The following is a 230,686-nucleotide window of genomic DNA, read 5'->3' as shown; positions in this document are numbered from 1 at the left end:
TTTCGGTTAAAACATATTTAAAGCCCTATCTTATTTGTTTTAAATTAAGATAGGGCTACTTAAATTTTGTTTTCTAAATTACAAAGCAAATTAAATTTAATTGGATGGATAATTTCGAAACAAGAAAATGAATTTCTAATCCACTCTAATAACCCTAGAATCAGCTTTTACTATTTGATGAACAATAGTTGCATTACCTTTATAACTTAGCGTACAGCCTGAAACAGCTTCAATATCGATCGTTTTGTTTATCGTAATATGTGTATCACAATCTGAAACCATTTTCATTTTTAAATCTTTAACTTGTAAACCATAACCATAAAGGTTGGAATCTGCAGAAAGGTTTGCATCCAGAATATTTACCGAACCGGTTAAATCTATATTAGAATCTGCCGTAGCCGATAAATATAAATAATCTGCATATATATCGCCAGAAAACTCACTATCTGCACTTATTTTTACTTTCACGTTATCTTCTACTAACAGATCGTCTAAATAAATTTGAGAATCTGCAGTTGCGGTAAAATTATTAATAGACTTTGTGGTAATATATACATTAAGTGTTTCTTCACCTCTAATTACATAATTGTTTTTAAATCGAATAACCAACTTATTATCTCTTTTAGTGGCTACAATATAATTGTGTAAATTATGATTAGCCTCTATTTTGATAGACTCTTCTGTGTTGGAAAATTTAATGCGAGCCGTAAACCCATTAGCTATTTCTACCGATGAGTAATTGGTAATATCAATATCTCGAGTAGTTATGTAGTCGTCTGAATCTACCCGTATAACATCTATAGTACATGATGATAAAGTCATGAATCCAAAAAGGAGCGTCAGGGCTATAAAATTGATTTTTTTCATTTTAATTAATGATATTAATATGATTTTCAAACTATTTATTCATGTTTTTGTTAAGTTCAACAATAGGAATCCATTGAAAGTTTATGGGATACCACTCACTGGATTCTTTATCGATTTTTATAAAAACTTTGTTGTTTTTGGAATGCACATATTGTGAATTCATGCCGTTTGTTTTTTTCTTAATTGTCATTTTTTAATTTCTTTTTGTAGCGATTTCTGCCCATGTTAAACACACCAACTTTTAATCCTATTCCGCCAGAAAATCCATTGATTCTCTTAATATTGTACTCGGGGTCAAAGTCTAATTTACTAGTAAGTCTATATTTTATACCAGCTTCTATTTGTATATATCGGTTTATATTATAAAGTACATTAACGCCAGGTTCGGCAACAAAAAGATGTTCCCAATCGTCATCTTCAAGAACAACCTCTTCTTCAGTATTATCTTCTATTAAGGCTGCAGCACCGCCTCCAATAAGTAATGGAAACGATAGGTTTACTTTAGATTTACTAAATAGTATGGGCTCTAAGTGTAAACCAGCGTAAAACCCTCCTATATCTTTGGAGTTTCCGTCTAATCCAACTCTGTTTAAATCTCCATAAAAACCAACAGCAATAAAACCGACTTCAAATTGCTGATTGGCAACATATGCCACTTTAAAAGCAGAGGAGAAGCTTTCTGCTTTATCAATTTCTCCATAGTTAAGGTTTAAACCCAGGTATACGCCGTGTACCATATTTCTACGGTCGTTAAATTCTATATAATCTTTAGATTCTTGAGCGTTTAAGTTATTTAGAATACTAAACAGTAGTAATAAAAGAATAGTAGTTGAGAGTTTCATTGTAATCCTATTTAAGTTTCTATATGTATAGACATCGTAATTTTTAATTGGTTGCATCTGGAAATAATTTTTTTTAATAATGGTCTATTTTTTTGATGAGATATGTATTCCTTTTTAAAACTATAATGCTTTTTTGTAAATGACTCCTGCCTTGGATAGTACCCAAAACAGGAGTTCTCAAAAAACGCTAACAATAAAAAAAAACAATATCATTAATCGATCTTAATAAGTTTGGATGTTTATAAAAGGAAACATTAATGCTTTTTATGTTCATTGTATTTTGAGCTGTTTTTGTTTAAGCTTTATTTTTTTTGGAAAAGGGGATTATTCTTTTAAAATAATGATACCTTTTTTTCCAGTGAAGGCGAAAACTCCAGAAGTAGATGTTCCGTAGGAACCATTTATTTCACGTATTCTTTTGCCTTTGTCGATAACATTATTTTCAATATTATAAAACGTTTTTGGCAACCTTAATAAACCTTGTTCTAGTGTGGCATTGAAGGTAAAAGATAGTCCGGTAATATCAATATTGATATCTGATGATTCCTGATCTATTGTAACAAAGGCATTGGGGGTTTCTATGTTGGCAACACGTAGCTCGGCAACTTTCAAGTTAAGGCTTATCTTTTCCTTAACATGTTCTATTTGGACGTTTGAAAAGTTTAGTTCCCCTTGAATCTTTTCAACATTTTGAATTATTATTTCATCTTTGCTGGAAATAAGTTCTAGATCTGTAACATTATCGATTTCAATTTTAGTACCACTAGTTCTCATTAATAGGACTTTAGACGATTTAATGTCTATATCACCATTCTTTAAATTAATGGTTCCGTAAGTAATCGATCTGCCTCGTAGTTTACCAAATCTCATATCTATTCTTGCATTGGTAATAGCATCGTTAAGCCATAAATCGCCGTGTTCTACATTGGCTTTTAATTTTCCAGTCCAATTTTCGATAATAACATCCCCAAACTTATTTGTGATATCAATTTCCGCATTTATAGGCAAATAAATGGTATAGTTTATTTCAACATTACTTTTATCAAATTCAAAAGGATTTACTTTATTAAAGTATTTGGAAAAGAGGCTAGGGTTCTTTTCAGAAATTTCAGAAGTAATGCTTATATAGTCACTTGCCTTTTTAATATTAGCCGTAATACGATCAAGAAGCTCCTTTGCATTGTCTCTTTTTTTATTGTTGGTACTAATATCTATTTTTATAGAAATTTCGTTTTTGTCCCAACCGTTTAGGTTAACATTGCCATATTTGTTTTCTAAATGCAACTCCCCAGCATTTGTCATTTTGTGTGTTTCTTCAATAGTTTTTGTTAGAACTTCTTGCGAAAACATTGAAAAACTTAATAGCAATAAAATGATTGGGGCTATTTTTTTATAAAATGTATACATCATCATTGTCCAATTTTTTAGAGCGATTAATTTGCTTTAATAAGTTCTCTATTAATTCAATTCGTTTTTTGTAATTAATTACAATAGCTTCTAAAACCCTTTCGTTATCTACATTTTTTTGTAGTTCCAGTTTTAGCAATTCATACTCAACATCCAGTTCGTCCATAAAAGATAAAAACTCTTTTTTCTCATCAACGGATAATTGCGTACTCTTGTTAACAAGTCTAACTTGATAAGCTACCAGACCTTTGTAGTGGGAATCAATATCATTTAGTTCTTGCATAGCTAAGCTGTTTTGGCTGTTCTCGTTAACTCTGTTAACCATTACCGTATTAATTAAAGAAAACACCCCTAAGGCAATAACTACGGTGGCAGCTGCTTTAAACACGAAGGAATTCCATAATTTAATGGTCTTGGTTTTAGTTTCCGGTTTATTTAATCCGGATTCAATGTTCGCCCAAAGCTTACTTTTGTCGGCTTTGTGTACATCAAAGAGCGTTTTGTTCTCTTTTATATATTTTTCGAAATCATCCATCATAATGTCTTTATAATTTCTATTAGTTTTTTCTTTGCTCTATGGTATTGCGATTTAGAAGTAGAGGGGGTTATCCCCAATATGTCCGAAATCTCATTATGATCGTAACCTTCAATTAAATACAAGGTTATAATTTGTTGGTAACCCGTTGGCAACAATCCAATTCCCTTAGTTATTTTTTTTATGTCCAGTTCTTGCGGAACATCTATTGTTTCCTCTTTAATATGGTACATTTGGTTTTCTATGGGTACAATCGGTATTTTTTTCTTTTTTAGTTGATTAATACTTTTATTAATTACAATTCGTTTTAACCAAGAGCCGAATGTGCTTTCATATCTAAACGACGATAAATTATTAAAGGCTTCAATAAAGCTATCTTGTACAACATCCTCGGCGTCTTCTTTTATATGCATCATGCGCATGCTAACATTATACATACCATCAACATATAGCTCATACAGTTTGTATTGCGCATTTCTGTCACCTAACTTGCTTTTTTCTACAAGTGGTTTATGAGTATATAAAATATTGGTTTCCAATTATCTTGTTAGCTCTGGTTTGCCTTAAAAATATTTTTATTTTTCTAAGTTACTATTATAGACAACAAAATTAATAAAGGGTTGCATTTAGGTATAAAAAAAGTTTTTTTATAAAAAGAAATTGTTGTTTTAAAAAAAGCTTACTTTTGTAGACGACTGGTCTAATATATAATGAAAAAGGATACTGTTAATAATATTTTAGCAATAGGGGCAGAGCTAGTATTAAAGAAAGGATACAACAATGTAGGTATTCAAGAGGTCTTGGATGCAGCTAATATCCCTAAAGGATCGTTTTATTACTATTTTAAAAGTAAAGAAGATTTCGGATTGCAATTAATCAATTACTATTCTAATAACTCTTCCTGCAATTTAGATAGTTATTTAAAGAATCCCGATCTTAACCCTAAAGAACGGATCGTTACTTTTTTCGAAAATATGAGAGACTACTATGTAAAAAATGAATTTAAGGAAGGGTGTTTGTTGGCAAATTGTAGTTTAGAATTATCCGATCAATCAGAGAAACTAAGAGCAGGCATTGATTTAGGGTGGAAACTTTGGGATATAAGTTTTGAAGAATGTATAGCTGAAGGACAGAAAAGCGGCGTTATTAAAAAAAATAAAAACCCTGAAAGTATGGCTAGTTTTGTTATTTCTGGTTGGGAAGGTGCCGTTTTAAGAATGAAATCGTGTAAATCGAGTAAACCTATAGATGTTTATATTGAATTTCTTAAAGAAATAATTTTATAATTTTTTTGCTCATTACTAGTCGACCGGTCTATTATAAATTACTGAACCTTAAATGTTAATATAAATAATGACTATAAAAGAGAAATTAAAAACCTTAAATCTTGAACTTCCAAAGGTATCTACGCCTGGAGGTTCGTATGTATCTGTAAATGTAAGAGGTAGCATTGTATATGTAGCGATCCAGTTTCCAATTATAAACGGAGAACTACATTATAAAGGTAGATTGGGAGCCGAATTAACCACAGAAGACGGTTATAAAGCCATGCAAATGTGTGCCCTAAACGTTATAGCTCAAATAGATGAGAAAATTGGGTTTAATAATATTGAAGGCCTAAACCATTTCGATGCGTATTATCAATCTTATGGCGATTGGAATGAAGCTCCAGATGTAGTAAATGGCGCTTCAGATTTATTTCTAAGCCTATTAGGCGATAAAGGAACACATTCCAGAGCCATATTTGGCGTAGAAAAACTTTACGGTAACTTAAGTGTAGGCTTAACCTGCACATTCACTATTAATAAATAATTTAATAAAAATGAATGTATTAGAATCTTATCAATTAGGTAACTTAACTCTTAAAAATAGAGTAGTTATGGCTCCAATGACCCGTTGTAGGGCTATTAATAATATCCCAAACGAGCTTATGGCAGAATATTACAAGCAAAGAGCAGGAGCGGGGTTAATAATTACAGAAGGCACATCACCATCGCCTAATGGTTTAGGGTATCCTAGAATACCCGGAGCTTTTAGTGATGAACAGATAGCTGGCTGGAAAAAAGTAGCTGATGCTGTACATGAAGTAGATGGTAAAATATTTGTTCAACTCATGCATTGTGGTCGTATTTCTGGAAAGATTAATTTGCCACAAGGAGCTTTTACCGTTGGGCCATCTGCTGTTCAAGCTGCTGGGGAAATTTTTACAGACTCAGGGATGGTTACTCATGATACCCCAAAGGAAATGTCTCTTAAAGACATAGGAATAGCTAAAAACGAATATGCTAATGCTGCAATTAGGTTAGTGAATGAAGCTGGTGTTGATGGTATAGAAATTCATGCAGCCAATGGTTATCTACCAAACCAGTTTTTAAATCCAAGATCTAATAAGAGAACCGACGATTATGGAGGAAGTTTTGAAAATAGAAGTCGGTTTGTAATAGAAATTGTAAAGAAAGTTGTTGAAAAAATTGGTGCAGAAAGAGTAGGTGTTCGTTTGTCTCCTTATGGGGCATTTAACGATATGGAAGCGCATCATGATGAAGTAAAACTAATGTTTACTTATGTAGCTAAAACGCTTTCAAAATTAAAAATAGCCTATGTACACATTGTGGACCAAGGACCAGTATTTGACGCAGATTTAATGGCAGATATTCTTGAAACAATTAAAACGACATTTAATGGTACTGTAATTACTGGAGGAGACGTTAATAATATTAATAAAGCAGATGCTGTTATAGATAGAGGCTACGATTTGGTTTATGTGGGTAGACCATATATTTCTAACCCAAATTTTGTTGAGCAAATTAAACTAAATAAAACATTGGTTGATCCTAATATGGATTTGCTTTACTCGCCAGAAGCAGAGGGTTATACTACTTATTAATAATAGGTCTAGATCTGTTTTCAAAATAAAAAATATCTTAAAAGGGCTTACAAATCAACCACTTGTAAGCCTTTTTTTATATGCTGTGTTCGATAATGTTTATAAGGCATAATCAAACTAATACGAATTTGGTTGTCAGTAACCTTATTCGTAATTTGCGCCCGACTGACAACCATTTTAACTTAACTTGATGAAGATACCTAATAAGGTAAATGAGCTTAGAAGGCTCATAATGAACGGGCTGACTAAAAACATAGGAAATTCTTATTCTAACCCTAAAATAGATTTTAATAGCAAAATTGAAATTAAAAGAGTGCTTATTTCCAGACCAAACCACAGACTGGGAAATCAATTATTATCAACACCGTTGGTACAAGAAATTATTAATACTTTCCCCGATTGTAAAATTGATTTGTTTGTAAGAGGAGGTGTGGTTTATCCTGTTTTTGAGAATTATAAGCATATCGATAAGATTATTCAATTACCCAAAAAGCCTTTTAACCATTTATTGAGTTATGGATGCTGCTGGCTAAAGATAAGAAAGAAACGCTATGACCTCGTTATTAACGGTGATAGAAACTCATCATCCGGCAGATTGTCGACCCAGTTTGCTAGAGCGCCGTATAAAGTTTTTGGAGATATTGACGAAAGCATTAAAGCTACATATAAGGATTATGAGCACATATCTAAATATCCTATTTATAATTTAAGATTTTTTTTAGAGAAGTTAGGGTTTCCCAAAAACACTAGCGAAGTGCCTGTTTTAGATATTAAATTAACTGAGGCAGAAATAGCTAACGGAAAAAAGATATTGGACGGTATTATTAAAAATGATAAAAAAACAATTTGTATTTATACCAATGCAACAGGAAATAAGTGTTATTCCGAAGACTGGTGGAAAAGCTTATATACACGTATACAAGAAAAATACACAGACTATAATGTTATAGAAATGCTCCCTATTGAGAATATTTCTAAAATATCGTTTAAGTCGCCAAACTTTTATAGTAAGAATATTAGAGAAATGGGAGCTATTATTAAAAACACTGCCGTATTTATTGCTGCAGATAATGGGGTTATGCATTTGGCAAGTGCCACTTTAACGCCTACGGTTGGCTTTTTTTCTGTAACGAATCAAAATATATACGAGCCTTATGGCAATGGTAGTGTGGCTTTAAATACTAATGAGACAAACATTGATGATTGGCTTAAAGAGATAGATAGGATACTTAACTAAACGAGAGTTTGTTAAAAACACTATTCCTCGAAATCATCTTCGAATGCTATGTTGTTATCGGCATCGGTTAATTTGGTATAATCTATAGAACCGGTTCCTTCAAACATATAAAATAAGCCTACAACATCACCAAAATCCTTTTCAAATTTTTCAGAATAGGTTAAAGAATCATTTATGAAAATTTGAGCACTTTTGTCTCGCACACGTATTTCCATTTTTTGCCACTCAAAAAGATTTCTTCCTAGTAAGGAAAGATCATGGTTTGAACCGTCTTTGTAAATTTCACCTAATTTGTATTGACCATAAACCTCGCAGCCTTTTTGTATAAGTCTCACATAAAAAATATGTGCTTCGGTTACAATAAAAACTTTAAGCCTTGCACAATTTCTACCTTCAATAATGTTTTTATCCAATTTCGCTTTAGTTGTAAAGCTAAAATTGTTAGAGGAGATGTTGTACTTTTTACTGTGACTCACGCGGGTATAAAACTTTCGGGTTAAATCCACGTTCATTTTTCTTAATAAATCCTCAGAGATGTTAAAATGTCCATTATTAGTGAATGATTCTCCTCTAAAATGAATAAAGTAATCATCAGATTCATCATAATATATATGAGGTTCCCAGCCATCGCTTAGAATGTGTATCGCTTGTTTAGCAATAATGCTATCATTCGCAATTAGCTTTGCTCTATGGTAGCCTGCTTCATAATAAATCTCTGAATGTATATTTTTAGTTGGATCTATCTTTTTTCTTCGCCATGAATTCCATGATTGTTGAATAAAAAAACTATCTGCTTTTACATTGGTTACATCATAATTAAAAATAACGGTATTAGGAGTTCCTTTTGTTAGTGTTTTGTCTGCTTTAAAAGTAACGGGAGCAAGAATATCAATTTTCTCTGGAGTTTGCTCTTTAGAAAAGATAAAGAAACCAAAAATTAAAAGAATAAGCCCTATGCCAATAAGAGCTATAAACTTATTTTTTGAAAGGGAAGGCTTAAGAAGCTTTTTTCTTGGAATATGGTCTTCTTTCTTATTTTCTATTTTAAAATGTTGCCAATTATTGTAGCCCAATATTCCAACCAAAGCATTTAAGGTTGCTATTTGCGGTCCTTGTTTAAAATTGTTTTTCCAAACCCTTTTTAGGGTCGATAAACTTATACTTATTCCTATTTGCTCTTCTATATAGACAGAAAGAAGCTCTAGGTCCTTTTGTGTGTAGCCATGCCCGTTTCCGAAAGAAAACTTATCTTCAATCTGTTTTTTGCAAATTTCAATATAGTCAGATTCACTGTATCCCATAGACATGCAAATTTAGTACAATCTTCTACAATTTTTTATTGAAAAGCTAAAATGACCGAAGTTTGACCGCCTTTTTTTTAGTGTTAAAAACAGATGTAGAATAGTTTTGATGGGAAATCTAAAAAAAACTAAAAATGAAATATTTAAAATACATGTATGTACTAGCACTTTTTGTCTTTGTGAATTATACTTTCGGACAAAGAATAGTAGTAAAGCCTACACCAGATAGTTGGACAACATCTAACAGTCTAGCTACTTATAAAGACAAAATCATTCATTTAAAAAAGACAACAGAAAAAAGTGCTGTGTTATGGCTTAATGACATGAATTTTGAAAATGGAACTATTGAATTAGATATTAAAGGTAAAGATGAAAGAGGTAACAGCTTTGTTGGTTTGGCGTTTCATGGTTCTGACGATACAAACTTTGATGTTGTTTATTTTCGTCCTTTTAACTTTAAAAACCCAGAAAAGAAAGATCACTCTATACAATATATAAATGCACCTAATGAGCCATGGCATGTTTTAAGAAAACAGTTTCCTAAAAAGTATGAAAACTCAGTATTTCCAGTTCCAGATCCTAACAATTGGTTTCATGCAAAAATTGTTATTAAATATCCACAGATAAAAGTCTATGTAAACGACTCTAAAACGCCATCTTTGGAAGTTGATCAAAGAAGTGAAAGAACGGATGGTAAATTAGGTTTATGGATAGATAGTGAAGAAGGATGGTTTAAGAATGTTGTTATTCAAAGAGGTTAATTATGAACATGATCAAAGTTATTTACTCAGCAGTATTAATAGTGTGTTTTACATATGTAAGCATACTAAAAACAGGAGGTGAGTCTTCAAAAATACTAATAGATGTAGGGCATGGACAGCGGTTTTGGAAAGACCCCAAAATGATGAATGAAAATGACGGGCAGTTAAAAAGGGTGAATTATATGACTGATGAACTGATAAAAACAGTTTCTAAATTTAATGGCGAATTAGTTTATGCACAAAATGAAATAGCCTATGATGATTTAAAGCAAACAGATGTTTTATTTATTCATATACCATCTACACAATATTCTAAAAAAGAAGTAAAGAGCATTCAAAAGTATGTTAAGAAAGGAGGGAGTTTGTTTTTAACTATGGATGTCGATTATTGGTCGTCGCTAAAGCAAACAAACGTTAATGACATATTAGAAGGTTTTGACATTAGTTATGAAGGGAAAATACCCGACTCCCTTTCTGGAGGGTATACAACTAAAGGAACTATAACAAAAGAATCTTTAAAATTATCGTACCATGGAGGGCGTATAGTAAAAGGTGGTGTACCTTTCTGTTACGGTAATCAAACTAAAGCATTTCCTTTTGGAGTTTATAAAGAGGTTGGTAAAGGAAAAATAGTCGTGATGGGTGATGGCATGATTTCTTTATATATGACAACTTGGAAAGACGTGAGTAATTATCAATGTCAAGAATTTATGCAAAGCGTATTTAAATGGTTACTCGAATAGTATTAAACTTTTAAAATGTATATTCAAGAATTAATCTCTGGCCAATTCGTAAGGTAGTAGTTTTTCTAATACGATTGGTTCTGCATATGGTTGCAACAGATATATTATTCTTTGAAGAAATTCCAGATAAGGTATCACCACGCTTAACTATATAAACTTCCTTACGTTTATCTAAACTTGCAATAGCTTCTTCTTTAGTATGCAAAACCTGAAGCTTTGTCTGTTTTTTAGAACTGTGAAGTCCTGGCTTAGCCCAGTTGCTTGTTACCCAAATACTTTTGGCGCGTACAGTATTTTCGTCGCTAAAATCAAATAAATACTCTGGGTTTATCGATTTACCCTTATAGTTAATAACCAAATGCAAATGGCTTCCTCGGGCATTACCAGAAGCCCCTCCGTAGGCAAGAAGTTGTCCTTGTTTTACGGTATCATTAGCCTTAACCGCATATTTGGATAAGTGGGCATAAACAGTTTCGAGACCATTATAATGCCTTACTATTACAGTTCTTCCATGTCCTCTGGTATATCTGGATAAACGCACTATGCCATCGAACATAGATACCACACTATCTCCCGTAACAAGATCTATATCAATACCTCTATGGGCTCTTCCTCTTCGCCAACCATAACGGGATGTTACTACTTTTTTAATATTAATAGGAGAGGAGTATGTACTATCATCAAATTTAATCTCTACAGGAAAATCAACCTTTACATTCTTATAAGGGTTATATACTGTAGTGTCCCAGTGTTTTTTAGTTATATCTAAAAGTCTACGGGTGCTTTTAGAAGGTTTAACCTTTGTAGCTGTTTTAGCAAATGGGAAATCTGAATAATCGGTTAATTCAGTCGATGTTGGGTAATCCTGTCCGAAACTAAAAATAGATAGAACTAAGAAGAATAAAGTCGTTAGAAATTTCATATTAAAAATTCAATGCCTCCAAAAAATAGCCTTGTTATGCCTTTTAATTTTTCGCTGGGCGAATTTATATAAAAATATTAGAAACACGTGTTAATATACTGTTAGAGTTTAAAGAGGAGAAATATGTTAGTTAAAACGTGAAATATTTTAGACTAATTGATTAAAAAGAGCTAAAAATTAAGATTGTTTTAAAAGTGTGAATTTTCAAAAGGGAAAATAAAAGCAATTTTGCTTTTACTTGTATTATATGAATTGCTTCGTTCTTAATTGGGTGAAGCATTTTTTTTATAACATATTGTATATCAACATATAAAACAGATAGGTGTTTTAGAAAAAAAAAGATGCTCTTAAATTGTTATTAATACAGGGGTAGGAAAAAATAAAAGTAAGCTGTTATATACTTTGAAAGAAGTACATAAATAAGCATGCATTCAAAAATTAACAAATTATAGAATAAATCTTCTAGAATCATATAGGATGCCCCCTTATGTGTTCTAGTTTTAATCCCAAATATTAATTAATCATGAAAAACCTACTTTTGAAAAGACTACCCTTAGTCTTTAATTATCTTATCAATGCCAGAAATCAATTTATAGGTATTAAATCTATTACTTTTATACTGTGCACGTTTATGTCATATCATGCACAGGCAAACCCTGTAGCGCATATAACTGCAAGTAGATCAACAGGGCCAGCTCCTTTATCTGTTATTTTTGACGCGACTATGACAACTGACACAGATACTTCTTTAGATACCTTTAGACAATTAGGGTATTCCTTTTGTTTTGATGACAGTTCTAGTGGTACATGGACTCATAGTGGACTAAGCAAGAATAGAGAAACTGGTGGACCTATTGCGAGTCATGTGTTCGATACTCCTGGTGTTTATACTGTAAATGTTCGTGTTATTAATCCGAATGGTAGCTCGTCAGATGCATCCGTGACAATCACAGTTCTTGATTCAGATATTTTTTATGCAAATACGAATACTGTTGTGATATCAACAGGCTCAGATTTTACAGGCGCTCCAAGTGGTGCACAGCAAATAAGTAATGTTACTTCATGGCCTGTATGGGAAAGTAATAAGCGGTATTTACTTAAAGCTGGTGATGATTTTACAAGCCTTGGTAGAATAAGGATAATGCATCGCAGTAATTTTCATTTAGGAAGCTTTGGTTCTGGTGAAAAACCAATAGTAACACAGGTAGTGGTTGATATGGATGAGGACAATGCAGCTACACCACCAGAAAATGGCGTAGTACAAGGATTAAATACACCATTTATCGCACAAAGATTAATGTTCAATAATCTGTTAATATATCAAAATGATGTTATTGGCGATGGTGCTAATATCGTATTTGGAGCTGCTAATGAACAATATGCTAGACAGCAACGTGGTGCTTCTTCTCCTGAAGATTGGAAACATCCAGGTTTTATATTCGTAGTAGAAAATCATGTAAATATGTTAGGAGATCCAACAGGTTATCAAAATGCCATTGCAGGTTTAGCACATCACGTTGCCGTATTGGGTAACAGGTCTGAGCAAGCAAAAGAACATACACTTAGAATCTTTGGCACCTATAAATCGGTTGTTGGTCATAATTTGCTTACCGGACCAGCCACGGAACTAATACGTACCGATTTCAAATTAATGGCAAATGGTATTGATCATTGGCCAGCAGATCATTCTTTATTCAATGCAGGAACCACCACAAGGATATTGCCTAACACACAATACGTAAGGATTCACAATAATACATTTGGAAGAGCAGGAGCTCAATATAGTTGGCACCTTCAAGTTGCACCACAAGATGATGGAAATAGTCTTACTGTGGAAGGGCTTCGAGATATTATTATAGAGAACAACCAATTTATTGATGGTAATGAAGATGATGGGTTAGAGGTTGGTTTACAGACTTTAGGGCACAATATTATAGAAAGAGGAAATCAGTTTCCTTCAGTCTGGACCCGCCCAGTGTTCTATACAACATACCCGTCAAGTTATTCAGCATATTCAGCGCTTTATACGCCTTTCTGGCATGGGCCATATCATCTTAATGATACGATGCCCATAGTTAGTTCAGACCCTTGTTCTACCCTTGGAGTTGACACTACTGATCTAGAAAATGCATTGAAGGCATATCCTAATCCTTTAGTTTCGGGGGAGGATTTAACCGTGGTGCTTTCTCAAAAATTGGTTCGTGGAAAACTTGAGGTATTCGATATTTTAGGAAATGTTATTCATACACAAAAAATTATTGAAAATGAGACACAAGTATCTGGCCGTATATTTAATGAAGGTGTATACCTTGTTGTTATTCATACAGACCAAGGTACAGAGACGAAAAAAGTGGTTGTTTTAAATTAATCACAAAAACATAAGGGAATTATACTAAAAGAAATGTAACGAATACCGTAAGAGGTCTAAAAAAGTTCATAATATTTGATTTGTCAAATTTATAGTGATAGTGGGTATACTAAATTATGACATCAAACCTAACTTTTAGACCTCTTTTTTATATGAGTTATTTAATTAAAATACGCTCAAAATTCATCAATTTTGTAATTTGTTGTTTATAAAATAGCGGCTATAATTGTTGAAAATACGGTCATTTCGTCGATGAATTTTACCATCAAAATCATTTCATCGTGTAATTTAAGCGTTCATATGATTTTTATTTTTTTTAGGATATAATCTCTTAATTTTAAAAAAAATTATTAAGTATTTGTCCTATGAAAAATCTAATCTTACTTTTATGTTTAGTATGTTTTACATGCTTTTCTAATACAGTTATTGCACAAGAATCTGCTAGCATTGCAGAAGAAAAACCTGAAAATTTTAAAAAGCGTAGTCCTATTTATGATTACTCAGAGCAGAAGTTAAATAATGTAGATACCATACCAGATTTCGTATCAAAGCGAAATAAACTAAAAATAGTTGGTACCATTTACGAAAGTGATGGGGTAACTCCAGCAAAGAACGTCCTTCTTTTTATACATCAAGCCGATGAAAATGGGGATTTTGAATTAAAGAGACATAACAAGAAACGTTATGTACACCATAGAGGCTGGATAAAAACCGATGCAGACGGACGTTATACATTTTACACTTTTATTCCTGGTAAGTATATATATGGTAATGAGCTTAAACAAATACTACCAATAGTTAAAGAACCTGGTAAACCAGAATACAAAATAGAATCATTTCTTTTTAATAACGACCCTTTATTAAATACGTCTCGTCGTACACGTATTAAAGTTGATAAAGAGAGTGATAGAGTCCTTAAATTGGATAAAAAAGAAGGACTATTTGTAGCCAAAAGAGATATTATTCTTGGTAAAGAAATTGTAGAATCTTATTAATCTCAAACGTTTCTTAAACAGACTTTGTTTTAAAGTATTGAGTAGCTTCAAAATATTAAAAGGAGCTTAGGTATATATTGGATATTGCTTAACTATCCTTGATTTACAACTTAGATATTTAAAATAAAAAGCTGTCTATAAAGTATACAGTTATATACTTTATAGACAGCTTTTTTGGTTTATAATAACAGTAAGCATTACTTAAAAGATGCTTTTAAAAGGAATTAAGTAATCAAAAATATTTATAGAAAAATAAAACATTTGTTGTCAGATTTTTTTTATATATTTGAAATCTTCCAAATTAACCAAGCCTTAAACATAATATAATCATAAACAGGCAATTATCTACGTGGTCAATTAATAGCTTTCGTTGTTATTATTGTATAAAAAGAACATATAATAGAAGTTAATAAACGGTCTAAGAAAATAATCTTCGGCTGTTTATTATTCTTTTTTATTTATTTTATAATTAGGTCAGGATTAAGCCGAGTAAGCCATTACTCGGCTTAATATTTTTATGATGTTAAAAAAAAGAATCAAGTATATTCTTTTTATAATTATCACCAATTGGCAGCTCTATTTTACCTATTTCAACATCATGTTTAGTATAAGCAGTAATTTTATCACGATTTACGATATACGACCTATGAATACGTATAAAACGAGTATCCAATTCTTTTTCAAAGGCAGAAATACCGAATTTTATAGTAATAAGCTCATCTGCTAAATGAATTTTTATATAGTCTTTAATACTTTCAACATATAAAATGTTATCAAAAGCAATCTTAACTTTTTTTCTGTTTTTTGAAACAAAAATATGTGCCGCTTGTTGTTCGTTTTGAATCGTCTTTTCTGAATTAAGAGTTACCAGATGATGCGCTTTAAACTTTTCAAGGGCATTAAAAAACCGTGAAAAAGTGATGGGTTTTAACAAATAATCAACAGCATTTAGCTCAAAGCCATCCAAGGCATAATCTCGATAAGCCGTTATAAAAATAACCTTCGGTTTGTTAATCATGCTTTTAAAGAAATCGGTACCCTTTAAAACAGGCATTTCAATATCCAGAAATAATAGATCAATCTGTTCCTGTTGCAGAATTTTACTAGCTTCAATAGCACTGGCACAAGAAGCCACTAGTTCAAAATCGCTTAGCTGCGCTAAATGCGTTTGTATAAGCTCTCTGGCTAATTCTTCATCGTCAACAATTAAACACTTATACATTATTTACTTTCAAGTTTTAAGGTTACATCATAGGTTTCCTTTTCATCATTAATATACAAAGAATACCCATTGCCATACAATAATTCCAATTGCTTTTTAACATTGCTTAAACCAATACCCTTTATGGTATCTTTTTCAATATCTAGCTTAGGTTTGGAGTTTAAAATATTGAAAATAATCTCATTTTCATCTAAACTAATTTTTATTGAAATAAAAGCCTCATTCAATTCTTGAACTACGCCATGTTTAAAAGCATTTTCGATAAAAGTGAGCAATAATAAAGGAGCAATTTTTACGTCCTTATCAATTTGATCCGAAAAAGTAATATTCACTCGTTTTCCATATCTCAGTTTTTCCAAAGACAAATAATTCTTTATCAATTCAATTTCCTTGTTAAGCGGAACATAAGTGTCCTCACAGCGATATAGCATATAATCTAGAATATCCGATAGTTTTTCGATAACCTCTGGGGTTTCATCAGATTTTTTCAAAGCGAGAGCATACAAATTATTTAAGGTGTTGAACAGAAAATGTGGATTTAGCTGGTGTCTCAAAGCCGTTAGTTCAGCTATTCTTTTTTGCTCGTTGAGTTTTAAATATTTCTGACGATTTTTGTAAAAACGAGCCATTAATAGTAGAGCAGCAGGTGTTAAAAATTTAATCGATTTGCTTAAAAGAGCAGAAATACTTGTAAGCCGCTTCCAAAATGGTTGTTCAGCTTCCGCTTTTTGAATAGGGTTGTAATAATCAAAATACCTTGGATCGTAATAATACCACTTAAATAAGATATACAAGGCATACATAGTAATTAAGAGAACGATAAAACAAAGAACGAATAAAACTGTTTTTTTTCTGTTTAAAAAATGAGGAATTAAAAAGTAAATACTGGTATAAGCCGTAATTATTTGCAAGCTAACGATAGCAGTAGTAAACTCGAATAATTGCCTGTAACCGCTATAATTAGAGAAATTTATAAAGAAGAGAAAGTATAAAAATACTCCTAGCCAAAACACTAAATGTCTAAAAACAGGTGTGCTTAAAAAATAATATTTAGGTTTTGATCTGTCCATGATTAATCTTCTAAAATACGATTATACGGGGCATTGTATTGTAAATATAGACAAAACTGTTTTTGATGGTGATAAATAAGGCCTTTACGCATATAAAACTACAAATTGATCGAAAAGCTCTTTCTAATGGCGTTAACCGACTAATAATCCACTAATTAAATATCGTAACGATTCCCAGTCTATTTTTGATTTGGCAATAACAAACAGAATATACTAATGAACAAACGATGTATTAAAAAGATAAACTATGTGGCTATAGTTACAACTCTACTAGGCTTTATGGTATTAGGCTGCCAAAGAGATCGTCCGGTTCCTTTAAACATAAAGGTCGCTGAATTAAAAGGGCTAAACAGATCTTTGGAGTATATTAAAATAAGTTTACCGTTTAAGAAACACTACCAAGAAGAGGGGTATAAAATATATGTTTATTCTAAAGAGAGCAAAGAGAAAATTTGTGCTCAAATTATAAGTACAACAGATGAAGAGGCACAAATTGTTTTCCCAATTTCAATTAAGAAAAATGAAACCAAGGAATATACAATTAAGCCAGAATTGAATAAGCATATTCAAACAGACACCGACTTAAAGATCGTTGGAGATATACCAGATGTTATAGTCGATAATAAATACTTTTCGGCTTCTTTTAAGGCATTTGTCGGTTATAAGCAAGACACATTAGCAGCAGGTCATTTAAGCAGTATTTCATTAAAGGGGTTGGACGATGTGGTATTAGAGAGAAAATCTCCGAATCTTAAAATTCACTGGTCGCCAAATTTTTGCAAGGAAGGCATGACCTATAAAACTATGGCGCATATTACGGCACCAGATTCCCTTTTTGCGTCTACCAAAGGACCCTATCTTTTTAGTTTATCCAGGAACGGTTATGTTAAAGACCATGAGAACATTTACATAAAAGGAACTTACGAGTTATATGCAGGGCTTCCTTATTTAATTTTTAATAGTGAAATCATTTTTAAAGATAGTGACTCTTTAAATCTTTTAAGAAATGATGAAATGACCATGGATAGCTTGTTTACCCATGTTGTTTTTCCTAGGCGCAGTGGTAAAGTGATTGATTTGCCTCTTTACGATGATAATACAATAAGCCATTTGGAAAACAGCCCAATAGCAGACGACGCACCATGGCTAATCTTTTATAACAAAACAAAGTCTTATGCTTACGGTTCTATAAGGCTGTACTATGATAATAAAAACGTTAATGGAGGAATTTCGCCTACCCAGAATAAGCACACAAAAATTACGGCTAGCGCTAATGCGGGAAGGTATTGGAACAGGAGACTCATCGACAGTAAGAATACGTTCGTTCCAAAAGGTAGCAAATACAGTGAGAAAAATGCTTATATCGTTTTTAAGGTTGATGAAGAAGATCCTGTAAAGACCATAAAACACTACTATAAGTGCTTAAAAAATCCTGTTAAAGTAAGCTATGTCCATTAGTTAAATAATAAACCATAAAAATGAAACTTAAAATCTATTTACAATTGTTTTTACTTGCTACACTTGGAGCATGTTCAAATAAACATCATGAATTTTCCATTAAGGAAAACGGAACCATTCATGTACCCGCATACATTTTACCCGAATCATCATTTCTTAGCGATGAGAGTAGAGCCGTTATAAAAAGGCAACGGGAAGAAGAAAAGAAACTCTCTAAACAATGGTCGGTAGTTTGTCCGCTACCCGAAAATCCAAGTAAGGAACAGATATTAGCAAACGAGGATTGTAGTCGCGAACATTTCTATACAACAGCTTTGTATCGTAACGCTATAAATCGATACGATGTTAACATGGAAATAGATACCATAAACGGAGTATATACAGAGGTGTTTACGCCCGCAGGAGGTGTTAAGGAAGAAAACCGCGATCGTGTTTTAATTAGTTTACACTCTGGTGCATTTTTATACGGTTCCCGTACCGCTAGTCGGGTAGAATCTATTCCCATAGCATCAATAGGAGGAATCAAGGTTATTAGTATTGATTATCGGATGGGACCAAAACATCAGTTTCCTGCAGCAAGCGAAGACGTAGCGGCAGTTTATAAAGCACTTTTAAAAACGTACAAGCCTGAAAATATTGGAATTTACGGTTATGCTGCTGGTGGCGCATTAACCACACAAGCACTTGCATGGTTTCTTAAAAAAGAAAACCTGCCACTTCCCGGGGCGGTGGGAATTATTTGTATGGCAGCGGCAGAACCACGTCCCAAAACAGATTCCATGCATATGGTTTCTGCTACGCTTGGATACAATGGTATAGCACCATTTACCGTTTTCGAACCTTATTACGGCACCAACCCAAATTTTGAAGATCCACTATTGGTGCCTTTAAATTCTAAAGAGATATTGTCTAAATTCCCACCCTCGTTATTGATTGTTTCCACCCGCGATTTTCATCTCAGTTCGGTAGTTTATACCCATACACAACTTGTAAAACTAGGAGTAGAGGCAGAGCTCCATGTTTGGGAAGGTTTGGGGCATGTTTTTCTGGCTAATACAGAATTACCAGAATCTAGAGAGGCCTACCAAGTTATTGTTAATTTTTTCAACAAACATTTAGATTGATTTTATGTAATATTTACTTCTTGTTTCTTGTATAGATTGAAATATCATTTATCTTTATTGTAAATGAAATAGGTATTTATGATAAGGTGTATAACACTATTTGTTATTGTTATTTTTGTGGGAATAGGTGTTTCTTGCAATTCAGCAAAATCTAATTTTAATTATGTTAAAACAGAATTATATTTCGGGTTATCTGAAGGCAATGTTGAAATAACAGAAGATAAATGGAAAGATTTTAAAGCTAAATACTTTAGCGTATTGCCTGGCTATACAGAGGTGGATTGTAATGGATTTTGGACGAATCCTAGCAATATTACCGTTTCAGAAAAATGTAAATTGATAATCTATATAAATAAAGGTACCAAAAAAGATAGCACAGACATTGCTAATCTAGTAAACAACTATAAAAGGTTATTCCATCAAGAGTCGGTTCTAAAAGTTCAAACCCATGTAAAAGCATCATTTTAATATGGAAGTAAAACCTTTAGATCATATCGAGTTTTCTAAACTTATGGCATGTTTTTTAAAAGCATTCGAAAACTACTTTGTAAAAATGCCAACAGATCATCAATTTTATAAGGAACGTTGGAAAATGGCCAAAGTACGTTTGGATTTATCTTATGGCATGTTCGACAACGAAACGTTGGTAGGGTTTATCATCAATGCAATAGACGAACGCTATGGGGAATTAATCGCTTTTAATACAGGCACCGGAGTTCTTCCGCAATATAGAGGGCAACGCATCATCAATACTATATATAAGCATGCCATTCCAGAATTAAAATCTAAAGGCATTTTTAAATGTACATTGGAAGTTATTAAGGAAAACACCATAGCCATAAAGACTTACGAACGTATTGGCTTTAAAATCACTAAAAACTATAAATGCTATAGCGGTTCTTTAGGTATTAAAGATGGCGTGAGCAATTTTGAATTAAAACAAGTAGACGCATCATATTTTACCTGGGGAGAACTACATCAAGACACCTATTCTTGGGACAATCATATTAATACCATTGCTAGAGGGAATTATCATTTTTATAGTGTGCTCGCAGATGGTAAACCAGAGTCCTATTTTATTATCAATCCCGAAAATGGCTATATAGCCCAGTTTAATGTTTTAAATGATAGTCCTAAAAACTGGGATAGATTATTTGAAGCCATAAGCAATGTTTCTAATGCCATAAAAATCAATAATGTTGATGAGCAATTAACCTCGAAAGTTAATGCTCTAAACATTGCAGGGCTACAAAATACAGTAGATCAATATGAGATGTCGTTTAGTTTGGATTAGACTTATTTCTTCTTCTTTTTCTTCTTATTATTTGCTTTCCTTGGTAACACTTCCTCAGGGAAAGGAAAAAGGATGGTAGAATTCTTTTCGGCCGCAATATTCGATAAAGTTTGATAAAGTCTTAGTTTAATCGCAGATGGCGATTGATCTATAAGTTTACCTGCCTCAAGTAATTTTCCAGCCGCTTGTTCCTCTGCCAAAGCTAAAATAATGCGGGCACGTCTGGAGCGTTCGGCTTCAGCCTGATTTGCCATCATACGCCTCATATTTTCTGGTAACTGAATATCTTTAATCTTAACATCGTTAATATCGATACCCCATTCTTTCGTCTCTATTTCAACGATACTTTTTATATTTTTACCCATCTCTTCGCGCTTCGATAAAATAGTATCCAATTCTACCTTACCACAAACATCCCTTAAAGCTGCCTGTGCCAGTTGGGTAATAGCAAATTTGTATTCTTCAACCTCTAATACAGCACGCTCCGGGTCGTTAATTTTAAAGAATAACACCCCATCAATACTACAAGGTACGTTATCCTCCGTCATCACTTCTTGAGAAACGATGTTAATGGTAATAACCCGAATATCTACTATTTGAATCGTTTCAATGATTGGGATAACCCACCTAAAACCAGGTTTCAAGGTTTTGATGTATTTACCAAATCTAAATTTTGGAGCTCGTTTATATTCGTATACAATACGTATTCCTGCAAAAAGGAAAATAATAATAACAACACTTAATATTTGTATAGGATTCATGATTATAAAAATTTAGTCTAAAATTTTAGCTGCATTATAGCCCGAATAGCTAGCAGAATTCATTAAGTATTCACATAAACTAAATACTTATAAAGTAGCATTTTAAGATACGAAAAAAAAGGGAGCTTAAAAAGCAATTTAAAGTAAACTGGTATTAAAAAATCTCGTTATAAATTATATGTTTATAACCACAAAATATGCGGATAAACCACAGCGTTGTGTAAACGTTTTTAGGTAAATTGAACAAAAACACTCATGGATATACCAAAAGAACAAATCGAAGAATTTAAAAAGCTAATAGAATCTGATGAAAGTATTAAATCTGACATTGAGAAACTATTGAATTATTTGCCTTATTGTGAATATGAGCTCATTATTTATATGATTGAGAAAAAAGTATGGAAGGGAAATAGACCAAAGCCACCAAAAGATTTTAAGAAGGGAAGTGGTAGTATAGAGTTGGGATTATTTCTGTATTGGCTTAAAAATCCGAAAGAGATAGATTTGAGTAGTTTTACACTTGGTGAGGCTCTGGCAATTTTAGCTGTTATAGCAGCTTTAAACTATATGCTAGCAGATTCAAAAATAGATGAAACGAATTATGACTTTTTTAAGAATGGAGATGAATTAATTTATTTGGATGGGAGTGTTTTAAGTATAGAAAAATATGCAACCTACGACCAAGGATGGTTTATTGCGTTTATTAATCTAGTTGAAACGACCTCTCGATTTCTTTGGTATAATAACGGTAAATTTCCAACCACGCCACCACCGCGTATCAAGATAGAAGGAAAACAGAAAAATACAGTTTCCATAGCCTTGCTTGGTGATTGGGGTGCTGGAAATTTGGCAGCAAAAGAAGTGATGGCTCGTATTTCGGTTTTAAAACCCGATTACATAATGCATCTGGGTGATGTTTATTATTCGGGAACACCAAGTAAAGGGAAACATTATTTTTCTCTGGGAGAAGAGTATAAAAACCTACTTGATTTATGGCCCAAAGGCTATGTAGGTAAATCATTTACACTCAATTCAAACCATGAAATGTACAGTGGCGCTAATGGTTTGTTTATCGATGCACTCAAATCAGCCGGAACACCTTTTGTAGCACAGTATGGGGCAAGTTGTTTTGCGTTAGATTTTGATGGATATACGTTGCTAGGACTAGATACTGCTTATATGGGAAAAGTAAAAGATGCATTTATGATAGGGAGTATAGGGAAGCCTTCTGGTTTTCAAAGTCAATGGATTAAGAATTTGAAATTAGATCCAAAGAAAACCATTGTTTTCTCACATCATAACGGATTTGCAGATGATTGTACTTCGGTTTCTCCTTTATGGAGCGAAATAAGAGAAGTCCTAGGAGATGATCCATTTGCCTGGTATTGGGGACATGTACATAATGGTATAGTTTACGATATGCCCATGCATATTCCAGATAAGAATGGAGAAGGCAATGGCTTTTCTACAACAACTTATGCACGTTGTTTGGGGCATGCCGCACTACCATATGGAGATGGAGAATCTTTGCAAGACAAACCAATTACCTGGAGAGCCCAAAATAAGCGAACCGATAAACCAAAAGAATTGTATAACGGATTTGCTATGCTTACATTAAAGTCCAATGGAGGTGCTGTTAACAGTATTTTAGAGCAATTTTACGATACCAGTTCAAAGGCACAACCGGTGTATCAAAAGCATTTAGGTAAAAACGAATCTTAACTTTTCTGCTATTCAAAATAGTTTAAGAGTAAAATGTAATCCTACTACGCTCTTAATTCAATATAATAGAAACCATGCAAGCAATATTCAGTTTAATTAGAATTTTAGCCTATTCACCATCAAAAATCGCAAATTCACCATAATTTATTTAAAAAGCTTTGTCAATTCCTTTAATTTGCACCAAAAATTTACCCAACATTCAATTAAAAACCTATTTATGCTATGTCAATAAAGAAATGTATTGCCTTAATATTAATCACAATAAATTTATTCTATTTAAGCTGTGAAAGTAGTGATGATAACCCAAATCCCAATCCCGATGGAGAAACCCCTTCTGGAAGCTCTGTGAATTTTGAAGAAGCTTTATTTGAAACCTTTACTTTATCGGAAATAGATGAACATCACAATAAAGATACTTCAATTAAAAATCCGAAATTAACTAACGGTATACCCCAAGAAAAAGGAAAGATTACCATAGAACTGGATTATACTACAATTACTAAATTTAGCCTTAAAGCGGTAGGTTTTAAAACTTCAGATTTTACTATTTCTCCAAAAGTAGGAGAACAAAGTATTGTTGCAGGAGAAATGATAACATATACCATAAGATCTACTAAAGATGACTCCGTTTTACTGCAATACGACGTTTTGGTAACTGTAAAGGATATAGTTATTGATCCAGCCGATGAAAAAATTTCAATTAGTAAGATTAGTTTTTTAAAAGCTAAAAATGAAGGTTTTGATGAAGATGTAAGTACTACAGATATAAGAAAACGAAACTTCGGTAACTTTAATTCTTCTGTTACAGCATTAGCAGTACCAGATGGAACCGATTTTTCCAAATTGGTAGCAACGGTAGACTTTGAAGGAAGTTATATTACATACCATACGGATATAAATGGAGATCATGCAGATTTTAAAGAACTAAAAGAAGATACTGTTTTAAACTTCAAATACCCAAACCGAGTTTTTTTTAGAGTTTACAATAGCGATAAATCTAAATATCATGAATATTATGTTTATGTAGACATTAAAAACCCTATTGTTTTTGATGAGTCGAGCGTAACCATAAATGATGGAAAACCAGTATCTAGAACCAATACCTTCAACAATGTTATTGGCTTTACAAACCAAGGAAATTACCCTATAACACACAGTCGTGTAATTGCCCATAACATTGAAGTTACGAAAACTCCAGAAAAAGATCCGATAAACTATTATTCCCATATTAGCTTGCGAGGAGACAATGATATTCATACAGGTGAAAAAGGAAGGTTATACATTCAAACTAATTTTCCGGGTAATTTAATTTGGGCGACACCTTCGCCATACAACCCTGGTATTACTACCTATACAGTAAATGTTCAGTTTAGAACGATGTTTAATTACGAAAAGATCATTACTTATAATCCCAACAGTGCTATTAATGGTAGCGACTTCTATCTATACGATCCTGTAGAAATTGAAGTAAAAGCTAGCGTATTTGCACTTAATAACTAATTAGTGCCTTTATTGCATCAAAAACTTATTTAGTTTTTAATAATGCCAGAGTAAAATTTACTCTGGCATTTGCATTTTAAATAATACTTAATACTTAATATACTTCTCATTAAAGTTAACTATCCGTTTTACTTTAAACGATTTTAACGAAATAGTATCAGAGGCATTATGTATGTTAATATGTGTATTACAGGGTAATTCATTGAAAACATAAGGCTTATATATTTTTCGTATATTTGATTTTGTAGTTTATTTATTACAATGATTACTGTCTCCCTGTAAAAAATATAACCATATATTGATGATTCCCTTTCATAGGACGTTTTTATCATCACTATCTTTAAAGCTATATTTTTTTAGAAATAATTATTAGTTGCTAACTAATGTGTAATAATTATTAAAAAATTAAAAGTTATGGCAAAAGGATGGATAAGAGCTTATAGTGATGAATATGGTTTCTTTAAAAATAAAAAACACGAACGAAAAGACCGTTCAATCTTCAGGAAAGCATTTACCACGGTGCTATACGAACAAGCCGATGAGCATTCCTTAGTTCTTAAAACTTTAAAATGGGGTGATGAAGTTATACTTCCAGACGGCATTGGTTCAGATTCTTGGACAAAAACAATTTATAATGGACAGGAAGGATTCGTTAGGCGCTGGCACCTTGTAGAAATTGGGTTTTTGGCAAAAGATCCTTCCGATAATAAATCGCCATATACAACAAGATTAAAATTAAAAAACACAGAATATAAAAAGGAATTACTTTGGGGTGATTTAATTCAAATTACAAAGCGAGAAGCCGATGTATGTCACGTTAGAGCTAGAGGCTGGTATGGTAAATTAGCTCCATACCTTATACAAGAAAATGGGATTCTAGATGTTAGTTTTATTGATGTTGGACAAGGCGATGGTCTTCTGGTAAGATTTCCCGAAGGGAAACATATGCTAATTGATGGTGGTCTGGAACGTGTCAACCAAATGACAGGTAAAAATGCTGCAGATTTTGTTGATTGGAAGTTCTTTTTCGATTACGGCGATTATTGTATTCGGTTGGATGCTATGATGGCTTCTCATTGCGACGCCGACCATTATGGAGGGCTTTGGGATATGATTAAACGGGATCCAGAAGTTGACGAGGAAATTGATTGTATTGATTTTGAAGCCAAAGCGTTTTATCATGCTGGATTGTCTACATGGGTAAAAAAAGACAATACTCATAAGGACAAACTAGGACCTACCGACGACGGTTGGTTTGTGAGACTTTTAGAGGATAGGGAAGATGCCGAACGTTGTATGAATAAAACCAATGAAGATACTTTAAATGGTGATTGGAAGAGTTTTATAAAAAAAATTCTAGCCTTAGAAGAGCAAACACCATTTTTTAGAGTAGGAGTAAAGGCTGAAGATCTTGCAGATAATAAGGAATTACCAGAAATATGGAAAGACGATGTATCATGCAACATTAAAGTTTTAGGACCTGTAACCCAGAATAAAAATGGAAAAATAGCCTTAAAAGATCTTGGTGATACTGGTAAGAATAAAAATGGACATAGTATATGTTTGCGTCTCGATTACGGAAATGCACGTATTTTATTAACAGGCGATTTAAACACAGCGAGTATGAATTGGCTTTCTGAAGCTTATGGAGACAGAATAGATAATTTTAATTGCGATGTAGCCAAAGCTTGTCATCACGGCAGTCATGATATATCTTATAAGTTTTTAAAGCACATCAACGCTGGAGCTACCATAATTTCTTCGGGTGATGCTGAGGGTTATTCACACCCCAGACCAGAAATAGTTGCTGCTAGTGCAGTAACGGGGCATATGGATGTCGATTTGGAAAACGATAGATTAAGAACGCCATTAATCTATATGACCGAAATTGAGCGTTCGGTTTCTCTAGGAAAGGTTAGTCATATAAAAATACAGAACCACCCAAATAATGATGGTTCGGTTACCGACAAAGCCATATTAGCTTTAAAAAAGAGAAACATTACCAACAGCGCACTACTTTCTGAAGATGAACGTGATACGTTAGATGATATTATGGATAAAAATGAAAAAAAGGCATTTAAAAAAGACATTTTAGATCGCGAAAAAGCACTGTTATTATCTACAGAAACGGCACATCAAGTATTTAACACCAATGCACAATACCATTATAAAAGTGTGCATAAACTGTTTTCCATTAAATATGGCACTAAACCAGTTAAAAAGACCCGTATTTTAACCAAAAACCATTATGGTTTGGTAAATGTAAGAACTGATGGAGAAACCATTATGTGTGCAACAATGAAAGAATCTGGTGAAGGATGGACTATACATACGTTTCCTGCCAGATTTTAAATAGTTCATTATAGATCGTATACTAAAAATCTATAGTTTGACCTTCTTCAAATTCTATATTAACCCCACCATCAATTTGCGTTATTTATGGGGTAGTAATTCCCTTGAAATTACTTAACAGCAAATTCTTTTTTCCCATTATGCCTGCTAGTTTGATCTATGTTAAATCTTTAAATACACATACGCTTCATAAGATTTAATAAACCTTTAAAATCATATTTTACTCTGACGGAATTATCATTCCGACAGTGTTTACGGGGTACTTTGCCTTATTTAGCCCAATAATTATAAAATAACTGTTATGTTTAAAAAATACCGCATTCTTAAATGGATCCTCATTTCTATAACCTGTTTAATCCTTATAGTTGTTTCTTTTGGAGTATGGTTTATGAGTTTAATACCTTCAAAAGAGATTAATGTAGAAACTACTTTAGCAAAAAATTTACCATACCTCTCTGAAAACATTCAACCCGAACGAGGTAAAATTTTAGCCGTGGTTACCAGTGTAAATACTATGGGGGCAGAAGGAAAGAAAACAGGCTACGAATTAACAGAGCTATCACGTGCCTATTATGTGTTTCAAGCCAATGGTTTCGAAGTAGATGTAGCCAGTCCGTTAGGAGGTAAACCACGTGTTATTATAGATGACGACGATATGGGAGTTTTCGATTATGCCTTTTTAAACGATTCGATTGCACAATTTAAAACAAGCAACACCATACCAACAAAAGATGTGATAGCAGAAGACTATGAAGCTGTTTATTTCGTAGGTGGAAAGGGAGCTATGTTCGATTTTCCAGAGAACAAAGCCATCCAATCTATAGTTCGCAACTATTATCAATCCAATAAAGTTGTCGGAGCTGTTTGTCATGGTCCAGCCGCATTGGTTAATGTGACTTTAGATGATGGTACCCCGTTATTAGAAAATAAAATGGTAAGCAGTTTTACAAACGATGAAGAACTATTACTCATACCAGATGCAAAATCGTTATTTCCTTTTCTTTTGCAAGATAAACTCGTTTCTCAAGGGGCTCGTTTTAATGAAGGCCCGATGTATTTGGAAAAAATCAGTCATCATAAAAACCTTATCACAGGTCAAAACCCTTGGTCTACTTGGAGTTTAGCAGAAACTATGATTAAACAATTAGGCTATACACCAAAACACCGGGAAATTACTGCCGAAGAAAATGCGGTAAAAGTTCTGCATGTTTATGAAACAGAAGGGACAGATAAAGCTAAAGACATGATAAAAACCATGTCTGTAAAAGAAAAGAAACAGATAAAAAGGGTACTAATAGCATCACATAGTATAATTGCAGCTATGAAAGGAGATATCGGACGTTTTTTCGATATGATTGGTTTAACATCTTACGCAAAAAAGCATAGTTCCGTATAAGAAAAATATAATTAAATTTGATAAAAATAAGCTAATTGGGGTTTTCGGAAATACTTCTTATTATTATAAGCAGTGCAGGACTTTTGCATGGGGTGCTATTTGCCGTTTATTTATGTTTTATTAAAAAGAAAAGAACATTACCAAACCTTCTGCTGGGGCTAATTCTCATTTTTATGGCTTTTAGAATTGGTAAATCGGTGATGCTTAATTTTGGCAACGATTTAGAGCCTCTATTTATTTTCGCAGGACTAGCTTTTTTATTGCTCATTGGCCCCTTATTAAGATGGTATGTTTTAGGAATGACCCATTTTAGTTTTAAATTTTCGAACCGCTATTTACTAGAAGTGTTACCCTTTGCTTTGGTATTTATAATGAGCTTTTTTATTAAGGAAAACTGGTTTGATGAAAACAACAAACAGGCCATCATTGTGTTTGGTAGTGTGCTTATATTTATTTACCTGCACTTTGCTTTCTATATATTTATATCCGGTAGGTTATTGTATAAAATTAAGAAGAGGTACAAAGCAGTAGTACTAACAAAATCCCAAAAAGCCATATTTGAATGGTTGCATGTGCTAATTATAGGTTTTATTGTTATTTGGGTTTCGTATTTTTTAAATATTATAGAAAATACAATCCCCTATATTACAGGGCCTATTGTTTACTCCATTGCAGTTTACTTTCTGAGTTATAAAGCCTTTCAATTAAAAATAACCGACATTGATGGTGATGTATTTAAAAAGAACGATAATGAATCGTTGTTTGGCAGAATATCTAAACTAATTGTAGAAAAGCAATTATATCTTGAATCGGATTTATCGCTTTCAAGTTTGAGTAAAAGGCTAGGGGTTAGTACACAAAAAGCTTCCGAAGTTATAAACCAATACGCTAAACAAAATTTTAATGACTTTATAAATTATTACCGTATTCAAGATGCAAAAAAAATGCTCTTAGATGTAAACCATCAAAACTACACCATAGCTTCAATTGCTTTCGATATAGGTTTTAGCAGCCTGTCTTCCTTTAATGGTGCCTTTAAGAAGTTTGAAGACACCACGCCTTCAGCCTATAGAAAAAAGGGTGTAAAACAGACATTTAACAATCCTGATATTGAATAAAATATTTTTTCCTGTAAATATTTTGTAACTTAGAGACAGTTTAATTTCTAATAAAAATGAGATTTGTTTATTTTTTTATCGGCATTATTATCATGACTTACTCTTGTAAGTCATCTAAAACTGTAGCGACCCAGGCAGAAATTGATTTTTTAAGTACTACTGTAAAAAACAAAAAGTTTAATATCGAGTCTATTTGGGCTTACCCACAAGTAACAAATGCGATGCAGCAAGTTCTTAATTCCGGGTTGTTGCAACCGGGCAGTACGGCGAATGCAATTTCTTTAATTGGAAACGATAATTTTTTGACCATAAATGGTGATAGCATCTCATCCTTTTTGCCATATTTTGGAGAAAGACAGATGCAAATAGCTTATAATGGTGGCGATAGCGCCATACAGTTTAAAGGTATTGTAGAAAACTATGAAGCAGTTCAAAATAAGGACAACAGTTACGCTATTACGTTTCAGGCTAGAAGTAACTCGGAAAGTTTTCAAGTGTACATTAAACTATTTCCTAGTTTAAAAACACATATGACTTTAAATGGAAACTCTCGATTTTCAATTAGTTACTCCGGAAGTTTGGAGCCAATTCCTCAAGAAGAGGAGGTTGAATAATTAATCACTTTTGCCTAATATTTTATTTATAGCCTTACTGGTTGTTGGATGCTTGAGCATTTTCTTCATAAAATCATGAGCTTTCTTAGTAATCATTCTACTCATTGGAGGCTCAATTATTGGTGTGTTTTTTCCAATATAAGTTCTAATTGTGTCATCATTTCTAATGACATATTTATGCATCGTAATATTAGTCGAATCAACCCCTTTTCCAAAATCAAGCGATTTTCCGTAAATTGATTTTATGTCTTCTACCGTAAATCTGTGAGGTAAATAAATTGTTTCAAAACTAATAAGAGAATCTTTCTCAGCAATACGTTGCAATTCATTCTTAATATAAAGAGGCATCATTTCTGTAGACGCTACAGAGTTTAAAATAGCATTAATTTCGGTATTATCATTTGTTTCATTAACGGCAATACCCTTTAATTCCGGATCTTCTTTCACATACTTCTCTACAGTATACTTTATATATTGGGTTTTATCATTCACTATATTTATAAAAACATTTTTCTGATTTAAATCCTTATAATCTTTTACATCTTCATAGCAATTAATGGCCTTAAACAATTTATAAGCTGAAAGCAATCCGGAGTTTTCATAGATGCCACCATCGTTAAAATGCCCGATTGTTTCAATTTTAGCCGCTGGGCTTATTCCGGGAAACCTATTAGATGTCGATGCAGCATCATAATAACTTAATGTTTTATAAGCGCCATCTTTCTTAATGTCTAAAACATTGTTGGCACCGTGATAAAGCAACGATTCCAAGTTAGAGTCGTCTACTTTCACACTTACTGCCATGCCTTGATTACCCAAAACATTTGTTGAATTAGCTATTAAAACGGGGAAACGCTTACCTTGTTTCTCGTAAAGAGTTTTCCAAAACTCCCTATAAGAGGTCGGTTTACAAATTTGGTCACAATTTCCCGAAAGCTCAGCATAAACATTCATTGCCTTGGTTGAACGATCATACCCCCTTAAATCAAAATAAGGCACGAACAAATGATTAAAAGAATCTCTTCCTAAAATATGAGTAATATCTAATGATAAAATGTCTGATGTAGATATACTGTCAATGCTATTTGTCCATTTATGCTGATCTTTTACGCCATTTATAATGGCAGCCATATTAATAAAGCCAATCGTACCTCCTGAAGCCCCAGAAATCCCTATAGTTTTATCAAAAAATGTATTTTCCTTTTCGTAAAGCTCATTTAATACAGTTAAAGTCCAAGCATTGGCTTTCATGCCGCCGCCATAAGCTCCAATATAATACCTGGTAGAATCATCATTAGGAAGATTATCCACATATTGCATTAAACTAACATGTTCATCAAGACTACTATTTTCAATGAGATTTAAAGTAAAAAGTTCATTACTATAAGCTCTTCCTAATCTATTGGCACCAAATAACACAAAAAAGGATATGAAGAGTAAAAAATTAAACCGCGATTTATTTCTAATCGCAAACTTTTCGCGGGAGAAGTTATAGTAAATAAAGTTTTTGGTGATTCCAACTAAGATACCATAGAATAAGAAAAGATATGACAGAATGATAAGTATGGGATTGAAAATAAGCGCTGCCGAATCATTAATATTTATAACAAGAATGAATATGGCATTAAGAAAACCAATAAAAACAGTTACTTGAAGGTACACAATGTTATTGCTTAAAGCACCAAAGGAAAGCGCTCTAAAAAACTTAAACAATATATTGTTTTTAACGAAATCATGTTTATCAAAAAAGTCTGTAATTTTGTTTTTATACGTTGTTATTTGTTCTTGGGTTACTTTTTTCTCGCCTACATGTGTTTTAACATCAATAACCCTTAAAATATAAAAAGCGTTTAGAACAACAGAATTCTTCTCGTCAAAGAAAGTAAACCTAAAAACCGAGCGGAAGGTTCTATAATAAACATAAGTAATCATTTGCATTCCAATACAAATAAGACTGCCAACTGCAATTGTGCAGGAATAATTAGGGGTAGAGGTATAGAATAAAACGAACAGGCTAATATGAGCTAAAAAAGTAATTAATAAAACAACTAAGTACTGGTTTATCCATTTATTTATGGCCATAAGTTTATCATCAGCGTCAGGCGTATTCTCGTCACTTTCACTTTCTAAAGTCTTATCTTGAACTTCATTTCCGTTGTCCTGAATAATTTGCTCTTGCTTTCTCGTATAATCTCCATCATAGAAATCCGGTAAGCTTTCGTACAAATAGTGATAATTAGCATCTAACCATTTGTTTTTTTCTTTTCTAAAATAGTAAAGTAATAAAGTACCAACCCCAAAAAGAGCCATACAAATGCTTGAAATAGAAACTTTCCAATCAAAATTTATTTCAGAAGTATACCCCACAAAATAAAATAAAGCACAATAGAATAAGATGCCAAGCAGCCTAAAGAAAAAGTTTAAATACCCAACAACGACCGGCTTCTCTTTTTTTTCTTGTTCTTTAGCAAGCTCAACACTATTTGGAGGTTTTGCCTTGCTTTTGTACATAATAGTACTAAACAAACCAAGTCTGATCTTAGCTTTGTACCAGTCTCGTAGTTTTCCATCAATATTGAAATAACTGGGGTAATGTGCTAAAACCACAGCATATATAGGTGCCATTAAAAGTAAAAATACAAGGTTTAGCGGTTTCTCATAAAGATTAACAACAATAGAGTTTACCTGTGGAGCCCTAGGCAGAAAAACACCAATTACCGCTAAAATAAGGAGGCTATATATAGAAGATTTTAAAAACCCAATAAAAGTGGGAAAAAAACTTTGGAAGTATTGATAAGCAATAACAATTAAAGTAGAGAGAAAGATTAAAGCATACAATCCTGTTTTAATAGCGACTATGGTTTCGTTGTATTCAAAACACAAATAGTAGCCATTTTCAATAGTATCGAAAACCCACGCCAAGATAGCTACCCCTGTAAAAACATGAAAGCAGAGCTCTCCAAACCTTGTAAATTTCGATTTTTGGTAAAATTTATATACCAATTTCCAAACGATCCACACCAATAAAAAAGCAAAAATAAAATCTAGTATAAAATAAGCATAGTACGCATAAAGGGATTGGTTGTCTATTAATAACTCCTCAACTTGACTAGGGGATAAGTTAGTGGTGAATTGTGGAGAATCAATCATACCTGGTATAACACATAAACTTCCAATAATTACCATTATAAGAACTAACCCCAATAAAAATCGAAAATGGTATTTAGATATTTTACTATTCGTAAAATAATTCAATCCTGTTTTTGAAAAACCTGTCATTCTATAAAATATTGATTTGAAGCACAATATAATCAATTATAAATATTAAGAGCGTAAATTCCTTCAAAACTAATGTTAAATTATTCACACTAAACTGTAACGAAATAAAGAATTGATTTAAGGTGGGTTTTGAAAGAAAATTAAGTTAAGAATAACTTGTATAGGTCTCATATTCAGGATGATTATTTTGTGGTTTAACCACAAAATAATATGAAAAATCCTTCATAACTTTAAAAGAAGCAATAACTCATAAATATTAATTTAAAACCAAAGACCATGAGAAAAACTTTACACAATTTTAAACTTACTACAAGAAACTTTGCCATTATTTTGGTGCTATTGGGTACTACAATGCATGGGGTATCCCAAGAAAGAATCATTAAAATTTCAAAAGAGCAAACGCAAGCAACATCACCAAACGATAAAATTGATGATGCGCCCGTAGCAAACAAAGCATTATTACGAAGTATGCTAAAGCTTGAAAATAATGACAAATTAGTACCTATAACATCTGTAGTTGATAACTACGGAAAGCATGAAAAATACCAATGCTACTATAAAGGTGTTAAAGTAGATGGTATGATTGCTACCATTCATAGCAAGAATGGAAAAGCCTCCAAGATTTCGACCAATCAAATGGTATTACCAGAAATGGATGTTAAAGCTTCTATTACTACTAACGGTGCTTTGCAATCTGCAAAACAGAAACTTAACTTTAAGACCATAGACCTAGTTTCGAGCGAGTTAATCATTTTATCGATCGACCCAGATCAAAATGTATGGAAATTAGCCTATAATTTACATATTAAAGGCGCAAACTTCTATGAAGAGGTTAATACTTATGTTGATGCAAAAACTGGTGATGTTATTAGAATAATGGAAGGCATAAAGCATTCAGGCAAACACAGCCATGCGAGTCGCTTGAAAAAATTAGGAGCAAACACGACACTGGAACAAAAAAGCTTTGTTAGTCTGTTGATGCAAGAAGCAATAGGCCCTTTAGCTCCGGCAACAGGAACTTTGGCTACAAGGTATAGCGGTACACTTAGTTTAACAACAGATAGTTCCGGAAGTGAGTACCGATTACGTGATTACTCCAGAGGGAATGGAATTATTAACTATAATAATTCATCATCTGGCCAAGTACTTGTATATGATGATTATACAGATAACGATAACAATTGGACTCTTGCAGAACATGACAATAGCACTAAGGACAATGCTGCCTTAGATGCACACTTTGCTTCACAGGTTACTTATGATTATTTTATAAATGAACACGGTAGAAATAGCTACGACGGGCTTGGTTCTGAATTAATCAATTTTGTTAACATCCTTAATTATGGTAATGCAGGTTGGGCTAATGGAGATTATATGCTTTATGGCGATGGTATTTTTGGATCAGATCCATTAACATCTCTGGATGTTGGTGCTCACGAGATAGGGCATGGAGTTACCAAATACACCGCTAATTTACAGTATCAAAGAGAGCAAGGCGCTATAAATGAATCTTTAAGCGACATTTGGGCCATGAGTGTAGAGCATTATGCCAATGTAAATTATGGACTTAATAAAGATCTTGATTTATTAGGAAATGATTTTGGATATACAATAAGATCGATGGCAAATCCAAATCTATATGGTCAACCAGACACATACCAAGGAACAAACTGGGTACCTGCATCGGTATCAGAAGGCTGTATTACACCTCAAGGAGGCGCAGGAGGTAACGACTATTGCGGAGTACATACTAATAGTGGTGTTGGTAATTTTTGGTTCTACACACTTACCTTGGGTGGCTCTGGCACAAACGATAATGGAGATAACTACGCTGTAACAGCTATTGGTGTAGATAAAGGAGGCGATATTGTTTATGCTGCGCTTGCAGATTTAACTCCCACATCGCAATACGCAGATTTTAGAGTCGTAACAATTCAGGCAGCCCAAGATTTATATGGTATTGGATCTCCAGAAGAAATCTCTGTAACCAATGCCTGGTACGCTGTAGGTGTCGGTGCTGCTTATTCTGGAGGAGGCGGAGATACCGAAACTCCAACCGTACCAACAGGGCTCGCTTCTTCTAATATTACCGCGTCTGGTTTTGATGTATCATGGACAGCCTCTACAGATAATGTAGGTGTAACAGAGTATGAAGTGTTTATTGATGGTTCTAGTAATGGATTAACAGCCTCTACATCTTATAGTGCTTCCGGGCTAAGTGCCAATACCACATATGCAGTAACAGTAATTGCGAAAGACGCAGCAGGCAACCAGTCTGCTTCTAGTAGTGCTTTAGATGTTACTACATTAGAAGGTAGCGGAGGAGGTTGTACTGATACAACATACAACTCAGACGATTTTGAAGGCGGGTTCTCTTCCAGTATATGGAATGACGGAGGATCTGATGCAAGAATAAGTACTAGCGATCAATTCTATGCCAATTCAGGTGTTAGATGTGTTAGACTTAGAGACGATCAAGCCAGTGCCAATATTACCACAGACAACCTTGACTTATCCCTGTTTGAGGAAATTACGGTTACGTTCAGCTATATTACTGCCGGTTTGGAAATAGGGGAAGGCTTTTCATTACAAATGTCAACAAATGGTGGAGCTTCATTTAATACAGAAGCGTCTTGGGCTCGCGGAAGTGAGTTTCCATCAAATAACGTAAGGCAAACTGGAACAGTAACTATTTCGGGGCCATTCACAACAACAACCCAATTAAAATTTCAGCATAATGCCTCTGTAAATAACGATAGATCTTATTTAGATGATGTCGTAATTGAAGGCTGTTCAAATGGTGTTTCCTCCATTATTGCTGCTACCAATGGAAATACTCTTATCGATACAAATAATGATGTATCTGAGCCTGTTTTAGAAGATATTAAGATATTCCCAATTCCGGTAAGTCATATGCTAAATGTTAAAAACTTGCCAGAAAATAGCAATTTGAGATTAATGAATATTTCTGGGCAATTATTAATAAACGCAAAAGGAAAATCTCAAATAAACATGTCTCAATTTGAAACAGGAATCTATATTTTACAGGTTAACACTGAAGGAAAAACCAAATTTGTAAAAATCATAAAACGATAATAACAACATGTTCATCACATAAAAGTCCTTGAGGCTTAAATAATAAAAGCGGATGTTAAAAAAAGCTAGTTCAATCTCCTGTTGAATGCCCGTTTGGCAAGCTTTAAAACATCCGTTTTTCAATTATACTATCTCTCTTTTTTGATTGCTTATTTTATAAAAAAGCGATAAATATTTCACTCCAATTACTCTTTTCTTAATAAAAACAAAATAATAATCTAAAGCTGATAATTCTCATGTTTGATTGTTATTTATGCAAGTATTTTTATCCATTCAAAATAACATATAAGTTATAAAGCATTGATCTAGAAATACAATATGAATAATAGCAATCAAAATTCCTACAAAAAACAACGAAAAAAGTCTAGCGAATTCGAAAAGAGAGAAGATTACTTAAAGCACGAATTATCAATCATGAAATTCCGCCGTTGGCGCGTCCATTTACCTTTTAGGGATTTCCATGTAGAATTTGAAGATTTGGTACCAGCCTTGGCTGCAACAATAGGAAAAGTGGTTATGGTAACGGCTATGGTAGCAGCATTTGCTTCACAGTTTGGGCTTTCGGCAGAATTTATAGCAGAGAATGTTAGATACGAATTACTTATAGCGGGCGGGATTTTTGTAATCCTATTTTCTGCAATTTTAAATCCACGTGCTAATTTAGCTGGTACACACGGTCCGATGATACCATTAATTCCAATCATTGCGGCAGCTGGGGGGCATCCGCTGGCATTGGGCATTTTAATTGGTGTTTTCGGACTTCTTTTAAGTATTACCAAAGGAGGCTCTAAACTCATGTCCTTAACCGGAGTGGGGGTACGTGGTGGCTTACTAATCTATCTAGGAGCCGTTGGACTTATAGGGCAAATTACAAAGCTGGAAGCCTGGGCTTCCAATGCTAATGCCAGTACAGTTTCATTTATAGTTATTGGAATTACTATCCTTATTTATGCCTATTTAGCCCGAATTAAAAAAAGGTGGTTAGCCATTCCATTATGTTCGGCAATTGCAGGTGTAATTGCCTATGCCATGGGGGTTAATTTTGAATTTACCACAGAGCCGGGACTACCACACATGAGTCCACTTTGGTGGTGGGGAGAAAACACGGGTTGGCAATTAGGGTGGCCTGATTTCGGACATTATATTGCAGTAATTCCTTTTGCAATTTTAGCTGTTGCCATGTGGTCTCCCGATTATTTAGGACATCGTGTTTTTCAAGAACTTAATTATCCTAAAAAAGCAAAAGATGTTTTAATGGATGTTGATGATACTATGACGGTAGCTTCTATTCGTCAGATAGTTGGAGCCTTTTTAGGAGGTGGTAATATCGCATCGTCTTGGGGTACTTATATGATTCCTGCTGCCATAGCAAAACGACCTATTCCAGGAGGCGCACTCCTTACGGCAATACTGTGCATTTTAGCTTCGGTTTTTGGGTATCCAATGGATTTAGCCATGTGGGAGCCTGTGCTAAGAGTTGCCTTAATTGTTGGTGTGTTTTTACCATTACTTGAAGCAGGGATGCAAATGGTTAAGGAACACAACGATTCTTTAAGTGCGGGTACATGTATTTTTGCTTGTGCCTTTGTAAATCCAGTATTTGGTTGGGCTTTAACCATGTTGCTCGATAATCTTGGCTTAATTGGAGATAGGGAGAGAGCTAAGAAGCTAACCTTGAAAGAACGATTAATTATTCCCGGAGCTATGTTTATAGTTTGTATTGTGTCGCTCGCATTAGTGGGACAGTTACCTGGTATTCCCGGTATATTTTAAGAATATATAATATCTATATGTGATGAAAAAAATAGTTATTATAGCATTAATGTTATCAACATCTTTTTTGATGACAGCACAGAAAAAGGGTTTAAGTTCTTTTATAAAATTTAGTGGGTATATTAGTAACGATGCCAGTTTAAACACACGACAAACCATATCTGCAAGGGACGAGGGTTTATTTGTATTGGCTCCGAAACCTGTTTTATTAGATAATGATGGCAATGATATCAACAAGACCGCATCCTTTAATTTTATAGGGATTAATTCAAGAATCAGAGCAAAGATTACAGGCCCTGATGCTTTTGGAGCAAAAACTTCTGGATTGGTAGAAGGCGACTTTTTAGGAATAAATACAGGATCGAGATTTAACTTTAGGTTACGTCATGCTTTTGTAAAATTAGATTGGGAGAAATCCCAACTATTAGTGGGACAGTATTGGCATCCTACGTTTATTGTAGATTGCTATCCCGGTACCGTTTCTTTTAGCGCCGGATCACCGTTTAATCCACTGGCGAGAAACCCTCAATTTAAGTTTTCTTATAAGTTTGGAAAAACAACGGTAAGCTTAACACAATTAACAAATGGTCACTTTGCAAATAAAGGGGCTGCAGATTCGCAATCCAACTCGTTAATTCCAGAGTTTCACCTTCAGGCACAATATAAAAGTGACAGATTTTTAGGAGGTGTAGGTGTTGGTCATCAAATACTAAGACCCGAAATTGCAACCGCCAATAATTACATTACAAAGGAAAAAGTACATAGTAATACTGTTTTTGGATATGCAAAAATGACTTTAACAGATTTCACCATTAAAGCTTATGCGATTTATGGGCAAAATAACGACAATCTGATTATGATGGGAGGCTATGCTACTATTGATAAAGATTACACTCAAGATCAGATAGATAAAGGTATAGTGGAATACATTCCTTACAACGACATAACATCTTGGCTAGATGTTCATACTAATGGAAAGAAATTTAAGGCAGGCGTCTTTGCTGGCTATTCTGAAAACCTTGGCGCTTCTAAAAAGGTTGATGTTAGTACCTACACGGGAAGATGGGGCAATGTGAAAAATATGATGCGATGTTCACCAAGGCTCGTGTTTATTTCAGGGAAAACCATTATCGGAACCGAAATTGAATATTCACTAGTAAACTATAACAAAGAAAATCCTGACGGGCAGACTCCAGAAGAAATTTCGGGTTACGATGCCTATGGTGTTGTTACAAACTATGAAGCAGCAGATAACTTGAGGTTTTTATTGAATGTTACTTATAAGTTTTAAGTATATTACATGTTGTAAATATCAAAAGGAGAGCATTTTAAGTTAGCTCTCCTTTTGTTTTACTTTAGGTCTTAAAATTACTTTTTTATAAACTTTTTGTTTGTTATACTACCCGTTTTAGCATTTAAAACTTCTAAGAAATAAATACCAGACGGAAGCCCTTTAACATTTATAGCTTTTTCTTTTTGATTATCGGTTATACTCTCATATATAACAGCTCTACCAGTAAGACTTAGTATTCTTATTGTAGCATGTTGTAAACTAGCATTACTAAATACTTTAATCGTATGATGTGTTGGGTTAGGTGCTACTTGTAACATTATTTGCGATGGATTATTAATTTGCTCCATTTTTTCTGAAACTCCAGAGACTATTTTTTCCGAAGTTTTAGCTATTGCACTGCTACAAGTAGGAGGACTTGCTGTTGTACTGAAATACAATGTAAATCCACCAGTTTTTGAAACCATTACGAAATTTCCAGAATCTACTGTAACCCAGTATGCGCCATCTAATCCAGAAATTCCACTACCCACTAAAGTAGCTTCTGGTTGGGCGGTATTAAAACTAGCGGTTAAGCTGCTCTTTAAATCTACGTACCAGCCTGGAGTACCGTTGTTAGTATTAATTGAAAATTGATACAAACCATTATTTGCCAAATCCCAATTAATAGTAAAACCTGTTAGGTTATCTAAATTCGGGCCACCATTACCCAAAACATAAATATTTTGATACGATGTATTTAAACTAGGTAGAACATTAGACGATGGTGTACTAAAAGCACAATTATTACCACCAGTTACCTCTACATTTATGGTTTGGGTTGCAGGTACGGAATCTACCTTACCATCATTAACAACAAGGGTTACCGTATAAGAGCCTGCTGTAGTATAAGTGATTATTGGACTAATTCCTGTTGATGTTTGACCATTTCCAAAATTCCAATTATACGTTAATACATCGCCATCAATATCCGATGATCCGGAAGCATCAAACTGCACCGTTAAAGGAACATTTCCAGAAGTAACAGATGCGGTTATGCTAGCAATAGGAGGTGAGTTTGTACTGCCACCAACTACATTAGGTATTAATGGTGCGAAATGAGGACTTAAAACATCCATTTTCCATTGGTTAACACTAACCCAATCATCTTTTAAAATACCACCTGTATCTCCAGAGTTGGGGTTTATCGTCCAAAAAGTCCAGGAATAAATACTTCCCATAAAGTTCATCCATTCGGTAAACCATGTATAGGCGATAGTATTATTTTGGTCTTTAATTCCGAATTCACCTATAAATAACGGAGACGTATTATTTTCATATAAAAAATGAAAATTTTCCTGCCAAATCGCTGGCATATTGTTTGGAAAGCTTGGTGCTTCAAACCAATCTTGTGGAGCCACTTCTGGACCGTATTCATGAGCTGAATAAAATAACTTACTCGGATTGGATAATTGCACTGGATAGGGACCAGCTCCTTTAAGTTGTCCTCCCCACCAATAAGAATCTCCTTCAAATTGACCAACACCTTCTACAATAATTAAAACATCGGGATGTACTGCTAAAATAGCATTACCACACCGTTCTGCGGCTTTGTTCCAGTCTGTTGCCGGGTTACTGTTGCCCCAGGTTGCCCCATGTGGTTCGTTGTTTAAATCCATACCAACCACAGCCGAGAAGTTTTTATAACGGTTTGCCATAAAAACCCAGTCGTCTATCCATTGTTGTTCGGAAACCCCATTCGTGTACCACAATGCCTCAATTAAATAGCCATCTGCGGCTCTTGAATGATTGTCCAAAACTATTTTCATATTGTTTTCCTGACACCAATTCACCACAACATCCAACAATTCGATAGGCTTGGTTAAAGTACCCTCGACTTCATTCATAGGGGAGACACCAGTGTACGGATCGGAACCATATGGATTTATGTTTAGTGTAGCTCCCGGGTTTAGCATCTCGTTACACCAAGGAACTCTAATCGTATTAAATCCCAAGTCTTTAATCTGTTGCAAAACACTTTTTGTATCCCTGTTCCAAATACCATGTGGACTATATAGCGATGTTTCGAATCCGAACCAATTCACGCCGGTAAGGCGTACTTCTTTACCTGTAGCGTCAAAAAGTTTGTTTCCTGAAGCAGATAAAAAGTTTTGCTGTTGCGCATTAATTATAAGGTTGTTAAACCATATGATGCTTAATAATACAAGTATATATTTTTTCATGTTTTTAGTTTTATAAATATTATTATATGATAAAGTTGAGGATGCCGAAAAGCTCAATAAACTAGCATTTTAAATACTAGTTACAACTAAATATTACACTTAAAAAGAACTAAGCTTTTACTTAGAATGGCATCCTCATTAATTATATTAGAAATTGTTTTTAACAATCTTTTTGTTTAGTACAGCTCCGGTTTTGGTATTACGAACATTTAAAATGTAAACTCCAGACTGAAGCCCTTTAAGGCTAATTGCCTTCTCTTTTTGAGCGTTTTCAATAGTAAAGGATTTAATTACCCTACCGCTAAGATTTATTATTTTCACTCTTGAGTTTTGGAGATCAATACTGCCAGATAACGTTATGATATCATTAGTTGGGTTAGGGGAAAGCTTTATAACATTTTCTTGAGCTAACTGTTTTTCCTGTTGATGCTTTTCATGCACTTTTGCGGTACTGGGAGGAGTCGTACCTCCAAAAAAGAAACCATACTCGGCATTAGCTAAAGCAATCTCTATTTGAGCCCAACTTCTGTGGTAATTCTGGGTATAACCTTGACCAGAATTATAAGCTGCTAACAAATTATTATACTCTGGATCGTTTTGGTATTTAGAACGAATATCTAAAAACGAAACACCAGGTGCTATTTGATCGCCGTTGGCCATGGTACCAGTAAATCCATTCGGTACATAAACAGTTTGATCAAAAATTCTCGTAAAATCACTTCTTGTTTCTGGACTTGACAACCCTTTGGTATCCCGGTATTTTGCCCACATTCTGTCGAGTATCTCCTTAGCCAGATCTCTTGATGCTGCATCTATAGTGGCATGTTTTTCGGTAGCAGCCGCATAGTAAATCAATGCCTTGGCCATAGACGCCGCAACACCTAAATCTTTTCCGTAATCTGTTACGGTTACGCTAAGATTATTATTGGCTCCTGGATTAACAGGATCCCAAGTGTCTGGTTCTCCTGTCCATGCCAAAGTAGCAGGTATCAAGAAGTCGTCGGTTCCTACTAATTGAACAACACTTTTAACCCAGGTTGCCCATTTGTCCATAAGGGCTTTAGCCATAGCATCATTTGTAATATAATAGTATTCTGCTACGCGCTCCATAGACCAAGCTTGCCAACCAAACCAGGTGCCACTTCCGGGGTCATGGTATACAGGGTTATCATCATAAGCCATATTGTAAAACGTTGATTTTCCAGCTGGGTATGTGCTATAATTACCATTCCAACTATTGGTAGCTCCGCCAGCTATGGCTCCTTCTTTAGACTGTAACCAGGTATAAAACTCCATTTGCCTTTTTAAACTTTCTGTCCAATCTGTTACGCCATTTTGGGAGGTAGGTTTCAGCTCATTTACTTGTGTTAATGCATAAGCAGCCATAGGGTTTTGGTATCCAAAATGACAATGACTGGAACTTATTCTAAAAGCCCAGGGTGCAGTTGTATCTACGGCGCCACCCCAGGAAATATACCAAGACATTAAATAATGTGCACTGTTGTAGCCTTGACCAGCACCGCTTGTCGCACTTTGCACACCCAATGGTTTAAAATACTTATCGAACATAGCCAGTCTCAAATAATCTCCCATTTTAGTAGCCTTATTAAGCAGGTTAACACTAATTGGAGTTTGTTGCTCTTTGGCATATTGCAAGGCCCAATACATGGCTTGAACTGCTCTGGCATCGGCATCTGGAGCACTGGTATATCGCCATTGTCGTGAATAGTTTTGATCTATAGTAAATAAAGGCAGGAAACCATTGGGACCTCCCCAATTAAAATTTTCCCAGGATGGATGTGGAATCGTTTCGAAAACAGATTCTTGCTCTCCTCTTTGAAATGTGTTGATGTAAGAGGGGGTACTAATGCCATCGCCTCTGTTACCATAACCATAAAAATTATCGTTATCTAATAACCAGTGCATTTGATAAACATCCGCACCATAAGTTGCAGTTAAATCGGCTGATACAGGATCTTCTCCTACCGGAGCAGAAAAATCTAATGGCGCTGGATAATCATTCGGAAGAGGGAATTCACTAGCGTATGCCGCAGGATTGGCCGGATTGTATGCCGAATTGGTTGGTTGATCTGCATTTGTGGGAATAATAAATTGTTCTATGGCATTCCAAACATTGGCCAGAGGTGTCCAGTTTTTTGTAATTCTTCCATTCATAGCTTCTAACCATAACCAATACGAATAAAGTTCGCTGGTAGATTCATGACCGTAATCTGGTGCTTCTACGATAAGGGTTTCAATAGAGTGGTGTGGTGATCCGTCTGCGCTAAAATAACCATTGGCAGGATCGTAAAATTCGTTTCTAATTTCAATAAAGCGATCGATATACAGGTTATCTATAGGAGGACAATTAGGACATCCATTAGGATCTGTTTTTGTTACTGAAATTGAATTTGAAAGATCGAAATCTCCCGTTATAGCAGAAGTGTTATTACCAACAGTAACCCCTCCAACGGTACCATTATAGCTTAAATGCCATATTAATGCTGTACCTGGCGATTGGGTATCAAAATTTACTAGGTCTGGGCTGGTTGGCAATGCTAAGATGTTATTTATCCCATCTGTAATTATCCATTGTGAGCTTTGGCCTATATTCCCAGATAAACCAATTCCAGTTGCAAAATCGTCTATATTATCGCCAACTGTAAAATTAAATGGTCCACCTGTTATAACACCACCATCTACATTCGAGGTGCTTCCACAATCGGGTGCTGTAGGTAAAGCGCTAAAGTACAAGGTAAATCCACCTGTTTTAGATACCATTACAAAGTTTCCAGCATCTATAGTTACCCAATAATCGCCATCTAAACCAGCAATTCCAGTACCCGAAAAAGTGGCATCTGGTTGTGCAGTATTAAAACTGTGTGTTAAGCTACTTCTTAAATCGACATACCAATTTGGTGTGCCATTGTTTGTGTTGATTGAGAATTGATACAACCCATTGTTATTCAAATCCCAATTAATGGTAAAAATGGTGATGTTATCCAAATTTGGTCCACCGGTTCCTAAAACGTAAATGTTTTGAAAGGCCGTGTTTATATTTGGTAACGCGTTAGGGAGTGGTGTATTGAATGTACAATTTTGCGCATATGTGTTCGGTGCCATTGATAATGCAAACACTATCAATGTTAAAATATCTCGCCAAAAGGGCGTATTTGTTTTGCTTCGTTTTATATTTTTTTTCATTGTTTTTTATTTGAGTATTAGAGTAGGGTAGAACGTATCCTAATCATGTTGAAATTTATTTCGACAAAGACATAATAAGCCTATTAGTACATCTGATTGATAGACTATTCAACAAGTGGAAATGTTCTTTATAAGTGTATGAATGAAAACATTACAGGAGAGTTTTATTGAAGATTAAACGCTCCTGAATGTTTAAATCATTAATGATCTATAAAAATTACTTTTTAACAATCTTTTTATTAGTTATAGTTCCGGTTTTTGTGTTAAGCATTTCCAGTATATAAATTCCCGGTTTTAAGCCCTCAAGACTAATAGTTTTATTGTTTAGAGTGTTTTTACTCTTGTCTGAAAGAACAACTCTTCCTGTTAAACTTGTAACCTTGATTATTGAATGCTGTAAGCTTTTATTGCTTGTAAGCGTTACAATACCAGGGGTAGGGTTAGGGGATAGCTTTAAAACCTCTGTATTTTTCATTTTGTTTGAAACACTAACCGCAGAACTTGTACATACTGGAGGTACTGCCGAATTACTAAAGTATAATGTAAATCCACCTGCTTTTGATGCCATTACAAAGTTTCCAGAATCTAGGGTTACCCAATAGGCCCCATCTAAACCAGGGATACCTGTACCCGAAAATGTGGCGTCTGGCTGTGGTGTATTATAACTATAAGTAAGACTGCTTCTTAAATCGACATACCAGTTAGGTGTACCATTATTGGTATTTATGGAAAATTGGTACAAGCCATTGTTATTTAAATCCCAGTTGATTGTAAACGTGGTAACATTACCCAGATTAGGACCACCGGTTCCTAAAACATGTATATTATTGAAAGCACTATTTATACTGGGTAATGATGTGGCTATTGGAGTTCCAAAACCGCAATCGCCACCACCTACCGGGGTTTTTATTACTGTAATTGAGTTTGAAAAATCATGATCTCCTGTTACTGCCGAAATATTATTTCCAACCGCTAGTCCGGTTATCGTTCCATTATAACTCAGGTGCCAAATAAAACAAGTACCAGGTGGTGAGGTATCAAAATTTACACTATCTGGGGTTATGGGTAACTCTAATATGTTATTGGAAGCATCTGTAATGACCCACTGGGAGCTATCACCAACATTGCCAGATAAAGTAATTCCAGAAACGTTATCTGCTGTACCATCTCCTACGGTAAAACTAAACGGACCTCCAGAAATTACCCCACCGTTTACATTAGAACCTTGGCCAGGTTCGTTACCAAATACCAATACACCATTATCATATACTGGAATATTGGTACTTTCTGTATCGGCACTACTGTTTATGCCTTGCGCAGACCAGTCGTTTGTAATATCGTATGGCACACCATTTTGAACACGAATATTGATTTGCGTTTCCCGTCTAAATTGCGGATCGCCAATAGGAGATATTTGTTCTCCAACCATAGAAACTTCCATGTAATAGATATTATTTGCGGCATCCCATAGTTTAATTTCTCCTGTACTATTTCCTTGAACCGAGTTAAGAGTTATATTATAATCGTTAATGGTGAAACCTTGTGCAACACCTTCAGAAATATTGAAGAAATATCTATAGCTAAGCTTATCTGTTACGCGAGCTGGCCATGCTGTTCTATTTTGTGTTAGAACTCTAACGGTACTTCCAAAAGCATTGTTACTATTAAATTTAGAGAATGATCTTATCTCTGCTCTTGTTGGTGTTTCTGCAATTGGAAAATTGGTTAAAGGCGTGCCTCCAAACTCATCGTACATTCTCACTAAATTTCCTGTAAAACATGAGTTGTAGTCGCAGGCAACTTCGTTAGCTATAAAATCGCCGCGATCGTCTACAAACTGATCGTTTGGTTGACTTGGTCCTCCAACTAAAGCCCCATAAAGAATATGGCTGGCTAAGTCCGGTTTATTTTGAAGACTATTTCCCCAGGCTCCGTGAGCCGAACGGTGATGCGGATTGTTAGCTGGGTTATTACCAAAGCCCACCATAAAGCTTCTGTTTAACGGATTATCTCCAAGGGCATAGTTAACTTGGTTAACAGCAAAATCATGGTATTTAGTTTTGTTTGCTGGTGTTGTTGCCACCTTATCACTATAAATAAAGGCTAAAAAGGAGGTGTTGGCAGCATATCGAAGCGAACCCCACTGTATCAGGTGCGCTTGGCCTCCTGGACTATAATTAACTCTTTCTCCATTATAACCGCTAGTCCAAAAATCGAGAAAACGTTCTGCATCATCCTTATATTTTTGTTTACCTGTTAACTGGGCTAGTAGTACATAGGAAGCATATCCTTTATCGTCCCACGAGGTTGTAAACTTATAGGCCTTGAAGCTACTTTGCCCTTCTGTACCGAGGTTATCGTATTCCAATTCGGCTTTATCGAGGTAAGCGGTTTCATTTGTGGCACGGTATAACCAAATGGCTCCCCAAACTAGTTCGTCGTTATATCCGTTAAACGATCTGTAAAATCCGGCAGCATCGGTTATAGATTCAGAATACACACCTCTGTGGGTATCTGCAAAGTTATATAGTTGCTTGGCATGTGTTATTAAAGTAGCGCTGTAGGTTGGATCGGAGTCTTTAAAAAGCATACTCGCAGCAGCTAGGGCAGCTGCGGTTTCTGCAGCTAGCTCCGAACCTGGATTGGCAGCGTCTATTTTGTGGGAAGGACGACTCATAACCATGACTTCTGGCGATCCCCAAAAGGCATGATCGATACCGCCGTTTCCTAACTGACCATAGAATTCGTTGGGAGCTGTATGGCATTTCAAAAAGTAATCGGTTACAAAACGTAGGTTCCGCTTTAAAATATCCATTTGTCCGGAGCGTATGTAAGCATCTTTATAAGCAATGCCGCCCCAAGCTAATGAGGTGACACTAAATGCCATAGGAAGACCAAATTTAACATGATCTCCAGCATCGTACCAACCTCCGGTAAGGTCTAATCCAACATCAGAACCATCTGTAAGCGCAGAGTCTCCTCTCCAACTTACACGATTCCATGCTGGTAGTGGCCCAGATTGTTGAGCTTCATAAAAAAACAATGACTTCTGTAAGGCTTCGCCATAATTTTTCTGTGCAAAATTAGTAGTAGAATAAAGGCATAGCAATATAGCTATACCATGAATAATAAAATTTTTCATCGTGGGGGTGTTTTTGTTTAGTTTAAAATAGTAAGCACTAAGAGACTTGTGAATTAAATCTGAGGTACGATTTACTCACTTATCAATTAAACATGATTTTTTCAACTGTAAACCTGTTGAATAAATCATTTCTCGTCACAATTTGTTGGAATAGCAATTTTATTTGAAATCACTTAATAATAGAGAGAGAGTACGAAACACAATGTTTGCTAGCGGTATTGTTTCGCATATTAAGAGAACTGACAAATTATATCTAATTTAAAAAAACGTTTTCGTTTATAGTTATCCAAATAATTCAATTCTTGATACTATTTTTTTAATATCAATTTTCTCTATACAAAAAAGTAGGAAAACGTGTTCTCTATACGCTTCTATAATTTCTGAAATTATATAGCAAAAACAGCCTTTAGAATTTTCTAATAATCACACTTCATATACCTAAAAACACCTGTCAGGTATAATTACTCAAATTTTATATATGGGTAAATCCACCTATAAAACTGGCTGCGATAAACCGGACATTTGAAGTATTAAAAATTTATTATAAACCTTAAAATTTAAAAATTATGAACAAAATTAAATTGAATTTCATTAACAAGTCGAATGACAGAAGTAATTCGTCTATTGTTATTTTTCAAAAGAATGCAGCAACATCTTATGACCAATTGGCCGTGGCATGGAAGGTTATTGAAAATTGCGGAGAAGGAGACAATCATCCTTTTGAGTATTCATACGATATGGAAGTTTCTGCAGGAGATAGTCATGGGAACTTTACTAGAAAACTTGGAGCATTTCCTGGAAATAGATTTGAAATGATTAAAGACGATACTGGGGACGTTCTTAAATTAACAAAAGAATACACATCAAGTCCCAAAGATGTTGAAGTAGTCAATCATTTAAATAAAGGCGCTATTAGTGCAAACATTTATAGAAGTGGTACACTTTTAGCAAAGAAAAAGGTAGTAGCACCAGGTTCAAAAGCTGTATTTCAATTCTTGCCTAAAATCTTTATTGGGGTGACTTCAGAAATTCAACAGGGTGAAGTAATGAACTCTGCGGTTATAAAAGATCTTAATACCCAGATATCGTTAAGCGGAATTTTAAGTGCCGATATCGTAATGACAGGAGGAAGTTCTAATCCTTATGAATTTTCACTAGATAATGTTGTGTATGCTTAGTTAAATGGGAAGGTAAGATACAACTTGAAAAAGATGTAACAATTCTTATTAAAAAGCAAAGTCGTGCATTAAACTTTTTTCAGATTTAGCCAAATATCATATTACGCATATATCACACACACCTATGTGAAATAGGGTCATTATATCTTTTTATTATGTTTTGCGTAGCATTTGGTTTTGGCTAATCTGTATTATAAAAACTGATTAAAAATAATCACATAAAAAAATAAAACAATGGAGAAATACAGAGCGTGCTACGATATTTTAAAACATCGTATTGGAACACCAGAGGAATATATGGCCTTTAAAAAAAAACAAGCCGGTGAGCAGTTCAATGATTTATATGAATATTTAACAATGAACGAATCACTACATTATAAAGCGACAGAGGAGCAATCAAAACATATGCTAAATGAATTACAGAAAAATAAAAATGTTAGTCTTATTTTAGCCCAAAACCCAAGTTTCCCTTGGGGTTCTTCAGACTATTACCACATCTTTATAAATAACGAACGCCCAGCATCAGATAGACGTATTGTAATAAATGTAAAAAGTATGGATGGGATGTATCAAATCGCACAAGCAATTCTTGGTTGCGCAGCGATTAGTGAAATTAATGAATTTAAAGTTTATGTTAATTCAGATCCAGACGAAGATTCTTTAAAAGATGATAAGATTGTAATTTATTACAAAAGAGGAGCGATTATAAATCCTGAATCAGGACTTGACGCTACCACTAATCAAATTATAGAGCATATTTCTAATGCTGCTGTTGCTTTTATCTCAGAATTATTCCCGTTTTACTACATACCTCACATCGGGATAGGATGGGGTGATGAGACATTTGAGCCTTCTGTAGTAAGCTTTTCTATGTTGAGGGTAAAATGTATTCTTCAAATACTTAGATTCCAAGAAAGCTTTCCGAGTTTCAAAGATTTCTATAGCGGTTTAAAGACTACATTTTTTAACGTAAGTATAGACCCTGAGAAACCATGGTTAATGAAACAAATCGTTAAGGATGCTTGCTAAAACTTAAAATTGATCGTAAATGACTATCATTTTATAGTTATTTAAACATGTCTATCAGAATATATTAAGATTACAAAGTAGCGCGTACAACCATCTTTTGGTCTTTGTATATTCTGATTAGTAATATAAAGTTAACCGTTGTCGTATTACCAAATTTAATAATGTAGAAATAGAACAATGAAACAGTACCAAGCATGTTACAATATTTTGGAAAAGAATATAGGACAAACAAAGCAGAAGTATAAGGATTTCAGGGGGCTTCCAGATAAAATCAAATTAAACTATTTATATAACTATTTAACTTGTAGTGATACCTTTTTTTATTATGGAACATTTAAAGAATCACGTTATATGTTATCTAAACTTTACAACTTACAGTATGTTCAAGCCATAATACCAGAGGGAGTTAAAACTCCGGAGAGTGGTTATTATCGTATCAAGTTAACTAACAGTTGCAATGCATTTGACAGGTTGATTGTGGTTAATGTAGCATGTGTGCATGAAGTATTAGAAATAGTATCTAATTTAATTACTCCTGATAATGTGTGTAATATCAATTCTTTTAAAATTTATATCAACTCAGATCCGGAAAAAGCACGTTTAAAGACCGATAAAATCGTAATTTATTATAAAAAAGGGACTATTATTAATAGTAAAACAGATTTAGATGAATCTACAACAGTTTTGGGTGAAATTATTTCCCAGAATATAGGCATCGTTCCTGAATCGTTTCCTTTTTATTGTTCGCAGTATAAAGATGGAGAGGTATACGCAGGTATAGGATGGAGGGATGAGATATCCGATTCTACTGAAATACGTTTTTTTGAATTAAGAATACAATGTGTTCTTAGTACACTTGCTACTTTCAAAGATTTTCCAACATTTAATCAATTTATAATATCCCTGGCATATAAGTTTCGTGAAAAAAATATAAACCCCAACTCGCCCTGGCTTATAAAACAAATAGGTTAAGAATAATTTATAAACTAAAAAAGTATATAAAATGAATGATATAACAAAAAAGGGTGCAGGATCTGGGTATATTCCAATTGATGATATTATTAAAAAAATCATAGATCCCATTCAAGATGAATTGGCAGTTTTCTAGTGATATTAATGGTGATTGGGCAAAGGCTGTAGGATATGCTATGGAGTTAAAAGCAATACATTTATAAAGTTGATCGATTAGTTTTCTAATATAATTAATTCGTCTGGGTTTGTAATTTTGTTTTGAATGGCATATATAATTAAGCCTGCAGTGTTTTTTACTCCTGTTTTTAGAAATAAATTACTCTTGTGGTTTTCTACAGTTTTTGTAGCTACAAATAGTTTTTCTGCAATTTCTTTAGAAGTAAGTTGACTGCAAATTAATTGTAATACTTCAATCTCTCTTTCTGTAAGTTGATCCTTCTGTTGTATATGTAATTTGGGCGTTTTAGGAGAAATTTGGGTTCTCATAATGTCGATTTGTTCCTGAGAAAAATAATGCCCTTTATGGTGTACCGTTTTAATAATGTGAATCAGTTTTTTTAGGTCAATTTCTTTAGGTAAAAAGGCATCAACACCTAATTTTAGCATTTGTCCTAAAAAAGAAGATTTATAAAACGTACTAAGCACAATAATTTTTATGCGCTTTGGTTGTTTTAGCAACTCATTTAAGACTTCTAATCCAGTGCCATTTTTCATGCGTAAGTCTAGAAGTACAATATCTAGTGTGTTTTCGGACGAACTGAGTTTTTCTAAAAAATCATTTCCACTTAAAGCTGTTAGAGCAACTTCGATGTTGTTTGATTGTCTTAGAAAATCACTCAATAATTGAACAATTAAAAGATCGTCATCTACAATGCCCAAACGAATACAAAAATTATCTGCTTTCATTGTTCAATTTCTCTAAGTTTATACAAATTATAAAGGATGTACCTTTGCTGTAAGGAGCATTAAATCGAAAATCAGCCTGTAATATTTGTGCACGTGATTCGATGTTTTTTAAGCCCATACCTTTTCTAATATTAGAATTAAACCCTATGCCATTATCTACTACTTGTAAGGTAAGCCATTTTTTAGAAATTCTCAAAAACACTTTTATAACTGTAGCATTAGCATGCTTTATAATATTAGTAATTATTTCCTGAAAAATTCTTAATACTTGGAGTTTAATATGTGCTACTAAATCTAATTGTACTAATAAATTACTAAAGAAATCTACCGAAAAACTTTGGTTCAAAGGCTGTATATGTTCTGCCATCAATTCCTCTAAACTAATTGTGTTTAAAAAGGGAGGTGTAAGTTCGTGAGACATTTTTCTAACAGCCTTTATACACTCCACAATCTTATTATTAATAATGTCATTTTCATAATTATTAGCATTCATCAATCTAATAATATTTAACTGACTTATAAAATTATCGTGAAGCTCTTCTGCTATCCGGGTTCTTTCTTTTTCCTGCGTTTCTATACTATTTAACAATAAATCTTTTTGAATGTTTAATCTTAATTCATTATTTTTTTGTTCTTCTTTTTTTATTTGAAATACATAGTTTCTCACTAAAAATGATATAAATACAGCCATAAGCATAAAGATCAACACTATAATCCATAGCCAAAAAGCTATAACTTTTGGGTTTTGCCAGTGTTCCATACATATAGAATTAATGAAATATAAAAGAGTTGTAATAATATTGCACGGAAAATCCAAAAAGGGGCTACCCAGTTTAAATGTTGATTTATTAAATAATTTAAAGCTAGTGAAATAATAACATCAGTTAAGAAGAAGAATAAAATACTGATATTTAATAATAATGAATGTCTGGTTGAAGTTATTTTCTTTATAATGACAGCATTAAAGTATAGTAGGCTAAAAATAACAATAGATAAGTTATAAAGCATTGTTCCGTACGAATAAAAAGAACGTGTCCCGGTAAGTAATAAAAAATTAAATATTAAAATAACAGCACCAAATACTATAAGTGCAATTTTAAGTTTTTTAGTTATTAATTGCATACGTGAAGTATACCATTGTAGTAAAAACAAAAAATTGGTATATCCAATTATAGGAATTAAAAATATGTTACTAGCTTGATACTTGCCAAAATAGAACGAAATAAGTTCAAAAAATAAGAGAACACAAATAAAAGAGAAAAATAAAGCCCCCCGTTTATTATAACGCTTACCTACAAGTAAAATTATACTAAAAGAAAGCAAACAAATAGGAACGTACTTTAATAGGTTTCCTAGTTTTATATAATCCAATTTTTAATCTAATAAATTAAAATAAATACGAGAATTTTGAGCGCTAAACGGAGGTACCGGCACGGTTAAATCCTTGTATTCGTTTGGAATTTTATGCTCTCCGTACTCATTAGAAACTATAATCTCAATTTCTAAAGCTTCATTCGTTTTTCCTTTATGCAACCCAAAAAAATTAGTAACTATTGTGTTGGATTGAAAAATTTGCACGTAATTTTGAAAAGGAATAGATATGACTCTAAACATTTGCTTTAATGGATCATTTTGTATTGATTGCAGCCACTCTTTACAGCGGATATGCCAGCGAAAACTCCTATCTAAAGCTTGATTTTCTGTTAAAGTTATTTTCTTTTTTAAAGTAATTGGTTTAATTATTTCTGAGGGGTCGATACCATAGGTGAAATCCTTAATTAAAATAGTATCTGAAAAATCCCCATTCTTATCGGATTTAGAATCAATAATAAAAAATTTTAGCTTATTGTTATAAACACCAAGATAGGCATGTATATTCTTTGGTTTTTTATCTTTCCATTTTAAATATTCACTTTTTGTAATTTGAAAGCAAAAACCTTGGTTTAGATAATGTATGATCGTTTCCGAATTACCTTCTTTTATAATATTTTCCCAGTTTAGGATACATGCTTTGATTTCGTTAAGAGTCATTGTGTTGGTAGTTTTGGGTAAACATGATACCACTATTAGAGATACAATGGTAGATGTATACAATATATAAAAAGTTTTATTTGTAACCCTTAGTTTTAGTAAATATTTTTTTACAAATAGATAGTAGTGTAATAAGAATGTATATTGAATAAAATTGATGTCTATTTAGATTAATTTATTGAGTATAATAAAAATACACTAACCATAAGAGTCAATAAAAAGGTTGACTTTAATGCTTGTTTTTTCTTTAAAGACAATGTGAGAAACGTTATAATTTTACTAACACAATTGACTTATGTATTTGAGGACATGAGTAAATAATAGAAAATCCTTTTTCCTGAATTTTTTTTGTCCTAATGCAAACAAAGTAATATGTGATGAAAAGGTTTATTTTTCGTTAGTTGAAAAATAACTTCTTTTCTTGAATTGTAGAATCTCTTCCTTTGCTGATTTTAGGGAATTGGCTAAAATTAAAACAAAAAGTGGAATCATACCATGAGGTATTCTATAAAGCATTTCGGGAGTCCATTGATTTAAGCTTTGCCAAGGGAAGTCCATATAAAAGTTAGTGGTAACTCTAACTGCAGCTGTTAAAAACCCCCAAATTAAAGCATACCATATAAAAAACCTCCAAACGATAGGAATAAATATAGCTATACCAATTAGAATGTCTATTAAACCTACTAATCTTAAAAAAGATTTTGCAGACGATTCACTTATAAATGTATTTTGAATAACCATGTCTACAAAATTTCCAGGTTGTGGATAATAACCAATAGCATACAATCCGTGGCAAATAAAAGTAAGTGCTATAGCTATTTTACCAAATAGGATGAGTCGTTTATTAATTATATCGGTATATACAAAAAGATAAAGCAATATGGGTGTCGCAATTTGAGTGGTGTATTCCAGCAATTGACCTAAATGAAAAAAACGTTCTTTATAGTATAGAAACGCAAGACATATTAGAAAAAAAGTAGCAACTAACAATACATTTCCAATCCATTTTCTTTTTTCATTAACAAAGAAGCATAGTAAGGCGCAAATCAAATAAAAAACACCAAAAACTATTTTCCCGGTTTGAATAAAAGTATCTTGTAATGTACTTGTCGCATATTCTTGCCATGACATATCGGTTAACCAAGTAATTAACACTTCCATAAGTTCTTGATCCCATAATAAAGATCGAATTGGAATATCCCATACCAAATGTTGCCAGGCTCTACCAAAAAAAAGGCAAAAGCAGGCAATCTTAAGGATTAATAGTAGGCGATTTCGGAGCATATTTTTAAGATTTGTATAACAAAAATACTATAATATTTTTTCAAAATTTAAGAAAAAAACCGATATTATATTAAGTAAATATAGTTATATTGTATGCGAAAATTCCTTGCCCTACACTAATACTTTTATTTCATAAAAGCTTAATATTAAACGTGTCATTTTGTAATGTTTTAATAACAAAAGGATAACACACTGCATGTTCAATATTTGTTACTTTGATATAATAAACCTAAATATTTAAACCTACTTATGAAAAAAACGTCCCCCCTCATTTTACTTTTTATTGCATTTACTTTTGTTGTTAATGCAGACACAAACAAATACCGATTAACCATTAGAGATAATCCTGCAACATCTATAGTTATAGGATGGAATCAGGTTTCGGGTAGTAATGCCGTTGTGTATTATGGTACAACAGATTTTGGAACGAATTGGAGTTCTTATCCTAATAGTAAAACAGTGTCGCGCTCTGTAAATTACAAGAGCATGAACAACAGATTTGCCCGCCTAACTGGATTACAGCCTAATACAAATTATTATTTTGTACTTCGCGATAACCAAGGTACCAGTCGCAGGTTTTGGTTCAGAACAAGTTCTAATAACCCATCGGATAGATTGTCGTTTATAGCAGGAGGAGATTCCAGAAACAATAGAACTCCTAGAATAAATGCGAATAAATTGGTCGCAAAATTAAAGCCAAATGCGGTTTTATTTGGAGGTGACATGACTAATGGAGATAGTAGCTCTGAATGGAATACCTGGTTTAACGATTGGCAATATACCATAGCAGATGATGGAAGAATGTTTCCAATAGTAGCAGCTAGGGGGAACCATGAAGATTCGAACAATTCTATTTACAATTTATTCGATGTGCCTTCTTCAAGTGTATATTATGCCATTACATTTGGTGGGTCTTTAATTAGAACTTATACCTTAAATACCGAAATATCAATTTCGGGGAGTCAGACAAGCTGGTTATCTTCAGATTTACAATCTAACAATAACGCAACCTGGAAGATAGCTCAGTATCACAAGCCCATGCGTCCGCATGTACGCTCAAAACGAGAAGGGAACAGCCAGTATAATAACTGGTCGTCATTATTTTACGATCATGGTGTAAAGTTAGTCGTAGAATGCGATGCGCATACTGTAAAAACCACATGGCCAGTAAGACCATCAACAGGTAGCAGTAGCGATGAAGGCTTTGCAAGAGATGATAATAATGGTACGATTTACGTTGGAGAAGGTTGTTGGGGTGCACCGCTACGTTCTAACAACGATAACAAAAGTTGGACGAGAAATAGCGGCAGATTCAATCAATTTAAATGGATCTTTGTAGATCAAGGAAAAATTGAGGTAAGAACCATTAAAGTCGATAACGCCAATCAAGTAGGGGAGGTGAGTAACAACAATCGATTTACCATTCCTTCTAATCTTGATATTTGGAATCCTAGTAATGGATCTGTGGTTACCATAACAGGAAACCTAAGCTCACCTACATGCAGTATTACCAGTCCAGTTAATGGTCAATCTTATACAGCGCCACAAAATATTACGATTGATGCAAGTGCTGCCGATTCAGATGGAACTATAGCTAATGTAGAATTTTTTGTAAATGGAAATTCTATAGGAACAGACGCTACAAGTCCTTATTCTAAAAATTACAACATCCCATCGGATGGTGCATATACATTAACAGCTGTTGCAACAGATAATGATGGGCTTACTACCACAACCGATACTGTAAATATTGCTGTGGGTGTTGTAGCACAAACTATTGAGAAGCGTATATCCAGTAGCTTGGATGATGTTGAGGAGAATGAAACAAATGGAGTTGTTTATACAAACAGCTCTGATATAGAACTTGTGTACGACAGTTATAACTCGCAAGGCAACCAAGTTGTAGGACTTCGATTTAAAGATATTAATATCCCTCAGGGAGCGACTATTAACAAAGCATATATTCAATTTACAGCAGATGAAACGTCCTCTGGTAGTGCCGGGCTAACGATTAAAGGTCATGACGCCAATGATGCGCCTGCGTTTACTACATCGACAAACAATGTTTCAGAAAGAAGTACAACGACTGCTTCCGTTGCATGGAATCCATCAGCGTGGAATACGGCAGGAGCAGCCGGATCAAGTGAGAGAACACCAGAAATAAAATCGATTATACAGGAAATCGTAAATAGATCGGGATGGCATTCTGGAAACAATATGGCTATTATTATAACGGGTACAGGTAAAAGAACCGCAGAATCGTATGATGGGTCATCGTCTAGTGCTGCATTAATTCACATTGAGTATACTAGTAGTGCTGCAACTAACAAAGCTGTTCTTGCAAGTCTTCATAAAGAGACTAATTACACGTCTTTAAAAGCGCTTAATAAGGCTATTATATTATCCCCAAATCCTTTTAAAAGCGGTTTTACTGTAGACATGCCAAATATTGAATCGATAGGGGATATCATGTTATATGATATTAATGGAAAATTAGTTTATCAGAAAGCAAAAGTACCATTAGTCAACACCCTTGAAATTGAAGTAGAAGATTTAAAAACGGGTATTTATATTTTGAAAATACAGGTTGGAAATCATTCTGTGTTGAAAAAAATAGTAAAGGACTAATGATTTCATTTAGTAGCCAAGTGGAGGCTAAATTGTATTTGCATTACGCTTTCTATAACCTACTATGAACTAAATAAATATATGCTTTGCCCTCTTCAAGCAATCTGAGGGAGTGTCTCAAAAGTAAGCACCGTATCTGTTTTGAGTTTTTAACCAAAAGGTTTAACCAGATAGATTGGAGTATTATTACTATTGAGACGCTCCCTTTTTTTAAATATTACCCTAAATACTCTTTTAGATATAATTTTTAGCCGAAAAACCTTGAATACTCAGGAGCTATTAAGTTTTTAAATACTAGTTACTTGATAGAGTAAATATATTTTAACCTACAACACCTCATATTATTATAATAATATTAAATTTGTTGCTTAAAAGTTAAAATGCACAAAAAGGGATTTAAGGTATTTTTTTTAGGATTATTTATTCTTTGCACCAGTTGTTTCGAAATTATAGAAGAGGTTAGCTTTAATAAAGATGGTTCGGGGCATGTAACACTTACCATGAATTTGAGCCGAAGTAAAACCAAACTAAATTCTATAATGCTGCTCGATAGTGTTAACAACCACAAAGTTCCCTCTAAAACCGAGATAAAAAATAAAATAGCAGAAGTTATTCAAAAAGTAAAGCGCGTTAAAGGCATTTCCAACGTTGAAAATTCTTCCAACTTTGACGAATACATTTTTACTGTTTCTTGTGATTTTACGAATGTTGAAGCCTTAAATACGGTAATCTCCAATTTTAGTGCTAAAAAGGATGCGGCTATAATAAAACAACATCAACATTTTAGTTTCAACAAAACCCAAAACACGTTTACGAGAAACTATCATTATGATCTTGCACGCGAGTTTAAAAAAACAAACATGGAAGACCGTAAGGTACTCGAAAATGCTACAATGACAACTATTTACCGTTTTGAAAGCCCAATTGTTTCCTCAAAAAACCCCATTGCTAAAATATCTGGTAGTAAAAAAGCAATCATGTTAAGAGTGAGTGCTCAAGATGTTATTAAAAATAAAAGTTCAATCAAAAATCAAATAAAACTACAGAAGTAAGTACCATGAAAAAAATCCTACTATTCGTTGCTATTATTGCATCTTATGCAAGTATGGCACAAAGCATTGAAAGTAAAATACCAAACAGTGCAGAAGCTGTTATTTCCGTAAATGGTGATCGTTTAACCGAGTTAGTCCCTATTGCCAAGTTTAATGAGTATAGTTTTGCTCAAAAAATGCTCGAAAAACTTAGCAGGAATAGTGAGTCTGAATTAACACTAAACAGTATTGAAGACTTGGGTTTCGATGTAAACTCAAAAGCATTTTATTTTTTTAAGAGAACCGATAGTATAAGTTATCATACTTTCTTAATTAAGTTAACAGATAAAAACAAGTTTGAAAGTTTAATGTCTCCAAGAGATAAAGAAAGCATCGTTACAGAAGAAGGTTTACGTGTCATGGCAGAAAATAGACTCATAACGGTATGGAACGATAATTTACTTTTATTTTCTGCATACGAAAAAGGCCGTCCTTATTTTAAAGAACATGAAGAACGGTTTATGTCTCAAATGGAACATGAGGATATAACGTATTATCAATTGAAAAAAGCATTGACTTCAAAATGGGCAAAAATACATGCTTTCAATGTTATTAAAGGACATGGAGAAACTTCTATTTTAAGTAATAAAAGCTACGCATCTAGCAAAGATAAAAATGCAGCAGCATCTGTTTGGCTTAGTGACTATGGTCAATTAATTAGCGATGTAATGTTTGATATGTATGGCGGGAATGCTATTTCATCTCTTATACCATGGGAGTCTATATCCAATTTATATGGATTTAAAAGTGTTGTTGCTAATTTATATTTTGACAAAGGTGCTGCCAGAATGACCACCGAAATGGAAATGAGTTCGGATTTAATAAAGTCGTCTAAAAGTTTCTACAATTCTAAAATAGACAAGGCGTTTTTTAATTATTTAAATTATGACGAGACCTTGGCTTATATGAGCCTTTCTTTAAACACAAAGGCCCTTTTAGAAGAATATCCTAAGTTACAGGCACGTGTTTTTGATAGAGCTGTGCCAACTAAAAAGGGAGAATTAGACTTAGTTGTTGATTTGTTATCTCTTCTATTAGATGAAGAGGCCATTAGTGACTTAATAACTGGCGATGTGTTATTTACATTAGACAATTTTGAAGAGAAAGAAGTAACTTATACGAGTTACGAATTTGACGAGGATTATAATAGAAAAGAAACTACACGGACAAAAAACGAAATAGTACCAGATTTTACTATCATGATCGGGTCGAAAAAAGATAAACTGTTAAATAAAGCAGCTCGTTTGGGTGTAAAGCAGAAGCTTTTTGAAGATAAGAATGGCTATTTTAAGATAAATATACCACAAAAAGAAGTCCCCTTTGGTTTATATTTATATGCTGCGATAAAAAATGATATTTTGTTCTTTACCACTTCCGAGGAAAAAATTTCGAATATTGTAAATAACCGTTTTATCAAAAATCCTGGTAAGCATCAAAAACTAATAAAAAGCTGTAGTTCGGTTTTATATATAAATGGAGAGAAATTAATATCTAAAGTACCTGAATCTGAATTGAGTAGAAAAGAACGCAGATATTTTAATTACGCAAAAGAAAGTCTTAAAGATGCTTACTTTAAGACCTTAAAGATTAAAGGCAATAAATTGCTTTCGGAAATGAATATCAATACAGCGAATTCTGAGGAAAACTCGTTAAAGCTATTTCTTAACCTTATTGATGCTCTAGCGAAATAAATTTAGATGAAAAAAAGGCTGGCGTATCTTTTTTTGGCTCTAACCCTTGTGGTTTTGGCACTGTATCTTTTTAGATACAAACGTGCCTTGGTTATTGAAAGTAAAATACCAATTACAGCTACCGAGGTTGTACAAATCGATCTTCGTCAAATTGAGCATCATTTGTTAGTTGATGCTCTTAAAAACCCATTTAAGTACATTAGTTTCGAAACAAAAAAGAAAGAAGATCATGCGTCTTTTAAAAAAGCTATAGTTATTCCAAGAAATATATTGTTTTTTACTAATGACTCTAATTTTAAAAGTGCCTGGTTTAGCAGTTTTTTTAAACTTAAAGATCGCACCGAACTTGAAAACTATCTGCTGCAACAAGGCTTCAAAACATTAACAGATGAGGCGTTGGAATTGTTTGGCAAAGGGAATATAGTTGTAGCGATATCTAGCGAAAATGTATTAATTGCGTATAAGAAACAGTCTCATGCCCCTGTAAATGCTGTAATTCAATCTATTTTTAATGAAACAGAGTTTTATAAAAAGGACGTAGATTTACTTAAACCTATATTAAATTCAAAAAGTGATATAACTTACGTTAGTTCAAAAGACGCCTTTTTAGAAGCAGATTTTAAAAACGGCCTTTTTGAGATTAAAGGCAAACTGCATTCTAATCTCTTTTTAGCCGATTCTTATGTGCCATATTCTGAGGGGGCGCTTGCATTTCTTTCAACTAAAATCAATAGGAATCATGCTATTTTCAAGTCACTCTTAACTAACAAAAACAAAACAAAATTCAGGGAGTTTACCAAACTATCAATGGATTCCATAGTAAATCATTGGAATGGACATTTATTATTTAATCTAAAAGCAATTAACAAGGAAATAGATACTATTGTTACTTATGAGTATGATGACGATTTTAATAAAATAGAAAAGAAATCGGTTCAAGAAAATAACGTACCGCATACTGCAATTGCTCTAGGAAGTGATGCTAAGCTTTTTGAGTATTTTTATACCAATAATGCCATTCAAGTTGTTGAAAACGATACGCTTTTTACGGCTATGCCTTTATATAAAATGTACGCGCAAAAGCAGAAAAAGAGCCTAACTATTTTTACTCAAAAACTGTTTGACAGCAGTATGTTGAAAGCAGAAAAGTATAAGTTAAATGCTCATATGGATATAAATAGATATCTGGAAAATCCGCTAGAGTTTTCTTTAATACCGGTTAAAAATAACTACTTACAATTATTAGGTCGTACTTCTGCTAAACTAACAACAAATGATGAGCTATTGATTCAAGTATGGTTAAAGGAAAGCAATCGTAATTTTCTTGGTCAATTTATAAAACCTTGACCTGTATATTATAAATAAGATCAATAAAGAATTTATTGAAACAAAGAATCCCTGAGGTAAACCCTATTAATATTTGCTCGTTTCATATTCAATTAAGTTGCCTATAAGGTTTCGATCTTTCTGATCAAGAATTGAAACTCTGTTAATTAGACTCTCATTTTTACAGAAACAAGTTCAGCATGGGGTGCAAGAAGGACAATTTCAACGGAGCCTCCCTGTGATATTTATATTTTTTAGAGTTAAAAGAAGGATGTGCAATATAATTTGAGATAATCATATCTAATTTTTCTTATAAAGATTCCTCGCTAGAGAGGAAGATAAAGCATGACGACTTCCGTAGTGGTGTTTACAAAAAGTTTTTACCAACCGTCTAACACACACTGTAATGTATGAGGTGTTGTTTCTGATAGAGGTATATCTTCAAGGGTTTCTCCTAAATAATTTCCACTAGCAAACCCTGTAACATCATTAAAACGGTATGACCAGCAGTATCTTAATTTAGGATGTTCCTCAGAGTATGTCACCAGATTATCAATTAATATGACATTATCGAATTTTGAAAATGCCATAAAATACCCAAGGAACTTGTTACGACGTACATCTGCATCAGAACTTTTATACATATACATACCGCAGCTATTGCATATATTTTCGTGAACATAAGTAGCACGATTATGCCCTTTATCACCACCTCCTGAATACTGAATATAACCTAACCTTCCATTGGCCGATCCTGTTTTCATAGTAATGGTATTTCTGGCAATAATATTATGGGTTTTGTGCCAGCTAACAATGGGGCCATCTACATAGGTGCTGCCTTCTCCTTGCTCCATGATATTATCAAGGATATAAACATTTTCACCACTGGTATTTACAATATCACCACCTCTATTATGGTGAAAATAATTGTTTTGGATTAAGATGTCTTCATCAACACGTCCAGGTCCTTCTATATCAATGCCAAATTGCGGACTTGTACCATTTATATGGTGTATTTCATTATCTTTTATTTCAATACGTTTACCGCCAACAATCGAGATTCCCTGACGTCTATTGTTGTAAATGTCATTATTTGTAAAAGTAACATCGTTTGCATCAAGTACTAAAGACCCATCACCAGTTAGGTTATGAATTTTCATGTTTTTAATTAATACCTGATTGCTTTTATTCCAAACACAAATACCATGACCTTCATCATGAGCTGTCTTTCCATCATTATCGCGAGGTGTGAAAATATGTGTGTCTCGATCACCTTTAATAATACCATCACGTATAATTATATTGTCTCCTTTTAGGCTAATAACACAGTAATTCCATTTATCATTGGTATCAATTTCTAAAACAGTGCCTTCACTAAAAACGAATTCGGTATCTCCATGTATTTCAATACCTCCATAGTATATATCGTTTACATCTTTACCAATTAAATAATTACCTTGAGGTAATATCACTTTACTATAACCTTCTTCATGGGCCCAATCGATGGCCGCCTGTAGATTAGATGTGGTCTTAGCGACATCTGTACCATCATTGGGAATGCCCCATTGATTCAAATCAATAGTATATTCAAGGTTATTTAACATGGCTGGTAGTTTAGCGTCGAAAAGACGTATAGGTAAACCTTTTTCATCTAGATTTTCAGGATCGGCATCATAATTTACATCATTTTTGCTGGGATCGAGGCCTTCTTTAGTACATGAAGTTGTGAAAATTATAATAACGATCAGTAGGTAGTATGGTAAGCTTTTCATAGGGCATTATTATTGGGGATTAATGCTTTTTTATGTTGCAATATAATATTAAAGTTACGTAAAGGTTTTATCTATGGATGTTTTTTAGATGAAAAGTGATGGTCTATTCGGTATGAGGTATGGAATAACTTTTTGTAAGATAAGGTACATCAAAAAACGAGTGACTGAAAAGACACGCTTTTGTAATTTTATCATTTCAAAAAATCTTCTTCAAAACTTGAGATAAAATCGTGAATATATTTCTTATTTCTATGCTCTGTTTTTACCACTAAATAATGATTTCGTTTAAGTCCGTTTTCACTAATACGTTTAAAGGCAATTTCTTCAGACAATTTAAAGGGTTTTAATTGCCATTTCGGAGCGCACATAATTCCCATATTAGCTTGAATCATTGATAAGGTAATTTCGGTAAATGGAATGGCCGATATTTTAATTGGATTGATTTTATTTGGTTTTAAAAAATGCTCATAAACGGAAACACCTTCTAACGGAAAAGAATTAATAAGTAAATGAATTTTCGAAAAATGACTTGCTTCCAAATAATCTAAAGTATTAAATTGATTTTCGCGGTGCATGACAGCAAAAATTTCATCTTCATACACTTTTACAATTGTTAGTTCTTCTGACGCAGGTTTAGAGGTAACTATGGCAATATCTATTTCGTTAGATAATACCTGCGATATGGTTTGATGTGTAGCTCCTAATGTTAGATCTATATCTATTTCAGGATAAAGAATCCCCATTTTTTGAATAAACTCAGGAATGGCATGAAAAAAAGACTGGCATTCTGCGCTTAACTTTATAGCTCCTCTTGAGCCTTCTTTTATATGCTTAATATTACTAAAACTTTCATCTATAGAACTAAAGAGTTTATTAGCTAACTTATAAAGTTCGGTCCCTTCATCTGTAAGCTCCCATTTGTTTCTACTTCTACGGAAAACCTTAAAACCTAAGCGTTCCTCAAGATCTCGCAATTGATGGCTTAACGCAGATTGCGTTAAAAATAAACGTTCGGAAGAATTCGCAAGATTCCCTTCTTCAGCAATGGTTTTTATAAGTCTAAAATACTTTAGTTCCATAATTCAAAGATACGATACTTTATAAATGGGTGTAGTTGAAATTTTTTCAATAATAGCGGCACGATCTATCAACTAACTTTCATTAAAAAGAGTCATTCTAAGTATAATTTTGATGAAAAATAAAACAAATCCTATGTTAAAAATGCGAATCATACTATCAATATTATTTAGTATTCCTTGTGTGTGTATTTCTCAACAAGGGCAGATTGTTTCTAAAAAAGTATACAGTTCACAACGAATCTCTAAAACTGAAATTCCTATTATAGATGGGAAATTAGAAGATGTCATTTGGGGAAAAAAGAACGATTGGGCGTCTAATTTTATTCAAAGAGAACCTACAGAAAATGTGTCACCTTCAGAAGAAACTACTTTTAAAATAGTATACGATGCAAAACATCTCTACATAGGAATTAAAAATTTTGACAAGCAACCTGAAAAGATTACCAATTGGATGTCTAGACGCGATGGCTTTGAAGGGGATTGGGTAGAGGTTATTTTTGACAGTTACCACGATTTACGTTCGGCGTTTTCATTTACGGTAACTGCAGCTGGCGTAAAAGGCGACAAAATCATTACGCTTAATGGTAAAAGTGAGGATATTACCTGGAATCCTATTTGGTATACTAAAAGTGCTATTACAAATGAAGGGTGGACAGCAGAAATGAAAATACCTTTAAGTCAATTGCGTTTTGGGAAATCTGAAAACCAAGTTTGGGGGCTACAAGTAATTCGAAACTATTTTAGTAATAACGAAACGTCTGTTTGGCAGCGTATACCAATTGATGCTCCGGGTTGGATTAGTGAGTTTGGAGAGTTACATGGATTAAACGGCTTAAAGCCTCAAAGACAGTTTGAAATCCAGCCCTTTGTGGTCACTTCTCTAGAAACTTTTAAAAAAGATCCAAATAACCCATATCGCGATAAGCATATAACAACCATTAATGCAGGGATTGATGGTAAGATTGGAATAACAAATGATCTTACTTTAGATTTTACCATAAATCCAGATTTCGGACAAGTAGAAGCAGATCCGGCTGCAATTGCACTAGATGGTTTTCAATTGTTTTTTAGAGAGCAGCGTCCGTTTTTTGTCGAGAATAAGAATATTTTCAATTATCAATTCTCTAATCCAATTGTAGGCGGTTCTTTTAGTCGCGATAATTTGTTTTACTCTAGACGTATAGGCAGAAATCCGCAAGGTTTCGTTAAAACAGAAACGGATGAATTTTCAGATGCTCCAGAGCGAACAACCATTTTAGGGGCTGTAAAATTTAGTGGAAAAACAAAAGATGGTTGGTCTATAGGTGTTATGGAGAGCATGACTACAAATGAGTATGCTAAAATCTATAATAATGGTAGTGAGCGAGAACAACTTATAGAACCTTTTACCAATTACTTTGTTGGTCGGGTACAAAAAGACTTTAACAACCGTAATACATTTTTTGGAGGTATTGTAACGTCAACCATTAGAAACCTAGATACCAATACAGATTTCTTGCATAAATCGGCTACTACAGCTGGTATTGATTTTATGCATCAATGGAAAAATAGAACCTGGTATTTGGGAGCCAATATGGTAATGAGTCATGTAGAAGGAAGTGAAAAATCTATTTTAAGAACGCAGTTGTCAATTCCTCATTTGTTTCAGCGTACTGATGCAGGTCATGTTTCAATAGATCCAACAAAAACCTCGCTTACAGGAACGGGAGGGGATATAAAATTTGGTAAAGCTGGGCAAGGTCATTTAAAGTTTGAAACAGGGTTTACTTGGCGTTCTCCAGAGCTAGAATTGAATGATCTTGGTTTTATGCTTGAAGCAGATGATATTCAAAACTATGCAGGTATTACCTATAATTCACTAAAACCTTTTGGAGCTTTTAGAAAAGGTACGTTGACTTATCAACATTGGTTTAAATGGGACTTTGAGGGTAATTTGAATTATATAGATTGGGATGTAGAAGCAAGAGGAACATTTCAAAACAATTGGAATGCTACAGTTGGTTTTTTTAGTCAACCTCACATATATTCAAAATCATTGTTACAGGGTGGTCCGAGAATATATTTACCAGATCAATATGGTTTTTGGTGGGCTTTGGGAACCGATACAAGAAAAAAGCTGTCTTTTAGTTTAGATGGATGGACAAAAACTGGAAATGAGGATAGTTATTTCTTGTTAGATAATGGATTAAAAATTACGTATCAGCCAATAAATCAGTTTAGTTTATCTGTGTCTCCTAGATATAATATGATTCGTCATCGATTACAGTATAATGAAACGGTTGATTTTAGCGGTTTACCACGATATATTATGTCTAAACTAGACCGAGACACCTTTAGTTTGGCCTTTAGATTTAATTATACTATTAATCCAAATTTATCTATTCAATACTATGCAGAACCTTACATATCTAAAGGTGTTTATAGCAATTTTGGATATATGAATCATGCGTTGGCTAAATCGCATAATGAACAAATTGCATATTACACAGATTCACAAATTTTCTTTGATGAAACGAATAATAACTATGCAATTGATGAGGCTTCAGATGATTCTGTAGACTATCATTTTAAAGATCCTGACTTTTCGTTTGCTCAGTTTAGATCTAATCTTGTGGTGCGCTATGAATACAAACCAGGTTCAGAAATATTCTTGGTATGGGCTCAAGGTATTACAGATAATAACAGACCTACGGGGGGCTTATTCAGAAGTTTTGACAATCAAATTTTTAGCGCACAACCGAATAATACATTTCTAATAAAAGCAACGTATCGCTTCTTTTAAATTTTAAATTATGAAACATCAAACGAAAACAATAGGATTAATAGGAGGGATGGGATGGGAGTCATCAAAACTCTATTACGAGCGTATTAATAAGAAGATGAATACCATTTTAGGAGGCTCTCATTCTGCTAAAATTATTATGGTTTCTGTAGATTTTGCTGAAATAGAAAAACATACAGTCGCAAATGATTGGAAAGCTATCGGAAAAATTGTTGTGAAAAGTGCCCAACAATTAGAAAAAGCAGGAGCAGATATGGTATTACTATGTACTAACTTAATCCATATAGTTAGTAACCAAATCAACAAAAATATTTCTATTCCATTTTTACATATAGCTGAAGCCACAGGGGAAGCCATACAACAAAAAGGATTAAAAAGAATACTGCTACTAGGAACTAAAGACACTATGGAAAAAGACTTTTATACTAAAATTCTTGAAGATACTTATAGATTGAAGGTTGTTATTCCAAATGTAGAAGATAGAGGCAGCATACATAACATTATTTATTCGGAGCTACTTAAAGGTGTGTTTAGTAAAGAATCAAAAAATACAATGCTAGAAATTATTAAAAAAGGGCAATTAGATAGCGTGGAAGGTGTGATTTTGGGTTGTACAGAGTTATCAATGCTTATTAAAGAAAATGATGTAAGCATCCCAACTTTCGATACGGGAGATATTCATGTAGATAAAGCTGTAATGATGTCAATAATATAGATTAAACAATACAATTATGAAAACATGTAACATAGAATGTGCTTGTAAAACACAGGTAAATAAACAATACAGGTTTAATATTATGTTTGAAAACGCTTTTAAAAGATATGTAAAAGAGATGAGTGTATGCTTATTTGAATCCAATTGCTCGTCAGATAAAAGTCATACAGGGAGAATAATTCATAAGTGAATATGCAAGTTAAAAGTTTTAAAAACTATAGATTTTTTTCTTATTTATTTGGTTTATAGTGTTATTACATATTAACAACAAAGTTTATAACATTTCTTTTTAATTAATATAGTGTTTTTACGGGTACCCGTATTTAAGCAAAATCTTAAGAGGTTATTTTAGATCCGTTGAATTTAAAGCCAAAAAATAATTATGAGATTTTTGTTTATATCCCTGTCTTTCGTACTACTTTTTACCTATTCTTCATCAGCTCAGAGCCAATTGTCTGATGATGATAGATTTGAAATAATTACTAGAACATCAATGAAAGACACTCCAATTCATTGGTATTTTATAAGTTTTGCAAACAAAAACCTATCTCCGGTAAAACATAAGTCCAGTGCTAAAAAGAGCCTAAAAAACGGAAATCAAAAAAAGGCATTGCATCATTATATGTTAGGACTGTCCAAAGCCACCAAGAAAAGACAGATAAAAAGATTTAAAAAAGTTTTTACACCAGAAATATCTAAAGAGATAATGACTTCTGTTAACAATGAAATGGATAGTATAAAAGAAGTACTTGATAAACAAAGTTTCATTGAAAAAGCCAAAACAGAAAAGTGTTATATTGATTATTTGAAGTATTTACAAAAATTGAATAAGATTAAACTATCGAATGAAAATTTATCTGCATATGAAATTTTACCTTATAACAAGGAAGAGATGGATAAGGCTAATAAAGCTTATGTTAGTATAGCAGACTCAATAGCTCCTTGCTATTATAATTTAGCCATTCAAAAAGAAACCACGGCAACTAAAAAAGACGACTGGAAAAAAATTAGTTCTTATTATGCAATTGTTCAGGCATATAAAGAGAATTATAAAGATGCTAAAGACAGAGAAGACATAGCGGTTGAAAAATCGATATATAATGTTGCTGTATATCCAGAAACCGTTCGGTCTTCAACATATAGAAGGCTTGATAAATCTTTGCAGTTAATGATAAAAGACGAATTATCCTCTTCATTGAATGGTTCACATATGAGACATATTCGTTTGGTATCGGAATCAACACCTGCAGATTTTCGAATTAATCTAGCTGTAAGCGACATACTTGCAAACCATAGCGATACAAAATCGAACAAAGTGAGTTATGAGCGTGAAATCGTTACTGGTAAAGACAAAGCCGGCAATGAAATAAAAAGTATGGTAAGAGCGAATGTAACCTATTTTAGTAAAGAAAGCTCCTCAAGCGTAAAAACGTTTGCTGAAATTATCGACAATTCTACAGGGGAAATTAAGTATTCAAAAACTTTTCAAGGCTCAAGAAATTGGCATACTAGATGGTATAAACTTACCGGAGATCATGAGGCACTTACGAAAAGAGAAAAAAGAAACCTGCCTTATCTAACACAGCCAGAAACGGCACCTTCCGATTTATCATTAATCCAAGGTGCCATAGATGGTACAGTTAAAAACATATCTGGATCTTTAAATTCAGATTTTTTATATGCCAAGGGTGTTGTTAGTCATTAAATTTATAACGGATTAATCCTTTTATGTTTAAACAACTTTAATGATTTTTAACGATTAAATAGCGTAATACAATACGTGTTAATTTTGTATATTTAACAGCTATCAAAAAACATATTTCGTTATAAATTAAATCGTTATGCAAGAACAAGATTTATATGAGGTTTTAAACCTAATGTATCAAAGATTTGATTCCTTTCAAGTATTATGGAGCATTTATACTACGGTTGTTATTGGGTTGATTGCTGCATTAATTTCTTTTCCAAAACATGTGTCTTCCATTTTAGCAAGAATAATTGTTATAATTGGTTTTTCTGTTTTTGCGTATGCCAACTATGGGGCATTAAAGTCAGTAAATAAAGAACGGATTTATTTATATGAGGATGCTAAAAACATTGTTTCTGAACTTAAAAAGGATTCAGGAGAAACGCGTCAAATATATCAGCTTATTCAAAACAAAGAGGTATTAGAGGGGAAAGATTTATTCAAATTTCACCTTCTATTGGATATTCTGGTCATGTTACTTATTTGGTTTGTTCCTAAAACTTTAGTTGTGTTAAAACCATTTACATCTATATCTGAAACCACTGTTTATATTAAAGGGTCTAAATTACCGGATCCTAAAATTAGTTGGAATCAATTAAGTAAAATATGGATATTAGAAGAACAGGTTAATGTGAATATATCCTCAAAAGAGCTGTCGAAAGTAATAGGGATAGAAATTCCAAAAGGGTTTAAGTTCGACTTATCTACCGTACCAAGGTTTTTATGGGTGTTTATTGCTCCTTTTGAACTTTCAATAATAGCCCCATTAGTACACGATTTTTTATATGTAAACAAAGGGAATTTAAAAATTAACGAGCAAAATATGCTTACAGTTTCAGAAAACGCACAAACTGTACAAATTAGCAGGTTGGAAACAGATTCTATTTTTCTGTATCATATGAAGCAGGAGGGCGTGTCTTTTATTAAACGTTGGATGGCGTATTTCGGTGTTAGGCTATTTGGAGGGATTTTCTGGAAAGATTAAATATATAGTGTCATTGCAAAGAAGGCACGACAGTGGCAATCTGTTTAATTAAAACTAAAAATTGAAAAGATTACCGTATCCCTTCTCTCCTCATAATGACATGATATTAAATTATGAGAATCATTCAATAACAATCTTTTTACTTAGTTTTTCCGAATTCCTCAATATTAATTTATAGTGGGTATTGAGTCATTGTCGTAAAACGGTAGCAAAAAATTCATATTTGCAAATCTACCACCTAAGTCCGAATTGTATGGTGTTTTAACCAAAAGCATATTCCACTTACCTTTCACACCAATGTAACAGTCATAAGTTTCAAGTAAACCAAGATCAAGTAAGCAATCTTCAACAGCAAATAAAAGTTCTTTTCTGGATGATTTTTCTATTTTTTTCATATCCATTACTTTTAATAAAACTAATAGCTTATTCTTTTTAATTTTAGAATAATATTTTATTTCATTCGTTTTTATACCCTCTATAGATGAATTTATACATGGCTTTAGATAAAATGAGATAGAGTCTGTTTCAATAGTTGGACTTGATGAAACTTTAACAATATCATCCATCAGAAGCTTAGTCATAGGATCTATTTTTATTGGATCAGCCTCACTTTCATTTGTCATTATGAATATAAATACAACTAGAAACAAAACAATTAGTATTAGGCCACCGCAACCGTGCCATAGAGGTGCTTTAACTGGATTTAATTTATTTTCCTTTAAAAGTGCTTTGTTAATTTCGGTTGGAATTTCATTTTGGTTGTAAGATTTCTTACAATGCTTACATTCTAAAATTGTTGTTTTTGATAATGGAAACAATGGAATCCAAAATACATGCAAATATTTCCCAAATGTTGTAGCGATAAAAGAGTTTTGACTTTCACAATTAGGACATGTCGTATTGCCTCGTATTCTTTTCTCTTTTAGTTTAGATGCTCTGATTCCAAAATGTAGAAACATATAATCGTATTTGTATAATTTTTCATCAAAAATAAGTGTAATCTTCTTTTTAAATTACCCTGTTTTCAGTGATATTATTAAAAAGTAAACTCATTTTTTCTTCCTAAAAAATTTCTTTTTTGCTGAAAGGGAAAAGGAATGGAGGCAAATACATAAAAGACCGCTCAGTCATTGAAAAGACTGAGCGGTTTAAACTAACTATATGAATAACTTATCTTTAAGCCAAAATTTAATATTTTTTGATCCATTTATTGATTTCAGATAACAGGAACTTCAATAGTTAAGAACATATCTTCCCCATCAGCATCTTTACCTTGATAAAATTTAAAAATATAAGGTTCATACTGTAGGGCTTGCACTGGTATTGAAAATGTAGTTTCTGTAATATTTAAATTACAAGAAATGCCATCATCTACATGTGCTATAGGGTAGATAAGCCTTGTATTTCCTTTATAGATGTAATCATATTGATCATAATAAAAATAACAACTATTTGGTAATTCTATGGTAACCTTAATTTGATAAATACTTCCATGATTAAATTCACCAGGAAGTTCTGCACTTGTAACATTTACATACTCTAAGTGGTAATCGTGGTCGTCGTCGTCATTGCTACATGATGATACAGATATGGCAAGAGCAACCATCATAATTAGTAAATACTTAAAATTTTTCATCTTATTTTGTTTTTATTTCTATTCAAAGATATTAGCACTATAAGTTTTAAATTGGTTCATTTTAAGTGAAGCGTCCTAATTGTAACTTGAAATAACCTTAAATACATTTAAAATATTTAATGGCCTTTCTGTGTTGATCATGTAATATTAGTAAAATAATATATCAAGATATTTTAACCCGTCTAAAATGGTATCAGTCTTATGGATGGGTTTTTATGCAGATATAGTAACGGTTTTAAATAATTCATTCACTATAAAATCATTTTACCTATAGAAATTTGTTATATTTGAAACTGGTTAACCAAATTGGTTTTCCAGTTATTTAATATAAAATACTATGAAAAAATATTTACACGTGTTTTTACTATTATTAATTGTTGATGTACCAGCGCAAATTGTTAGCAATAATGCCGAGCTTCAGAACGCTATTTCAAATGCACAAGCAGGTACAGTTATTGAACTTGCTGATGGTACTTGGGTTGATGTGCAAATATCAATTAATGTGAATGCTACAGAGTCTCAACCGTGTATTATTAAAGCTCAAAATCCCGGAAATGTGTTTTTTGAAGGACGTTCCAATGTAAGTATAGGAGGCTCTTACATTATTTTTGAAGGCGTTATTTTTCGAAATGCATCAGGCCTTATTTCAAGTAATGGAAGAATTGAGCCGGTTATTGAATTTAGAGATACAAGCAATAACGATTGTGTAAATTGTCATGTAAGGAATGTGAAAATAGATTCTTATAATGGCACAGTTAGTCAGGAAGAAGACATTTTCAAATGGGTCATTATTTATGGAGCATATAACGAAGTGAGTTATTGCTCTTTTATAGGGAAAAATGGTGTGGGTAGTATAATTAATGACAACCATAATAACTCAATACCCGATTATTCTAAAATACATCATAACTATTTTGCTGATAGAGTTCCTGTAAATAATGATGTCAATGGATTAAATGACCAGGATGCCATACGAATTGGTGTAAGCACTACGTCGCTTTCCGATTCTTTTACAGAAGTTTATGATAATTTTTTCAATAATTGGTCTGGTGAAGTAGAAATTATTTCAAACAAAAGCGGAAGTAATAAATATTATAACAACACTTTTAGAAATTACCAAGGCACCTTAACTTTAAGACATGGGAATAATACTGAGGTTTATGGTAACTACTTTTTTGGAAATAACAATTCATTTTCGGGAGGTGTAAGGGTTATTGGGGAAGACCATAAGGTGTATAATAATTATTTTGAAGGTCTTAGATATAGAAAACCAAATGGATCAGGATCTAATACAACTGGAGGAATAAATGTATCTAACGGTAAGCCCGGATCTGCTCTTAATGAATACTACCAGGTTAAAAATGTACAAATAATTAATAATACGTTTGTTAATTGTGATTTAGGTATTAGAGTGGGAACAACTGTTAATAGTAGTTTAACTTTGGCGCCAGAAAATGTTATTATAGCCAATAACATCATGTTAAACTCTAGTATTTCTGCATTACAAGAAATTACAGCTCCTACGGGAACTTCAAAGTATGAAGGCAATATAACACAAAACGGAAATTGGGATTTAACCAATGGTGTGAATTTTAATCAAACGATAGCATCAGGGTTGTTAACTAGTGGAACTGATTTTTATAGACTAGCGTCCGGGAGTGATGCTATTGATGCTGGAGTAGGGGCGTATTCATTTTTAACTAAAGATATTCTCAATGGGAATAGAGAGCTAAGTTTTGATGCCGGTGCGGAAGAATTTGTATCTGGTGGTACAGCTGGTCCTTATAAGTTTGTTAACGTTGGCTCTACAATAGGTTTTGGTGCTTTAAATACATTATCTGTTAGTGATGTAAATTTGAATAAGGACGTTATTAAACTTTATCCAGTGCCAGCTAATCGTGAGTTGATTATTTCGAAAAACAACGCTAATATTGGAGCTATTAAAATATTCGATATTCAAGGAAAATTGCTTCATACACAAAATATACAACTGAATAGCACTAAGATTGATATTAGTAATTTTTCATCTGGTGTTTATATTTTGAAAACTAGTAAGATTGCGGTTCGTTTTGTTGTTGAGTAAGTGTGCAAATCTTCTTTGATTTTTTTTCTAAAATGTTTCTTAAAAATGTAATGGAACACTCTTTTAACATAATGACGATAGGAGAGAAGTGGAATGTGTGTGGAATGCCTTAACTGGAAATCGTTACTCGAAATATCCGATCAAGTGACTGAGGGAAATTGAAACCAAATATTAGTATCCAAAAGATAAACATTAGATTGGGTTTTTAGCAAATTTAATTTGAAAATGGCATTTCACCATCCAATACATTATCAGAAATCACGGAGGATAAAACAAGTGACGTGGTCATCTCACCGTAAGCGGCCAACCTACTATTGAGATTTTGAAGATGGCTAGGGTTTTTTACATAGCCTTTCATCTGCATACAATCACGCCCCGTTAGTTGATAGCACTCAAATATTTCAGGAACGGTTTTGATAAAGTCCATGAAATTTTGTGTCTGTCCGTACCTTACTTTAATTGAGATAATTACTCCCAAAGGATATCCTAATGCTTCTATATTGATCTTGGTGGTATAACCTTTTATAATACCTAGGTCCTCTAGTTTTTGAATTCGTTCTGAAACTGCGGGCGACGATAAGCCGACAGTTTTTGCAATATCCTTGACAGCCATTCTTGCATCTTTTTGCAACTCTGTAAGAATTGCCCAATTCAATTTATCTATTTGCATGATACCTTTTATTATATACGATAAATATAATGTATATATTTTGAATTATAGAATTTTAACTAATTATTACACGGTAATAATTATGATTAACTTAAAATAATTAGTCAATATTAATTATATAACTTATAAAATATGTTAAACATTATATATTTAATAACATAACACTTTAAGCTTTATATTATTAATATAATAACACAGTATACAGTCTAAATTTGAAGTGTTAAATAATTAAATCTTCATTATGATTGTATCGGTATTTAATATCAAAAGAAGATTTAGCGAAGTATATATAAAAAGTATCCAATTAAGTATACGTATACTTTTCAACTATAAATGAATAACCAAACGGATAAATTTTAAAAAATAAACAATGAACACAATTTTAATTGATTGTATTGGTTACGGAGGTTTAGTAATAAACTTATATTCAATGTCCACTAAAGGTGAATATAAACTAAGGCTAATCTCGCTAATTGCTAATATAATTTACATTTTATACGGCGCATTAATTAGCGCAACTCCAATAATTGTAGGGTGCACTATTGCTGTATTTCTGCATGGGTATCATCTAAGACAATTAAAAATTAAAAAGAACAGTAATGATTAAAATACAAATAGCTAAAGAAGCAGATACAGCCATTTTAGCACTTTTAGGAAGACTAACATGGGCAGAATCTCATGGTCACTACATAGCTGATAAAAACAATCTATTAGAATACCTAAACTCGAATTTTTCAATTTCTAAAACGAAACAAGAGATAAACAATCCTAAGAACCTTTTCTATATTATTTATGTCGATGATTTACCTGTTGGTTACGCAAAATTAGTAGTAAACGCTATAAACGAAAGTGTTGCTTCTCAAAACAATTGTCGTCTTGAAAGGATCTACATCCAAAATGAGTTTATACCCTTAAAAATTGGACAACAACTTCTAACTTTTGTTGAAGAAAAAGCTAAAGCACTACAATTAGATACGATGTGGCTAACTGTTTATATAAAAAATAAGAGAGCCATTAGATTCTATGAAAGAAATGAATTTAAAAACGTTGGAGAATTAAATTTTCTTGTCAATGGAAAAGAATATGAAAATATAGTTTTTTCAAAAAATATATAAGTATATATTGAATTATAGCTATCTAATGATATGAAATACATTTGTACTATAATGTTCTACGTTATGTAACTTTGCTTTGGAAAAAGCGAAGTTCTTATCTCAAATTTTCTTTAAAAATGTAATGGAATACTCTTTTTGCTGAAAGGGCAGAGGAGTGGAGCAAAATGTGCATGGAATGGGATTATTCTTTTTAATTTCAAATTGATTACAGAAAATGTAAAATCTTACGTGTTAAAAATTTCATATTTTGAATCTCCCTTGTAATAAATTATACAAACCTTTATTTCTTTTAGTGAATAACTATTGTTAATAGACTATGGATTTTAATGAGTATCAACATAAGGCATAGCTAATATTGCAGAAATATAATGCAGATAAAACCGTTAGTATTGAATCCATATAAAATATTCAATATATTGATCTATACGATGTTAAAATTCTGTCAATAAACCTTATAATTGTCGATATTCTTATTTAATCAATTACCTTCTACAAAATAATGAATAACCAGAAATAGTAACTTTTGAATATCTTTCCATATCAATATATTAATTTGAACACGATACTATGAAATCCTTAAAAACAAAAACCAGCCTTTTACTACTTTTATTACCGATGATACTGTTGAACGCACAAGGAGAGCTGAAATCAGTTGAGGGCTATTCACCAAAGATTGGCATAATGGTTTACATGTTAGAAGACTTAAAAGATAGAATTACCCAACAAGTTAAGGACTTAGACCAATCACAAGTTGATTTCTTATATGATGCTGATGCCAATAGCATAGGATCATTGATTATGCATTTGGTGTCTACGGAATCGTATTATCAGACCGCGACATTGAAGGGGCGAGAATGGACAGAAGATGAGCTAACGAGATTTGGTGTTGCAGGTGAACTTAACGAAGAAGTAAAAAGCATACTTAAGGGTGAACCTATTAGGTATTATTTGGATTTATGGGATGAAGTCCGTGAAAAAACCTTAAATGGACTCAAAACCAAAGATGATACTTGGTTCTCATCGAATATAGAAGAGGGATTAAACTACCACTATATCTGGTACCACGTGATGGAACATTCGGCTAACCATATGGGGCAAATAGCAACCATAAAGAACCGCTTGCCCAAATAAAACTATATATTCCGATATTATATTTGTACTATAATGTTCTGCGTTATGTAGCTTTGCTTTGGTAAAAGCGAAGTTTAAACTACTACTTTTTCTTATTTTTTTCTTCTAAAACTTTCTTTACAATGCTAATGGAACACGCTTTTTACGAAACGACGATAGGAGTGTAGTGGAATGGTAATTGAAATATTTTTCTTATATTTATTCCAATCATTTAATATATAAATGATTTACTCTCCCTTTTCTATTTTGAATAGCACATTATCAATATGGTGTGGATAATATTATTCAATTAGACTTATTGACTTCAACTATAACAGCATTTAATAAGTTCATATTCAAAAAACTAAAAAAGAATTGATTTTTCAAGGTTATGACTGCTGAACTTATAGAAATAAATAGAAAAATTGATCGTGGGGAACTTGATTTAGCAATTAATAAGTTGTTAGCAATGGAATTAATTGATGAATATAAGCAAGATATACAATTTATTTCTGCAACTTATCACAAGTTAGAAAGTGAAAAAAGTATTATGGATTCTCGTAACTATGAATCAAGCTTTAATCTGAATGTTAAAAATCTTATTAGCTTAGTCTCAAGAATTGCAAACCCTGAAAAGGATAACACAAAACATCTTCAAAAAATTGAAAAAATTCAAATTGAAAACTTGCGAAATTCCTCCAAAAAAGAAGCGTATTCTTATAAAAAAAAAGGAGATCGTTTAATTATTTTCAGTGTGGTTTTAAGCTTGATAAGTTTAGTTGTTTATTATTTTATTATTCCTATTGATGCCGCAATATACTTTTCAATTGGAGGTGTGCCTATTGCTTTAGGTTCAATTCCAAGTTATAATAATTTCAATAAAGAAAAAACTGATGCTAGAGGCTGGGATAAACTTCTGGCTTTTATGGGGTCAAAATCACATTTTTTTAGAAACGATCCTGAATGGTTTTTATTCCAAGTCAATTACAAAAAATTAATGAAATAGAAATGGAAGATAACAAAGAAGAATTTGAAGATTTATTAAATAGTGTTTCGAAAGACAGGAAAAAGGCTAAGAGAATCACCTATGTTTTAACCATTATACCTCTGTTAATTGCATTCGCATTTTTGTTTTATGCTTACGATAGGTTCGCTAAAGCTGATAAAGCTTTACTAGAAGCTAATATGAAAAAAGATATGGCAGAAGTAGAAGTAGCAAAGAAAGAATTAGAAAAAGACAGCCTTGAATATGAAATTGATAGCATTCAAAAATTAAGTGCAGTTAAACTAGAAAATTTTAGGAAACGAGTCAAAGATTTCGAAATTTTGTATTGGACACCAGAAAGCTTAGGTGAAAATGTGGATTCGTTGACACTTAACGAAGCATTTAAGGCTAATGCAAAAATTCATAATATACTCAAACAGGATACCACATATGTAGATTATCATAAAATTAGAATTCGTTTTTATCGCAAAAAAGTCGATTCGGATAGAGTAAGAATAGCATTGAATAGAACCCCCTTTCTTGATAAAGATCCAGTCCGAAGAGATTGGGATGGAGCTATTACAAACAGAATAGTTGCTGATAGAACTGTCGATATTAAATTCATAAAATATGTAGCATTAGTTTTACTTCAAGAAGGGGTAAGAGTAAAAGAAATAAGATACTTTAAGACTCCTAATTATAAGAATTTAATTGAAATTTCAACTGGCGAAGATTTATTGAATGATAAGAATTTTAGCTTTGAAGATATTTTGGCTTTAAAGGAAAGTGACCTAGAGCCTAAACTATAATTTGCTTATATATTTAAATCTTAAAGAGCATGAATAAAATTAATTTAATCATTGACAAACCCAAACTTCAGGCTAAAAGTGATTCATTTTCGCCAAGTGAAGAAATAATAAAAGAAGGAACAAATGCATGGGATGAAGCCCATAAATATAGAGACAAAAACAAATTAGATTTTTATGTTGAGCCAGAAATTGATGAAGAGTTATTTGATCTTGATTTACAAAAAAAGCTAATTCTAAAATCAGATAAACCTAATTATTTAAAGACTTGGCCTTTGCCACCAGATATAGACAATAAGTTTGTTTGGCATTTAGAGAATGATTATTCAGAATTAAATCTTGCAAGAGAAAAAGTAATACAAAAAATCAACAAAGAAAAATGCATACGCATTGCACATATTGATACTGGATATCAGCCTGGACATGAAGCCCTGCCCAAACATTTGGATACAGGTATAAGTTTTGTAAAAGACGAAATAGGGAAAGCTGCAGTAGATACTACAAGAGGTTCTTTCGCTGAACAGGATGGACATGGCACAGCGACTATGTGTATATTAGCTGGAGGTGAAATTACTTTTGATGGAAATGGTCATTACTATAAAGGATATTTTGGAGGTATTCCATTTGCTGAAATTATCCCAATAAGAATATCAGATACTGTTGCTTTAATTAGATCTCAAAACTTTGTAAAAGCTGTTGAATATGCTATTCAAAAAGGATGTGAAGTAATCAGTATGTCAATGGCAGGAGCTCCTACAAGAGAATGGGCGAAAGTCGTAAATAAAGCATATGAAGCTGGTGTTACAATTGTTACTGCTGCAGGTAATAGCTGGAATAAAGGAGGTCAAAAACTATTACCTAAAAAAGTACTTTATCCAGCACGGTGGGAAAGAGTAATTGCAGCAACTGGTGTTACATCTAATCACTTTCCATATATCTTCAAAGCACAGTTGTCAAACAAATCTGAGGGCGGAGAAACTATGCAGGGTAACTATGGTCCAAAAAAAGCTATGAAAAGTGCAATTGCAGCTTACACGCCAAATACACCATGGCCAACAATGAATGAGGCAGAAAATAATATATATTATAGATTTGATGGAGGAGGAACTTCAACTGCAACACCTCAAGTCGCAGCTGCAGCTGCCTTGTGGTTAAGTTATTATAAAGAAGAAATTGATGAAATTATCGGTGATTCTTCAAGTGATAAATGGAAAAAAGTTGAGGCAGTTAAATACGCTTTATTTAATTCTGCAGATAAAACCACATATAGACAATGGGAGAAATATTATGGTAATGGTATATTAAAAGCGAATAAAGCATTAAAAATTTTTCCAGGTTTTGATATTCTAAAGCGTGCAAAAAAGTCCAGAGCCACTTTAAATGGAATTTTAGATTTATTAGGAATTATGTTAAGGCTAAAAGCTAAAGAAATTACAGAAAATGAAATGGCAAAAGAAGAAATGTTCTCTACTGAATTATTGCAACATTTACATATCAATCCCAATTTACACGATTACTTAGATATAAATGATGATGGTGATGAAAATGTATTTTGGACCAAAGAACAGAAAAGTAGAATTGTGGAAGTTTTATTGGTATCAGAAAACACATCTGAAGCCTTAAAATTGCGCTTAAAAGAACTTTGAATTATAAATTGAAAAGATTTAATAATATGAATTTAGTAAATGCATATGCCCTACTAATCGGTGTTGGTTCTGATTTACCTGTTACAATTGCAGATGCTACCGCAATAGCAGAAGTTTTAGGAGATTCTGATAAAGCAGCATACGACAAAGAAAATATCATTTTGTTGACTGAAAAAGAAGCAAATAGGGTAAATGTTCTTAACGCTTTAAATAAAATTTCAGAAAAGACTTTAGGAATTGATGATGCTACAGTTATTATATATTATTCTGGACACGGAGGTGTTTATTCGGATGAAATGGATAATTCGGTTAAAGAAAATTATTATTTGCTAACCAATGGGTATGATAGAAATAATAGATCTGAAACCATGGTAAAAGGAAGTGAATTTTCAAAAGCCATAGATAAAATTTCTGCAAAAAAACTGTTAGTGATGCTTGACTGTTGTCATGCTGCAGGAATGATCCAAAAAGGGCAGCCCCTTTTAAAATCGAAAAGTCCAGATAATGAACTTGTAAATTCTAATATTGAGTTGCTAAAAAAACTTGAAAGTGGAGAAGGTAAAGTGTTTCTAACTTCTTGTGACGATGATGAACAATCTGTTATTTTACCAGACTCAAAAAATAGCCTTTTCACAGAGGTTATTCTTGAAGCATTGGAAGGGAAAGCAAGTAGTAGTGATAAGTATGTCAATGTAATTGACCTGTTATATCATGTATTCAAACAAGTTCCTGAACGTGTGCTACAATTTAATCACAAACAAAGACCAATAATAAACAAAATTGAATTCTTGAGCCCAGATTATTTTATATGCAAATCTGCTCAATATGTAAATGGCAAAGATGAAATTAAACTGAAATCATCTACAGACTATGATAAAATCAAAACCTTATTAGAACAGTATAATTTAGATAATAGCCACAGTACAATAAATATTGAAAATATTATAGACAATATTGTATCAGATGAACATGATGTAAATTGTAAAGAACAGATAAAAGAAATTGAAATTTTAGTTTTTAAAGGTGAAACTTATAAAGCAATCAAGAAATTTTATGAATTAACCGAAATTTGTTATCAGGATTATATAAAGGATGCTAGATTTATTGCATACAAATACAATAGTCTTTTTAAAGAAAAAATGGCAGGTGTTCTAGAAGATGGGTTTTATCAGAGAGAACTTCTAAAGATTATAAGAGATCTAGAATACAGATTAAGCATGTGTGATTAAAAATTTTAAACTTAAAATAGATTAAGCACTAACTTTTTAAAACTATTCCTAACAGTCCATTAATAATTTTATTTTTCTTAATCGTTTCGTCATCTATACTTATAATATTTGTATGAATTTCATTTTCAAGAATATTCCATTGAGTTTGTAAACTATAGATACTTTTCAGTTCACTTGGTTGAAAAAGTGTTTCGTGATTGGATACTGATTCAAAGAAATTTTTTAGTTCACCTTTGATAATATAGGTGGTCATCTTTTTTAAAGTACTGGAAATTTCATTAATAATTATGTCCTTTGGTTTTTGTTTAAAAATAGCATAGGAATTACCTCTGATTTTTGATAATCTTATATAATTATTATCTATTTGGCCATTTTTATTATGGTATTTTATATTACTGTAAGTGTAAATATTTTTTAAACTAGGTAGTTGAGTTAGTAATTTTTCAATAGGTAATACTTCAAAATAATTACCTCCCATCCATAATGTTTTAAGTTGTTTTAATTCATATATTTCTTCAGGAAAGGTATCAAACTTATTGTAAGATATATTTAATTCTTTTAGATTTTTTAATTGTTCAATTTCTTTTGGTAATTGTTTAAGACGATTGTTCGATAATTGAAGCTTTTTTAGTTTTTTTAAATTGCCAATTTGCCTTGGGATATTTATAATTCTATTATTATTAAGATTTAGAATTTTTAATTTTTGAAGTTCAAAAATTTTTGTATAAGTGTGTATAATTGAATTATTTGAAATATCAAAAGTTTCTAATCTTTTCAGATTTTCAATTTCCTTAGGAACATTTTTAATTTCATTATTTATTAGTTTAAGTTTAAGTAAGTTTTTTTCTTTTAATGCATCTTCTGGTATTTTATTTAAATCTTTTTTAATTAATATAATTTTTGGCTTTATGGTGGTTTTAGACATATTTTTATTACTATCTTTAAATATCTTTATGGAGGAGAAGGATATAAAAATGGTTATATAGCCATCTTCGGAACCTCTCGAGTACATTTTACTCTAAAGTAATAAAAATTTTCGTGAAAGTTACGTACTAAATTGTAAGTTTAGCTGGCGGCTTGAAAATTAATTATTGCAAGAGATAAGGTTAGTTATTAGTGAAAAATGATAGTGATACATTAATAATAAATCTAACCAATAAGATTGATGATTTCATACTATCAATGAAATGGTATATTAATCTTGCGTACTACTGTTCATATTACAAAATATGGATTTAAGAGCCCATATCGAAAGGTATGGGCTTGTTTTATTATATAATATATACTTTACTGTTTTGTTGACCTCATAAAATTTTGACTAAAACAATAGGAGAGTGTAGCGTCCATATTTTAGGGAGCTAGTTCTAAATAGTATTATTAATCACAATGTTTCAAGTTAGTTCAAAGCTTTCCTAAAATATAGCGTAAAGAACCGTACATTGTTTCCAAAATTATATGCAGTCTTGAATTTTTGTTTCTTTTGTTTCAAGACAAAAGATATAATTGAAACCTTAGAAAGTTCTAAAGCTTAATTTCTATTTGACATAATGTTAGAAATACTAAACAAAAAACATAAAATAGGAGTTCTACATAAAACAAGTGTATAGAAATTTATAGCATGGATTTGAGCAATGGAAAATTTTATACTCTTGTGGCATACTAACGAAAATCTCGTGAAAAAAATATAACGAGAATATCCTTGCCATTGAAAAGTTTAAAACGAATCTAAAAGTTAGTTTTTTTGGCGTTGGCAAGCGATGGATGATTGTACAGAATATTAAAATTAAACGAAAAGCCAAACACGAATGTTTAATGACCCAAGTACTAAACATCAAATATAAACTATAACATTCTGGGATATTTTACATAATATTGAATTATAGCTATCTAATTGTATGAAATACATTTGTACTATAATGTTTTGCGTTATGTAACTTTGCTTTGGTAAAAAGCTTTTATCAGTACTAATCTTCGTTAATTTTTTTCTTCTCAAAATGTTTCTTTAAAAATGTAATGGAATACTCTTTTTGTAGCTAGGGCAGAAGCGTGGAGGCAAAATGTGTATGAAATGGGATTATTCTTTCTAATTTTCAAATAATTACGGATTTCTGTAAAGAGTTACTTGTTAAATTTTTATATATTTAAAATCCGATTTTTTGAGTAACTAATTTTCCCTAAACATTATCTCAATCTAATATTGTTTTGTAGCAGTAGCTGCTATAAAGCAATGTTATTTATGCATGAAAATAACAAAGATTTAGGATTGAATATTTACAATCATTAATAATAAAAACTAAAAGTATAGAAACTGAATTACAAGATATAAATTACTTTTACGATAAGTTTGTACCATCCAAGGTAGAGGGGTTAACTATTTATATACTCTACAAATGGGTTGAATTAGACTATATAGAAAACACTTTTACAGAAATAGAATTAGAAAGAGCTATTGATAGCTCCAATACCTTCTTTCCAGAAAAAAACCATAGAATAGAAAGTGTAACCCAGCGATTACTAAACGCATTCATAGAAAACCCTCCAAACAACAAATACAAATATATACTCACACCTCACGCTAATAGGTTTATAGAATTTTTAGGTAAAAAACTATTCAACGAGCATACCCATTTCCCATTACGAAAAACATTTCAGAATTACGGGTTATTTAAAGCAGAGAAAATAACAAGTGTAAAAGACTTTGAGTCTTGGTACGAATTTCATTTTAAAAATAGTAGTAAAAAAATTATTGAAGACCATTTAGAAGCCTTTAAAGACTTGGTTAATAACTCCATTTTAAAACTCAATGAATTAACTACGAATAATGATGAACAAGCTATTGAAAATTTAGAGGAATTTGTAACTGTTTTTAAACAAATTACTTCAAGAGAGGATGAAATACGAGAAACCTTCCATTTAAGTGGTTCTCTAAAAAGTGAAATTAGAAAAGTAGTCGATACGTTCGAAAATAAAATGCTCAACAGACCTAATAAGCAAGGGCAAGAAGAGCAAAAAATTATAGTACAACTAAAAAATGAATATGAAACTGTTTTAGAAATCAAATCCAACGTATTTACTTTCTTTGAGCTAGTAGAAGGAAAGCTAGAGCAAATAGTAGAGCGTTATATCTATGCAGATAAACAATTAGCTTACTATAAGGAAAACTTTAAAACACGTTCTAAATTTCAAATAAATCTCAGGAAATTCCTTGAAGTTAACTTAGACAACCTTCAATACGACAAGGAAAAAAGCGTCGTGTATAAAACCCGTTTACAACCCAAGCCACTTGTCTACGAAAACTTCAAATACATACACCTAAAATACATAGAACAATTTAGTAGAAAAAAAAACTACATCACTATAGTAGACAGAGATGAAAGCTATGAAAGAGAACAACTAACATTGGCAAACAAAACCTTATTAAAACAAGAACGCATTGCCAAATTAATACAAGAATACAAAGCCACATTAAGAATACATAAAAAGCTAAATATAACCCATAGTTTTTATGAAATACTACAAGATACGAATGATTCAGACACAGCATTACAAGTAATACACGGATTGGTACAATTTGTCAGTACAGACAAAAACTACGATTTAAATATTAAAAAAGAATTATCTGAGGAAATTTTAAACAACGAAATACTAATATGGAAAATGGATATTCAAGCGAAATAACAAACAACAACCCTTTTGCTTTTTTAAACAATGATGAAGTTCAAAAATACTTTGCAAACTTAAATATAGACCTTCTTAAAGGTACTCACATTGATGAGAGCCATTACTACCATTTCTATCTATTAGAAAACTATTTCAACGAATTAAAAGACTACTATTTTACCCTTTATAAACTAAAACTGGACAAAAAAACTTTTGAAAATAAGACCTATTACTTTCTCAATTTCTTTTTAGAATCAAAAGGAGTATTATCTGCCACAACAAGACACAAAGAACTTAGCCCAATACAAACTATTACGGCTATAACTTTATTAAATATGTATTATGAACGACAATTTGAAAAATATAAAATAGTCTCATTTTCAGAAATAAGAGAAAAAATTGAGCAAAGTGAATTTGGACATCTATACCGAAAAGCGTTTTTTAAAAACCCAAATAGAAAAGTATTTTCTTCCAAAGAATGGGCTACAGTAAGAACAAATATTAAAAATGTAATTACAGACTTTGAGCAACTAGGTTGGGTAGAAAAAGTAACTATACTAAATGAAAACGATTTCAACTTTGTATTAAAGCACACCATCCACCGTTTTCAATTATTATATGAATACGAAATAACCAACCTAGAAGTATTTTTAAAAAGTTTAAAGCTAGAAGATGATGAGTAAATTACCATTAATGCATTCTATATCTACTGTAGGGGTTATAAAGCACTACAATCAAGACTACCTCTTACACCATACGAGAACAGATTTTACTGGAAAAAATGGTATAGGGAAATCGTTAATAGCGGACCTTTTACAAATTCTTTTTATCGCAGATAGCAAAAAAATTACATTTGGAACAGATAGTGTTAAAAAAGAAGACCGTCAAATTTTCACCATTCCCTATAAAACAAACGATGCTTACTTTTTTATGAATATAGAAATAGAGCCTAAACAATACATTACTATTGGCGTAAATATACCCAGTACAAGTTCTAGTCCAATAAGAATGTTTAGAATTTTAAACACATATTACAATCCAGAAGTAGAACAAAGAAAAAATATAACAGAAAGGAAAAAACTAACAGGCTATCTTATTCCAGAACAAAAGTTACCTTATCATAAAGATTTTTTAATCACTAAAAATAATAAAACCGAAATACCAAAAATTGGGGACTTAGTTAGTCATTTACGAGACTCTAAAGACCTATACTTAAGCTATTTTTCAACTAAAGCAGAAAAAAAAGAGCAATACCAGTTTTTATTTGATAAAAATATACTACCTCTCAATTTAAGTATTGATAACCATTTAACCGCTTTTGCAAAAGTATTACAAGCATTCTCTAAAGCAAATACTTTAGATACAGACAAAGATAAGAGCCTTAAAAGCTTTCTCTTTGATGATAAAAAAGAAGAAATTGAAACAGAGTACAAACGAAATAAAGAAAGACTTGACAATCTAGTAATAAGACACCGTAAGTTGAAAAAAGTAACCGATGATTTAAAACTGAAACGTGTTTTTCTAGAGGACTTAAAACAAAAAGAAGAAGCATATATTACAGCCGAAAAATTAGCCTTTAAAAAAGAATACTTTACTAAGAAAAAAAACTATAAAACTGTAGTTGACCAATGGGATAAAGACGAAAAAAAGCACAAAGCTTTAAATAAACAAATAGCAAACTTAAAAGCAAAACTCCCTACACTTGAAAAAACAGAAGCAGAGGCAAACAAAAAACAAAAGAACTACTCAAAATCGCTTCAAGACTTAAACAACTACAAAGACGAATATAGCACATATTTAAAAAAGAAAGATAAAATAGACAAACTTGAAGCTTGCCCATTACCAGATGTATCTAAAGAAGAAAAAGAACCTTTTGATTTTGAAAATGAATCTATCGACAATATCATTTCAACAGTTGAGTTTTTTAAACCTGTTTGGAAAAAATACGGTTCTATTCAAGGTATTGAAAATCAATACAAACAACAATCTGCAAAATTAGACGAAGTAAAAACAAGTCTAAAACAAGAACAAAATAGACTTGAACAAATGCAGCGTTTGGTAAATTATAAAAATGAAGAAACACTAGCTTCTCAAATAATTAAAAAGAAAAAAGCACTAAGCAAAGCCCAGGAAACTATCTTGCTAGCGTTATTTATGGATGTAAAATGGCAAAAACCAACAAATATTACAAACAAGCTAACATACACAGACAGTTTAGATATATTAAACGAATCTAATATTATAGAAGATAAAGTAGACGGAGGATATTGGATAAAAATAGGGAGCCTAAATTACTTTGCTTATTTCAATAAAGAAAAACAAATTTTTAAAGACCCTAAAAACCTCCAAAATGCCTTTAATCAAAAAGAACAAGAAATAAATAAGGCGTTAGAAAAATTAAAAAATAGAATTAATGATATAGAAAATCTAAAAATAGATAATATATTACAACACCTCCCAAACATCAGTTTTAAATGGGATAAAGATATTCCAGATAGAAGAAAGATTGATGACTACAAAACCGCAGTAGCATTAGTAAAAAACATTCCAACTTTTAAAACGACGCTAAAAGCAGAATTAACAAAACTAAAAACGAGTTTAACTACTTCAAAATCTAAAATAGGTTTTGAGTTTCCAGATAAAGAAATAGTAGAAACCATAGAACAATATTCAACAAAACAAAGTGTCTTTATGGAGGCTTATACCAATGCATTGAAAATTCGTGTGGAAACAGAAGCTGATATAAAAGTAAAAGAACAATCAATATCAGAACTTAACTTTGATGCCGATAAAATTCAAAAAGAAAAAGAAGAGCTAAAGAAAGAAATAGAAGATTTCAAAAAGTGTAAAGAAAAAAAATATCCCTTACTATTTTCTGGCTTTAATGCAGAAGAAGTCGCATTATTAAATACTAAAGATGTCGAAAATGATTGTTCTCTCAAAAAAAGCTTATATCAAATAAGGTATGAGGATGTTCTTAAGGACTTTCAATACACTAATGATGAAATTGAAATAAAAGAGCAAATAGAAAACAAAACATTTCATTTCAAACAACTGGAAAGAAAACTATTAGGCAATACCATTGTTGAAACTAAAAATATAGAGCAAGCCTTAAATAGTGCAAATGAAGAAAAGAGAAAAATGTCTTCGACCCTAAGAGGAATAATGCTTAAAATATTTCAGAAAACGCAAGACGAATTCGAAACTTACAAAAGTGTAATAACAAGGCTTAACTTATTCTTTAAAAACAAACTAATTAGTGAAAAATACTATTTTCAAGTGCGTTTTGACATTAACCCTAACTTCTCAATCCAATGGATTAATGAATTACAATCTAATGCGCAAACCGCAGGAGAAACTGGCGAACTTTTTGAATCTGAATCTGTAGAACAATTTGCAGAAACCTTTTTTAAAGATGTATCGGGTTACAAAAAGGGTATTGCCTTTTCAGAGTTACTAGACCCAAAAACCTACTTTACCCTTAAAACAGAATTTAAAGACGAAGATGATAATAAATCTCCTGGTAGTACTGGTGAAAGTTATACTGCACGAGTGCTGTTAGGTATTGGGAGATTATCGATAACATCTAAAGAAAAAAGAGAAGGGTTAAACTTTTTAATACTTGAAGAAGTTGCCAGTCTAGACCCATCAAACTTTAATACGTTCCCAGAATTAGCAGAACAATTTGGATATCAAATTATCACGATGACGCCCAAACCCTATGGTTCAAACTCAGATGATGGCTGGTATCTACATCAACTAATACCTGGTAAAATAAATAAAGACATTAATAGTAAAGTACCCAATAGTAGTTTTAAAACAAACTTTAGCAACGAGCAATTATTAGCGTATTTAGAACGTAATAAAAACTAATATGAATTGGGTAGAAATAAAAGCTTTGTATAAACTCTATAGTGAGAAAGAGGTTAAGCTTAATAAAACAATAAAAAATAGTCCTGTTTTTAAAACACACGAACAAGCTGGAGAAATAACCAAAAGAAGGAAAACGTATGTTGCCGAGGATGATTTTATCCAAGTTTACAAAACCAAATATTTAAGTGACTTTAATAGATATAACGAATTTCTTGAAGTTAAAGAACTACTTAAACCACAATTAAAATTCAGTAAAAAAGCAATTGACCTTTTAATCTCTTTTGACGAGGGCTTAAAAAGTGGAAAATTGACCAAACTAAGAGCAGACCTTATTAAAGCACAAGAAAGTGTAAAAGGATTCTCTTTAATGTTCTTTAAAAATGAAAAATATTTAGACAAGCATCCATCTCTTGTAAATGCCATAAAAAAAATATTGGATATAGAATTAGTTGATAATAAAAGTCAACAATATTTATATGTCTTACAATGCTTTAAGCCCAAGTTAATTATATTATGTGAAAATGGTAATTTTCTTAATAGAGATAAGCTCCCAAGAGAAAACAACTACGAACTTTGGTATGCAGGAGGCCGAAATGTTCCCAAACTAGAGTATACACCAGAAATAAGAAGAGGCTTAGATATTTACTATTCAGCAGACTGGGATAAAGATGGATTAGAAATATATCAATTAGCTAAAAAAATAATTCCAGACTTAAAATTATTACACCCAGATGGTATTTCTAGAAGTATCGTTACAACTGAACACAAAAGCCATTGGTTATACCCTGACCAACCAGAATTATTATCTGGTTTACAACCAGAGTTGTATTCAGAAAAAGATAAAACGAGAATAAGAGAATTAATAACTAAAAACCATTGGATAATCGAGGAAGGGAATAATTTAAAAGTGATGATTGATAATTATAATTCTTAATATAAGAGAAACTTTTAATTGAAAATATTATTTTTTAACTTCCCTGTTCCATAATTAACCCGTTTCTTAAAATCAATTACTTCATCCTTTAATTTCTTATTAGCATTTTCAATTAGTTCATTTTGCATTTTCATAATACGTAACAAGTCGTGAATGGCATTTAAGTTATCTAGTTGTGTATATACGATTCTCTCTAGGTCGGCTTTTGTGTATTTAGGATATGGCATAAAATTTGAAATAAAGTTATTAACAATAAAAATTAAAGTTTAAATTGCTTTTATATAATTTTTACTTACATAAAGTTAATTCAAACTTATAATTAAAATTTTAAAAACACAAGTTTAGATTACTAAAATTTAATTTAAACTTACATTTTAACAAGAATGTATTATATATTTAAAGTAGAATACATTAATAAATATGGCAATAGAAAGGATAAATAGAATAAAAGAAGTTTTAGTGATTCAAGGCAAATCGCAAGTTTGGCTTGCGGAAGAATTGGGAAAAAGCACGACTTCTGTAACAGCTTTTTGCAATAATAAATCACAACCACATTTAAAGGATTTAAAAAGGATTGCAGAAATACTTGATGTAGATATTAGAGAGTTATTAGTTTCTACAAAATGATTGCCTTAGAATTCCTAAAATCAGAATTAAAAAGTCATAACTTAGAATTAAAACCCAAAAGCGATGGGAGGGAAGGAGTAGACTTTTTAATAGGAAACCACCAAATATACTTACAACCGCTAGATTTAGATACTGTAACACAAAGTATTAAAATTGCAAAGCAAGATTTAGGAGAACTAAACGATAACTTGTTTATTGCTTTAGTTTTAATCATAGAAAAACAACCTATAGTTGTTTATGTAATTCCATCTAAGGAATTACAATATTCTAATAACAATTTCTTTGTTAGTAATGATGTGAGTTTAATGCCCAGTTTATCAAATTGGGAGATTAAAATATCGAGCAAATCCTTCAAAGAGCTAGAAAAGTACACTTTAAATAATATGATTAATAAACTAAAAGTTTAGTTTTAGAATATTATGTAAAATAGACTTGCGTTTTTACCCAGATGAAGCGTTGGCAAAACAGCCTCATAAAACTTTGGCTAAAACAATAGGTGAATGAGCGTACATATTTTATAGAGGGCTAGCAATACATATTTTTAATAATAACAATTTTAAAGCAAGTTCTAAGCAGTTTTAAAACGTTATAATGTTTTCTAAAATATAGCGATTGAGCCGTACATTGTTTCCAAAGTTTTATGCAGCCTTGATTTTTTTGTTTCTTTTTTTATCAAGAAAAAAAGATATGCAAACTCTAAAAATGTTTAATTATAGTTCTATAGTGAACAAGTGTATAGAAATTTTAGAGCGTGGATTGAGCTAGGGAAAATTTTATACTCTTGTGGCAAGCTTACGAGAATGTCGTAGAAAAAAATCTTGCAGGATTTTCCTCGAATACGAGAATTATAATTAAGAGCAAAAGGTTTAGCTTTTTTTGGTGCGGCCAAGCGTTGGCAAATTGAGTTTAAAAATAAATGCCATAAAGCATTTAATTTTTTAAAAACAATAAAGCGGTTGGGCGCGGCAATTTTACATAGCGACTAATTATATAAAGCCAAGAGCCGAATGTTTAATGACCCCCAGACGAATGCTCATTGAATAGACTGCATATTCTGGGATATTTTACATAATATTGAATTATAACTATATAATGCTATGAAATACATTTGTACTATAATGTTCTGCGTTATGTAACTTTGCTTTGGTAAAAAGCTTTTTTACCATTTAATTTTCTTTATTTTTTTCTTCTCAAATGTTTCTTTAAAAATGTAATGGAATACGCTTTGCCCGAAGTGACGATAGGAGCGAAGTGGAAATGTGTATGGAATGGGAATAATTATCGAATACATAAATTTGGGCTCTCTAATTTATTAATATTAAATACATTAAATCACATAAATAGTATGATTATTAAAGCATGTATTTATGTAAAACAATTAGAAAAACAATAACTCCTACTGAAAACAGTTTTATGAGACTAAAGAGCTTGTTTTTAGATAGTTGAATTCTGAATCACTTATTTATCTTAAATTATGAGAATCATTCAATAACAATCTTTTTATTTAGTCTTTCCGAATTATAGGTAGTAAGCTTAACAATATAAATACCACTAGCAAGAGTTTGGGGTAAACTAATATTGTTCACGCCATTTGATATAAAAGATTTGTTTAGGACCTGTTCGCCGATTATGGAATATAGCCTGACAGAAAAATGAGTATTCTGCAGACCATTAACCGTTAAGGAGCGTTTATCTGTCATAAATACAAGTACCTCATCAAGCGAAATTGTTAGGTTATCAACACTTAAAGTTGCATCGACACCTTGTACAAAAACGTCATCCATCCATAAGAGACCAGCTCTAGTGGCAGAAAAAGTAAAACTAAGTCCAAAATTAGTATCAAATGTGTAATCTGTATTTGTAGCTGTACCCATAGACATCAAAGCCTCAAAACCACCATCATTATCAACTAATAATTCCCATAAACCATCATTTGTTCTTGTAACTCTGATTCCTTTTGTATTATTGGCGTTCCAATCAATTGCAGTTGTAATTACAGCGCCATCAGCTGCACCGTTAGTCACTTTCCATAAAGTAAGAAGATCGGAAGAGCCAGTAAGGTTTACACCTACGGCATATCCATCTACGGAAGAACCATTTAAATCATTATTGTTTGCAGTTAGGTATACCCAGAACTTGTTCGATGAAGAAGGATCCCAACTCCCTGTTTTTAAATTAAACTGCCAGGTAATATTTTCTGTAGTTAAATCTAAAGAAGAAATGTCTTGGTAAATATAACTATCACCAGATGTACCCGAAAGATTATGTTTTAAAGATCTTGCGGCTGTTATAGCATTTGTTGTTGAATTCCCCCAATGACTAGCAGTTCCTTCTGTCCACCCGGTTATATCACCATCTTCAAAATTGTCGTTTATAACTTGACTATAAGTAGTTATAGATGAAAAGAAGACTACGAGAATTAGAAATATTAATTTTTTGATTTGTTCGAAAAAAGATGTCATAGTAGTTATATAGTTATTAGTTAATAAAAAAATGATTTAAGTATGAATAAAATCAAGAAAGCACCTGTGTTTATTACTCGTCAGATTTTCTAAAATACGCAGAAGGTAGTTTTCCAAATCTTTTTTTAAAAGCCTGAGTAAAATGAGATAGATTGTTCATACCCAATTCATAGGCGATTTCACTAATACTGGTTCTTTCATTATATTCGATCTTACGTTTTGCCGATTGTAATCGAATTTCTCTAATATAGGCGGCTGGTGTTTGTCCAGTAGCAGATTTAATTTTTCTAATTAAACTACGTTCGCTGATAGAAAAATGATATGCTAAATCAATATTGCTTAGTTTTGGATTGGATATGTTTTCGATAATATAGGTATCCAATTTCTTTTTAAATTGTAGGATTTCTGGTAAAGAAAACGTGTCAATTGACTCAGACATACTTTTCTTTTGATTTAAAGCTTTTTTAAGCGATATATTAATACGTAGTTTAAGCTCCTTCATATCAAATGGCTTAATAATATAGTCATCTATCCCCATATGTAATACTTTAATTTTGTCATCTTGTAGTGTCCGGGCGGTTAGAAAAATTACAGGAATCATTGAGAAGTTCTCATCTAATTTTAGTGTTTTAATAAATTCAACACCATCCATAACAGGCATCATATAATCGGTAATAATAAGATCTGGTTTTTGTATAGATTTTAAGAGCCTTAAGGCTTCTTGACCGTTAGCAGCCTGATATAGATTGTAGTCGTTTAAGTGCTGTTCCAGATAGTGTCTCATATCCTGATTGTCTTCTACAATCATAATTAAAGGCTTGTTAGGATCTATTGGTTCCTGTTTATTAAGAGCATATGGAACTATGTTAGTATTAGATTTAACAGAGTCTTCAACTAAAGGAAAACTCAATTCAAACACAGATCCTTTCCCTGGAGTACTCTGTACAGTTACGTTGCCATTATGAAGTTCTATAAATTCATTTACAATAGCCAAACCAATTCCGGTACCACTTACAGACCGTTTACGATCTACCTGATAATAGCGTTTAAATATATTGTCTATATCGGCCGGTGCTATACCAATACCTGAGTCAGCAACAGAAATAGATACCGAATGTTTATATTCTTTTACCGTTATATGTATGTCTCCAGTTGATTTACTATATTTTATAGCATTAGAAATAAGGTTGATGATCATTTTTTCAAAGATATCCCGATCAGTATCTATGTATATTTGATTGGATGAATGTGTTATGTAGATCGTTTGCTTATTTTCGGTAGCGTAATTTTTAAACGATTCAATAATCCCCTTTAATATGGGGATAATATCTTGTTTCTTCTTTGTAATGGTAAGTTGTCCATGATCAAGTTTAGATAAATCCAGTATCTCATTGACCAGTTGTAATAGGTATGTTCCATTTTTCATGGACATTTTTAATTGTTGTTCTATGTCTTTATTTAACTTACCATTATTTAATACGCTTTCCAATGGTCCCAAAAGTAAGGTAAGCGGTGTTCTCAATTCATGGGAAACATTGTTAAAAAAGGTGGTCTTTAGTTCTTCAATTTTTTTTAATTGTTTCTTTTCTTCCTGAAGTTGGAGGACTTCTATTTCTTTTATTGCAATCAAGGATTTATCACGAAAGAAACCTAACACAAGATCTGTCATAAAAACAAAATCCCTGAAAACCAAAGGAATAAGCATACTATTGATTGTCCAGAAATTAGCGGGAATAATTTTACTGGCAGCCAAAAAAGGGAGTACCCCAGCGATTGTAATAGGACCAATAGCCAAAAGGTATACATTTGCCCTATGTAAATTCTTTTTTCGAAATTTAATAAGGAAGACGGTTGCGCTAATTATTGTAATTATAAAATAGAAAGCAATTAATACGTATGGATATAGTTTATCAAAATAGAAAAATGCGGGTATCAACAACAAAATATATGGTGATGTCATGAATCGATACCAAAAACGAGAATATTCTATAACCTTAATATAATGCGCACTAAAAGCCGAAAAACTGTAAACTACTAAGATGGTAAGGCAGAATTCAAGAATGGAAAGAAGTTGACTATTTAAATCGAAGAATGAATCAAATACCTGATTCCGAATGATGATTAAAGGTACACTAACAAAAATAAGTAACAGATAAAAAATATTCTCCCTGGATGGTTTTAGATACACCAGAAATAAAAAAATCATGAAAATGATTATTTCCATCCCAATAGCAAGCGTAAAAATGGTATGAATCTTTGTAGCATATATATCAAAATCCCTCATGGAAAGATACTCCATGCCATCCAGAGATCTGCTTATTGATCCTACTAATGGATAATTGGTTAACTTTATATAAAGTGTGTTTTCTTTATCAAAAGATAGCGGTAATGAGCTTTTATAAATTCCTTTGGTAAGTGTTTTATCTTGATTATCTACCAGTCTTCCAGTGATAGAAATCGCAGAACTAGCATAAGGAGTCTTATAAGATTCTACCTTGTCAAAAAACCTGGATAATAATAACACACCATGTCTCATATTTTGATTAGCAGATTCTTTATATTTTAATCTTAACCAATACACAAGAACTTCACTATTCATGGTGTTAAACGCTTCTAAAGATTCCCATTTTATATCTTCTAAAGAATCTTCAGGTAAAATATCCCCTTCATGAATACTAACAGACAATACTTCCAAAGACGTTTGACCTTTAACAATAGTGGGTGCTATTAAAAAAAATAAAAGGATTAGGGTTCTTATCATCAATAGGGGCTTTTTATGGCTTCACTAAGGTATGATGAATCGTACAGATTACATAGAAATACCTCAAAATTGGCAAATTTTCAATAGAGATTGTCTGGAATTCAACATGCTTATACTCATATCTTTGATGTTTCAGATTGCAAAAAAAATCAAAACTAATCCTGAATTACATTTATATAAAAACAACTACTGATGAAAATTAAAAAACCATTCTTTACTAAAAAAATAAAAACCATATCAATTCTATTTTTTTTGATATTGATTTTGCATAGTATTCCTGCACAGGTGATAAACACCATGGGAACACTATCAGAATCTATTCCAGAAAACAATTTTCAAACTCATAGTTTATCTGTCAACTCAGATGGAACACGTATGTTTAATGATACAACTACAAGCTTTATCAAATCTATGTCTGAGATAGACAATGATAATGATAACGTAGAGAATACAGTCGATTTAGATGATGATAATGACGGTATTTTAGATACAGCAGAGAATAGCCTGGGAGTAGACCCATCTGCCGATACAAATATGAATGGTATACCAAACTATCAGGATTTTTATAATAATGGTAGTACAACTTTACCAGTATGTTTAGATGCTGATCTCGATGGTATTTGTGACACCCTAGATCCTGTCTTTGATTTTGATGGTGATGGTGTTCCCAATCATTATGATTTGGATAGCGATAATGATGGTATTTACGATGTTATAGAAGCAGGAGGGATACCAAGTAGTGTAAACCCTGGACAGGCTAACGACACAGATGGAGACTCTACAAATAATAGTGGAGTGCCTAATTCTGCTAATGGAGGTGCCGGTAATACACCAATAGATACGCTATCAGATGGTTCTTTTGACTTTAAAAATACAGATAGCGATGTAGATGGATGTAGTGATGCTAATGAAGCTTATGGTTTATCGACGGCAGATGGAGGAGATACAGGAGTGTTTGGAGATGATGCATTACTAACTGTAGATCCTGTTACAGGAATAGTTACTACTGTAGGATCAGGCATTGATTATACGATTACTCCTTTAGATGGTGATACAAATAATACAACAGATTATCTGGAAGTTGGTCCCGATGCTGATGGCGATGGCATACCTAATGCTTGTGATGAATTAGGAGTTCCTTTAAGTATAGCTCAAGAGGAGGTAACAGATTCCTCTATATTAATTTATCCAACCCCAGCCTCAGAATACATTAATATCCCAAGTAATAATATAACCATTAAAAGAATTGAGATGGTAAATTCTCTTGGTAAGCGTGTGTTAACAACACAGAAAACGAATCAAATTAGAGTGGATCAATTACAACGTGGATTATATTTTATAAAATTAGATACTAATAAAGGAAAATTAGTTAAAAAGGTTATTGTTGAATAATCCCATTATTATTGCTACAACTCATAGTTTAGCTTTCGTGCATTGAATCAAAGTATGGATTATGAAAATAATTTATAATTGTAAACTTTCTTAACACGATTACAATAAAACCCAAAAAATTAAAGTTTACTAAGCAATTTTATATAATAACAATTATAATGTTCTGCGTTATGTACACTTTGCTTTGGTAAAAAGCTTTTACAGTACTAATCTTCTTTGATTTTTTTCTTGCTAAAATGTTTCTTAAAAATGTAATGGAATACTCTTTGCTCGAAGCGACGCTAGTAGTGAAGGGGGAACGTGTATGGAATGGATAATTTATTCGAAAGGCTAAACGATAAAATTTAGAATCTTAAATAGGGCTCAATAATTATACAAATACATATTTTAAAAAAAGCAAATAATTCTCGTAGATTATACTACCCATTTTTCTTTTTTTGTTGTATTAACATATATAAGATGTTAATTTCTTAAATTATTATATACAAATATCACATGTGTTTACTCTATTGATACTTCCAATTTATATTTACTTCTAATATTATAGTCGAAAACACCTAAATTATTAATATATAATTAATAATAGAATACTCTTTTGACAGAAAGAGTAAACTGTGTATAGGATAGTTTAATATTGTGGTTACCCTTAAACAAATAAGATTAACTAGTAGTTTTAAAATATAAAAGAATAGTAATATCGTTTTTAAATTCAATACCAGAAATAAAGGATGCCAAACAAAAACCATTTAAGAATAATTGCAGATAGACAGCTAGAAGAATCTGGGCAAGTAAAGTTTAATTACGGTTTTGAAGAAAATGAAGATGAAGCTAATATAGAGCCTAATTATATATTTATGGCTAGAGCATTTCGAGACGATTTAAAATCTTATCGGAGTGACATAGAAGTAAAAGTAGCTGCAAAAGATGAGACTATTGATGTTCCTTTTGATGTAGACTATCTAGAAGTAGACTTTATGGGACAGTTTCATTTAGAGAAGTATTACAGTATTTGGTACAACACCTTTGGACTTGAAGGTGTGAGCTTCACCAATTTTAATAGAACAGCGTTATTTTCTATTGCAGATCGAGATAAATTTCAGGTGTTTATTTCTAGTATTGAAGGCCTAATTAATAGAGGTTTAGACGACAATACAGAAGTTGGTTTTAATAAGAATGTACTTTTTGTGAAAAACTTTAAACTTCTCACACTAAGTGATGTTTTACAAGTAAGTGCAGCAAATATAGGGAACGTAGTTGTTCTTAAGACAATAGAACTACCAGCTAGTCCAGTAATTGAAAAAGGGATTCTTGATGCGCTAGAATCTTACTTAACGGTTCATCAAATTTCATACGAAATTAATAGAGAAACACATAGGTTAGAGCTTTATGATGCTACACTAGATGAACTTATTACTATTGCCCAAAATTTTGATGTCATAGAGAGCATAACTTCTTCCCTTTCTGGAGTTGTACGACCAGGGGTATATAATGTTCCTAGTAGGGATTTTGGTTTTGAAATTGCGAATGCAGATGAGGAGCTTCCTTTAATTGGAATATTGGATACTGGAATAAGTATGCAAACTCCACTTGCGAGTATTACACTACGAGATGATACTTTTACATTAGATGGTAACCCATTAATAGATGATTGTGGTAATGATGGACATGGTACAATGGTAGCAGCACTGGCAGCATTAGGAAGACACAATCATAGTAATAACTTTGAAGGTGAAATAACCGCAGACGCAAAGCTGCTATCTATTAAATTAATAGGCAGTGGTGATGGCTATCTTTCTGAAAAAAAGGTAATTGAATTGCTTTATAAAGCGAAAGAAAAATACCCTGAATTGGGTGTTTTTGTCTTAACCATTTGTTATAAAACTCATAAGAAAACGAACGAAACATTCTCTAATTACACATATGAACTGGATAAATTTGCACACGAAACTGATAGCCTAATTTTTATAAGTATTGGGAACAATAGTCAAGCAATGAATGAAAATGTTGATTATGACTTAAATTACTTTAATAATGAGCACACCAACTTAAATACGCCAGCTGACTCAATGAATAATATGACTGTAGGTGCAGCTGCAGATGGTTTATATGGTGGTGTGTTTAACGGTATCGCATCAGGTAAAGAGTTTCCTGCTATCTATTCTCGAACAGGTCATATTGACCTTGCTGCCATATATTCTGCTAAGAAACGTAATAAAAATCTTTTTAAGCCAGATGTTATCGAAGGTGGTGGAGATTATGGATTCTACAATCCTACCACAATAGATTTTATGGATAATGCAGCTATATCTGTATTATCATCTAATCCTGCTTTAGGATATACAAAAGAAGTAGGTACAAGTCTAGCAGCACCTCTTACGGCTAATCTTGCTGCAAAACTTAAAACTATCTATCCAGATTTAAAATCACAAACATTAAAAGCATTGATTATTAATGGAGCATCTCTAAAAAGCATAGCGTATCCAGATGTAAACAAATCTTTGCTTAATAGAACTTCTGGCTATGGACTTATTGATGCTAATAGGACTATTTTTTCAGATGAGAATAGTGCAACAATGATATTGGAAGACAGTATCCAAAGCGGTGAACAAAAGATATACCCTATAAACTTTCCAGATTACCTAATTTCAACAAGTCTAGGTAAGACTAATCGGGTACTTAAAATAACAGCTACATTATGCTTTAGCTTTTTACCATTACAGCACAATCAATTAACATATTGTCCTGTGCATATGGCATTTAGTATTTTCAAGAATCATTCTTCAGATGATATTAACCGAGTGCAACGAGTGCTAAACTCAAAGTTACGAACTACATTAAGCTGGTCTCAATCTGCAAGAGATAAATCTACTCCAGCACCTTATAGTAATGTTCAAAAAATTGAATTTAATGTTGATGTTGCACAACTGAGAAGTGAAGGGAAAACCTTTAAATTAGCAGTACAAGCTCTATTGTCAAATCAAATTATGGCATCTCAGATTGAGAATTATCCAACAGAATTTAATTTCTCACTAGTCCTTAATATTGAAGAAACGGTAAGAACTAATACAGGTCGTCTATACGACGAATTAAGAGCAATAAACAATGTTGAAGTTATTAATGTAGTCGAAGCTGACTTAGAAGGAGAGGTTTAAGAGTTTATCTCAAGAGATTTTTTTTCTGCAATGACAAGAGCTTTCCAAATTTGACTATCAATTTTAGTTATGGACTTTACATCTTTATCACTTTGATTAAATAAACTACGCTTTAATGCAGTAATAAGCGTCTTTTGAATGCTGTAGTAAGACAGACCTTCACACAGCTTCATAATCTTTGTTCCCTCTCTTTTATTACTTAATACAAAACCACTCTTGCTTAATGTTAACTCAACAAGGTTTTTAATTTGTCCAGTATTTGGTAATGAGAAACCTATAATACTATCAAATCTTCTTGTCAACGCAGAGTCTAGCATTTCCTTTTGATTAGTCGCAGCGATTACAATACTACTTTGAGGTAAATAATCAAATAATTGAAGTATAGTATTAACCACACGTTTCATTTCTCCGTGATCTTGACTGTAATCACGCACTTTTCCTAAACTATCAAATTCATCAATAAAAATAATACAGTCTTCAAGTGCTGCCTTCCTAAATATCTTAGAAAGATTTTTACTAGTCTCACCCAATTTAGAAGAAACTATTGCTCCTAAATTGACTACAACCATCATTTTTTTTAATTCACCAGCAATGATATAAGACGCTAATGTTTTTCCACAACCAGATGGTCCATGCAATAATAGTTTGTTAGAAACAGGAAGCTTGAAATTTTGTAGTAATTCAATTTTTTCGTGCTCTTCAATGAAATGTTTTAATTCTCCCATTACCACATCATCAGCAACAATGTTTTCCAAAGAATAATCTGAAGTGATTTTTTCTAGAATTAAATCTTGCAAGTCACGATCGTTCTGACGTTGCTGATAAGAATCTGAGCTTACTTTTGTCAAACTATTAGCACTTTGTTGGCGCATTGACTCTTTAAGAATAGATTGCAATTGAATTGCAAAATTTACTTTTTTAGTCTTTTTAGAATGTTCAACAAGTTCGTTAATTACCGTCAATAGGCGTTCTTGGTCATTTTCAAGACCATATTTTGCTATCTCTTTTATGTAATCAAATTGGCTCAATTATTCCCTTAAATTTTGTGCAAATATAACGAACTAAAATTAAGGTTTTAGTATTATATCTTCTAATATAAGTATTTCTATTTTAACTTTGAAAAGTTTTAATATTATAATTTTTAATTTGAAAGGAAATGAATCAGAAGAATAATGACTTTATTTAAATTTTCCAGTTCCATAATTAACCCGTTTCTTAAAATCAATCACTTCATCCCTTAATTTCTTATTCGCATTATCTATAAGCTCATTCTGTACTTTCATAATACGTAAAAGGTCGTGAATAGCATTTAAATTCTCTAATTGTGTATAAACAATCTGCTCAAGTTGTGCTTTAGTATATCGTGTTTTACTCATTGGTGTTATTTTTTAACACATGTGTGTTGATTTTCTATACTAAAGTATTAAAAATATACCCAAATACAAATAAAAAGTTTTAAAATTTGACACATTAGTATCAAGTATCTATATTTATGTATATAAAAATGATATATATATGACTAAATTAGGTCTCTATTTAGCAAAGAAATCTATTAATAAAGCAGAGGTTTCTCGTAAAACAGGGATTAGCAAATCTCGCATGAGTCAGCTAAGTTCCAATGAATCTACAAAACTTCGAGTAGAAGAACTATATCTTATTGCTTTAGCTATTGATGTTGATCCTTGCGAAATCTTTAAAGAAATCTGTGCAGACTTAAAATTAAAAGAAGAAAACTAATGTCTTCTTTAATTATAGATTTTCTAAAATCAGAACTGAAAAACTTTTATTTAGAATTAACTACAAAAATCGATGGAAGGGAAGAGGTAGATTTTTTAATTGGAGATAACCAATTATATCTACAATCCATAGATTTAGATACTACACAAAGAAGTATCAAAATTTCAAAACAAGACTTAGGAGGATTAAAAGATAATTTATTTGTCGCTTTAGTCTTAATAATAGACAAAGAACCAAGAGTTGTTTATTTAATTCCATCCAAACATTTATCGCATTCAGATAGTAATGTCTTTAAAGAGAATGAAGTCAGTTTAATACCTAGTTTATGTAATTGGGAGATTAAAATATTTTCCAATGGCTTAGATGAATTGGAAATGTACACTATCTCCAATCAAATAGAAAAATTACGTTAACAGTTTTGAGAGCAAAAAAAAAACCTATGATGGTGGTGGAGGAAAATTTGTAATACCAAGCTCTAGCCCAAATAACCTAATAGCGTGTACATAAACTTTATGCTTAGGCATATAAATTATTTTAAAACTACACTTAGGGTGTACACCAAAGAATAAATAACTACGATAAGGCTTAAGCCTAAAATAGAAAAGATAACGAACATCCATAATAAAAATATTTAAAGTTAAACCCTAGCACCATGCTAAGGATAGCCGATTAATCTGTTTTGAATGAGTCAAATGCAAGGGGTAAAGCGGTTTACGGAGCGTTGGATGTGGTGTTGGCTAAATAGCTTTACTTCATTTTACCCTTGCATTTCACGAACCGAAAAACATAATTTTGGTGTGACTTGTATGCGTATCAAAACTCAATAGTTAACGAAATGTTCAATAGAAGCAGGATGTTAAAACGACCTCATACTAATTTTGGCTAAAACAATAGGTGAGTGGAGCGTACATATTTTAGGGGTTAGTTAGAATTATTCTTGGTTTTTCTGCATTTTAAAAGGATTTCAGCAGTAATCTTGGTTACTACCGACGTTTCCTAAAATATAGCGTAACGAGCCGTACATTGTTTCCAAAATTATATGCAGTCTTGAATTTTTGTTTCTTTTGTTTCAAGACAAAAGATATAATGAAACCTTTAATAAACATCTTGTAGTCGATGCCAGCGCACAACTCGCACAAAATTTCAGAGATACTTAATCTCTAAAATTTCTGTCGTATTTGACATAATGTTAGAAGCACTAAACAAAAGAAGATTAATCGGAGCCATACATATAACAAGTGTATAGAAATTTTAAAGTTTGGATTTAAGCAAGGGAAAATTTTATACTCTTGTGACAACCTAACGAAAAGCTCGTGAAAAAAATATAACGAGAATATCCTCGCCAACGTAAAGTTTAAAACGAATCTAAAAGTTAGCTTTTTTTGGCGTTGGCAAGCGATGGAAAATTGTGTTTAAAAATAAATGTCATAAAGCATTTTAATTTTTAAAAAGCAATCGAGCGCTTGGCAGCGGCAATTTTACATAATGACTAATTATAGCTACAAATGTATAAACGTGAAGTTTCTTGAGAATCGCTTATTTAAAAAAATATGAACGATTGTGCAGAATATCAAAATTAAACGAGAAGCCAAACACGACTGTTTAATGACCCAGGTACTAAACGTTATTATGAAACTATAAACATTCTGGGATATTTTACATAATATTGAATTATAGCTATCTAATGGATGAAATACATTTGTACTATAATTAATATTATGTAAAATAGAATATTTCAACACCCCTGTTTACCGTGAAATTAGTGTTAAATAATGATAAAACCGCATATACCTGTTTTGCGATAAAAACATTACGCTTATATTTGTACTGCCTTATAATTTCAATGCTATGAAATCGAAGCCTAAGTCGAAGTCTGAAAAGACTCGAATGCAATTATTACATCAATATTATAACTATACTGGTTTTTACAGCTTTGTATGGAATGCTGTAAAAAAAGCTTTACCATATATTATTATAATTGTTATCGGTATTTATATCGTTAATAAGTATTTCAATATTAACGAAGCCCTAGTCCGTTTAACGGAAATACTTCCGGCATATGGTGTTATGGCTTTCTTTTTTGTTTCCGAAACACTTTTAGGAATCGTTCCTCCTGAAATATTTATTGCCTGGTCAGGAAAAATGCCTGAGCCATGGTTATATCTGTCATTTTTAGCATTACTTTCTTATGCTGGCGGTTTAATCTCCTATTGGTTGGGTGTTGCTATTACCAAAATACCAAGAGTACACGATTATATGCATAAAAAAATGGAAACCCAGTTAAAGAACTCAAAAAAATGGGGTGGTTTCTTGATTGTTGTTGGAGCTCTGCTTCCACTCCCATTCTCAATATCCTGTATAGCTGCTGGTATTATAAAGTTTCCGTTTAGAAATGTGATTCTATACGGTTCGTTACGATTGGTGCGTTTTGTTATCTACGGACTCATTATTTTTAACGCACTATAAATAAGCCGTATATATACGAGGTTATTTTGGTTTTCTACCTTATTTTTGCACGAAACCTTTATATATGTTTTCATTCCCATCTATATTCAGAATTGTTGCCTTTTTAGAAGGCGTCTCTTATATTCTATTATTATTTATCGCGACACCTATAAAGTACCTTATGCACGACCCGCAATATGTTAAACTATTAGGTATGCCCCATGGCCTGTTATTCATAGCCTATATCGCTTTTGCCTTCATGTTAAGAAAAGATTTTAACTGGAACAAAAAACAGTTTGTTACAGTTCTAGTTGCCTCCATAATTCCGTTTGGTACGTTTTACATTGATAGAAAATATTTAAAACTTGTAAAATGATACAAGAGACTGAAAACATTGAAACAACTTCGGAAGCTATCGATTTTAAGCATTTAATATACGACCGTTTAGTAGAATTAGATATCTCAAAATCTACTGCCGAATACCTAAACATGCTCGGACTGCTTCTAGTATTAGTAATCGCGGTTTTTATTATAGATTTTATAATAAGAAAACTATTAGTAAAGTCCTTTAATAAATTCGCTACCATATCAAAAACCAATTTTGATGATTTCATGGTAGCCAATAAGGTACCTCGAAACATCGCGCATATCATTCCGTTATTGATAGCCATGGAGTTCACGCCTTCTATTTTTGCAGATTTTCCAAATTTCGATGGTGTTATAGAAAAAGGATTGCGAGTCTTTGCTATTGTTTTAACACTTTGGATAGTAAGAAGTCTGTTAAACACGGTAAAGGACTATTTAAAAACACTCCCAAGGTTAAAGGATAAGCCTATAGATAGCTACATACAGGTATTCATGATTTTTGCCTGGGTAGCTGGTTTCATGTCGGCCTTAGCCATTATAACCGAGACCCCTTTCCTATCGTTTTTAACCGCTATGGGTGCTGCCTCGGCTGTTATTATTCTGGTTTTTAAAGATACCATTCTTGGTTTTGTTGCTAGCATACAAGTATCTATAAATGATATGGTACGCATTGGCGATTGGATTACGTTTGAAAAATACGGAGCCGATGGTGATGTGATTGAAATTAATCTGGCTACTGTAAAAGTTCAGAATTTCGATAAAACAATTACAACCATTCCTACCTATGCCCTTATATCTGATTCTTTTAAGAACTGGCGAGGTATGATGGATGCAGATGGCAGGCGAATTAAAAGAGCCTTATTCATAAAACAGGATTGTGTTAAATATCTAAATGAAAATGAAGTCAACAAGCTTAAAAACATTCAGCTTATAACGACCTATTTAGAAACCAGAAATGAAGATATTGATTCGTATAATAACTCCAACAATATCAATAAAGACCTTTTAATAAACGGTAGGAACCTTACCAATATAGGTATTTTTAGAAAATATATTGACGCATACCTCAATCGACATTCTGGAGTGAACAAAGACATGATGATCATGGTACGTCAATTAGCACCAACAACTCAAGGTATTCCTATGGAAATCTATGCTTTTAGCAGTGATAAGCGCTGGGCAAATTATGAGTATATCATGTCTGATATATTCGATCATTTAATAGCAGCACTTCCCTACTTTGATTTAGAGATATTTGAACTACCTAGTAGCTCTAGTTTTAAAGAAAAAACCGTCGTTAGCGAATAACCAATTTACTTGTCTTCACATCATTAATCTTAAAAAGATATAAGCCAGGCATGATCTTTTTAAAGGCGAAAGATACTTCGCTTAAATTGTTATAATCTACATCCAATAACTTTTTCCCAAGAATAGAATACAGATCAACGTTACGTATCAATCTACCATTAATCATCAAAACCATATGATGGTTTATTAGGGTTTAGATAATTAAGTTAGAAGTTTTGGAGTTACCGAATAATACATATATTTGTATCCTTCCCCAAAGTAAATATTTGTAATTCCATTAATTCATAGTTATGAAGTTTTTGTGCTTTATCTCTCTATTGTTTTTGCTATGTTTTCAATTAGAAGGGCAAAACGTAGATTTTGTTTTTAATAAAGAGTTTAACAATCTAATTGCTTTAAAAGAAGGTAAATCTCCTTACGCCTATGAAATATTATCCCAAGAACGGACAAGCTCTATTAAAAAACCTTCAACTAAGCGTATATCTGAGTTTTATAAACGCGCTTTAGCATTTGCCGAAAAAGCAAAAAGTGATAGTACAAAAATTGCTCAGCTAAAAAAGGAATCCAGATTTACACCAGAAATTGCAAAAAAGCTTAATGAAACAGAAGTAAATAACAGATTAAACATTGCTAGAAGGAGTTTAAAAACTACCGAAAAATATGAAACTGTACCAAGTGAAGTTATCATTGAAACTTATAATGAGTTAAAAATTAGAAGAAATATTTTTAAACCACAGCATGTTATCATAGGTAAATTTAAAAGCTTAGGTTCATATTATGTTACAAAGGCTATCAATCGTTATAATGATAGCTGTTTAATTTCTGTAGCAGACGCAAAAAAAGATAAATTAACAAAGGAGCATTTTCTCTTTGATGATGTTTTTGAGGTCATACAAAATATTGAAACAGATGCTATATACATGGTTTATCCTGTTTTTTTGGAAAAATACCCAATTAATAAGATAGCAGCTCAAAAGCAATATAAAGACAAAGTTGATTTATCTAAAAAAACATACACGAATACTATTGATAAAGCGTTAGACTCTTTAATCCTAAACTACAAAAAAGTATATTAAAAAATCGATGGTATTACCAAATCGATAAACTAAAAATGTTTCTAACTTAATTTAACTTAATTCTACTTTTTTTATAATTCATTAAGTTTTAATTACATATACTTTAACAGTAATAGATAAGCTATAAGGATAGTTTTGCTTCCATGAACAATAAATCTATAGTACATGAAATTAAAACTATGCTTACTTATTTCTTTTCTACTTTTCATTTTAAAAGTAGGATTTGCACAAAATTTAGAAGGTACAAACAATCTTACTACTCCCCTTTCAAAATCTTTTTTAGATAGAACCGAATTTAAAGCCAGTTATTTTGGTAATATTTTCTGGAACAATGGCTTGGTTTTTGGTGCTGAATATCTTTTGAAAGAACATGTAAAAACTAAAAACAGAAAACGTGGACAAAGAACAAATACACATCAATTTCTTCTAAATGGAAATCTAGGTTTTACTACTAATTTCTCTTCCAAAACAGACACTGGAGTCTTTACCAATTATGGGCTTACCTGGAGAAGAACAAATAAGAAGGGGAAACAATTTAGTATAGCTTTTAACCCTTTAGGATACTATCGCTCTTTTTTACCCGAAACATACAAAGTTAATGGAGATAATGTCGAGAAAGTCTTTCTTCCAGGCAGAGGTTACTACGCGCCATCCATTTCTGTAGGCATTGGTAAACAAAGAAAAGGTAAAAAGATAACGGGACGGTATTTTAATATCAATTTAATGTTAAGAACTCCATATAATGCAGGGACATTACCAGCTTTTAATTTCCAGTATGGGTACCGTTTTAATTTAAAAAAGAAAAAATAGATGCGAAAAATGATTAATAATTACTCAAAACTACTATTACTAATAATTGCTTTATGGACTACTTTTTCATGTTCTAAAGACGATAATCTTAATGATTTAAATGAAACATTATTTGTGCGCCATAAAGATGCAGATATGCCAGTTTACATACATGGCAATGCTTCAGAAAAAATATTCCTTATTATATTACATGGCGGACCTGGAGGTTTTGGATTAGCTTATCGTGCCAATACTATTAAAAGTGATATTGAAAAAACCTGTGCCGTTGTTTATTTCGATCAAAGAGGATCTGGAATGGCTCAAGGAAGTTATTCTAAAAGCGGGATAAGTGTTGATATTATGGCAGAAGATATTTTAGCACTCGTAAAAGTTATTAAGCATAAATATGGCAGCGATTCTCGATTTTTTTTAATGGGACATAGTTGGGGAGGTGCATTGGGAACTGCTACATTATTAAAAAACCAAAGTGATTTTTTAGGATGGATTGAGGTAGATGGGGCTCATGACCCTAAAGGCATGTACCTTGAATATATTTCCAATTTTAAGCGTGTTGCTTCCGAGCAAATTGAAGCTGATAATAGCATTGATTTTTGGGAAGGTGTTATTGATTTAGCAAATAATGTAAATCAGACGCAATACATCCAGGAAGATTTTTTTGATATGAATTCAAAAGCCTTTGAAGCAGAAGACCAACTAGTAAATGATAATGTTATTAATAATGAAAAAGATGATGGTAACAACACTGTTTTTAAATACAATTTGTTAACCGCTTTATGGAATAAAGCTAATACTCAATCCATTCTTAATGATAGAGGTCTTTTTAGGAATTTATCTTTTACTAATAGGCTTCAAGAAATTACGATACCCGCTTTAGTGCTTTCGGGTAAATATGATTTGGTCGTCCCTCCAAAATTTGCGCAAGAAGCTTATGATAATTTAGGCTCTAGTACAAAAGAATTGGTAATCTTTGAAAGATCAGGTCATTCACCTATGTCTAGTGAGCCTGAATTATTCTCAGAAACAGTGATTGATTTTATTAATCAAAATAAGTAACTACTTACTATTTTGAATACTTTGCTTCGCAACTTTTCAAAATAGAGTTTCACTAATAAAAAACCTGTTAAGAAAGTAACACTTAACAGGTTTTTAAATATATGTTTTAAGGAATAATTAAATATTCGAAGCTAACCAGTCCCCTACTTCTTTTGTTCCGTAAGCTTTTCCGCCATCAGATAAATCTTCTGTAACAATGCCTTCATTTAAAGCTTTATTAACTGCTTCTCTAATCGCTTTACCTTCTTCTTGTAAACCAAAGTTCTCGAACATCATGGCTGCCGATAAAACTGTAGCCATTGGATTTGCGATATTCTTTCCGGCTGCTTGTGGATACGATCCGTGAATAGGTTCAAATAAACCAATATCAGATCCTAAAGATGCCGATGGCATTAATCCCATAGATCCTGAAATTACAGAAGCTTCATCAGTTAATATATCTCCAAATAGGTTTTCAGTAATTAACACATCATAACTGTTTGGCCATTGTACCAAGCGCATCGCTACAGCATCAACAAACTCATAGCTCACTTCTACTTCTGGGTAATCCTTTTCCATGGCTTGAACGGTTTCTCTCCATAGTCTTGATGTTTCTAACACATTAGCCTTATCTACACAACACAGTTTTTTAGAACGCGTCATAGCCAATTCAAAACCTTTTTTAGCTAAACGTTGCACCTCTTCTCTTGTGTAAACACAGTTATCGTAAGCGGTTTCTCCTTCTTCTCTTCTACCCTTTTCACCAAAGTAAATACCTCCAGTTAATTCGCGTAAGAAAACTAAATCCGTTCCTTCAATACGCTCTCTCTTCAATGGTGATTTTTCTAACAACGAAGGAAACGTAAAGGTTGGTCTTACATTAGCAAATAAACCTAAGGCTTTACGCATTTTTAGCAGACCTTGTTCCGGACGCACTTTTGCAGATGGATCGTTATCGAAACGCGGGTGACCAATAGCCCCAAATAAAACCGCATCAGAAGCTGCACAAATATCATGTGTTTCGTCTGGGTAAGGCTCTCCAACAGCATCAATAGCTGCCGCACCTGTTAGTGCTGGTTTCCAAGTTATTTCATGTCCAAATTTATTAGCAACAGCATCACTTACCTTTACGGCTTGATCTATTACTTCTGGTCCTATACCGTCTCCGGCTAAAAGCGCAATATTAAATTTCATTTATTTTGTTTTATTCTAATCTTAGTTAATAATTATGTTCAGCATTTTTTCGGTTGCCTTAATAGCAGACACGGTTTGATCTGAGTCTAAACCACGTGTTTTAAATTCCTCTTTAACATCTTTCCACGTAATAATGGTTTCACATAAAGCATCTGAGTGACTTCCAGGTGGAATTCTTACAACATAATCTATTAAGCCAGGTAATACCATGTCTTTCCTCTTAAAGATGTTTCTAATGGCATTCATGAAAGCATCAAATTGTCCGTCACCCTGAGCATTTTCTTCAAAAGTTTCGTTGTTTATGGTAATAGACACCGTTGTAGACGGTTTAAGGCCTTTAGAATGTGTTAGCACATACGAATTCACTTTTACTTTTTCTTCGTAGGTATGATCTAAAACATCAGAAATAATATATGGTAAATCCTCTTTAGTTACCACTTGTTTTTTATCTCCCAACTCAATAATACGTTGGGTAACTTTTCGTAAATCGTCATCATTAAGTTGAAGCCCTAGTTCTTGTAAATTCTTTTGAATATTAGCTTTTCCAGATGATTTTCCTAATGCATATTTACGCGTTCTTCCAAATCGTTCTGGCAACAAATCGCTAAAGTACAAGTTCTTCTTACTATCTCCATCCGCATGTATTCCAGCTGTTTGCGTAAACACGTTTGCTCCAACCACAGGCTTATTTGCAGGGATTATAACGCCAGAAAATGTTTCTACAAGTTTACTAACGGTATACAATACTTTTTCATTAACACCAACCTCAATGTCTGGCATAAAATCATTAATTACGGCTATGGTACTCGACATGGGCGCATTACCTGCACGTTCTCCCATACCGTTAATAGTTAAGTGAAGCCCGTCTGCTCCTGCTTTAAGTGCCTCCATAACATTAGCTACACCCAAATCATAATCGTTGTGGGCATGAAAATCGAAATGTAAATTAGGATACTTGTCTTTAATTTCTTTTACAAAATCGTAAGATTCCTTTGGTGTAATAACGCCCAAAGTATCGGGAAGCATAATGCGTTTAACGGGTTGCGTAGAAAGGAATTCTAAAAATTCAAAAACATAGTCTTTGGAATTACGCATGCCATTACTCCAATCTTCTAAATAAACATTAGTTTCAATACCTTTTTGCTCTGCTAAAGAAATAGTTTTTGATATTTCTTTAAAATGCTGATCTGGAGTCTTTTTTAACTGATGAGTTAAATGATTTAATGAACCTTTTGTTAACAAGTTTTGTACCTTGGCTCCTGCCTCGATCATCCAATCTATGGAAACGCCATTATCAACAAAAGTTAATACTTCAACCGTATGTAAATAATCATTTTCTTTTGCCCATGAAGTAACATCCTTTACAGCTTGAAGTTCACCTTCAGATACTCTGGCAGATGCTATTTCTATACGATCTACTTTTAATTCTTCTAATAAAAGTTTTGCTATAGTTAGTTTTTCTGAAGCAGAAAACGACACGCTCGAGGTTTGCTCACCATCGCGCAATGTCGTATCCATTATTTCTATTTTCTTCATTGCCATTTATAGCATCAAACCATTTGCAAATGTTTCTATTTCGCCTTTCATGCTTTGTAAATAATCAATATCATCAAATCCATTAAGCATATTGTCTTTTTTGTAGCTGTTAATCTCGAAAGATTCTTGTGCTCCAGTAGATTTAATTGTAATCGTTTGTTCTGGCAGGTTTACTTCTATTTCCGTATTGGCATCCTTATAAATCTCTTCAAAGATTTGCTCTGAAAATTCCGGACTTACTTGTACCGGTAAAACACCAATGTTTAAACAGTTGTTTTTAAAGATATCTGCAAAAAAGCTAGATACTACACAACGGAATCCGTAATCGTAAACCGCCCAAGCAGCATGCTCTCTAGAAGACCCTGAACCAAAGTTCTTTCCTCCTACTAAAATTTTACCACTATAAACAGGGTTATTTAATACGAAGTCTTCTTTTGGAGTGTTGTCATCATTATATCTCCAGTCTCTAAACAAATTATCTCCAAATCCTTTACGTTCTGTTGCTTTTAAGAATCTAGCAGGTATAATTTGATCGGTATCAACATTTTCCAAAGGTAATGGAACTGCGTTGCTTGTTAGTATATTAAATTTATCGTAAGCCATTATTTTATATTTTTTTGTTTAATCGTTGATTTATTTAAAACATCAATGATTATAATAAATCTCTTGGGTCGGTTACTACGCCAGTAACGGCAGCTGCCGCTGCTACTAACGGACTAGCAAGTAGTGTTCTGGAACCAGGTCCTTGACGCCCTTCAAAGTTTCTGTTTGAGGTACTTACTGCATATTTTCCGGCAGGAACCTTATCATCATTCATTGCTAAGCAAGCAGAACATCCAGGTTGTCTTAATACAAACCCAGCTTCTGTAATGATATCCAAAATACCTTCTTCCTTAATTTTATCTTCTACTTCATGAGAGCCAGGAACTAACCAAGCCGTAACATGATCTGCTTTTTGTTTTCCTTTAACAATAGACGCGAATGCTCTAAAGTCTTCAATTCTACCATTGGTACAGCTTCCTAAGAATACATAATCGATCTTTTTACCAATCATGGAGTCATTTTCTTGGTACCCCATATAATCTAAAGATTTTTTATAGGTAGCAACACCACCTTCAACAGCTTCTGCATTAGGAATATTATTAGAAATCCCCATTCCCATGCCTGGATTTGTACCATATGTTATCATAGGCTCTATATCGCTGGCAGAGAATGTTAATTCTTTATCGAATGTTGCATCGGCATCGGTTTTTAAAGTTTTCCAATGTGCTACAGCCTTATCCCAAGCTTCCCCTTTTGGAGATAGTGGTTTATCTTTTAAATATTCGAAAGTTGTTTCATCTGGAGCAATCATACCACCACGTGCACCCATCTCAATAGAAAGGTTACAAACCGTCATACGGCCTTCCATAGTCATATTTTCAAAAACATCTCCGGCATATTCAACAAAATATCCAGTTGCACCAGAAGTTGTTAAGTTTGAAATGATATAAAGCGCCACATCTTTGGGAGTTACACCTTTTCCTAATTGCCCATTTACATTAATACGCATTTTTTTAGGCTTTGGCTGCATGATGCATTGTGTAGATAGCACCATTTCTACTTCCGATGTTCCAATACCAAAAGCAATAGCTCCAAAAGCACCATGTGTAGATGTATGTGAATCTCCACAAACAATAGTAGCTCCAGGGAAAGTAATGCCGTTTTCAGGACCTACAACGTGTACAATACCATTTTTTTTATGACCAAGTCCCCAATGGCTAATACCATATTCATTAGAATTATCTTCTAATGCCTTTAACTGATTTGCCGATAGTGGGTCTTCAACTGGCAAATGTTGGTTAATTGTTGGTGTATTATGATCGGCAGTGGCGAATGTACGCTCTGGATACAAAACGCTTAAGCCTCTACTCTTTAACCCTAAGAATGCCACAGGACTTGTTACTTCGTGTATAAAATGACGGTCTATGAAGAATACGTCTGGTCCGTCTTCAATTTTTCTTACGACATGCGAATCCCACACTTTGTCAAATAATGATTTGCTCATAAAATATTTTAAATTAATGTATTGTAATAATTAAGAAAACAAATTTATAAAAAACCACCTTTTTTTTGCAGTCTTATAGGCATTTAAGACACTTTGCTATTAAATTTTTATAAAATATCCAATAGATAGCCCGTTCATTGAATTAAATGCAATAGAACAATGAAATTGATTATAATTTTCAAAACACATTTTGCACAAAGTACAATAGCCCATTTAACTAGTCCTGAAAAGGGCTGAGTAAATATTCCATTACCAATACATAAATACGGGCTTAACTATTAAATAAGGGAGGTAATATTACACTTTCAGTCTATCTACTACATATTCTATTTCTGTTTTTCCGTGAGGCTTAGCTTTACCATTTTCGCCCAGATTAACCATTACAATATTGGAAATTGTAATGATTGTTTCCCGGGTCATTTTATTTCTAACTTCACTTTTCAATACTAAAGAAGCATTTCCAAATTTAACAACATCAATACCAATTTCTACAATATCTCCTTGTCTGGCAGAAGCTTTAAAATCTATTTCACTCATATATTTAGTTACAACTTTTTGGTTTTCAAGTTGTATAATGGCATACAAAGCGGCTTCTTCGTCTATCCATTCTAATAATCTTCCTCCAAATAATGTTCCGTTTGGGTTTAGGTCTTCTGGTTTTACCCATTTTCGTGTGTGAAATCTCATAAGTATATCTAAATTTATAGTAATTTTTGTTGCTTGTCTTCGTTCGGAATAGTTAAAGCGTATCCCAACTCCTGGTTAAGTTTTTTAATAAAATATGCCGATAATAACGGGGATTCTTTTTCTATATTTTGGTGAATGAAAAAATCTATTTCCTTAATCCCGGAATCCTTCCAAAGTTTAAGTCGTTCAACCCAATCATCTAAACGGGTATAATCTGTTTCATGGTTAGCACCAACATATCTTACAAAAGCCGTGGCATTGGTTAAACGCATATGCATTAAATCGCGCCTGCCGGCAGTATCTACAATAACATTGGATATATTGTTTTCTTCCAACAGTTGGTATAATTCTTCCGATACCGTACTGTCGTTATACCAATTAGTATGTCTAAACTCCATAGCTAAAGGCATTTCTTTTGGCCAACTTTCTGCGAAAGCAACTACCCTATCAAAATCTTTAGGTGCAAAATTACTGTGCATTTGTAAAAAGATCGTACCCAGCTTTTCTTTTAGATTGGATGCATTGTATAAATAGTCCTCAACAACAGCTTGTGTTTCGTTTAAACGTTTCCAATGGCTTATTTCTTGATTTAACTTAGGAAAAAACTTAAACCCATCGGGAGTTTTGTTGTACCATGTAGAAAATTGCTCGGCTGGAAAAACCCTATAAAACGTAGCATTTAACTCGATGGAGTTGAATTGCCTTGAATAGTAAGCCAGCTCGTCTTTGGTACCTCTTGGGTAAAACCCTTTGAGGTCTGCCCTATTCCATTTTGCACAGCCCACATAAATTTCGGGAATGTTGTCATCTTTAACCCTATTTAACACCTTCATAGTGTCTAAATGGTCTTCGGGTAAAGTAAAATCGATTATTTCGGGGTTATCTACACTTCCAAATTTCATATGTTGGTATTGTTTATTCAAAAGTAAATATTTTGAGAGATTTTTTGACGATTTCAACGTAATAACAAAAATTTAACAGACAGGTTTTAGAATATTTTATATATTTGGAACGAACATTTCAAATAAAAATGCCAAAAGTAGAAACATTTGATAAAGAATTGGTCTTAAAAAAGGCTGCTAATGTCTTTCATAACAAGGGCTTTAACGCTGCTTCTATGCAAGACTTAGTGGATGCTACCGGACTTAACAGGTCGAGTATTTATAATTCCTTTGGTGGTAAACTGGATTTATTTTTGGAATGTTTAAAATCGTACCGGGACCTATTTTACACAAAAGTCTCAAAGAGATTACAAAATGCAGATAATCCTCTGGATGCTATTGAGCGTCTTTTTGAACTTTATTTAGATGAGATTGTTAGCGATAAGGACGATAAAGGTTGTTTCATTACTAATTGCACTTCTGAAATGGCTAATCAAAATGAATCTATAGTTAGCTTTTTAAATGCTAATCGGACTTCTTTTTTGGAGTTTTTGGAAGAGTTAGTTGAAAAAGGTCAGGAACAATCTGTTATTAACAACAATAAATCGGCTAATGAATATGCATTGTATTTATTCTCGTCAATTCAGGGACTTAGAACAACCGGTATTTTAATTTCCAACAAGAACGATTTACAAATTATTATTAAAACTATAATACAAACATTAATATAAATTTTTTTTAATCTTATTTGGAACGATTGTTTCAAATAAAAACATGTAAAACAATGAGTAAATTAAAAAACAAAGTAGCAGTTATAACGGGTGCAAACAGTGGTATTGGATTAGCTACAGCAAAACTATTTTTAGAAGAAGGCGCAAAAGTTGTTATTTCAGGAAGACGACAAGAGGCTTTAAACGAAGTAGCGGAAAATTTAGAAGGTGACTTTATCACTGTTCTAGCGGATTCGTCTAAACCGGAAGACAATGCTAAATTAATAAAAGAAACTACTAATGCTTTTGGCACTATAGATATATTGTTCTTAAATGCCGGAATCGCTCCTGTATCTCCTGTTACTGAGATAAATGAAGATCATTACAATGATATTTTTAACACTAATGTTAAAGGGCCAATTTTAACAACAAAGGAGGCCTTACCTTATTTAAATGATGGTGGTACTGTATTATTCACAGGATCTATTGTAAAACAAAAAGTTTTTGATGGCTTTGGGGTATATTCTGCGAGCAAAGGTGCTCTACGAGCTTATGCCAAAGTATTGACTTCTGAAGTAAAATCCAGAGGTATCCGTGTAAATACAATTGCTCCGGGACCTATTGACACTCCTATTTACGGTAAACTAGGTTTGCCAGAGGATGTGTTGGAAGAAAACGCAAAAGGATTTGCTTCCATGGTACCATTAGGTCGTTTTGGAGCATCTGAGGAAATTGCCAGAACGGCTTTGTTTTTGGCTTCAGATGATGCTTCTTATATAAATGGTATTGATTTAGTGGTCGATGGTGGATTAAGCCAAATCTAAACCAAACACTTTAACAAATGGCTGAAAACACTAGCACTCAGCCATTTGTTAATAACCTCGTTAACAATTATGGACGTGACCTCGATTTTTTAGTGTTTATAATCTATATTTTTATCAAAACCTTTACAATGAACACAAGACAATTTAACCTGAAAAGTATTCGTCCAGAAGTTCCTTCAACTACCATTAATGATACTATGAGTAGTGATGAACGTTTTCAAAACATCGTATTGAGACCCATTGCAAAGTTTCAAAAAGACTTGTTAATTGCTGTTTTTAAAAATTATATTGTTAAGCATAAATCGGTTTTTTATGATTTATCTGCAGAGAAACGCATGATCTATATTGAAAATGCGATTCAAAAAGATATGAAATTTAGAAATTCGCTAAAGGGTATGATTATTGGGCAGTTTACTGTTGAAGAGTATAATATTTACATACAAAACTCATCTGCTTTAAATAAGCGAATGATGGGTATTGTTAAGGAACAATTACTCAGCAGTCTTCAACTTTTTGAGAATCCAGAATTACTTGCTGCAGTTTAGTTAAAGGAAACATTCCTCAACTTAGAAAGCTAAATTATGTCGTCATTACAAAAATAGTAGTGACGCAATAATCTCTTTGATTTAAGTTAATAGAGCAGAACGCGAATTGCATAAATATTCGCTAATAGTTAAAGCGCTCGATTTAATTAAAGTATTTTTATTTACCCCTCTAATAATTTATAATATTGATTTATATTTACAGCTTCTAATGAAAAACAAGAAGCATTTTATCACTATGTTTTTTGTCGCTTTGTTTTTATTATTCAAAGTGGCAGGATTACATGAGTTTTCTCATCATGCAGACGATACAGACGTTCAGCATTGTGAAGTTTGTCATATAGCAACAGCGGTTAATTTTATACCTCTTCTAGAAACAGAAATCACTGTTTTACCCCAAACGGAATATTTTTTATCGGAGCAAAAATTTAATAGTATAGCTCCATACGTTGTTTTTAACAACAAATATCTATCAAGTAATCTCTTTACGAGACCCCCTCCTCTATTTTTATAGTCCATTTTGTATGTAGTACCATCGCTGTATTGTGTGATAGGTACACCCAATTCATTTGCCGTTTCGATATGGTAATCTGCATTTATTGTGGAATATATCGAGACGTTATGCATATTTAAACATACATCGGGCTCCGTCCTTTCGCAGGGCATCTCATCAAAACATTCAAACGCTTAATTATTGTTAACAACAGTAAGTATACGCGTTTGTACAATTTACAATCAATTTTTAATTCATTATACGTTATGTTGAAAGCAACAAACATATGCAAGTCTTACCATGGAAAGGTGGCCTTAAAAGATGTTTCTTTTGAAGTTTCTAAAGGCGAAATATTTTGCCTGTTAGGTCAAAATGGAGCAGGAAAGACAACAACCATTAATATTTTTCTAGGTTTTATAAAAAAAGATAGCGGTCAAGCTCTTTTAGGCGACAAAGAGGTTGGTAAAGACGATACCAATCAACTTACCGCATATATTCCTGAAACTGTGCAACTCTATGGCAACCTTAGCGGTGTAGAGAACTTGGATTTCTTTAGCCGTTTGGCTGGATTTAAATACTCCACGTCTCAATTAGAGGCTTTTTTAGAAAAAACAGGACTACAATCAGATGCGCAGCACAAAAGGCTATCGTCTTACTCCAAAGGAATGCGGCAAAAAGTTGGTATTGCTGTAGCACTTGCCAAAAATGCAGAAGTAATTTTTATGGATGAACCTACCTCTGGCTTAGATCCAAAAGCAACTTCGGAATTCACTAAAATTTGTAAAGAACTAGCGGCTATGGGCAAAGTAATCTTTATGGCTACACATGATATTTTTAATGCCGTAGAACTAGGCACGACCATAGGTATTATGAAAGAGGGCACATTAGTGCAGAAACTAAAAGCCAATGATATAGACGCAAGCCAATTAAATCAACTTTACTTAGAAACAATCTAAAACCATGAAAAACTACATTCTCATAATAATAGCAATAGTATCAATTAATACATCATTCGCCCAAATTTCGGTTGAAGGTAAAATTGTTGATACGGATAGACAACCCATATTAGGAGCAACCATTTCGTATACAAACCAAGGTTCAGGAATTACAAACGGTACAGTATCCCAAGAGGACGGTAGCTTTGCTTTAGAACTTGAGCAAATTGGAAACTATCAAATTAACGTAAGCTACATAGGTATGCGATCGTTGCGTTTACAGAAATCATTTGACCAAATTCAGGCCTATGATCTGGGCACATTGGTGCTGGAGGAAAATGAGGAGCAATTGCAATCCGTAGAAGTTATAGGTAGGGTTAGAAAAGATTATAATAGCGACTATTCCTTTTCAGCAACTAAAATAGCCATAAAAAATAAAGAGCTGCCACAGGCGATAACCTCCGTAACGAAAGAATTGATAGCCGATCGTCTCGCCTTTCAATTACCAGATGCCGTAAAAACAGTTAGTAATGTTACAGTTACTGGCTTATACAATCACTATAATATTCGTGGTATTACACAGGCGGATGACGGACAAATACTAAATGGCATGCGTACCCGTCAGTATTATTTTCTTCAACCCATTACCTCGCATATTGAACGTGTGGAAGTGATAAAAGGTCCTTCTTCTGTTACTTTTTCTAGTGCCGACCCTGGTGGAACTGTGAATATGGTGACCAAAAAACCCTTGAAAGAAAAGCGAAGCGAAGTTTCTGCGACTACTGGTAGTTTTGGAACTTTGAGAGCGACCGCTGATTTCACGGGACCTTTGAACGACTCTAAAACGTTACTGTATCGTTTTAACGCTGCATTTCAAGAGGCAAATTCGTTTAGGGATTTGGTAAAAAACAACGCCTTTTTGATAACCCCTTCATTTAGTTACATTCCTAATGAAACAACAGCACTTAATGTTGAAATGATTTATAGTAATGGTGTCGGAAATTTAGATAGAGGTCAGCCCATTTTTGGCAGCATTAATGGAGAATTTGATTTAAAGAGCACTCCTATTTCTTTAAATGTGGGAGCCTCCAACGATTTTTTCAAGTCTAAAGAAGTGGTTATCATGACCAATTTCAACAAGAAGTTTACTGATAATTTTGGTTTTAATGCGTCTTACATGAAGCAAACCTGGGATGAGGATTTAGCAGAACACAGAACAGTAAACAGTGCTGCGGTCGATATTGCCGGAAATGCTATACCAACCTTGGCCGCCATGCGCTATGTAGAACGCGAGCAATTTTGGAATACGGATAATTTTAGTGCTTTTTTCAATTTTGACACTAAAGGAGAAAAAATCACGAATAAGTTCTTAGTAGGATATGATGCAACGCGATGGGAACGCACCATTGGCGGAGGACAAAACGGAGCTAGACGTTATTTAAGGTTAGATGGTTCGGTAACAAATTTCAATGTTGATGAGGCGGATCAATTTCAAACTATGGAAATTGATGGTGTTGTAATGCCCGTACCAAACGTACCGCATTTTAATTTAGAGAACCCAAGCAATGGTATACGAGAGACAAAAGACTATACAATTTCTGAGTTTGAAATTCCGGCAAACCTTTCTACTACTGGTGGAATTTATATTCAAAACCAATTCAAAATCGGTAAGTTTTCTGCTTTGATTAATTTAAGATATGAGTGGTTTAAAGATATATTTGATTATAAAGGCAATGAACAAGAATTTAAAAACGAGGCATTTATTCCTAGAATCGGTTTGACTTATGAAATTACCGATAACATAAGTGCTTATGCTACGTATTTAGAAGGATTCCAGCCTCAGACAAATACGGTGTCATTATCCCCTGCTACCGAAGGTTTCTTTTGGTCTGCTTCGCCAGGTAGATTTAACCCATTAGAAAGTAGTTTAAAAGAGATTGGTGCCAAAGGCGAGTTCTTTAACGGAAAAGCAGTATTAAATTTTGCTGTTTTTGATATCACCCAAAAGAATATTCTGATTGGTGACACCTACGACTTAGAGAATTTAACCTCCAGAGGTAAGCAGCGCAGTAAAGGATTTGAAACTGATTTCTCAGGCTATATAACATCAAACTTTCAATTAGTAGCCTCATATGCCTTTACAGATGCCGAAATCGTTGAAGATGAAGATGAATCACTAATTGGTGAACGTATTGGTGGAACTCCAAAGCACAGTGCCAATCTTTGGGGAAAGTATGATTTTATAAACAAAACCTTAAGGGGTATTAGTGTTGGTCTTGGCATGCAATACAGCGGAGATAAATACTCATGGTATGCCGACCGTTTATTGCTTCCAGAATATACCGTTTTTGAAGGGGCATTGTACTACAAACCTGCAAATTCGAATATACAATTGACTCTTAAAGCGAATAACCTTTTTAATAAAACATATTGGTTAGGTGCTTTAAATGCTTCAAGATTAGCGCCTGGTTCGCCAAGGAACATCTTACTAAATGCAACCTATAGATTTTAGGTATGAGAAAAAATGTCATTTATTTGTTGGCACGCCAACTATGGAAAGATGCCTTTAGATCCAAAGTTATGAGCATAGCTTTAGGTTTAATGGTATTTTTGCTTCTTTTTTCGACCTACAGCGGTTGGGAAAACTACCACGATCAAAACTATACACGACATTTAGTGCAAGATGAAGTGCAAGAGAGTTGGGAAAACAACCCTGATAAGCACCCGCATCGAATGGCTCATTATGGTTCTTTTGCTCTTAGAATAAAACATGTTCTTAGTATTTTCGACTTAGGATTAGAAAATTTTGTTGGTAATGCCGTATTCTTGGAAGCACACAAACAGAATACAGTCAACTTTTCTGAAGCGAGTATGTCTACAGGCTTATTACGATTTGGAGAGGTTAGTTTGGCGATGCTTTTAAAGGTAATCATCCCCTTACTAATTTTCTATTTAGGCTTTGCAACAGTGGCCCGAGAAAGAGAAAATGGCACTTTAAAACTGTTAATTGGTCAAGGTATAACTAGAAAAGAAATTGTTTTTGGTAAATGGTTAGGCCTCTATAGCTTATCCTTAATTTTCCTATCTGCCATCTTTCTTATTTTGCTATGCTTTGTACTGATAGAATCTCATGACGATATGTACTCTGGGAGTTTACTGAGATACGTCTTGTTATTGGTCTCTTACTTACTGTTTTTTGCTATTCTAAGTACTATTACCATTTTGGTTTCAGCCTTTAGCAAAACTGCGAAAGGCGCTTTGGTAAAACTTTTGGGGATTTGGTTGTTGTTTGTAATTATACTACCAAAATCTTTGCAAGCAATTGGGTATTACTTGTACCCTACGCCTTCTAAAATAGAAATAGAAACAGCCGTTGAACATGATTTAATTCAGCAAGGCGATAGCCATAATCCTGATGACCCACATTTTAAAGCATTAAAAGATTCTGTACTATTAGCAAATAATGTGGCAAAGGTAGAAGATCTTCCCTTTAATTATGGTGGATTTGTTATGTCCCAGGGTGAAGCTATGAGTACCAAAGTTTATTTAGAGCATCAAGATCGCTTGTATCAAGTTTATCGTAAACAAAATAACTTAGAACGCTTATCTGCTTTTGTTAACCCGTATACAGCAATTAAAAATTGGTCTATGGCTTTCTCTGGTACTGATTTCCAGTCTTTTCTGCATTTTAAGGCCCAAGCAGAAGCTTATCGTTTTAATCTGGCTCAAGAAATGAACCAATTGCAGATGGATTTCATTCCCAATAAAGGAAAAGCTGGACCTAATACGATTTCCAATAAGTATTGGAAAGAATTTCCTCCATTCGAATATCACTTTTTAAATGTCTCTAAAGTGTTAAGTAACGAAGTAACTTCCATTATGGCGTTACTCTTATGGAGTGTATTGTCGGTTTTTGGCTTGTTAAGAATATCTACTAACCTAAAAGCTATCTAAGATGTATCATTTATTATTTAAGTCATTTTTTAGAACTAAGATATTCTTGGTAAGTCTTGTTTTGTTGGTATCTGTTGGGGTTATCAGTATATTAATTGGTAAACAATATTTGGTAAAACAAGAAAACACCATTGTTGCAGCGCAAGAGTTTCAAGAAGAAAGTATTAAACGAAATCTGGAATATCACAGTGATGATTTAGGCTTGTTATTGTATTACCTACGTTTTACTTTAATAAAAAAGCCTACAAATATAAGTGCGATTTCAATTGGTCAGAGTGATGTTAATCCATTGCTACAAGCTGTAACCATTCGTGGATTGGAAGGTCAGAAATATGATACCGACTTTGAAAACCCGTCGTTATTAATGTCTGGGAATTTAGATTTGGGATTCGTTATTATTTATCTGTTTCCTTTGGTGTTAATAGCCATGACCTTTAATTTATATTCTGAAGAAAAGGAATTAGGTACTTGGAGAATATTAGCAGCACAAACTGCTGGGAAAGCCAGGTTTTTGTTAAAAAAACTATTGATAAGAATTCTCTTTGTTTTTGCTATTTTAATTTTTCTGATGTTTTTGGCCTGCGGTATTTTACAAATTCCGATGAATCAAGCATTTTGGGCAATATTTATACAAAGCATATTGTATGTATCGTTTTGGAGTGCGTTATGCCTATGGATAGTTTCTATGCTAAAAGACTCTAGTTTTAATGCATTGATCTTAATTTCTATATGGGTTTTACTAAACATTTTACTTCCTGCTATGGTCAATAATTATGTTCTTAACAGATACCAAGTGCCAGAAGCTTTAAATGCTATGGTAGAACAAAGAGATGGCTACCATGAAAAATGGGATTTGGAAAAAGATGCCACCATGACGAGTTTTTATGAAGCCTATCCTCAATATAAAAACTATCCTGTTCCAGATGATCAATTCAGTTGGATTTGGTACTATGGTATGCAACATATGGGAGATTTAGAAGCGAAGGAAACAAGTACCGAAATGATGGAAAAAATTATGATGCGTAATACCGTAAGTGAAAAAGTTGCCCTTTTTGTTCCAACAATGCATACACAATTAAGTTTTAATAATTTAGCTAGTACGGATATGATTAGTCACTTAGATTTCTTGAAAGCCCTTACTGAATTTCATGAAAATTTGCGCCTAAGTTTTTATACAAAAATTTTCGAAAACAATCCTGCCAATGTAATCGATTGGGAAAATCATGAGGCTAAGTTTTATAGTCCAAAACGTGATTTTAGCTGGATGCATCTGATGCTTCCAACGTTACTTATCACATTGACAATTGCTGTTTTCGGGCTGTTTAATCTTCGGAAATTGTAAATTAAATAAGGGTTAGAAATATAATCTAACCCTTATTCTAATATTAATATGTTCTAAAAGACTTAAATTAAAGACTCACCATTTAAGTCTGTAGTGAGTACATCACTCATATAATCAAAGAAAGGTCTTATGGCTTTAAAAGATGTGTTTACATCGTTTAAAAAGTCTGGGCTAAGCACTTCTTTATCGGTATACTTTTTAGTGAAGATGTATTGCTTCTTTTTTATTAGATCGATGGCTTTATGGTCTTTACTAAACCCTTTTGGGGCTGTTTTCACCTCGTCTCCCACAAAGGTGTCACCCCAAACACTATTAAACTTTTTGTTGGCCAAGATTTCGCGTATTTCACTATCATCCATTTCGAACTCTTTTCTAATTCTTAGCAAATCTGCTGAAGCTGGTTCCCAAAAGCCAGTAGCTATAAAACTCTCATTATTAGGTTGAATATGTAGATAATAACCACCTCTTAATTTCGGTTTTGTTCTATGAAACGAACCGCCAAAGTGCGTTTTATAAGGATCTTTGTTTTTAGAAAAACGCACATCTCTATAAATTCTAAATATTTTTAGTTTATCTATTTCATCGTGGGTGTTTAAAGTTTCGAAAACTGAGTTATAAACCTTTTTCACTTCGGCTTCCATGGCCTTAAACTCCTTCTTTCTCTCATTAAACCAATCCCTGTTATTGTTTTTTTCTAGTCTTTTAAAAAAATCTAATGTTTCCTTTGGAACTGTTACCCCCATAATGTTACGTTTTTTGATGTTGTTAATTAGTTTTTAAATAGATAAGATAGTCTAAATAATACGAGAAAATTACAAAAATCACTTAACTATTCAAACTCGATGTTATTTAGAATAAGCCCTGATGCTGGCGCTATATAATCCATCTTTACAGTGCTATCGGGCAATAGGCTTGTTTTAATGTCTTCTAAGGTTAATTTACCTTTTCCCAAATCGATTAAAGTTCCCATCATTAATCTAATTTGATTCCGCATAAACCCTTTCCCCTTAACTCTTAATAAATAGGTTTTCTTTGGAAAGTAATTCGCTGTATATATGGTGTTCTCTACTAATTCGCATAGCAAGATTTCTCTATCATAAACACCATTTTCTGTAGGTTTATAGCAATACGTTTTAAAATAATGTTCGCCTTCAAAAAGTTTGGCCCCTTGTTTCATCGTTTCAATATCCAAATCGTCCAGAATCGTCGTCATAATTGGAGCACAAAACGGATGGCATTTTTGACCGCAGGTAAATAAATACAGATATTCTTTAATCTTTGAATGGTTTATAATATTAAACGCTGCATCTACTTCCCGTATGCTCGTAGCTCTAATATCTTGAGGCAAGTTATGATTAAATAAATCCAAAAACGCTTTTTCATCTTCAATAGGTTCGAATAAAAACAGTTCGAAGGCCGCATTTTCGGCAGATACCATAGCATCTGTCCTGCCCGAACTTAAGCTTTTAAAACGCTTACCTTCAAGAATAAAGTTTAAAGTTCGATCTATCATTAAATGCAAGGTTTTTACGTTGGGTTGCTTTTGCCAACCATGAAAACGATACCCTAAATATTGAATGGTAAAAACGTAAAAGTATTTTTTCATTTTTTGAATTAAAATCAGATTCGAAAAATACGCCCTTTATTGATTGTGACAAAAAAATTATAACTTGTATATCTCAATTAACTAACTAAATACTAATAATTATGAATGAAACATCAACAAACAAGCCTCCTATTTGGTTCTGGATCGTAAGTGTTATTGCTCTTATTTGGAACGGACTTGGGGTAGATGGTTATTTAGGCCAAGCATACAATACGGAAAGATACCGTAATGCTTTTACTGCAGAAGAACTAGAAATTGCAGCTAGTGCCCCTGCATGGGTTACTGCTATGTTTGCTATTGCCGTTTTTGCAGGAGCTATTGCAGCCATAGGGCTTTTGCTAAGAAAAAAATGGGCCACTACTTTTTGGGCTATCTCTTTAATTGCAGTAATTATTCAAATGAGTTTTGCTTTTATTAGCAACCAGGTGATTAATTTGTGGATGGCTATTATGATAGTCATTTTTGCATTTATTTTTCTTTGGTTTTCTAGAAAATCCCAAGCTAAAGGGTGGATATCTTAATGCTGTATCGAAATGATTCATTTTTTTGCATCACTATATTAGACCTAAGATCCCGCCAGATACTGAAACGAGTTCAGCATAGGAAGCGGGATTAGTTCTACTTACTATTTTGAATGCTTTGCTTCGCAACTTTACAAAATAGAGTTTCACTAATAAATTCAGACCTGTCAGGTTTAAAAACCTAACAGGTCTTGACTTGATAATTAATTAAATACTGTTTCGAATTAATAGAATAAAAGCTTAGCTTTCTTTTGCTATTTTCTCGTAGATACCAGTTATTTTATTAAAACTTTTCGTTAAGCTATTGGTGATGTTAAAGACTTCTTCCAGATCGAAATCACCGTTTAAAAAGCCATGTTTATCGATTTGAAACTTCTCCCATATAGCCATTATCGATCCGAGTTCTTCTTCGGTCTCTGTCGTGTTATAACTATTAATGAGCAAATAGTCTATAGTACCACTAAATTCGGTAAATGTGTTATTTAACACTTCTTGATATTTGTCCTTTTCTTTAGGAAACATAATACTGGCTGTATAGTATAAACAAAGCCTTTGTGAGAGCATACGCTGCTTTCCAGAAATATTAATGATTTTTACTAGCTCCTGATTATTATCTTTAAAAAATTTATTACTGTAATTAGACCTTGATTCGATTGCTTGTACAACTTCATGGCAAGCTTTTAATAAATCTGAATTCATTTTAATAATATCGCTAGATGTAGATAGGTTTGGGTCGGTTATTAATAGTTTTTTAAACTTAACCCAGAGTTCTTCTACCCTTTTTATGCGCAACTTCACTACTGTAGTTTCTGCATTCTTTTTTAAAATAGCAAGTTGCTTTTCAAAAATAAACTTACCAGAATTAAGTTCTTTTTTTATCTGGTCGTTATAAACACCTTTTGCAAGTAACAAATAAGCCTTAGACATTTTTTGAGTAAGCATGCGTTGCTTACCAGAAATATTTACGGCTTTATTGTAGCTAATTGAACCATAACTTTGGGTTTGGGATGTCGATTCGTTTGCATTTAGAAATAAGAGGAGCGTGAGAAATAATAGGTTGCTTTGGGTCTTCATAAATTACTGATTTTAATTACTAGGTTAAGTATAAATTGTTCAAATACTAAGTAAAATTACTTAATTTGTACAATCAGCCAAATCAGGAAATTAAAACCTATGTAAAACCGAAATTAAAACAGGTTATTAACTGCGTTTTATCAGGTTTTACAAGCATTTACATCGATTACATTCTTATTTATTGAACTTTAATTTTGTTAAATACGTAATTAAAGATCATCTATTTTTTCAGTTATATAAAAATTAAGAAAATACACATTTAAATTTAAGGTGTTTTAATACAAATACTGATTTATTGAATGCTGGTGTTTGAAAGCCATTTTATTTTGTTCATTCAAAATGGCACTTTTTATACACCAGCCCCCTTTTATTTACGTATTCTAATTTATCCAGCAGTATTGGGATCTGTTGCACTCAATTCGGAATTTATGAATCCCTTGGAATCGTCTGAATCATCAAAACAAGCATAAAAACAAAATGTTAGACACAGCAATAGTGTGTACTTTTTAATCTTAAAGTAGGTTGTCATTCATCAAAAATTTGAGAGGTTGTTAATATGTAATTTGCGAAGAAAAGGTAGAAAAGGATTATTATATGTTGATAACAAAAAAGGTATTAGAAATTGTTCTAATACCTTTTATTAAAAGTGTTTTGATGGTTATCTTATCTTATTAGTGTATTCCATTAGTGTTATAAGCTTCTAACTGTTTTGGCGTTAATAAGCTTAAAACAGCGTTAAGAGTTTCTTCACGCTTAGGCAGTACCGTTTTTTCAAATTCCTGCTGCTTTTTCTTTGATTTTGGGGCTTTATCTAAAACAACAACGAGTTCTTTATAAATCTCTCTAACTTTAGCTTCTTGTGCTTCTGTAAGCTTTAAAGAAGTATCTTTTTCTGTTAGCAAGGTATTATCTCGCTTTATTAAGTCTGTTATTTGGGCATCGACACTTTTTTGTGCAAAAACTGTAGCGGAAGTCATTATTAAAAACAATAACGACATCATAATTTTTTGTAGGTTCATGGGGTCATAATTTAGAATTATATAGTCAAATATAGTAAATTTTAATTATTTATGCCTTCCTTTCAGTTCCTCTTCAATGTCTTTTAAAGAGAATCCTTTGGCTTTTAATAGCATTAAATAGTGAAATAATAAGTCTGCAGATTCGTATAAAAACAGCTCATCATTATTGTCCATGGCTTCTATAACTGTTTCTACGGCCTCCTCTCCTACTTTTTGCGCTATCTTATTAATACCTTTTTCAAATAGACTTGCAACATACGATTTCTTCGTGTCCTTATTCGAAACACGTTCTGCAATAACGTCTTCTAAAGTCGATAAAAAACCGTAAGATGATACGTTCTCTGTATTCCAACAAGTATCTGTTCCTTTATGGCATGTAGGGCCAACTGGATTTACCTGAATTAAGAGTGTGTCATTATCGCAATCGTTTTTAATATCAACCAGATTTAAAAAGTTACCGCTTTCTTCCCCTTTGGTCCATAGGCGCTGTTTACTCCTACTAAAAAAAGTAACCTGTTTGCTTTCTAAGGTTTTTTGATAGGCAGCCTCATTCATATATCCCAACATTAACACGCTTTTCGTCACTGCATCTTGAATGATTGCCGGAACTAACCCGTTACTATCGTACTTTATGTTCATTTATTTCTGTTTTTTTTGGTTCATCTATTACAAACGAACCTCTATATTATGTTCTCTTAGTTCTCTTTTTAAATCAAGAATTGGAATTTCACCAAAGTGAAACACACTGGCTGCAAGTGCTGCGTCCGATTTTCCTTCTTTAAAGGTATCTATAAAATGTTGTACATTTCCGGCTCCGCCTGAAGCGATTATAGGTATATTTAATTCTTCAGATAGTTTTGACAAAGCTTTATTTGCAAACCCATTTTTAGTACCGTCATGATTCATCGATGTAAACAGTATTTCTCCTGCTCCCCGTTCTTCAACTTCCTTTGCCCATTCGAACAAATCGATTTCGGTTGGAATACTACCACCTGCTAAATGTACTTTCCATTGCCCGTCTACTTCTTTTGCATCTATGGCAACCACAACACATTGACTTCCGAATTTATCGGATAATTCATTTACCAGCTCAGGTCTTTTAACGGCCGAAGAGTTTATCGATACCTTATCTGCTCCACATTGTAACAGGGCATCAACATCTTCTACAGACGATATCCCGCCACCTACAGTAAATGGTATATTTACCTGCTCTGCTACGTGTAATACCATATCTAAAGTCGTAGCACGACCTTCTAGCGTCGCCGAAATATCGAGAAAAACCAATTCGTCTGCACCTAAATCTGCATATTGCTTTGCTAATTCCACCGGGTCTCCGGCATCTCGCAGATCAACAAAGTTAACACCTTTAACTGTTCTACCGTTTTTAATATCTAAACAGGGTATGATTCTTTTTGTTAACATGTTTTATAAAAATTTTTCTAATTCATAAAGGCTTATTTTGTTCTCGTAAATAGCCTTTCCAATAATAACCCCTTCACAACCTATCTCTTTTAAAATAGGCAATTCTTCAATAGATGAAATACCACCGGAAGCAATTAGTTTAATGGATTGGTCGTTACTGCTATTGGAGCATTCTGAAATGATTTGCTTGTACAATTCAACCGAAGGCCCTTCTAGCATACCATCCTTTGAAATATCTGTGCAAATAACATATTTAATGCTTTTCTTTTGATACGACTTAATAAATGGAATAACATCTTTTTCGCTCTGCTCTAACCAACCACTAATGGCTACTTTCCCGTTATCGCTATCGGCTCCTAAAATAATTTTCTCGGCGCCATATTTATTAATCCATCCCTCGAAGGTTTCTGGATCTTTAACGGCAATACTTCCTCCTGTAATCTGCCTTGCTCCAGAGTTAAAGGCAATATGTAAATCTTCATTTGCTTTTAGTCCGCCCCCAAAATCTATTTTAAGACTGGTTTTTGTTGCAATTTGTTCCAACACTTTATAGTTTACTATATGCTTTGCTTTAGCACCATCTAGATCAACTAAATGCAAGTACTGTATTCCGGAACCTTCAAACATTTTGGCAACTTCTAAAGGGTTTTCATTATATACTTTTTTAGTCTCGTAATCCCCTTTGGTTAATCGCACACATTTTCCGTCTATAATATCTATTGCTGGTATAATTCTCATAATATTTTCTACGTTTCGACTCTGCTCAAGGTAAACTCAAACAGGAATCTTTTTAGTTAGTAATCATTTTACCGAAGCACTTCGATTGCCTTCAGTGTAACTCATTTATAATTCCAAAAAATTCTTTAAAATCTTAGCTCCAGCGATACTACTTTTTTCCGGGTGAAATTGTACGCCATAAAAATTATTGTGTTGCAATGCCGAGGCATAATTAATGCCATAATCTGTTTTTGCTATGGTTTCGTCGCAGTGTTCTGCATAATAGCTATGAACTAAATACATGTATTCGTTTTCTTTAATTCCTGAAAACAAATCAGACTTTAGGTCTTTAATAACATTCCATCCCATTTGTGGCACTTTTACCCCGCTGTTAAAACGCTTTACTTTGGTTTTAAATATGCCAACGCCTTCTGTATTTCCTTCTTCTGTTGATTCGCAAAGCAACTGCATACCCAAGCAGATACCTAAAACGGGTTGCTTTAAAGTAGGAATGAGTTTATCCAGACCACTATTTCGCAACATAGCCATAGCGGTACTCGCCTCTCCCACACCTGGAAAAATCACCTTATCTGCTGCTAAAATTTCTTCTGGATTATCAGACAAGACAGCTTCTACCCCCAAGCGCTTAAAAGCGAATTGGATACTTTTTATATTTCCGGCACCGTAATTTATAATTACTAATTTCACTTGATTTTAGATTTACAATATCCGATTTACGATTTAATAAGTTCGTAATTCGTCAATCTTAATTTTTAAATTTTATAAAACTCCTTTTGTACTTGGCAAAATCATTTTCTCGACATCTCGTTTAACAGCCATTTTAATAGCTTTGGCAAAAGCTTTAAAAATAGCTTCTATTTTATGATGTTCGTTTTGTCCTTCTGCCTTAATGTTTAAATTACACCTAGCCCCATCTGTAAACGATTTAAAGAAATGGTAAAACATTTCGGTAGGCATTTTTCCAATCATTTCACGTTTAAAATCTGCTTCCCAAACCAACCAGTTTCTTCCTCCAAAGTCAATGGCTGCTTGTGCGTAGCAATCGTCCATAGGTAAACAGAATCCATAGCGTTCTATGCCTAACTTATCGCCTAAGGCTGTATTAAACAGCTCACCAAGTGCAATGGCGGTATCTTCTATGGTATGGTGTTCGTCTACTTCTAAATCGCCATCTACTTTAATACTAAGGTCTAATTGTCCGTGACGAGCAATTTGATCCAGCATATGATCGAAAAAGGCTAAACCTGTATCGATATCGCTTTTCCCCGTGCCATCTAAATTAACTTGAATAGCGATCTTAGTTTCGTTAGTGTTTCTAATAATCTCTCCGGTACGGGCACTCGTTTTTAAGAACGCATAAATTTCTTCCCAATCATTGCTTTCTAATGCAATAAAGGCGTCTAATTGCTCCCTTTTTACGGTAATTTCATCAGTACCTAGATTCGTTTCGTCATTTATAAAAATTCCTTTTCCTCCTAAGTTTTTGGCTAGCTCAATATCTGTAAGCCTATCGCCTATTACAAACGAATTTTCTAGATCGTAATCATCAGAAAAATATTTTGTTAACAAGCCTGTGTTGGGCTTTCTTGTTGGCGCATTATCTTTTGCAAAAGTTCTATCTATAAACTGTTCTTTAAAAACAATTCCTTGATCTTCGAAGCATTTAACTATAAAATTATGAATGGGCCAAAAATCACTTTCAGGAAAGGATTCTGTTCCTAGCCCATCCTGGTTGGTAACCATAACTATTTCATAATCCAATTCTTTAGCTATTTTACCCAAATACTGGAATACTTTAGGATAAAACTCTAATTTTTCGAGTGAATCGATTTGCTCGTCTGCTGGTTCCCTTATTATGGTTCCGTCTCGGTCTATAAATAGTACTTTTTTCATTTCTTCTGTCATTCCTGCGCAGGCAGGAATCTTTTTAACTTAAACTTAAATTTTCTATGTTGGATTCCTGCTTTCGCAGGAATGACAATTCGTTTATATTATGCTTTAATCATTAATCAAGTTCAGGATTCAGATATCAATAAAAGGGCTTTTATCAATATCTCATTTTCCTCTCTAGTACCAACAGTTAATCTCAAGCAATTTTCGCACCCCGGCTGTGTGGTTCTATTTCTTATAACTATACCTTTTTCTATAAGTTGATTGTAGCGCTTTGTGGCATCATCAACTTTTACTAAAACAAAATTAGCATCAGACGGATAAATTTTTGAAATGTAACTTACAGATTCCAATCCAGAAATTAGATTTGCGCGTTCTTTTAAAATATCGTTGATCTGGTTTGTTGCTAAATCCTTTATACTTAATTGTTCTACAGCCTTTTGCTGTGTTAGCTCATTTACATTATAAGGCGGTTTTATTCTGTTTAAAACCGAAATAATCTCGGTTGATGCATAACAAATACCAAGTCTAATTCCCGCCATTCCGTATGCCTTAGACAGGGTTTGGGTAACTATTAAATTTGGAAATTCTTCTAATCTATCAATCCAACTTTTTTCCTTCGAAAAATCTATATAGGCTTCATCGATAACAACAATTCCTTTAAAGGTATTCAATAATTCTTCAATTGATTGGCTTGAAAAACTGTTCCCTGTAGGGTTGTTTGGGGAACATAGGAAAAGAATTTTACTGCTATCGCTTGCAGCATCCAATATCGTTTCTACTTGTGGTTGAAAGCTTTTAGATAGCTGTACTTCTTTAATTTCAATAGCGTTAATGTTTGCTAAAACGCTATACATACCATATGTTGGTGGTAATATAATGATATTGTCGGTATTCGGTTCGCAAAAAGCTCTAAAAATAAGATCCAATACTTCGTCGCTTCCATTTCCTAAAAGGATATTTTTCGAACTAATACTTTTAATCTCGGAAAGCAGTTCCTTTAAATTGCCTTGCTGTGGGTCTGGATAACGGTTTACTCCGTTTTCGAATGGGTTTTCGTTTGCATCTAAAAACACCATGGCATCGCTATTCCCCTGAAACTCATCTCTTGCCGATGAATAGGGCTTTAATGCTTTTATCGTGGGTCTTATTAAGTCGTTTATGTTGAATGTTGTTGTTTTCATTTTTGAACTAAATTCATGAGATTAAATTAAATCTTTTAATCTAATTGATACTGCATTTTTATGCGCTTGTAAGCCTTCTGCTTCGGCCATTAGCTCTATGGTTTCTCCTATATTTAACAACCCTTCTTTCGAAATTTTCTGAAAGGTCATGCTTTTTAAAAAACTATCCAGGTTTACTCCAGAATACGCTTTTGAAAACCCATTGGTTGGCAGTGTATGGTTTGTTCCGGAAGCATAATCCCCTGCGCTTTCGGGTGTGTAGTTGCCTATAAACACCGAACCTGCATTGGCTATTCCATTTACATAAAAATCTTCATTCTTAGTGCAGATAATAAAATGTTCTGGACCGTATTGGTTAATTAATTCCAGTGCCAATTCATTATTCTCTATGTAAATTAGTTTAGAGTTTGCAATCGCTTTTTCTGCAATGTCCTGTCTTGGCAGTTCTTTTATTTGTTTTTCGACTTCTTCTGAAACCGAACTAATCAGTTCTTTTGAGGTAGATACTAAAATAACCTGACTGTCTGCACCGTGTTCTGCTTGACTTAATAAATCTGAAGCGATATAGGATGCTTTAGCCTCTTCGTCTGCAACAACTAAGAGCTCACTTGGTCCGGCTGGCATATCAATAGCAACACCAAATTTGGTAGCTAATTGTTTTGCAACGGTTACGTATTGATTTCCTGGTCCGAAAATTTTATAAACTTGAGGTATGGTATCGGTTCCAAAAGTTAATCCAGCTACGGCTTGTATACCACCAACTTTAATAATTTTTGTTACGCCACAAAGTTGTGCTGCAAAAAGAATTTCTGAAGCTAATTGGCCTTCTTTGTTTGGAGGCGAACACAATACAATCTCTTTACAACCGGCAATTTGAGCTGGAACTGCCAACATTAAAACTGTTGAAAACAAAGGCGCGGTACCTCCGGGAATATATAGTCCTACTTTTTCAATAGGGCGCTTTTCCTGCCAACATTGCACACCATTTGTAGTTTCTACATCTATTTTAGACGTTTTTTGAGCGGTATGAAAAACTTCAATATTTTTTTTAGCCTTTTTTATAGCATTTTGAAGTTTCTCAGGAACATTTTGAATGGCTTGCTGAATTTCTTCTGGCGTTACTACATTTGATTTTAATGAAACACCATCAAAACGCAATGTATAGTCTTTTATAGCTTTGTCGCCTTCTTGACGTACTTCGTTAAATATCTGATTTACTGTAGCCTCTATATCTCCAATGGTTTGCGTAGGGCGCTTTAATATGTCTGACCAAGTATCTTTATTTGGATTCTCTATTGTTTTCATTGTTGTTACAGTTTTTTAGCAAAGTGATATGCTATCTTTTCATACCCCATAGTTTCCCAAAATTTGTGTCCTTCAGTATTACCCAAATAGCAGTTTAATTCTGAAGCCACACAACCATTAGATTTCCCGTAATCCAAAACCCAGTTAATTAATAACTTTCCTAAGCCTTTTCCTTGATATTCAGGTAAAAGATACACGTTATCTGGTTCAATATGTTTACCTACATAATATTTGGTTAATATCCATAGTCCTGAAATACCTATAAGTTTTTCATCATCATATAACCCAACACACTTATAGTTACTTTTTATCATGTCGTTTAAACGTTCTTCTAATACGTTTTTTTCTATTTTCGGATTGAGCTTATTGAGCAATGGTAGTATGCTTTGGATATTTTCTTCTTCTATGAGTTTAGTAGAATACATTTTAAAATTATAGTACCATTTTTTCAATAGGACAAACTAAAATGCCTTGAGCACCTTTGTCTTTTAAATCATCGATAACATCCCAAAACTCATTTTTGCTTATTACAGAATGTACAGAACTCCATCCTTCTTGTGCTAAAGGCAATACTGTTGGGCTTTTCATACCTGGTAGTACATTAATGATGTCTTGAATTTTTTCGTTAGGTGCATTTAGCAAAATGTATTTAGACTGTCGCCCTTTTAATACGGATTGAATTCTAAATTGAATCTTATCGAGAATTGCTTGTTTGTCGTCGCTTAAAATTGGTGAAACAGCTAATACGGCTTCCGATTTTAAAATTGTTTCTACTTCTTTCAAATTGTTTTTAAACAGCGTACTTCCACTGGAAACGATATCGCAGATAGCATCTGCCAATCCAATATTTGGAGCGATTTCTACCGAACCATTAATAATATGCAGATTAGCAGAAATATTGTTTTCTTGTAAATAGCCATTAACGGTGTTAGGGTAAGATGTGGCTATTCGTTTTCCTTCTAAATCTTCTATGCCTTTATAATCAACCGATTTTGGCACGGCAATACAAACTCTACAGGTAGAAAAACCTAATTTTTCGGCGACACGAATGTCTTTACCTTTTTCTATTAATACGTTCTCACCAATAATAGCGGCATCTACCACCCCATCTTTTAGGTATTGGGGAATGTCTCCGTTTCTTAGGTAAAAAACCTCTACAGGAAAGTTTCTAGCCGAGGCTTTTAGTTGATCTTTTCCGTTATCGATAGATATGCCAATATCTTTTAAAATTCTCATCGAATCTTCGTTTAAACGACCCGATTTCTGCACTGCAATTCTTAATTTACTCATTTTATTGTTTTTATGAGTTTGAAACAATCTACTTTGGTATTTTAAATTAAAAAACCCGCTTGATTGTCTCAAACGGGTTTAAAAAATATGTTGATTTTATTCAATACATCTTCACTTCGCTTGAGAGCAAATATGAAAATGATGATGATGTAATTGAATAAAGTTCATGACTTATTTTGTTTATGCAATTTTATAATATATTTTTCTATTACACAAGTATTAGGATAATAATTAATAATACTATAATATGAAAAAGCTTTAAATCGTTACAATGCAATTAATATTGCTTATTAGTGCAAATATTGTAAAAAATGATTTTGAAAGCTTTCTAGCTTTTTAATTTATAGTCTTGATTTGTATCGACCAATCTCCTCCGTTTGCTGGTGCATAAAACAAGGTGCCACCAAACCATGATATTGAATTGACTTTACCTAAACCGGAAGCTTTTACATGTACAGATTTAGGATCGTTAGATGGTACAAATATTTCAAGATGATTCCCTGATTTTGCTCCGCTTCCTTTTGCTGAAATTTCTGTGTCGTCCTTCGACCAATTAACTTGATCTATAGCTCCGGGTGCAAAGCGCACAGCCATTTTTTTGATTACATCTACATACTCAGTCCTCATACCGTCATACGAATTATCTTCACAGTTTTGATTAAAAAATCCCCACGTCTCGGTTATGTTACCATCGCGTGCTGCATAATAAGCATGTGGGTCGCCACAGGATGTATGCCATGACCATATCGTTGCTCCAAATAAGTTGTTATCTTGCTCGTATAAATGTCGTTGAAAATAATCATCGTTTGGATCTTTTGCACGTTTAGGTGAACCTCCCCACTCCCCTACAACTATTGGTGCTCCTTTGTAGAGCTCGATAGTTTCTTTTGTGGCACGTGCAAATCCTTCTTCAAGCTTACCGTCATTAATGCCTTCTTGATATATATGCGGTGAGTACACCACCTGATCGTCGTGTTTAAAAGGCTCAGGAGCCGGAAATCCTACAGCTTGCCAGGCAATGGTAGGCTCAAAAAAGAAAAGTCGTTTGGGGGCACCTATTTCCTTTTCTGCCAGTCGCATTGCCTGTAAAGCGTTTTCATAAAATTTTGACAATAACGGATATGTTTCTTCCAAAAACTGGTTTGGTTCGTTCATGATATCATATCCAGCTACTGCATTTGTGTTGGCAAACCGTTTAACAAGGTGCGCAAACATATTTACATATCTTGTTTGAATGCCCATACCTCCTGGGCCTTCCTTGTTCTTGAAAAAATTCACCCATGCGGCTCGTACTGCTGGTACCAGTTCTCGATGGCTTGTTTTACAGCGCGATTCATTGTCGTCAAAAGTTGCCCATTCTGGAGCACCATCCCAACCTTCTGCTGTTACCCCTTCGGTACATATTGTACCGGGAGGCGCAGCAAGGGATGCTCCCCATGCATCTTGGTGCAAATCCATTAAGGTATAAACCCCTCTTTTGCTAAGCATATCAACAGTTTTTGCAACTTCATCTAAATAACTGTCATCGTATTTGCCCGGATTTGGTTCTACACGCGACCAACTTATACAAAGACGCACCATATTCCATCCCATAGCGGCAATTAAGTCGGCATCGTTTTCCGTAAAGGGGTAATTGGTTATTATTTCGGGATCGTATTGCCAATATTCTATATGTGAGTTTGCGTTAACGCCTCGAAGTAAAATTTGACGTCCTAATGAGTCAACAATTATACCTGGTTTAGCTCCATCAACTACAGCTCTTAGAGCAGATAAGGGAGCGTCTGGTTTTGGCGGCTGATCAAGGTTCGCTTTTTCAGAACAACTAAAAAGAAGCAAAGAAACAGCTATTATTATCGTTGTTACAATAATGATAAATTCCTTTTTCATGGTAAATCTCTGGTTAGGTTATTTTTTCTTCTTGCTAGCTTTCAAATCCATTTCCGGAGCATCGGGCACCAAAACTTTTCCGTTTAAAACACCATCAGTGTTTACTAATGAAACACGTATTAGAGCATTCTCTATATACATTTGAAAAGACAAAGTTCCATCAAGAAGTTTCACAGTTTCTGCATTAAATACCATGCCATTTTTGAGCGTAACCTTTACGGCTAATTTTTTGTTATTTTTAAAAATAGTAATATCTCCTTCTCGGTAATCGTAATCAGCTTGTTTGCATACAAATTCCCAAGTTCCTAAAAAATGTTTTGTTGATGTTTGGGATTTTGCAGTAAAAACGATAGACAAAATTAAGCATGTTGCTAAAATGATAACTGGGTGTTTCTTCATAATCAGTTTTGGATTTAAAGTTTATATATACAATAACCTATAAGCGTGTTATTGTTTCCTTAAATTTCAAAACTAACAGTTAGTTTTAATGGATTGGAGAAAATGTGGTGAATAGAGCTATTTAGGGATAGATGAAATGATAGATTGAAACGCCGTGGTATAATTTCGTGAAACAGGAATAATGGTTTCTGTGTTTTTAATATGTAAATATAATCTCCCTGATTTTTTTTGTGCCATTTTAATCTTATCCAGATTTATCATATATGATCTATGACATCGCTTAAGACTAGTGTTTTCGAAAATAGATTCGATAGTCTTTAAAGTATTTCTTATTAGGATATGCTTTGTCTTTTCGTTATCAACATAATGTACAGAAATATAGTTGTCTGCCGATTCTATGTATAAAATATTTGAGAATACTAGAGATAGTTTTACCACCCCGTTCTCGTCAGGAATCCCTATTAACCCAGTTTTATTATCAGAAGATAATACTAATTCCTTGTCCTTTTTTTCCATGGAACTTATAAACAGCAAACCTATAAAATAAGGAAGTGAAATACCTAAAAGAGTATAACGAAAGGCTAGCAAATACTCTCTTAAAAATGGTGCATTTGAGCTTCCGTATATCAAATAAAATATAAAAGCAATGACAATGATTTCTCCCATGAACCAAAACAGAAAAACGAGTCGATTAAAACTTATTATTCTAACAACGTTTCGAACCAGGAACTGAGAAACGGCTATAATTACGGAGGCTATAAGGCTAAAACTCGAAAGTCTTAGAAATTGCTGAATACCGGAATCGTTCCGCCAGAGGTTAATGTTAAAGGGGTGAAATATATTAACGAATATAATACCAAACCCAAAGCAAAAGCTAATTAGTATCAGCTTTTGCTTTGGGTTGTTTAAAAGTGTGAATGATTGGGACAAAAAGTGCTTCATACACTTTTTAAATTATTTTATTATTGGTTTCCTAGTATAATAGGCATTCCAGAATCTCCAGATCCAATAACTATAACTTTACTATTTGGTGATTCCGACAGTTTAATTGTTGCTTCTATACCTTTATCTTGAAGAATTTTATCTGTTAAGGAAGCACTTAATATGCGGTTTGCATCAGCTTTACCCTGTGCTTCAATAATTACTTTTTCTGCTTCTTTAGCTGCTGTAACCAATCTAAACTCATATTCTAAAGATTCCTGCTCTTGCCTTAGTTTACGCTCAATAGCTTCTTTAATCGTGTTAGGTAACGTAACGTCTCTAACTAATACTTCATTTAATTGAACATATTGTTTTTCAAGAATTTTTTTGGTTTCTTCATAAATTTCATCTTGAATAGCGTCACGTTTGCTAGAATACAACTGTTCTGGCGTGTAACGTCCAACAACACTACGAGCTGCAGAACGAATAGCTGGTTGTATAACACGCTGTAAGTAGTTTTGCCCAAGAGACTGGTGCAAATTACCCAGATCTTTATAAACAGGTTCGTACCAAGCAGAGGCATCAATTTGAATTTCCAATCCATTTGAAGACAGCACCTTCATTTTTTCAAAAAGTTCTTGTTGACGTACTTCATAAACAAATACTTTGTTCCAAGGCGCTACTATATGAAACCCTTCTGCCATTGGTGGCTCATCTACAACCACACCTTCTCCAAAGGTCTTAAACAATACACCTGCTTCACCAGAATCTATAGTTACTGCAGATTTTGCTAATATTACAACAAGTATAATAGCAACAATAATTACAGGTAATGCTACTTTTGGTAATTTTTCCATTATTATTTCAATTTAAATTAATCCGTTATATTTTCTAATAAACCACTCTAAACCTAAGCTTAAAGCGATAATAATGAGTAGATATTTCCACTCAATCAAAGGTATGATATTTTTATTGCTTTTTTGAATGGATGCGAAACGATTATCGTTAATTAAATCACTTACCAAATCTTCAGTATTATTAACGAAATACCCTTTACCTCCACTGTTAGTAGCCAATTGTTGCAACTTTGTTACATTAGCATTTAAAAATTGTTGTTCTACGTTGTATTCTAAAATTTGAAAGGTTCCAGATTTGGATATATTCTCGTGAGTTGCTTTTACTGTAAAACTATATTCTGAAGGCGGTAAACTGCTCAAATCGACCTGAAAATTGTTGTTTTTAAGTATGAGTGGGAATGTTTTTGTTTCTTTTGAAATATTGTCTGTTACCGAAATATTAAGCGTTTCTCGAGTATCGAAAACATAATTCTTATCAAAAAACTCTGCCTTGATTATTATGTTACTACTGCCGTTATAAAAAGATTCGTAATCAACATTCAATCGGTTTTTTCTCTTGTTCGATGCTAAGTACTGAATGAGCTTCCCTATAAAGTCATCAAATTGATTAAATGATTTGCTGTTAACATAACTTTGTGCTCTCCACTGCCATATGTTTTCCCCAAACAATACGCCTTCTCTCCTACCATTGGTTTCGTAAGTAACCAATAAAGGCTCTTCTGTTGCTATTCCGTTAATGGTCTTGTTTAAAATGGATTCGAATGGTATCGTAAAGGACACCCGTCCATAATTTGAGTTTAGTGGTGGAAAGGATTCAAAATCGATGTCATCAACTATAAATGGTGTATAACCAGTGTTTAATTCTGCTTGATAATTTTCGGTTTGATTTGTTATTTCATTTGAAAAACTCAGGTTGTTTTTGTTTAGAAAACTTAAATTCGTTTTGGTTCCTGAGATGGTAAAATGATTTTTATTATCCTTATTTATTGCTTCATACAAACCTTTAAATCTGTAATCTGGTTGATTAATAATAATTAATTGAAAATCATTTATTTGAGATATCGCTTCTTTTGAATTTAAGAACACAACAGAACGTTGTTCATTGCTTTCAATACTCTTCTTTAAAGCGCCTAAATCTGGATGTAAAAAATCGCTAACAATGGCGATCTTCGTTTTTTGATCAATAACTTCTACAGCAAAGTTTTTAGAATTATTGACCTTGTTTTTTTCGTAATCTATTGGAACTATAGTTGCTTTATAGCTACTAACGCCAACACTATTTGAGGGTAATGTAAAATTAACAATCTTAGAATTGTTTTCTTTAGAAAAACTAACCGATTCTGAATATACTGTGGTATTACCCTTTGTTACCAGAAACTGAGAATTTACAGTTTTATTACCATTATAAACCAGAATAACTTCTACAGGGAATCTGTTTTTTAAATAGGCATATCTGTTTACGTTTAACTGTTGGATTTTTAGGTCGGTATATGTAACTGTATCTCCTAATATTACAGGGTAAATGCTTTGTTTATATGTTGATGACGCATACTGATAGTCGTTACCATAAGTTTGATTCCCATCTGTAATGATTAGTGTTGGTGATGTGGTTTCCCTGTATATTTGGGATAATTGCTTAAAAGCATTGTTTATATTCGTTTGGTTTTCTACAAAAGTAACAGAGTCTGATGAGTTTAGCGATTCTCCGAATGTATATAGATCTACATTGAATTTGTCATTTAATTTATCATTACCAGACAGTTCTTCTACCAAAGCAACTGCTTGATTGCTTTGATTAAGATGTTTTATGGAACTAGAGTTATCTATTGCAATAACCAAATTTGGTTTTTCTACAGAAAATCGGACTTGCTCAAATTTTGGATTAACAAGTAACAAAAGAATTGAAAAAACAGTAAGGAATCTTAAAAAAGAGAAAAGCATGTTTAGTTTAGACATGCTTTTCTTTTTATGTTTATATTGAAAGATCGCTAATGATAGCGCAACAATTCCTGAAAGGATTATATATATTATCGTTTGACTATCCAATTATTGTTTAACTTTTATTAACTCAAAGGATTCAAAAAAGCGTTTGGCATTTATGTTTCCCGCATTCTTCTTTTCGTAAATAACTTGGGCTAAATACAAGTTGTAATCAACTAAAACTATTTTCATTTGAACAAGATAAACTACGTTAACAGATGGGGTACTATTTAATTCTATAACGATGCCCCTACCATTGTACCCATTAAAAGTAATCTTTTTATCTGAGACCAAAGTACCTTTTGTATTGGAAACAACGCCTTGTACATTACCATTTAAAACCTTGTTTTGTTCTTCAAACGTATCTAATCCATTTTCAAAAAATGACTTGGGATATTTTGTAAATGACGTCATATAAATTAAAATGTCATCATCTACTGTTTGCAAGGTGTACGAATCCATTTTTACTGACCCCTTTACCGTGGGCACATCTTCTACTCCTTTTTGAGGTTGAGCAGGAAACTCAACAACAAATGCATTAACCGTATCTTTAACTTTTACCCATTCTTTATTTTGAGCAGTTAAAGTGGAGACACAGGCGAAAAGAAACAGTAAAAAAGCATTCTTTACCATAGGGTTATGTTAGCATCCCTCCATCTACATTAAGAGTTTGTCCGGTTACATATGCACTCATATCACTTGCTAAAAACACACAAACATTCGCTATGTCTTCTGGTGTTCCTCCTCGCTTTAAAGGAATACCTGCTCGCCATCCTTTTACGATTTCTTCATCAAGTTTTGCGGTCATTTCTGTTTCTATAAAACCTGGAGCAACTACGTTACTTCTTATATTTCTTGAACCTAATTCTAAGGCAACCGATTTAGAAAATCCAATAATACCAGCTTTAGAAGCTGCATAATTTGTTTGCCCGGCATTACCTTTTACTCCAACTACCGAACTCATATTTATAATTGATCCTTTGCGCTGTTTTAGCATGGTACGTTGTACCGCTTTTGTCATATTAAAAACAGACTTAAGGTTTACTTCTATAACCGTATCGAAGTCTTCTTCGCTAATACGCATTAGTAAATTATCTTTTGTAATACCTGCATTATTTACCAAAACATCAATGCTTCCAAACTCTGCAACAACTTCGTTTGCTAATTTTTGGGCTTCATCAAAATTAGCTGCATTACTCTGGTATCCTTTAGCCTTTATTCCTAATGCATTTAATTCTGATTCTAATGCATTTGCAGCGTCTACCGACGAGCTATATGTAAATGCTACGTTAGCACCTTGTTCTGCAAATACTTTAGCAATTCCTTTACCTATTCCACGACTTGCTCCTGTAACTATGGCCGTTTTTCCTTCTAATAATTTCATTTAGATATATTTAATTTAACACAAAAACACAATTATATCCATCGTGTATTTTGTTCTTGAATTTCGTTAATAAATTAGATGTTCAAATATAGGAAATACAATGTTGTAACATATAAAAAATAACACAAAATCATATTATTGATGATAATTAAAAGACTGCTTTTAACGCAACCTTTATTTATTGGCTGCATCTAATAATTGAATTTAATACTAACTGTTGATCCCGAAGTACTATGAAATATTTTCTTCCTTTTTTATTATTAGCTCTATTTTTAGGATGTGATGAAACCGACGATAATCCTTCTTCTAAAATATGCTCAACTGATCCGCTTGAAAATATTGAATGGCTAAAAGAATTGCTAAATAGCGCAAATACTAACGATTTAGAAATAACACAGTATGATTATAAAAAGCAAACTGTTTTTTCAATAAATAACTGCATAGATTGTGCGGACAACCTTATTACCGTTTACGATTGTGACAAAAATAAAATTTGCGAATTTGGAGGTATAGCGGGATTAAATACTTGTCCTGATTTTGATACTGAAGCTATCAATAAAAAAGTATTGTATACCGACAGGAATTGTGATAAGGGAACTATAATTAGCTCTAAACTCTATAAAGCGCTTAAGTCGTCACCAATTACATCGGTAGAAATTAATGATAATTGCTTAAATATTACGTTTAGTATTCTCTCTACTCAAGACAAAATTAAAGATGTTACATTGGTAGATGCTGATGAAATACTGGAAAGCGACCCTATACAAAGACGCTTAAAATTCAGTATCAAGGAAAACCTTACTAAACCAACTTCTGTATCTGCTACAACTTCTTTTGATATTTCCAATCTTGCGGAGGAAGGGGAAACTATTATACTGAATATTGAAGGGTTTAATACCTCTATTAAATATACTAGAGTTCCCTAATTAATAAACAGATAAACACTGTTCGTTTATAGTAACCGAACAGTGTTTACCTTCTTTTTTGAAACGAAACGTGTTAATTATTAGGAATAAACTTTACATCAACCATTCCTAAATAAGCTGTTTTAACATAAGTCTCTGGCAGGGTTTGGCTCTGTCCAAAATACGCTCCGTAACCCAACACAAGAATATTATTAGTTTCTGCTGGAAACATCACATCTCCACCATCGTTAAATATGTAGTAATCGTTTGTGTTAATTGAAACGAAATATGCTGTGCCAGACTCTATATTTATAGGTTCAATGTCTTCAAAGGATAACAATCCTGAGCTGGAGGTAATTTCCATAGTTTTTAGCAGTTCTTCGGTATCAACATTCCAAAACGATACCCTGTAAGTATCATTATCGGGTACTCGAATTCCTAGGGCTGTTATTTTACCATTTTTAAAAGTTTTGAATTTGTATCCTAATTCAAAGGTGTTTGGACTGTTTATCTTTGTATTGGTTAATTCTATAACACCATCCTCAATCAAAGATTTCATGGGGTATTCTGGTGTGCTCTCAATAATTTTTATATCATCATCATTTTTAGAACAACTGATAAGGCTTAATCCTAAAATTAATAATCCTACTATTATTTTTTGTGTTTTCATGATTTCCTGTTTTTAGCTTTATACTAGTATATCAATCCAACAGTATTTTTGTTACCCTTATATTTTAAATTTATTTTAGTTGTAACTATTTATACGAATTTGCAAGATGTATTTACATATAAATAAACAGTATTTACTTTTTAATAAACTACTTGTAATTAAAACAGACCTGACAGGTCTCATAATGACACAAAAAAATCCGTTAACTAAAAGTCAACGGATTTTATATTTTAATGAATTACTAAGCTTAGCCTAGTACTTCGGCTACTTTCTTTCCAATTTCTGCTGGAGAATCAACTACATGAATACCAGAAGCTCTCATTATTTTCTTTTTTGCTTGTGCAGTATCGTCACTTCCACCAACAATAGCTCCGGCATGTCCCATGGTACGACCAGCTGGCGCTGTTTCTCCTGCTATAAAACCTACAATTGGCTTTTTACTTCCACTCGCTTTGTACCAATTAGCAGCATCGGCTTCTAATTGTCCGCCTATTTCTCCTATCATTACAACTGCTTCAGTTTCTGGATCGTTAATCAATAACTCAACAGCTTCTTTAGTTGTGGTTCCAATAATTGGATCTCCACCAATACCAATCGCTGTAGTAATTCCTAAACCTTGTTTTACAACTTGGTCTGCAGCTTCATAAGTAAGAGTTCCCGATTTAGAAACAATACCTACTTTTCCTTTTTTGAAAACAAAACCTGGCATGATACCAACTTTAGCTTCTTCTGGAGTAATAACTCCTGGACAGTTAGGGCCTATTAAGCGACAATCTTTGCCTTTTATGTAGTCTGAAGCCTTAATCATATCTGCAACAGGGATACCTTCTGTAATTGTTATAATAACTTTAATACCTGCATCGGCAGCTTCCATAATGGCATCTGCTGCAAAAGCAGGTGGTACAAAAATAATAGTTGTATCTGCTCCAACTTCTTTAACAGCATCTAAAACAGTATTAAAAACTGGCTTATCTAAATGTGTTTGTCCGCCCTTGCCAGGTGTAACACCACCAACAACATTGGTTCCGTATTCAATCATTTGACCAGCGTGAAATGTACCTTCACTTCCTGTAAATCCTTGAACTATAATCTTTGAATCTTTATTTACTAAAACACTCATAGGAGATATATTTGTCTTTTATAATTTTTTTGTTGAGCAAATGTAATTTTTTGTATTAAAATTTTAAAGTAAAACACTACTTTTTATTTTAAAAACACTTAGCTCTATTGATTGTCTTGTTCTTTTAACTTTTCCAGTATTTCTGGAATCTTTTTAATAGCTGCAATTTCTTTATATTTTGAGCGAAAATCGTCTGCAGGAATTCCAAAATACCCTCTACCGCCTTCTAAAGATTTACTAACGCCCGCTTTGGCAGATATCACAGCTTTTTTACCAATGGTGATACCACTGGTAATACCAACTTGACCCCAAATAGTTACTTCGTCTTCAATTACCACACAGCCTGCTATACCTACTTGAGATGCAATTAAACATTTCTTTCCAATAACAGTATCATGTCCTATTTGAACCAAATTATCGATTTTCGTTCCTTCTTTAATTCTAGTATCTGCTGTTACACCTCTATCTATGGTGCAGCCAGATCCAATATCTACATGATCTTCTAGAACAACACGACCACTTGATTTTAAACGATCGTAACCTTCTGGTCTGTTTTTATAATAGAAAGCATTACCACCTAAAACAGAGCCTGCGTGAATGGTAACGTTATTTCCTATTACGGCGTCATCATAAATGCTTACGTTGGAATGGATTGTACAGTTATCACCTATTACGACATTATGTCCTATAAAACTATTAGGTTGTATAACTGTATTTTTACCAATAATGGCTGTACTTGATATTTGACTATTAGCGGATTGAAATGGCTTGAAGTGGTTTGTAAGCTTATTAAAATCCCGAAAGGGATCGTCGCTAATTAACAATGCTTTACCCGATGGGCAATCTACTTCTTTGTTAATTAATACGATGGTGGCTGCAGAATTAAGAGCTTTATCGTAGTATTTAGGGTGATCTACAAAAACGATATCTCCTTGTTCTACCACATGAATTTCATTCATTCCCAATACAGGAAAATCATCAGCACCTACAAACGTACAATCTATTAATTGCGCTATGTTTTTTAAAGTGTATGGTTTAGGAAACTTCATTTATAAATTATTCCTTAACACGCTCTTTGTAAGTACCTTTGTCCGTTTCAACCTTTATCTTGTCGCCTTCATTAATAAATAAAGGTACATTAACTGTTGCTCCAGTTTCAACTGTTGCCGGTTTCGTTGCATTGGTTGCAGTATTCCCTTTTACTCCCGGTTCTGTTGCAGTAACTTCTAAAATAACACTAGCAGGCATTTCAACTGAAAGTGGCATACTATCTTCAGAATTAATCAGTACAGTTACAACTTCGCCTTCTTTCATTAGATCTGGATTATCTAAGGTGTTTTTTTGAAGTTCTATTTGAGAATAATCTTCTGTATTCATAAAATGATAGGTTTCTCCTTCATTATATAAAAATTGAAACTTATGTGTCTCAACTCGAACATCATCTAATTTATGACCTGCCGAAAAGGTATTGTCAATCACTTTACCTGTGGTAACGCTTTTTAATTTTGTTCTTACAAAAGCGGGGCCTTTACCAGGTTTTACATGTAAAAATTCAATAATTTTAAAAATATCATGATTGTATCTAATACATAATCCATTCCTAATGTCGCTTGTCGTTGCCATATTCCTTAATAATCTTTAGTTTAAATTAATTTGATTTGAAATACCCTTTCATAATACCTCGATGTGAATTCTTAATAAATTGCAGTATTTCATCACGTTCTGGTGTTGCTTCCATTTCGGCTTCAATAATTTCTGAAGCTTGGGTATTATTATAGTTTTTTTGATAGAGTATTCTAAAAATATTCTGAATTTCTCTTATTTTTTCGGTTGTAAATCCGCGTCTTCTAAGACCTACCGAATTTATACCTACATAAGATAAAGGTTCTCTTGCTGCCTTTACATAGGGAGGTACATCTTTTCTAACCAAAGACCCTCCAGTAACGAAGGCATGTTTCCCTACAGATACAAACTGGTGTACGGCTGTCATTCCAGCCAAAACAACATAGTCTCCTATAGTTATGTGGCCAGCCAGTGTACTGTTATTAGAGAAAATACAATTATTCCCTACTATACAATCGTGTGCAATGTGGCAGTATGCCATTATTAAACAATTATTGCCAATAACGGTTTTCATTCTGTCTGCTGTACCTCTATTGATTGTTACACATTCTCTTATGGTAACATTATCACCAATTTCTACTGTGGTATCTTCGTCGTTATATTTTAAGTCCTGTGGCACTGCAGAAATAACAGAGCCTGGAAAGATATTACAGTTTTTACCAATACGGGCACCTTCCATGATGGTTACGTTACTACCTATCCAAGTACCCTCTCCTATTTTTACATTGTTATTAATAGTTGTGAAAGGTTCAATTACTACGTTTTTAGCAATTTTGGCACCTGGGTGAACGTATGCTAGTGGTTGGTTCATATTTATTTTTTTACTTTAGAGATTTGAGCCATAAGTTCTGCTTCTGCACATAATTTACCATTCGCATATGCATAACCTTGCATGTGGCATATACCACGGCGTATTGGTGTAATTAACGTACATTTAAATATTAGCGTATCTCCAGGCATTACTTTTTGTTTAAACTTAACATTATCCATTTTCATGAAAAAGGTTAAGTAATTTTCTGGGTCTGGAACGGTGTTAAGTACTAAAATACCACCCGTTTGCGCCATAGCTTCTACAATTAAAACACCAGGCATTACCGGAGCTCCCGGAAAGTGACCTGCAAAAAATTGCTCGTTCATGGTCACATTCTTTATAGCTGTTACATAATTATCTGTAAGCTCATAAACCTTATCTATTAATAAGAATGGTTGTCTATGAGGAAGCATTGCCATAATTTGATTAACATCCATTAAAGGCGGTTGATTCAAATCTATACTTGGTACATTGTTACGACGGTCGTTCTTTATTATTTTAGACAGTTTTTTGGCGAACTGCGTATTTACAAAATGCCCTGGTTTATTCGCGATTATTTTTCCACGAATTCTAGTTCCAATAAGTGCTAAGTCCCCTAAAACATCAAGCAATTTGTGCCGTGCAGCTTCATTAGGATGGTGTAAGGTTAAATTATCTAGAATACCATTTGGTTTAACGGCTATTGAGTCCTTTTTAAACGCAACTCTTAGTTTTTCCATGGTTTCTGGGGATAATGCTTTATCTACATATACTATAGCATTATTTAAATCGCCTCCTTTAATTAAACCATGCTCTAAAAGCATTTCTATTTCATGCAGAAAACTAAATGTACGGGAATTCGAAATATCCTTTTTAAAATCTGAAATTCGATTTAAAGTAGCATTTTGTGTTCCCAAAACTTTAGTACCAAAATCTACCATGGTAGTTATCTGGTATTCTTTAGATGGCATTACTAAAATTTCGCTGCCTGTTTCTTCATCTGTATACGAAACAATATTGGTAATTACGAACTCTTCTCTGCATGCATCAAGTTCTACAATACCAGCTTTCTCAAGGGCATCAACAAAAAACTTAGAAGAACCATCCATAATAGGTGGCTCTGAAGCATTCAATTCAATTATGGCGTTATCAATATCTAGACCTACTAAAGCAGCAAGTACATGTTCTGATGTTTGAATGGTTACACCATTTTTTTCTAAACAGGTACCTCGTTGCGTATTAGTAACATAATTAGCATCAGCTTCAATTACTGGTTCTCCTTCTAAATCAATGCGTTTAAATGCTAATCCTGCATTAGCTATAGCTGGCTTAAAAGTTAGAGTAACATCTTTTCCTGTATGTAAACCAACACCGGTTAAAGAGACACTGTCTTTAATGGTTTTTTGTTTTATTTCGGTATTAACTATTCCCATTTATTTTTTCTAAGTCATTAATATTTTTTACGATTTTAGGCAAGTTTTTAAAGTGCACATAAGACTTGTTATAATCTGTAATTGGTAGTGCCGGAGAACCTTGTAGTACTTCATCATCCTTTACATTTCTTGCAATTCCGGATTGGGCTTGTATTTTAACATTATTACCAATTGTAATATGCCCTGCAATACCTACCTGACCACCTATTAAACAATTATTACCAACTTTAGTAGAACCAGCTACTCCGGTTTGGGCAGCAATAACGGTATTTTCGCCAATTTCTACGTTATGCGCTATTTGAATTTGATTATCAAGTTTAACACCTTTTCTTATTATTGTAGATCCCATTGTGGCTCTATCTATAGTAGTACCTGCACCTACATCAACGTTATCTTCTAAAATAACATTACCTATTTGCGGTATCTTTTTATAGCTACCATTTTCTTGAGGTGCAAAACCAAAACCGTCTGCTCCAATAATAACTCCAGAGTTTATAACACAAGAATCTCCTATAATGGTATCTGAATATATTTTGGCTCCAGAAAAAACAACAGAGTTTTCTCCAATAGTAACATTATCTCCTATATAAGAATTGGCAAAAACCTTAACATTATTGCCTAGTGTAACATTCTCGCCTAAATAGGAAAAGGCTCCAATATAAATGTTGTCGCCATATTTGGCAGATTCTGATATAAATGAAGGTTGCTCTACTCCCGTTTTGTTAAGCTTTACCATATTATAATACTCAAGCAACTTACTAAAAGCTGCATAAGCATCTTCAACCTTAATTAAGGTCGTATCAATTTCGTTTTCGGGAACAAAGCTTTTGTTAACTATAGTCGCCGAAGCTTTTGTAGAATATATGTACTGTGTGTATTTAGGATTGGATAAAAATGTTAAAGAGCCTTGAGTCCCTTCTTCTATTTTAGATAACTTTGAAACTTCTACATCTGGATTCCCTACAATATCACCTTGTAATATTTCTGCTATTTGCTGTGCTGTAAATTTCACACTGAAAAGTTTGTAATTTTTTGTTAGATTGACGCAAAAATAGGAAAAATGTACTAAAGTTTTCCATGATAGGATTCTTATTGTTTTCTTTAGCTAATTCGCGCATTTAATGCCGTTATTTCTTTTTTTTAACACAAAAAATAACTATAGTACTTCCTTAGGGTAACATATGTAATATTTTGTTACTGGTTTAGACAGTGCTTTAAGGTTAAGTTGATCTGACGCCTTAACAATATCCTGAATCTTTCCCGATTTATGTAAAATGTTTATACCCTGATGTTTTAACTGGTATGCCTGGTTGGAAATTTCTCCGGTAAACACAAAATATTTTGCCTCTTCCCTACTTATATTATACTTATCTATTAAACTCTGAATATGCTTTTCTAGGTTTTGCGTTTTAATCTGCTTATTCTTTATTTTGATTTTTAATAAATCTCTATTGATAATCATTTCGCTTAAATTGCTCAGTACAAAATCGTCATGAAATTGCCAGTGCTTCATAGCCGAAATAATATCATAATCATCTAATCGTGCAAAAACATCTAGTGTATCATTATTAAAATTATCGATAGATATTTTATTTTCCATGAAAAACAACAACGCCTTGCTCGCCTCTAATTTCACTCCTTTGCTGTATAATTCTTTTGCTCGCTTTAAAGCTCGAATCAACAATTGTTCTGCTACCAATCCAGTTTTATGCAAATATACTTGCCAATACATAAGTCGTCTGGCCACAATAAATTTCTCTACACTATAAATTCCTTTTTCTTCAACAACCAATTCATCGTCAACAACGTTAAGCATCGTAATTAAACGTTCACTGTTTATGTTTCCTTCTGCTACCCCGGTATAAAAACTATCTCTTTTTAAATAGTCGGCTCGATCCATGTCCAATTGACCAGAAATGAGCTGACACATAAATTTTCTATGGTATTCGCCTTTAAAAATCTGGATGGCAAGCGTTAAACTTCCGTTAAATTCCTTATTTAAAAGTTCCATAAAAAGCAAGGAAATATTTTCGTGAGAGACCTTATTAACGATGCTATGTTCCATGGCATGAGAAAATGGACCATGACCAATATCGTGCAATAAAATAGCAGCGTAAAGCCCCGTTTCTTCTTCTTCTGAAATTGTAACTTCCTTAAAACGAAGTACATTAACCGCTTGTTGCATTAAATGCATACAACCAATGGCATGATGAAATCTTGTGTGATGTGCACCGGGATAAACCAAATAAGACATACCCATTTGAGTAATTCTACGTAACCGCTGAAAATATTTGTGCTGTATTAAATCGAAAATAAGCGAATTTGGAATGGTAATAAATCCGTAAATTGGGTCGTTTAATATTTTAAGTTTGTTCAAACTTGAAAAGTTAATGTTTAATTAGACACAAATATACTTATATGATGTCTATATATTATGACATTGTTAAAAACAATTTATCAAATAAATGCTTATTAAAACCATTTGAATGAATACAATACAAATACTTTGGGTAGATGACGAAATAGATTTACTAAAACCTCATATTTTATTTTTAAAACAACGCAATTATGATGTTACTACATGTATGAGTGGCACGGAAGCCATTGATATTATTGACGACAAAAGTTTTGATATTGTATTTTTAGATGAAAACATGCCCGGACTTACTGGGCTGGAAACATTAAATGAAATAAAGGAAAAACAAGACAATCTTCCGGTGGTTATGATAACCAAAAGTGAGGAAGAATATATTATGGAAGAGGCCATTGGCAATAAAATAGCCGATTACCTTATTAAGCCTGTAAACCCAAACCAAATCCTATTAAGTTTAAAAAAGAATTTAGACCATTCGCGATTGATATCTGAAAAAACAACTTCGAACTACCAGCAAGAATTTAGGAAAATTGCTATGGAATTGTCTATGGTAAATTCTTATGAGGAATGGGTGAATTTGTATCAGAAACTTTTGTACTGGGAAATCCAGCTCGAAGATATCGAAGATGCTGGTATGTTTGAAATTTTAGAATCCCAGAAAAATGAGGCTAATATTCAGTTCGGAAAGTTTATTGAAAAAAATTATGCCAATTGGTTTAACCCTAATACGGAGTCTCCTATAATGTCTCACATGCTTTTTAAGGAAAAAATAGCACCAGAGATCACCAAGGAGCAACCTACTATATTGATTCTTATTGATAATCTGCGTTACGATCAATGGAAAGTTTTCGAGCCTATAATTAACAATTACTATAAAAAGGTAAAAGAAGAAGCTTTCTTTAGTATCCTACCAACTGCTACTCAATATGCACGTAATGCTATTTTTTCAGGATTGATGCCTAGCGATATGGAAAAACTATTTCCAAAATATTGGAAAAATGATACCGATGATGGTGGTAAAAATTTGCATGAAGCAGATTTTTTAGATACACAAATAAAACGATTAGGTTTAACACATTTAAATTATGACTATCATAAAATCACCAATTTAAAAAATGGGAAAAAGTTAGCTGAGAATTTCAAATCGCTTAAAAATAACGACCTCACAGTTATTGTATATAATTTTGTAGACATGCTATCGCATGCCAAAACAGAAATGGAAGTTGTTAAAGAATTAGCATCTAACGATAAAGCTTACAGATCTTTAACACTAAGTTGGTTTAAAAATTCGCCACTTTTAGACATGATACAACAGGCGCAACAATTAGGGTTTAAACTAATTTTAACGACAGACCATGGTACTATTAATGTTAAAAATCCTTCTAAAGTAGTTGGTGACAGAGACACCAGCTTAAACCTTCGTTACAAAACAGGAAGGAGCTTAACTTATGACGATAAAGATGTATTGGTGGTTAAAAACCCAAAAGACGTTCGTCTACCTTCCATAAATATGAGCAGTTCCTATATTTTCGCAAAAAGCGATCTGTTTTTTGCTTACCCAAATAACTATAATCACTATGTGAGTTATTTTAGAAACACCTATCAACATGGTGGTGTTTCGCTTGAGGAAATGATTATCCCTTTTGTAGTATTTAACCCTAAATAATCCATAAAAAGCTCGAAAACACCGATAAAATACATTATTTTTGTTGCTTTTTTAATTTTTAATGTTTATAATTGTCTGTAAAATTTAATCAAATTGGAAATAAGTTACACGCTAAATGAGGTTGAAAATGTTGCAAAACAGCTCATTAAAAATGTAAAAACTAAAACATTATTATTTTATGGCAATATGGGTGTTGGTAAAACAACACTAATAAAAACCATAGTAAAAATTTTAGGTAGCGATGATGAAGTTAGCAGTCCAACCTTTTCTATCGTTAATGAGTATCATCTAAACGATGATAAAATATTCCACTTTGATTTATATCGGATAAACGATTTGGAAGAGGCTTATAATTTTGGAATTGAAGATTATATTGACTCTGAAAATTGGAAATTAATAGAATGGCCTGAAAAAATTGAACCTATTTTATCGGATCATTTTGATAGAATTGATTTAGAATTAGATTCTGAAAATAGAATTTTAAGGCTTAATTTTAAGACAAATAACTAACAAAAATAATTAGCTTATACAAATAAATAACATATAATAACTCCTAAATTTTGAAGTTTTACGGGAAAACCACATAGTAAATTTTAAAAAAACCTGTTTTTAACATTTTTTTAACATTTCCGGAAATCCTTCAAAATAGCCTTTAGTTACATTTGGGTATATTAATTAATAAATCCCTTTAAAAATGAAAACTAAAAAGTACTTAATTGCAATTGCAATTCTCGGAGGAATGTTGTTTATGGCTCAAGCTGCGGACAGATACAACTTAGATGGACAAGAAACAGCAACAGTTCCAAAAAACAAAATCAAAAGACCTACACACGGGTAGTAAAAAATTAGTTACTGGTAGTATTGTTGCTACCTTGATAGCTATAACACCTTATTTATTTTATTTACATGAAAGTGTTCCAAATACAAAAGTTTGGGACACTTTTTTATTTACATATAATAGTGGTTATTTTGAAAGTGCCAGCATCGCTATGTGGATTTTGATAGGGAAATTAATTCCTTTATTGCTATTGTTTATTTGGTTTTTTACATGTAGGCATTGGTGGTACCATACATTATTAGTTCCTATTGTTATGTATATATTTCAAATATTTACTACCCTAAGACAAGACGTACAAAATGTAGATGATTCTCAATTAATATACTTAATCCCTGTAATGGTAATTATAATACCATCTATATATTTAATAAGAGCACAAATTTTTAACAAGATAAATGAAGCTACAAAATCTTTGCAGGAATTGGAAGACGAATTTAAAATATCTCCAAAAAACTTTTGGGAGAAAATAAAACAGTATTTTTAATTTAGCCGCTCCCTTTCGCTAAATTCTATATCTTTTTGATTGTTTTGTAATCTGTAATTACCAAATTTATAACTAAACCCTAAAGTAAACATTCTATTTTCCATCCAAGAATTCAGAAATACGTCTTGATTTAAATATTTGGTTGTTTGTGTAAAATTTTGTGTGTTGAAAATATCCGTAGCACCTAAGCTTAATGATGCTCTATTATTCCAAAATATTTTCTTCACATCAATATCCAACCCATATCTTGTACTCACAATAGAAGGCCCATCTACTATTGGCGATATATATGTAAATGATATATCTGCGGTTAAACTTTTATCCTTTAAAAAAGAAAAGTAATTAGTGATTTGTCCATAAACAGACCATTTATTGTTAGTTTCAATTTCATTACCACTTTCTAAAGCAAAAAATTGGTTGTCATAATGAAACAATGACAACAATACATATAAATTCCAATGATTCGACAGCTTGGTATATGTTGTAAAATCTAACCCATAAGAAATACTCCTATCAATGTTTGTATTAACGTATTTTAGTATATTGTCATCATTATCCTGAAATACAATTACCAATGTCGGAGCGTCTTCATAATGATAGTAAGCTTCAAATGTATACTTATTATTTAGCGTATAACTAAGAGTGAATACATTATCTATCTGCGGCTGTAAATTAGGATCTCCAGTTATGTATGTATTATCATTTAAAAAGTATTTGAAAGGGTTAAGCTCATTATACCTAGGTCTATAGATACGCTTATTGTAATTAAAATATAGTTGATTATTGTCGTTAAATTTATAAAGTAAATAAAAAGATGGAAAAAGCTTCAAATAATCATTTTTATTTATTTGATTTGTTAACAAAGAATGCCCCTTAATATCTGTATACTCTGCTCTTATTCCCGATTTTAAACTCCAGTTTTCCCAATCTTTAGAATAACTCATATAAGTAGCATAATTAGTTTCATCATATAAAAAAGTATCAGAATTTAGCAAATCATCTATTCTTTCTCCATTTATAAAACTAAACTGATTTAAAAGACTCTCGGAGTTAATATTAGACACCTTAGCTCCTGCCTCGAATTGAACCGAATCGCTTGTTAGTAATTCATAATCTATCTGTCCAGTATACAATTTTATAATCTGGCTTGAAAATGTTTGAAACCTGTTGCTTCTTATAAACGTATTGTCGGGAAAGCGATAATCGGTATCCACATTTTGGAAATTTGAAGCATCATAATTGGTATGATGCATACTAAAAGTGAGCTTCTCTCCTTCTTTTTTAAACCTATGGGTGTAATCTAGTGTAAAAGCAAAATTAAAGGTTTCATCAACTTTGCGATTTAACGTAAAAAAGGTAGAATCTAATACATTATTAGTTCCAAAAACCTCAGTTAAAGAATTAACATTAGTTTTAGTATTATTCCTAGGCTTTAAGAGTATACTTGTAGAAAACTCTAAACTGTTATCTTCATCAATATCATAATTGATATTACCATTTATATTTTGATTAACTGTCTCTCTTCCCCTTTTAAAGTCAGTTTCCCAACTTGAAGTAATTTGATTGTTGTCATCTATAAAATTTATAGATTCATTATTATGCCTAAAATCTTTTCTAGGACTTATACTATAGTTTACATAAGTACTAAGCTTTTTTGTTTTAAAAAAATGACTGGTACCTAGTGAGTATTTTGGGTACTCTTTCCCTTGTTTATAATTTCCAAAAACACTTCCATGGTACCCAGCAATAATATTTTTACTAGTTATTATATTAAGTACTGCTCCTCCTTCAGCTTCATACTTTGCTGGAGGATTTGTAATAACTTCAACCGATTTCACATTAGTGGCAGAAGTACCCTCCAAAAGTTGCTGGATTTCACTTGAAGACAAATGTACTTTTCTATCATTTATGTATACTGTAGGGGTTGATTGCTTTACCGTTATAGTACCATCATGCACCAAAACCCCTGGCGTGTGCTTTAAAACATCCAGCACATTATTATTAGATAAAGTGGAATTTTCTACATTAAACACCAAACGGTCTACCGTTCGCTTAATAGTAGGTCTGTTTGCAACTACTGTAACCCCATCAAGAGCTTCTAAATTTTCCTTAAGCGTGATGGTTTTAAAATTAATATTCCTGTCGAGCTCTACCCTAGTCATAAAAGCTTTAAATCCAAGAAAACTAATTTTTAAAACATAATCACCTGGCTTTAGGTTTTCTATTATAAAATAACCATTTTCATCTGTAGACGTTCCATTTACCGTTTTGGAAACTCCAAGACCTGTAACTATTACGTTAGCATACGCAATTGGATTATTATTATCATCCTTAGCGGATCCATTAATTCTGTATTCTTGAGAAAAAGAAGTTATAGAGAATAACAAGATTAAATGATAGGATAAATGTTTAATCATAAAAATGGTTATAGTGCAAACATATAAATAATTAATTTAAAATATTTTAAGGAATAATTGTATTTTTTGTGACATTTTTTCCTACAAAACGAAATAACCAATGATTATATGGTTATTTTTACGGTTGAAAAATATTTTTAGTTTGTGTTAACAATAAAAAAATTATTTGTAATTTGATTTTTTAAATAATTGAACTAACCATGTCAAAATCGCTCTCGCCTTTTACTAAACAACAACTTTTACCACAAGAAGAAACTCTTGAAATACTTAAACGTAAGGGGGAGCTGTTTATTGGGATTCCAAAAGAGACCGCCTTTCAAGAAAAACGAGTATGTTTAACACCGGATGCTGTATTTGCCCTTGTAAGTAACGGTCATAGAGTATTATTGGAATCGGGTGCCGGGAATGGCGCTAGCTTTAGTGATAAAGACTATAGTGAAGCCGGTGCAGAAATCACAAAGGACACTGCTAAAGTGTATGCATGTCCTATGATTCTTAAAGTTGAGCCCCCAAGTATAGAGCAAATCAAACTTATTAATCCGCAAACCATATTAATATCTGCACTGCAGATAAAAACCCAGTCTAAAAAATATTTTGAAGCACTAGCCGCAAAACGAATAACTGCATTAGCATTTGAATTTATTCGCGATGCAGATGGTACTTACCCAGCTGTGAGATCGTTAAGCGAAATTGCAGGGACAGCTTCTGTACTAATAGCCGCCGAATTATTGTCTGATACCAAAGATGGCAACGGTAATGGACTCATGTTTGGAAACATTAGTGGCGTACCGCCTATTGAGGTGGTTATATTAGGCGCCGGGACAGTTGGCGAATTTGCAGCAAGAAGTTCTATTGGACTTGGTGCGAATATTAAAGTATTCGATAATTCCATTACAAAACTAAGACGCATACAGACCAATCTGGGCAGACCGTTTTTTACATCTACAATTACTCCAAAAAGTTTAACAAAAGCCTTAAAACGCTGTAACGTTGTTATTGGGGCGGTACGAGGAAAAAATAGAGCTCCGGTAATTGTTTCAGAAGACATGGTACGATCCATGAAAAAAGGCGCAATTGTTATTGATGTAAGCATAGATATGGGTGGATGTATAGAAACCAGCGAAGTAACTACACACAAAAGACCAACGTTTATTAAACATAACGTTATACATTATTGTGTTCCTAATATTTTAGCCAGATATTCACGTACGGCATCTGTTTCTTTAAGTAACTTCTTCACACCTTATTTATTAAAAATTGCTGAAGAAGGCGGTATAGAAAATTCTTTAAGATTTGATAAAGGTTTAAAAAATGGGTTGTATTTTTACCACGGAATTTTAACTAGTAAATCTGTAGGTGATTGGTTCGATCTGGATTTTAGCGATGTTAATCTGCTTATCTTTTAATTGAATACAATTCCGATTTATTTCACTAAACACATTAAATGAAACTGATACAGCGTATTGGCTATTATCTGGGAGGTTTTTCAATCGGATTAATAATTTTAGCTTTCTTTTTAAACGGTAAAAAAACATCCTGCAGCTACGGCCCTGATGCAAGGGTTTTAAAAAATATTAGATCGAAAAAAATTGTGTATAACAATTTAGATTCTACAGCTATAAACTATCTTTTAAAGAAAGGAAGCATTAATTTTTCTGAAAGCAAAGCAAGACAAGAACCATGTGGTGTATACAATATTGAAGGAAGTTTTGAAAAGAAGGACATCGTTTTGATTGTTGAAAACTGTGATAGCATTGCCACTATAACCCATTTAAAAATAGAATAGATAGCAATGCTTAAACGTAGTTTCGATGTTATTTTTTCTATAATAGGATTAACCCTTTTATCCCCTATTCTATTATTAATAGCTGTTTTAATTAAATTAGATTCTAAAGGGCCTGTTTTTTTTGTTCAAGGTCGTGTTGGTAAGGACAATATCGACTTTAATATTTTTAAGTTTCGCACAATGCGTGTGCAATCGCAAAAAAAAGGATTGCTTACCTTAGGAAATAACGATTCCAGGGTTACCAAAATCGGTTATTTTTTAAGACGTTATAAAATTGATGAATTTCCTCAACTAATAAACATCCTAAAAGGAGACATGAGTTTTGTAGGGCCAAGACCCGAACTAAGACATTATGTGAATTTTTACAGTAATGACGACATGAAAATTTTTGTTGTTAGACCGGGTATTACAGGACTAGCGTCATTAAAATACAGAAATGAGGTAGAACTACTAAAGGCCGCAGAAGACCCAGAGGACTTCTTCATCAATACCATTATTCCTGATAAATTAAAATTCAATAAAGAGTATATTAAGAAGCGTAATTTCTTTTTTGACTTAAAGCTTATTTGTATTACCGTAGTTAAAGTTATCACCAAGTAGTTTTATGCGCAACTCTGTTTGGCTTAAAGTATTATTATGCTTACTTTGCATGTATCATTCACCCCAATGCAAGACATTTAAGCCAACCTATAGTCTAAAATGAATACGTCTACTTCTAACCATATAGACCAATTATTAATTAATTCCGGGTTATTTCCCATTAAAAAAACACATCACGAAGAATTAAATAATTTTGATTTTTCCAATGATGTAATTTTAATTACTGGAGCTGCTGGTTCTATAGGAAGTGAACTTTCAAAACAATTATTGGCCTGTCGCTATAAAAGACTTATTTTGGTAGATGTTGCAGAATCTCCTTTATATGATCTTATAAAGGATTTAGAGTTTGAAAACACAGAAAATGTTGATTTTCTCCTTTTAAATATTATCGAAGAACCTACACTAAGACACCTTTTTGAAACTTACAAGCCTACACTTATCTTTCATTCTGCCGCATACAAACATGTACCATTAATGGAAGCAAACCCATATGAAGCTGTTAAGCTTAATATTTTTGGTACAAAACTGCTAGCAGACTTATCTACAGAACATGATGTGAAGAAATTTATATTCATTTCAACAGATAAGGCCGTAAACCCCGTAAGTGTTATGGGAATGTCCAAACGCATTGCTGAAAATTATCTCGACCATATATCCTCGGGATCAAAAACGCAGTTCACTATAACCAGATTTGGTAATATACTTGGTTCTAACGGATCTGTTTTACCGCTTTTTAAAAAGCAGATAGAGTCTGGTATGCCGATTACCATTACAAACAAAGCTATTTCCCGTTATTTTATTAATAAGAATAAAGCCTGTACTTTAATCCTTGAAATAGCAACGTTTAATAAAGATGAAAGCAACACCTATACTTTCAATATGGGTGACCCCATTAAAATAATTGATTTAGCCAAAAGAGTTATAGTCCTTTATAATGCTGTTAATAAAAGCATTGATATAAAAATTACTGGGCTTCGTCCGGGAGAGAAACTTCATGAGGACATTGTTTCGAAACACGAAACCTTAATCTCTACTAAAAATGAAAGTATACTTTTGGTTAAACCAAATAACAACCTTGAAACTAGTAAAATTAACTTTTCCGAATTAGCTGCTATTACACCCAATATGCCTAACCCGGAAGTTAAATCTATTTTAAAGAAATATGTTTAAATTACAATTTCTTTCTGCGTTTCTTTTCTTTCGTTATAAGCATTAGCTCCCTACTCGTTTGCCCAGCAACAGAAGTGTTTTCCTCTGCCCTTCTAATTAAATAAGGCATAACATCATTTACAGGCCCGAAAGGCATATATTTAGCAACATTATAACCATTCTTTGCCAAATTAAAACTAATATGATCACTCATACCATACAATTGACCAAACCAAATACGCTCATCATTATTTTGCAAACCTTTGTTAGCCATTAACTCGATTAACAAATACGAGCTTTCTTCATTATGGGTTCCTGCAAAAAGAGATATACGGTCCAAATTGTCTATAACATATCTTAATCCCTGATCAAAGTTTTCGTCTGTAGCAGCTTTACTTACGCAAATCGGGGAAACATATCCTTGTTCTTCAGCTCTTTCATTTTCCTTTTCCATATAAGCGCCCCGAACCAATTTATAACCAAGAAAATAGTTACCCGCTTCTGCTTTTTTATGTTCCTTTTTTAAAAAGGCCAGCCTATCGTGCCTATACATTTGCAACGTATTAAATACAATAGGTTTTTCAGTATTATACTTTTGCATCATTTTAGTTACTAATGCATCAGCGGCATCTTGCATCCAGCTTTCTTCAGAATCGATTAATATAGCAATGTCATTATCTTTCGCCTTTTTACAAACTATATCGAATCTATTTTCAATATTATCCCATTCTTTCTGTTCGCTTTCGGTTAAAGTTTTACCACTGCCAACTTTTTCATATAACGCTAATCTACCAAAGCCAGTAGGTTTAAAAACCGCTATTGGAATAGCGTCTTTATCCTTAGCAAAGTCAATAATATTAAGAATGGTACCCATTGCGGAATCAAACTCTTTATCACTTTCTTTTCCTTCAACAGAATAATCCAACACCGAGCTTACACCATTTGAAAACATTTTATCAATTACCGGTAGGCAATCTGCTTCATTAACACCACCACAAAAATGATCAAATACTGTAGAACGGATTAAACCTTCAATAGGCAATCTTGCTTTAATAGCAAAGTTAGTAGCTGCTGTACCTATCCTAACTAAAGGTTCGATAGAAATCATTTTAAATAAAAAATAAGCGCGCTCTAATTCAGAATCATTCTTTAACGAGAATGCAACTTCTGTGTTATCGAATATTTGTCTTGTACTCATATAAAAAATTTGAGCAAATATAACCATATATGTAATTTCGTTTATGTAAAATACTATCATTTTATGTATAAAATACTATCATTTTATGTAAAATCTCCTTAATTTCACCAACTTTTAAGACACACATTTTTTTTATGGATTCTATTACCACAAATGAATGCACAATTCATTTTAACGATGCATGCTATACCCCTCTAAATAAACATATTAAAGAGCGTAACTTCTCTAAAATATTTATTTTGGTTGATGAAAATACGCATCAACATTGTTTGCCTTATTTCTTGGAAAAGCTTGAAACAGATATTGTTATCGAGATTATTGAAATTGAATCTGGAGAAATTAATAAAACTATAGATACTTGCGTTGGAATCTGGAATACACTTTCGGAGCAGGATGCCGATAGAAAAAGCTTACTTATAAATATAGGTGGCGGTGTTATTACCGATATGGGTGGCTTTACTGCTTGTACCTTTAAAAGAGGGATTGCCTATATTAATGTTCCTACTACCTTGCTCTCGATGGTTGATGCCTCTGTTGGCGGAAAAACCGGAGTAGATTTAGGGCATTTAAAAAACCAAATAGGTGTTATTAGCGATCCCGATCTGGTTTTAATCGATACTACATATCTTAATACGTTAGCGCAAAATCAAATGCGTTCTGGTTTGGCTGAAATGCTAAAGCACGGATTAATTAGCGATGTTGCTTATTGGAACAAGTTTAAGGATTTATCCAAATTAACTTTAAACGATTTAGATATTTTAATCTATGAATCTGTTTTGATTAAAAAGAATGTGGTTGAAAATGACCCATACGAAGATAATCTGCGTAAAACTTTAAACTTTGGTCATACGCTTGGTCACGCTATAGAATCTTATTTTTTAAGCAATCCTGATAAAACAACCTTGTTGCATGGAGAGGCCATTATTGTAGGTATGGTTTTAGCCTGTTACATTTCTACTGAGTTAGCAGGGTTCCCTAAGCAAACAACAATAGACATCAAGGATTTATTCATTAATTATTACGGAAAGGTTACGATTAACAAAGAAGAGTACGCTCCAATAATTGAATTGCTTAAATACGATAAAAAGAACAATCACGGTAACATCAATTTTGTACTATTAGAATCGATTGGTAACCCTGTAATTGACCGTCTGGTTGATGATCAAATAATTATTGATGCTTTTCAGTTTTATGACAACTAAAATTGAGTACCTAACTTAAAGTAAATACTATAACACTATAATGCTCCGTTTTTTTTCTAAAAAATTATTCCTAAAAGATTTATTAGAAGATTTCGTAGATATCCATAATCACATTCTTCCAGGTATTGATGATGGTGCAACGAATATTGAAGATTCTTTGCGTTTAATAGAAGGAATGAAAGGGCTAGGTATAAAACAATTTATCCCTACGCCACATGTCATGCAAGATACTTATCCCAATACAGATGACTCTATCGGAGATGCATATCAGAGACTATTGGGGGCTTTAGATTCAAAACTTCTTAATAGCATTACATTAAATCCAGCTGCCGAATATATGCTTGATAGTAATTTTGAAAGCTTATTAGAAAGTAGAAACTTATTTACCTTAAAAAGAGATTATGTACTTATTGAAATGTCGTACTATCAAGCACCGATAAATTTAGAAAGTATCATTTTTAAAATTAAAACGAAGGGCTACCTGCCTGTTTTAGCACACCCAGAACGTTATTCATTCTATCACAACAACCTAAACTATTATAAAAGACTTAAGCAACTGGGCTGTTTTTTTCAACTTAATATGCTTTCACTAAGTGCTTATTATGGTAAACCTGTTGAAAAAACGGCTAATTATTTAATCGATAAACAATTAGTCGATTTTATTGGTTCCGATATTCATCATGAAAGACATGTAGATAAGATTTCCAATCTTATATTGAGTAATAAAAAAGTAAATGAGAATATTGGCAAGATAATCAAAAATACCAACCGGACATTTTCGGTTATTTAAGACCTTCTTCTAAACAAACCTTTCTTTTTTGGTGCTCCGTAGTAACCATATTTGGCTCCATAACCAAAATTAGACTGCTTTACATCATTAACTACAAGCATCATACCGTTAAGTTTCTTTTCTGCATGTAGTTCTTTAGCAAAATTCAATATACGTTTTTCGGTATATTCCGCTCTGGTTAAATAAATGGTATGACCTGCGTATTCGCTTATTAATAACGTATCGGTAACAAGCATAGCTGGTGCTGTATCTACGATAACATAATCATACTGTTGAGAAACAGAATCGAATAAATCCTTTACTCTATCGTTCATCAATAATTCAGCAGGATTTGGCGGTACTTTTCCTGAAAGTAAAATATCAACATTTATTCCATTAATATCGTATGGATTAATAGTTTCACCAACTATTATAGACTTATCAACTAAAAATTCTGTAAGTCCTATTTTTTCAATATCCTTACCTTTTTTGTTATTAATTGCAGAATAAATTTGAGGGTTTCTAATATCTGCACCCAGAAGTAAAACTCGTTTATTAGTATTGGCCAATGTAAGCGCCATGTTTAAACTAAAAAAGGATTTTCCTTCTCCATTTATAGTCGAAGTTACAAAAACTACATTATCATAATTTCCAGCTTCCCTACCTCGTTTTACATAGTCGAAGTTTGTTCTTATTATTCTAAACGATTCAGATAAAATAGACCTGTCGTTACGTTCTATTAAAGCTTTATCGCTACCTTTTACTCTAGGAATTTCACCTAAAACAGTTAGGTTTTTAATCTCTTTTTCTAAATCTTCTTTATTATGAATTTTAGTATCTAATAAATCCTTTACATATATAACCGAAAAAGGAAGCATTAGTCCAAAGAACAATGCTATAATATAGGTACCTTCTTTGTTAGGCGATACAGGCCCACCTTTACTATTATAAGCTTCATCAATTATTTTTGCACTTGGAGAGGTAGCAGTTAAAGATATCGTTGCTTCTTCCCTTTTTTGTAATAAGTATAGATATAAGGATTCTTTTATACCTTGTTTTCTTTCAATAGATCGTAATCTACGTTCTTGTCCTGGTACAGAAAATATTTTAGAGTTAATTCTTTTCGATTGACTTTCTAAGCTACCTAATTGAATTCTAACAGATTTACTTGAATTAGAAATACTTTGTTGAAGATTATCTCTTACACTTTTTATTGTTTGATCCAGTTCTAAAACAATAGGGTTTTGTTCACCAGCACTTTTTAAAAGTGTTCTTCTTCTTTCAAGCAACTCATTATACCTTCCCGAAAGTTGTGTAATAGCAGCATCTCCTAAACCTAAATTAGATGGTATAGCTTGATATTGGGAAGTATCGTCGCCCAATGCATCTTCCATAAAGCTTAATTGGTTTAATTGCATTCTTGTAGCATCTAATTGTTGCTCATTTAATGCACTAGAACTAATAAACTGACCGGTTTCTGAAGCCACGTCGGTTATTTTATTCCCAGTTTTAAACTTTACAATACTATCATCTACATTAACCAGATCTGAAGCTATTAGCTCAACACGTTTATCAATAAAGTTAGCTGTGTTTTTTGATATTTCATTTTTCTTCTGAATGGTAGACGTATTATATTCATCGATCAACGTGTTTACTATATCCTTAGCTTTTTGTATAACCGGATCGGTTAAGCTAACTTCAATAACTTTCGATGATTTAGCTGTAGGCATAATAGAAACTCTATACTTTAGAGATTCTGCCAAATATTCCATCGGCGTTATTTTTACCCTAATATTGCTTCCAATATAGCTTTCTATGTTTTTATTCTTAGGTGTAATTATCATACCTCCAAAAAACGTAGGTACTGTTGTTCCAAACGTATATTTAGTAGGAACATCTTCTTCATTAATTCTAAAATTAAAATTTGTAGAAGAAAGAACTTCAACATAAAAATTAAAGTTTGTTTTATTAATTACAGAATCAGATTCAATAAAGTTAATAGTTAACGGAGAATTCTTATAAAGCTCAGACTCATTAACACGTCCTTTTATATAATAGCTAACATTTAAGCCTAATCTTTTAATAATATTTCTTAAAAAACTTCTGGATTTAACCACCTGAATTTCATCCTCAACCATGGCATCTTCTTTCTCGGAAAAAATAGACAAATCCTTTAATGCACTTGCAGAAGAAGCATCTTTATCATCCAAGAGCATAATTTTAGCAACAGCTAAATACTGAGGTGTTGAATACCTTAAATGCGCATAGGCTAAACATAAAAAAAATATACAGCTTAATACAAACCATTTCCATTGCTTAAAATATATAGAAAGTGTTTTCTTAAGATTAAATTTCTCAGAAGTATTATCAGATAGGTTATTATTGTCGACTAATGCCATAGTATAGTTCTAATTTCTAGTAATGAATATAAGAGCTGTAGTTATAAGAAAAGATGTAATTGTAATTAAATTACCAATTCTTGCATCACCGGAAGCACCACTTATTGCCGAGTTGTTAGGCTCTACATAAACATAATCATTTTGAGTTAAATAATAAACAGGTGAATTAAAAACTTCTTTATTAGTTAAATCGATTCTTGTATATGTTTTTGTGCCATTAAAATCCCTAACTACCAATATGTTATCTCTACGACCTTTTATGGTTAAGTCTCCAGCCAAACCAAGTGCTTCTAAAATAGAAACGCGTTCTCCCGAAACAGGATAAACGCCTGGCCTATTAACTTCTCCTGCTACTGTAACTCTAAAATTAAGAACGCGGAAAATAACCACAGGATCTTTTAATAGTTGCCCATCTGCAAATTTTTTCTTAAACAGGTTTTTAGCCTCTTCAACAGTAAGCCCCAACAACTTTACTTTACCTAAAACAGGATAATCTATATTACCATCAACATCTATTAAGTAGTCTATCAGTTCGCCTTGCCCTCCAGTATTTCTAACTAAATTATATGGCTGCGTTACGGTTTGATCTAAAGTAGAAACATAAACACTTACAATATCGCCAACTTTTAGCTTAGCTTTAAAAGTATCGGTATCTACAATCGTTTCAAAGCTTTTAGCGTTTTGAAAGTAAACGATATCTTTTTTTGATGCACAAGAAGTTAGAAACGTACTAATTACCAATATTGCAATTAATAGTTTACTTTTTATAAGTGATATGTTCATTCTTAATATTTTATTTGGGGAAATTATAGATTACAATAGTGCATTACAGGTTACCGTAATTTTTATCAGCTCTATTTGCAGTTATCCCTTTGGCTTTTTTGTAAATCTGAACTCTCTTATCAAATCTTTCGTAATCTGAATTGTTAGATTTGTATTCTGGTATTAATCGTTTCATTTTCATAACAATATTGTTATTTTGGAAACGATTTGTAATACATAGTTCTTCGATTTCTGCTTTGATTTTTTCGTAATCTAATTCCCTGGTTTTACTAATTAATATCTTTTTGTGGTATGTAGATAATGTGTTTTCACCATTAGCTAATAACTCCTCATATAATTTTTCACCAGGTCTTAATCCTGTAATTGTAATATCTATATCGTCTGGGAATCTAAGTCCTGAAAGCTTTATCATGTTCTTAGCTAAGTCGTATATCTTAACAGACTCACCCATATCGAATATAAAGATTTCACCACCTTTACCCATTGTTCCAGCCTCTAACACCAACTGAGATGCCTCAGGGATTGTCATGAAATATCTGGTAATATCTTTGTGAGTTAAAGTAAGTGGCCCACCTTTTTCAATTTGTCTTTTAAATAATGGAATAACAGATCCGTTAGATCCTAATACGTTACCAAATCGCGTTGTAATAAACTTGGTTTTGCTCTCTTTTTGCAAACAGCTAATGTACATTTCTGCCATTCTCTTAGTAGCTCCCATAACACTTGTTGGGTTTACAGCTTTGTCTGTAGAAACAAAAACAAACTTCTTCACGTTATAACGCGATGCTGTATCTGCTAAAAGTTTAGTACCATTAACATTAATCTTAATAGCTTCGTATGGCGATTTTTCCATTAAAGGTACATGTTTATATGCAGCAGCATGGAAAACCATAGTTGGTTTATGGCTTTGAAAGATATTATCTATTCTTAAACCATCACGAATATCTGCTACAATAGCAACAAAATTATGTTTACCTCTTTGCTTTAATTCCTGTTGCACATCGTAAAGCGCAGATTCAGCCTGATCTACTAAGATCAATTTTTTAACGGCAAAATTAGAAAGTTGTTTAACCAGCTCACTTCCAATAGATCCTGCTGCACCAGTAACAATAACAGTTTCGCCAGTAAATTCGTTTATTAAATTAGGATTGTTTATTTGAATAGGAGGTCTTCCTAATAAATCTTCTATTTGCACTTGTTTTATTTGCTTAACATTTAGTTCGCCATTAATCCAATTTTCGATAGGTGGAACTTTAGTGATTTTCATGTTTAAGTTCACGAAATCGATTAAATTTTCCTTTTCTATGTTTTTTGAAGCAATGATTAATTCATCTATTTGATTTGATTCAATGAAAGCATTATTGATTCTATCTTTGGAAATAATAGAAATACCGTTTATTGATTTTCCTTTCTTTTTCGAGTTATCATCAACAAATCCAACAACCTGGAATTTTGTACTCACATTGCTAATTAAAGCATTGTAAGTTACTATGCCTGAGTCGCCAGTACCATAGATTAAAACATTTTTTGACGAAATAAATTTACATTTTAAATACTTATAAGTCATTTTGAAAAGTAATCTGCTCGCACTAAGTGCAACAAAACTTAACAAGGCATGCATAACTATAATAGACATTGGTATAGTAAACTCAGGAAGGATCCCTAAAGTTCTGTTAACCGATACCGCAGTTATACAAACTAATGACATAACAGCAATTGCTTTAAATAAGTTTACAACATCAGTAAACCCTGTATGTCTAATAACACTTTTAAAAGAACCTATTAATAAAAAGCTAAAAGAAGCCACAGCTGCCAAAAATGGCACCTGAATCAAAAATTGCTTTAAGTCAAAATTCAATGTAAAATTAAACCTAATAAAATAGGCCAGAAAAAAGGTTGATAAAACAATAGCCATATCAATACCAAAAACAAGCCACTTCGACGCATGCTTTTGAGAAATGTAAGAAAAGTAATTATTTATCATAAGATTAGAGAGTTTTTGTAATTAAGTTAATTATTCTATTTAAGTCATCTTGACTTAAATCCGAGCCACTTGGTAAACAAAGCCCTTTATCAAAGAGGTCTTCCGAAATACCATTTGTAAAATTCAAGCAATCTTTATAAACAGGTTGCACATGCATGGGTTTCCATAGGGGTCTGGACTCTACATCATCTTCGAGCAAAGCATGTCTTATTGCTTCTCGGGTTTCATAGGAGTCTGTTTTAATACATGTAATCCATCTGTTTGAGAAAAATCCTTCTGGTTCTTCTAAAAAGCTGATTGAATCAATATTAGATAAGTTTGTTTTATAAAAATTATAGTTTTCTCTTCTGGCTTTAACGCGATCATCCAAAACCTCCATTTGTCCGCGACCAATACCCGCTAAAACATTACTCATTCTGTAATTAAAACCTACAGTTGAGTGCTCGTAATGAGGTGCTTTATCTCTAGCTTGGGTTGATAAGAAAACAGCTTTGTTTTTCAACTCCAAGTCATTAGTTATTAAAGCGCCTCCACCAGAAGTGGTAATTATTTTATTTCCGTTGAAAGATAAAATGGCAATATCTGAAAGCGTACCACATGTTTTACCAAAATAGGTGCTTCCCAAAGCCTCTGCACTATCTTCAATTACTGGGATTTCGTATTTCTCGGCAATAGCATTAATTTCATTTGCCTTATAAGGCATACCATATAAGTGAACTGCTATAATAGCCTTTGGTTTTTTATACTTTTCAATTCTATCCTTAATAGCTACCTCAAGTAATTCTGGAGACATATTCCATGTATCAGATTCGCTATCAATAAATACAGGTGTAGCTCCTTGATACATAATAGGATTAGCCGAAGCAGAGAACGTAAAGCTCTGGCACATTACTTCGTCGCCTTTTGAAACATTAAGTAATTGTAATGCTAAGTGAATTGCAGCAGTTCCAGAACTTAATGCTGCTACATATTTATTGTTCCCTAAGTACTGTCTTAGATCTTCTTCAAAACCATCTACGTTTGGTCCAAGTGGGGAGATCCAATTCGTTCTAAAAGCCTCATCAACAAACTTTTGTTCTGAGCCTCCCATGTGAGGGGACGATAAATATATTTTTGTTTTAGTCAACATTAAAATTCAAAAAAATTATTAAACTTAACTTTTAGGACATAGGATATCTAGCATAGCATAATTACTACGTTATTAAAAACTAAATATTTTTCCTGATGATCCCCTCGTCGTACACATTACAACAAAATTAATTTTAAATTATTAGCTCGATTTTGAATTATCATTAAATGGATTTAAAAAAATATAATCTAAAATTTTTCAATTTAAACTATATGAGAGATTTTGTGTCTTTAAATATTCATTTAATTTTAATCAAATCAATAACGCTATTAATCAATTCAATTTTGTTTTTAACGGTGTAAATTTAGTAATTGTTTTAAAGCAAAAAGTGTATAGTACTGTTATTTCGCTAAAACTGTAATTAAAATCGGTTAACTACATTTTTGTTTTTCATTAATAGTAAAACTACGCATATCATCGATTTTTATGGTTTGATTTCACTGTAAGTTTAAACTGAAAAATGGCCTTGCTCAACAAAAAACCACTTGTAATTGTAATACTGTATATTAAGGTGTGTTTTTAACTTTAAAAACTAACCAAAATCATTACTTAATCGGTTTTTTTAACACATTTTTGAATTTCATCGGGAAAAACTAAACCTTAGTATATTTAGTTAACCTTTTAAGTTTATTTTTTTAATATTTGTCGGGAATAAATTTTAAACCTCCAAATGCGAAATGGCCTATCAAAGATTAGACATATTAAAAGGTAAGCAAGTTCTTGTAACTGGAGGAGCAGGATTTATTGGTTCCAATTTATGTGAGTATTTACTAAGCCACGGTATTTCGGTTGTTTGCCTTGATAATTTTTCAACCGGAAAAAGAGAAAATATTGCACCTTTTATTAATGACGATAATTTTACATTAATAGAAGGAGATATAAGAAACATTGAAGATTGTAGAAAAAGCTGCAAAAACGTCGATTATGTTTTGCATCAAGCAGCATTAGGATCTGTCCCTAGGTCAATTAAAGATCCTATTACCACAAACGATGTTAATGTGTCCGGGTTTTTAAATATGCTTGTAGCAGCTAAGGAAGTTGGTGTTAAACGATTTATATACGCCGCCAGCTCTTCTACTTATGGAGACCATCAAGCATTGCCTAAGGTTGAAGACACTATTGGAAAGCCACTTTCCCCTTATGCTATTACAAAATATGTAAATGAATTATATGCAGATGTTTTTCATTCCGTATATAATTTAGACACTATAGGATTGAGGTATTTTAATGTGTTTGGAAGAAGACAAGACCCAGAAGGTGATTATGCCGCAGTGATACCTAAATTCGTGAAGCAGTTTATGAAACATGAATCCCCTATTATTAATGGAGATGGAAGTTACTCGAGGGATTTTACATATATAGACAATGTGGTTCAAATGAATATAAATGCATTAACCACAACAAATACCGAAGCATTAAACACCGTATATAATGTAGCCCATGGCGAAAGAACCACTTTACTGGAGTTAACTATATTATTAAAAGAATATTTGTCTGAATTTGATAGCGCAATAAAAGACATTGAAATAAAACACGGAGGCAATAGAATTGGAGATATCCCCCACTCTATGGCTTCTATAGACAAAGCAAAACAATTATTGAATTACAATCCTGAGTACAATATTAGTAAAGGCTTAAAAGAAGCTATAAAATGGTACTGGGAAAATTTAAAATAAGGGATATTTTAAAATAGAAAATGAAAGATATCAAAATTGCTATTATAGGGTTAGGTTATGTTGGCTTACCTTTGGCAAGACTTTTTGCAACTAAATATGCCGTTGTTGGCTTTGACATTAATCAAAAACGAATTAATGAATTAAAGCAAGGTAACGATTCTACTCTAGAAGTTGAACCGGACATTTTAAAACCTGTTTTAAAAAACAATTTAAATAACGATGCTGGGTTATTTTGTTCTTCAAACACCGAAGACATTAAAGACTGCAACTACTATATTGTTACAGTTCCTACCCCTATCGATAAGAACAATAAACCTGATTTAACACCACTATATAAGTCCAGTGAAACTGTAGCCAAGGTTTTAAAAGAAGGAGATATCGTTATATACGAATCAACAGTTTATCCCGGCGTTACAGAAGATGAGTGTGTACCAATTCTTGAAAGGATAAGCGGGCTTAAATTCAACCAAGATTTTTATGCGGGTTATTCACCAGAACGTATAAATCCGGGAGACAAATTACACACCGTAGACAAGATATTAAAAGTTACAGCAGGATCAACACCCGAAATAGGCAAAAAAGTTGATGCCTTATACGCCAGTATTATTACAGCTGGAACACATTTAGCACCAACCATTAAGGTTGCTGAAGCTGCAAAAGTTATCGAAAACTCACAACGCGATATAAACATTGCATTTGTAAATGAGCTTGCTAAAATTTTTAATTTACTAGACATCGATACACAATCGGTATTAGAAGCCGCAGGCACCAAATGGAACTTTTTATCATTTAAACCGGGGCTTGTAGGTGGGCACTGTATTGGTGTAGACCCTTACTATCTAGCTCAAAAAGCTCAAGAAGTAGGTTACCATCCGGAAATTATTTTAGCCGGTCGTCGTGTAAATGATAGTATGGGGCAATACGTAGCAGCAGAGGTTATTAAACTTATGGTGCAGAACGACATACGAATAAAAGAAGCTAAAGTTTTAGTATTAGGCATAACGTTTAAGGAAAATTGTCCGGATGTTAGAAATACCAAAGCCGTAGATGTTATCAATCAGCTAAAAAGCTATGGAACAGAAGTTACCATATACGACCCATGGGCTAATCCTGAGGAAGTAAAACATGAATACGATTTAACCACAGTAACTAAATTACCAAAAGACACATTTGAAGCTGTCGTTTTAACCGTAGCTCATAATGCCTTTTTAAAAGAAGATTTAAAATCATTACTATCCCCTAACGGAATTTTATACGACGTTAAAGGGGTACTTAATGAAAATGTGAATGGAAGATTATAAATTATAATCTGATAACCAGATAAAACCTAGAGTTTTGAGCCAACTAAAAAAAGGAGCATTATTAAATTACGTAACCATATTTTTAACCAATGTAATAGGGTTATTGATGACTCCATTCATATTGAATCATTTGGGAAAAAATGAATATGGCATATACCTAACCGTGGGGGCACTGGTAGGTACTATTTCCCTTTTAGATTTCGGACTAAACAATACCACCATACGGTTTGTAGCTAAATATAAAGCAGAAAAAGACAAAAAAGGACTTGAAAATTTTCTGGCTACAACAATGATTCTTTACTCGATTATTTCAACAATCGTAATCATTTTGGGAGCTATATTTTACAACTATATAGATTCTTATTTTACAAAAATGACTCCCGAAGAAATTGAAATCGCCCGAGTTATTTTTGTGTTGTTAATATTCAATTTAGCTATAGGACTACCAGGAGGTTCATTAACAGGAATGTGCTATGGCTACGAGGCATTTGTCTTTCCTAAGGCGCTTAATATTGTTAGATACCTTATGCGTTGTTTAACCATTGTTGCTGTTTTATCATTTGGAGGAAAAGCCATTGCCCTCGTTGTTATCGAAACCGTGTTCAATATTCTTATTATTTCAATAACGGCGTACTACGTATTTAAGAAACTTAAAATTAGAATAAAGCTACATGAGTTCTCGGTTAAATTTGTAAAGCATATTTTTAGTTACTCAACCTGGATCTTTGTATTCGCCTTGGTAGCACTTTTTCAATGGAAAGCAGGCCATTGGGTACTAGGACGTGTTTGTACCCCAGAAGTCTTAACCATTTACGGTATAGGTATTCTTTTAGGAACCTATTACGGCGCTTTTTCAACAGCCATATCCAGTGTTTTTCTGCCAAGAGCAACGCAAATGTCTGTTGGTAACGCAACGGGTGAAGAACTCACCTCCATGATGATTAAAATTGGAAGAATATCATTTATAATATTAATGTATATCCTAATTGCTTTTATCTTTTTAGGTAGACAATTTGTTAATCTATGGGTTGGTGGTGAATTAGGAGAAGAAGGCAGTTACGAATCCTGGATAATCGCATTAATGATTATGGTAGCCTATACCCTACCTTTAATTCAAGGGTTTGGTAATTCAATACTAGAAGCCAAAAACAAATTATCGTTCAAAGCTATTCTGTATTTATCCTTTATGATAATAGGAACAGCCACAGGCGCTTTTCTAGCAAAACCCTATGGGGCTATTGGTATGATGTCTGGTTCTATATCCGGATGGTTAATTGTTCAAAATGTCATGAATTTTTATTACCACAAAACTATAGGATTGAACATTATAAGATTTTTTAAAGAACTACTAAACAAAACCTGTTTAGCCTTACTAATAGTAGTTGGCTTAAGCTATTTTGTAAACTATATACCTGGAGACGGCTGGGTGAATTTTGTAATAAAAGGAACAACTTACACCGTAGCATACGGGCTTATAATTTACTTTTTAGGAATGATCGACTTTGAAAAAGAATTGTTTAAAAATTCCTTTAAATCCGTATTAAACAAAGTAAACAAAAAATAATCATGGAAGGCTTTATATTAAATAAGATAAGTTTTGAAGATGATGGCAAAAAAATATGCTATGACTATAGCGTTGCCAAATCATTTTCAAAATACTTCAACCTAAATAATCCATATTACTCTAAGTATCAAATTAACGTAAGCGATATCCCAGAAAGCATTGCAGTAATACCACTTTTGGCAAACTTAATGCCTATCGCATGGTTTGTTGGATTCGATGTACATATAAATGAAGTTGACGAAACGTTCTACAATGCTTTAATTAATTTAAAAGAAGAATTCACAAAATACCATCCCAACAAAAGCTTAAAAGGTGACCTAGTTGCAAAGTCCCTAATTAAGAATACAATTAGTGAAAACAAATCTGCCTTATTATTTAGCGGTGGTTTAGACTCATTCGAATCATATACCAGAAATTATGATTTAAACCCGTACCTAATTTCAATTCATGGTGCAGATATCGAAATTGGAGACACCAAGCGTTGGGAAGATTTTAAAAGATTTAATAAAGAAGAGCACATTGTTCCAAACGATATGCTTCAATATATAGAAACCAATGTAAGGGACTTTTACACTTATAAAATTGAGCTTTTGGTAGATATAGGATGGTGGGGTAAAATTCAGCATGGCATGGCTTTGTTGGGCGTTTTAGCGCCATTAAGCTATAAGTTGAATTTTGATAATATCCTCATAGGATCATCAAATACTAACGAAGTTGATTTTGGTTGGGGCTCTAGTCCGAATATAGACGAAAAAATGAAATGGGCCACCTGTAATGTTATCCACGATGGATACCATTTAAGACGTACCAACAAAGTTGAAAACGTGGTTTCCTATGTTAACACCAACAACACATCTATAAAATTACGAGTGTGTTATTCCGAACTACGAAATGGCGCCAACTGTAATAAATGTGCCAAATGCCAAAGAACCATTTTAGGTATTATCTTGGCTAACGATAACCCAGAAAAGTTCGGATTAGAAGTACCCGACAACTTCTACGATCGTATCTTTTCAAATTTCAACGAAAACACAACAATGAGCAAAGGGTTGGAGTACGAATGGTGGTGTTTACAGGAAAAAGTAAAAGAAAACAAGCCCTTCTTTGTTATTGAAGATGAGGGAAAAGAAAAAGAGCTTTTAAAGAAATTTGTTGCACTAGATTTAAAACAGATTATAAATAAAAACGAAGAAAAAGTAAATAAGCTAGCTATAAAGAAATTTATTATTCGTAATAAATTTTCAAAATTATATGAATTTTACAAAAGAATAAGATACAATAAGATATGAAACACGGACTACTAACATACAGAGAAAGTAAAGAAAAATATAACGTTGGCGATTATGTTCAAAGTTTAGCTGCAAGGCAATATTTACCTGCTGTTGACGAGTTTATGAACAGAGAGAAATTAGGGGAATACGCAAAAGGACCTACCAAGTTAATTATGAACGGGTGGTTTACCCATAACATTATGCACTGGGTACCTAGTGAAGACGTTATGCCTTTATTCGTGTCGTTTCACATGAATAATACTGCGGCACCATTCATGCTTAGCGAAAAAGGTATCGCCTACCTTAAAAAACACCAACCTATTGGGTGTAGAGATAAATATACTGTACAAATACTTCAAGAAAAGGGAATCGACGCCTATTTTACTGGGTGTTTAACGCTTACTTTAGACAACTATAAAGTTGACGACTCCGAGCGAGGTGACGATATTTATATTGTAGATCCTTTTTACAATTACCCCACTAAAGAAAAAGTATCCCTAAGTGCAAAACACTTGGTTAGAAGTACACTTAATGGTGATATCTTCAAATTAGGAAAAATAAACAATCAGCTTAAAAAAGTAGTAGATCAAGACTTACTTGAAAGCGCTAATTACGTAACTCAAATACTTCCTCCAGGTCAACAAACCGAAGAAGAAAAGTTTCTATATGCCGAAGAATGTTTGAAAAAATACGCCAAAGCAAAATTGGTTATCACATCAAGAATTCATTGTGCTTTACCATGTTTAGCCATGAATACGCCAGTAATCTTTTTAAACAGCTTCAATACGTTTGTAGACACTTGTAGATTTGATGGTATTTTAGAGCTGTTCAATAGAATTGACGTAAACGACGATGGTAGCTGGAGTGCTAATTTTGATTTAGAAGGTAAAATAAACAAAGATACCTCTGTTACCAATTTAGGATTACACCATAAGTTAGCTGAACCATTAAAAGAAAAGTGCAGAGCTTTTGTAAAATAAGATATATAAGCTTATGAAACTATTGTACATAACTAATCAAATTTGTGGAGCTGCTGGGCTGGAAAGAGTACTTTCCATTAAAGCCAGCTATCTAGCCGACGAGCTTGGTTACGAAGTGCATATATTAACACTCAACCAAAGGGACACACCGTTGTTTTATAATTTTAGTGATAAGTTAATTTATCATGACATTACTACGAACGGCAATGCTTTCAGCGCCTTTTCTCAATATTTAAAAGGCATTCGAAACATTGTAAAAAAGGTAAGTCCAGATGTTATTTCGGTGTGCGATGATGGTTTAAAAGGTTTTTTTGTACCACGTTTTATAAAAAAACCTTGCCCGATGATTTACGAAAGACACGTTTCTAAGCAAGTAGAAGTAACAACAGATAAAACTAGTTTTGTCGCATCAATCTTTCAAAAAGCTAAATATGCATTAATGCAATATACAGCTAAAAAGTATGATAATTTTGTGGTGCTTACAAACGGTAATTTAGATGAATGGGCGTTGAAAAACATGGTGGTAATATCGAACCCCCTGCCCTTTCTTCCTGATGAACCTTCAAAACTAAGCAACAAAACGGTTCTAGCCGTTGGAAGACAATCTTACCAAAAAGGATACGAGCGTTTATTGCAAAGTTGGAAACAAGTAGCAGAAAAACATCCCGATTGGACATTGAAGATCTTTGGGAAAATTGATGAAAGCTTACATCTGCAAGAAACAGCAAACGAACTAGGCATATCAGATAGTGTGAATTTCCATAAACCAGTAAAAAATATTCAGGACAAGTATAAAGAGGCATCAATATATGTGATGTCCTCTCGTTTTGAAGGTTTTGGCATGGTGCTTATCGAGGCCATGGCTTATGGATTACCCTGCGTATCGTTTGATTGTCCACATGGGCCATCAGATATAATTTCGCAACGTCAAGACGGACTATTAGTTGAGAACGGAGATGTTGAAGGTTTTGCTACATCAATTAACGAGCTTATAGAAAACCCTGAGCTTAGAAAGGACATGGGACAAAAAGCAGAAGTAAAAGCAAAAAACTATTTACCAGTTAAGATTATGGAGAAATGGGACAACCTGTTTAAAAGCTTAATACATTAAAATGAAAAACATTGTTTTAATAATGCCATATGGAAGTGTTGGAGGCATGGAGCGTTTAGCACTTACATTTTACAATCATTATCGATCTAAAGGATATAATGTTAAGGCCATTAAGTTAATTAAGCTAAAAACCGACATTATAAACTTTAACGATAACGACGAATATTTTTTAAGCGATAAGGATTTTTACGAACTAAACCCTTTAAAAAGAGTTTTATTCTATGTTTTAGCACCATTTAAAATTAGAAAAATCTTAAAAAAGGAAAATGCCACACACTCCATTGCGTTCGGAGATATGGCTAATATATTCAGTTCGCTAACATTTACCAAAGAAAACAAAATAAGCAGCATACATGCCCTTAAAAGCGTTGAGCTAAACGATAACAATAGTTTTAACAAACTAATCAGGTTTAGCTACAAAAAATTGTATGGAGCATTCAACAAAGTTGTTTGCATTAGTAACGATATTAAACGCGATTTAATTGAGAATTGTGGTTTTAAATTTCCTGAGAAAATAGAAGTCATTTACAATCCTCATAATGTAAACAGACTTGTAGAGCTATCCGAAGAATCTATAGACGATAAGGAAGAACTGGAATTGTTTTCAAAAAAGACAATTTTGTTTATTGGAAGGTTATCTGTCCAAAAATCACCCTGGCATTTAATTAAAGCCTTCCATTTATTACAACAAAAAAGTGTAGATGCCAATCTCATTTTTGTTGGAGACGGCAATATGGCAGTAACGAATTATGTTAAGGAGCTTGCCAATAAATATAATGTTATCAATAATATTCATTTTTTAGGAAGAAAAAGTAATCCCTATAAATATTTAAAACAAGCAAACGTTCTAGCATTGGCATCCCATTACGAGGGTACACCAAACGTTATTGTAGAATCGATAGCTGTTGGCACACCTGTAGTATCCTCATATTGTACCGATGGTATTATAGAATTAATGAGTTTACAGTCGCATGATGTTAAACATGATAACGTATTTGTTGAATCGGGAATAGTAACCCCCAACCTATACAAAGGCACTTTAGGAATTCCTAAAAAAGATGTTTCAATACCTGAAGAAGAAAAATTTGCAGACGCCCTTGAATATGCGCTCGAATCAACTAAATTGAAAGACAATTTGTTAAATGAGCGAGACAAACTGCTTAATAAATTTGATGTTGAAGTTGTTTCAGAGAAATATCTAAACATAAAATAACCATTAGTAAAGTATGCTAGAACTTATACCATTAGAATATTATTATAGGGTTTTTATTTACTCTGCCTTTGCTATAGCATTAGTTACCCTATTCCATACATTTCTATTGGATATAAACGAAAGGAAAAATATCGGCTATATCCGTTTTATGGGATATTTTATTCTGGTATCATTAACTTTATATATGGGCTTACGCCCAATAAGTGGTAAGTATTTTGTCGATATGATTACCTATGCACGGATATATAATAACTATGCTGCGGGCGGTGAAATAACGATACAGAACGACTTGTTCTTTCATCAATTCATGAAAATATGTTCGGCTGTTATTCCCGTTAATGGCTTTTTCCTGTTATGTGAGGTGATTTACATTGTACCGCTTTTTATAGCTTCAAAAAGATTCTTTGCAAAATACTGGTTTTATGCATTCTTCATGTTTGTGGTTTCATTTTCATTTTGGACTTATGGCGTTAATGGTATTAGAAATGGGATGGCAACATCATTATTCGTATTAGCTTTAGCCTATCACGATAGAAAATCAGTGCTTATACCTGTTGCAGCAATATCCTGCTTATTTCATCAAACCATGCTGTTACCTGTAGGTGCATACATATTAACGCTTTTTGTTAAAAACCCTAAATGGTACATGTACGGCTGGGTATTAGCCATACCGTTATCATTAGCATTAGGTAGCTTTTGGGAAAACCTATTCGCCCAATTAGGATTTGCCGACGACAGATTAAGCGGCTATTTAACTGGAGATAAACATCAGGATTTCGCAAATACTAGTTTTAGGTTCGATTTTCTTTTTTACAGTTCGTTCGCCGTAGTAAGTGGTGCTTATTTTGTTTTTAAGAAGAAATATCAAGACCCTATTTTCATTCAATTGTTCAATATCTACCTAACAGCTAATGCCTTTTGGATTTTAGTTATTAGAGCAAACTTTTCGAATAGATTCGCCTATCTATCCTGGTTTTTAATGCCACTGGTCATTATATATCCGTTTATATCCGAAAAGTTTTTCAAAAGACAGCATATCGTTATTGGAAAAGTGTTACTGTTTTATTTTATGTTCACGTATCTTATGTTCCTTTATTACAATTATTTATAATGATTAAATTAAGTATAGTCATACCAATGTACAATGTAGAGCAATACCTTGAAAAGTGTGTTGCTTCTACCTTTAACCAAGGTTTAAACGAAGATGAGTTTGAAATAATCATGGTTAATGATGAATCGCCAGACAACAGTTTATCCTTAGCAAACGAGATAGCAAACACACACACAAACATTAAGGTAATATCTCAAAAGAATAAAGGCTTAGGTGGTGCAAGAAATACAGGAATACAAAATGCTAATGGTAACTATTTGCTTTTTCTTGATGCAGACGACTACCTGTTACCCGATGCCTTTAAACCTCTTACAGACATTGCTATTCAAAATGAATTAGATGTCCTAGAATTTGGCTCCCAAGGTGTATTACCAGATGGGGAAATTGCATACGAAGTCTCAATGGATAGCGATGGCAAAGTTTACAATGGCGTAGATTATTGTAACAGATACAAATACATGAACTCGGCATGCAACAAGCTATATAAAAGAGAATTGCTAGTCGATAATTTATTTCTGGAAAAGATCTACATTGAAGATTTCGAATTTAACACCCGTGTATTTTATCAGGCCAATAAGGTTATGGGAGTTAAAAATATAGGAGCACATTATTTGCAATCGCCCGATTCCATTACACGAAATACGAGTGAAGCAAAAAAAGAAAAAATGCTTCAGGATTTAATAAAGGTTCTTAAAATCACTAAATCGTTAAGCGAAAAAGCTGAGCAAAATGACCAAACAGAAAAATACTTCGGGTTTCGATTAAGCTTTATCAATGTCACCATTTTTTACCAACTCGTAAAAAACAACAGACCTTACAAACAAATCATAGAAGTAAAAAACCGATTAAAAAGTGAAGATCTTTTACATGTGAGCCATTCGCTATCGGAGAAATCCAAAGATCTTTTTAGAAAAATCTTTTTACATAACTTTTGGTTATTTAAAGTTACACGACCTTTGCATAAGGTTATTTTTAAGTAGAAATACACATAACACCGATTATGAAAAAAAATATTTGTTTTATTGTATCATCGCCCTACTCGTTTTATTTTTTAAAAAACCATTTTGAAAAATTAACAGAGGATTACAATATCTATCTTGTCGCCAATATTGATGACAAAACCAGAGATGTTATGGATAACTTCGAATATAATAGCTATAAAAGTATATCCATTAACCGAAACATAAACGTTATAAAAGATATTAAAGCTATTTATGATTTATATAAATACTTTAAGCAAAATAAATTTCATTCTATACACTCGCTTACACCAAAAGCGGGTTTAACTACTGCTATTGCTGGAAAATTAGCTGGAATAAAAACACGAATCCATATTTTCACAGGACAAGTATGGGCTACAAAAACGGGTACCTTCAGATCTATTTTAAAAGTATTAGATAAGATTATTGTAAGTTTTTCAACGCATATTTTAGTTGACGGAAATTCTCAAAGAAATTTCCTGATTTCAGAAAAGGTTCTTAAAGCAAATCAAGGCCAAGTTTTAGGCACCGGCTCCATTAGTGGTGTAGATATAGAAAAATTCTCTCCCAACGCAGATGTAAGAGAACAAGTTAGAAAAAAACTCAACATATCGAAAGATACTGTTGTTTATCTATTTCTTGGTAGATTAACAGAAGATAAGGGTATTATTGAATTGGCAAAGGCGTATCAAAAGCTTCGTTCAGAAAATGAAAACGTTTATTTATTATTGGTTGGAAATGATGAAGGAGCTTTCGACGAGATAGATGAAATTATAAACAACAGAGAGCATTTTGACTTTGTAGGTACTACAGATACCCCCGAAATATTCTACCAGGCTAGCGATGTATTTTGCTTGCCAAGTTACAGAGAAGGTTTTGGGATGAGTGTTATTGAAGCTTCATCGTGCGGTATTCCAGTTATATGTAGTGATGCATATGGTTTAATGGACACTATAGTGGACAACAAAACTGGATTGAGGCATAAAGTGAAAGATGTAGACGATTTATACGATAAAATGAGCATCTTATCTAAAGATAGCGATCTACGACACACATTAGGAAAAAGCGGTATTACATATATAAAGGATAATTTTTCATCAAAAACCATCTCTAACGAATGGGTGCGCTTTTACAAAGAGCTAGTGTGAACTAGCTTAAAGAAATAAATTAGAGTTTAACCATTTTTCACACAGACATGATAATTGAATTCATTGCTGCCCCCGGATCTGGTAAAACCTACTTTTCTAACAAACTATACGCACACCTAGAAGAAGCAATTCGAGGCACAGGCGTCAAACTATTTAACCGGGCAGATATAAATGAAATAAAAAGAGAAAAATTATCAACCAATAGCAAGCACAAAACCAGATTTAAAATTTTATTCAGTTATATTAAGGTGATGGATTTTTATTTATTGCGGTCCATTATAAACCTATTCCTGTTTTCAAAATACTCTTTTAAAGTAAAAAGCAATCTTTCCTTGTATTTACTTGATATTTTTCAAAACTATAAAATTATAGATGGCATTGAAAAAGAACACAATAACAAATGTATCTTTATTTTAGATGAAGGTTTTTTACATGCTTCCTCTATCTGTATGGACGAATGCACTATAGAAAACCTCAAAAATTTCTTTAAAAAAATAAAAAACACAAAGTGGAAGAATAACAAGCAACTCTATGTATTTATAGATTGTAACACAACAGAACTTTACACCAGGTTAACCGAAAGAGATGAAGGATGGCCACCCAACTGGAAACATTTAAACCCTAAGGAAAAGCGTAAAGTGTTAAAAAAATCGTATTCGAGATTTAAAACCAAAAGAAACTTTATTTCTAAAAAGAAAAAGAAGAAAAAGTATTATTTAATTGATAATAGTGAATACTTTAGTAATGATGAATTATTCTTTGAAGAAATCCTTAAAAAGATTAATAAACTTGACAAAGAATTGATAGACAATTCAAAAACAAATATGATTCTTAGTCTGGTAATGAGTAAAATAAATGAAAATAGTAATATTACTTAGCAGAATAGATCAAACCGGTATGACTACCAATACGTTGGATTTGGTTGACGGATTGATAAAAGAAAAACACGACGTTTATTTAATAACAGGTGGCCCCAGTGAAGAAAACAACCCCAGATTAGACGAGATTTACAATGAATTTCATAGGTTAGGCACACATATAAGAACGTTTAAAACCCCAAAAGGCTCAGCACTATCAAGAGGCATAACTTCCCTCCTATCTATTTTAAGAGTTTTATATTACATATTAAAAATAAAGCCCAATGTAATACATTCGGAATCTCCGTACATGTCGTTTATTCCATGGTTAATAGGCAAGAAATTTGTATCTACCTTACATGTGAACGATTTTGTAAAATCCTTTAAATACAAAAACGCAACACACCTAATAGCTATAAGCAAAGAAACAAAACAATATGCTATTGACTTATTTGAATATAAAGAAGAAGATATAACTATAGTAAACCATGGCGTATCCAAATCATTTGCTAATTCAATGTCTGATGATGAAAAAGTAAAGTTTAAAAAAGACAATAACATTCCTCAAGATAAAATCCTTATAGGTTTTGTTGGCAGCATTGAAAAACGAAAAGGACACGATTTATTATTAAAGGCAGTAGAACACTTAGAAGATCATTTAAAAGAAAAGATACATGTGATTTTCCTAGGGTCTTCAAAAGATAATACTACACGCCCGTGGTTAGACAATTTAATTGAAACAAGCAATACAGGTCATATGGTGTCTTGTTTCGATTATCAAGACCCAAAACCATTTTATGATATTTTCGATATTTTCGTTCTACCTTCTCGATTAGAAGGGTTCGCCTTAGTGGTTATTGAAGCTATGATGAGCAGATGTTGTGCTATACGAAGCAATACCGAAGGTGCTTACGATCAAATCATTCACGGAGAAGATGGCTTTATATTCGAAAACAACGATTATGAAGAACTCTTAGCACTTCTAAGTACTACTATTGAAGATGAGGACTTACGATCAGCAGTTGCGAAAAAGGGACAGGAAAAAGCGCTTAAAAGGTTCTCCATTGAAGCCATGACTAAAGGTACTATTGAAGTATACAAAAAAGTTGCTGTTTAGTCCTGCTTAAAACGATTAAGACGTAATAAAACAACAGTCCGATAATCTATAATTATACAGACCTGTCAGGTTTTTAAAACCTGACAGGTCTAAGCTATACATAAAATAAACATTATAAGACAGACTGAAAGTCTTATTCATGATTATAACTAGCACAGATAAATAACAGTCAATTCTAGATCTAGGTCAGATTTCAGATAAGTTTTAACTCCCTTTATTAAATCATCAAGACGTAACAAGATAACAATACGATAATACAGACAGACCTGACAGGTCTAATCTACATATCTAATAAACGCTATAAGGCAGACTGAAAGTCTAATTCGTGATTATGACTAGCACAGAAAATAATCGCCAACTAATCGTGGTTTAAATTAAAAAGCCCAAGATTAAATAATCTTGGGCTTTTTTCTATTCTATGGATAAGAATAATAAAAGAACCTCTAAATCTAATTGTTATCCCTTAGAATAATACCGTTTGAGTTAGAAACCTTAGCGGGATTAGACGACATAAAGAAATTGTTATTTACTGTAACCGTATTGTTTTCTGTCCCTGCTTCAAGATTTACACTACTGAAATGAACTGCGTTTCCATTAACGTCAATTTCGTTTTCGTAAATATTTATATCATTTAAAGCTGCAAGTTGCGCATAAAAACCAGCACTATTACTTCTATCACTTTTAAACGTATTACCGTAAATATCTACATTACGTATATTATTACTATTAGTTACGAATATACCTCTTCTACAATCTTCTGTCTCATTATCAAAGATTTTCGTATCCTTAGAGTATAATGTAATAGCAGTATTATACCCTACAATGGTATTTCCAGAAATCTCACAATCATAAGTAGTCTCAGTATCCGCTTTTCCTGCTCCAATGGCACTTATATACTTATCTGTACCATCACCGGTAATTTTGTTATTCTTTATTTTTACACCTGTGGCGTAAGCATAACCTATACCATTTTCGGTTTCATTATCTTCAATAGTAACATCGTCACCAATAAATACCGTAAAAGCTGTAGTAACACTACCTCTTTCAATATTATTTCTAATGGTAATATTTTGAGCTAATTCATAATAAATAATGTTTCCATTATCATCTGTACTTCTGTAAGCTTCGATATCAATTCCCATCATTGGTAACGTTCCAACCGATTTACCTGTAGGAGCACCAGCATTTAATATTTCACAATGCTCAACAACAACATCATGCGCATTTACAATAGAAATATTATTACGTCTACTCTTATCTATAATACAGTTTTTAATTAAAATTTTATTTGAAGGGTTATAATCCGGGTTAAACGCAAACCCTATGGCTTTAACCAATATGCCATCACCAGTAGCATCTATCATATGTACCCCATCGACAACAACATCGTAAGCGGCTTCCAGATTGATTAACGAGCTATCGCCATGACCTGTTTCTCCTCCATGATCTATATATTGATGCTCATCTCTATCACCGTGCAAATGCCCACCTTTAATGGTTACATGAGATACATCGTACACACCTAATAAAGTATAATCTGTATACTTATTTGGCTGTACTCTCAAATGCGTATTATCAGTCATGATTAAATTAAAGTCAGATGGAATGAAAATATCTGCCATTCTGCTTTTTGGAGGGAAATTATCATCCTTACTCACTTTAAAGTAGGCATCCATTTCATCTATCCTAAAGGTATTAACCCCAAGCTCTTTAACCTTAATAAATATTTCACTCAAAATATTTCTGTTTTCCCAGGCAACATCATCAGAAACCTTTCCTTCAACAATTCCCCATCTTTTTGGGTCAAAATTAAAAGTCGGGTCTTTAACCTGTGGCTTGGTTCCTCCAATTATTAAAGTGGAATTCAACAAGTTTCCATCTATAGTATTACCCTCAGAAAAGTTAATGGTACCATTAATAATATCACCACCTTCATAATCTATGGTAACATTAGCTGGAAGGTCAACCGTTTTTCCTTCTAAGTCTAAAATACAGTTTATAACTATAGTTGAGTTGGGCTCAACATTATCTAAAGTAAAGTCACATGGTAACGTCGCATCAGGTTTCCCTGGTTCTTCCTCTTCCTCGGGTTCTTCATTGTTTCCGCCGGGAGTTTCTTCTTTAACTATTTCTTTTTCTTCTACAAATAATTCGTCTTTATTACATGATACAGTTGACATCAATATTATTAAAACGAGCAGCATAGTTTTTAAAATCCTTTTCATGGTTATCATAATTTGGGGAGTTAATAATTTGTTCAATACTAAATAATTTTTGCGAACCATCGTTTAAGTGATTTGTTTTTTCGACCAAATGCAATTTTTATTTTTTTTGTAGTCGATTAAATACAGATTTTAACGATTAAGTGCGCTTAGTTGCTATTAATTAATCCATATATACGTCCAAAAAACGATATTGGATTACTCCACTATTAAATTCAAACGCCAAAAGTAGAATGTTATGTTATATAATCTAAAAATTGTTAATAAGTTTTAATAACTTTAAGTATAACAACTTACTAACATTCAATTAATTACAGCACTAGTTTTAAAGAAAAAACTCACAATTTTACCGTTTATTAACATATTAATCTTTTTGGGTTAATATTCGACAATATGCAAATTAACCAGACTAACTAAAATAAAGAAAAATCCTTCAAAATACATTAATCCATTTTATCTTCATTTCAGCTTATTTTTAAACGATTTATACAAATTTCATTTATGTTTGCCCCAAACCCCCTCACCAAATAATAAGTATAAATGCTGTTCAATTCGTTTGAATTCCTTGTTTTCTTTCCAATAATGATTATTGGATATTACCTACTTAACCATAAACACAGATGGTTGTGGCTTTTACTTGGCAGTTATTATTTTTATATGGTTCACCAACCAGAACTAGCCATTCTTTTATTTATTTCTACTACCGTAGATTATTTTTGCGCCCTTAAAATGGCTCACGCAAGGCAATCGATGAAAAAGCTATACTTATGTATAAGCATACTTGTAAACATTGGCATACTATTTTCTTTTAAGTACCTATCCTTTTTTACATCGTCAATTCAAGATGTATTGGCTTTTTTCGGAATAGCTATTTCCGAAACACAGAATACGGGTGCTTACAGTTTCAATCAGATTTTAATACCTGTGGGCATAAGCTTTTACACATTTCAAACACTTGGTTACAGCATAGATGTTTATCGAGGACATATTAAACCAGAAAAACACTTTGGGTATTTTGCCTTGTATGTATCTTTCTTCCCTCAGTTGGTTGCTGGGCCTATAGAAAGAGCATCAAGACTTATTCCCCAATTAAAAACCTTGGCTACGGTTAATTTGGATAATATTAAAAAAGGACTCGTATTAATAGCATGGGGCTTTTTTTTAAAAGTTGTGGTAGCAGACAGATTAGGTGTTTATGTTGATGCTGCTTTCGAAGACCCAGAATTCAATCATGGGCTCCCTTTGTTTATTGGCTCCTTTTTCTTTGCGTATCAAATATATTATGATTTTTCAGCCTACACGGCTATCGCAATAGGTGCTGCTAAAGTAATGGGGATTGATTTGGTGCAAAATTTTAACAGACCTTACTTTTCAACATCCATATCAGATTTTTGGAAACGCTGGCACATATCATTAATGGACTGGCTTAAAGATTATATTTTCATACCATTAGGCGGATCGAGAGGATCCAAACTAAAAATTATTAGAAATGTACTTATCCTGTTCTTTGTTGTAGGATTATGGCATGGAGCTAATTGGACCTTTGTTATTTGGGGAATAATTAATGCCATACTGCTTATTATAGAGTTTAGTACCAACGGTATTAGAAAACGCATTTTTAAAGCCCTTAAACTCCCTCAAATTGCAATTAACATACTGGGGTGGTGCGCTATAGTAGTACTCCTTAGCATCCCTTTAATCTTTTTTAGGTCACCATCTGTAGCAGATGCCATACTGTATTTCAAGAACATGTTTAATATTACCGGCTTACATGTTAATATTTTAAACAATTATTTCGAGCTATTTTTATGCTTTGCCTTAATGATAGCCGTACAAACCATTCATTATTTTAAAGGAAACGATAAAATTTACGAATTGGTTATAAGTAAATCAACACCCATAAGGTGGAGTATATATATGTGTTATGTTTTAACGATAGTTCTATTCGCTATTAACCGTCAGAACACATTTATTTATTTTCAATTTTAACGATCATGAAAAGCTTTATTTTTAAGACAATCATTTTCAGCATAATACTAGCAGTAACTTATGCCTATTTTGTAAACAAGCTTTCGGAAGGTTATGTAGACCCATATTACAATAAGTTTTCGCAAGAAGCTGGCGGTCTTATTCTTGGTTTATCGCGTGCTAGCGAAGGGATTTCACCAGAAGTCATTGAAAATGAATTAAGCTCTGATAATTTCGAAAAGCCTATGGTTAATTTTGCCATGAACACAGTACAGTCATCTTACGGCGAAATATACCTAGAAGGCATTAAGAAAAAAATAAAACCAAATGCCAAGAAAGGTTTATTTATTGTTTCCATTTCCCCGGGAAGTTTCTCTGCCCCACTTGGTATGGACGACACCAATGTTTACAACATGGATAAAGAGGGTATTATTGGTAAAGTAGACAATTTAACGTCTCTACCAAACTACAGCTATATCATTAACACCTATTCGCAACCTTTATATAACACGCTGCACGATTTAAATAAATGGGAGCATTATATCCCACACCAGAACGGATGGAACGAAGTAACCGAAAATGGTAAGTTCCAGAAAATGAAAGAAAGCGATATTAAACACTGGAAATCGTTAACCATTAGATATTACAAAAGGAAAATAAAAAAAGAACAGCTCTCCAATTACCGTTTAAACCATTTTATAAACACCATTCAATATTTAAAAACCGCTGGCAATGTTTTTATTGTTCGCTTACCGGCAGATACCGATATTATAGCCTTGGAAAATAGTTTATGGAAAGACTTCGACAAACAAATCGATAGTATTTCTAAAAAGTATGGTGTAAAATTTTTAAATTATTCAACCTTAGGTGATAATTACAAAACTTACGATGGCTCCCATATGCTTTCAAAAAGCGCTAAGGAGTTCTCTAAGTTGTTAAGTAGGGATATTAAAACTAATTTAACAGAAAAATAACGGACTAAATGAATAATGAAAATCCTTATTTATTAAAAACTTTTAAGTCTATATGGTTAAAACACTTTAACGATAACAAAAAGCCATTGACTTTTAGTTTTGTTAATACCCTTACTTTTATAAAACATAAAAAGCTACCTGTATTTCTTAGTACGGGCACCACTAATACAAAAGGAATTTCATACAGACTGTCTAACAACATTTCCAGCGACTATAAGAACAATGTTTTTATAATTTACGATGTACCAGAGTTTAATGGAAAAAACAACACAAGCACCAACGCTATAAGCTGTTATAAAGTGAAGCAGTATCCTGGGTTTATTTGCGACTTAAAAAAGTACAATACACTTAAAGAATACATGCTCGATGTTATTAGCAAAAAAAGCCGTTACAAGTTTAACAGTTACAAACGCAAGCTGGAAACGTCGCACGACATACATTATAAAATGTATTTAGACGACATAACCCCAGAGACATACGAAAACATCTTTAATCATTTTAACAAGCTGCTTAAAAAGCGCTTTTCTGATAAAAAAATTGTAAACAACAATTTAGATCCTGAGGAATGGGACTTTTATAAGGAAGTAACCTTACCCTTGATTTTAAATAAACAAGCTGGGCTTTTTGTAGTATACGATAAAGATAAGCCTATCGCTATTACCCTGCTTAATTTTTCTAAGGATACCGTACTGGACGTTATTAGGGTTTTCGATATCGATTATAAAAAGCTTAGACTTGGCACTGTTAGCATTATGAAGCAATTAGAATGGTGTATAGAAAACAATTACAAAGCTTTAGATTTCTCTAAAGGTTATTATGAATACAAGCAACGATGGGCTAATAAACCTTATTGGTTCGAATACCACATTTTTTATGATAAAAAGTCGATAAAAGCCAAGGCACTAGCCTTATTCTATAAAAACCTATTTGCCTTTAAACTATTTGTTAGAAAAAAGCATCTTACGGATTATATCCATCAGTTCAAATTTTTTCTAAACTCAAAACGGTACGCTGAATAACAAATTATTTCAGTAAATTAAACCATAAATTAAGACTAACCATTTTAGATGATTCACAAGCTTTTTTTTAATAAGAACAGTCATTTAATTTTTGATTTGTTTTTAAACAAAACAATAAGCTCGTTGTATAATGGTAAAGTTTCGAATGCATTAACCCAAAGAAACTATACCACCAAAAACCTTATAGATAGTGATTTTAAATCCATCTATATCACCAAGGACATTCCTAACTATTTTACCTTTACCCCAAAAGATGCAAACACTAAATTTAAAGAAGTACTGCAATACAATGGATATCTGTTAAATCTATCTGGATATACAAATGCTACAGACTTTATAAATAGTACGCTTAACAAACGAAACAGAAAGAATTTAAATTCAAAAACTAATAGGCTTCACGAAAACCACAATATTTCATCACAGGTATTTTTCGGAAGCATAGATAAGCAGGAATATGATAGGATTTTTGAGGATTTCTACAAATTACTCAATGCACGATTTAAAAAGAAGAAAATGTACAATAGGTACCTCCCTAACTGGAATGACTTGCAAGCATCTACTTTTCAAAAAATACAAGATAGGAATGCCTCATTACATGTAATCTATGATAACTCCAACCCTATCGCCATTACATTGAATTTTCATTTAAACGATATCGTTTTTAGCCATATTCAAACCTACGATATGAATTATTCAAAATACAACATGGGAGATATTAGCATGGTGCACCATATAGAATGGCTAATAAACAACCACATTAGCATATTCGACCTATCGATGGGCAAAACGTATTATAAAGAAAAATGGAGTAACCATACCTATCATTTCTTCTATCATATTTTTTACAATAAACGATCAATCATATCCAGGTTAAGCGCAAGAGTTATAGCCCTAGAGCTTAAACTCCTGCAATTTTTAAGAAATAAAAACATAATTGGAAAACTATTTATGTTCGATAAACTTATTTACACTTATAAAAGCAAGGTTGTAAAACAATAGCTGTATGTTAAAAAGAATATTGCCAAATAGTCTGGATGTTTTAAGTACTTTTTTAGAAAGAAAAGTGCTCCTGCCTGTTTATAGCAAAATTTTAAATAGTATTTCTAAGGAGTACATACACAAAAGCACAACACCAGAACCTAAAGACGATAATTTCCTGTATTGTATTTATGACTTTCCCAGCTATTTAAAAGCAACGGTTACGAGCACCAAATGGAAGCTAAAAACTATAAACACATACAAAGGATCATTAATTCTGCTTAAAAATTACAGCGATACAAACGCTTATTTAAAGAGTAAGTTTAGCGCAGGGCGACGATCGAAATTTAGAACATACAAACGCAGACTGGAAACGTGCTTTAACATAGAGTACAAAAGCTTTTTTGGCGAGATTTCGAGAAGCGAATACGAATATCTTTTTGATGAATTTCATAAGATGATCAAAAATCGGTTTTTAGAAAAAAAAATACAGAATTACGATCTGTCTCGTTGGAGTATTTATCACGAAATAGCTTACCCCCTAATAAATAGTAAAGAAGCTGCACTTTTTGTTATCTACAATAACAAGAAACCTATTAGCATTTGTTTGAATTTGGTAAGAAACAAAACAATTTATGGTTATATAAGAACCTACGATATCGATTACTCAAAGTTTTATATCGGGTTTACAGATTTTATAAAGCAACTTGATTGGTGCTTCGAAAATGATATAGAGATTTTCGATCTCCTAAAGGGAAATTACCCCTACAAAACCAAACTTATCGATACTCAATACGATTTTCAAAAACACGTATTATACAATTCAAAATCAATAATAACCAGACTTTCTGCTAACATAATCGTTACCAGAACCCGTGCCTTTTACGCATTGGTTAAAGTTTTAAAGAAAATGAACTTTAATACATTGTATCACAATTTTTTAAAGTATAAATACCGGAATAGGGAATTGAGCAAGATTACTGATGATTCTAAAACAACTATTGAAAAGCTTGAAACGTTAAATCCTGAAACCAAACTGACAAACGTCGATTTAAACAACGACACCTTCAGCTACTTAAAAAGGCCCGTATACAACCTTTTATACAGCAATCAAGAATCTATAAACACTATAGAAATTTTTAAATTTCAAAATGAAACAGATACTTATCTTGTAAAAGGGAAAAATACCATATCTAAAATCACCTTTCAATAAACCTATGGCTATCATTAAAAATATAACATTTTTAAAAGCATTTTTAGCAGAAAATAGCCTCCCCTCCATATACAGTAAAGTTACAGATAGTATGGGTTTTAACTACACCATTAACACCAGTTCGAATACTCCCGAACACGTATTTTTAATTAAAGATTTTCCCGACTATCTAAACATAAATACACAACCTAAAAACAAACTAAAGTTAGCCCAAACAAAGACACTTAAAGGGCATTTGGTTGAAATCAAGTCATTTAAAAGCTTTTCAGAGTACTTAAAGTTAAACTTTAGCACCAAAAGCAGATCAAACCTAAGGCGTTACCAAAACAGACTGGAAACCTGTTTTAACATAAACTACGCTTGTTACCACGGCGAGATTGACAAACAAGAATACGATCGTCTTTTTGTTGTTTTAAAAGACCTGTTAATAAAACGGTTCAACGAAAAACAAGAAGTCAATTACGAACTGCAGCATTTGGAAGAATTTCACGATATCGTGTATGATTTAATAATAAGTAAAAAAGCCAGCCTATTTGTTATTTACGACGGGAAAAAACCTATTAGCATAAGAATTAATATGTTTAAGGAAAAGCTAGGGTTTTACATTATTAGTGGTTACGATATCGATTATTCGAAATTCCACTTAGGAAGTATCGATATGTTAAAAAATATTGAATGGTGTTTTAATAATGCTTTTGAAGTTTACGACCTATTGAAAGGCTACGATTATTACAAAACAAAATGGGCTACAAAGTCGCATTATTATTACAATCACGTCGTTTATAATTCAAACTCAATAAATTCATTTTTCATTGGGAAATTAATACATTTAAAGGAACGCATTAAATACAAAAGCTACACTGTAATTAAAGGCTCGAAACTACATTTACAATTTAAAAAGATTAATAGAGGAAAAATTAAAACAGCACATGCTAAACCTATTGTTATTGTTGACAATCCAGATGAAAGCAAAATAGAAAGCACATCACAAATAAACATCCATAAAAATAACGACTATGCTTTTTTAAGGAAAACCCTATACGATTTTTTATTTACCTCCAAAGCATCTGTCAACAATACGAAAGTGCTTAAAATCAACAATTCTCAAAACCAGTATTTAATAAAATCCAATAATAAAAGTCAACTTGTAACCATAGAACAGAATGAGTAAAAAGCACGCCCATGTTAGTTTTTTATTAGACCTGTTTTTTAAAAACAAGGCCTTCCCTCCTTTTTGGAAAAAAATAACCAATTCGTTCACAAACAATGTTGTACACAAAACAGATTCCAATCTTGATGTAGAACATAAAACATATAGTATTAGTGACGTCCCCAACTATTTTTCTATTGATTTTAAGAACACTACGAAACATTTAAAACAATTATCGACTCCGCTTTATGCTGGGTATTTAATAAACTTAGAACTTTTTGAGGATTTAGAGGATTATCTAAACAACAAATTAGGCAGGCCAAGAAAATCACAATTAAAAAGATATAGAAAACGACTGGATTTATGTATTGCTCCCGAATACAAAATATTTCACGGAGACATTGCAAAAAAAGAATACGATTCGCTTTTTGATAACTTATTTGAAATGACTGAACAACGTTTTGCTCAAAAGGAAGAATTAAATTTCGAATTACCTTTTTTAGAGCTATATCATCAAATGATGTATCCGTTAATACTAAAAAAGGAAGCCTGTATTTTTGCCATATACCACAAAAATAAACCCATAAGTATCACTTTAAATTTCATAGATGAAGACACTGTATTTCACTGGAATAGCTGTTACGACATAAACTACCAAATGTTCAATCTGGGGCATATAAACATGGTAAACCATTTAGAATGGGCTTTTCAAAACGGGTATAAAATTTTCGATATGGGTCGAGGCGATTTTCTTCATAAAAGAAAATATATTAACGAAGAATACATGTACAATGAACACGTAATCTATAATTCGAAATCTCTAACCGCCTCCATTGTAGCCCATATTAAAATACTAAAATTAAAGCTACGCTTCAAGCTCATTCAATTTCTTAAAAAAACCAAGCTACACCTGTGGTATGGAAAATACGCTAAATATAAATACAGGTTGGCAAAGACTAAAAACAAAACACCTATAAACATCAAATTTAATATTGAGAATACCATTTCCGAAATTCCGAAGCTTACAAGCTTAAATACAATAAACTTGAGTAAAGACGATTATTATTTTTTAATAAAACCCTTAAACTATTTTTTACATAAAAGCCAGGAACTAGCAGACAATGTGGTAGTTTATAATGATTCAAATAACAAAAAAACGTTTTATTTTAAAGGTTTAAAAAAGACACAAAAAATAACCATAGAAAACTAATCCTTAGGCTAAGAATTCAATGAGTAAAAAAAACAAAATACCAATCTTTCCTGTTTTATTTAGAACGCCAGAGATCAATCATTTGTACGAGAGCATTGAATATTTTGGAACAAGCATTAAGAACAAAACAAACTCTGAATGCGCAAAAAACAACATATTTACATTCAGGCTAGTACCAGAGTATTTCAAACTCAACCTAAGAGACACTTCTTTTAAAAGCAAAATAATCCCTCAATACAACTGGGGCTACTCCATACTGCTCAACGATTCCGATTCTATCGAAGGCTACATGCAACGCCAGTTCAATTCAAAAAAAAGAAACATCCTAACACGATATGTTAAGCGACTAGAACTGTGTTTCAATATAAAATACAATATGTTTTACGGCGAGATGCCGCCCGCAGATTACGACTTTATCATGCAATCGCTGTACGATATGATCATTGCCAGGTTTGAGGAACGAAACGAAACACATAAAAACCTATACGAATGGCAAACACTAGCTGAAGACACCTATGAAAAAATCTTAAATAAAGAAGCGTCGCTATTCGTTATTTACAATGAAGACGAACCCATAGAAATTTCTTTAAACTACCATTATGACAAGGTGCTATTTAGCTACATATCATCATTCAAAATCGATTACTCAAAGTTCGGATTAGGTCATGTAGAAATCTACAAACAAATTGAATGGTGCGCCAACAACGGCTACAAACTTTTCGAAATGGGTGTTGGTGGAATGGATTACAAACGCCGGTGGAGCAACAATATCTACAGGTACAATTACCACCTTACTTACAATGGCGCTTCCCTCCTAACTAGTTACAAAGCACGAATTTCCGGCACCAAACTTAAACTTAAAGAATACCTTAAATCTAAAAAGATAAACGAAATTTTACCCTTAATAAACAATTACCTAACACCAAAAAGAAAAAACAGCAGTAATATTGTAGCTTCAGAGATTAGACCTATTGATGGTTTAGATCTGAAAGGCTTCAAAGAACTATCTCTCCTAAATAATGACTCCTTTTTGTTAAAGAAGCATGTTTATAGTTTTTTGTACACAACAATTACACATAGCAACGACATAAAAATTTACAAAAACAATAGCGAAAATCTATTTATTGTAAAAAGCGCCGCTCAGTACCAAAAAATCACTCTTAACGTATAACTTGTTTTATCGTTATTTGTGAAAAATGCGCTTACCGAAGCTGTTAATCGCTAAAGCTAGTCGTAGATAGATTAAATCTGTTAAGAAAAAATTACTTTAATATATTTGAGCCAATAATTTAGATAAAAACAACGGTCACTTTTTAGTGACTTTTTAAGCTAGTCAAGTACGCTATGCAAAACATAAATATTACGCCATTAACCAAAGAAATGTTAGAGGATGCTTTGAGTCAAAACCTATACTGGGGCGAAAACACCAAAGTTGTCCCCTTTTCTAAAAACAAGGCAAAATGGCTACTTGAAAACGAACGCATACAAAGCGAAGATATTTGTGCTATTTTGGGTTATGAGGAAGACGAATTGATATCTTTTATATACCTGGTACCCGATTACCTAGCTACAGATCAAGGGCAACAAAAAGTGTACTGGAGCAACAGATGGTGGATTCACGAAAAATACGAAAACTCAGTATTATCAACATATTCGAAGCGACTCTCTATAGAATCTGTAAAAGAACAGGTTCTTGTTAAATATGTTGGAGAAGAAACATTAGAGTATTACAAAAAACAATCGTTTATAGAATTCGGGAAACGAGACAAGTATATTTTTGTTTTTAGTTTAGATCACAATCTAATCGTAACTAAAGTAAAATCACTTAAACCTTTAACTCCATTATTAAAAGTAGTCACCTATCTTTCACGCTTCTTCATCTCGACAATAAACAAGTTGAAGATTTCAATAAGCAACAGAAAAACAACATATAAAAACATCGACACAGTAGACGATACCGTTTGGGAATTTATAGAGAAAAAATGCGAAGGTGATTTAATACCAAAATCGAAAGCATATATTAATTGGCAAATAGACAACAAGCAATATATCGACACAAACGGATCAAAAGAAACACCTTATAAATGTTTGGTAAGTAGTGTGTCGTACAAAATTTTTAACGAGAACATCTTAGTTTTTAGCAATAACAAAATAGTAGGCTTCTTTTCTGCCCTTATAAGAGGAGACGAATATGTATTACGTTATTTTTTACCAGACGAAGACTATTACAGCCATTGCCTGGACATTTTAATGAAGCGTTTCATAAAATCTAAATGCACATACATACTTACCGATAACGAAAACTTAGGGAAACAAATTCACCATAAGTTTTTATGTATCTATGCCAATAAGAAAGAACAAGTTTCTTTAGCCCATAGCAGTATTAATTACAACTTTACTAATGTGAAAATTAGTGAACAAGATGGTCATTTTGCATAAACTATAAACTAATGAATTTTATTAATAGACTTAAAGAATCATTTAAAACCCATAGTTCAAAGCATGCTCTGTGTATTAATGATACCTTTTATACCTATCAAGATTTGTCTGATGCTATTAACAGAATTAGACTCTATATACAAAAAAACATAAACCCAGAAGAAAAGCTATTTGGCTTAGTAGCAAATGACGATTTAGAAACCTACGCCTCTATTTTCGCGCTATGGTTTGAGAACAAGGGCCACATCCCCATTAACCCCACTGCGCCATTAGACAGAAATTTAAAAATATTTGATCAAACAGATATCAATACCGTACTAGACTCATCAAAAGCGTCCGATTTTAGCGATTCTTTTGAAGTTTTCTGTACCACAAATAGCGATTCCGGCATAGATATTAACGATTTGAAAAGCCCTGATTTTTCAGAAAACAATATCGCATACATTCTATTTACAAGTGGTAGCACTGGTGATCCAAAAGGAATTCCGATAAGTTTTAAAAACTTAAACGCTCTTTTAAGCGCCTTAGACAAAGACGACGAATACAAATTGCATCATTCAGATAAATGTTTGCAGATGTACGACCTCACTTTCGATGCCTCGCTTACAGCATTTATGCCCGCTTTTTTATCAGGAGCCTGCAGTTATACTATACCTGGCAACTCCATGAAGTACTTACAGGTTTTTAAACTTTTAAATAAGTACGAACTAACAGTTATTAAAATGGTGCCTGCGATAATAAACTATCTGCGTCCGTATTTCTCCGAAATAAACGCAGAAAGCGTACGATATTGTGTTTTTGGAGGCGGCAAACTAAACGACGATATTGTTAAAGAATGGCTTAAGTGCATTCCTAACAGTAAACTTTACAACCATTACGGACCTACAGAATGTACTGTTTGTAGCACCTATTACAATTACAACATTAACGGCTCCAATAAATCTCATAACGGAGTATTACCCATAGGCAAACCCTTAAATGGTATTGAGTACATCATTATAAACGAATCTGGAGAAACAGTAGCGTCCGGAGTTCAAGGGGAATTATGCCTGTCTGGAGATCAGCTTACAACTGGATATTGGAAAAACGACAAACTAAACGATAAATTATTTTTTAACCACACGACCAGTAACGGTTCGGTTAAACGATTTTATAAAACCGGAGATGTTTGCTATCTGAATGAAGACGGTGACCTTATGTATGTGGAAAGAAAAGATTTTCAGGTAAAGATTAGAGGTTTTAGAGTGGAGCTTGGCGAAATTGAATACCACATAAGAAACGTTATAAACAACAACATAAGCGTTGTTGATATTGATATTGAAAACGGAAATAATGAAATAGCTTTGGTTATTGAAGGCGAAAAAACAGATACAACCAATCTATTTGAACACTTACAAAACAACCTGCCAAACTATATGGTTCCAACAAAAACATTTTTTTTACCGGGACTTCCACATAATAGCAATGGCAAACTAGACAGAAAACAATTAAAAAAAATAATAGAAAAAAAATGACTAGAGAAGACATTTTAAGCAAAGTAAACGAAGCTTTTACAAAAATATTAGAACACAATAATTTTGAGCTTAAAGATGAAACCACCGCTCACGATGTAGATGGCTGGGAATCTGTAACCCACATGCTAATCATTACAGAAATTGAAAACATGTTCGGAATAAAGTTTAAACTCATGGACTTAATGAACATGGACAATGTTGGGGATTTACTTAAAGCCATTGAAACCGAAACATCAAACACCAATTAAAAAAATGTACAAGCATATACTTAAACGTTTAATTGATTTTTTTGCTGCTTTAATAGGACTTATCCTATTATCGCCCATAATTATTTTTACGATCATCTTTTTATTCTTTGCCAATAAGGGTACACCATTTTTTATTCATCCACGTCCTGGTAAAAACGATAAAGTATTCAATCTCATTAAGTTCAAAACAATGAACGACAAAAAAGATGAGAATGGCGAATTTTTACCTTTCGATCAACGCGTTACAAAAGTAGGTGCATTTATTAGAAAGTATTCGCTGGATGAATTATTGCAATTAATAAACGTACTTAAGGGAGATATGAGCTTAATTGGCCCAAGACCACTTCTTGTAGAATACCTGCCCTTGTATAACGAAACCCAAAAAAGACGCCACGAAGTTAAACCCGGAATTACCGGTTGGGCTCAGGTAAATGGCAGAAACACCATTCTTTGGGTTAAGAAATTTGAATACGATGTTTGGTATGTAGATAACTTATCTTTCATGTTAGACATAAAAATCTTACTTTTAACAATAAAGAAAGTAATTATAAAAGAAGGCGTTAACAATTCTGAAAGTTTAAACATGACAACCTTCAGCGGAGGTGATAATGAATAATTTGGTTAAAATGCGAAAAGAAGGTATTGGTTCTTATTTTCATTTTGAAAATGATCAGGAATTACTAAAAGATTCCACAATCGACTTAAATTTTAATTACAAAATATGCTACACGGGCAGACATGCGCTTTTGCATATTTTAAACGAAGTTACAAGCTCGAAACAGGTTTCAAAAATTTGGTTTCCAAATTATTATTGCCAGCATACGTTACACTGGATAAAAAAGTTCCACCCCGTTATTCACACATACGACGTAAACCCATTTGAGTTTCCAGCAGAGATTAATATTTCAAATTTCGCAGACAGCAATGATGTTGTATTAATTAATAACTATTGGGGCTTAAGTACAATGCCTAAAAAAAGCACAGCAACAGGTGCTCCTCTAGTTATAGAAGATCATTCGCATGGCTGGCTAAGCAAAGCTTGTTTGAACAGTGAAGCAGATTATTGTTTTGTATCATTGAGAAAATCACTACCCATTCCCTTAGGCGGTATGTATTGGCAGCCAAATTCAAGCACAAATGATATAATTCATTCTAAAAAAAACAATAATGATCTTTATGAAGCATGGGATTTAATGGTACAAGCCATGAAACTCAAGTCCAAGTATGTAGATGGCGACGAAACCATAGAAACATCAACTTACTTACCCCTATTTTACGACGTTGAGGAAGCTCTTAATATCAATTCAGATTTTGCCGAACTCCTAGATGATCATGAAGATTTTATAAGATCATTTATCAACCTAGACACAAAACAATTAAAAAATAACAATCTGGATGTTTTATATTCAGAAATTCAAGATACGCCATATTTTAAAGTAGTTAAAAGACCCGACCATACAGCTTTTGGTCTTCTTTTACTATTTAAGGATGAAAAAGAATTCAATTCATTAAAATCCTTTTTAGTTTCAAATGGCGTTTACCCATCATCATTATGGCCAGATAACAAAATAGATTACGAATGGCGATATTTTTTAAACCTACATATAGATTTCAGGTATACTACCGAAGACATGGAATATATTATAGAAACTATTAATAAGTGGTTAAACAATATTTAATCATCCGAACATCAATCAAAATACGCAAATGAAAACCAACCCATTTACATCAAAGGAGTTTACTTCAATTTGGTCTAAACATTTTAATCATTCTAAACTGCCTATAAGCTTTAAATTTGCCGAAGGCATATCGTTTGTCAAAAACAAGTATTTACCCCTTTATGTAAATACAGGCAAAAATTTAACCAACGGATTGTCATACAGGCTTAATGAAAATGAAAACGACTATAAAAACAAAGTTTTCTTCATTTACGATATACCTGAATATATAAACCAATCTAACCTGGAAACAGGTTCTTTAAAATTAAAATCTGTAAAGCAATACAAAGGGTATTTAGCTAATCTTGAGAATTACTCAGATTTACAGAATTACATTGCCGACAACTTTAGCTCGAGAAGCAGAAAAGCCTTTAAAAAGTATATTAAAAAATTAGAAGAAGGCTTTAACATAAACTATAAAATGTATTATGGTAACAACATTACCAAAGAGCAATACGATTTTATATTTGATAATTTTAATAGACTATTTAAAAAAAGGTATACCGAAAAACAAATTAACAATCATTTTTTAACCAAAAAAAAATGGAACTATTTAAAAGAGCTCTGCTACCCCATGATTTTGTCTAAAAAAGCCTCTTTATTTGTGATTTTTGACGAAGACACTCCTATTAACATATCTGTTAATTATATGGCTAGCAATATTGTTTTTGGTGCATTAACAGTTTTTAATACAGACTATTCAAAATTCAACCTAGGATTTATTGATATTATGAAACACCTAGAATGGTGTATTGAAAATAATTTTCAAACCTTCGATTTTTCAAAAGGAGATTTCGAATATAAAAAAAGATGGAGCAATAAAGCCTATAGTTTTGACTATCATATCCTATATGATTCCAATTCTGTAATATCAAGTTCTATCGCATCATTTCTGTCTATATATTTCAAATTAAAGCAATATTTAAGAGATAAAAACATTCACGAAGTTTTTCATCGCGTTCTATTTAATTTAAAAGGAAAAAAGAATAAAAGCAAGAACAAAATCAAAAGCATTAAACTTATTCCTCCAAAACAATAACCAGCAAGATATGGTGACATATCTGTTATTAGTGAGATTAATATTAATAACTTTAACAAAGTAAAACGTTCAAAAATATTGAAATTGAAAACTTTAAAGCTGAAAGATGTGAGGACATAGAATATAGTACGACTAGTATTTATGAATGATTAAATACTAGTAAAAAATAAATGAATGAACACTCTAACAATCAAAAATGAAGAATAATCCATTCATATCCAAAGAATTCACCTCGGTTTGGTCGAAGCATTTTAACAAATCCAAACCAGAGATACGGTTTAAATTTATAAAAGACCTATCGTTCGTTAAAAACAAATACCTACCTATGTACACGAATATGGGGAAAAATTTAACCAACGGGTTATCTTATAAACTGCAGATGAACGAATCTGATTATAAGAATAAAGTTTTCTTCATTTACGATATACCAGAATACATAAACCAATCCAATCCAGAAACAGGATCATTAAAATTAAAATCCGTAAAACAATACAAAGGCTATTTAGCCAATCTGGACAATTATACAAATTTAGATGATTATCTAGCCGATAATTTCACAGCCAAAAGCAGACGTAAATTCAGAATGTACAAAAGGAGACTCGAAGAATCCTTTAACATAGACTATAAAATGTACTATGGCGATAACATGACCAAAGAACAATACGATGTTGCTTTCGACTACTTCAACAAATTGTTAAAAAAACGGTATACCGAAAAACGAATCAACAATCATTATTTAGCTGAAAAAAAATGGAGCTACCTAAGGGAGGTTTGCTACCCCATGATTCTATCTAAAAAAGCCTCTTTATTTGTTATTTTCGACAACAACACCCCTATTGCTGTATCGATTAATTATATAGCCGACGATATTGATTTTGGAGCACTAACAGTTTTCGATATCGACTATACCAAATTCAACATAGGGTTTATCGATATTATGAAACATCTGGAATGGTGTATAGAAAACAACATTCGAATATTTGATTTCTCAAAAGGAGATTTTGACTATAAAAAACGATGGGGCAACAAAATTTACAATTTCGATTATCATATATTATACGATTCGTCCTCTGTTATTGCAAAATTAATTGCCAGTTCTTTAGCCGGTTATTTCTCTTTAAAACAAACACTTCGAGAAAAAGATCTACATACGCGATTTCATAAATTGATCTTTTTATTAAAAGGAAACAAAAACACGAATACCAAAAATTTTCAAGTCATTAAAGACGATAACGAAATACCCGAAAACGATTTACAACTTATAGATTACAATACAGATGAATATGCTTTTTTAAAGAAAATCGTTTACGACCTTATATTCAACGCTCCAGAAGCTATTAGCGATGTAAATGTGTATTTAGTAAAAGGACTTGAAGACACCTATTGCATGAAAGGCAAAAAAACAAATATTAAGTTCAAGTTATCACCTTAAACAACAGCCACAAGCAATTAACGCTAAACTATTTACTGTGCGCTTTTAGCATTTTCCTGAACACAATCACAAATTTAAATTTCACATAAAACGAATAAAGGCGGGTTTAAAACCCGCCTTTATTTTTATTCCACGTTTCTTATTACTGCTACCTATTAAACGCATTTCTTCTATAAGCTGGAAAGAAACTTATTTTGCTATCGTTCTCCTCTTCCATTACCTCTTCTTTTTCGAGGTAAACTTCAGCATTCATAATTTTATCAAGCTTGTCGTAAACCTCTTTATCGATAATCTTTCTACCTGTATAAAAAATAACATCTTCATCATTTGGGAAAAACGACTTCTTATAACTATATAAGCTATCAAAATCCACTCTACCCCCTCCAAGGTTATAATACTTGAAGTTTCGTTTTCGCGCCCATTTCATAACTTCTACTTTCAAGAAATCATTTGGTCTTAGGTTGAAGAAATCCATTAACGTACCACCCAAATACGAATAAAGCGTATTTCCTGAAATTAATATTAGTTCTGTGGAAATAGGCGTATCGTCTTTGTATATAAATGTGATTAAAATTTTCCCCTTACTTAAACGGGCTATATTTTTAAAATAGTCTAACGAATAAAAGTAATCAGTATCTGCATTTACGCGTTTCATGGTACTGATATAAATTCTATAAAACCTTTCAACATCTTCAGGTTTTACACCATCTACAATATCTGCCCTTAACTCATTCGATGCCCCTTTTCTATAATTCGTTCTAACCTTTTGTTTTAAATTCGACCACTGTGTTTCTTCATCCAATATCGCCCCTCTTACATTTGATAGCGTTGGAATTAATACTCCAGAATAAAACTGAAAATTATGGTTAAGGCTAAACCTAACAAATTCAGATATAATATTGTTTGCTTTATACCACTCGTCAACAAGTTTCCAAAAGGTTATAAGATGCCCTCTGGACATGTCTTGATTAAACAAAGGGCCACTGTAACCATAAGGAGAAATAACATCGTAATACACCTGACCATCTTCTAAATACGGAACTTTTCTTAATATAAAAGGCATCAATACCAAAACCTCACCATCATCATTTTTTAAAGTAAAATACCTTAATTTATCATTAAGTAGTTCTTCAATATTTGAGGCTAGTAACTTATAAAACGGATTAATTATATCGAAAGACTCAACCGTCTTTAAATACAATTCAAAATCCTCTTCATTTAGTATTTTATTTATAACTAATTCCATATTAATTCTTAATTCTTAATAATTTCCTTAATCTCTATTAAATCCTTAATCCTGTAAGTAGGCCATTTTTCTTTTCCCAGTTCAAAAGACTGTTTATGAATATTGTTTCCGTCGTCTAGCAAACAAATGCTTTGCCAATTCAATTTATTGGGAGCTACAAAATCTTTTTTTGTGTTATCCCCTATATACAAGTAGCTATAAGCTTCTCCATACTTTTCGGTAAAGTATTTGAAATTGTTTTCGTTAGGTTTTTCCGAGCCGAACTCTTCAGAAATAATAATATCATCAAAATATTCCAAAAGCCCTAGAGCCTTTAATTTACTTCGCTGTTGTACACTCCTGCCATCGGTAATTAAACCCATCTTATAAGCTTCTTTCTTTAAAAAGGGAAGCAAGTCTTTCACTTCTTCTTTTAAGAAAATATTTGGGACATGATTTCTGTACATTTGCAGTAAACTATTTACAGTTATCTCTTCTATATTATTCCTATCTAAAACTTCCTTGAAAGCATTTTTTTTATCAACATAATAGCCCATCATTTCAGATAAAATCGACGCTTCAGACTTGTCTATTTTAGTAGACAAAAAAGTGGCAATTTCTTTATAAGCAGATTTTAAAAAATCAATCTCTTTATAAAGCGTGTCATCTAAATCAAAAACTATTATTAAACTATTACTCTTTATAGTCATGAACTAAAATCTCATTGTCGTATCGCAACATTAATAAATCTTCTTTCCAATCGCCATAAAAATCAATCTCTTCGCCTAAAAAATACTCTTGTATAAGCCACTTCGGAAAATTTGCACCTGCCAAATACGTTAGTGGAAATCCACCGCCAAACCTTGCGTTAATCTCAATACCGTAAAACTCATCTTCATTTGAATGCTTAAAGAATTGTGCTGTTAAACACCCTACTGCTCCTTCTACATGGCTTAAATGTTCCTTTATATAATCTACCAAAGCATTTCGCTTTGTAATACCTTTATTTACTTCGCCATCCCTAACCTCTATTCTTTTTCTAGGCGTAACCGATTTAAGGTTATGGTTTTTATCATAATACAAATCGCAAGTGTACTCATCGTATACATCATGATCCAGATACTCCAAGAACATTAAATCTTTATTGATAAAATGATACTCTGTTAACTCTTCATGATTACGTATTACAAAAGTGTCGACACTTCTACTACCATTATAAGGCTTAATAAACAATGGCAATTTATAATCGTATTTAGAGTATTCTTTAGCAACGTTAATACCTCTTTCTTTAAAAAAAGTACTCATTTCGCGTTTATCTCTACAAACATTTATAAACTCTTCAGACGATATAATAGGTGTAATACCATGCTTTAAAAAAGTATTGATACTCTTTGCCAAAACCAGCAACTCCGTATCTATAGTTGGTATTACAATCTTTACATTATTATTTATACAGATCTCCAAGAGGTTATTCAAATAGTTTTTATCGTCGACTAAAGGAAGTTGAAACGCCTTATCTGAAACCTGGCATGCAGCTGATAGATTTGTATTGAAATCCGTTGTCATAACCATTCCTTCCGGCACTAATTCTTTCAGTTCTTTTTGAAAAGCTTGTACGAGGGATACTCTTCTTCCTGCCGATGTTATTAATATGTTCATTATGGTTAATAATTTTTGTTTAAGTTGGGTAAAATTATAAAAAAATACATGGTGCTATTTTAATTTTGAGCTAAGAAACTACAATTCATTATTTAAAAATAATTTTTAAGACAATCTACCTAAAAATCATATATAATGCCTATTTGTTGTGCATTTGCCCTACAATATGTTCTGATATTATTTGGCTAATTAAATCCCTTCCATGATTGTTCCAATGCCTGTCGTATATAAGTGTAGTAGGCGCTTTAGAGTTTTTTAGCCTAGTATAAAAATCCAGATAATTAAAGTTGTTTGTGCGCAAATAATCTAAAAAGACCCGAGGTGTGGTGCTGGAGTCTAGAAGCAGTACAAACCGATCCTTATCGTATCCATAAATAGCAACCAGGCTCTCAAAATTTTTAATGCATTTTAAATGTTCGGCTTCTATTTCTGCTTGTGTTGGCCCCTTCTTTAGTTTCGGCGTTTTTTTCCTGCCAATTGAAGCTAATTTCCCTGCCAATTTCCATACCGGATCCAGTATCCCTATATTTTGAGCATAAACCAACAGCTTTATCTTCCGTAGGTTTTTAATCATAGGCGATTCAAGGTTCATCCTTTCCTCAACAACATGATACTCAGGACGGGTTAAATCGTTTTCAAATTTTAAGCCCAATACCACATGGTCTATCAAATCGAACTGATCTTTATACGCATGAATTAAATGTAGTTGGTCTGCAAAATCGTAACCCGCGTATCCATATTCGTAAACCTCTACGCCTTCTATCTTGTTTTCAATTTTTTTACCAATGGAATTATAGTAGTGCTGATGAAATCCTTCAATAAAAGAATCGCCCACCAGAGCTATCTCTATTTTTTCTTTAGAAGGCACAAACTCCCTGTACGAATTATATCCAGAGTTATTTATATAAAATTTAGAAAAGTTTTGGCGTCGGTTACCCGTTACAGAATACCCTTCTTGGTTTGGCACCCATTTTTCAACTTTATGCTTATCAACAAAACGAGAAGGATTGTCCTTTGCCAAATGAAGCACACGCACGATAACTTCCAATGCTATCAAAATCAAAACAACATACAAACAACTCTTAAAAAACAATTTTCTCATCTCTATTAAAATTGAAAGTAAATAAAGGACCTATCGATATTACTATCGTAAAATAAAAGCATACCTAAAACAACTATGGCATAAGCAATAAACCTAACTAATTTAGATTTAAACTTGAAAGGTGAGCGCTCATCTTTTCTAATGCGATATTCATACAAAACGAATAAAATTATGAGCACATAATAATCTATCATTCTATAGCCCATCGGATGGATATATGCCTCATATGTAAAGTTAGAACATATTCTTTTTATAAATGCAAATGCATCTGTAATAGATTCCGATCTAAAAAATATTCTAGAAAAAGTAATTATAGAAAATGTAAGCAGCACCTGCCCTATTTCAACCAAAGAAGGAAACATGGTACGCTCCCCTACAACACTATTTTTATAAATGGTATTTCTCCCCATTAAAAAAACGGGAATATAAGCCAAAGCATGAAATGCTCCCCAGAAAATAAATGTCCAATTTGCCCCGTGCCAAAACCCGCTAACCAAAAAGATAATAATAATATTCCTTACAGATTTAAGCTTGGTTACCCTAGACCCTCCTAACGGAATATACACATAATGCCTAAACCATGTAGAAAGCGAAACGTGCCAACGCTGCCAATATTCTGCAACGTTTCTGGAAAAGTTCGGGAATTTAAAATTAGATTTTAACTCTATACCAAACAATTTAGCTGTACCAATAGCTATATCGGAATAGCCACTAAAATCACCATAAACCTGAAAACTAAACATGGTAACCCCCAGAATAAGTACCGATGCTGGATAGGTTGAATAATTTGCAAAAATATCATCTACGATTGGAGCCAGAGCATCTGCAACAACTACTTTTTTAAAGAGTCCCCATAATATCAACTTGAGACCACTTACTGTTTGATTGTAACTAAACTCTCGTTTGTTAGTTATTTGAGAGAGCAAATTAGACGCCCTTTCTATAGGTCCAGCTACCAGTTGCGGAAAGAAACTCACAAAGGCTGCAAACGACAAATAATCTCTCGTAGGTTTAAGTTTCTCATAGTATATATCGAAAGAATAAGACATGGTTTGGAAAGTATAAAAAGAAATACCTACCGGAAGAATAACCCGTAATGTCCAAGTACTTTTCATCTCGTACCCAAACACAGAAAACATGTCTACCCAAGAGTCTACAAAAAAGTTGTAGTATTTAAAAAAACCTAAAAGCCCAACATTAAACAAAACACTTAGCCAAAGCCATTGTTTTCGTTTCGATTTGTTGGTACTGGAATCTATCATGATCCCGACAAAATAATCTACAGTAGTGCTTAATATTATTAATGAAAGAAATCTCCAATCCCACCAGCCATAAAACACATAACTAACTACAAGTAAAAAGATGTTTTGAATTTTTACACTCTTTTTAAAGAGGAACCAATAAAGCACAAAGACTATAAAAAGGAAAATAAAAAACTCTAAAGAATTAAATACCATGCACTAATTAAGTATTAAAATAGATTAAACTGTCTAAACGACTCCAAATGTCTTACAACACATTTGGAATATCAAAATTACTCTTTCAATTACACATATTTTATTTAAGCGACACAAAACCACCGCTACACTTCATCCAAATATAATGCATTATTAAGTTGGTATATCGAAATAATCCATCCATTAATCTAATAAAACAACATAAGCTGCGTAACGATAAATATTTTGATAATTTTATCTAGCAGAAATAGTTTTCTTACGCTATTTCAAACCATAAAACTATATAAAAATGAATATCGTATCCGAAATCCTGGATCAAAGTCAGCCAATCGAGGAAGTAAGTTCTATAGATGCAGCAGCTTTTAAAAAAAACTATTTCAAAAAAAAGAAGCCTGTTATTATTAAAGGACTTGCCAACACATGGGAATCTACCAAAAAATGGAATTTAGATTTTTTCCTGGGGCTTGAAGATGATAAAGATGTATACTTGCTATCAGACAACTTTATTCAAGACGACAACAGGTACAGAAAAGCATCTTTTAAAGATTATATAAAACAATTAAAAGACGCTGAAGAAAATGACAAAAACTTTAAGGACTATTTAACTACGTTGGATATTTTTGAATACTATCCAAACCTTAAAAGCCATATAGATTTTTCCTTTTTTGAAAAGCATACCAAAGTAAACGACATAACAGCCTGGATAGGTCCTGCCAATACCATTTCTGGTTTTCATGCAGATACGGCCAACAATGTATACGCACAAATAAAAGGGCGGAAAATGTTTATTATCTGCTCAACAAAATTCAATAAAACGATGTACCCCAGTAGCAAGCATATTTATGGTGCCGTAGCTAGCGATGTGGATATTAATAACTTCGAAAAGGACAGGTTCCCGGAATTTAAGAATAATGACTTTATGAGTGTTATTCTAGAGCCTGGAGACGTATTGTTTGTACCGCAAAATTGGTGGCACTATGTACAAGCGCTCGATCCTTCAATAAGCATCAGTAACTTTGGCTATACCAAGTTTGAAGTTTATAGCTTGAAATTTAAGGAACGTATTATACAATCGTTACACAAAAGAGGTTATTACAAAGCCAACCACTGCTTCTGTTGCGAAAAGAACTAACTAAAAAAGCCCTTAAAAAGGGCTTTTTTTTATATCGTATAACGGAATTAAGACAGTCTATAAATTTTTAAATATAGAATGCATTAAACGTTTTTTATCATTAATACTTTCCTCTAAAGAAATCATGGTTTCTGTTCTATAAACACCTTCTATATCGTCTAGTAGAAAGATAACTTCCTTAGCATGTTCTGTGCTCTTGGCTCTAATTTTACAGAAAATATTAAACTTTCCAGTAGTTATATGCGCCACAGTAACGTATGGAATTTCATTAATGCGCTCTAAAACAAACTTCGTTTGAGAGGTATTGTTTAAGTACACACCAACGTATGCAATAAATGAATAACCTAGTTTTTTATAATCTAACATTAATGAAGAACCTTTAATAATTCCGGATTCTTCCATTTTTTTTACACGAACATGAACTGTTCCTGCAGAGATTAATAATTTCTTTGCTATGTCTGTAAAAGGTATTCTTGTGTTATCAATTAACATGTCAAGAATTTGATGGTCGATTTCGTCTAATTTGATTTTCCCCATATTAATTATTCTTAAATAAAAAGCAAAAATAATACATTTTTACTAATAATAACGCATTATAAATATGTTTTATTTCGATAATAATGCGATTTTCTCATTATTTATTATTACGAAAACGTTTTCGTAATTCACTTTCACCACCTCATTGTCGACGTCCAATACTCCTAAACCATTGGCATTAATTTCTTTATGAGCATAAAAATCTTTTAAATTTTCAATTTTTTCAATTTTTGGAATAAATTCTATTTTTTTATCGACTAGTCTTTCCTGAAATTGAATAGCTATATCGTTAATTTTTTTGTTTAAATACCCCGGTACTTTAGCATTTCGTATAATAACATCATAAAAACACTTTTGGTTTTCTGGAATTTTCAAATATGCTTCATATTTATCGCCAGTTACATCATGATTAGCAATATAATGTAATGATGTAACATAAGATATATAAATAAGCTCACGGGTTACCTCCCGTTCGTAATCATTCTCGTAATGACCGGCTTCAAATAGAATGGTAGGCACGTTTTCGGCTTGAAACGTATCCCCTACGCAATTTAAGTTAAACGAATCGTCATACACCCCTACTTGACCCGGTATAACGTTTTGTAACGCATCGTTCATAACCGCTATTATCTCCATAGCAACCTTTCTATTGGGTGTTATAGTACAAGGTTCGTCTTGTGCGGGTGCTAAAAATGATACCGTTGCAGATTTATTAGCTTGTCCAGCTCCAAAAATAGTGCGTTGCCCGTGTAGGTTATAGCAAAAATGAGGTTTAAACAATTCAAAGGCTGCTCTAAGCACCTTGCTCTCAGGCTGGGTTAAGTTTTGAGCATCCCTGTTTAAATCCACTTCATTGGCGTTTATACGTGTATAAGCTTGCGCTCCATCCGGATTAAGAATAGGCATGATATATAACGTACAGGCTTTTAAAACGTGCTCTAAGTCACTGCTTCCAAGAAAGGTGTTTAACAGATCGAAAAGCGCCTTAGTAGTAGTTGATTCGTTACCATGCATCTGCGACCACATTAAAACCCTTTTATGGCCCTCACCAATTTTTAACGCGTAAATCGGGTTGTTTAAGACAGATTCACCTACGGTCTTTACTTCAACAGAGTCACCTAAGTTGTTTAAAAGAGGTTCTATATGTTTATTGGTAATATAACGGTGGTATAAGTTGGTTTCCTTGTGCTTTAAAAACAAGGATTTTATTTCTTCTAATTGCATACTGTTCTTTTATGCTACAAATGTAAACATTTACCAATTCACAAATGTAAACAATTAAAAAAGCGATATTGTTTACAACATTACACAGTTGTTTAGTAATTAAATTACAAATGTTTACTAAAAACATAGGTAGTTTAAAAATTGTATTTAAAATACTTTAAATTAGTTATTTAACTATTGTTATTTAAAGTTAAAGGTTAAAAATATTAGATTATTTACGCATTATTATTCTTTTTTTCGAGGCTATATTATTACATTTGTAAATCTCTAATCTAAATTTGTTCACAATGGTAAACATGGATGGTTTTGTAAACAGGCTGCAAGAAATAATGAGTTACTATGGTGAATCTGCTTCTTCCTTTGCCGAAAAAATTGGCGTACAGCGTTCTAGTATTTCTCATATTCTATCTGGTAGAAATAAACCCAGTTTAGATTTTATTTTAAAAATACTTACCGCCTATCCTAATGTAGATTTATATTGGCTATTTAATGGTAAAGGAGAATTTCCTTCAAAAAGTAAATCTGAAGCAATAAAAAAAGAAACCGATCTTTTTTCTACAAACGAAGCATTAAAAATTGAAACACCAATACCTACTCCTAAAGAAAACGGAAAAAAGGAAATTGAACGTATCGTTATTTTTTATTCCGACGGAAGTTTTAAAAATTATCAGAATTAGTTTTATTCTTTACTAAATTTGCGTTTAAATTTTTAGCATGAGATTTATACTCCTAGTCCTATTATTAAGCTTCGTTAGTTGCTATGAAACTGCACGCAATTGTAAAGATTATAAAACAGGTGAATTTTATAGTGAAGTCGTTATAAACGATCAGTTGTTCGAATCTAAATTCAAACGAACAGAAGACCTACAGGTCGAAACATACAATAACAAGATAGACTCTACGAAATTACGATGGATAAACAACTGTGAGGTCATCTTTAAAACCATCAATCCTAAAAACATGGCAGAGCAAAAGGATATTCATCTAAAAATTTTAACGACAACAGATTCTTCTTATACTTTCGAATACTCTTACGTAGGAGAAACGAAAAAACAAAAAGGCGTTGCTTATAAAATTAAATAAGCACTAAAATCTCAAGATTTATCCTAGCATTCTAAAAATAATTCTTGGACAACTATTAAAATGAGACCCCGCTTTTAAGCGGGATTAGTTCAACTAACTATTTTGAATTTCCCCGATATAAAATCGGGTTTTTCAAAACAGAGTTTCACTAATAAACAGGATATAAAAACGATTCAATTAAATTGAATTTAAGCTGCTTGTCTTCCGTTATTTCATAAGTTAAAAATAGCTCTCCCCAAAATTCGCCATCAGAGAAATCTGCAACAATCCATTTATGGTTCAGCATTTTTATCGTATTGAGCAACATTTTTCTACCATCGCTGGATGCATAAGGTATAATAGGATGCTCTCCTTTAACTTCATTTAATTTATAAAGCTCGTCCTTTATAAAAGGAATTAATTCAGACACCTTATAACCATCAGATTCAAAATAACTAATAGCCTCTTCGTTTCTATCTAAATTAAAATGCGAAACTTCTAAAATATCATTTTGTAAAACTTCTATCGAATCTTTATATTTTTCCAGTGCTTCTTTTTGAACCGACAATTTGTTATTAATGTCTTCGAATACCCGTTTTGAGTTTACATATTGAAATAATACCAATAATGCCGCAAAAACGAACAAATACATAAAAATTCTTTGTTTCATATAACTTTAATTTAAATTATTACTTCTAAACCATCATACGCTAAAAAAACATTTCTCGGCAATGTTTTTTCTACTTCCTCATGAAAACCAAGCAAGTGACTAATATGAGTTAAGTAGGCCGTTTCCGGTTTAACCTTATCTATAAATTGTAACGCTTCCTCCAAATTAAAATGCGAACGATGGGGATCTATTCTTAAAGCATTAACAACCAAAACTTTTACCCCTTTTAACTTTTCTATCTCCTCGTCTGGAACAGTTTTCATATCTGTTAAGTAGGCAAAATCATGAAATCGATAGCCAAAAACCTGTAATGCATCATGGAAACCATTTATAGGCACCACTGCTAAATTCTTTAGTTTAAATGATGTATTTTTTTTCACCCTGTTTGTAACAACAGACGGCGCTCCCGGGTATTTATTCTTTGTTGTAAAAATATAATCAAACTTTTTACGCAAAGATTTCAATACACGTTTATGGGCATAAATAGAAATATCACCCTGTCTAAAATAAAATGGTCTAATATCATCTAGCCCCATAATGTGGTCGGCGTGCTCATGCGTAAACACAATACCATCGATGCTATCGCATTCGGCTCTTAGCATTTGATATCTAAAATCCGGTCCACAATCTATAACATATTTATAATCGTCCCACGCTACCAAAACAGAAACACGTAAACGTTTATCTTTCGGGTTTGCACTTAAACAAACGGGATGTGTACTTCCTATAATTGGAATGCCTTGCGATGTCCCTGTTCCTAAAAATGTTATTTTCAACGACGTTAAGTTTTGCACAAAAATAGCGTTATTTTTTTGTTTACTATACATATTTAATACCTTTGTAAACGGACAAACAACCAGTAAAAATAATGGAAATAACCATAAAAGGGGATAAAGAATTTGATGACATTCCGTCGTTGAAATCTAAAGCGCTCCGTATAAACTTAAACGAAAATATTTACGGAACATTTGCTGAAATTGGAGCAGGTCAGGAAACCTGTCGTCATTTTTTCAGAGCTGGGGGAGCTTCTGGAACCATTGCAAAAGCAATGTCTGCATACGACAAAGATTTTAGTGATGCCGTTTATGGTGCTGAAGAAGATGGTAGATATGTAACAGAAGCGCGATTAAGAAAAATGCTTACCCATGAGATGGAACTCATGGAAACTAGGTTGACACGAGAAAAACATCCAAATAAAATATTCTTCACTTACGCCAATACCGTCGCTACAATAGATTTTGCTAAGCAATTTAAAGGACACGGATGGGTTGGTATTAAATATCAAGTTGAACCCACTGGCGGTTATAACGAAATTATTTTACACCTTAGGTTTAAGGAAACCGATGCACGTTTACAACAAGAAACTCTTGGTGTATTAGGGACTAACCTTATATATGGTGCATTTTATAAATATAACGAACCTAAAAAATTACTACGTTATTTATACGATCATTTAGATAAAGATCAGTTAGAAATTGATACGATTAATTTTTCAGGACCAGCTTTTGCCAATGTCGACAACCGATTAATGAGTTTACAGCTCGTTAAAAATGGTATGACAGATGCGGTAGTTTTTGGTCCGGACGGTACAAACGTACTTCCAGCAAGAGTTTTCTACAAAAAAAACATATTAGCATTACGTGGTAGTTTCAGACCAGTTACCAAAGTAAATATGGCAATGTATGAGAAGTCATACGAAATGTTTACCAAAGAAAGTAAAGTAAATCCAGATAAGACCGTAGTTGTTTTTGAAATTACATTATCGAATTTAAGAGCCGAGGGAGAAATTGATGAGCAAGATTTCATCGATAGAGCAGATTTGCTATGCTCGTTAGGACAATCGGTAATGATTTCCAATTTCCAGGAGTACTATAAAGTTGTTGAATATTTCTCAAACTATACAAAAGCCAGAATGGGACTAGCTATGGGAGTTAGCAATTTGGTTGATATTTTTGACGAGAAATACTACCGCCATATAAGTGGTGGTATTCTTGAAGCCTTTGGTAAATTATTCTTCAAAGATCTAAAGGTTTACTTGTACCCAATGTTAGATCCGGAATCGGGCGAGTTGATTACGAGCGAAAACTTAAAAGTTTACCCACGTATGAAAGAACTATACAAATTCTTTAAATACAACGGAAAAGTAATTGATATTGAAGATTACGATACTAGTATCATGAATATCTTTTCTCGTGAAATCTTGCAGATGATTTCTGAAGGTGATTTAGGCTGGGAAGCTATGGTACCAGAAGGAACAGCAGATTTAATTAAGGATTACCGTTTGTTTGGATACACCAGAAAACCACTTACCTTAAATAAACGAAAATAATAAAAGGTATATTACAAAGTTTTTAAAGTGTCTGTCATTCAGAACGAAGTGAAGAATCTCTTAAACGCTAAATGTTTATTAGGATATTAAAGATTTTTCACTTGCTTCGACTACGTTCAGTAGAAGTCGTTCTGAATGACACTCTTTATACAGCCTCGTTCTGTTTTTCTAATATTTGAGCCGCATGATCTTTAGTCTTAACCTTATCAATAACACGCTCAACAATACCTTCCTCATTAATTATAAAGGTCTTTCTATGGATGCCGTCAAATTCTCTACCCATAAACTTTTTCGGTCCCCATACTCCAAATGCGTCAATAACCGTTTTATCCACATCTGCCAATAAAGGAAACGGAAAGTCGAATTTCTTCTTAAAATTCGATTGTTTTCTTTCAGAATCCGCACTAACACCCAACAACTCATAACCTTCTTCTTTTAAGGCTTCATAGTTGTCCCTTAAATTACAAGCCTCTAATGTACAACCTGGCGTATTAGCCTTTGGATAAAAAAATACAACAAGCTTTTTTCCTTTATAATCGTTTAAGGTCACCGTATTCCCTTGTTCATCAGTTGTTGAAAAATTAGGAACGGTATCACCTTGTTTTAATGTATTCATAGTATTAACTTTGTTTTCGAGCAAAAATACAACTTATGACTAAGGAAAAAAAGGTAGATTTCGTAATTAAAACTTTAAATGAATTTTATCCAGAAATACCAATCCCTCTAGATCATAAAGACCCATACACCTTACTAATAGCCGTATTAATGTCTGCACAGAGTACCGATGTTAGAGTAAACAAAATAACACCATTACTCTTTGAAAAAGCTGACAACCCTTACGATATGGTGAAACTTTCTGTAGAAGAAATTAGAGACATTATAAAACCAGTAGGCTTGTCCCCAATGAAAAGTAAAGGCATACATGGCTTATCGGAAATACTAATAGAAAAACATAACGGCGAAGTGCCACAAAGTTTTGAAGCCCTGGAAGCACTACCGGCTGTAGGACACAAAACTGCAAGTGTAGTTATGTCTCAAGCTTTCGGTATTCCGGCTTTTCCTGTAGATACTCACATACACAGACTTATGTATCGATGGAATTTAAGTAACGGTAAAAATGTTGTGCAAACAGAAAAAGATGCAAAAAGACTGTTTCCAAAAGAACTTTGGAACGACTTGCACCTTCAAATTATTTGGTATGGTAGAGAATACTCACCAGCCAGAGGTTGGGATCTGGACAAAGACATTATTACTAAAACAATTGGAAGACAATCGGTTGTAAATGAGTACAAGAAATTAAAAAAGTCCTAACATACCACATATTAGGACTTTTTGAAAACTTAGTTTAGAAGCGCTTCAAACTTCAATTTATTACAATTTATAACACTTAAAGCCTTAGAGTAATTTAGAAGAAATTTAACCGTTTCCTCTTTCGGTTCTTGATCGTTCAAATTTTTAATGGAATTTTCAGAGTAAAATTTTGCCATGCTAACAATTTAAGAATTAATATAAACCATTAACGCAACAAAAATCACTTTATTGTGTAATCAATTTGTTAAAACGATATTATGCTTTTCTATAATCTTTCTTAAATTAATCAAAGCATAGCGCATTCTACCAAGAGCGGTATTAATACTAACGCCTGTTCTATCCGATATTTCCTTAAAGCTCATATCGTTATAAATACGCATTAACAATACTTCTTTCTGGTCTTCGGGAAGTTCGTCTACCAGACGTCTCACATCAGTTTCAACCTGTTCTTTTATAATACTTCTTTCTGCATTTAAGCTTGTGTCGCTAAGCACAGAAAAAATACTAAATTCTCCAGCGTTATCAAACTTTGGCATTCTCTTATTCTTTCTAAAAAAATCTATAACCAAATTATGTGAAATACGCATTACCCATGGTAAAAATTTACCTTCTTCGTTATAGGCACCGCGTTTTAGCGTACGTATTACTTTTATAAAAGTATCCTGAAAAATATCTTCAGCGACATCCTTATCGTAAACTTTAGAATAAATAAAACTATAGATCTTTTGTTTGTGCTTATGGATAAGAATTTCTAAAGCACTTTCGTCTCCTTTAATATAATTGCTAACCAAGTTAGCATCTGAAATAATATCGTATTGCATAATAATTACTTTTAATGCCTCAAAAAGAGGACTCCTTTGTTTGGGGTTACATGTTTAAAAGTAATATTTTGCTATAGGCGAGAGTTATTAATTTAACAATTATACGAATTCAAATATAATAACATTCATTCCTAAAAAACAAAAAAATGAGATGTTTTTTGATAATTAATTATAATAAGATGCATTTTTTAGGCTGAAATACTTATAGTATCTTTGTAGAATTATTCCTTTAAAAAGCCTATGATTACTAACATCGCCGAAGTGAGTCCTAAAGAAAATATTATCATTAAAGGTGCTAAATTGCATAACCTTAAAAACATCGACGTAGTGCTACCTAGAAATAAGTTAGTGGTTATTACGGGGTTATCGGGGTCTGGAAAATCGAGTTTAGCCTTCGATACATTATATGCAGAAGGACAAAGACGCTATGTTGAGAGCTTATCGAGTTATGCCCGTCAATTTTTAGGCAGATTAAACAAACCTAAGGTAGATTATATAAAAGGAATTGCACCAGCTATAGCCATAGAGCAAAAGGTTAATTCTACCAATCCGCGATCTACTGTTGGAACAACTACAGAGATTTACGATTATTTAAAACTATTGTTTGCCAGAATTGGCAAGACCTACTCGCCTGTTTCTGGCAGTGAAGTAAAAAAGGATACCGTTACAGATGTTTTAAATTATATAAAAACATTCCCAGAAAGAGAAAAACTACTCCTACTCGCTCCTATTCATTTGGAGGAAGGTCGTAGTATGGATGATAAGCTCAAAGCGCTTAACCAACAAGGATATGCCAGGATTAAAATAAATGATTCTGTTGTTCGCATTGATGAAATAGAAGAAACACCAAGCTCTGAAGACATCCAATTAGTAGTTGATAGAATTATAACCAAGGACGAAGAAGATTTTCTTAATCGACTGGCAGATGCTATCCAAACAGCTTTCTTTGAAGGAAAGGGAACCTGCATTATTGAAACATTAAGCGATAATAAACAACGGGTATTTAGCAACAAGTTTGAATTAGACGGCATGGTTTTTTTAGAACCTAACGTGCATTTATTCAGCTTTAATAACCCTTATGGTGCATGCCCTAAATGTGAGGGCTATGGTGATATTATTGGTATTGATGACGATCTGGTTATTCCAAATACGGGACTTTCCATTTACGAAAATGCCATTTTCCCATGGCGTGGTGATAGTATGAGTTGGTACAGGGATCAATTAGTAAACAATTCCCATAAATTCGATTTCCCAATTCACAAACCATATTTCGAGCTAAACGATTCGCAAAAGCAGCTTGTTTGGGATGGAAATGAGTATTTTGAAGGGTTAAATTCTTTTTTTGCTGAACTAGAATCAAAAGCATACAAAATCCAAAATCGGGTTATGCTGTCCCGTTATCGGGGAAAGACAAAATGTAAAGATTGTCAAGGTAAACGCTTACGCAATGAAGCTAACTATATAAAGGTTGGTGGCGCTACTATTACCGATTTGGTTGAAATGCCTTTAGATAGGCTAACAAGTTTTTTTAAGCAACTGGAGTTAAGTGATCACGACACAAAAATTGCCAACAGGCTTTTAAAAGAAATAAATAACAGACTTTCGTTTCTTGCCAATGTGGGGCTGGATTACTTAACATTAAATAGAAAATCCAATACCTTGTCTGGAGGAGAAAGTCAGCGAATTAACCTCGCAACCTCTTTGGGGAGCAGCTTAGTGGGCTCCATGTATATTCTAGATGAACCCAGTATTGGCCTTCACCCTAAAGATACCGAACGCTTAATTACCGTATTGAAATCGTTACGCGATTTAGGCAATACTGTTATTGTAGTAGAACACGATGAAGATATCATGATAGCTGCCGATAATATTCTGGATATTGGTCCTGAAGCAGGAACTTTTGGAGGTCATGTAGTTGCAAACGGTTCTTATGCAGATATTCTGGCATCAAATTCGCTAACGGCTCAATATTTAAATGAATCCCTTAAAATTGAAGTGCCTAAAACACGTAGAACATCAAAATACCACGTAGACATTAAAGGCGCACGAGAAAACAATTTAAAAAACATCGATGTTAGCTTCCCTTTAGGTATGCTCACTGTTGTTACAGGTGTGTCTGGCAGCGGAAAAAGTACCTTGATTAAAAAAATACTATATCCTGCCTTACAGAAAAAACTAACCGATTTCGGAGATAAAGCTGGACAATTTAGCAGTCTGGAAGGTAATTTTAGTAACATTAAGAATATTGAATTTGTAGATCAAAACCCTATAGGGCGTTCTTCACGCTCTAATCCGGTTACCTATATAAAAGCTTATGACGACATTAGAGCCTTATTTTCGAAACAGAAATTAAGTGCTATAAGGAATTATCAAGCAAAACATTTTTCTTTTAATGTTGATGGTGGACGTTGCGAAACATGTAAAGGTGAAGGCGAAGTAACTATTGAAATGCAGTTTATGGCCGACGTGCATTTAGAGTGTGAAACTTGTAAAGGGAAACGCTTTAAAAAAGAAGTGCTTGAGGTTACATTTGGCGATAAAAGCATCGATGACATTTTAAACTTAACTATTGATGATGCTATCGCATTTTTTGATACTCATAAACAAACAAAAATAAAGAACAAACTCCAGCCATTACAAGATGTTGGTTTAGGTTATGTAACTTTAGGGCAAAGTTCTTCTACCCTTTCTGGTGGTGAGGCGCAGCGAATAAAACTAGCCTCCTTTTTAGGCAAAGGCAGCAATAAAGAAAAGATGCTTTTTATTTTTGATGAACCTACTACAGGTCTGCATTTTCATGATATTCAAAAATTATTAAAATCTTTCACTGCACTTATAGAAAACGGGCATTCCATTATAGTTGTAGAACACAATCTGGAACTTATTAAATGTGCCGATTTTATTATAGATTTAGGTCCTAAAGGCGGAGAACATGGCGGGAATCTAGTAGCCATGGGAACCCCAGAAGATATTATAAAGGTAAAAGCCTCAGAAACCGGAAAATATTTAAAGGATAAACTTTAATGAGTTGGTATTCTTTAAAAAAGATCTAAAAATAATGTTTTGTCATTCCGAGGAACGAGGAGCCTGCCTGTCGGCAGACAGGGAATCTCAATTTTATGAGATGTCTCGTCACTCATACTTCGTTCCCTGCCTGCAGGCAGGCAGGTGTCGACATGACAAAGCACTATTTATCAACAACATAAACATCATTTACCTGTTTTAATTTACGTCGTTAACGTGTTAATATATCAAACTAGGCTTAAATCAAAACTGATAGCCAACACCAATCTGAATAGTATTTACGCGTTTTATAAACAGCTCCTTTATCTTGCTCAATATAAAATATAGGTAATACCTTACATAAAATCCCTTTAGCATAAGTATTTATCCGTTAGAATTAAATTTTCTGTTGCATATTGAATAGTGAATAAAATGAACGTAAAGAGCTTAATAGTAGCACTAATAACTATAACCGTTTCGCTAGTTAGCTCTTATATATAAACTTTTTAAAAAACCTACTTATAAACCCTGATATGAGAGAGATTTTCTGTTTTAGTAATTAGTTAAATGATTTTTTCCACCCCTCCTATCATGGCAAAAAGGTGCTCGATTTTCGGGCACCTTTTAATTATTTATAGCTTACAAAATGCTATATATAAAGACCCCGTTAAAAAGCGGGATTTTAAAAATCGAGTTTTCTTGTCACACAGCAAGCGTGGACTAATAAAACAAGAAACCGATTAAACCAACTATTATAATAGCGATGGGAACAACAAACATCAAGTAAACAAAGCTTGAAATACTGGCTTTTATAAAACTTGAAAACCATCCCTGATTATAGAATCGTTTAATAGCAACCAATAAATAGAAAAAAGTAGAAACCACAAGTAGAAAATCTATCCCGTTGGACACTTTTATAAAGTTATTGACAATTAAAATCAAACTAAATACAGTAAACAGGAACGAAAAGAAGTAAAAGCTAAAAACCAAATGGTGGGCGTAACGCCCTCGATTATAAAACAATAATTTTAATATAAGCGCAAAAATAGGCAGTAAAACGAACAACGAAATAGGGATTGTATCGTAAATAGCCTGCAAAATTTGTCCGCCATTACGCTGTTTATAAAACTTAAGCACCTGAATATAAAACTTTTTGGTAATATAATTAGCATCATCACTCATTCCCATAGCTTTATAAATCTCCTTATCTGATGAGTCAGTAGCTAATAAAGAATCTATTTTGTTTTTATTCATTAGAAATGACGATCCAGAGTTTTTACTTGTACTAGCTTCAGCCTTTATTACAGAGTCGAGAACTTTTATTTCTTCCTTGTCTACTCCAAAAATCTTATTATTAGAGATAGGCAGTAAAATACTATCGAACTTAATGGAATCTATCTCTTTTATATTTTCCAGTCGGAGACTATCTGAAACCAAAGATGTTTTAAAAGTTTTCTTCAATCCCTCATCTAAGTTTTGTACCTGCTTTCTAACAACAGTAGCCGAAAGTAAAAAGAAAAAAACCACCGAAATAAACAAATAAAGCTGAGCGGGGTGTAAATACATTAACCGCCTGCCTTCAACAAACGTTTTTGCTAAATAACCTGGTTTAAACAGTAAAGGCAAAAAACTTTTAAAAAAACGGGCATCGAAGGAGAAGTAATTGCTTATCGTATTGTAAAACAACACTCGTACTGTGAGATCATCTTTAGCCTGTTGTCCACAATGTGGACAAAATTTAAATGATTCTTCGAATTGATTTTCACAATTTTTACAGGTTTCCAACTCCGTTTTCATTAAAATGATTGATTTTTTATAAAAATAGAAGTTTTTATCATACTATATGATATATAGCATTGAAAAAACAAACTCCTTTAATATATCCAATGAGGTACGATTGAGTCAACACACTATACAATAAATATGATCATTAATTCATTTTGTAAGACTTGTTTTTCAAACCAAAAAACACTAAAGACGCACAAAACACTGTAAAACAATTACTTACATTTTTGGCACGCAAATTGAAAGGCAATAAACAAACAGAGTAAGCCGAAAAGCTAAAGAGTAGGCAAAATTTAATCCCATAATCATGAAAATAAAAATTACCCTATTAAGTGTTTGCTTTTTTTTAATTGCAGCATCAAGTTTTGCTCAAAAAAAGAATGCCCCAAAAAGTATTATAAGTAAAAATATAGGCATAAAAAAATATCACGATAGCGAAGAACTAAACCGAATGCAAAAAGGCCAGTTATTGCAATTGTATACCGAAAGAATTGAAGTTTTAACCAACATTTTACCGTATATAGCCTTTGCTACTAAGCCTGGCATTACGATGTCTACTCTAGGTATCCCAAATAGCAACGAAAATAGAAAAGCGCTGGATAATCAAATTGAAAACACCGAGAATTACGTAAAAAACACCATCGAATTTCAAAATGTTATTTTACCGTATTCTGATACTGGAAACCTGGTAGCTGCTGTTTTATTCTATGAAGAGATCATGAAATCCATTCATACTTACGGCGAATTCCATTAATAGCATGTATTGCTAGTATAAGAACCACCAAACCTCATAGCGTAAGCCGAAAAGCTAAAGAGTAGGCATAATAATTAATCCTATAATTATGAGAAGATTATTACTATTATTTGCAGGTTTGTTAATAGGATTAACAACTGTATCAGCAACAGAACTAAATCACCAAAAATTAGAAAACAATTTAGACATTACTAAACGTTACCGCTACGCACAACCAATTAAATTTTTAGAGCGCGGTATTGAGTTTTTAATTTTTCCAGATGGAAGTTTCGATTTTAACACAAATGCCAATAATGCATGTTATAACGATACGTATTTCTACAAAAGAAATTCCAGAAGAGGTTCTGTAAATGCTACCTATGGTACAAAGCACAAAAGATACAGATATAATGCATATCGCTATAATAATGGGGTTTCTATTATACACGACAGAGACGGCAAAGTTAGACGTATTGGTAATGTATATTTAAATTACGATAGGTACGGGAAAATTAAACGTGTAGGATCAGTCTACATGAATTACAATTACAGACGACATGGTAGACTTAACCAAGTTGGTGGATTACGAGTACATTATAACCATTGGGGACAGATTATTAACACTCGTGGACGCGTAAAACATTCTAGTAATTACTGTAATTTTTGTGGTGTACAATCCTGCACCATAGATCATTCGCATAGAAATAGAGATCATGATGATCGTGATGACCACGACAACGATTGGGACGATGATGACATCTATGAAGACGACGATAATTACTACTATTATAAACAAAATGGCAAAACCAAAAAGCATCGAAGAAATAGTTAATGCTTTTAGAAAATAATTTAAGATTAAAAAACTCGAAGTTTGTAGCTTCGAGTTTTTTGCTCATTTAATATGTAAATATTTTCTGTTTTAGCATATTCATCAGAATTTCGAGAATACAACAAAAACAAGTCCTCTAACAAAAAACCTGAAATACTTATTTACTGATTAACAACAACTTAAAGAAAATCCCAATATTGCTTACACTTTATCATACTTGGTCAATTGCCGTATCAATCCATTAAAGATCAATCCATGCAAAGGAAATACCGCATACCAATATAATCTTCCTAATAACCCTTTGGGTCTAAACGTAGCGGTTTGAATAAGCTCATTATCCAGTATTTGAAAATCAAGCCAAGCTTCTCCCGGCAATTTCATTTCGGCAAATAGCAATAAACGTTTTTCGGTTTTATTGGCATATAAAACCCGCCAGAAATCTAGTGTATCACCAGCATGAATATGGTTTATGTTCGTTCTCCCTCTTCTCAAGCCAACACCACCAAAAAGCTTATCGATAAACCCTCTAAGTTCCCAAAGCCAATTGGCATAATACCAACCTGTTTTTCCTCCAATCTGCCATATTTTATCAATACAAGATATCGTATCTAAAACTTGCCTTTTACGAACATCTTTAAAGCATCCAAATACTGGAACCTTGATGTAATCGGATATTTTAAAATCTATCCTACCACTTATGGTTGAATCTTTCCAGCTAGAAACAATCTCATTTTGCTCTATTTTCTTAAAGGCCTGCCTAATGCAATCCGTATAGGCCAATGGTTGAATATTTAAGATCTTATTGATATCATCATTGTTAGCTATAACTTCAACCTTCATGCTGTCGACTAACGAAACTGCAAGTTTATAAGATGTAGATGTTACAAAATATAACCAATACGATGATAGTCTTGGGGTCATTACCGGTACTGTCCAGATATATCGTTTTAATCCCCGAACCGAGGCAAAATCTAATAACATATCTTTATACGTAAGAACATCTCCACTGGCAATATCATAGCTTTTATCAAACACTTTTTCGTTATCAATTACACCCGTTAAGATTTTAATAACATCTGAGATTCCAATGGGTTGGCACTTGGTCTTTAACCATTTTGGAGCGATCATAATGGGTAATTTCTCTACCAAATCGCGTATAATTTCGAAAGAAGCACTCCCCGAACCAATAATAATACCAGCCCGAACGCAGGTTAGAGCATATTTTCCCTTACCTAGTTCTATTTCAACATTTTTTCTGGAATTAAGATGCTTCGATAATGTTTGTGAGTTTACAATGCCACTCAAATAGATAACTTGATTGGCATTCGTTTTCCCCAGAGCTTCCCTAAAATTAATTGCGGATTCCTTTTCTAACACACTGTAGTTTTTCGAGGCCGACATAGAATGGACTAAATAATAGGCAAAATCTATATCTCTCGGAATGTTATCAAGAGATTCTCGTTTGGTTAAGTCTATTTCAATAACTTCAAGTTTACCTTGAAAGGCATTTTCCAGGTAAAACTTGTTTTTATCTCGCACACCACAAACAACATAACACCCCATCTCCAATAAAACCGGTAACAGTCTTTTTCCTATATATCCTGTAGCTCCAGTAAGGAGAACTTTCATAGTATCCTATTTTAAATAAACTTAACAAAGTGATATAAAAGCGTTTTGATGTTTTATATCCTAGTCATAAACGAATTTCGATAATTTTTCCCACAATACCAACAGAAGCTATTCTAGTTAAAAAAAACTTATCAACACTTATTTACTGAATAACAGACACTTAAACCAACCACCCGTTTTTTGGCACGCTGTTTGTAATTAACCAAACATATTCATCCATTAAAACAAATTGTTATGAAAAAGTTTATATTCTTATTAGCAGGTTTAGCTCTTACAGGGTTTACTGTTAATGCAACCACAACCAACGCTGACACCAATTCTACATCTATTTATACCAGAGGTTATGGAAACTCTTTCATATTTGTTGAAGACGGTATAGAATTCTCCGTATTTCGAGATGGACAATTCGATTTTAATATACAACGTTACTGCGGTTCTAACGTAAATGTTTCCATAGGAACTCCAAACGTTAATTTTAGTTTTAACTCTGGGTACGATTATAACGCCTACGTACAATACGATGAATATGGCGCTATTATTCAAATAGAAAACACTCCTATATATTACGATTACTACGGACGTATTAGTCGCGTAGGAAACGTAAGGATAAACTATAATAACTACGGTTATGTAACCCGTGTAGGTGGTTTATATGTACACTACAACCGTTACAATCGTTTTTCACACTGTACTGGTTTTATAAATGTATACAACAGAAATTATGTTTTCAGACCATGGCACAGATATTACAGTGTTCCTGCTTATGACTACTGTGTGGTTTATAACAGACCCTACAGACAATATTATAGACCTGTACGTTATACTTACAATAGACCGTTTTATAACAATTACAGACCTAGAACATCTATTGCCACTAGAAGAGGTAATACTATAAGTAGACACAGAGGTTATGCTACAGTAAACAGAAGCAAGAGAAATGTAACACGAGTAAACAGAAATGCAAATTACAGACGAAGTGTTGCTCAAAACAACAATACTAGACGTAGCAGTGCTATTAACAGAAATTCGGGAAGAAACTATTCAGATTCAAATAGAAATGCTACAAGACGTAATAGTACTGTAAATAGAGATTCCAGAAGAGATTATTCAAGCCCAAATAGAAGTGTAACAAGACGTAATAATTCTACAACTGTTAACAGAAATTCAAGAGGTAATACCGTAACTAAAAGAAGTACTACGGTTAGACGAAACACAAATTCAGGTAACACCAGAAATTATGTGCAAAGAAATAGTAACAAAAGAACTGGAGTTGCTACTAACAGGTCAGTAAAGCCTAGAACTTATAATTCTAGAACCGTAACACGTAAAAGTGTGGTTACGACAAAACCAAGAGTACAACAAAACAAACGTTCATACAATAGAAATAATACGAGTACCAGAAATACGAAACAAGTAACGCGTACTACAACCCAAAGATCCAGAGCAACGCAACAAAGAAGCGTTAACAGATCTTCGCAAAATAGTAGACCAAGAGCGACACAAAACAGAAGTAGATCTGGGAATAACAATATGCGATCGACTAGCAGAAGACGATCATAACAATTTTGGTTGGTTAGTTTGGAAAGCCCTACGAAATGTTTGCCTCAAAGCAACATCGTGGGGTTTTCTGTTTTTTAGACGTAATATTTAGTCATCCAGCACGGCCACTGAGTACTTTAGATTTGTATAAATTATATTCGAAGAGAAACTAGAAATAGGTCACTTATTCCGGACATAAATTAATTTAAACCGTCCGCTGCTTTGATCACGCTGTTCCATTTCAAAATGATCTAATGATTTAAAAAGAGGCATTAACTTATCAAAACCAAAGTTTCTCGAATCAAAATTAGGTTGTTTCTTTAAAATTAAAGAACCAACATCTCCAAGAAAAGCCCAGCCATCATCCCCAGCAGCATCCGATACCGAGTTTTTAAGAAGCCTAATTACTTTAGGAGTAATATTATATAAATTCGCCTTTTTAGATTTTCCTTCCTTATCCCCTTTTTCAGTATCCTTTTTAAGAATTTCCAGATAAATAAACTTATCGCAAGCCACAATAAACGGGTTAGGGGTTTTCTTCTCTCCCATACCGTAAACTTGCATGCCAGCTTCCCTTAACCGAGTAGCCAATCTGGTAAAATCGCTATCAG

197 protein-coding genes (1 of these 197 running past the window's edge) are annotated in these 230,686 nt (G+C 32.8%); 110 read left to right on the top strand and 87 right to left on the bottom strand.

Annotated features, from left to right (window positions below):
- Positions 1–135: 135 nt before the first annotated feature.
- The 6 genes from C1H87_RS01200 to C1H87_RS01180 form a co-directional block, all read right to left on the bottom strand.
- Complete coding sequence (locus tag C1H87_RS01200) at positions 136–867, bottom strand: GIN domain-containing protein (protein WP_102754069.1); 732 nt, start codon at positions 865–867, stop codon at positions 136–138.
- 31 nt (positions 868–898) lie between these two features.
- Complete coding sequence (locus tag C1H87_RS23250; protein ID WP_158655085.1) at positions 899–1,057, bottom strand: hypothetical protein; 159 nt, start codon at positions 1,055–1,057, stop codon at positions 899–901.
- Positions 1,047–1,709 (bottom strand): hypothetical protein, encoded by a 663-nt coding sequence (locus C1H87_RS01195; RefSeq protein ID WP_102754068.1) that lies wholly within the window; start codon positions 1,707–1,709, stop codon positions 1,047–1,049. The genes C1H87_RS23250 and C1H87_RS01195 overlap by 11 nt, the downstream gene beginning before the upstream one ends.
- Positions 1,710–2,033: 324 nt before the next feature.
- Complete coding sequence (locus C1H87_RS01190; protein WP_158655084.1) at positions 2,034–3,122, bottom strand: DUF4097 family beta strand repeat-containing protein; 1,089 nt, start codon at positions 3,120–3,122, stop codon at positions 2,034–2,036.
- The gene (locus tag C1H87_RS01185; RefSeq protein WP_158655083.1) at positions 3,100–3,654 is read right to left on the bottom strand and encodes a hypothetical protein; all 555 of its coding nucleotides are present in this window, start codon (positions 3,652–3,654) and stop codon (positions 3,100–3,102) included. Before C1H87_RS01185 ends, C1H87_RS01190 begins: the two co-directional genes overlap by 23 nt.
- A complete protein-coding gene (locus C1H87_RS01180; RefSeq protein ID WP_233783287.1) occupies positions 3,651–4,190 on the bottom strand; it encodes an RNA polymerase sigma factor in 540 nt (179 codons plus the stop codon). Before C1H87_RS01180 ends, C1H87_RS01185 begins: the two co-directional genes overlap by 4 nt.
- Before the next feature lie 171 nt (positions 4,191–4,361).
- Between C1H87_RS01180 and C1H87_RS01175 the strand changes: the two genes are divergently transcribed.
- The 4 genes from C1H87_RS01175 (at position 4,362) to C1H87_RS01160 (ending at position 7,775) form a co-directional block, all read left to right on the top strand.
- Positions 4,362–4,937 carry a TetR/AcrR family transcriptional regulator gene (locus C1H87_RS01175; RefSeq protein WP_102754065.1) on the top strand — a complete coding sequence of 192 codons (576 nt, stop codon included), beginning with the start codon at positions 4,362–4,364 and terminating at the stop codon, positions 4,935–4,937.
- Positions 4,938–5,004: 67 nt separating this feature from the next.
- Positions 5,005–5,463: a RidA family protein gene (locus C1H87_RS01170; protein WP_102754064.1), complete on the top strand. Its 459-nt coding sequence runs from the start codon at positions 5,005–5,007 to the stop codon at positions 5,461–5,463.
- A 10-nt stretch (positions 5,464–5,473) separates the two neighbouring features.
- Positions 5,474–6,538, top strand: coding sequence for an alkene reductase (locus tag C1H87_RS01165; RefSeq protein ID WP_102754063.1), 1,065 nt, complete (start codon positions 5,474–5,476; stop codon positions 6,536–6,538).
- 190 nt (positions 6,539–6,728) lie between these two features.
- On the top strand, positions 6,729–7,775 hold the full coding sequence (locus tag C1H87_RS01160) for a glycosyltransferase family 9 protein (protein ID WP_102754062.1): 1,047 nt from the start codon (positions 6,729–6,731) through the stop codon (positions 7,773–7,775).
- Between the two features lie 20 nt (positions 7,776–7,795).
- Here C1H87_RS01160 and C1H87_RS01155 read toward each other — a convergent pair whose 3' ends face one another.
- Positions 7,796–9,076, bottom strand: a complete 1,281-nt coding sequence (locus C1H87_RS01155) for a hypothetical protein (protein ID WP_102754061.1) — start codon at positions 9,074–9,076, stop codon at positions 7,796–7,798.
- Positions 9,077–9,210: 134 nt separating this feature from the next.
- Between C1H87_RS01155 and C1H87_RS01150 the strand changes: the two genes are divergently transcribed.
- Both C1H87_RS01150 and C1H87_RS01145 read left to right on the top strand, forming a co-directional pair.
- Positions 9,211–9,837 carry a family 16 glycoside hydrolase gene (locus C1H87_RS01150; RefSeq protein WP_102754060.1) on the top strand — a complete coding sequence of 209 codons (627 nt, stop codon included), beginning with the start codon at positions 9,211–9,213 and terminating at the stop codon, positions 9,835–9,837.
- 2 nt (positions 9,838–9,839) lie between these two features.
- Positions 9,840–10,580, top strand: coding sequence for a motility-associated ABC transporter substrate-binding family protein (locus tag C1H87_RS01145; RefSeq protein WP_102754059.1), 741 nt, complete (start codon positions 9,840–9,842; stop codon positions 10,578–10,580).
- 10 nt (positions 10,581–10,590) lie between these two features.
- On the opposite strand, the gene C1H87_RS01140 is transcribed toward C1H87_RS01145, so the two are convergent.
- Positions 10,591–11,502: a peptidoglycan DD-metalloendopeptidase family protein gene (locus C1H87_RS01140; RefSeq protein WP_102754058.1), complete on the bottom strand. Its 912-nt coding sequence runs from the start codon at positions 11,500–11,502 to the stop codon at positions 10,591–10,593.
- Between the two features lie 523 nt (positions 11,503–12,025).
- Here C1H87_RS01140 and C1H87_RS01135 point away from each other — a divergent pair.
- Both C1H87_RS01135 and C1H87_RS01130 read left to right on the top strand, forming a co-directional pair.
- Entirely contained in the window at positions 12,026–13,870 is a 1,845-nt protein-coding gene (locus tag C1H87_RS01135) for a T9SS type A sorting domain-containing protein (protein ID WP_102754057.1), read from the top strand.
- Between the two features lie 365 nt (positions 13,871–14,235).
- Positions 14,236–14,865 carry a peptidase associated/transthyretin-like domain-containing protein gene (locus C1H87_RS01130; protein ID WP_102754056.1) on the top strand — a complete coding sequence of 210 codons (630 nt, stop codon included), beginning with the start codon at positions 14,236–14,238 and terminating at the stop codon, positions 14,863–14,865.
- 523 nt (positions 14,866–15,388) lie between these two features.
- On the opposite strand, the gene C1H87_RS01125 is transcribed toward C1H87_RS01130, so the two are convergent.
- Together C1H87_RS01125 and C1H87_RS01120 are read right to left on the bottom strand one after the other, a co-directional pair.
- Complete coding sequence (locus C1H87_RS01125; protein WP_233783285.1) at positions 15,389–16,087, bottom strand: LytR/AlgR family response regulator transcription factor; 699 nt, start codon at positions 16,085–16,087, stop codon at positions 15,389–15,391.
- Positions 16,087–17,157: a sensor histidine kinase gene (locus tag C1H87_RS01120; protein WP_102754054.1), complete on the bottom strand. Its 1,071-nt coding sequence runs from the start codon at positions 17,155–17,157 to the stop codon at positions 16,087–16,089. The genes C1H87_RS01125 and C1H87_RS01120 overlap by 1 nt, the downstream gene beginning before the upstream one ends.
- Before the next feature lie 216 nt (positions 17,158–17,373).
- On the opposite strand from C1H87_RS01120, the gene C1H87_RS01115 reads away from it, so the two are divergent.
- The 4 genes from C1H87_RS01115 (at position 17,374) to C1H87_RS01100 (ending at position 21,033) form a co-directional block, all read left to right on the top strand.
- Positions 17,374–18,615, top strand: coding sequence for a hypothetical protein (locus C1H87_RS01115; protein WP_102754053.1), 1,242 nt, complete (start codon positions 17,374–17,376; stop codon positions 18,613–18,615).
- A 20-nt stretch (positions 18,616–18,635) separates the two neighbouring features.
- Positions 18,636–19,739, top strand: a complete 1,104-nt coding sequence (locus tag C1H87_RS01110) for an alpha/beta hydrolase (protein ID WP_102754052.1) — start codon at positions 18,636–18,638, stop codon at positions 19,737–19,739.
- A 78-nt stretch (positions 19,740–19,817) separates the two neighbouring features.
- Complete coding sequence (locus C1H87_RS01105) at positions 19,818–20,207, top strand: DUF3574 domain-containing protein (RefSeq protein WP_102754051.1); 390 nt, start codon at positions 19,818–19,820, stop codon at positions 20,205–20,207.
- 1 nt (position 20,208) lies between these two features.
- Entirely contained in the window at positions 20,209–21,033 is an 825-nt protein-coding gene (locus C1H87_RS01100; RefSeq protein WP_102754050.1) for a GNAT family N-acetyltransferase, read from the top strand.
- 2 nt (positions 21,034–21,035) lie between these two features.
- On the opposite strand, the gene C1H87_RS01095 is transcribed toward C1H87_RS01100, so the two are convergent.
- Positions 21,036–21,794, bottom strand: coding sequence for a slipin family protein (locus tag C1H87_RS01095; RefSeq protein ID WP_102754049.1), 759 nt, complete (start codon positions 21,792–21,794; stop codon positions 21,036–21,038).
- Between the two features lie 255 nt (positions 21,795–22,049).
- Here C1H87_RS01095 and C1H87_RS01090 point away from each other — a divergent pair, with 255 nt between their 5' ends.
- The 6 genes from C1H87_RS01090 to C1H87_RS01065 all read left to right on the top strand — a co-directional run bounded on the left by C1H87_RS01090 (position 22,050) and on the right by C1H87_RS01065 (position 30,496).
- Positions 22,050–23,516: a metallophosphoesterase family protein gene (locus C1H87_RS01090; RefSeq protein ID WP_102754048.1), complete on the top strand. Its 1,467-nt coding sequence runs from the start codon at positions 22,050–22,052 to the stop codon at positions 23,514–23,516.
- A gap of 222 nt (positions 23,517–23,738) precedes the next feature.
- Positions 23,739–25,016 carry a hypothetical protein gene (locus tag C1H87_RS01085; RefSeq protein ID WP_102754047.1) on the top strand — a complete coding sequence of 426 codons (1,278 nt, stop codon included), beginning with the start codon at positions 23,739–23,741 and terminating at the stop codon, positions 25,014–25,016.
- Positions 25,017–25,430: 414 nt separating this feature from the next.
- Positions 25,431–27,368, top strand: a complete 1,938-nt coding sequence (locus tag C1H87_RS01080) for a ComEC/Rec2 family competence protein (protein ID WP_102754046.1) — start codon at positions 25,431–25,433, stop codon at positions 27,366–27,368.
- A 301-nt stretch (positions 27,369–27,669) separates the two neighbouring features.
- Entirely contained in the window at positions 27,670–28,764 is a 1,095-nt protein-coding gene (locus tag C1H87_RS01075) for a type 1 glutamine amidotransferase domain-containing protein (RefSeq protein ID WP_102754045.1), read from the top strand.
- A 173-nt stretch (positions 28,765–28,937) separates the two neighbouring features.
- Positions 28,938–29,882: a helix-turn-helix domain-containing protein gene (locus C1H87_RS01070; RefSeq protein ID WP_158655082.1), complete on the top strand. Its 945-nt coding sequence runs from the start codon at positions 28,938–28,940 to the stop codon at positions 29,880–29,882.
- Positions 29,883–29,938: 56 nt separating this feature from the next.
- Positions 29,939–30,496, top strand: a complete 558-nt coding sequence (locus C1H87_RS01065) for a DUF4251 domain-containing protein (protein WP_102754043.1) — start codon at positions 29,939–29,941, stop codon at positions 30,494–30,496.
- Here the strand turns inward: C1H87_RS01065 and C1H87_RS01060 are convergent, their stop codons facing one another.
- Positions 30,497–33,775 carry a hypothetical protein gene (locus C1H87_RS01060; RefSeq protein WP_102754042.1) on the bottom strand — a complete coding sequence of 1,093 codons (3,279 nt, stop codon included), beginning with the start codon at positions 33,773–33,775 and terminating at the stop codon, positions 30,497–30,499.
- Positions 33,776–34,051: 276 nt separating this feature from the next.
- Here C1H87_RS01060 and C1H87_RS01055 point away from each other — a divergent pair, with 276 nt between their 5' ends.
- The 3 genes from C1H87_RS01055 to C1H87_RS01045 all read left to right on the top strand — a co-directional run bounded on the left by C1H87_RS01055 (position 34,052) and on the right by C1H87_RS01045 (position 39,935).
- On the top strand, positions 34,052–36,871 hold the full coding sequence (locus C1H87_RS01055) for a M4 family metallopeptidase (protein WP_102754041.1): 2,820 nt from the start codon (positions 34,052–34,054) through the stop codon (positions 36,869–36,871).
- Positions 36,872–37,189: 318 nt separating this feature from the next.
- Positions 37,190–38,644, top strand: coding sequence for a DUF3360 family protein (locus C1H87_RS01050; RefSeq protein WP_102754040.1), 1,455 nt, complete (start codon positions 37,190–37,192; stop codon positions 38,642–38,644).
- 22 nt (positions 38,645–38,666) lie between these two features.
- On the top strand, positions 38,667–39,935 hold the full coding sequence (locus C1H87_RS01045; protein ID WP_102754039.1) for a hypothetical protein: 1,269 nt from the start codon (positions 38,667–38,669) through the stop codon (positions 39,933–39,935).
- Between the two features lie 77 nt (positions 39,936–40,012).
- Here the strand turns inward: C1H87_RS01045 and C1H87_RS01040 are convergent, their stop codons facing one another.
- From C1H87_RS01040 to C1H87_RS01030, 3 genes are all read right to left on the bottom strand, one after another.
- Positions 40,013–42,157 carry a cellulase family glycosylhydrolase gene (locus C1H87_RS01040; RefSeq protein WP_102754038.1) on the bottom strand — a complete coding sequence of 715 codons (2,145 nt, stop codon included), beginning with the start codon at positions 42,155–42,157 and terminating at the stop codon, positions 40,013–40,015.
- A 147-nt stretch (positions 42,158–42,304) separates the two neighbouring features.
- On the bottom strand, positions 42,305–45,361 hold the full coding sequence (locus C1H87_RS01035; protein ID WP_102754037.1) for a glycoside hydrolase family 48 protein: 3,057 nt from the start codon (positions 45,359–45,361) through the stop codon (positions 42,305–42,307).
- A gap of 217 nt (positions 45,362–45,578) precedes the next feature.
- Positions 45,579–48,503, bottom strand: a complete 2,925-nt coding sequence (locus tag C1H87_RS01030) for a glycoside hydrolase family 9 protein (protein ID WP_158655081.1) — start codon at positions 48,501–48,503, stop codon at positions 45,579–45,581.
- 566 nt (positions 48,504–49,069) lie between these two features.
- Between C1H87_RS01030 and C1H87_RS01025 the strand changes: the two genes are divergently transcribed.
- The 3 genes from C1H87_RS01025 (at position 49,070) to C1H87_RS01015 (ending at position 51,682) form a co-directional block, all read left to right on the top strand.
- A complete protein-coding gene (locus C1H87_RS01025; protein ID WP_102754036.1) occupies positions 49,070–49,681 on the top strand; it encodes a hypothetical protein in 612 nt (203 codons plus the stop codon).
- Between the two features lie 234 nt (positions 49,682–49,915).
- Positions 49,916–50,710: a hypothetical protein gene (locus tag C1H87_RS01020; protein ID WP_102754035.1), complete on the top strand. Its 795-nt coding sequence runs from the start codon at positions 49,916–49,918 to the stop codon at positions 50,708–50,710.
- A gap of 177 nt (positions 50,711–50,887) precedes the next feature.
- Positions 50,888–51,682 (top strand): hypothetical protein, encoded by a 795-nt coding sequence (locus tag C1H87_RS01015; protein ID WP_102754034.1) that lies wholly within the window; start codon positions 50,888–50,890, stop codon positions 51,680–51,682.
- 213 nt (positions 51,683–51,895) lie between these two features.
- Here C1H87_RS01015 and C1H87_RS01010 read toward each other — a convergent pair whose 3' ends face one another.
- The 4 genes from C1H87_RS01010 to C1H87_RS00990 form a co-directional block, all read right to left on the bottom strand.
- Positions 51,896–52,588: a response regulator transcription factor gene (locus tag C1H87_RS01010; RefSeq protein ID WP_102754033.1), complete on the bottom strand. Its 693-nt coding sequence runs from the start codon at positions 52,586–52,588 to the stop codon at positions 51,896–51,898.
- Positions 52,575–53,348 carry a sensor histidine kinase gene (locus C1H87_RS01005; RefSeq protein ID WP_102754032.1) on the bottom strand — a complete coding sequence of 258 codons (774 nt, stop codon included), beginning with the start codon at positions 53,346–53,348 and terminating at the stop codon, positions 52,575–52,577. The genes C1H87_RS01010 and C1H87_RS01005 overlap by 14 nt, the downstream gene beginning before the upstream one ends.
- Before the next feature lie 614 nt (positions 53,349–53,962).
- The gene (locus tag C1H87_RS00995; RefSeq protein WP_102754030.1) at positions 53,963–54,619 is read right to left on the bottom strand and encodes a hypothetical protein; all 657 of its coding nucleotides are present in this window, start codon (positions 54,617–54,619) and stop codon (positions 53,963–53,965) included.
- Between the two features lie 387 nt (positions 54,620–55,006).
- The gene (locus tag C1H87_RS00990; RefSeq protein WP_102754029.1) at positions 55,007–55,903 is read right to left on the bottom strand and encodes an STAG domain-containing protein; all 897 of its coding nucleotides are present in this window, start codon (positions 55,901–55,903) and stop codon (positions 55,007–55,009) included.
- Between the two features lie 249 nt (positions 55,904–56,152).
- On the opposite strand from C1H87_RS00990, the gene C1H87_RS00985 reads away from it, so the two are divergent.
- The 4 genes from C1H87_RS00985 to C1H87_RS00970 all read left to right on the top strand — a co-directional run bounded on the left by C1H87_RS00985 (position 56,153) and on the right by C1H87_RS00970 (position 62,660).
- A complete protein-coding gene (locus C1H87_RS00985; RefSeq protein WP_102754028.1) occupies positions 56,153–58,531 on the top strand; it encodes an Ig-like domain-containing protein in 2,379 nt (792 codons plus the stop codon).
- A 380-nt stretch (positions 58,532–58,911) separates the two neighbouring features.
- On the top strand, positions 58,912–59,583 hold the full coding sequence (locus C1H87_RS00980; protein ID WP_102754027.1) for a hypothetical protein: 672 nt from the start codon (positions 58,912–58,914) through the stop codon (positions 59,581–59,583).
- A 5-nt stretch (positions 59,584–59,588) separates the two neighbouring features.
- On the top strand, positions 59,589–61,313 hold the full coding sequence (locus tag C1H87_RS00975) for a hypothetical protein (RefSeq protein WP_158655080.1): 1,725 nt from the start codon (positions 59,589–59,591) through the stop codon (positions 61,311–61,313).
- 6 nt (positions 61,314–61,319) lie between these two features.
- Complete coding sequence (locus C1H87_RS00970) at positions 61,320–62,660, top strand: hypothetical protein (RefSeq protein ID WP_102754025.1); 1,341 nt, start codon at positions 61,320–61,322, stop codon at positions 62,658–62,660.
- Between the two features lie 359 nt (positions 62,661–63,019).
- Here the strand turns inward: C1H87_RS00970 and C1H87_RS00965 are convergent, their stop codons facing one another.
- Both C1H87_RS00965 and C1H87_RS00960 read right to left on the bottom strand, forming a co-directional pair.
- Positions 63,020–64,411, bottom strand: coding sequence for a right-handed parallel beta-helix repeat-containing protein (locus C1H87_RS00965; RefSeq protein WP_102754024.1), 1,392 nt, complete (start codon positions 64,409–64,411; stop codon positions 63,020–63,022).
- A 191-nt stretch (positions 64,412–64,602) separates the two neighbouring features.
- Positions 64,603–65,490 carry a LysR family transcriptional regulator gene (locus C1H87_RS00960; RefSeq protein WP_102754023.1) on the bottom strand — a complete coding sequence of 296 codons (888 nt, stop codon included), beginning with the start codon at positions 65,488–65,490 and terminating at the stop codon, positions 64,603–64,605.
- 112 nt (positions 65,491–65,602) lie between these two features.
- On the opposite strand from C1H87_RS00960, the gene C1H87_RS00955 reads away from it, so the two are divergent.
- From C1H87_RS00955 to C1H87_RS00940, 4 genes are all read left to right on the top strand, one after another.
- The gene (locus C1H87_RS00955; protein WP_233783283.1) at positions 65,603–68,272 is read left to right on the top strand and encodes a DUF5916 domain-containing protein; all 2,670 of its coding nucleotides are present in this window, start codon (positions 65,603–65,605) and stop codon (positions 68,270–68,272) included.
- A 10-nt stretch (positions 68,273–68,282) separates the two neighbouring features.
- Complete coding sequence (locus C1H87_RS00950) at positions 68,283–68,987, top strand: aspartate/glutamate racemase family protein (protein WP_102754022.1); 705 nt, start codon at positions 68,283–68,285, stop codon at positions 68,985–68,987.
- Between the two features lie 382 nt (positions 68,988–69,369).
- Entirely contained in the window at positions 69,370–70,692 is a 1,323-nt protein-coding gene (locus C1H87_RS00945) for a hypothetical protein (RefSeq protein ID WP_158655079.1), read from the top strand.
- Between the two features lie 136 nt (positions 70,693–70,828).
- A complete protein-coding gene (locus C1H87_RS00940) occupies positions 70,829–71,719 on the top strand; it encodes a DUF1353 domain-containing protein (protein WP_102754020.1) in 891 nt (296 codons plus the stop codon).
- 167 nt (positions 71,720–71,886) lie between these two features.
- On the opposite strand, the gene C1H87_RS00935 is transcribed toward C1H87_RS00940, so the two are convergent.
- On the bottom strand, positions 71,887–72,678 hold the full coding sequence (locus tag C1H87_RS00935) for a zinc-ribbon domain-containing protein (RefSeq protein ID WP_102754019.1): 792 nt from the start codon (positions 72,676–72,678) through the stop codon (positions 71,887–71,889).
- A 257-nt stretch (positions 72,679–72,935) separates the two neighbouring features.
- Complete coding sequence (locus tag C1H87_RS00930; protein WP_102754018.1) at positions 72,936–73,355, bottom strand: hypothetical protein; 420 nt, start codon at positions 73,353–73,355, stop codon at positions 72,936–72,938.
- Positions 73,356–73,692: 337 nt separating this feature from the next.
- Between C1H87_RS00930 and C1H87_RS00925 the strand changes: the two genes are divergently transcribed.
- Positions 73,693–75,438 (top strand): polysaccharide lyase 6 family protein, encoded by a 1,746-nt coding sequence (locus C1H87_RS00925; RefSeq protein ID WP_102754017.1) that lies wholly within the window; start codon positions 73,693–73,695, stop codon positions 75,436–75,438.
- Positions 75,439–75,652: 214 nt separating this feature from the next.
- On the opposite strand, the gene C1H87_RS00920 is transcribed toward C1H87_RS00925, so the two are convergent.
- Entirely contained in the window at positions 75,653–76,108 is a 456-nt protein-coding gene (locus tag C1H87_RS00920) for an Lrp/AsnC family transcriptional regulator (RefSeq protein ID WP_102754016.1), read from the bottom strand.
- Between the two features lie 370 nt (positions 76,109–76,478).
- Between C1H87_RS00920 and C1H87_RS00915 the strand changes: the two genes are divergently transcribed.
- The 7 genes from C1H87_RS00915 to C1H87_RS00885 all read left to right on the top strand — a co-directional run bounded on the left by C1H87_RS00915 (position 76,479) and on the right by C1H87_RS00885 (position 82,999).
- Positions 76,479–76,715, top strand: a complete 237-nt coding sequence (locus C1H87_RS00915) for a hypothetical protein (protein WP_102754015.1) — start codon at positions 76,479–76,481, stop codon at positions 76,713–76,715.
- The gene (locus tag C1H87_RS00910) at positions 76,708–77,223 is read left to right on the top strand and encodes a GNAT family N-acetyltransferase (protein ID WP_102754014.1); all 516 of its coding nucleotides are present in this window, start codon (positions 76,708–76,710) and stop codon (positions 77,221–77,223) included. Before C1H87_RS00915 ends, C1H87_RS00910 begins: the two co-directional genes overlap by 8 nt.
- 615 nt (positions 77,224–77,838) lie before the next feature.
- Positions 77,839–78,354: a DinB family protein gene (locus tag C1H87_RS00905; RefSeq protein ID WP_233783281.1), complete on the top strand. Its 516-nt coding sequence runs from the start codon at positions 77,839–77,841 to the stop codon at positions 78,352–78,354.
- Between the two features lie 370 nt (positions 78,355–78,724).
- A complete protein-coding gene (locus C1H87_RS00900) occupies positions 78,725–79,339 on the top strand; it encodes a hypothetical protein (RefSeq protein ID WP_102754012.1) in 615 nt (204 codons plus the stop codon).
- On the top strand, positions 79,297–80,127 hold the full coding sequence (locus tag C1H87_RS00895) for a hypothetical protein (protein WP_102754011.1): 831 nt from the start codon (positions 79,297–79,299) through the stop codon (positions 80,125–80,127). The genes C1H87_RS00900 and C1H87_RS00895 overlap by 43 nt, the downstream gene beginning before the upstream one ends.
- A 29-nt stretch (positions 80,128–80,156) precedes the next feature.
- Positions 80,157–81,770, top strand: coding sequence for a S8 family peptidase (locus C1H87_RS00890; protein WP_102754010.1), 1,614 nt, complete (start codon positions 80,157–80,159; stop codon positions 81,768–81,770).
- Positions 81,771–81,796: 26 nt separating this feature from the next.
- Complete coding sequence (locus tag C1H87_RS00885; RefSeq protein WP_102754009.1) at positions 81,797–82,999, top strand: caspase family protein; 1,203 nt, start codon at positions 81,797–81,799, stop codon at positions 82,997–82,999.
- A gap of 28 nt (positions 83,000–83,027) precedes the next feature.
- Here the strand turns inward: C1H87_RS00885 and C1H87_RS00880 are convergent, their stop codons facing one another.
- Entirely contained in the window at positions 83,028–83,924 is an 897-nt protein-coding gene (locus tag C1H87_RS00880) for a leucine-rich repeat domain-containing protein (RefSeq protein ID WP_158655078.1), read from the bottom strand.
- A 1,850-nt stretch (positions 83,925–85,774) separates the two neighbouring features.
- On the opposite strand from C1H87_RS00880, the gene C1H87_RS00875 reads away from it, so the two are divergent.
- The 4 genes from C1H87_RS00875 to C1H87_RS00860 are packed head-to-tail and all read left to right on the top strand — an operon-like array spanning position 85,775 to position 91,466.
- The gene (locus tag C1H87_RS00875; protein ID WP_102754007.1) at positions 85,775–86,677 is read left to right on the top strand and encodes a hypothetical protein; all 903 of its coding nucleotides are present in this window, start codon (positions 85,775–85,777) and stop codon (positions 86,675–86,677) included.
- Entirely contained in the window at positions 86,650–87,342 is a 693-nt protein-coding gene (locus tag C1H87_RS00870) for a condensin complex protein MksE (RefSeq protein ID WP_102754006.1), read from the top strand. Before C1H87_RS00875 ends, C1H87_RS00870 begins: the two co-directional genes overlap by 28 nt.
- Complete coding sequence (locus C1H87_RS00865; protein ID WP_158655077.1) at positions 87,332–90,532, top strand: coiled-coil domain-containing protein; 3,201 nt, start codon at positions 87,332–87,334, stop codon at positions 90,530–90,532. Before C1H87_RS00870 ends, C1H87_RS00865 begins: the two co-directional genes overlap by 11 nt.
- Before the next feature lies 1 nt (position 90,533).
- Positions 90,534–91,466 carry a hypothetical protein gene (locus C1H87_RS00860; RefSeq protein WP_102754004.1) on the top strand — a complete coding sequence of 311 codons (933 nt, stop codon included), beginning with the start codon at positions 90,534–90,536 and terminating at the stop codon, positions 91,464–91,466.
- Positions 91,467–91,480: 14 nt separating this feature from the next.
- Here the strand turns inward: C1H87_RS00860 and C1H87_RS00855 are convergent, their stop codons facing one another.
- Positions 91,481–91,693, bottom strand: coding sequence for a CCDC90 family protein (locus tag C1H87_RS00855; protein WP_102754003.1), 213 nt, complete (start codon positions 91,691–91,693; stop codon positions 91,481–91,483).
- A 193-nt stretch (positions 91,694–91,886) separates the two neighbouring features.
- On the opposite strand from C1H87_RS00855, the gene C1H87_RS00850 reads away from it, so the two are divergent.
- Together C1H87_RS00850 and C1H87_RS00845 are read left to right on the top strand one after the other, a co-directional pair.
- Positions 91,887–92,093 carry a helix-turn-helix transcriptional regulator gene (locus tag C1H87_RS00850; RefSeq protein WP_233783279.1) on the top strand — a complete coding sequence of 69 codons (207 nt, stop codon included), beginning with the start codon at positions 91,887–91,889 and terminating at the stop codon, positions 92,091–92,093.
- A complete protein-coding gene (locus C1H87_RS00845) occupies positions 92,090–92,500 on the top strand; it encodes a hypothetical protein (protein ID WP_102754002.1) in 411 nt (136 codons plus the stop codon). The genes C1H87_RS00850 and C1H87_RS00845 overlap by 4 nt, the downstream gene beginning before the upstream one ends.
- A 1,074-nt stretch (positions 92,501–93,574) precedes the next feature.
- On the opposite strand, the gene C1H87_RS00835 is transcribed toward C1H87_RS00845, so the two are convergent.
- Complete coding sequence (locus tag C1H87_RS00835) at positions 93,575–94,555, bottom strand: T9SS type A sorting domain-containing protein (RefSeq protein WP_102754000.1); 981 nt, start codon at positions 94,553–94,555, stop codon at positions 93,575–93,577.
- A 73-nt stretch (positions 94,556–94,628) separates the two neighbouring features.
- On the bottom strand, positions 94,629–97,316 hold the full coding sequence (locus C1H87_RS00830; protein ID WP_102753999.1) for an ATP-binding protein: 2,688 nt from the start codon (positions 97,314–97,316) through the stop codon (positions 94,629–94,631).
- 192 nt (positions 97,317–97,508) lie between these two features.
- On the opposite strand from C1H87_RS00830, the gene C1H87_RS00825 reads away from it, so the two are divergent.
- The gene (locus tag C1H87_RS00825; protein ID WP_102753998.1) at positions 97,509–98,708 is read left to right on the top strand and encodes a T9SS type A sorting domain-containing protein; all 1,200 of its coding nucleotides are present in this window, start codon (positions 97,509–97,511) and stop codon (positions 98,706–98,708) included.
- 728 nt (positions 98,709–99,436) lie between these two features.
- Entirely contained in the window at positions 99,437–101,860 is a 2,424-nt protein-coding gene (locus tag C1H87_RS00820; RefSeq protein ID WP_102753997.1) for a S8 family peptidase, read from the top strand.
- Here the strand turns inward: C1H87_RS00820 and C1H87_RS00815 are convergent.
- Positions 101,857–102,888 (bottom strand): AAA family ATPase, encoded by a 1,032-nt coding sequence (locus C1H87_RS00815; RefSeq protein ID WP_102753996.1) that lies wholly within the window; start codon positions 102,886–102,888, stop codon positions 101,857–101,859. The two genes, C1H87_RS00820 and C1H87_RS00815, sit on opposite strands and share 4 nt — an antisense overlap.
- A 150-nt stretch (positions 102,889–103,038) precedes the next feature.
- A complete protein-coding gene (locus tag C1H87_RS00810; RefSeq protein WP_102753995.1) occupies positions 103,039–103,236 on the bottom strand; it encodes a hypothetical protein in 198 nt (65 codons plus the stop codon).
- 139 nt (positions 103,237–103,375) lie between these two features.
- Between C1H87_RS00810 and C1H87_RS00805 the strand changes: the two genes are divergently transcribed.
- The 5 genes from C1H87_RS00805 (at position 103,376) to C1H87_RS00785 (ending at position 107,716) form a co-directional block, all read left to right on the top strand.
- Complete coding sequence (locus tag C1H87_RS00805; protein ID WP_102753994.1) at positions 103,376–103,597, top strand: helix-turn-helix domain-containing protein; 222 nt, start codon at positions 103,376–103,378, stop codon at positions 103,595–103,597.
- Positions 103,597–104,010 (top strand): hypothetical protein, encoded by a 414-nt coding sequence (locus C1H87_RS00800; RefSeq protein ID WP_102753993.1) that lies wholly within the window; start codon positions 103,597–103,599, stop codon positions 104,008–104,010. Before C1H87_RS00805 ends, C1H87_RS00800 begins: the two co-directional genes overlap by 1 nt.
- 1,435 nt (positions 104,011–105,445) lie before the next feature.
- Positions 105,446–106,063: a YqaA family protein gene (locus C1H87_RS00795; RefSeq protein ID WP_102753992.1), complete on the top strand. Its 618-nt coding sequence runs from the start codon at positions 105,446–105,448 to the stop codon at positions 106,061–106,063.
- A gap of 64 nt (positions 106,064–106,127) precedes the next feature.
- Positions 106,128–106,418: a DUF3817 domain-containing protein gene (locus C1H87_RS00790; RefSeq protein WP_102753991.1), complete on the top strand. Its 291-nt coding sequence runs from the start codon at positions 106,128–106,130 to the stop codon at positions 106,416–106,418.
- Positions 106,415–107,716 carry a mechanosensitive ion channel family protein gene (locus tag C1H87_RS00785; RefSeq protein ID WP_102753990.1) on the top strand — a complete coding sequence of 434 codons (1,302 nt, stop codon included), beginning with the start codon at positions 106,415–106,417 and terminating at the stop codon, positions 107,714–107,716. Before C1H87_RS00790 ends, C1H87_RS00785 begins: the two co-directional genes overlap by 4 nt.
- On the opposite strand, the gene C1H87_RS23245 is transcribed toward C1H87_RS00785, so the two are convergent.
- On the bottom strand, positions 107,706–107,891 hold the full coding sequence (locus C1H87_RS23245) for a hypothetical protein (protein ID WP_158655076.1): 186 nt from the start codon (positions 107,889–107,891) through the stop codon (positions 107,706–107,708). The two genes, C1H87_RS00785 and C1H87_RS23245, sit on opposite strands and share 11 nt — an antisense overlap.
- 115 nt (positions 107,892–108,006) lie before the next feature.
- Here C1H87_RS23245 and C1H87_RS00780 point away from each other — a divergent pair, with 115 nt between their 5' ends.
- From C1H87_RS00780 to C1H87_RS00770, 3 genes are all read left to right on the top strand, one after another.
- Positions 108,007–108,792, top strand: a complete 786-nt coding sequence (locus C1H87_RS00780; RefSeq protein WP_102753989.1) for a hypothetical protein — start codon at positions 108,007–108,009, stop codon at positions 108,790–108,792.
- Positions 108,793–108,957: 165 nt separating this feature from the next.
- A complete protein-coding gene (locus C1H87_RS00775) occupies positions 108,958–109,602 on the top strand; it encodes a hypothetical protein (protein ID WP_102753988.1) in 645 nt (214 codons plus the stop codon).
- A 9-nt stretch (positions 109,603–109,611) separates the two neighbouring features.
- Positions 109,612–110,655: an alpha/beta fold hydrolase gene (locus tag C1H87_RS00770; RefSeq protein WP_158655075.1), complete on the top strand. Its 1,044-nt coding sequence runs from the start codon at positions 109,612–109,614 to the stop codon at positions 110,653–110,655.
- A gap of 117 nt (positions 110,656–110,772) precedes the next feature.
- Here the strand turns inward: C1H87_RS00770 and leuB are convergent, their stop codons facing one another.
- The 6 genes from leuB to C1H87_RS00740 all read right to left on the bottom strand — a co-directional run bounded on the left by leuB (position 110,773) and on the right by C1H87_RS00740 (position 117,000).
- A complete protein-coding gene (gene leuB / locus C1H87_RS00765; RefSeq protein ID WP_102753986.1) occupies positions 110,773–111,828 on the bottom strand; it encodes a 3-isopropylmalate dehydrogenase in 1,056 nt (351 codons plus the stop codon).
- 21 nt (positions 111,829–111,849) lie between these two features.
- Entirely contained in the window at positions 111,850–113,370 is a 1,521-nt protein-coding gene (locus C1H87_RS00760; RefSeq protein ID WP_102753985.1) for an alpha-isopropylmalate synthase regulatory domain-containing protein, read from the bottom strand.
- Complete coding sequence (leuD, locus tag C1H87_RS00755; RefSeq protein ID WP_102753984.1) at positions 113,371–113,967, bottom strand: 3-isopropylmalate dehydratase small subunit; 597 nt, start codon at positions 113,965–113,967, stop codon at positions 113,371–113,373.
- A gap of 49 nt (positions 113,968–114,016) precedes the next feature.
- A complete protein-coding gene (gene leuC, locus C1H87_RS00750) occupies positions 114,017–115,411 on the bottom strand; it encodes a 3-isopropylmalate dehydratase large subunit (RefSeq protein ID WP_102753983.1) in 1,395 nt (464 codons plus the stop codon).
- Between the two features lie 297 nt (positions 115,412–115,708).
- Positions 115,709–116,098: an acyl-CoA thioesterase gene (locus C1H87_RS00745; RefSeq protein ID WP_102753982.1), complete on the bottom strand. Its 390-nt coding sequence runs from the start codon at positions 116,096–116,098 to the stop codon at positions 115,709–115,711.
- A gap of 14 nt (positions 116,099–116,112) precedes the next feature.
- Positions 116,113–117,000 (bottom strand): DUF72 domain-containing protein, encoded by an 888-nt coding sequence (locus tag C1H87_RS00740; RefSeq protein ID WP_102753981.1) that lies wholly within the window; start codon positions 116,998–117,000, stop codon positions 116,113–116,115.
- 128 nt (positions 117,001–117,128) lie between these two features.
- On the opposite strand from C1H87_RS00740, the gene C1H87_RS00735 reads away from it, so the two are divergent.
- The 3 genes from C1H87_RS00735 to C1H87_RS00725 all read left to right on the top strand — a co-directional run bounded on the left by C1H87_RS00735 (position 117,129) and on the right by C1H87_RS00725 (position 119,058).
- Positions 117,129–117,710, top strand: coding sequence for a TetR/AcrR family transcriptional regulator (locus C1H87_RS00735; RefSeq protein ID WP_102753980.1), 582 nt, complete (start codon positions 117,129–117,131; stop codon positions 117,708–117,710).
- A gap of 53 nt (positions 117,711–117,763) precedes the next feature.
- Complete coding sequence (locus tag C1H87_RS00730; protein ID WP_102753979.1) at positions 117,764–118,513, top strand: SDR family NAD(P)-dependent oxidoreductase; 750 nt, start codon at positions 117,764–117,766, stop codon at positions 118,511–118,513.
- A 128-nt stretch (positions 118,514–118,641) separates the two neighbouring features.
- Positions 118,642–119,058 carry a glyoxalase gene (locus C1H87_RS00725; protein WP_102758128.1) on the top strand — a complete coding sequence of 139 codons (417 nt, stop codon included), beginning with the start codon at positions 118,642–118,644 and terminating at the stop codon, positions 119,056–119,058.
- A 333-nt stretch (positions 119,059–119,391) separates the two neighbouring features.
- Here the strand turns inward: C1H87_RS00725 and C1H87_RS00720 are convergent, their stop codons facing one another.
- Positions 119,392–119,682 carry a hypothetical protein gene (locus C1H87_RS00720; protein WP_158655074.1) on the bottom strand — a complete coding sequence of 97 codons (291 nt, stop codon included), beginning with the start codon at positions 119,680–119,682 and terminating at the stop codon, positions 119,392–119,394.
- 132 nt (positions 119,683–119,814) lie between these two features.
- On the opposite strand from C1H87_RS00720, the gene C1H87_RS00715 reads away from it, so the two are divergent.
- The 4 genes from C1H87_RS00715 to C1H87_RS00700 are packed head-to-tail and all read left to right on the top strand — an operon-like array spanning position 119,815 to position 125,779.
- Positions 119,815–120,504, top strand: a complete 690-nt coding sequence (locus C1H87_RS00715) for an ABC transporter ATP-binding protein (RefSeq protein WP_102753977.1) — start codon at positions 119,815–119,817, stop codon at positions 120,502–120,504.
- Positions 120,505–120,508: 4 nt separating this feature from the next.
- Complete coding sequence (locus C1H87_RS00710; protein WP_102753976.1) at positions 120,509–122,995, top strand: TonB-dependent receptor; 2,487 nt, start codon at positions 120,509–120,511, stop codon at positions 122,993–122,995.
- A gap of 2 nt (positions 122,996–122,997) precedes the next feature.
- The gene (locus tag C1H87_RS00705) at positions 122,998–124,437 is read left to right on the top strand and encodes an ABC transporter permease (RefSeq protein ID WP_102753975.1); all 1,440 of its coding nucleotides are present in this window, start codon (positions 122,998–123,000) and stop codon (positions 124,435–124,437) included.
- Position 124,438: 1 nt separating this feature from the next.
- Positions 124,439–125,779 carry a DUF3526 domain-containing protein gene (locus C1H87_RS00700; protein WP_102753974.1) on the top strand — a complete coding sequence of 447 codons (1,341 nt, stop codon included), beginning with the start codon at positions 124,439–124,441 and terminating at the stop codon, positions 125,777–125,779.
- A 62-nt stretch (positions 125,780–125,841) separates the two neighbouring features.
- On the opposite strand, the gene C1H87_RS00695 is transcribed toward C1H87_RS00700, so the two are convergent.
- Both C1H87_RS00695 and C1H87_RS00690 read right to left on the bottom strand, forming a co-directional pair.
- Complete coding sequence (locus C1H87_RS00695) at positions 125,842–126,522, bottom strand: DUF2461 domain-containing protein (protein WP_102753973.1); 681 nt, start codon at positions 126,520–126,522, stop codon at positions 125,842–125,844.
- An 86-nt stretch (positions 126,523–126,608) separates the two neighbouring features.
- On the bottom strand, positions 126,609–127,385 hold the full coding sequence (locus C1H87_RS00690; RefSeq protein WP_102753972.1) for a tRNA pseudouridine synthase A: 777 nt from the start codon (positions 127,383–127,385) through the stop codon (positions 126,609–126,611).
- Positions 127,386–127,486: 101 nt separating this feature from the next.
- Between C1H87_RS00690 and C1H87_RS00685 the strand changes: the two genes are divergently transcribed.
- Positions 127,487–127,906: a hypothetical protein gene (locus C1H87_RS00685; protein WP_102753971.1), complete on the top strand. Its 420-nt coding sequence runs from the start codon at positions 127,487–127,489 to the stop codon at positions 127,904–127,906.
- Between the two features lie 240 nt (positions 127,907–128,146).
- Here the strand turns inward: C1H87_RS00685 and C1H87_RS00680 are convergent, their stop codons facing one another.
- The 18 genes from C1H87_RS00680 to fabG all read right to left on the bottom strand — a co-directional run bounded on the left by C1H87_RS00680 (position 128,147) and on the right by fabG (position 145,256).
- A complete protein-coding gene (locus tag C1H87_RS00680) occupies positions 128,147–128,980 on the bottom strand; it encodes a type IV pili methyl-accepting chemotaxis transducer N-terminal domain-containing protein (RefSeq protein WP_102753970.1) in 834 nt (277 codons plus the stop codon).
- A 671-nt stretch (positions 128,981–129,651) separates the two neighbouring features.
- Positions 129,652–129,999 carry a hypothetical protein gene (locus C1H87_RS00675; protein ID WP_158655073.1) on the bottom strand — a complete coding sequence of 116 codons (348 nt, stop codon included), beginning with the start codon at positions 129,997–129,999 and terminating at the stop codon, positions 129,652–129,654.
- 45 nt (positions 130,000–130,044) lie between these two features.
- Positions 130,045–130,638: a bifunctional phosphoribosyl-AMP cyclohydrolase/phosphoribosyl-ATP diphosphatase HisIE gene (hisIE, locus tag C1H87_RS00670; RefSeq protein WP_102753968.1), complete on the bottom strand. Its 594-nt coding sequence runs from the start codon at positions 130,636–130,638 to the stop codon at positions 130,045–130,047.
- 27 nt (positions 130,639–130,665) lie between these two features.
- Positions 130,666–131,421 carry an imidazole glycerol phosphate synthase subunit HisF gene (gene hisF, locus C1H87_RS00665; protein ID WP_102753967.1) on the bottom strand — a complete coding sequence of 252 codons (756 nt, stop codon included), beginning with the start codon at positions 131,419–131,421 and terminating at the stop codon, positions 130,666–130,668.
- A gap of 3 nt (positions 131,422–131,424) precedes the next feature.
- Complete coding sequence (hisA, locus tag C1H87_RS00660) at positions 131,425–132,159, bottom strand: 1-(5-phosphoribosyl)-5-[(5-phosphoribosylamino)methylideneamino]imidazole-4-carboxamide isomerase (RefSeq protein ID WP_102753966.1); 735 nt, start codon at positions 132,157–132,159, stop codon at positions 131,425–131,427.
- Positions 132,160–132,264: 105 nt separating this feature from the next.
- Positions 132,265–132,846, bottom strand: coding sequence for an imidazole glycerol phosphate synthase subunit HisH (gene hisH / locus C1H87_RS00655; protein WP_102753965.1), 582 nt, complete (start codon positions 132,844–132,846; stop codon positions 132,265–132,267).
- 72 nt (positions 132,847–132,918) lie between these two features.
- Entirely contained in the window at positions 132,919–134,052 is a 1,134-nt protein-coding gene (gene hisB, locus C1H87_RS00650) for a bifunctional histidinol-phosphatase/imidazoleglycerol-phosphate dehydratase HisB (protein WP_102758127.1), read from the bottom strand.
- 122 nt (positions 134,053–134,174) lie between these two features.
- On the bottom strand, positions 134,175–135,233 hold the full coding sequence (gene hisC / locus C1H87_RS00645) for a histidinol-phosphate transaminase (protein WP_102753964.1): 1,059 nt from the start codon (positions 135,231–135,233) through the stop codon (positions 134,175–134,177).
- A gap of 21 nt (positions 135,234–135,254) precedes the next feature.
- Positions 135,255–136,538: a histidinol dehydrogenase gene (gene hisD, locus C1H87_RS00640; RefSeq protein ID WP_102753963.1), complete on the bottom strand. Its 1,284-nt coding sequence runs from the start codon at positions 136,536–136,538 to the stop codon at positions 135,255–135,257.
- A gap of 5 nt (positions 136,539–136,543) precedes the next feature.
- Positions 136,544–136,963, bottom strand: coding sequence for a GNAT family N-acetyltransferase (locus C1H87_RS00635; RefSeq protein WP_102758126.1), 420 nt, complete (start codon positions 136,961–136,963; stop codon positions 136,544–136,546).
- A gap of 7 nt (positions 136,964–136,970) precedes the next feature.
- Positions 136,971–137,828, bottom strand: a complete 858-nt coding sequence (hisG, locus tag C1H87_RS00630; RefSeq protein ID WP_102753962.1) for an ATP phosphoribosyltransferase — start codon at positions 137,826–137,828, stop codon at positions 136,971–136,973.
- Positions 137,829–138,164: 336 nt separating this feature from the next.
- Positions 138,165–139,715: a glycoside hydrolase family 5 protein gene (locus C1H87_RS00625; protein ID WP_102753961.1), complete on the bottom strand. Its 1,551-nt coding sequence runs from the start codon at positions 139,713–139,715 to the stop codon at positions 138,165–138,167.
- Positions 139,716–139,733: 18 nt separating this feature from the next.
- Positions 139,734–140,114, bottom strand: coding sequence for a hypothetical protein (locus tag C1H87_RS00620; RefSeq protein WP_102753960.1), 381 nt, complete (start codon positions 140,112–140,114; stop codon positions 139,734–139,736).
- Between the two features lie 117 nt (positions 140,115–140,231).
- A complete protein-coding gene (locus C1H87_RS23240) occupies positions 140,232–140,630 on the bottom strand; it encodes a LytR/AlgR family response regulator transcription factor (protein ID WP_158655072.1) in 399 nt (132 codons plus the stop codon).
- Positions 140,631–141,076: 446 nt separating this feature from the next.
- Positions 141,077–141,892: a prohibitin family protein gene (locus C1H87_RS00610; RefSeq protein WP_102753958.1), complete on the bottom strand. Its 816-nt coding sequence runs from the start codon at positions 141,890–141,892 to the stop codon at positions 141,077–141,079.
- Between the two features lie 12 nt (positions 141,893–141,904).
- Entirely contained in the window at positions 141,905–143,848 is a 1,944-nt protein-coding gene (locus C1H87_RS00605; RefSeq protein ID WP_233783277.1) for a vWA domain-containing protein, read from the bottom strand.
- A gap of 90 nt (positions 143,849–143,938) precedes the next feature.
- On the bottom strand, positions 143,939–144,505 hold the full coding sequence (locus tag C1H87_RS00600) for a hypothetical protein (RefSeq protein ID WP_102753956.1): 567 nt from the start codon (positions 144,503–144,505) through the stop codon (positions 143,939–143,941).
- A 4-nt stretch (positions 144,506–144,509) separates the two neighbouring features.
- Positions 144,510–145,256 carry a 3-oxoacyl-[acyl-carrier-protein] reductase gene (fabG, locus tag C1H87_RS00595; RefSeq protein WP_102753955.1) on the bottom strand — a complete coding sequence of 249 codons (747 nt, stop codon included), beginning with the start codon at positions 145,254–145,256 and terminating at the stop codon, positions 144,510–144,512.
- A 233-nt stretch (positions 145,257–145,489) separates the two neighbouring features.
- Between fabG and C1H87_RS00590 the strand changes: the two genes are divergently transcribed.
- Positions 145,490–146,182: a DUF6970 domain-containing protein gene (locus C1H87_RS00590; RefSeq protein ID WP_102753954.1), complete on the top strand. Its 693-nt coding sequence runs from the start codon at positions 145,490–145,492 to the stop codon at positions 146,180–146,182.
- A 73-nt stretch (positions 146,183–146,255) separates the two neighbouring features.
- Here C1H87_RS00590 and C1H87_RS00585 read toward each other — a convergent pair whose 3' ends face one another.
- The 8 genes from C1H87_RS00585 to C1H87_RS00550 all read right to left on the bottom strand — a co-directional run bounded on the left by C1H87_RS00585 (position 146,256) and on the right by C1H87_RS00550 (position 154,174).
- The gene (locus C1H87_RS00585) at positions 146,256–146,831 is read right to left on the bottom strand and encodes a DUF4082 domain-containing protein (protein WP_102753953.1); all 576 of its coding nucleotides are present in this window, start codon (positions 146,829–146,831) and stop codon (positions 146,256–146,258) included.
- Positions 146,832–147,078: 247 nt separating this feature from the next.
- Positions 147,079–147,951: a succinate--CoA ligase subunit alpha gene (sucD, locus tag C1H87_RS00580; RefSeq protein ID WP_102753952.1), complete on the bottom strand. Its 873-nt coding sequence runs from the start codon at positions 147,949–147,951 to the stop codon at positions 147,079–147,081.
- A 104-nt stretch (positions 147,952–148,055) separates the two neighbouring features.
- Positions 148,056–149,000 carry a UDP-3-O-(3-hydroxymyristoyl)glucosamine N-acyltransferase gene (locus C1H87_RS00575; RefSeq protein WP_102753951.1) on the bottom strand — a complete coding sequence of 315 codons (945 nt, stop codon included), beginning with the start codon at positions 148,998–149,000 and terminating at the stop codon, positions 148,056–148,058.
- Between the two features lie 7 nt (positions 149,001–149,007).
- Positions 149,008–149,574 (bottom strand): elongation factor P, encoded by a 567-nt coding sequence (efp, locus tag C1H87_RS00570; protein WP_102753950.1) that lies wholly within the window; start codon positions 149,572–149,574, stop codon positions 149,008–149,010.
- A 25-nt stretch (positions 149,575–149,599) separates the two neighbouring features.
- A complete protein-coding gene (lpxA, locus tag C1H87_RS00565) occupies positions 149,600–150,385 on the bottom strand; it encodes an acyl-ACP--UDP-N-acetylglucosamine O-acyltransferase (protein ID WP_102753949.1) in 786 nt (261 codons plus the stop codon).
- A 2-nt stretch (positions 150,386–150,387) separates the two neighbouring features.
- Positions 150,388–151,797: a bifunctional UDP-3-O-[3-hydroxymyristoyl] N-acetylglucosamine deacetylase/3-hydroxyacyl-ACP dehydratase gene (locus tag C1H87_RS00560; RefSeq protein WP_102753948.1), complete on the bottom strand. Its 1,410-nt coding sequence runs from the start codon at positions 151,795–151,797 to the stop codon at positions 150,388–150,390.
- Positions 151,784–152,809, bottom strand: coding sequence for a UDP-3-O-(3-hydroxymyristoyl)glucosamine N-acyltransferase (lpxD, locus tag C1H87_RS00555; protein WP_102753947.1), 1,026 nt, complete (start codon positions 152,807–152,809; stop codon positions 151,784–151,786). The genes C1H87_RS00560 and lpxD overlap by 14 nt, the downstream gene beginning before the upstream one ends.
- Before the next feature lie 144 nt (positions 152,810–152,953).
- Positions 152,954–154,174 (bottom strand): HD domain-containing protein, encoded by a 1,221-nt coding sequence (locus tag C1H87_RS00550; RefSeq protein ID WP_102753946.1) that lies wholly within the window; start codon positions 154,172–154,174, stop codon positions 152,954–152,956.
- Positions 154,175–154,283: 109 nt separating this feature from the next.
- Here C1H87_RS00550 and porX point away from each other — a divergent pair, with 109 nt between their 5' ends.
- The 3 genes from porX (at position 154,284) to C1H87_RS00535 (ending at position 157,159) form a co-directional block, all read left to right on the top strand.
- The gene (gene porX / locus C1H87_RS00545) at positions 154,284–155,837 is read left to right on the top strand and encodes a T9SS response regulator signal transducer PorX (protein ID WP_102753945.1); all 1,554 of its coding nucleotides are present in this window, start codon (positions 154,284–154,286) and stop codon (positions 155,835–155,837) included.
- Positions 155,838–155,930: 93 nt separating this feature from the next.
- Positions 155,931–156,347: a tRNA (adenosine(37)-N6)-threonylcarbamoyltransferase complex ATPase subunit type 1 TsaE gene (gene tsaE, locus C1H87_RS00540; protein ID WP_102753944.1), complete on the top strand. Its 417-nt coding sequence runs from the start codon at positions 155,931–155,933 to the stop codon at positions 156,345–156,347.
- 269 nt (positions 156,348–156,616) lie between these two features.
- Entirely contained in the window at positions 156,617–157,159 is a 543-nt protein-coding gene (locus tag C1H87_RS00535; protein WP_102753943.1) for a hypothetical protein, read from the top strand.
- Here the strand turns inward: C1H87_RS00535 and C1H87_RS00530 are convergent.
- Positions 157,156–159,576: a TonB-dependent receptor domain-containing protein gene (locus C1H87_RS00530; protein WP_102753942.1), complete on the bottom strand. Its 2,421-nt coding sequence runs from the start codon at positions 159,574–159,576 to the stop codon at positions 157,156–157,158. The two genes, C1H87_RS00535 and C1H87_RS00530, sit on opposite strands and share 4 nt — an antisense overlap.
- Before the next feature lie 200 nt (positions 159,577–159,776).
- Here C1H87_RS00530 and C1H87_RS00525 point away from each other — a divergent pair, with 200 nt between their 5' ends.
- The 4 genes from C1H87_RS00525 (at position 159,777) to C1H87_RS00510 (ending at position 163,132) form a co-directional block, all read left to right on the top strand.
- Positions 159,777–160,982, top strand: a complete 1,206-nt coding sequence (locus C1H87_RS00525; protein ID WP_102753941.1) for an alanine dehydrogenase — start codon at positions 159,777–159,779, stop codon at positions 160,980–160,982.
- Between the two features lie 38 nt (positions 160,983–161,020).
- Positions 161,021–161,362: a hypothetical protein gene (locus C1H87_RS00520; protein WP_102753940.1), complete on the top strand. Its 342-nt coding sequence runs from the start codon at positions 161,021–161,023 to the stop codon at positions 161,360–161,362.
- 6 nt (positions 161,363–161,368) lie between these two features.
- A complete protein-coding gene (locus tag C1H87_RS00515) occupies positions 161,369–161,962 on the top strand; it encodes a sugar transferase (protein ID WP_102753939.1) in 594 nt (197 codons plus the stop codon).
- A 99-nt stretch (positions 161,963–162,061) separates the two neighbouring features.
- Positions 162,062–163,132, top strand: coding sequence for a polysaccharide biosynthesis protein (locus tag C1H87_RS00510; protein ID WP_102753938.1), 1,071 nt, complete (start codon positions 162,062–162,064; stop codon positions 163,130–163,132).
- A 1-nt stretch (position 163,133) separates the two neighbouring features.
- Here the strand turns inward: C1H87_RS00510 and C1H87_RS00505 are convergent, their stop codons facing one another.
- Entirely contained in the window at positions 163,134–164,309 is a 1,176-nt protein-coding gene (locus tag C1H87_RS00505; RefSeq protein ID WP_102758125.1) for a proline dehydrogenase family protein, read from the bottom strand.
- Positions 164,310–164,443: 134 nt separating this feature from the next.
- Between C1H87_RS00505 and aroB the strand changes: the two genes are divergently transcribed.
- Complete coding sequence (gene aroB / locus C1H87_RS00500) at positions 164,444–165,511, top strand: 3-dehydroquinate synthase (protein WP_102753937.1); 1,068 nt, start codon at positions 164,444–164,446, stop codon at positions 165,509–165,511.
- 40 nt (positions 165,512–165,551) lie between these two features.
- Positions 165,552–166,301, top strand: coding sequence for a tyrosine-protein phosphatase (locus C1H87_RS00495; protein WP_102753936.1), 750 nt, complete (start codon positions 165,552–165,554; stop codon positions 166,299–166,301).
- On the opposite strand, the gene C1H87_RS00490 is transcribed toward C1H87_RS00495, so the two are convergent.
- Genes C1H87_RS00490 through C1H87_RS00475 form a run of 4 tightly spaced genes read right to left on the bottom strand, consistent with a single transcriptional unit; the run spans position 166,298 to position 172,575 of the window.
- Entirely contained in the window at positions 166,298–168,679 is a 2,382-nt protein-coding gene (locus C1H87_RS00490) for a GumC family protein (RefSeq protein ID WP_102753935.1), read from the bottom strand. The two genes, C1H87_RS00495 and C1H87_RS00490, sit on opposite strands and share 4 nt — an antisense overlap.
- Positions 168,680–168,688: 9 nt before the next feature.
- Complete coding sequence (locus tag C1H87_RS00485; RefSeq protein WP_102753934.1) at positions 168,689–169,462, bottom strand: polysaccharide biosynthesis/export family protein; 774 nt, start codon at positions 169,460–169,462, stop codon at positions 168,689–168,691.
- Between the two features lie 43 nt (positions 169,463–169,505).
- Positions 169,506–171,446, bottom strand: coding sequence for a polysaccharide biosynthesis protein (locus tag C1H87_RS00480; protein WP_102753933.1), 1,941 nt, complete (start codon positions 171,444–171,446; stop codon positions 169,506–169,508).
- A gap of 4 nt (positions 171,447–171,450) precedes the next feature.
- On the bottom strand, positions 171,451–172,575 hold the full coding sequence (locus C1H87_RS00475; RefSeq protein WP_102753932.1) for a DegT/DnrJ/EryC1/StrS family aminotransferase: 1,125 nt from the start codon (positions 172,573–172,575) through the stop codon (positions 171,451–171,453).
- 677 nt (positions 172,576–173,252) lie between these two features.
- Here C1H87_RS00475 and C1H87_RS00470 point away from each other — a divergent pair.
- From C1H87_RS00470 to C1H87_RS00415, 12 genes are read left to right on the top strand one after another with little or no spacing between them, the layout of a single operon-like run.
- Positions 173,253–174,251 carry an SDR family oxidoreductase gene (locus tag C1H87_RS00470; protein WP_102753931.1) on the top strand — a complete coding sequence of 333 codons (999 nt, stop codon included), beginning with the start codon at positions 173,253–173,255 and terminating at the stop codon, positions 174,249–174,251.
- 20 nt (positions 174,252–174,271) lie between these two features.
- Entirely contained in the window at positions 174,272–175,552 is a 1,281-nt protein-coding gene (locus tag C1H87_RS00465) for a nucleotide sugar dehydrogenase (RefSeq protein WP_102753930.1), read from the top strand.
- A 34-nt stretch (positions 175,553–175,586) separates the two neighbouring features.
- Positions 175,587–177,116, top strand: a complete 1,530-nt coding sequence (locus tag C1H87_RS00460; protein WP_158655071.1) for a lipopolysaccharide biosynthesis protein — start codon at positions 175,587–175,589, stop codon at positions 177,114–177,116.
- Positions 177,117–177,118: 2 nt separating this feature from the next.
- Positions 177,119–178,405 carry a hypothetical protein gene (locus tag C1H87_RS00455; RefSeq protein ID WP_102753928.1) on the top strand — a complete coding sequence of 429 codons (1,287 nt, stop codon included), beginning with the start codon at positions 177,119–177,121 and terminating at the stop codon, positions 178,403–178,405.
- Positions 178,402–179,367 (top strand): polysaccharide pyruvyl transferase family protein, encoded by a 966-nt coding sequence (locus tag C1H87_RS00450; protein ID WP_102753927.1) that lies wholly within the window; start codon positions 178,402–178,404, stop codon positions 179,365–179,367. Before C1H87_RS00455 ends, C1H87_RS00450 begins: the two co-directional genes overlap by 4 nt.
- A 13-nt stretch (positions 179,368–179,380) precedes the next feature.
- Positions 179,381–180,478, top strand: a complete 1,098-nt coding sequence (locus C1H87_RS00445; RefSeq protein ID WP_102753926.1) for a glycosyltransferase family 4 protein — start codon at positions 179,381–179,383, stop codon at positions 180,476–180,478.
- A 1-nt stretch (position 180,479) separates the two neighbouring features.
- Positions 180,480–181,691: a glycosyltransferase gene (locus C1H87_RS00440; protein WP_102753925.1), complete on the top strand. Its 1,212-nt coding sequence runs from the start codon at positions 180,480–180,482 to the stop codon at positions 181,689–181,691.
- A gap of 13 nt (positions 181,692–181,704) precedes the next feature.
- Positions 181,705–182,802, top strand: a complete 1,098-nt coding sequence (locus tag C1H87_RS00435) for an EpsG family protein (protein ID WP_102753924.1) — start codon at positions 181,705–181,707, stop codon at positions 182,800–182,802.
- Positions 182,802–183,782: a glycosyltransferase family 2 protein gene (locus C1H87_RS00430; protein ID WP_102753923.1), complete on the top strand. Its 981-nt coding sequence runs from the start codon at positions 182,802–182,804 to the stop codon at positions 183,780–183,782. The genes C1H87_RS00435 and C1H87_RS00430 overlap by 1 nt, the downstream gene beginning before the upstream one ends.
- A 20-nt stretch (positions 183,783–183,802) precedes the next feature.
- Complete coding sequence (locus C1H87_RS00425; RefSeq protein ID WP_102753922.1) at positions 183,803–184,930, top strand: glycosyltransferase family 4 protein; 1,128 nt, start codon at positions 183,803–183,805, stop codon at positions 184,928–184,930.
- 47 nt (positions 184,931–184,977) lie between these two features.
- Positions 184,978–185,808 (top strand): hypothetical protein, encoded by an 831-nt coding sequence (locus C1H87_RS00420; protein WP_102753921.1) that lies wholly within the window; start codon positions 184,978–184,980, stop codon positions 185,806–185,808.
- Positions 185,786–186,904: a glycosyltransferase family 4 protein gene (locus C1H87_RS00415; protein ID WP_102753920.1), complete on the top strand. Its 1,119-nt coding sequence runs from the start codon at positions 185,786–185,788 to the stop codon at positions 186,902–186,904. The genes C1H87_RS00420 and C1H87_RS00415 overlap by 23 nt, the downstream gene beginning before the upstream one ends.
- A 449-nt stretch (positions 186,905–187,353) precedes the next feature.
- Here C1H87_RS00415 and C1H87_RS00410 read toward each other — a convergent pair whose 3' ends face one another.
- A complete protein-coding gene (locus tag C1H87_RS00410) occupies positions 187,354–189,129 on the bottom strand; it encodes a right-handed parallel beta-helix repeat-containing protein (RefSeq protein ID WP_158655070.1) in 1,776 nt (591 codons plus the stop codon).
- A 579-nt stretch (positions 189,130–189,708) separates the two neighbouring features.
- On the opposite strand from C1H87_RS00410, the gene C1H87_RS00405 reads away from it, so the two are divergent.
- From C1H87_RS00405 to C1H87_RS00335, 15 genes are all read left to right on the top strand, one after another.
- Positions 189,709–191,115 carry an MBOAT family O-acyltransferase gene (locus C1H87_RS00405; RefSeq protein WP_233783275.1) on the top strand — a complete coding sequence of 469 codons (1,407 nt, stop codon included), beginning with the start codon at positions 189,709–189,711 and terminating at the stop codon, positions 191,113–191,115.
- A gap of 5 nt (positions 191,116–191,120) precedes the next feature.
- Positions 191,121–192,068, top strand: coding sequence for a hypothetical protein (locus C1H87_RS00400; RefSeq protein ID WP_102753917.1), 948 nt, complete (start codon positions 191,121–191,123; stop codon positions 192,066–192,068).
- An 8-nt stretch (positions 192,069–192,076) separates the two neighbouring features.
- Complete coding sequence (locus C1H87_RS00395; protein WP_102753916.1) at positions 192,077–193,087, top strand: GNAT family N-acetyltransferase; 1,011 nt, start codon at positions 192,077–192,079, stop codon at positions 193,085–193,087.
- A 48-nt stretch (positions 193,088–193,135) separates the two neighbouring features.
- Positions 193,136–194,086, top strand: a complete 951-nt coding sequence (locus C1H87_RS00390) for a GNAT family N-acetyltransferase (protein WP_102753915.1) — start codon at positions 193,136–193,138, stop codon at positions 194,084–194,086.
- Between the two features lie 4 nt (positions 194,087–194,090).
- Positions 194,091–195,278, top strand: coding sequence for a GNAT family N-acetyltransferase (locus tag C1H87_RS00385; RefSeq protein ID WP_102753914.1), 1,188 nt, complete (start codon positions 194,091–194,093; stop codon positions 195,276–195,278).
- A gap of 4 nt (positions 195,279–195,282) precedes the next feature.
- Entirely contained in the window at positions 195,283–196,449 is a 1,167-nt protein-coding gene (locus C1H87_RS00380; RefSeq protein ID WP_102753913.1) for a GNAT family N-acetyltransferase, read from the top strand.
- Complete coding sequence (locus tag C1H87_RS00375; protein ID WP_102753912.1) at positions 196,442–197,638, top strand: GNAT family N-acetyltransferase; 1,197 nt, start codon at positions 196,442–196,444, stop codon at positions 197,636–197,638. Before C1H87_RS00380 ends, C1H87_RS00375 begins: the two co-directional genes overlap by 8 nt.
- 19 nt (positions 197,639–197,657) lie before the next feature.
- Positions 197,658–198,809: a GNAT family N-acetyltransferase gene (locus tag C1H87_RS00370; protein WP_102753911.1), complete on the top strand. Its 1,152-nt coding sequence runs from the start codon at positions 197,658–197,660 to the stop codon at positions 198,807–198,809.
- Positions 198,810–198,982: 173 nt separating this feature from the next.
- A complete protein-coding gene (locus C1H87_RS00365) occupies positions 198,983–200,077 on the top strand; it encodes a hypothetical protein (protein ID WP_102753910.1) in 1,095 nt (364 codons plus the stop codon).
- A gap of 11 nt (positions 200,078–200,088) precedes the next feature.
- Positions 200,089–201,591: an AMP-binding protein gene (locus C1H87_RS00360; RefSeq protein ID WP_102753909.1), complete on the top strand. Its 1,503-nt coding sequence runs from the start codon at positions 200,089–200,091 to the stop codon at positions 201,589–201,591.
- Positions 201,588–201,839 (top strand): acyl carrier protein, encoded by a 252-nt coding sequence (locus tag C1H87_RS00355; RefSeq protein ID WP_102753908.1) that lies wholly within the window; start codon positions 201,588–201,590, stop codon positions 201,837–201,839. The genes C1H87_RS00360 and C1H87_RS00355 overlap by 4 nt, the downstream gene beginning before the upstream one ends.
- A gap of 4 nt (positions 201,840–201,843) precedes the next feature.
- Positions 201,844–202,455, top strand: a complete 612-nt coding sequence (locus C1H87_RS00350) for a sugar transferase (RefSeq protein ID WP_102753907.1) — start codon at positions 201,844–201,846, stop codon at positions 202,453–202,455.
- Positions 202,448–203,518 (top strand): hypothetical protein, encoded by a 1,071-nt coding sequence (locus tag C1H87_RS00345; protein WP_102753906.1) that lies wholly within the window; start codon positions 202,448–202,450, stop codon positions 203,516–203,518. The genes C1H87_RS00350 and C1H87_RS00345 overlap by 8 nt, the downstream gene beginning before the upstream one ends.
- A gap of 28 nt (positions 203,519–203,546) precedes the next feature.
- Positions 203,547–204,596, top strand: a complete 1,050-nt coding sequence (locus C1H87_RS00340) for a GNAT family N-acetyltransferase (protein ID WP_102753905.1) — start codon at positions 203,547–203,549, stop codon at positions 204,594–204,596.
- 196 nt (positions 204,597–204,792) lie between these two features.
- Entirely contained in the window at positions 204,793–206,028 is a 1,236-nt protein-coding gene (locus tag C1H87_RS00335; protein WP_102753904.1) for a GNAT family N-acetyltransferase, read from the top strand.
- 148 nt (positions 206,029–206,176) lie between these two features.
- Here C1H87_RS00335 and C1H87_RS00330 read toward each other — a convergent pair whose 3' ends face one another.
- The 5 genes from C1H87_RS00330 to C1H87_RS00310 form a co-directional block, all read right to left on the bottom strand.
- Complete coding sequence (locus C1H87_RS00330) at positions 206,177–207,274, bottom strand: GNAT family N-acetyltransferase (RefSeq protein WP_102753903.1); 1,098 nt, start codon at positions 207,272–207,274, stop codon at positions 206,177–206,179.
- Between the two features lie 8 nt (positions 207,275–207,282).
- Positions 207,283–207,963 carry an HAD family hydrolase gene (locus C1H87_RS00325; protein WP_102753902.1) on the bottom strand — a complete coding sequence of 227 codons (681 nt, stop codon included), beginning with the start codon at positions 207,961–207,963 and terminating at the stop codon, positions 207,283–207,285.
- Positions 207,947–208,912: an ATP-grasp domain-containing protein gene (locus tag C1H87_RS00320; protein ID WP_102753901.1), complete on the bottom strand. Its 966-nt coding sequence runs from the start codon at positions 208,910–208,912 to the stop codon at positions 207,947–207,949. Before C1H87_RS00320 ends, C1H87_RS00325 begins: the two co-directional genes overlap by 17 nt.
- Positions 208,913–209,051: 139 nt before the next feature.
- Positions 209,052–210,014, bottom strand: coding sequence for a hypothetical protein (locus tag C1H87_RS00315; protein WP_102753900.1), 963 nt, complete (start codon positions 210,012–210,014; stop codon positions 209,052–209,054).
- A 5-nt stretch (positions 210,015–210,019) separates the two neighbouring features.
- The gene (locus C1H87_RS00310) at positions 210,020–211,471 is read right to left on the bottom strand and encodes an MBOAT family O-acyltransferase (protein ID WP_102753899.1); all 1,452 of its coding nucleotides are present in this window, start codon (positions 211,469–211,471) and stop codon (positions 210,020–210,022) included.
- Positions 211,472–211,760: 289 nt separating this feature from the next.
- Between C1H87_RS00310 and C1H87_RS00305 the strand changes: the two genes are divergently transcribed.
- Complete coding sequence (locus C1H87_RS00305; protein WP_102753898.1) at positions 211,761–212,603, top strand: cupin-like domain-containing protein; 843 nt, start codon at positions 211,761–211,763, stop codon at positions 212,601–212,603.
- A 57-nt stretch (positions 212,604–212,660) separates the two neighbouring features.
- Here the strand turns inward: C1H87_RS00305 and C1H87_RS00300 are convergent, their stop codons facing one another.
- Together C1H87_RS00300 and C1H87_RS00295 are read right to left on the bottom strand one after the other, a co-directional pair.
- Complete coding sequence (locus C1H87_RS00300) at positions 212,661–213,140, bottom strand: Lrp/AsnC family transcriptional regulator (RefSeq protein ID WP_102753897.1); 480 nt, start codon at positions 213,138–213,140, stop codon at positions 212,661–212,663.
- Positions 213,141–213,209: 69 nt separating this feature from the next.
- The gene (locus C1H87_RS00295) at positions 213,210–214,364 is read right to left on the bottom strand and encodes a M14 family metallopeptidase (protein WP_102753896.1); all 1,155 of its coding nucleotides are present in this window, start codon (positions 214,362–214,364) and stop codon (positions 213,210–213,212) included.
- 287 nt (positions 214,365–214,651) lie between these two features.
- Between C1H87_RS00295 and C1H87_RS00290 the strand changes: the two genes are divergently transcribed.
- Together C1H87_RS00290 and C1H87_RS00285 are read left to right on the top strand one after the other, a co-directional pair.
- Complete coding sequence (locus C1H87_RS00290) at positions 214,652–215,041, top strand: helix-turn-helix domain-containing protein (RefSeq protein WP_102753895.1); 390 nt, start codon at positions 214,652–214,654, stop codon at positions 215,039–215,041.
- 37 nt (positions 215,042–215,078) lie between these two features.
- Entirely contained in the window at positions 215,079–215,447 is a 369-nt protein-coding gene (locus C1H87_RS00285) for a DNA topoisomerase IV (RefSeq protein WP_102753894.1), read from the top strand.
- A gap of 148 nt (positions 215,448–215,595) precedes the next feature.
- On the opposite strand, the gene C1H87_RS00280 is transcribed toward C1H87_RS00285, so the two are convergent.
- Complete coding sequence (locus C1H87_RS00280) at positions 215,596–216,096, bottom strand: hydrolase (RefSeq protein ID WP_102753893.1); 501 nt, start codon at positions 216,094–216,096, stop codon at positions 215,596–215,598.
- 11 nt (positions 216,097–216,107) lie between these two features.
- Positions 216,108–216,872: an MBL fold metallo-hydrolase gene (locus C1H87_RS00275; protein ID WP_102758124.1), complete on the bottom strand. Its 765-nt coding sequence runs from the start codon at positions 216,870–216,872 to the stop codon at positions 216,108–216,110.
- A gap of 92 nt (positions 216,873–216,964) precedes the next feature.
- On the opposite strand from C1H87_RS00275, the gene C1H87_RS00270 reads away from it, so the two are divergent.
- The gene (locus C1H87_RS00270; RefSeq protein ID WP_102753892.1) at positions 216,965–218,425 is read left to right on the top strand and encodes a nicotinate-nucleotide adenylyltransferase; all 1,461 of its coding nucleotides are present in this window, start codon (positions 216,965–216,967) and stop codon (positions 218,423–218,425) included.
- Between the two features lie 145 nt (positions 218,426–218,570).
- Here C1H87_RS00270 and bcp read toward each other — a convergent pair whose 3' ends face one another.
- Complete coding sequence (gene bcp, locus C1H87_RS00265; protein WP_102753891.1) at positions 218,571–219,041, bottom strand: thioredoxin-dependent thiol peroxidase; 471 nt, start codon at positions 219,039–219,041, stop codon at positions 218,571–218,573.
- A 35-nt stretch (positions 219,042–219,076) separates the two neighbouring features.
- Between bcp and C1H87_RS00260 the strand changes: the two genes are divergently transcribed.
- On the top strand, positions 219,077–219,736 hold the full coding sequence (locus C1H87_RS00260) for an endonuclease III domain-containing protein (protein ID WP_102753890.1): 660 nt from the start codon (positions 219,077–219,079) through the stop codon (positions 219,734–219,736).
- 236 nt (positions 219,737–219,972) lie between these two features.
- On the opposite strand, the gene C1H87_RS00255 is transcribed toward C1H87_RS00260, so the two are convergent.
- The gene (locus tag C1H87_RS00255) at positions 219,973–220,557 is read right to left on the bottom strand and encodes an RNA polymerase sigma factor (protein ID WP_102753889.1); all 585 of its coding nucleotides are present in this window, start codon (positions 220,555–220,557) and stop codon (positions 219,973–219,975) included.
- 240 nt (positions 220,558–220,797) lie between these two features.
- Between C1H87_RS00255 and uvrA the strand changes: the two genes are divergently transcribed.
- Positions 220,798–223,581 carry an excinuclease ABC subunit UvrA gene (gene uvrA / locus C1H87_RS00250; RefSeq protein WP_102753888.1) on the top strand — a complete coding sequence of 928 codons (2,784 nt, stop codon included), beginning with the start codon at positions 220,798–220,800 and terminating at the stop codon, positions 223,579–223,581.
- A 699-nt stretch (positions 223,582–224,280) separates the two neighbouring features.
- On the opposite strand, the gene C1H87_RS00245 is transcribed toward uvrA, so the two are convergent.
- A complete protein-coding gene (locus C1H87_RS00245; RefSeq protein WP_102753887.1) occupies positions 224,281–225,357 on the bottom strand; it encodes a DUF3667 domain-containing protein in 1,077 nt (358 codons plus the stop codon).
- A 295-nt stretch (positions 225,358–225,652) separates the two neighbouring features.
- Between C1H87_RS00245 and C1H87_RS00240 the strand changes: the two genes are divergently transcribed.
- Positions 225,653–226,099, top strand: coding sequence for a hypothetical protein (locus tag C1H87_RS00240; RefSeq protein ID WP_102753886.1), 447 nt, complete (start codon positions 225,653–225,655; stop codon positions 226,097–226,099).
- An 88-nt stretch (positions 226,100–226,187) separates the two neighbouring features.
- Positions 226,188–226,910, top strand: coding sequence for a hypothetical protein (locus C1H87_RS00235; RefSeq protein WP_158655069.1), 723 nt, complete (start codon positions 226,188–226,190; stop codon positions 226,908–226,910).
- A 198-nt stretch (positions 226,911–227,108) separates the two neighbouring features.
- Here the strand turns inward: C1H87_RS00235 and C1H87_RS00230 are convergent, their stop codons facing one another.
- Positions 227,109–228,536 carry an SDR family oxidoreductase gene (locus C1H87_RS00230; RefSeq protein ID WP_102753884.1) on the bottom strand — a complete coding sequence of 476 codons (1,428 nt, stop codon included), beginning with the start codon at positions 228,534–228,536 and terminating at the stop codon, positions 227,109–227,111.
- Between the two features lie 234 nt (positions 228,537–228,770).
- Here C1H87_RS00230 and C1H87_RS00225 point away from each other — a divergent pair, with 234 nt between their 5' ends.
- The gene (locus tag C1H87_RS00225) at positions 228,771–230,096 is read left to right on the top strand and encodes a hypothetical protein (protein ID WP_102753883.1); all 1,326 of its coding nucleotides are present in this window, start codon (positions 228,771–228,773) and stop codon (positions 230,094–230,096) included.
- 159 nt (positions 230,097–230,255) lie between these two features.
- Here the strand turns inward: C1H87_RS00225 and C1H87_RS00220 are convergent, their stop codons facing one another.
- On the bottom strand, positions 230,256–230,686 hold the 3' portion of the coding sequence (locus C1H87_RS00220) for an NYN domain-containing protein (protein ID WP_102753882.1). It continues 298 nt past the right edge of the window; the window shows 431 of its 729 coding nt (coding positions 299–729); the start codon falls outside the window, past its right edge; its stop codon occupies positions 230,256–230,258.

The sequence above is a fragment of the Flavivirga eckloniae genome (assembly GCF_002886045.1).
Lineage (GTDB): Bacteria > Bacteroidota > Bacteroidia > Flavobacteriales > Flavobacteriaceae > Flavivirga > Flavivirga eckloniae.
The sequence above is the reverse complement of the archived record's forward strand: the minus strand, read 5'-3'. Positions and strand labels throughout refer to the sequence as shown.

Bases quoted from the DNA above. Each gene is read 5' to 3' on its own strand.
- C1H87_RS00970 (WP_102754025.1), top strand. From the start codon at position 61,320: ATGAAAAAAAGGCTGGCGTATCTTTTTTTGGCTCTAACCCTTGTGGTT.
- C1H87_RS01115 (WP_102754053.1), top strand. From the start codon at position 17,374: ATGAACAAACGATGTATTAAAAAGATAAACTATGTGGCTATAGTTACA.
- C1H87_RS00860 (WP_102754004.1), top strand. From the start codon at position 90,534: ATGAATTGGGTAGAAATAAAAGCTTTGTATAAACTCTATAGTGAGAAA.
- C1H87_RS00415 (WP_102753920.1), top strand. From the start codon at position 185,786: ATGAAAATAGTAATATTACTTAGCAGAATAGATCAAACCGGTATGACT.
- hisD (WP_102753963.1), bottom strand. From the start codon at position 136,538: ATGAAAACAATAGAGAATCCAAATAAAGATACTTGGTCAGACATATTA.
- C1H87_RS01155 (WP_102754061.1), bottom strand. From the start codon at position 9,076: ATGGGATACAGTGAATCTGACTATATTGAAATTTGCAAAAAACAGATT.
- hisG (WP_102753962.1), bottom strand. From the start codon at position 137,828: ATGAGTAAATTAAGAATTGCAGTGCAGAAATCGGGTCGTTTAAACGAA.
- C1H87_RS00370 (WP_102753911.1), top strand. From the start codon at position 197,658: ATGAGTAAAAAAAACAAAATACCAATCTTTCCTGTTTTATTTAGAACG.
- C1H87_RS00830 (WP_102753999.1), bottom strand. From the start codon at position 97,316: ATGATAAGAACCCTAATCCTTTTATTTTTTTTAATAGCACCCACTATT.
- C1H87_RS00340 (WP_102753905.1), top strand. From the start codon at position 203,547: ATGAAAACCAACCCATTTACATCAAAGGAGTTTACTTCAATTTGGTCT.
- C1H87_RS00790 (WP_102753991.1), top strand. From the start codon at position 106,128: ATGTTTTCATTCCCATCTATATTCAGAATTGTTGCCTTTTTAGAAGGC.
- C1H87_RS00350 (WP_102753907.1), top strand. From the start codon at position 201,844: ATGTACAAGCATATACTTAAACGTTTAATTGATTTTTTTGCTGCTTTA.
- C1H87_RS01090 (WP_102754048.1), top strand. From the start codon at position 22,050: ATGGATATACCAAAAGAACAAATCGAAGAATTTAAAAAGCTAATAGAA.
- C1H87_RS00425 (WP_102753922.1), top strand. From the start codon at position 183,803: ATGAAAAAAAATATTTGTTTTATTGTATCATCGCCCTACTCGTTTTAT.
- C1H87_RS01130 (WP_102754056.1), top strand. From the start codon at position 14,236: ATGAAAAATCTAATCTTACTTTTATGTTTAGTATGTTTTACATGCTTT.
- C1H87_RS00400 (WP_102753917.1), top strand. From the start codon at position 191,121: ATGAAAAGCTTTATTTTTAAGACAATCATTTTCAGCATAATACTAGCA.
- C1H87_RS00685 (WP_102753971.1), top strand. From the start codon at position 127,487: ATGAATGAAACATCAACAAACAAGCCTCCTATTTGGTTCTGGATCGTA.
- C1H87_RS00975 (WP_158655080.1), top strand. From the start codon at position 59,589: ATGAAAAAAATCCTACTATTCGTTGCTATTATTGCATCTTATGCAAGT.
- C1H87_RS00760 (WP_102753985.1), bottom strand. From the start codon at position 113,370: ATGGCAATGAAGAAAATAGAAATAATGGATACGACATTGCGCGATGGT.
- C1H87_RS23250 (WP_158655085.1), bottom strand. From the start codon at position 1,057: ATGACAATTAAGAAAAAAACAAACGGCATGAATTCACAATATGTGCAT.
- C1H87_RS00480 (WP_102753933.1), bottom strand. From the start codon at position 171,446: ATGATAAATAATTACTTTTCTTACATTTCTCAAAAGCATGCGTCGAAG.
- C1H87_RS00960 (WP_102754023.1), bottom strand. From the start codon at position 65,490: ATGGAACTAAAGTATTTTAGACTTATAAAAACCATTGCTGAAGAAGGG.
- leuD (WP_102753984.1), bottom strand. From the start codon at position 113,967: ATGGCTTACGATAAATTTAATATACTAACAAGCAACGCAGTTCCATTA.
- C1H87_RS01030 (WP_158655081.1), bottom strand. From the start codon at position 48,503: ATGAAAAATTTTATTATTCATGGTATAGCTATATTGCTATGCCTTTAT.
- hisB (WP_102758127.1), bottom strand. From the start codon at position 134,052: ATGAAAAAAGTACTATTTATAGACCGAGACGGAACCATAATAAGGGAA.
- C1H87_RS00900 (WP_102754012.1), top strand. From the start codon at position 78,725: ATGACTGCTGAACTTATAGAAATAAATAGAAAAATTGATCGTGGGGAA.
- C1H87_RS00440 (WP_102753925.1), top strand. From the start codon at position 180,480: ATGAAAAACATTGTTTTAATAATGCCATATGGAAGTGTTGGAGGCATG.
- C1H87_RS01025 (WP_102754036.1), top strand. From the start codon at position 49,070: ATGAACAAAATTAAATTGAATTTCATTAACAAGTCGAATGACAGAAGT.
- C1H87_RS00915 (WP_102754015.1), top strand. From the start codon at position 76,479: ATGAACACAATTTTAATTGATTGTATTGGTTACGGAGGTTTAGTAATA.
- C1H87_RS00825 (WP_102753998.1), top strand. From the start codon at position 97,509: ATGAAAATTAAAAAACCATTCTTTACTAAAAAAATAAAAACCATATCA.
- C1H87_RS01085 (WP_102754047.1), top strand. From the start codon at position 23,739: ATGTCAATAAAGAAATGTATTGCCTTAATATTAATCACAATAAATTTA.
- C1H87_RS01015 (WP_102754034.1), top strand. From the start codon at position 50,888: ATGAAACAGTACCAAGCATGTTACAATATTTTGGAAAAGAATATAGGA.
- C1H87_RS00795 (WP_102753992.1), top strand. From the start codon at position 105,446: ATGAAATCGAAGCCTAAGTCGAAGTCTGAAAAGACTCGAATGCAATTA.
- C1H87_RS00600 (WP_102753956.1), bottom strand. From the start codon at position 144,505: ATGGTAAAGAATGCTTTTTTACTGTTTCTTTTCGCCTGTGTCTCCACT.
- C1H87_RS00770 (WP_158655075.1), top strand. From the start codon at position 109,612: ATGATTAATAATTACTCAAAACTACTATTACTAATAATTGCTTTATGG.
- C1H87_RS00225 (WP_102753883.1), top strand. From the start codon at position 228,771: ATGAAAAAGTTTATATTCTTATTAGCAGGTTTAGCTCTTACAGGGTTT.
- C1H87_RS01075 (WP_102754045.1), top strand. From the start codon at position 27,670: ATGTTTAAAAAATACCGCATTCTTAAATGGATCCTCATTTCTATAACC.
- C1H87_RS00905 (WP_233783281.1), top strand. From the start codon at position 77,839: ATGATACTGTTGAACGCACAAGGAGAGCTGAAATCAGTTGAGGGCTAT.
- C1H87_RS00695 (WP_102753973.1), bottom strand. From the start codon at position 126,522: ATGGGGGTAACAGTTCCAAAGGAAACATTAGATTTTTTTAAAAGACTA.
- C1H87_RS00870 (WP_102754006.1), top strand. From the start codon at position 86,650: ATGGAAAATGGATATTCAAGCGAAATAACAAACAACAACCCTTTTGCT.
- C1H87_RS01100 (WP_102754050.1), top strand. From the start codon at position 20,209: ATGGAAGTAAAACCTTTAGATCATATCGAGTTTTCTAAACTTATGGCA.
- C1H87_RS01175 (WP_102754065.1), top strand. From the start codon at position 4,362: ATGAAAAAGGATACTGTTAATAATATTTTAGCAATAGGGGCAGAGCTA.
- C1H87_RS00395 (WP_102753916.1), top strand. From the start codon at position 192,077: ATGAATAATGAAAATCCTTATTTATTAAAAACTTTTAAGTCTATATGG.
- C1H87_RS00820 (WP_102753997.1), top strand. From the start codon at position 99,437: ATGCCAAACAAAAACCATTTAAGAATAATTGCAGATAGACAGCTAGAA.
- C1H87_RS00270 (WP_102753892.1), top strand. From the start codon at position 216,965: ATGGAAATAACCATAAAAGGGGATAAAGAATTTGATGACATTCCGTCG.
- C1H87_RS00315 (WP_102753900.1), bottom strand. From the start codon at position 210,014: ATGAGAAAATTGTTTTTTAAGAGTTGTTTGTATGTTGTTTTGATTTTG.
- C1H87_RS00465 (WP_102753930.1), top strand. From the start codon at position 174,272: ATGAAAGATATCAAAATTGCTATTATAGGGTTAGGTTATGTTGGCTTA.
- C1H87_RS00260 (WP_102753890.1), top strand. From the start codon at position 219,077: ATGACTAAGGAAAAAAAGGTAGATTTCGTAATTAAAACTTTAAATGAA.
- C1H87_RS00510 (WP_102753938.1), top strand. From the start codon at position 162,062: ATGAATACGTCTACTTCTAACCATATAGACCAATTATTAATTAATTCC.
- C1H87_RS00490 (WP_102753935.1), bottom strand. From the start codon at position 168,679: ATGGCATTAGTCGACAATAATAACCTATCTGATAATACTTCTGAGAAA.
- bcp (WP_102753891.1), bottom strand. From the start codon at position 219,041: ATGAATACATTAAAACAAGGTGATACCGTTCCTAATTTTTCAACAACT.
- C1H87_RS00535 (WP_102753943.1), top strand. From the start codon at position 156,617: ATGGACAAGAAACAGCAACAGTTCCAAAAAACAAAATCAAAAGACCTA.
- C1H87_RS00850 (WP_233783279.1), top strand. From the start codon at position 91,887: ATGGCAATAGAAAGGATAAATAGAATAAAAGAAGTTTTAGTGATTCAA.
- hisIE (WP_102753968.1), bottom strand. From the start codon at position 130,638: ATGAACATAAAGTACGATAGTAACGGGTTAGTTCCGGCAATCATTCAA.
- C1H87_RS00845 (WP_102754002.1), top strand. From the start codon at position 92,090: ATGATTGCCTTAGAATTCCTAAAATCAGAATTAAAAAGTCATAACTTA.
- C1H87_RS00955 (WP_233783283.1), top strand. From the start codon at position 65,603: ATGAAAAATAAAACAAATCCTATGTTAAAAATGCGAATCATACTATCA.
- C1H87_RS00925 (WP_102754017.1), top strand. From the start codon at position 73,693: ATGAAAAAATATTTACACGTGTTTTTACTATTATTAATTGTTGATGTA.
- C1H87_RS01050 (WP_102754040.1), top strand. From the start codon at position 37,190: ATGAATAATAGCAATCAAAATTCCTACAAAAAACAACGAAAAAAGTCT.
- C1H87_RS00560 (WP_102753948.1), bottom strand. From the start codon at position 151,797: ATGGGAATAGTTAATACCGAAATAAAACAAAAAACCATTAAAGACAGT.
- C1H87_RS00625 (WP_102753961.1), bottom strand. From the start codon at position 139,715: ATGAAAAAGGAATTTATCATTATTGTAACAACGATAATAATAGCTGTT.
- C1H87_RS01170 (WP_102754064.1), top strand. From the start codon at position 5,005: ATGACTATAAAAGAGAAATTAAAAACCTTAAATCTTGAACTTCCAAAG.
- C1H87_RS01165 (WP_102754063.1), top strand. From the start codon at position 5,474: ATGAATGTATTAGAATCTTATCAATTAGGTAACTTAACTCTTAAAAAT.
- leuC (WP_102753983.1), bottom strand. From the start codon at position 115,411: ATGAGCAAATCATTATTTGACAAAGTGTGGGATTCGCATGTCGTAAGA.
- C1H87_RS01125 (WP_233783285.1), bottom strand. From the start codon at position 16,087: ATGTATAAGTGTTTAATTGTTGACGATGAAGAATTAGCCAGAGAGCTT.
- C1H87_RS01095 (WP_102754049.1), bottom strand. From the start codon at position 21,794: ATGAATCCTATACAAATATTAAGTGTTGTTATTATTATTTTCCTTTTT.
- C1H87_RS01200 (WP_102754069.1), bottom strand. From the start codon at position 867: ATGAAAAAAATCAATTTTATAGCCCTGACGCTCCTTTTTGGATTCATG.
- C1H87_RS00780 (WP_102753989.1), top strand. From the start codon at position 108,007: ATGAAGTTTTTGTGCTTTATCTCTCTATTGTTTTTGCTATGTTTTCAA.
- C1H87_RS00620 (WP_102753960.1), bottom strand. From the start codon at position 140,114: ATGAAGAAACACCCAGTTATCATTTTAGCAACATGCTTAATTTTGTCT.
- C1H87_RS00520 (WP_102753940.1), top strand. From the start codon at position 161,021: ATGAAACTGATACAGCGTATTGGCTATTATCTGGGAGGTTTTTCAATC.
- C1H87_RS00235 (WP_158655069.1), top strand. From the start codon at position 226,188: ATGAGAAGATTATTACTATTATTTGCAGGTTTGTTAATAGGATTAACA.
- C1H87_RS00380 (WP_102753913.1), top strand. From the start codon at position 195,283: ATGGCTATCATTAAAAATATAACATTTTTAAAAGCATTTTTAGCAGAA.
- C1H87_RS00935 (WP_102754019.1), bottom strand. From the start codon at position 72,678: ATGTTTCTACATTTTGGAATCAGAGCATCTAAACTAAAAGAGAAAAGA.
- C1H87_RS00280 (WP_102753893.1), bottom strand. From the start codon at position 216,096: ATGAAACAAAGAATTTTTATGTATTTGTTCGTTTTTGCGGCATTATTG.
- C1H87_RS00320 (WP_102753901.1), bottom strand. From the start codon at position 208,912: ATGAACATATTAATAACATCGGCAGGAAGAAGAGTATCCCTCGTACAA.
- C1H87_RS00715 (WP_102753977.1), top strand. From the start codon at position 119,815: ATGTTGAAAGCAACAAACATATGCAAGTCTTACCATGGAAAGGTGGCC.
- C1H87_RS01065 (WP_102754043.1), top strand. From the start codon at position 29,939: ATGAGATTTGTTTATTTTTTTATCGGCATTATTATCATGACTTACTCT.
- C1H87_RS01010 (WP_102754033.1), bottom strand. From the start codon at position 52,588: ATGAAAGCAGATAATTTTTGTATTCGTTTGGGCATTGTAGATGACGAT.
- C1H87_RS01070 (WP_158655082.1), top strand. From the start codon at position 28,938: ATGGCTTTTAGAATTGGTAAATCGGTGATGCTTAATTTTGGCAACGAT.
- C1H87_RS00605 (WP_233783277.1), bottom strand. From the start codon at position 143,848: ATGTCTAAACTAAACATGCTTTTCTCTTTTTTAAGATTCCTTACTGTT.
- C1H87_RS00475 (WP_102753932.1), bottom strand. From the start codon at position 172,575: ATGTTGACTAAAACAAAAATATATTTATCGTCCCCTCACATGGGAGGC.
- C1H87_RS00990 (WP_102754029.1), bottom strand. From the start codon at position 55,903: ATGCTCCGAAATCGCCTACTATTAATCCTTAAGATTGCCTGCTTTTGC.
- C1H87_RS00940 (WP_102754020.1), top strand. From the start codon at position 70,829: ATGCAAGAACAAGATTTATATGAGGTTTTAAACCTAATGTATCAAAGA.
- hisC (WP_102753964.1), bottom strand. From the start codon at position 135,233: ATGAAAACAACAACATTCAACATAAACGACTTAATAAGACCCACGATA.
- C1H87_RS00635 (WP_102758126.1), bottom strand. From the start codon at position 136,963: ATGTATTCTACTAAACTCATAGAAGAAGAAAATATCCAAAGCATACTA.
- fabG (WP_102753955.1), bottom strand. From the start codon at position 145,256: ATGAAATTATTAGAAGGAAAAACGGCCATAGTTACAGGAGCAAGTCGT.
- C1H87_RS00835 (WP_102754000.1), bottom strand. From the start codon at position 94,555: ATGACATCTTTTTTCGAACAAATCAAAAAATTAATATTTCTAATTCTC.
- C1H87_RS01150 (WP_102754060.1), top strand. From the start codon at position 9,211: ATGAAATATTTAAAATACATGTATGTACTAGCACTTTTTGTCTTTGTG.
- C1H87_RS00805 (WP_102753994.1), top strand. From the start codon at position 103,376: ATGACTAAATTAGGTCTCTATTTAGCAAAGAAATCTATTAATAAAGCA.
- C1H87_RS00730 (WP_102753979.1), top strand. From the start codon at position 117,764: ATGAGTAAATTAAAAAACAAAGTAGCAGTTATAACGGGTGCAAACAGT.
- C1H87_RS00610 (WP_102753958.1), bottom strand. From the start codon at position 141,892: ATGGAAAAATTACCAAAAGTAGCATTACCTGTAATTATTGTTGCTATT.
- C1H87_RS00710 (WP_102753976.1), top strand. From the start codon at position 120,509: ATGAAAAACTACATTCTCATAATAATAGCAATAGTATCAATTAATACA.
- C1H87_RS00255 (WP_102753889.1), bottom strand. From the start codon at position 220,557: ATGCAATACGATATTATTTCAGATGCTAACTTGGTTAGCAATTATATT.
- C1H87_RS00810 (WP_102753995.1), bottom strand. From the start codon at position 103,236: ATGAGTAAAACACGATATACTAAAGCACAACTTGAGCAGATTGTTTAT.
- C1H87_RS01140 (WP_102754058.1), bottom strand. From the start codon at position 11,502: ATGAAATTTCTAACGACTTTATTCTTCTTAGTTCTATCTATTTTTAGT.
- C1H87_RS00355 (WP_102753908.1), top strand. From the start codon at position 201,588: ATGACTAGAGAAGACATTTTAAGCAAAGTAAACGAAGCTTTTACAAAA.
- C1H87_RS00855 (WP_102754003.1), bottom strand. From the start codon at position 91,693: ATGCCATATCCTAAATACACAAAAGCCGACCTAGAGAGAATCGTATAT.
- uvrA (WP_102753888.1), top strand. From the start codon at position 220,798: ATGATTACTAACATCGCCGAAGTGAGTCCTAAAGAAAATATTATCATT.
- C1H87_RS01190 (WP_158655084.1), bottom strand. From the start codon at position 3,122: ATGATGATGTATACATTTTATAAAAAAATAGCCCCAATCATTTTATTG.
- C1H87_RS00405 (WP_233783275.1), top strand. From the start codon at position 189,709: ATGATTATTGGATATTACCTACTTAACCATAAACACAGATGGTTGTGG.
- C1H87_RS00295 (WP_102753896.1), bottom strand. From the start codon at position 214,364: ATGCAATTAGAAGAAATAAAATCCTTGTTTTTAAAGCACAAGGAAACC.
- C1H87_RS01160 (WP_102754062.1), top strand. From the start codon at position 6,729: ATGAAGATACCTAATAAGGTAAATGAGCTTAGAAGGCTCATAATGAAC.
- C1H87_RS00930 (WP_102754018.1), bottom strand. From the start codon at position 73,355: ATGAAAAATTTTAAGTATTTACTAATTATGATGGTTGCTCTTGCCATA.
- C1H87_RS00330 (WP_102753903.1), bottom strand. From the start codon at position 207,274: ATGGAATTAGTTATAAATAAAATACTAAATGAAGAGGATTTTGAATTG.
- C1H87_RS00310 (WP_102753899.1), bottom strand. From the start codon at position 211,471: ATGGTATTTAATTCTTTAGAGTTTTTTATTTTCCTTTTTATAGTCTTT.
- sucD (WP_102753952.1), bottom strand. From the start codon at position 147,951: ATGAGTGTTTTAGTAAATAAAGATTCAAAGATTATAGTTCAAGGATTT.
- C1H87_RS00880 (WP_158655078.1), bottom strand. From the start codon at position 83,924: ATGTCTAAAACCACCATAAAGCCAAAAATTATATTAATTAAAAAAGAT.
- C1H87_RS00735 (WP_102753980.1), top strand. From the start codon at position 117,129: ATGCCAAAAGTAGAAACATTTGATAAAGAATTGGTCTTAAAAAAGGCT.
- C1H87_RS00920 (WP_102754016.1), bottom strand. From the start codon at position 76,108: ATGCAAATAGATAAATTGAATTGGGCAATTCTTACAGAGTTGCAAAAA.
- lpxA (WP_102753949.1), bottom strand. From the start codon at position 150,385: ATGAACCAACCACTAGCATACGTTCACCCAGGTGCCAAAATTGCTAAA.
- C1H87_RS00410 (WP_158655070.1), bottom strand. From the start codon at position 189,129: ATGAAAAGGATTTTAAAAACTATGCTGCTCGTTTTAATAATATTGATG.
- C1H87_RS00230 (WP_102753884.1), bottom strand. From the start codon at position 228,536: ATGAAAGTTCTCCTTACTGGAGCTACAGGATATATAGGAAAAAGACTG.
- efp (WP_102753950.1), bottom strand. From the start codon at position 149,574: ATGGCAACGACAAGCGACATTAGGAATGGATTATGTATTAGATACAAT.
- C1H87_RS01185 (WP_158655083.1), bottom strand. From the start codon at position 3,654: ATGATGGATGATTTCGAAAAATATATAAAAGAGAACAAAACGCTCTTT.
- C1H87_RS00445 (WP_102753926.1), top strand. From the start codon at position 179,381: ATGAAACTATTGTACATAACTAATCAAATTTGTGGAGCTGCTGGGCTG.
- C1H87_RS00335 (WP_102753904.1), top strand. From the start codon at position 204,793: ATGAAGAATAATCCATTCATATCCAAAGAATTCACCTCGGTTTGGTCG.
- C1H87_RS00575 (WP_102753951.1), bottom strand. From the start codon at position 149,000: ATGAAGTTTCCTAAACCATACACTTTAAAAAACATAGCGCAATTAATA.
- C1H87_RS01145 (WP_102754059.1), top strand. From the start codon at position 9,840: ATGAACATGATCAAAGTTATTTACTCAGCAGTATTAATAGTGTGTTTT.
- porX (WP_102753945.1), top strand. From the start codon at position 154,284: ATGAATACAATACAAATACTTTGGGTAGATGACGAAATAGATTTACTA.
- C1H87_RS23245 (WP_158655076.1), bottom strand. From the start codon at position 107,891: ATGGTTTTGATGATTAATGGTAGATTGATACGTAACGTTGATCTGTAT.
- C1H87_RS00365 (WP_102753910.1), top strand. From the start codon at position 198,983: ATGCAAAACATAAATATTACGCCATTAACCAAAGAAATGTTAGAGGAT.
- leuB (WP_102753986.1), bottom strand. From the start codon at position 111,828: ATGAAATTTAATATTGCGCTTTTAGCCGGAGACGGTATAGGACCAGAA.
- C1H87_RS01195 (WP_102754068.1), bottom strand. From the start codon at position 1,709: ATGAAACTCTCAACTACTATTCTTTTATTACTACTGTTTAGTATTCTA.
- C1H87_RS00740 (WP_102753981.1), bottom strand. From the start codon at position 117,000: ATGAAATTTGGAAGTGTAGATAACCCCGAAATAATCGATTTTACTTTA.
- C1H87_RS00325 (WP_102753902.1), bottom strand. From the start codon at position 207,963: ATGACTATAAAGAGTAATAGTTTAATAATAGTTTTTGATTTAGATGAC.
- C1H87_RS00450 (WP_102753927.1), top strand. From the start codon at position 178,402: ATGAAACACGGACTACTAACATACAGAGAAAGTAAAGAAAAATATAAC.
- C1H87_RS01005 (WP_102754032.1), bottom strand. From the start codon at position 53,348: ATGGAACACTGGCAAAACCCAAAAGTTATAGCTTTTTGGCTATGGATT.
- C1H87_RS01035 (WP_102754037.1), bottom strand. From the start codon at position 45,361: ATGAAAAAAAATATAAAACGAAGCAAAACAAATACGCCCTTTTGGCGA.
- C1H87_RS00890 (WP_102754010.1), top strand. From the start codon at position 80,157: ATGAATAAAATTAATTTAATCATTGACAAACCCAAACTTCAGGCTAAA.
- C1H87_RS00965 (WP_102754024.1), bottom strand. From the start codon at position 64,411: ATGAAAAGCTTACCATACTACCTACTGATCGTTATTATAATTTTCACA.
- C1H87_RS01045 (WP_102754039.1), top strand. From the start codon at position 38,667: ATGAAAAAAATAGTTATTATAGCATTAATGTTATCAACATCTTTTTTG.
- C1H87_RS00435 (WP_102753924.1), top strand. From the start codon at position 181,705: ATGCTAGAACTTATACCATTAGAATATTATTATAGGGTTTTTATTTAC.
- C1H87_RS00910 (WP_102754014.1), top strand. From the start codon at position 76,708: ATGATTAAAATACAAATAGCTAAAGAAGCAGATACAGCCATTTTAGCA.
- C1H87_RS00675 (WP_158655073.1), bottom strand. From the start codon at position 129,999: ATGAACCTACAAAAAATTATGATGTCGTTATTGTTTTTAATAATGACT.
- C1H87_RS00720 (WP_158655074.1), bottom strand. From the start codon at position 119,682: ATGCATAACGTCTCGATATATTCCACAATAAATGCAGATTACCATATC.
- C1H87_RS00800 (WP_102753993.1), top strand. From the start codon at position 103,597: ATGTCTTCTTTAATTATAGATTTTCTAAAATCAGAACTGAAAAACTTT.
- C1H87_RS01135 (WP_102754057.1), top strand. From the start codon at position 12,026: ATGAAAAACCTACTTTTGAAAAGACTACCCTTAGTCTTTAATTATCTT.
- C1H87_RS00245 (WP_102753887.1), bottom strand. From the start codon at position 225,357: ATGAAAACGGAGTTGGAAACCTGTAAAAATTGTGAAAATCAATTCGAA.
- C1H87_RS00945 (WP_158655079.1), top strand. From the start codon at position 69,370: ATGAGATTTTTGTTTATATCCCTGTCTTTCGTACTACTTTTTACCTAT.
- C1H87_RS00585 (WP_102753953.1), bottom strand. From the start codon at position 146,831: ATGAAAACACAAAAAATAATAGTAGGATTATTAATTTTAGGATTAAGC.
- C1H87_RS00485 (WP_102753934.1), bottom strand. From the start codon at position 169,462: ATGAACATATCACTTATAAAAAGTAAACTATTAATTGCAATATTGGTA.
- C1H87_RS00470 (WP_102753931.1), top strand. From the start codon at position 173,253: ATGGCCTATCAAAGATTAGACATATTAAAAGGTAAGCAAGTTCTTGTA.
- C1H87_RS00775 (WP_102753988.1), top strand. From the start codon at position 108,958: ATGAAATTAAAACTATGCTTACTTATTTCTTTTCTACTTTTCATTTTA.
- C1H87_RS01105 (WP_102754051.1), top strand. From the start codon at position 19,818: ATGATAAGGTGTATAACACTATTTGTTATTGTTATTTTTGTGGGAATA.
- C1H87_RS00980 (WP_102754027.1), top strand. From the start codon at position 58,912: ATGCACAAAAAGGGATTTAAGGTATTTTTTTTAGGATTATTTATTCTT.
- C1H87_RS01020 (WP_102754035.1), top strand. From the start codon at position 49,916: ATGGAGAAATACAGAGCGTGCTACGATATTTTAAAACATCGTATTGGA.
- C1H87_RS23240 (WP_158655072.1), bottom strand. From the start codon at position 140,630: ATGGAAAAAAAGGACAAGGAATTAGTATTATCTTCTGATAATAAAACT.
- aroB (WP_102753937.1), top strand. From the start codon at position 164,444: ATGGATTCTATTACCACAAATGAATGCACAATTCATTTTAACGATGCA.
- C1H87_RS00680 (WP_102753970.1), bottom strand. From the start codon at position 128,980: ATGAAGACCCAAAGCAACCTATTATTTCTCACGCTCCTCTTATTTCTA.
- C1H87_RS00375 (WP_102753912.1), top strand. From the start codon at position 196,442: ATGAGTAAAAAGCACGCCCATGTTAGTTTTTTATTAGACCTGTTTTTT.
- C1H87_RS00745 (WP_102753982.1), bottom strand. From the start codon at position 116,098: ATGAGATTTCACACACGAAAATGGGTAAAACCAGAAGACCTAAACCCA.
- C1H87_RS00705 (WP_102753975.1), top strand. From the start codon at position 122,998: ATGAGAAAAAATGTCATTTATTTGTTGGCACGCCAACTATGGAAAGAT.
- C1H87_RS01110 (WP_102754052.1), top strand. From the start codon at position 18,636: ATGAAACTTAAAATCTATTTACAATTGTTTTTACTTGCTACACTTGGA.
- C1H87_RS00240 (WP_102753886.1), top strand. From the start codon at position 225,653: ATGAAAATAAAAATTACCCTATTAAGTGTTTGCTTTTTTTTAATTGCA.
- C1H87_RS00505 (WP_102758125.1), bottom strand. From the start codon at position 164,309: ATGAGTACAAGACAAATATTCGATAACACAGAAGTTGCATTCTCGTTA.
- C1H87_RS00995 (WP_102754030.1), bottom strand. From the start codon at position 54,619: ATGACTCTTAACGAAATCAAAGCATGTATCCTAAACTGGGAAAATATT.
- C1H87_RS00985 (WP_102754028.1), top strand. From the start codon at position 56,153: ATGAAAAAAACGTCCCCCCTCATTTTACTTTTTATTGCATTTACTTTT.
- C1H87_RS00290 (WP_102753895.1), top strand. From the start codon at position 214,652: ATGGTAAACATGGATGGTTTTGTAAACAGGCTGCAAGAAATAATGAGT.
- C1H87_RS00865 (WP_158655077.1), top strand. From the start codon at position 87,332: ATGATGAGTAAATTACCATTAATGCATTCTATATCTACTGTAGGGGTT.
- C1H87_RS00385 (WP_102753914.1), top strand. From the start codon at position 194,091: ATGTTAAAAAGAATATTGCCAAATAGTCTGGATGTTTTAAGTACTTTT.
- C1H87_RS00525 (WP_102753941.1), top strand. From the start codon at position 159,777: ATGTCAAAATCGCTCTCGCCTTTTACTAAACAACAACTTTTACCACAA.
- C1H87_RS00590 (WP_102753954.1), top strand. From the start codon at position 145,490: ATGAAATATTTTCTTCCTTTTTTATTATTAGCTCTATTTTTAGGATGT.
- C1H87_RS00430 (WP_102753923.1), top strand. From the start codon at position 182,802: ATGATTAAATTAAGTATAGTCATACCAATGTACAATGTAGAGCAATAC.
- C1H87_RS01080 (WP_102754046.1), top strand. From the start codon at position 25,431: ATGGCAAAAGGATGGATAAGAGCTTATAGTGATGAATATGGTTTCTTT.
- C1H87_RS00455 (WP_102753928.1), top strand. From the start codon at position 177,119: ATGGAAGGCTTTATATTAAATAAGATAAGTTTTGAAGATGATGGCAAA.
- C1H87_RS00285 (WP_102753894.1), top strand. From the start codon at position 215,079: ATGAGATTTATACTCCTAGTCCTATTATTAAGCTTCGTTAGTTGCTAT.
- C1H87_RS00785 (WP_102753990.1), top strand. From the start codon at position 106,415: ATGATACAAGAGACTGAAAACATTGAAACAACTTCGGAAGCTATCGAT.
- C1H87_RS01060 (WP_102754042.1), bottom strand. From the start codon at position 33,775: ATGACAGGTTTTTCAAAAACAGGATTGAATTATTTTACGAATAGTAAA.
- C1H87_RS00495 (WP_102753936.1), top strand. From the start codon at position 165,552: ATGCTCCGTTTTTTTTCTAAAAAATTATTCCTAAAAGATTTATTAGAA.
- C1H87_RS00885 (WP_102754009.1), top strand. From the start codon at position 81,797: ATGAATTTAGTAAATGCATATGCCCTACTAATCGGTGTTGGTTCTGAT.
- C1H87_RS00420 (WP_102753921.1), top strand. From the start codon at position 184,978: ATGATAATTGAATTCATTGCTGCCCCCGGATCTGGTAAAACCTACTTT.
- C1H87_RS00300 (WP_102753897.1), bottom strand. From the start codon at position 213,140: ATGGGGAAAATCAAATTAGACGAAATCGACCATCAAATTCTTGACATG.
- C1H87_RS00515 (WP_102753939.1), top strand. From the start codon at position 161,369: ATGCTTAAACGTAGTTTCGATGTTATTTTTTCTATAATAGGATTAACC.
- hisA (WP_102753966.1), bottom strand. From the start codon at position 132,159: ATGAGAATTATACCAGCAATAGATATTATAGACGGAAAATGTGTGCGA.
- C1H87_RS00390 (WP_102753915.1), top strand. From the start codon at position 193,136: ATGATTCACAAGCTTTTTTTTAATAAGAACAGTCATTTAATTTTTGAT.
- C1H87_RS00725 (WP_102758128.1), top strand. From the start codon at position 118,642: ATGAACACAAGACAATTTAACCTGAAAAGTATTCGTCCAGAAGTTCCT.
- C1H87_RS00690 (WP_102753972.1), bottom strand. From the start codon at position 127,385: ATGAAAAAATACTTTTACGTTTTTACCATTCAATATTTAGGGTATCGT.
- C1H87_RS00895 (WP_102754011.1), top strand. From the start codon at position 79,297: ATGGTTTTTATTCCAAGTCAATTACAAAAAATTAATGAAATAGAAATG.
- C1H87_RS00700 (WP_102753974.1), top strand. From the start codon at position 124,439: ATGTATCATTTATTATTTAAGTCATTTTTTAGAACTAAGATATTCTTG.
- C1H87_RS01120 (WP_102754054.1), bottom strand. From the start codon at position 17,157: ATGGACAGATCAAAACCTAAATATTATTTTTTAAGCACACCTGTTTTT.
- C1H87_RS00530 (WP_102753942.1), bottom strand. From the start codon at position 159,576: ATGATTAAACATTTATCCTATCATTTAATCTTGTTATTCTCTATAACT.
- C1H87_RS00950 (WP_102754022.1), top strand. From the start codon at position 68,283: ATGAAACATCAAACGAAAACAATAGGATTAATAGGAGGGATGGGATGG.
- C1H87_RS00360 (WP_102753909.1), top strand. From the start codon at position 200,089: ATGAATTTTATTAATAGACTTAAAGAATCATTTAAAACCCATAGTTCA.
- C1H87_RS01040 (WP_102754038.1), bottom strand. From the start codon at position 42,157: ATGAAAAAATATATACTTGTATTATTAAGCATCATATGGTTTAACAAC.
- C1H87_RS00305 (WP_102753898.1), top strand. From the start codon at position 211,761: ATGAATATCGTATCCGAAATCCTGGATCAAAGTCAGCCAATCGAGGAA.
- C1H87_RS01055 (WP_102754041.1), top strand. From the start codon at position 34,052: ATGAGAAAAACTTTACACAATTTTAAACTTACTACAAGAAACTTTGCC.
- C1H87_RS00345 (WP_102753906.1), top strand. From the start codon at position 202,448: ATGAATAATTTGGTTAAAATGCGAAAAGAAGGTATTGGTTCTTATTTT.
- hisF (WP_102753967.1), bottom strand. From the start codon at position 131,421: ATGTTAACAAAAAGAATCATACCCTGTTTAGATATTAAAAACGGTAGA.